Source organism: Pseudoalteromonas sp. AS84 (genome assembly GCF_038900255.1).
GTDB lineage: Bacteria > Pseudomonadota > Gammaproteobacteria > Enterobacterales > Alteromonadaceae > Pseudoalteromonas.
The window spans coordinates 1-230,686 of sequence record NZ_JBBMQY010000003.1 but is presented as its reverse complement, the minus strand read 5'-3'; the positions used below and the strand labels follow the sequence as shown (position 1 = coordinate 230,686).

Here is a 230,686-nt window from a genome sequence, read left to right as displayed (position 1 = left end):
AATCAACCCCCGTTTCAGGTGTCGAAACTAAAAATGCAGTGGTCGCACTTTTAGAAGCACCCGCTCGCCTCAAACCAATAGCTGCAGGGATAACTCCACAAGAGCATAAGGGCAAAGGAGCGCCTATTAATGCGGCTTTAACGGTAGTCCAAAATCCTTCTTTACCTAAATGTTTACTCAATAAGTTTTCAGGTAAATATACATTCAATAAACCTGCAATCAAAAGCCCTAACATTAGCCAAGGTGCTGATAATAAAAATAACTGCCAAAAATTATTAAGTAACGTCATCTATATCCTCCAAAACACTTAAAATTGAACAATTTTCTGCTATATGCTGCGAGCCACAACACTTATCTGCCAATGTGGTTAATGATTGATGAAATTGTTGGAGTTCTTTTATACGCTGCGCGACCAAATCTCTTTTTTCAAGTGTAATTTTTTTAACTTCAGAGCAGGAATGTGATGATTTTTCAAATTTAATAAGTAAGAGATCTTTTATCTCTGCCAAGCTAAAACCTATATTTTTAGCTCTAATGATAAAATGCATCACTTTTAAATCGTTATTATCATATAGTCTATATCCAGCAGAATTTCGCCTGTTAGGCGTTAACAATCCCTGCTTTTCGTAGTACCTTAAAGTATCGTTAGAGATACCTAGTTGGTGTGATAGTTCACCTATTCTCATATTTCTCTCTCCGATTTATTTTAAACAGACTATAAACCCTAGAGTTAAGACTAAGGTCAAGGGTTTCATTTATTTTTAGGAAAAGCATGAACATCACCATTCTTGATAACGCTACGTTAGCTAAAACGTCTCTTACTTGTATTGAACAACTTGGTAAATTAACGACTTATGAACTTACTAGCCCAGAGCAAGTTATTGAACATTGCCAAGGCGCTGATGTATTGATCACTAATAAAGCGGTTTTAAATCGCGATACGATTAGTCAGCTAACACAGCTTAAACTGATTTGCGTAAGTGCAACCGGTACTAATAATGTTGATTTAGAAGCCGCTAAAGAATTTGGTATTGCCGTCACTAATGTAGCTGGCTATTCAACCCCTTCTGTTGTTCAACATACATTCTCTTTAATTACTAACTTACTGGGTAACACACATCGCTATCAGGCGGATTGCCAGCAAGGCGCTTGGCAAAAAAGTGAAATGTTTTGCATACTCGATTACAGCTTTAACGACTTACAAGGCAAAACATTTGCCATTATAGGCGGTGGTACGCTAGGTAAAGGCGTTGCTAAAGTGGCTGAGGCATTTGGCGCAAATATTATTGTTGCAGAGCGCAAAGGGGCTGCATGCCGCGATGGTCGTACGCCTTTTGAGGACGTTATTAAAACAGCCGATATAATCAGTGTTCACTGCCCACTTACCGATGAAACACGTGATTTAATTGCACTTAATGAGCTTAAAATGATGAAGCCAAGTAGCATTATTATTAACACTGCTCGTGGTGGCATTATTAACGAAGCCGACTTAGCTACAGCACTTGAGCAAAACCTAATTGCTGGAGCCGGGGTTGATGTACTAACTAAAGAGCCTGCTGAGCTTTCAAACCCACTTGCTAATTACAAAGGCAATAACTTATTACTTACTCCACATATTGCATGGGCAAGTACTGAATCTATCGTGCGTTTAATTAATGAGGTAAGTTTAAACATTGCGGCATTTAATAAAGGCGAATCACGCAACCGCTTGGTGTAACTGCACTGCGGGAAAATAGTTAAAAAAACTAAAATGTGGCTGTTTTTACTAATTATTTTTGCAAATGATTAGTAAAACATAGTCCTTAAAACCTAACCAACTGAATTAAAAAGATTTTAAACTTGGCCTACTACTTGCCTTATATGATCAAAATATTAAAAACTCATTTAAGGAATATCACAATGAAAAAATCTCTATTAGCAGCAGCCCTTATTGCACCATTTTTAACTGGCTGTGTTATTGCCGTATCTGATGGTGAAGCTGAGACTCATTGGGCAGGGAAAAACTCATCAAGCTGGCAAGCACAACATAAAAATAATCGTGAAGCTATATCCGAGCTAAAAATGGATAGCAGCTATCAATCTGTTTTAACGCAATTAAAAACGCCTAATTTCACAGAGCTATTAAAAAAAGATGACGATATATACCAAGTACTTTTTTATGTAACTCATAGCAAGCATTCAGATTCTAAAACAACGAAAGATGAATGTACGCCACTTGTATTTAAAAATGATAAGTTAGTGGGCATTGGTGACACTGCTTTAGGTATGATCACGCAGTAACAATAAAAGTAGTTTGATACTAAAAACGCCAATATAAATTTTGGCGTTTTTTATATTAAATTTTTACCGTGCGACTATTCTATCTCGCCCCGCATCTTTAGCAGCATATAACCCTAAATCCGCCTCTTCTAATAATGCTTGCTCAGCATACACTTTACCACTTTGCGTGGTGGCGATACCTATACTAATAGTGATGTGGTCTGCATTTAATGAGGCTTTGTGTTCTATATTTAAAGCATTTACAGCATTGCGTAATTTATTAGCAAACTCCAAGGCTTCATGCTTATCAATTCCCGGTAAGACGGCTGCAAATTCTTCACCACCATAACGAGCTATGAAGTCACTACCACGTTCACACTGAGCTGCGAGTGCTTGCGCAACATCCTTTAAGCATTCATCACCAGCACGATGTCCGTAGCAATCGTTGTAACGTTTAAAGTGGTCTATATCCATAAGCAACACAGATAGTGGTGTTCCGCTTCGTTTACTGCGGCGCCATTCTCGAGCTAAGTTTTCGTCTAGGTAGCGTCTATTTGGGATTTCAGTTAAGCCGTCAATCGAGGCTAGCATCTCTAGCAGATCATTTTTTTGCTTTATAAGTAATTGGTTACGTACTCTAACGCGCACAATAGAAGGGCTAAATGGCTTAGTTATATAGTCCATAGCACCGAGCTCTAGGCCCTTAGCTTCGTCGTCGTGGCTACGATTAGCTGATATAAATATAACAGGGATCGATTGAGTTATCGGATTTTCTTTAAGTTGTACAAGCACTTCATAACCGTCAATTCCTGGCATAATCACATCAAGAATAATTAAATCAACTTGCGCAGTTTTTACAAAGGTCAGTGCTTTTTCACCACTTTCAACTAAGAATACGTCGTGTTCTACTTTAAGTGTTTTTTCAAGTACTAATCGGTTGATTGGATCATCATCTACAATAAGTACTTTAGCTCTTTTCGACATCCCTAGCCCCTACCCCTTTTATAAAAACAATTACCTGTTCTAACTGCATAATAAGCTCTTTCAGTGTTATTTCAACAGGCTTGTTAGTTGTTTTAAGTGTTCTTTCACACAATAAAGCGCAGTGAGACAATCGTCTAAAACCTAAATTCCCTGCTACACCTTTTATACTATGCACTAAGCGTACCAAATCATCCTTATTGGTTGTTTCTTCTATTTGCGATAGCTGGGTTTCACATAAATTAGCAAACTTATCAATCATTGTATTGAGGAGCTTTTCATCCATACTAAACTGCGTTAAAGCGAATGATTTTTCGAAAAAGCTTGGTTTCACTAAGTTTAAATCGGCAATTGCATCAATAAGCACTTTAGCAACAACCGGTTTAGTTAAATGCTTATTCATACCGCACTTTAAAGAACGTTCAATATCAGCAGGCTCACAATGAGCCGTTAAGGCAAAAATAGGCAGCTGCTTTGCGTCAAACTGTTGACGAATTAAGGCTGTTGCTTGGCAGCCATCTATTTGTGGCATTTGCACATCCATCAATATTAAGTCGGGTCTTAAAATTTGCAATAATTCCATGCCAATAGATGCGCTTAAAGCAGTCACTACATTTACGTTTGCTTGGCGAAGTACACTGCTAATTATTTCTAAATTAAGTTGATTATCATCAATGGCTAACACAAGTAGACCCGATATATCAGCTTTAATTTCAGCAACGTTGTGTATTACCGCATTGGTACTCGCTTTAGGCTTTTGCTGAGAGTTCAAGCTAAATAGCCTTTGTCCCAATGCCGATGCTTTAACGTGGTGCGCAGCTAAATGCTCACTTGTTGGTAAATTAAGCGTGTGCTGATGATTAATAATAATTACCGATGTTTCTTTAGCTGATAACGAATCATTAATTGCTTCAATATTTAAAAGTGCAGGTAAGTCGGCTGCATCTATTATTATTTTTTGAATATTGGAGAGCTTAATTGGGTATTTGAGTACTTCATCTAAATTAATATTAGCAAGCTCTGTATAAGCATTTGTTACTTGCTTAAGCTCTTTACTTTGATCCGATAAAATAGCCAATGTATTAGTCGGTAACATCGTATTTTTAGTGGTATCAACCAAAAAGCTAACGCTGAAGTAAAACTCACAGCCATGGCCTTTTTTACTCTTTAAAGCAATCTCTCCCCCCATTAATGACACCGCATGTTTAACAATAGCTAAACCTAACCCAACACCATGATGTATGCGTGTTGAAGACTCATCACCTTGCGTAAAGGCGTCAAATAAACGCCTTTGATCGGCTTCATCGATACCCATACCGGTATCGATTACTTTAAAGCAAATATGCTGTTGCTCTAGGCTATTGCTTTCAATCAGTTCCATTTTTAAAGTAATAGAACCTGTTTTTGTAAACTTAACAGCATTTGTTAATAAGTTACCTAATATTTGCTGCAAGCGAATGCTGTCGCATATCAAATCAGGCGCTATTAACGGGTCAATATCAATAACAAATTCAATACCTTTTCCTTCGCACAATGGAGCCGTTAAACTTTCGCAAATATCCACCAGCTCAACCATGCTAAAAGATGCTTGTTTTAAATCAGTTTGCGAACTTTCTATACGTGCAAAATCAAGCATTCTATTGAGCATTAGCAACAAGCTTTGTGCTGCATGCTTAGCTTGGTCAGTTTGTTGTAATTGTTTTTGTGTTAAGCCTTGCTCAATAAGCATATCGAGCAGCCCTAAAACAGCGTTAAGAGGAGTGCGTATTTCATGACTTAAGTTGGCTATAAAGCGACTTTTAGCAAGGGTTGCCCGTTCGGCATCAAGTTTTGATTTAGTTAATGCGCTCACATCCTGAATGTGAATAACATAATAAGCTGGGTCACGGTTTTCATCCCATACGAGAGACACACTCAGTTGCAACCAACTTGTTAGTCGCCCCTGCGACAGTGTTAAGTGATATACACGTTTTTTGTCATCTAACAATTGCGCTAAGGTTGTTTTTATTTGCTGCCATTGAGAATCATCAAACAATGCTTTCAACTGCTCGCCAACCAGTACTTGCTGTTCAGAGAATTGCTTCCTAGCTGCTTTATTTACTTGTAATATAGTATGTTCAAGCGAAAGTAAAACCACGCAGTTAGCGGCAAATTCAATCGCGCTTCTAAATTTTGATTCAGATGCTTTTAAAGCCAATAATGCTTGTTGCTGCTCGGTAATGTCACGGCCAATACCCATTGTTCCTAATAAGTGTTGATGTTCATTATAAAAAGGTGCAATAGTAAGTTGATATGATTTTGTATCGGTTTCGATGCGTTGCTCAACACTATTTCTATTTTGTAAAACTTGTTTTTCAAGCGCATTTATTTGCTGATCGTTATCACCTAAATCATCTACATATTTACCTACTAATGCAGTTTGATCTTTACCAATATAAGCTTCAAATGCTTTATTACACCCTAAAAAGGAGCCATCAATATTTTTAAAATAAATTAGATCTGGCACACTGTTTAGCATAGTGTTGAGCAAAGCCAAGTGGCGCTCTTTAGCTTCGTAACTGCGACTTAGTTTTTCTGATTGCAGCTGAACTTGGTCATCTAGCGCTTTATTCGCATCTTGTAATGAATCAACCAACTCTTTATTTTTAATAAATACCCTCTTCACCTTAGAAAACCAAGGTTGCCAGCTCAGCGGTATTTTGTAATTTAGCTGCTCTTCGAATTGCGTACCGTTACTCTCCAAATACGACATTAAGTGAGTCATTGGCTTTATAAAAATACGCTGACTTAACCAAAAAAACACGCCAAACATAATGCTTAAAAATAGTGTTAAAAATGCAAACTCTAATAATATTTCATATTTAATTAAGCTTATTAATTGGGGTTTGTGCTCGTAAAATGCCGCGTGAATAGGCAACTCATCCAAAGGTTGCATAAAGTAATTACTATCACTAGTTAATACTGTTTTTTTACTATGGTGCTGGGCCAAGTTAGGCCAATAGCTTTTTAACGCTGTCGCTTGCTCTATCAATTGTTTAGAGCTGGCGATAATTTGATGTGATTGATTCATAAAAACGTATTCACCACTACTCGGTGAAACCTTTTTTAGCCATCCAGAAATTGCCTGAACATCATAAATTAAAATAATGTAATCGGCTGAGCCAGTGCTTCGTTGTCGGCCAATAGCAAAATACGATTTGTCATTAACTTTAACAATAGGACTTGAGGTAAGTTTATTTGGTAAAAATTTTGGCTTAAACTTCTCATTTAGAATTTCAGTAAGCATTGAACTTTGGCTTTTGTTGCGCCTGCTGACATAAGAAAAACCATTATCATCAACATATGCTACAGCCGATAACGACTGCATTAATGCAAGCGTTGTATTAAACGAAGGCCCTAATGCAATCGCCTGTTGCCACTGTATAAGTGCCTTTGTAGATAACGCAAACTCGCCCTTACCTACAATTTCAGTACCTTGCTCACTAAAGTGACGGTAATAGTAACCATCATATTGATTTATACCTTCAAGTAGGCTTTGGTTTATTTGTTGAACGGTCGTTTGCTCGTATAAGCTAAACATTGTGGTAAGTAGATTACTCACTGATTCCATCCCGTGAGTAACCTGCGCTGAAACATTCGTAAAATCGGCTTCGCGTTTTTCAACCGCCCGCTCAAGCTTTATATTATATAAGTGCAAGCACAGTAAAAAAGCGACAATCAATGGCACTAAAAGCGCAATAAACAACGAACGATAATAATGTTTCAGAGGTAAAAAATTCAATGTACTGCCTGCCATTTGGCTCGAAAATCAATCGATAGACTATCGAGCCAATTTGTTAAGCGCAAGTTATAAATTTTCTTCTGCAAATGACGCTAAGCGGCTACGTACAACACCGTTAAGGTTTATAGTTGCGCTGCCTTCAAAGTTTTTAAAGCGCTCTACTATGTACGTTAAGCCCGATGTTACTGGCGTTAAATAGTTACTATCTATTTGCGCCAAGTTACCCGTACAAATTAATTTAGTACCTTCGCCGCAGCGGGTAATAATAGTTTTGAGTTGAGATGCCGTTAAATTTTGGCTCTCATCTAAAATCACTACCGCATTTTGAATGCTACGCCCGCGCATAAAATTAACCGATTTAAACTGTACATTAGCCTTTTCCATAATGTAATTTCGACTCGATATCGGATTTTCGTCGCCTTTGTGCAATACCTCTAGCGTATCGGTAATGGCTGCAAGCCATGGTGCCATTTTTTCCTCCTCAGTGCCTGGTAAAAAGCCAATGGACTCTGCTATTTCTGGCGTATTACGAGTGACTATTACTTTATCGTAAATACCTTTTTCGATGACCATTTCAAGGGCGCTGGCAAGTGCTAACAAGGTTTTACCGCACCCTGCTGGCCCTGTTAAAATAACAAGTTCAATACTTGTATCGAGCAGCGCATCAAGCGCCATTCCCTGATAAATATTTTTTGGCTTAACGCCCCATGCTTGTTGGTGCATTAAACGCTCAACACCAATATCTTTGAGCGTTATGTGCTCGTCATCGTACGATTTAACACGTGCCGCAAACTGATCACCACCATCAAGTAAATATTCATTACAAAATACATCTGGTATTAAGTTTTTAGGCACATGATGAAACGTATCACGCCCGTGTTGCTCGGTATTACACTCCCCAACATGATCCCAAAAATCACCTTCGATTTTTTTATAACCACTAGTGAGCAGGCTTATGTCATCAATAAGTTGATCGGTGCGATAGTCCTCAACATATTTAAGCCCTGCGCCTTTGGCTTTTAAGCGCATGTTGATATCTTTTGTTACTAATATAACTTTTGAATCACTGTGCTGCTTTTGTAAGTACACGGCGCAATTAATAATACGATGGTCGTTTTCGTTACCAGGCAAACCAGAAATGGAGTCGGCAAATAAATGGTCGTTTACAATTATGAGGGTACCTGCAGAGCTCGCTTTTGCCTTTTTGTTACTCGGTAGCGCCACGCCTTGTAACATTTGTTCGGGCGTTGCATTTTTAAGTACTTCATCTAATCCACGAATAGCGACGCGCGCATCACGACTTACGTCGTGTTTTCTGTCTTTTATGTGGTCAAGCTCTTCAAGCACCGTCATCGGAATTACAACGTCATGCTCTTGAAAAGACAAATAAGCGAGGGGTTCGTGAAGTAGTACGTTGGTATCTAGCACATACATTTTACTTTCAAGGTTTGAAGCTTTTTCCATAGCACTTTCCTTACGTTTTATGATTTTTATGCTATACCAAAATAACTAAGTAAAACGGGCAAAACTTAAACCTGCAATACTTAATTGCCAAGGCATAATGTAAGTTTAGTCTATTTGTCATAAAAGTCCGTTTTATTACAAACTGTAATTAGTTTTGATTTACCTAAAAAAGAGTCATAAACAAGCTGTTTTAATAGTAATAATTAACACTTACAAAATTAATTAAAAGTGAGCCAAATAGCGCCTTGCAGTGGTGTTAGCTTACAGGTAACATAGCCGCCTTTTTCATCATAGACGAGACATACATGAATTTTTCCTTAGGTCAGCGTTGGATCAGTGATACAGAGTCAGATTTAGGATTAGGCACCGTTGTTGCCATTGAAGGCCGTCAGGTCAGCATATTATTTCCTGCCAGTGGTGAGAGCCGTGTTTATTCTAGTGCAGAAGCACCTGTTACCCGTGTGGCATTTAATCCTGGCGATGTAATCAAAAGCGTTGAAGAATGGGAATTAGAAGTAGAGTCTATTGAAGTACAAGGCGAGTTACTGTGTTATCACGGCACCCGTGTTGATAACGGCGAAACAGCCAAGCTTAAAGAAACCTTTTTAGATCATTTTATTAAGTTTAATAAACCACAAGATCGTTTATTTGCAGGTCAAGTCGATCGTTTTGATCGCTATACACTTCGCTACCAAACGTGGTTACATAAATTTGAACGTGAACAATCGCCTATTAAAGGCTTAATTGGTCAGCGTGCTAATCTTATTCCGCACCAGCTTTATATTGCCCAAGAAGTGGGTAAACGTTTTGCACCACGCGTACTTTTATCAGACGAAGTAGGCCTTGGTAAAACAATTGAAGCGGGCATGATTTTACATCAACAAATTATTAGTGGCCGTGCGAGCCGCGTACTTATTGTTGTACCAGAAAATCTACAACACCAATGGTTAGTAGAAATGCTACGCCGCTTTAATTTACATTTTTCTATTTTTGATGAAGAGCGCTGCGACGAAGCGTTTGCAGATTCACCAAACGTGTTTGATACAGAGCAACTAGTACTTACCAGTCTTGAGTTTTTAACCAAGAAAAAACGCTGGTTTGAACAAGCAACGCTTGCTGATTGGGATTTACTAGTAATCGATGAAGCTCATCACCTAAGTATAAATAACGGCAAGCCAAGCTCAGAGTACCAACGTATGGCAGAGCTTAGCCAAGATATTCCGGGCCTTATTTTACTTACAGCAACGCCTGATCAACTTGGTCACAGCAGTCACTTTGCACGTTTACAGTTACTCGATCCAGACCGCTTTTACGACTACGACGTGTTTAAAGAAGAAGAAGCAAATTATAAAGACGTTGCTGAAGCTGCAAATCAATTACTGCAAGAGCAAGGGCTAGACGACACAGCCAAAGCTACACTGATTGAGCTATTAAAAGAAACCGACATTACTGATATTCTTGAAAAAGCACAGCAAGGTGATTTACCAGCACGTAAAGAAATACTTAACATGCTGCTCGATCGCCACGGCACGGGTCGCATATTATTCAGAAACAGCCGCAGCGGTATTGATGGCTACCCAAGTCGTAAATTACACGCCTATCCAATGGCACTGCCAAAGCAGTATAAAACGGCTATGTCGGTTCTCGGTAATATGGGCGGCATTCAAAACCCTGAACTAAGTGCACACCGTGCTCTTTTTCCTGAAAAAATATTTCAAGAGTTTGAAGGCGAAAGCGCAAGCTGGGGTCTATTCGATCCACGTGTAGATTGGTTAATCGACACTCTTAAAACGCTTAAGCGCGAAAAAGTACTACTTATATGTGCTAAAGCTGAAACAGCTATCAGCCTTGAGCAAATACTGCGTGAACGCGAAGCAATTAAAGCATCGGTATTCCACGAAGGCATGTCTATTATTGAGCGTGACCGCGCTGCTGCATTTTTTGCAGATGAGTACGATAATGCACAAATATTACTGTGTTCAGAAATTGGCTCAGAAGGTCGTAACTTCCAGTTTTCACATCACTTAGTGTTGTTTGATTTACCATTAAACCCTGATTTACTAGAGCAGCGTATTGGTCGATTAGACCGTATAGGTCAAACACAAGATGTGAACATTCATGTGCCATATTTTGAAAACACCGCTCAAGAAGTATTGCTACGTTGGTACAACGAAGGTCTAGACGCATTCGAATCTACCTCGTCAACGGGGCAAATGCTTTACAAAGAGTTTCGCGATGACTTACTTGAGTATATTGCTGCGCATAACTGCGATGAAGACGACCTAGATCCATTACTTGAGCAAGTAGCACAGCAAAATGCCGTACTGCGTAAAAAAATGGAAAGCGGACGAGATCGTTTACTAGAGCTACATTCATCGGGTCAAGGTGCTGCAGATTCGCTTGTAGCTGAAATCGAAAAACTCGACAATCAGTTTGAACTACCAAGCTACATGATCAACGTGTTCGATACATTTGGCGTAAGCCAAGAAGATAAAGGTGAAAATACCATTATCTTAAAACCAACTGAACATATGTTAAACCCATCATTCCCATCGCTTAAAGAAGATGGCATGACAGTGACCTTTGATCGTGACACGGCTCTTTCGCAAGAAGACGTGCACTTTGTTAGTTGGGATCACCCAATGGTGCAAGGCACCATGGATATGATTTGTGACGACGACTTTGGTAGCGCATCGGTAGCATTGCTTAAAAACAAAAAGTTACCACCGGGCACCTTTTTTGTTGAGCTTATTTTTGTTGCAGAAGCAATGGCACCAAAAGTATTACAGGTTGGTCGCTTTTTACCGCCTACACCAATTCGTATATTGCTTGATAAAGCAGGTAATAACTTAGGTGAGAATGTGGCTTTTGAAGGTTTTAACCAGCAGTTATCTGCAGTTGGCCGTCAAACAGCAAGTAAACTTGCAGGTGCACTACAAAGCGCTGTCCACCCGATGATCACTACCGCTAAAGATATGGCACAAGAAAAACTTGAGGTTATTCGTGCAGCGTCGCTTGTTAAAATGCAAACGTCACTCAGTGAAGAGCAAGAGCGACTGGTTGCCCTTAAGCAAATTAACCCGAATATTCGCCAAGAAGAAATTACCTTCTACGATAAGCAACGCAACGACCTAACTACGTATATTGAAAAAACGCAGTTACAACTTGATGCAATTCGACTAATAGTGGTTTCACACTAAATATTTAGTTTTTAGCCTTTTAAGCCAACTCCAAAGTAAATGTGGAGTTGGCTATTAAAAGCTTAATTAACTAAATAGCTGTATCTTTTTTAAACTTCATTTTAAAAACCACGTGTTCTTATTTACATCTGAGCTAATTCCACCTCTTTAGCCTCATACTAAGTCCTTTGTTGGACTGTCGATTTTGCTAAGCATAACCGTATCCAAAAACTTAAGCTTCGCTCTATACAGCTATTGTGAGAGAGAGCTGATAGGTTTATTTTCCCTTGCATAAAGTTGTTTTTTTGTTAACCTACTCGCCTTCCATTTTAGTCTTTTTGAGGTGTTTATGGCGTTTCTATCTCGTTCGATATTGGCGTTGTCCATAGCGCTCTCAAGCAGTAATGTCTTTGCTCAAGCCCAATGCGATGTTGAATTACGTCATGGTTTAATTATTACTGACGATGCGATTCGCATATTAGATAAAGGCCAGACTCGTGTACAAATTAATAACAATAACCAACTGTTTATTCGCGGTTATTGGGTTGATTTAAGCGATGACGAAAGCAAAGTACTCGAACAGTTTAGTAATGGTATTCGCCACACAGTCCCCGAATTAGTAAATCTTGCTACAGATGGTGTTAACTTAGGTTTAAGCGCTATTGAACACGTAGTTGAAGGTATGTCTGACAAAGAACCTGAAGTACTTAAAACACAACTGCAGTATGTAGAGCGTGCGCTAATGGATAAGTTTAAGCGCGGCGATGACTTCTTTTTTATAGCCCCTCAATCACTTTCGCAAATAGATGATTTTTTTACTAAAGAGATCAGCCAGCAAATTCACTCTGCAGTGCATGGATCGTTAGGTGCTATTTTGGTATCACTCGGAGATGCGTTTAAATCGCGTGAAGGCAATATAGAAGATCGTATTAACGACATGGGACAACGTATGGATATTATCTCAAGAGAAATTGATAAGTCGCTACAAAAAAAGGCGCATCAATTAGAGCTTAAAGCTTCTGAATATTGCGAATGTTTAAATGCACTCGATGTAACCGAATCTCGCTTACAAGCAATAGTACCTGGTATGGCCGATTATGATTTAGTGCAAATAAAGTCTTAAAGTACTCATCCACTTTTAGAATCAAATAACCCCGAGTATAAATATACTCGGGGTTTTGCTTTTTAACTTACTAATATTGAGTGCTAAAACTAAGCGCTTCAATTTTTATTCTAAATTGGTGAGCCCGGAGGAATTGGAAGTACTTTAAAGTTATTTGGCCATTGCCCTTTAATTAAAAACTGATTTACTTGCTCTGCTAAATATTGCTTAAATGCACTCTCGCCAATACTTGTATGGCTCAACATTGAGTTTTGGTTAAAGTCTTCACTCAACTTAACTAAGTAGTAACGCAACTGCGCCTGCACTTCAGGGCTTACACTATCGCTTGCTACTAAATCAGCCATAGTTTTTGCTGCTAAAAATTGCACGCGCTGAGTAATTTTACCTGTCATTGTATTAGGCGACGACACGTTAAACACTTGGTTATATAGCGCCTCAAGTAGTTCATCTAGACTATAAAAGTCATTACTGCGTGCTTGCTGCTGCGCTAGGCGATTTAAACGCTGTGCATTTAATAAAAGCGATAAACTATGCTGCACTGCAACTTCGGGTAATGCCATTGCATCGAGCGTTAACCCTGTGCGCCCAACTATGCTCTCGCGCGATTTAGACTCGCCATAGGCTTTTGGCGGAATTAGCGATAATACAGATTCAGGAAGTAATAAGTTATTTGGCTTAAGCGTTGCAAAAATAGCACTTACCGCTTCTTGCTGCATTTTTTTATTAACGACTTGTGCGCCTTTTACGGGTGAGTCACCACGTGTTTCGTATTCGTAATCAACACCGGCTATAAGCTTAACCGCAGCTTCTACCTGAAAACGGTGGAACAGATAAAGTGGAACTAGTTTTTCTTCTAATTGCGATAGTGAATCGCCCGTTTTAATATTATTAATACCAAACTGCGAAAGCGCTTTTTTACGTACGTCGAGTACGCGTAAAAGCTCCTGAGAGGGATTAGTGCCGTTATCCCATAAATGAGCAGTTGGGTGCGCGCCACCTTTAGCACGAGCATCACTATCTGATATAAACTCAAGGCCTTTGGCTTTGTTCTCCTTTAAAATAGCGGCGAGTTCTGCGCTTTCATCTTGGTTAGTAAAATCGCTATAGCCATATTTAATTACTTGGGTATCCCACACGCCCATGCCTGTTGCATAGCCGCGCGTTACATCAAGCTTACCTTGTTCATTAAAACTAAGTAGCGGATGTGGGTAATCCATTACAGAGGCTCTATCCCCTACCGATGCAGCAAAGTTATGAGAAATACCTAACGTGTGGCCAATTTCATGCGCGCTTAATTGGCGAATACGATCAAGCGCCATAGCTTGTAAGTTTTTAGCAACTTCATTACCTTTTAAATAAGGTGCAGCGAGTGCTTCAGCTATTAAAATATCTTGGCGAACACGCAATGAGCCGAGTGTTACATGTCCTTTAAGTATTTCACCTGTGCGAGGGTCAATTACAGAGCTTCCGTATGACCAACCACGCGTTGCACGGTGTACCCATTGAATTACGTTGTAACGAATATCCATAGGATCGGCACTACTTGGCAGCACTTTTACTACAAATGCGTTTTTGTACCCTGCAGCAGTAAATGCGTCGTTCCACCACTTCCCACCTTCAAGTAAAGCGCTTTTAACTGGCTCCGGCACGCCGGGATCTAAATAATAAACAATAGGTTCAACTGGCTCACTAATTGGTAAGCTTGAGTCCTTTTTCACTAAACGATGGCGCGGTATATAGCGCACAAACATAGACTCGCCAAGCGGGGCTGCGTAGTCTTTATGCTCAATACTCCAAAAGCCAGATTGCGGGTTAAACTTGCGCGGCGTGTAGTTATCATCTGGTAATTGAATAAGCGAATGATGCATATGCACAGTAAGTGCGTATGGGTCGGCACTTACTTGGCGAACAAACTCACCTGGTTTTGTGCCTTTAAATGTAAGCACGGCTTCAAGCTCGGTGTTTTTTACAAATGCTTTTGAGCGATTCATATAAACGGCGCTACGTGACTCATCAAGGCTAAAGCTACCTTGCTTACGTGCAGCAAGCGTCCGGCTTACGCCATGTACATCACTTAATAAATAAGGAGTGTAATCAATAAGTGCTGTGGTTTTATCTTCTGCGACCACTTTAAAACCTGCAAGTATACTTGATGCAAACGCTTCTTTAATGCTTTGCTGCTCAGCCTTATTACTTGTATTAGCACGATAGTAAGTATTTACAGCACGTAGCATTACTTTTCCACCAAAACGCTCAAACTGCACAAGGTGAGTATTACCCAGCTGACCTCTATCAAGGCCTATGTCGTTAGAGCCAATACCGTAAGGTAAACTTTGTTGCAGTAAAAATTGCTGTTCAAACTTATCTACTTTTAAATAAACTTTGCCGTTTTGGGTATCGTAAAAAAACGAATAGTAGCCCGGAAAATGATTCATTTGCGTAGTAAATTCATCAATTGACTTAATTGCTGCGTGCGCTTGAGTTATGATAGTGCACAGCACAGTAAAGAATATGTAACTTAGTAGTGGTATTTTTTTCATAATCTTATCTTTGTTGTTTGTGTTTTAAGTACGATTAGGTGACACCATTATAGGGTGCTATTTAAACAATACAGTTATTTAAGACGAATTTCAGCGCACTAAGCTAATCTCTCTCACATTATGATTGGTTTTAACACGTTACCAGGAAAATAAAATGCGTAGACTCCCTCCAGTATTACTAGAAGACGGTTGCCCAAGAGAACTTTTATCATTAATTCGAACAATTTTAGCGGCATGTAAAGAAATTTCGTTTCGCGTTGGCCAAGGCGCGCTTTCTGGCGTATTAGGCTCAACCCTTGATGAAAACATTCAAGGTGAAACTCAAAAAAAGCTCGATGTATTATCTAATCAGCTGTTAAAAGATATTTTACTGGAATCAGGTACGGTTAAAGCAATCGCTTCTGAGGAAGAAGACTACACAGTAGCCGGTAACCCAGACGCTAAATTTATAGTGGCATTTGACCCACTTGATGGCTCATCAAACACCGACATAAACTCGCTGGTTGGTACTATATTTTCGATTATGGAAGCGCCTGATGGCTCAGACGCTGCTGATGAAAGCATATTTATGCAGCCAGGTCATAAGCAAGTTGCCGCAGGTTATGTACTTTATGGTCCGTCAACAATGCTTGCGCTGACTACAGGTAAAGGCACCCGTATGTTTACCCTTGATAAAACACAAGGCAGCTTTTTACTTACACAAGACTTTGCCGAAATCCCTACTGACACAAACGAATTTGCAATTAATACGTCTAACCAACGTCATTGGCAACCAGCTATGCAAGACTACATCAATGATTTGCTAGCTGGCGATATGGGCCCGCGCGCTAAAAACTTTAATATGCGCTGGATTGCAGCAATGGTTGGCGATGTGCATCGCGTACTTAGCCGTGGTGGTTTATTTACTTATCCTACCGATACTAAAGATCCTAAAAAGCCAAATAAATTACGCCTACTTTACGAAGCAAACCCAATGGCCATGCTAGTAGAACAAGCTGGCGGTATCGCTTCAACCGGTACCGAGCGCATTATGGATATTCAGCCTGATGCAATCCACCAGCGAGTAGCCGTTATTTTAGGTTCTAAAAACGAAGTAGAAACGTGCTTGGGATATCATAAATAATCGCTTAAAACGATTGTCTTCAATTTAAAAAACCGCATTCAATTGAAGTGCGGTTTTTTTGTAGGTGAGGTTTTACATCTCGCTTTTTAAACACCAAAGCCACGTTACATGAGCGCGAAGTAAATTCGCACCTACAAGGTTGCACATATTGTTGTAGGTGAGGTTTTACACCTCGCTTTTTAAACTTTTACTAACGCAACTATTTGCTCAAGCTTTTGATAATTAAGCACTCCCATTTGCTCGCTATTACTGAGCGCATAAATAAAACCTTCATGCTCAGTACAATCAATGTCATCTCGCGATTCAATTACGTTTGCCCAAAGCTCTAAATCATCCAAGTCTATTTCGTTACTTAAACAGCGCTTAAGTACATCAATTAAAACCTCGGTTGAGAGAGTATAATGAGTTTTATTGCTATCAGCTGAGCTTGAAACGATAACCGATATAGCTTCACCCCTATGCTCACCAAACGTAATAAATTCAGCTAATGCTTTTTGTGTATTCATAATATTTGTTATTCTTGGCTCACTGTTACTAAAAAGAATTATAATGACTCAACTTAACTGCACTCAGTGCCACAGCACTCTAACGTGTAATGTAGACGATATATCAGCGTGTTGGTGCAATGAGCTGCCGGCTATTTTACCGCTAGATACCACAGCAACAAGTTGTTTATGCCGCAAGTGCACGCTTAATAAAATAAATACTTTTTTAGAGAGTGTTTATACACAACCTATTAAAACCCAAATAGACTTTGCAAAGCAATTTAGAGGTAACGACAATTTAATCGAAGGGCTCGACTACACCATGCAAAGTGGTTACATGATATTTAGTAAGTGGTTTTTTTTAAAGCGTGGTTCGTGCTGCAAAAATGGTTGTAAAAACTGCCCTTATGGTTTTAGAAAGTAAAAACTATTTAATACAAATACGAGCAAACATTGGTTTTTACCTTCTCATTTTCTTCTCTTTCACTTCTCCTTGTGAATAATATTTTTAAGTACTGTTATTCACAAAGAGGTTTAGAGGCGCTGCGCTTTTAGAGTAAGTGATTGTATAAAAATACTATTCAAATACGAGTAAGCACTGGTTTTTATCTTCTCATTTTCTTCTCTTTCACTTCTCCTTGTGAGTAATATTTTTAAATGCAATTATTCACAAAGAGGTTTAGAGGCGCTGTGCTTTTAACGTGAGCAAGCTTTACATATCCAACACGTCTACTTTTCTCCCGTGGCGATGGGCAATGAATCACTCGCGCCCCACTCACTCCAGGAGCCATCATAAACGCTTAAATTACTGTAACCACATTCAGTAGCAAATAACGCTAAAACACAGGCTGTGATACCTGAGCCACAGCTAAATTGTAACTGCTGCGCATCATCGACCACATCACTAAACATCGCTTTAATTTCAGTAAGTGGTTTGGCTTCACCTTTATTAAGTAAATCCATAAAAGGTAACGAGCGACTATTTGGGATATGCCCGCTGCGCATACCTTTTCGGGGTTCACTTTCTTCGCCTGTAAAACGTTTATAAGCACGTGCATCTAGCAATACAGTGTTAGGCTCATCGATTACGTCAACCACTTGTTGGCTATTAATAAAATACTCAGAATTATAGTTTGCTGTAAAATCACCTTTACCTAATACTTCGCTATAACCTTGTTGTATGGCGTAACCGCACTCTAACCACTTTTTAAGGCCACCGCTGAGTACTTTAACATTGTGATGTCCCATAGCTTTAAACATCCACCACGCTCTTGCAGCGCTAAATAAACCGCCATCTTCGTATACAACTATAAACGAGTCGTTATTTACACCTACATTTTGCATCACGTGGGCAAACTGCTGCTCACTGCATATCGTACTCGGTAAGGGATTTGATCTATCGGCCAATTCGTTTTTTATGTCAAAACGTTTAGCGTTAGGCAGCATTGCTTGCGGCGAATAAGTACCCAAAACCCCTGGGCGCAGCATACCTGCATCAAATATCACTAATACAGGATTATTAAGTTGCTCGTGTAATTGCTGACAGCTAATTAGGTTTTTCACTACGGCTCCTTATTACCATGATACTTAGCAAACTCGTCATTACCCGTAAAACGCGCTTCAATCGCTTTAATATGCTTATCTTCAGTATGTTTCCATACGCCAGGAATACAATATACGTGTTCAATAAAGCTAAAAAACTTATCCTTTAATAATGCATTTGGTTGCCAGCCCTGCATTACTTCGTTCATATTTGCTGCTAGCTGCTCAGCAGTGCTTGCATGCTTTACCAAACCCTCAATGTTGTAACAGGCTTGGCCAAGAGTTAAAACACGTTTATTTAGCAGTAATGCTTCTAAGCCGACCGTTGAATTAATCGTTAATACGGCTTCAGCGCACTTAATCAAATCACTCGTTTGATTTCCATTAGCAAAGATTGCAATCGGATCTTTTTCATAAAGGTGAGCGTAATGTTTATGCCATGACGGATGCTCTTTAAAAACCACTTTTAAACTTGGATCGTTTAAGCTTTTGACGGCTTTAATCACCTCGTCGTAAAACATGTCCATAGAATTTATCCACGGAGAAAAGCTAGCTAATTGAGTATCGTGTGGTACTTGAAAAGGCGCAAATATATAGCGTTCTGGCACATCGGCGCACTCAAATTCACAGCGCTTTTTATGATCAGCTCTTGGAATTAAATCTGGCGCACAAAAGTTTAACTTATTTTGTGGGTCAAAATTTAGGTAAAAAGAAGGGTCACGGCTTAACGACGCATTATAGTTAATACCGCTAGGGTCTAAACTACTTGTACCGGGTAGTAAACCATTTTCATAATAAAACTGCTTAACACCTAATGCTTTTGCAGCCATAGCAACGGTCGTATTTGGAAGTTTATTGCCATTCCAAATAACAATGCAGTCAGGATTAGTCTCGGTTAATAAGGCTAAATACTTAGCGTATCGTAATCGTTCGAATAAAACTAACCCAGCACTGTAAACAGCAGTAATAATAGGACTATTCCAGATAGTATTACGTGCTCTTTTGCGTTTTAGCTGAGAGTTAACTACATCAGTAAAATTAACTTGAAACGCATCTTTTAAATACTTAACAGCAGAAAGCTTAGGGGCTCCCATGATATGTAATTGGCAATCCATCGACAATTTTTTGATTATTTTTTTATAGTATTTTGCGTGTACATTTTTGCGAGAGATGAATAGATAAGCCATACAAGCTATATTTGCCAATTATTGTTTTTATGAAATAATTCTAAGTGGACAATGACATCAAAGCAAGGTTCCCTTTACTTAATAATTACTTTAAAGCCTTTATGGCTACATTTTTATAATTTCACCACGAAGTGGTGCCATTCTAGAGAGAATATCGTTTTGCAAACTATGGCTAATGTTCTGCTCATTCATTGCATTTATAAGTAAATCAACCACATGATTAAAGTCTTTCTCTGTAATATGCATACCTGTATGGATTGCTATCATAGAGTCGCCATCGTATGTACATGGGCCTTCTACTAACATACACATATGAGTAATAAACCCTTGGCGAAAGTACGCTATATTGCTGTGTTCAAAGTAATGAATTATCTGCTCGTCATTACCTATTTGATAGATAAAGCTATCAACAATTCTGCCTATCCCCGCTTTACCATCGAGCTTTTGATAAAGCGATAATTGTGTTGAGCTAGCACAACTACAAAGCAATCCTACGCATACTATAAAAATACCAACGCTTTTCATTACCAATACCCTGTTACCGATAAATACCAACCTGTTTGATCGTCAGCCCCTGCAATGCTTCCTAAATCAAGGTAAGCCGCTGTCACACTTACGTGCTTATTAGGCATCCACGCTACAAATAAGTCTTTCCAATCTTGTTCGCCTAAGTTTAAGTTATTTGATTTTTGACGATACTCAACACCTACGGCTACTTCACGACTGAAAAATATAGCTGTACTGCCTTCAAATAGCACTTTACTGCTACCATTTTCTCCACCGTAGCCGAGTAAACCAAGTTGATTAGCTTCGCTGTATCGTGTAGTTACGTTCCAAAACCAGTTATAACCAGCAATAGCCCCTAAATGTAATTTACTAGCAGCGAGGTAGTAGTCAGTGCCGCTAGTGTCTTGTGCACCTACAAGTGTTGCTACTGAACCATCATCAAGCGATTTATGTTGTAAACCTAAGCTTAATTGTGGCCAATCGCTGTAAACTATATCACCGTATAAACGAATTTTAGCACCCGTGATAGATTGCTCTATTTCGGTATCAAGCGCGGGTACATCAAATCGTTGCTGAGCATAGCTAAGCTCTATTCTATTAAATAAATTAAGTTGTGCACCGCATACATCGAGTGTGTAATCAGTTACATCTGCACGGCTACAAAAACCATTTACAGAAAATTCATCCTCGCTGGCATATCCGGCAAGCTGCGCCCAAGGCACAATGCCGCCGCCACCGCTACCCTCTATTTGAGAGACACCCGGCGTAGCTAGCAGTTTTCCATTACTTGCAATGCTAGGTAAACTACTTATTAAAAACAAACTTGCTAATAAGCATTTAATTTTTTTCATAGTATTCCTCCAGCCACTCTTCTAATAGTTCTGCTTTTAAAGGCCTACTTAAATAATAACCTTGTGCATGGTCGCACTGCATACTTTTAAGTAAATTTAATGAGCCAAGTGTTTCAACCCCCTCAGCTACAACCGAGAAACCTAGCTGATGCCCCAACGTAATTGATGATTGCACTATAAATTGATCTTTTTGCGATTCATCAAGTTTTAGGATAAAGCACTTATCTAGCTTAAGCTCATCAATAGGTAACATTTTTAATCGACCAAGTGATGTTTGCCCTACACCATAATCATCTAATGATATTTTAACGCCAATTGCCTTTAGGTTTTCGAGCGCTTTAATGCCTTTTTCTTCGTTTTCGATCATGTCGCGCTCAGTAAGCTCAATAGTGATCAGTTTAGGATCTACTTTGTGCTTTTTAAGCGTACGAACTAATGCAGCATGAAAGCCCGCAAATGCTATATCTTGTGCAGATACATTTATTGCAGCCTGTAAGTTTATATTTTTAGACTGCCAATCAGCTACTTGTGCTACAACCGTATTAACTACCCAACCAGTAAGTTCAACAATAAGACCAGACTGCTCAGCTAAGTCAATAAACAGCTCTGGGTTCACCCAGCTACCATCTTTTCGCTGCCAGCGAATAAGCGACTCAACTTTATCTATTTTTTGCGTTTTTATATGTAATTTAGGCTGGTAGGTCATAAATAGTTGACCGTCGTCATCACAAATAGCCTGCTTTAGCTCATCAAGCATTATTAAGCGATCTAAGTGCGCCTCGTCTTCACCGTTTTGATAGTAATGTATGCTCTCTTGTGTATTGGCTGCACTTTCAACAGCAATCAGTACACGGCGCATTAAGTCATCACTAGCAATACCTTGCGTAGGATACTGCACAATGCCCGCACTAAAGCGTAAGTTAATTTTGAGTGTTTGAATGGTATAGCACGCTTGTAATTGTGCCATTAAGCCAACAATACCGCTTTTGTGTTCGCGCGCTGCAGCCGTTGGAAACACAGTTAAAAACTCATCGCCGCCAATACGAGCATGGAAGCCCCCTAACTCATCCGAAAACTCACTTATTCTGCAAGCAACCGCCTTTAGGCAGTCATCACCAATACGCGGACCCAGCTTATCGTTTATATGACGAAGACCTTTTATATCTATTGCAACGAGCGTGTACTCGGCTGATGTATCTAACTCATCATCAAGCACCTCAAGCATTGCCGAGCGATTATAAAAGCCTGTTAGGGAATCGTGTCTGGCTTGAAAACTAATTTGCTGTTCACGCTGATTAATATCATTACCCATGCTATCAAACGCGGCAACTAAGGTGGCTATTTCTGTACTTTGCTTTTGCCCTTTAAATTCAAAAGTATAATTACCTTGGGCAAATTGCCTTGCAATAACAGCGAGCTGGGTTAGCGGTGTCGTTAAGTTATTAGCAAATAAACTGCTAGTAATAACACCTACAAACATAGTTAAAATAGCTAATATAATGAGTGTAAAAAGAAGTTTTTCGAAGTCGCTATAGCTTTGAGTTAAATCGGCACTTAGTAAAATAATAATGGGGTGAGTTAGCAGGGATGGTAAATTTATATCGCGATTACGATACACTGAGTACTCCCCCAAAAAGCGTGATGTAGTCACTGTATTAAAGTAATTAACGGGTTCAAATGGCTCTGGGCGATTAGCTAATGAGCTAATAACAATATCATCAGCACTGCCTATAAAGCTTACATCCATGCCCGTTAAGCTTTTTAGTTCATTCGCTACATTGTCGTCAATTTTAAAGCCTACCAAACTATAGGCCACTGTACGTGGCGCTCTTACGGGTAATAAAATAATTTGGTAAAGCTCGTTATTTAGCACCACAAAACTAGACTCTTCTGGCGCACTTAAAAGCTCTTCCATTAACGGCTTTAAGTTATGTGCAAAAGCGTCTTCGTCAGTATTGGCGGAAATTAGCCTACCCGATAAATCAAGTAGCAGCATTAATTCGGCATCAATACGCTGACTATGATTAAACAACACACTGCTTATTGTCCCGGCATCTCGCGTTGCTACAGCTTGCTTAAAACCAAAGTCGGAGGTGAGTACTTTTGCTGCGGTTAGTAGTAGGCTTTCTTTTGATTTTAAATATTGCTTATAAACATTTTGCGCTACGGTAATGTCTTGATTTACTTTTTCTTCTTGAAACTTACTCGTAGACCACCAAAAACTAAACAAGCTGACCATAGTGGTTAATAACACTAAGCCAACACATAAAATGGTTATGCGATTTCGTAAACTATTAGTCATTACCAGCCTTAAACTTACTACCAAAAGTATTTCTAGGTGCTGGGGTCGATGTGTTTACTGTTATCTGTAACTTTTTTTGAGAATTGATTGTTATAATTTTTTTATTCTCCAATGGCGCTGTTTGTAAAGGGTGCCACACACTCACTTGTGCAGGCAGTATATTAATAGGCAAACTAACATAGCCTTTTTTATCTGTTTTATATACGGATTCACTACTCGCTACATAGATATAGCCAACCATAGAGTCATGAATATTACACCCTAAAACAACAACCCCTTGTTGCTCAAACGTAATGGGCTCTTTTGGTTGCCCTGAATATAATCTTAGTTGAAAAGGCTTAGCTTGTGAAAAAGAATAAACATGATGGCGAATATTATCGCTGTTAGGAAAGTTAACTTTTTGACCCTGTTGTACAACTAATAATTCGGGTAAAAACTGCTTATGGACTTGATCCATTATGGCAGTGGGCAAATTTGATGGTGTGGCTTGCTTATCAGCAACATTAAGCTCAACCACTGCACCTGATAACTTTTGGCCGTGTTGATCCTCTATTACTAATTCAATATTTGCACTTAAAGCAAACTGACTAAAAAACAAACCTATAGCTAAAAAACAATGTCCTTTAGCAAACTTTTGCAATGCCCGCTCAAACATAACAACACCTAAATATTAATGTTAGGTTAAGTTAATTAGAGACGAGCACTAATTGCAAGAATTATAGCCCAGTAACTAAAAATAAAGACTTAGTTACTGGCTTTGTTAGCACTTAAGTACTGCTATTTAACAATTAATCCGTAATCGTTATCTAAAATAGTAATTACTTCTTGGCGAGGATCTTTAGGGATCACAATATCTTTGCCTACAATTTTGCTCGCTATACCAACATAGGTGTTTGACACTTCAAGCATTACTGATTCTGGTAAAATATAATTTTTAGCTAATTGCTCACGCTCACTCATGCGATCTTTATTTAATAATACGTCACTCTCTGGCACATTATTAATAAGCAATTGTCGAAAACCCTCTTTAGAATTTTCAACAATTTTACCGTTTTTGTATGCAGCTTCATCCCAAATGCGTGACGAATCAGGCGTGCCTACTTCATCAATATATATAAGTTGTTGCGCGCCATTTAAATCCTCTACATAACCAAACTCAAATTTAGTATCTACAAAAATTTGGCCAAGCTTCGCTAGTTCATCACTAATTAATTTAAAACCTTCAACTAATAGTTTTTCGTATTTGGTTACGTCATCTGCCGATTTAAAGTTAAATACATCTAAGTTATTAGTAATGTTAGCGCGAGTAATATTTACATCATCAACTGGCGGAATATCAGCAATACCTTTAATAATACCTTTTGTTGATGGCGTAATTAAAACGTTATCAAGCTTTTGGTTCGCTTTTAAGCCTTCAGGCAAGTCAATACCACAAAAGTTACGTATGCCTTTAGCGTAGTCACGCCACATGCTACCCGTAATATATTGGCGAGCAATTGCCTCTACTTTTACTGTACTGGCTTTGCGTACAATCCACACATACGGATGTGGAATATCAACAATATGATTACCCGCAAGGCCTGCTTTATCAAATAACTTAAACCAATGGGCTGCCACTGAGTTTAACGCTATACCTTTACCTGGTACGCCATTTAAACCATTTTCGCCTTGCCAAATGCAATCAAATGCAGAAATCCGGTCTGAAATAACCATAATCGCAAGCTCAGTACCTGTCGGCACTTGGTAGCCTTTGTCTTTAATTAGTCGTGCGCTGTCTTCATCAGTTAACCAATAAACTGAACGAACTTTACCGCTGTGTACTTCACCTTTGGTACGAATGGGTAAATCATCGTTTACGTCTAAAACTTTATAGCTAGTCATGCTATCTCCGGGGTTAGGGATGCTCTTTGAGCAAAGTATGGTATGGGGTTATATGGGCTGTATAATAATCTAGCCAACCTCAAAGCTCAATCGGATGCTTAAAACAAATAAAGGCATATATTTATAAGCAAGTCGCAATGGGGTAAACTTAATGTGCTAACCAGCCTGAGGAGATAGCTTGAACTACTTAACTGCCACTAAAAATAAAAAATACTTGATGTATATTTCTCAGAATTATTCATACGCTATCTTGAGGCCTATTCAGGCTGCAGTACTAGCTAATGGTGGCGAAGTGCGCTGGTTTTTACAAGGCACAGACGTAAACCCAAGCTTTTTACAAAGCCACGAGAAACAACTTAATTCGATTGAAGAGATTCACGAATGGTCTCCCGATGCTACCTTCGCTCCAGCTAATTTAATACCTACATTTTTTCCAGGAATAAAAGTAGCTGTTTTTCATGGCTTTGATGCCCATAAAAGAGATACAGATGGAGAAAAAGGTCACTTTGCGATTAGAGGTTGTTTCGATTTATATTGTACGCAAGGGCCTAATACAACAAAGCGGTTTGCAAAATCGGCGCAAAAACATGGTCATTTCAAGGTAGCTCAAACTGGCTGGCCTACCCTAGATCCATTATTTAGCAAAACAACTGATAACCCTTACAAAAGTGACGATCACCGACCTACATTGTTAATATGTTCAACTTTCTCACATAGACTAACACTTGCGCCTAGACTCTATGAAAAAATTAAAAGCTTTAGTACACAAGGAAAGTGGAGGGTATTAGTTCAATTTCATCCAAAGATGCAAACCGAGTGGGTTACTAAATATAAAGCGTTAAGTAATCAAAATTTAACTTTTGTGGAAACTGATAATGTACTCCCATTACTCCAAGTCGCTGATGTAATGCTTTGTGATACCTCATCGGTTATGCAAATGTTTTTAGTACAACACAAACCCGTTGTAACCTTTTGCACAAGACAGCCCTTCCCTCACCTTCTTGATGTTACTCAGGCCGATGAAGTAGAAGCGGCCATTGAACATGCGCTTACTAAACCTAGTGACTTAATGCAAAATATTGAAAGCTATTGCCAAGAACTTCATCCGTATACCGATGGTCAATCTAGCCAGCGCGTATTAAATGCAGCTAATGAATTTTTGCAAAGTAACGAAAAACTAAAGCCAAAACCACTTAATGTAATAAGAAACTTTAAAATGCGTAAAAAGCTTAATTATTGGAAATGGTAAAATAAAGTAATGATCAACCTAAAAAACGTAACTTTTAAGTGGCATAAAAGCGATAGCTCACCCACGCTCAACATAAAAGAGTTAGTTATAGAAAAAGGTGAGCATATTTTTTTACACGGTCCTAGTGGCTCAGGTAAATCGACATTGTTAGCGATTCTTGCTGGTATTAATACAGCCACCAGCGGTGAAGTGTTAATTCTAAATAAAAACCTCAGTACACTAAGTAATACTACCCGTGATGCGTTTAGAGCGGATCACATTGGCTATATTTTTCAAAATTTTAACTTGCTCCCTTATTTATCACCTATTGAAAATATAACGCTTGGGTGTGAGTTTTCAAAAATCCGAAAACAAAAAATATTAAAGCAATCATCAAATAAAAGCGCTGCCTTACAAAATGAAGCGATACGGTTATTAAATGCTTTAGGGCTTACTGCGCAGTACCACAATAAAAATGTAGCAGAGCTTAGTATTGGACAACAACAGCGAGTTGCTGCCGCTCGCGCATTCATAGGCAGCCCTGAATTAATAATTGCTGATGAACCCACATCTGCACTGGACACTAACAATCGTGAGAACTTTATAAAGTTACTGTTTGAGCAAGCAAAGTTATCTAATAGTACATTGGTGTTTGTGAGCCACGATGAAACACTAAAGCCTTTATTTAACCGCTCCATTGACCTTATAAATTTGCAGGAGCAGGTATGATCATCGCTAAACTTGCTTACAAAAGCTTATTAAATCGCCGCGCAAGTGTACTGCTTACATTATTCACTATCGCAATTAGTGTAATGCTACTTTTAAGTATTGAGCGTGTACGAATTGATGCTAAAAGTAGTTTTAGTAATACTATTTCGGGCACTGATTTAATCGTCGGTGCGCGTACCGGCGATATACAGTTGCTGCTTTCGTCTGTATTTAGAATTGGCCATACTAATAACGGCGTAAGTTGGAAAAGTTACGAATACATAACAAGTCAGCGAGGCGTTAACTGGAGTATACCTATAAGCCTAGGCGACAGCCATAAAGGCCAAGCGGTACTAGGCACAACACTTGATTACTTTAGCCATTATCGCTTTGCGAAAAAACAAAATTTAACCTTTAACAAAGGCCGTCCTTTTGCCGCAATTAACGAAGTGGTGCTAGGTAGTGAAGTCGCAAATAAATTAGGTTATAAACTTAACGACTCTATTGTTATATCGCACGGCATGGGGAATACCAGTTTTCATCATCATGACGATAACCCATTTAAAGTCGTCGGCATTTTAAACCCTACAGGCACGCCAGTTGATAAAACGCTGCATATTCCTTTGGCTGCAATCGATTTAATTCACGGCGGTAAAGCGAGCCTTGAGCATGCGCATGAGCATGAGCATGAGCATGAGCATGAGCATGACGAACATAACAACCTAGTTGGTCATCCAAAGCAAATTACAGCATTTCTAATGGGATTTAATTCGCCTTTGTACACATTACAAATTAGGCGCAATATAAATCAATATAAGCAAGAAGCCTTACTTGGCATTATGCCAACCGTAACACTTAAAGAGTTATGGGAAATGCTCGCCATAATAGAAAAAATACTATTGCTATTCTCAGCTGTTGTCGTGTTAGTAAGCTTACTTGGCATGTTAACGACATTGCTTGCAAACTTGAGCCAGCGTCGTCGCGAACTTGCCATATTGCGCTCGGTAGGCGCTCGCCCTTGGCATTTATTTACACTTATAAGTATTGAGTCATTACTGACAACTTTACTTGGTTGCCTAGTAGGTAGTGCGCTTTACTATTTAGCTATTTTTTCAGCCGGCGGTTACTTACAAAGCCATGCAGGTATAAGCGTAAATATCACAATGCTCTCTTACTATGAACTGGGCTTAATCGGGGTTATTATGGCCGCAGGTTTTATTATTGGCTTAATACCCGCTACTCGCGCTTATTTTTATTCACTCAGCGATGGTATGAGTATAAAAGCATAATTTTTAGGTATTTTATGACATTTTTTAAAACAGTTTTTCAGTACATTGCTGCTATTAACTTATTATTTATAAGCGTAGCGAGCTATGCCAATCCACCAAAAGAAATTTTTTGGGAAGACTTAATCCCTAAAAACCACGTGCAAATAGACACTCAAGCACAAGCTAATCACGAAGGTAGCGATCAAAATTGGGTGCAACCCGATTTAGATGCTCCTGTGGTAAAGGCACTTGATGGCCAATCGGTGAGTTTGCCAGGTTTTGTTGTGCCATTAGAAGGCGATAGCGAAGTCATTACTGAGTTTTTACTCGTGCCTTACTTTGGTGCCTGTATACACGTACCACCACCACCGCCAAATCAAATAGTCCATGTAACGATTAAAGGTGGCGTGCCTATAGATAGCTTGTACGACGCAATCGTTGTAACCGGAATAATAAGTACAGAAACATGGTCGGGCGAAATCGCGCAGGTAGGATATAAAATGAAAGCGGTCGGTGTAGCACCGTTTGAGCTTTAAAATAAAGGGCCTGCTTTTAAAGCTGGCCCTTAAATATCATTAAATTTAGAATCGATAAAATTCAAATAACTGAATACTCAAATAACTAGATAACTAGATAACTACTTTTGGCAATTTGAGCAAAAAATAGTACTGCGTTGCCCTAATCTAATTTCTTCCAATTCGTTTTCACACGTCATACATGGCTTGCCTTTACGCCCATATACTAATAACTCTTGAGCAAAATACCCTGGCTTACCATCACTTTGTGCAAAGTCTTTAAGCGTTGTACCACCTTGCATAATGGCCGCAGCAAGCGTGTCTTTTATAATAGGGATAAGTGCTTGATAACGTTTAAGCGATACTTTTCCCGCTTCTCGCTTGGGATGAATACCCGCTTTAAATAACGATTCATTCGCGTAAATATTACCAACACCAACCACCACTGCGTTATCCATAATAAATTGCTTTACGGGTACTTTTTTATTGCGCGATTGTTCGTACACGCGTTTAGCAAAAAAGTCATCAGTAAGCGGCTCAGGACCAAGCTTAGAGAGTAGCTTATGCACTTCACCAGGCTCTTGCCATAAGCAGCAACCAAAGCGACGAGGATCGTTTAAGCGCAGTGCTTTACCGTTGCCAAAAATAAACTCTACATGGTCATGCTTTTTAAGCGGCTCACTTTTATCTACAACACGTAAATTACCTGACATACCCAAATGTAAAATAGTGCTTCCAAGCTCACAGTGTAAAAGTAAGTATTTAGCTCGTCGTTCAATACTAGTAACAATTAGCCCTTCAAGTTGATACACGTCATCTGGCACTGGCCAGCGCATACTGGCATTGTAAATATTTACCTTTGTAACAACTTGGTTTTGTACGTGGGGAGTGATGCCCATTCGGCTCACTTCTACCTCTGGTAATTCAGGCATTAATTAGACTCACTTTGTGAAAAATCAAAACTAGGAAATAACTGCTGTGCAGTTTTTAAATCGAGTGCGAGTATTCGTTGGCTACTCTTTTCGAGTAAGTAATATTGCCCATCGCCTTTATAAAGCAAATAAACCCAAGGTAAATTCTCGCCAGCCAGCTCAAATGTAGCAACATATAAAGGTGCATTAGGATTAAAAACAACAGATTCGTTAACACCCATTAACTGCGCGCTTTGCCACTGATTAATTAAATCACTAAGCTGCTGCTCAGATGCTTGCCACACAAGCGGTATGTCTTTTTGTAGTGGGGTTGTACGCCAGCTTGTTCCTATTCGCTCAATTTTTTGATCAACAAATTGCAGTGTGAGTACAAAACTTTGTTCGGGGAGTACAGCTTGTAACGCTGGCTTATCATCACCTCCCAAAAATTGCTTATGCCAGCCATTCAAAAAGAAGATCATAATCAACATCGAAAATATTATAACGTTGTTCCAACCTTTACGGCCCAGTCGCATATAAATACACCTAGTAAATTCAAGATTTTAAAGTGTAACTAAAACTTAATTGCGCTGTCTATATGTTAAAGGCCGCAGACTTTGTTAGAATATCGGCAAATTTAAAGGAGTTCCGTCAATGTCTATGTATGTAGTGGGCCATAAAATCCCAGATTCAGATTCTATTTGTGGTGCAATTGCACTGGCTTATTTAAAAAACCAAATTGATGAGCCTGCAATTCCAACTCGTCTTGGTGAAATTTCACCTGAAACTCAATTTATCCTTGATAAATTTGGCTTCGAAGCACCAGAGCTTAAATTAAGCTACGCGGGTGAAGATGTGTATATTGTAGATCACACAGAAAAAACACAAGCACCTGATGATATCGACCAAGCTCGCGTTGTTGGCGTGGTAGATCACCATAAATTAGGTGACTTAACATCATCTACTCCGCTTGAATGTTGGATTCGTCCTGTTGGTTGTTCAAACACCATTATTAAAATGATGTACGACTTCTACAGCGTAGAAATCCCTAAAGATATCGCTGGTATTATGATGTGTGCAATTTTAAGCGACACAGTCATATTTAAATCACCAACATGTACCACTGCCGATATTAAATGTGTTGAAGCGCTAGCTGAAATTGCAGGTATCGATGACTTTAAAGAACTAGGTATGGATATGTTCCGCGTTAAATCTGCGGTTGAAGACACACCTGCACGTGATCTAGTAATGCGTGACTTTAAAGATTTCAACATGAACGGTAACCTAGTAGGCATTGGCCAACTAGAAGTAATCGACCTTGCTGTTTTTGACGATATTAAAGCAGACCTTGCAGCCGATATTGCTAAGCTAAAAGTTGAAGGCAACCGCCACTCTGTATTTTTACTGCTTACCGATATAATGAAAGAAGGCTCAGAAATGCTAATTGTATCTGACGATGCAAACTTAGTTGAGCAGGCTTACGGTGTAAAACCAGAAAATGATAAAGTATGGTTAGATGGTGTACTAAGCCGTAAAAAGCAAGTAGTACCACCACTACAAGATGCATTCACAAAAATATAATGATACCTATTTTATTAAAACATGATTATTTTATCGCATTAAATAGCTCACTAATTTAATGCTATTGGTATAACGTTTTTTGATTTAAAAGCCTTGTTGGTTATGCCAACGAGGTTTTTTTATATCAATTCACTAATTATATTTTAAAAAACAAAAAACCCAGCCTAAGCTGGGTTTTTAAATTCTAAAAGAACTAAAATTACTTAATTTTAGCTTCTTTAAAAAGAACATGTTTACGAATCTTTGGATCAAACTTTTTGATTTCCATCTTCTCAGGCATGTTACGTTTGTTTTTGTCAGTAGTGTAGAAAAAACCAGTACCGGCAGTTGAAACTAAACGGATTTTATCGCGCATGATTCAGATCCTTAAACTTTAACGCCGCGAGCACGGATTTCTGTAAGAACCGTGTCGATGCCTTTTTTATCGATAATACGCATACCTTTAGTAGTAGTGCGTAATGTTACAAAACGTTTTTCACTTTCAACCCAAAAACGGTGTGTTTGTAGGTTAGGTAGGAAACGACGTCTAGTCGCGTTTCTCGCGTGTGAACGGTGATTACCAACCGCAGGACGCTTACCTGTAACTTGACATACTTTAGACATGTCTATATATCTCCAATAACTTCGCTCGAGCTTAATTTAATCTAAGGCCGTGTATTTCCGCCCTAGAGATAAATCGAAGGGCGCTCTTTATACAGCTTTTACAGGCAAAGATCAAACACTGATCTATCCAATCAGCTCATATATGTAAATTTGATAGCGGCTAATTATAAAGATCGAATGCCCTTAGGGAAAGTAAAAACTGCATTTAAATTAAACTAATTTGCCAAAACACGTTAAACAGCTCATTTTTAACACACTTCTGTATCTAACAAAGCTAAATCAGGCCTCGCTCGGCAAACGAAACACACGTTTCTCCACCAACAATGATGTGATCGAGCACACTTATGTCGACCAATTGCAGTGCTTGCTGCAATTTATTAGTAATAAGTTTGTCTGCTTGGCTCGGTTCTGCAATACCACTTGGGTGATTATGCGCAAAAATAACAGCTGCTGCATTATTTTTAAGGGCAGCCTTTACCACTTCACGCGGATAAACACTGGCAGAATTAATTGTGCCATAAAAAAGTATTTCGTCTTTTACTAATCTATTTTGACTATCTAGGTATAACACCATAAATACTTCTTGCTGCAAGCCTCGCATTTGAATGGTCAGGTAATCGTAAACTGAGTTTGGCGAATTAAACACCGCATCTCGTTGACAACGCTCCTGCATATAACGTTGGCTTAGCTCTAATACAGCTTGTAGTTGTACATATTTAGCAGTTCCTAATCCCTTTTGAGAGCAAAACTCCTCAATACTGGCATTAAACAAATTATGCAGTGTTTTATTCTCGTTTAATAAATGCTGAGCCAACTCAATTACATTCATTCCTGGCAACCCTGTTCGTAAAAATATAGCAAGAAGCTCTGCGTCACTGAGCGCTTTAGCCCCTTTCGCGATGAGCTTTTCACGAGGTCGAAGTGAGTTTGGTAGTGAAGTAAGTTGCATTATTCATCCTTGAGAGGCGAAAGTGTCTTATAAATGTAATGCAAATTTAAAATTTAGCCTGTTATTTCGAATTAAAAAACTTCGCTGTACGGGTAAAGATTTGTTATTTTAAGCGCAATATTTAATAAGACTGATGAACAACCATGACTAACTTAACAAACAAAAAAATTGTACTAGGTATTACCGGCGGCATTGCAGCTTATAAATGTGCAGAGCTCGTTAGGCGATTAAAAGACGCTGGTTGTGAAGTAAAAGTAGTTATGACTGAATCAGCTAAGCACTTTATTACCCCTTTAACTATGCAAGCCGTTAGTGGCGAAACTGTCTCAGACTCGTTACTTGACCCTTCTGCTGAAGCTTCAATGGGGCATATTGAATTTGCAAAATGGGCTGACTTAATTTTAGTCGCCCCAGCTACCTGTAATATTATTGCTAAAATGGCAGCCGGCATTGCTGACGACCTACTAACAACGTTACTGCTAGCAACGCCTGCAAAAGTCGCAATTGCACCTGCCATGAACCAGCAAATGTATGCACACTCAGCGACACAAGCCAATTTGGCCACATTAAAAGCTCGCAACGTACTTATTTGGGGCCCAGGTAAAGGTGAGCAAGCATGTGGCGATGTAGGCGCAGGCCGTATGCTAGAACCATATGAGCTAGTTGCGCTATGTACAGCAAAAGAGCAACCGCAGTTACTTGCAGGAAAAACAATTACAATAACAGCAGGCCCAACGCGTGAGCTTCTCGACCCGGTACGTTTTATATCAAATCACAGTTCAGGAAAAATGGGTTATGCACTGGCAGAGGCCGCTTTGCAACTCGGTGCTACGGTTAATTTAATTTCGGGTCCTGTTACGATTAAAGCGCCTCTTGGCGTAAATTTAATAAATATTGAAAGCGCTGAGCAGTTACTAAATGAATCATTAATTTATGCACCACAGTCAGATGCATTTATTGGCTGCGCCGCTGTAGCAGATTATCGAGCGGCAGAAATTGCGACTCAAAAAATGAAAAAGCAAGGCGACGAACTCACTCTTACTTTAACTAAAAACCCTGACGTAATTGCAGCTATTGCCAATCTTAAACAAAGCCGTCCTTATACTGTAGGGTTTGCCGCCGAAACTCAAAATGTAGAAAGCTATGCGAAAGGTAAACTAAAAAATAAAAATCTAGATATGATTTGCGCTAATGACGTATCAAAAAGTGGCTTAGGGTTTAATTCCGATCATAATGCTTTAACATTATACTGGCATAACGAACAACTAGAATTACCAACAACAAGTAAAATAGAAATAGCTCGCAAGGTGATCGAACAGCTGGCCAAACATCTATAAAAGGCTGGAAACAAACTGAATAAAACATTAACATACGCCATTCATTTGAACAAAAAATGACTAGGGTTCTTAACTGCGCCACTAAGAATAACTAATAAAAAGGAATGTTCATGCCTGCGACAAAAAGAAGTAATCGCAAAGAGCAAATACTGCAAGCACTCGCACAAATGTTAGAAACTAATTTAGGCCAACGCATCACTACAGCAAAACTAGCTGCTGAGGTGGGTGTATCTGAAGCCGCGCTATACCGTCACTTTCCGAGCAAAGCGCGTATGTTTGAGGGCTTAATTGAGTTTATTGAAGATACCCTTTTATCTCGTATAAATATTATTATTGAAAACGAAAAAGAAAGCCAAACGCGCATTTATAACATTCTATTATTACTTTTAACCTTTGCTGAAAAAAACCCAGGTATTACTCGTATTTTAACGGGTGATGCTCTGCAAGGTGAGCAAGAACGTTTGCGAGAACGTGTACAAACCTTGTTTGAAAAACTAGAAACTCAGTTTAAACAAGTACTTCGTGAGCGTAAATTACGTGAAGGTAAAAACTTTCAAAGTGATGAGCTTACACTTGCAAACTTTTTACTCGCCTACGTTGAAGGCAAAATGAATCAGTTTGTACGTAGCGACTTTAAAGCAAAACCAAGTGTTCAATTTGAAAAACAGTGGCTTGAGCTACAAAAAATTTGGCTGTAATTTTTTGCTAAATTAATAAATTGAATACTAAAAAACGACCTACAGGTCGTTTTGTCGTATGTAGCTGCCATTTATCTGATCCGCTCGAATTATGAACCAAACTCGTTACAATGAAACAATGTCATAATACGAGAATCAATAATGAAAACAAAACTCACCTTATTAAGCACGGCACTCGTTGCCAGCTTAACTAGCACCGGCATACACGCCAAAGAATCACTACAATTTAAAGACATATTTAGTTTTAAATCAGCTAAAAGCACGCAACTATCTGACAATGGTCAAGTACTCTCTTTAAGTGCAACGCCGTATCGTGGAAATGCAACGGGCCAAGTTTACTCACTACAAAGCAATACACTCATCGCAGAAGTAGAGCGCGGCATTAAGCCTCATATTAACAAAACCGCTAACTGGGTCGCTTTTACACAAGTACCTACCTTACTTGAAAAAGAAACAACTAAGAAAAAAGACACCCTTAAAAATAACTTGATACTCGTAAACACACAATCAGGTGCCCAACAAAGCTTTGCTGATGTAAAAGATTACACATTATCTGATGACGGTATGTGGCTTGCTTATCGTTTAAATAAAAAAGACGATGACGTAAAAGTAGAAGATAAAACCGATAGCACTAAAAACGAAGAAGATAACGCTATCACGCCCGATAAAAAAGATAAGAGCTATGCGCTTGTTATCGTAAATTTATCTGATAAACGCACCCATACAATAGAAAACGTATTTAGCTACGCTATTAACTCAGCTAACAGCCAACTATTAGTGAGCCAAAGTTACAGCGATGGTAATAACAACCAAATAGCGTTAATTGAGCTAAGTGACTTTAATAGCAGTGTATTAATTGATGAACCAGGCGTAATCGCAAATAAAATAGCGTGGCACCCAACTGACAATATTGCAGCGTTTACATTGGGTAACTATGTAAATGATGACACGCGCCGTCGTAGCTACACTTTACAGCTATATAAAAACGAGAAGCTTGTAACTATAGATTCACCGAATAAAGCATGGACGTTAGGGAAAACAGCCACCCTTGAATGGTCAGAAAATGGCGAGCGTTTATATTTTGAAAACCATCCAAAGCTTGCTGCTAAAGTTAAGGCTAAAGAATATACTGACGAAGTCTCATTGTACGACTTTAATACCATACGTGAACATAAAGGTTTAGATGTATGGCACAACAACGATGCGCAAATAAAACCGCGTGAAGAGCAGCAATGGAACGAAGTTAATAAGAATCGCCATTACAGTGCGGTGTATCACGTTAACTCGCAAAAAGTGGTACAGCTAAGTACCACTAATATGCCTGAGGTTGCACTAAATCCTCAGCGAGATGTATCTTTACTTGGCTCATCTAACATCCCCTACCTAGAAAAAATAATGTACGGCGGTTTTTTTGCTGATTACTTTGCAGTAAATATAAACACCGGTAAACAAACTCCAATTATTAGTAACTATCCGTTTAGACCGAGCCTTGCCCCTAATGGTGAGTTTGCGGCTTATTTTAGCGATAGCCAAATACAGCTAAAAGATTTAAAAAATAATAAAGTAACACCGCTTACAAAAGCGATTCAGGCAACCTTTGCTGATGATAAACACGACTACCCATCTACTCAACCTGGTTATGGTTTTGCTGGTTGGATGACCGACAGCAGCCAAGTGCTTGCTTATAGTAAATACGATATTTGGGCATTTGACGTAAAAACGCAGCAAGCTAAACGCCTAACTAATGGTAAGCAAAGCAATACGCAGTACCGTGTTATTAAGCTTGATAAAACCCAAGTGGGGTTTAAAAAAGGCGATACATTACTTGTCTCTGCTATTAACTTGCAAACTAAACAAAGCGAAGTGGCAAAGCTCGACTTAGCTACAAACACAATAACTAACGTGCTTAGCGGTAATAAACGCTTTGATGTAGTTAAAAAAGCCAAAAAGGCTGACAAGTACTTGTTCACCTCGCAAACTTATAGCCAATTTCCTGATTACTACCAAACTGATTTTAGCTTTAGCGCACCAAAACAAGTGACCACCCTAAATCCACAAATTAGTAATTTTGCATGGGGAGAAAAGCCAGAACTAATAAGCTATAAAGGCTTTGACGGCGAAGATTTACAAGGCGTATTAATAAAACCAGCGGGCTATAAAAAAGGCGATAAAGTACCTGTAGTTGTGTATTTTTATCGTTATATGAGTCAACGCATGTTTGATTTTCCAAAAATGGAATTAAACCATCGCCCTAATTTCCCTATGTTTACCTCAAACGGCTATGCGGTATTTTTACCTGATATTCGCTTTGAAATAGGTCACCCGGGTAAATCCTCAACGCAAACCATGATAAACGCCACCCAAAAATTAATAGATTTAGGCATAGCTGACCCAGATAAAATAGGCTTACAAGGTCACTCTTGGGCAGGTTATCAAAGTGCGTTTATGATAACCCAAACAGATATGTTTAAAGCGGTTGTATCTGGCGCGCCAGTATCAAACATGACAAGTGCTTACAGTGGCATACGTTTAAAATCGGGTCTTGCTCGTCAGTTTCAATACGAAACAGGGCAAAGCCGTATTGGCAAAAACTTATTTGAAGCACCAGAGCTTTACATAGAAAACTCACCAGTATTTTTTGCAGACAAAGTTAATACGCCTATCTTAATAATGTCTGGCGACAAAGACGATGCAGTACCTTGGCATCAAAGCGTACAGTATTATTTAGCGCTACGCCGTGCAGGAAAAGACGCTACATTTTTACAATACGAAGGTGAACCACACCACTTGAAAAAGTTTCCTAATCAGGTCGATTTTTCAGTGCGTATGATGCAGTACTTTGATCATTACTTAAAAGGCAAACCAGCTGCAAAGTGGATGACACAAGGCGAGGCATTTCTAGAGGAATGATACTAATTTAATGTAATTGGTATAAACAACACTAAAAAAGCCGATATTGCATAAAAAATATCGGCTTTTTTATTTTAAAGTTTCTATTACTTATACCAATTCGCTTAATTAAGTGAGCTATTTTGAGGCTGGAAAAACGTGTTGATAGCTAGGAAAAAAACTCGCTATTTAGTTGTTCTAAATGAGATTTTTTTAACGCAGGTAGCGACACGTTTAGCCCCGCAAAATGATTAAGTATTATTGCGGATTGGTATTAAGCTACAAACACAACTCTCTAAATGGCAATGTGGCTGCGCCAATTGATACCGGAAAATTATCAATATTAGAAACCACCAGCTTTGGCATAGGGCGTTTAGCGCCACGTCTAAATTGTGCATAAACCTCAGTTCGTGCAATAACTTTTTCAGCCAACTCTTTTGGAATATGGCCACCAATAATAATCGCTTCAGCATCTAATAATGCAGAGCAACAGGTTGCCACTAAATCAAATGAGTCTTGAACTTTAAACAGCCACTCTTCAACGCCAGGCCAATCGGGGTCAAAGTTGTCATGCAGGTCGTAAATAGAAGTAACCACTACGCCATTTTTTTTCAAAATACGTTTTAGTAATTCAAGATTAGGGTGCGCATATAATTTAGGCGGTAGCATGTCGCCAAGCTCACCTGCGTTTCCGTATGTACCGCGCAGTACGTCGCCATTATTTACAATACCGCCACCAAATGCGGCCGATACAAACATATAAACAAAGTTTTTGTACTCACGACCAATACCTGCAACGCCCTCGCCTGCAGCCGCGCCTGTAGCATCGTTAACAACCCAAGTAGGGAGCTGAAAATGCTGCGACACAATATCGATAATATCAACCTGCGACCACTCTTCTAGCATATGGTGGGTATTCATTTTCCCATCCATCGAGCTAAAAAAGCCAGAGATACCCACGCCCATTCCCAGTACTTTTTCGCTTGGAATGTCACGCTCAGCGCTTATTTCTTCCACCAGCTTTTGTGCACACTTAAGCACATTATTAATGCTCATATCCGACATTAGCTGCATATGGGTGTACACAACCTTTCCCGTAAAATCCATTACAGCAATCGAAATGGCATCAAGCAAAATAGCTAAGCCAAAGGTAAATCCGTAATCGGGGTTAAGGGCAATGCCAAACCCCGGCTTACCTTTTTTATTCGGAATAAGCGTATCGCTTTGTACAATTACACCGTGCTGGGTTAACGACTTAAGTAAACGCGACACAGTTTGCTGTGGAATACGAGTTGCGCTCACAATATGACTTTGAGTTACGCACTTTTCCCAAAACACCACTTTTATAATATCGCGCTCAATATCTTGAAAAAGCTTTTCGCCTTTTCCAAGCTCAAAACCAGAGCGTAATAAGTTACTGTTGTTTAACGAAAACATAGGTATTAACCCTAACAAAATTGGAGCACAAGATTACGTGAAACCAGTATAAAGAACAAGTGGGCAAACTGCGCCTACTCAATCACTATCACTCTAAAATCATTCACATTTGTGTTAGTTGGCCCAGTAATAATTAAATCATCAATTGCTTTAAAAAACTGATGGCTATTATGTCCTTCTAATTGCGCTTGAAGGCTCTCTCCTGCGCTTTGTGCCCGTGTAACCGTTGTGCTATTTATGTAAGCACCCGCTACATCTTTACTACCATCTACACCATCGGTATCACAAGCAAGTGCGTAAATACCCGCTTCGCCATTAAGCGCCTCAGCCAACGCCATTAAGTATTCTTGATTGGGCCCGCCATCGCCATAAACATCAGCAACGGTTACTGTAAGCTCGCCGCCTGAGAACAACATAACGCGCTTGCCTTGGCCTTTTTGCTCAAGAGCGATAGCCGCATGTTGCTTTGCAACTTCTTTAGCCTCGCCTTGAATATCATACCCTAGTACCTGAGTTTCCCAGCCTTCATGCTGTGCAACACTTATAGCGCTATCAATAGCATGCTGCGCGTTTGCAACAATAAAGTGCTCACCTATGGTATCGGCAGCTCGTTCTTGCTCAGGTTTTAATAAATGTGCTTCAACCTCTGCAATTACCGGCCAATTGTACTTTTGTAAAATAGCCAGTGCATCAGCTTTAGTACTGCCATCGCTAATAGTAGGACCAGACGCTATATCACTTGGTTTATCCCCTACTACATCTGAAATAATAAGCGTAACGTAATCCGACTTAGCAGCCTGCGCTAGCTTACCGCCTTTAACAAGTGACAACTGCTTACGTACTACATTTATTTCATCAACGCTTGCACCACTTCTAAGTAAAAACTGATTAAGCTTTTGCTTTTGTGAAAAAGGCACATCGTCAACAGGAAGGCACATCAACGACGAACCGCCCCCCGAAATAATAAACAAAATAGGAATATCAGCCGGATTATTTTTTACAAGCTCCAATAACTCTTTGCCAGCAGCCAAGCTATTATCATCTGGTGTTGGGTGGTTCGCACTAAGCACTTTAATTCGCCCAGTATCGCCGCTACTTTCGTAGCCATAACGCGTTACCACTGCGCCAAAGCATTTATCACCATAAAAGCGATTAACTTCGGCGGCCATTTCAGCGGCGGCTTTACCCGCCCCTACTACACACAAGCCTTTGCTTGCATCTATGTTTTCTAAATACTTACTCATGCAAGCGCTGGGTTTACAGGCATTTACCGCAGTGGTAAATAAATCAATTAAAAACGATTTTTTAGAATCCATTAGTCACAGCTCACGAAAAAATTGAAGGAATAGCTAAACAAATTAATATCATCACAATAAACATGCTAAGTAGCATAACGATATCTTTGCCAGTTAAAATTGAGTTTGATATTGTCTCGGCATTTTGTACTTTTGTGACTTCGTTCACTTCTCGTGGAATTAAACGACTCGTGACATAAATAATCACAGCGGCGCTGACAAAGCCTATAAAATTCCACCAAAACCAGAAAATATCAGGCGCAAATACCGACACCAACAAGTTAATTAATACACCACTAATTAAGCCAATATTGGCATGTAGTGCAGCACTGCGTTTACTTAGTACAGCAACTAAAAATACCGCCAGTATTGGGCCATAAAATAACGAGCCGACTTTGTTAATAGCTTCAATAATAGTTGGGGCTATGTCACCGGCAAAAAGTGATAACACTAAGGTAATTGCGCCCCATGCTAAGCCTAAGTATTTAGCCAGTTTTAAATACGTTGGTTGGTCTAACTCTTTATTAGAAATACGGCTGTAGTCTTCAATACTTACGGCCGAAAGTGAATTAATTGCAGAGCTAAGTGACGACATCGCTGCCGACAAAATAGCGACAACTAACAAACCAATTAAGCCGTGCGGCAAGTAATCTAAAATAAATATAGGCATCATCCAATCAGGGTTATCGGCTGGAATTTTTGCTAAGAATTCAGGGTTACTCATTGCCAGTGTGCCAACAATTAAACCCGACACACAATATAAAATAGTAATAGGAAAGCGCACTACACCATTTGCTAAAATCATGTAGCGTAGATTTTTAGGATTCTTTGCACTGAGCGCACGTTGCGCTTGCGTTTGGTCACACCCGTAGTAAGAGGCGTAAAGTACCACACCACCAAAAATCATCGGTAAAAAGCCAAAGCCACCACCGCTAAAACCAAATGAATCAAACTTAATCGCTTCTAATCGGCTCGAATCAACATTGGCAATAAAGGTATCAACGCCACCTAAGTGATAAAGCCCAAATCCGATACAAGCAATAGTACCTAGTACAATGATGATCATTTGAATCGCATCACCGTACACTACCGCTTTCATCCCACCTTGTAGTGAATATAAAACGGTTATAACACCCGTTAGTACAATGGCCTGCCATGCTTCTATTCCCATGGTGCCTTGTAGAATAAGCGATACCGCGTAAATCATAATGCCGGTGGCAAATGCGCGGCTAAACTGAAACACCACACTAATAAGTACACGGGTCGAGCGCCCAAAGCGCATTTCTAAATAATCGTAAATACTGACAATGCCGCTCTTATAAAGCTTGGGTAAAATAGTCGCTAAAATTAAAATCATCGCCAGCGGAACACCCAGCTCATACGAGAGCCATTGCATACCACCACCTTCACGTAAACCAACAAATGCAGGAGCCGAAATAAAGCTAATAGCCGAAAGTTGAGTGGCCATTACCGATAAAGCTAAAGGCTTCCAACCTAAGCTTTTACCCCCTAAAAAGTAATCATTTTTATTGGTTTGTTCGCGTAGCATAAATCCCATTACCAATAAGGCACCAAGATAAAGAGCAACTATTGAAAAATCTAATATATTCATAATTAATTCGCGTATTCACAATATGAAAACACTGCGCCTTTTCAAAATTAAAATACTAAACGGCTACCTGCCCTTACCTTTTTAATAAACGAGCCTAGTCAAAAAGGTAAACCTGTAACTAACTTAGCTGAAAAATGCATCATAATGCAAAAAGCCTATTAGCCCAAAAGTGAGTTAATAGGCATAAAGCATTTATTTAAAAGTCGTATTTAACTCTTAAAATAACGCGTCGTGGGAGAATCGGGCGACCTACAAAGTATGGATTATCTGCCGTTTGGCTATTACCTAAACGTGGCGAACCTTCAGTAACACCGTCAGAATCAAACAGGTTAAATACCCCAACGCTTAAGCGTACTGTTTGCTCTGGTGCAACTTGCCAGTTATAACCTGCATCAAATCTAAATAAGTGGAATGAATCGAGCTCTACCGAGTTTGCATCGTTAGCAAAGTTTTTACCTGTAAAGTTATGATAGATAGAAGCATCCCAGTCATCTGTGGTATAGCTTATAGATGTATTGAATAGTATTTTTGGTTTACGACGTAACTCGTTACCAATAATAGAGGGGTCTGAATCAAATTCTGTAAATTCGTGATCGGTATAGGTCATGTTGGCATCAACAGCCCACTCATCGGTAATATCGTAACGACCTGTAAGCTCAACACCCGTTGCTTTAGTTGACTGCATTACTGGCAGCTCTAGTACGCCACCGTTACCATCGTTTACAAAGTCTACGCTGCGTCTATCTTTTAAGTCTGTTCTAAATAAAGCAACACTACCGCTAAAGTCGTTATCAAAAAACTTAACACCTAATTCGCCCTGCTCTACAATTTCAGCCTCGTAACTTGCTGGTTCGCCTAAATCATTAAACTGAATCCCCCTAATTTCAGGGAAGAAAAACCCGCGCGATGCATTAGCATATACATTTAAATTATCTGTTAAGCGATATAACGCCGCCCCCGATACAGCAAATTCAGACGTGTCGACTTCGCCGTAAGTCATTACACCACTGCCCGTAGTGTTTACTTGTAAGTTAGATGCAAGTGATGGGTCGTTATTTATTTGTACAACTTGGCTGCCTTCGCGGCTAATTTTGCCTTCAATTTCTTCGTAGCGAACACCAAAGTCAAAAATCCAATCGTCACTTTCCATTTGATCCGCTACGTACAGTGCTCGGCGGGTAGCGCTAATGGTTTGGTTAGTATAAGAAATACCTGGGCCACTAATACCATTTTGAGTGTACTGAACCTCGTCGCCATTAACATCGGTATACGTTAAGTCGATTAAGCGAGGGTTGTTATTAAACTCACCTAAGTAAGTTGTGATAACGTTGTCGTCGTCGGCTTCACTGTGAGAGAAAAATGTGCCGACTGTAATATCATGGCTAAAATCACCTACAAAAATACTTTTGATGATATTAAATTCTGCAGAAAAGTCTTCAGCTGGGCGGTCGCGGTCTAAAATGCGGTTAGCAAATAGTAAGTCATCGCTTGCAAGTGCGACACCTGAATTAACATAAGAAAACTCAGCACCGCTTGCATCACCTAGCCCCCGGTTAGCTAAAAAGTCGTCTTGGCTTTCAGGTACATTAATAATACCGTCGCCGTCTAAAAATAGATTAAATTCGTGTTGGTACTTAGCGTATTTACTGCGCATATTAATGGCAAAATCGTTAGCGAGTTCTTTTTCAAACACCACTGAAATAGAGCCACCTTTAGTAACGACACCATCGCTGATTGGCGATTCGTAACGACCATTTGCTGTATCGTACGTTAAGTTAGATACTTGCGCCGTTTGCAGTGACTCAACTTCACGACCATCGTTACCAATTAAACGCTCGCGGCTGTCGCCATCAAGTGGAATAGGCAAGTAAAACTGAGCTTGGTCGTCAATGTACTGTCCGTAAACAGTAAATGAGCCAGAGCCATCATCAAATTCTTTACTAATATTACCACGCAACTGTGTACCTTTAGTCTCAAGGCCTGTATCTAAAGGGCCCTCGTCGTAACGGTAAAAACCAGAAAGCGCATAATATAAGCCGTCTTCGTTAAGTGGGCCGCTCGTTGCAAAATCTAAACGGGTACGGCCTTGATCAGAAAGCTCCATTTGTACGGTACTTTGCGGATCGTCACTGCCCGTTTTAGAAATATAGTTAATAATGCCGGCCACAGAGCCTTGGCCAAATAAATTAGATACACCACCACGCACAAACTCTACGCGCTCAATACCCAAATCATTACGGTAATACACATCAAACGCCGATGAGTTCAAACCAAAAACACTCAAACTAGGTGAACCATCATAAGACAGCGGCGTAAACTGAAACTGACCCGATGAAGGTAATCCTCTAACTTGTAGGTTAGTAGCGACTTCACCACCACCGCCTTCTACTTTAATACCCGGAATATAGCGAAGCACATCCGCTTGGCTACTTGAAGACAGCTTTACCAGCTCGTCTTCGCTAATAGATGTTACTGATTGAGGAGTGTCTGAAATAACACGCCCTTTACTGGTACCAGAGACGATAATACGCTCAACGTTGTTAGCTTTTTTTGCTGTATCTGGTGCAGCTTCTTCTGCTGCATAAGCGCCCTGTGCAAGGCATAAAGATACAATAGAGGCGATCGTTGTTTTATTCACGGGTATTCTCCAATTGTGCTAGTTGTCTGTGTGTATTTACTTAGAGTGTGGCTAAGCAAAGCCGAAATAACCAAGTAAACATGTTAGTTTTTTGTTACTTCGAACAGGATTTAAGCACAGAAAAAAAACATTTACAACCCATAATGAGTGCTTTAATATTATCCAAATCGGAAATAACACACAAAGAGCACCCAATATGACTACTATAAACAGCGGTAAAATTGACTCAGCAACGGCTTCATCGCTTGCAGACCTTGCTACTAAAACACTTATAGCAAACGACTTAGGTGGCTATACAGTACCAACACATGGCCTATACCCGTTTCAGTGGAACTGGGATTCAGCCATTACAGCGCTAGGCTGGATGAAATCAGACGAAAGCCGCGCATGGCAAGAAATTGATGTGTTATTTTCAGGCCAATGGGATGATGGCATGGTGCCGCACATCTTGTTTCATAAAGATTCTGATACTTATTTTCCTGGTCCTGACGTATGGGGATCAGATAAAAAAATTAAAAGTACCTCTATTTCACAACCGCCAGTAGTTGCTACTGTAATGAAGGAAATGCTTGCCAGCGCGAAAGATAAAATACTTGCAGAACAAAAGGTTAAAGAATTATTTTCACAAGTAGTTGATTATCATTTATGGTGGTACAACGACCGAGATCCTGAAAAAACAGGTTTAGTAGTGACCTACCACCCGTGGGAGTCGGGCATGGATAACAGCCCATCATGGGATGACGCTCTTCATGCTGTGCCGTGTGTGGATTGGGAATATACGCGCCGTGATACAAGTCATGTAGATTCTTCTCAGCGTCCACATAAAAGTGAATACGATCGCTTTTTATACCTTGTAGACTTTTTTAAACGTAACAACTTTGACAGCAAAGTGATTTACGAGACCAGCCCTTACAAAATGAACGACCTAGGTATTATTGCTATTTTACACCGTGCAACCAAAGATTTACTCAAAATGGGTGAACAACTTGGCTTAAACGATGCTCGCACTGATTACTTAGCACAGCGTTTACAAATAACAGAGCAAGCCATAAACACTTTATGGTGTGAACAAAGCCAGTACTTTTATTGCAGAGATGTACTAACTAACAGCTTAGCTAAAGTTAAAACATCAGCTGCGCTATTAACTGTATATGCAGGTTTAACAAGCGATGAGCAAACTAAAATAATTAATACAGCCACTGAATATTTTATTGAGTCGAGTCAATTTAGTGTGGCATCTACTCACCCTAAAGAAGAAAAATACGAGCCACAACGCTACTGGCGTGGTCCTATTTGGCTACACATAAATTGGATGATAGCCGCAGGCCTTAAAGAAGCAGGTTTTGTAACAACGGCTGAAAAAATTCAAGATGACACGCGCAACCTCGTTGTTAAGTCAGGCTACTACGAATACTTTAACCCAGAAACAGGCGCAGGCTGCGGTGGTAAAGATTTCTCGTGGACAGCGGCAATAGCACTGCATTGGCTACTTGACTAACAACTAAGGCAACATCATGAAACACACAATATGCTTTGGTGAAGTACTGGTTGATTTACTTTCAAATAAATTGAGCCAAAACAGCAACGAACACGAAGCGTTTACAAAGTTTGCAGGCGGTGCGCCTGCAAACGTAAGCGTTGCCATTGCAAAGCTAGGCGGTAATGCCTACTTTGCAGGAATGCTAAGCACTGATAGCTTTGGCGACTTTTTACATAATGCATTAAAAGAGCAAGGTGTAAAAACCGACTTTATGCGTTTTACCAACCAAGCAAAAACAGCTCTCGCGTTTGTATCACTTGATAACGACGGCGATCGCACATTTGAGTTTTACCGTGATAACACCGCCGATCTGCACTTTAGTAATAATGACTTTAGTCGCGAATGGTTTGAGCAATGCGATATTTTTCATATTTGCTCAAACACATTAACCGACGAAAACATCAGAAACACCACCGCTTACGGTGTTAAATTTGCAAAACAAAATAACTCAATTGTGAGCTTTGATATTAACTTGCGCCTTAATTTATGGCCAAGCAATGCCAACCCTCGCGAGCATATTTTACCGTTATTAAAAGACTGCTCAATTATTAAAGCCTCAAAAGAAGAGCTTGAATACTTAGCGGGTGAGCAATCGAGCGATGAGTTTATTGCCCAAACACTGAGTAACGGCTGTGAGCTATTTGTAGTTACCGATGCAGGCAACCCTATGCATTGGTATACAAAAAATGCCAAGCAAACGCTTCACCCTAAGAAGGTTACTATGGTTGATGCCACCGCTGCAGGAGATGCGTTTGTAGGTGGACTGCTGTATCAACTAGGCTTACAAAACCTGACACCCAGCTCTTTTAGCGAGCTTTGCAACACGCCCGAAACACTAACAACTATTTTTGAATTTGCTTCGTTATGTGGTGCCCATGCCGCATCTTACAAAGGGGCATTTAACTCCCTACCTAACCAAAAGTCTCTACACGATTTTAGGAGCGAACTATGAAAAGCACACCTGATAACTTTAAAAGCCGTGAATTTTTAACGCAGCACATTAGCGACACGTTAGCGTTTTACGAGCCAAACATCGACGACGAACACGGTGGTTTTTACCAAAACTTTTCTGATAATGGTGAGGTATTTGATAAACACACTCGCCATTTAGTAAGCTCTACCCGATTTGTATTTAACTATGCACGCGCGTATCAAATCTTTAATAACGAAAAATATCTTTCTCGTGTTAAATCAGGGATTGAGTTTATTCGTAAGCATCACCTTGTTGAGCAAACAGGCGGCTACAACTGGTTATTAAAAGTTGAAAACGGCCAAGCAACCGTACTTGATAACACTAACCATTGTTATGGTTTTGCGTTTGTTATTTTAGCCTACAGCTGGGCATACCGCGCAGGAGTTACAGAGGCGCGTGAATACCTCAACGATACATTTCAAACAATGGAAACACATTTTTGGGATGCAAAAGCCAGATTATATAAAGATCAACATAACAGCGACTTCACAAAATGTGATTCATACCGCGGCCAAAATGCCAATATGCATACGTGTGAAGCACTTATTGCCGCCTATGAAGCCACAAATGACGAAATATTTTTAAACCGTGCGCTCACACTTGCCGACAATATGGTTAATCGCCAAGCTAATTTAATGGGCGGATTAATCTGGGAGCATTACGATATAAATTGGCAGGTCGATTTAGAGTACAACAAAGACGATCCTAAAAATTTATTTCGTCCGTGGGGCTTTCAGCCTGGCCATCAAACAGAGTGGTCAAAACTACTAATGTTTTTAAATAAGCATAAACCACAAAAATGGCTTATTGAGCGCGCTCAAGCCTTATTTGATAACTCAATAGATGTAGCGTGGGATAAGCAGCACGGCGGTATTTGCTACGGTTTTGCCCCAGATAAAACAATTTGCGATGACGATAAATACTTCTGGGTTCAAGCCGAAACTCTGTGCTGCGCAGCCTATCTTTATCAAGCAACAGGGGATGAAAAATATCAGCAATGGTATGAAAAAATTTGGCAGTATTCGTGGCAGCATTTAGTTGATCATCAATACGGTGCGTGGTTTAGAATTTTAACCGCTGACAATAAAAAAATAGACACGATGAAAAGCCCAATAGGTAAAACTGATTACCATACAATGGGTGCCTGTTTTGATGTGCTCGAACTATTAAAGTAACTATGTAGTCATAACTTTTACAATATTGTGTAGACCTTTTAACCGCCAGTTTGGCGGTTTTTTTCTTAATGGGTGCCAAAATCACTGTACCACTTGTATCTTGAGGTTTTGGATGCAATCTCATCAGAGAAACAAACTCAGGCTAAAAAAACTGGTAAGGCTCGTAAACGCTCTGTTAGCACTGACTTGGAGAGAATTAAAGAAGATAAATCAAAAGAAAAAAGGCTAAAAGATAAATACCGACATGAGTTAGATGTTGCTAATCAAAGGCTAGATGAAGCATATGCAGAGCAAACAATGCTGTTAACTGCGATGATGAATTTTCTAGATATAGAAGATAGAATTAGATTATTACGAGAATCAAAACCTAAGATCGTTAGCATTAAATAGCTAGAGGTTATTAATAATTGCCGCTACATTGTAGGGAAAATATAAATGAAAAAGATAACAAGGAAGCAGCACTTCGTACCCAGGTGTTTACTTAAAAACTTTAGCTATAACGATGGTGCTATTAATATATTCGATTCAACTAGGAATAAGTTACGGCCATCTAATGTTGGAGCTGAACTATTCGAGAATAACTTCTATGATAAAGACAACACGATCGAAAATTTTTTGCGTGATTATATTGAAGGGCCAGGCGCTCAGGCTTTAAAAATAATTACAAGGGAAGTTGATGGACAATTGGATTTTGAAGGGCGAGTAGACCTTCTTCGGTTTATTTTAGTTCAATTAAGCCGTACACCAAATGCATATTCTTCCTCGCTAGATAATATTGACAATTATTTTAATGAATTAATAAATCAATTAGGTCAATTAAATGGTTTTGATAAAGAAGCTCTAGACGGTATAAAAGTTTCTTTTGATAACCCAAAATATTTTCTTCAACTGCAAACACTGGAAGCTGCGCTCAAAGTGCCTCTTCTCTTAGATTTAGAATGGCACATACTAATTAATGAAACAGCCACTGAGTTTGTGATATCAGATCATCCTGTGGTTCATTACAACTGGTATCTTCGTAACTTACACTCAATAGATATCAGTGGTTTGTCTAAATGTGGATTGCAAGTTTTCTTACCAATATCAAGCACTATTACCTTATGTTTATATGATAGTAAGATCTATAAAATGGGAGCTAAAAATAGTTCCTGTACCATAATTGAAAACTTACCAGATATACATCTGCTAAATGAACTTCAATTTAGGAGTCGAGGCTCATTTATTGTTTTTAGGTCTACAGATGACTCAAACTATGTTAAAAAAATGAGCGATAAGTTTCCAGCGAATAGCATTTATAGTAATACAGTAAAAGCCATAGCTCCCACAATTATTGGAAGGGAAGCTAAAAGTAAAATCACCCTCTGGCGTAAATCTTATATTTTTGATAGATGGTTGTCATTTTGCAAAGTTAAAAACAAGAAAAAAAGTCAGGATATAACCTGTTATGATCGAATACCTGAAGAATTAGCTAAACATGAACAATTCATTAAAGAAATGAGGTCAAAAAAAGAATAAAAATATGACTTATTTGCTTGTTTTTCAATCGCTATTTTATTGCTTTTATGACTTAAATTATGACTTTATTTTTAAGGAATAAAATACATTAAATTCAAGTGGTTAACTTTTAATCATATTTTAAATAATATTTTTTACCAAGGTTAAGGGGTGAAGCGATCACCCCAAGGTTACAAACTTTATTGTCTCTACACAACCTAAGCGTACTGCCCACAAGCAAATCCACAGCTCCAAGCATACTGGAAATTGTAGCCCCCAAGCCAGCCCGTTACGTCAGTTACTTCGCCTATAAAGTATAGGCCTTTAGCTTTTTTAGCTTCAAAGGTTTTTGAGCTCAACTCGTCGGTATCTACACCGCCCAATGTTACTTCTGCTGTTCTATAACCTTCTGTGCCATTGGGTTTAATTTGCCACGCATGAATGTAATTTACTAACTCATCTATTTGGGCATGTGTAAGCTGATTAATATTACAATCTGGTATCGCTTTGCTTTCGTGCAGTATTTCTATAAAGCGTTTAGGTAAAATAGTCGAAAGGCTGTTTTTTAGCGACTTTTGGGCTTGCGCTTCTCGCCAATCGGCAAGTTGCTGCCTTAAATTAATTTCAGGTAATAGGTTTATAGTAACAGCCTGCCCTGCTCGCCAAAATGAGCTTATTTGCAATATTGCAGGGCCCGATAACCCTCGGTGGGTAAAGAGGATATTTTCTTTAAATACAGTGCCGTCTTCGCTTGAAACTTCACAAGGAATACTAATTCCCGAGAGCCCTTCAAAACGCTCTTTATCGTGCTGATGCAAAGTAAACGGTACAAGTGCAGCCATAGTTGGTAATACACTTAATCCAAACTGCTCTGCAATTTTATAACCTATTGGTGTTGCACCTAGTTTTGGCATGGTTAAGCCACCTGATGCAATGACTAACGACTCACAGCTTAATGTTTCTTGCTCTGTGGTAACGCTATAGCCGATTTCGGTTTTTGATACGCTGATCACTTCGTTGCGTAGCTTTATATTTACCCCGGCCCACTCACATTCGGTCAGTAAAATATCAACAATGTCTTGTGCATTGTTATCGCAAAAAAGCTGACCTAGTGTTTTATGGTGATACGCCAAGCCATGCCTGTCCACCAGCTCAATAAAGTCATGCTGTGTATAACGACTTAAGCATGATTTAACAAAATGAGAGTTTGTGCATAAGTAGTTATCCGGGGTTGCATTTTCATTTGTAAAATTGCAACGCCCACCACCACTTATTAAAATTTTACGACCTGGTTTTTTCCCCATATCAAGTACTGTAACGCTTCGGCCACGGTATCCAGCTTGCGCTGCACACATTAATCCTGCTGCTCCCGCACCTATTACAATTACATCTACTTGGGTCATTTATTTATCTCATTAAAAAATTTGCTCGATTATAGCAAAATTTAATAGCTAACAGCGCAGCATTTGAATTATTAGTAATAACACAACAAAAATGCATCAGTAATAAGAGAGGAATAATTACCCGCACAAAAAAACAACCCTTTATACTTATTTTCAATTTATATGACAAATACTAAACAACGAGTAAACCGCTAAAAACCTGAGTTATAACCAAATGAAAGAGGTACATACTAAATTGATATTTTAACCTAATTAACAGATCGTTTACTTTTGTTCCCGCATCGTGATCTTAAATCACGAAATAATAAATAAAAATCTAGGGATAATTATGACAACAAGTAAAACTTTTAAAAGATGCGCAATTGCAATTACAGTTAGTACGCTTTTTGCAGCAACATCTGGCATGGCTCAATCGGTTTCAAGTTCAATGGCTGAAACATCAGCTAAGCTACAAAGCCAAGGCGGCTTTGAAACTCAGTTTATTATTAAATATAAAAATAATAACGAAATGGCGAGCCTCTCAACTGCTGACGCAAGCCCATCTAGCATGAAAAAGCGCGCACAGAGCTTTGTTAAAAACTTCGCTTCTAAAAAAGGCAAAGTAAAAGCAAAATATATTCGTGCAATGGCACTTAATAACCACCACGTAATGCGTGCTGATAAAAAATTAAGTACAGCAGAAGCGCAAGAGTTTATGCAAGAAATGGTTGATTCTGGCAATGTTGAATACATTGAAGTGGATCAAATGTTAAAGCCGTTTTCAACGCCTAACGACCCTCGCTTTGATGACCAATGGCATTACTACGAGCAAGCCGGTGGTTTAAATTTACCGACCGCTTGGGATACCGCAACGGGTAGCGGTGTAGTTGTAGCTGTACTAGATACGGGTTACCGCCCACATGCCGATTTAAATGCTAACATTTTACCGGGTTACGATATGATCTCTAACCTATCGGTAGCAAACGATGGCGGTGGTCGCGATAGCGATGCACGTGATCCGGGTGATGCTGTTGCAGCAAACGAGTGTGGTACTAACGGTGCACAAAATTCTAGCTGGCATGGTACACATGTAGCCGGCACTGTTGCTGCGGTAACCAATAACGGCGAAGGCGTGGCAGGCGTAGCTTATAATGCAAAAGTAGTGCCTGTTCGTGTGCTTGGTAAGTGTGGTGGTTTAACCTCTGATATTGCAGACGGTATTATTTGGGCATCTGGTGGGAGTGTTTCAGGCATTCCGGCAAACTCAAACCCTGCAGATGTAATTAATATGAGTTTAGGTGGCAGCGGTTCATGTAGCTCTACAACTCAAAATGCAATTAATACCGCGCGTAGTAACGGCACTGTAGTAGTTATTGCTGCAGGTAACGATAACGATAACTCGGCAAACTACAACCCAGGTAACTGTAATGGTGTAGTAAACGTAGCATCAGTAGGCCGTAATGGCGGCCGAGCTTATTACTCAAACTACGGTAGCAATATTGATGTTGCAGCACCGGGCGGCGCGCAAAGCTTTGCAAACGACTCAGAAGGTGTTTTATCAACTTACAATTCAGGTTCGTCTACACCTTCAAGCGACAGTTACGGTTATTCGCAAGGTACATCAATGGCTGCGCCTCACGTAGCAGGTGTTGCGGCACTTATTAAGCAAGCAAAGCCAGATGCAACGCCTGATGAAATAGAAAGTATTTTAAAGTCGACAACCCGTTCGTTCCCTGCGACATGTACTAGCTGTGGTACGGGTATTGTTGATGCAGCCGCAGCTGTTGCAGCAGCAAGTGGCGGCACTACCCCGCCTACAGGTGGCGATAGCGAGCTTATTAATGGTGAAGCTAAAACAGGTTTAAGTGGGGCTGCGAACGCACAAGCATTTTACACGATGACAGTGCCAAGCGGTGCTACTAACGTAACATTCACTATGAGTGGTGGTACTGGTGATGCTGATTTATACGTACGTGCGGGCAGCAAACCTACAACAACTACCTATGACTGTCGCCCTTATAAAGGCGGTAATAGCGAAGAGTGTTCTATTGATAACCCTACAGCAGGAACTTACCACGTAATGCTTAACGGCTACTCTGCGTATTCAGCTGTGAGCTTGGTGGGTAATATTACTGGTGGTTCATCATCTGGTGGCGGTTCAGGTACTCCACAAGCTGGCGGCGGCACTATAAGCGATGTGACAGCCAATACTGGTCAGTGGAAACATTACACGTTAGATGTACCTGCAGGAATGAGTACGTTTACAGTAACAACGTCAGGTGGAAGTGGCGATGCAGACTTATTTGTAAAATATGGCAGCCAACCAACAACCACTACGTACGATTGTCGCCCTTATAAAAATGGCAACGCAGAAACATGTACATTTACCAATCCACAAGCAGGTACTTGGCACTTAAGCGTGAATGCTTATAGCACTTTCTCTGGTTTAACACTTAGCGGGCAGTACCAGCCGTAATTTAAAGTTTAAACCGTAAATAAAAAAACCGATGTTGTTTCCAACATCGGTTTTTAAATAGTAAGTAGCTGATTAATTAAAGCTAAAACCTACACTTTATTACTGTTATAACTTCTCTAGTACTGATTCTGCACGGCTTACAACAAACTCTTTGTCTTGCTCTACAAATAAACCAGTTACGACTGCATTTTCAATAATCATAGCGTAACGCGTTGAGCGTACACCACCAAAACTAGCGGTATCCTTATCAAGCCCTAACGATTTAGTGAAACTACCATCGCCATCAGCAAGCATTGCTATTTCTTGCGCGTTTTGCGAGTCGCCCCATGCTTTCATAACAAATGCATCATTAACAGATACACAGTAAATAGCATCAACACCTTTTGCTTTAATTTTATCAGCAAGAGTAATAAACTCAGGCAAATGGGCATTTGAACACGTTGGTGTAAATGCACCTGGTACTGCAAATAACACGACTTTTTTGCCTTCAAATAACTCTTTATTTGTAAGAGATTGCATACCGTCGTCAGTTAATTGCGTTAACGTAACCGATGGTAGCTCTTGGCCTTGCTCAATCATGGTGGTTCCTTTAAAAGATCAATACAGAATAAGTAACAATCATACTACGTAACCTATTACAGTGTAGATAAAGTGTAACTAACTTAGTAACTCAGGGTAGTCTAGCAAAGGTTTATAGACTGAGTTCACTACATTTTATGAAAACTATTTTAGCTTCTATAGTTTTCATAAAATTTATTGCTCTGTAGTTAAGGTAAATTCAAATCGTTTATAAAGCGAGAAAAGTCATTACCTAACTTTTTATCCCGCATGCTGTACTCTACAATTGCTTTTAAATAACCCAACTTATCTCCGCAATCGTGAGAGCGACCACTCATATGAAATGCTTCAACGGTTTCTTGCGCCATTAATACGTCAATAGAGTCTGTAAGTTGTATTTCACCGCCAGCACCTACAGTCGTTTTTGCGAGTAGAGGCCAAATATTCTTACTCAGTACATATCGCCCTACAACAGCAAGGTTTGAAGGTGCCAAGTCTGCATCAGGTTTCTCAACCATCGCTTTAATTGCAGCACTTTTACCTGGCATTAACTCAACACCGTTTATATCAGCAATACCATATTTACTAACGTCTTCTTTAGCTACTGGCTCAAGCATTATTTGACTTGCTTGAGTTTCTTTAAAGCGTTTAATCATGGCCGCTAAGTTTTCAGTTTCTTGATCGGCAGTATAAGCATCAAGTATCACATCTGGCAGGAGCACTACAAAGTTGTCGTCACCTACTATTGGCTTAGCACACAAAATAGCATGCCCTAGCCCTTTAGCTTCACCTTGGCGAACACTCATAATAGTTACGTCAGGCGGACAAATAGAGCGAATCTCATCTAATAAAGCACGTTTAACACGCTTTTCAAGAGTAGCTTCTAGCTCATAACTTGTATCAAAATGGTTTTCGATTGCATTTTTAGAGCTATGCGTCACTAATACAATATCTTTAATACCAGCAGACACACATTCGCTGACAATATATTGGATAAGTGGTTTATCGACTATTGGGAGCATTTCTTTTGGAATAGCTTTTGTCATAGGGAGCATTCTTGTCCCTAAGCCAGCCACTGGAATTACAGCTTTCATATCTATCCTTAGTGATTAAGTTTGTAAATAAACTAGCAGATACAAAATAGATACCAGCTGAATAAAGTTACCTCTTTTGAAGAAGTAAATTTGAAGCTGCTTTTAAAGTGAAGACTCTACACTTTGGGAATATAAAATAGATAGGTAAATAGTGAACTTATTAATAATTTTGTTAGGAAGTGAGATTAGATTAGCTAAGAGAAACAAGTCTAGGTTTGTTATTAATAATAAACCTAGACCAATCAATTTTTCAACAATACTTATTGGAAGTAGAGCTGTAAAATCTATTTATGATTAAAGACCAGCGCGATCTTTAATTACTGCAATAAGTGGTGAGCTGGCAAAGTTGCCTTCAGCCCAAGCAATGTCGGCACCATCTGTTAAAGCACTTTTTGATAAGTTTTTAACTATATACTCACCTGTATCTACTGCATTACTCGCAACGGCATGACGTAGTAAGTTATTACCATTACATTGTACTGCATCGTAGATATTACGAATTTTTACGCGAGAGCTTTTAAGCTTACTACGTAATCGGTTTTTATCATCAGCAGCAATGTACTCACAAATAGATACCGCTAATTGATCTTCAGCATTTGCTGGTGCTGTATACGACAACGAACTTACAGCGACAACAGCAGTAAGTGCAACTAGCTTTGGTAATTTAAACATGACAAACCCTTTATAATACTTTGTTCTTACATAGACTATCGAATATTATATCAATCTATCAAAAATTACGCAATAATGTTAATGTTCTTTATATAAAGTTACGAATTTATAACTAGATTTGTTCTTATCATCTGGAAGGTTTTCTTGCTCTTCTTTTATATTCCAATTTGCGATTTTATTGTAATCAGGAAACTGCGTATCGCCATTAACATCTAAATCAATAAAAGTTAAATACAAGCGATCTGCTTTCGGTAAAAATTGCTCATAAATATTACCACCACCAATAATCATCACTTCTTCTACATCACAAACTAGATTTAATGCATCCTCTGGGGTGGTTACAGTTTCAATACCCTCTGCAGAATATTCGCTGTTTCGAGTAATAATAATATTACGACGCCCAGGTAAAGGACGGCCTATTGACTCAAACGTTTTGCGACCCATGATCACAGGTTTACCCGTAGTTACTTTTTTAAAATGCTGAAGATCTGCTGGTAAATGCCATGGCATTTTATTATCTAGGCCAATTACACGGTTATTTGCCATTGCTGCAATCATTGAAATTATCATAATAAACACCTAGTACTTTATTCTTAAACAAAGAAAAAGGAGCATAAGCTCCTTTTTAATAAATTCTATTTAATTAACGCTCGTAGACTACTTCTACGTCGTAATCATCTTCATCCCAGTCGTCCCAATCATCATCATTGCCCTTACCTTTAGTGGCTTTTTCATGATAGGTATCCCACTTGAATTCAACTTCTTCATCTTCAACTTGTACAAACTTCTCTTTAGGCATGCTATCGAGAAGCGTCATTATGTTGTGGATTAAAGGTTGAGTATTAAGTTTATTAATTGCAGAGATGTGATAAATATTTTCAGTTTCGCCCAGTTCTTCTGCAATCGCTTCGCATAGCGCTTTTGCTTCGTCTTCTGGTAATAAATCTATTTTATTAAACACTAACCAGCGTGGCTTTTCAGCTAATTTAGGGCTGTATTGGTGTAGCTCGTTAATAATCGAGAATGCATTATCAACAGGGTTTGAACCATCTACCGGCATTACATCAATAATGTGTAATAACACACGACAACGCTCTAAATGCTTCAAGAAGCGAATACCAAGGCCTGCACCATCAGATGCACCTTCAATTAGACCTGGAATATCGGCTATAACAAACGATTTATTTGCTTCAGGACGTACCACACCTAAATTAGGGATAAGCGTCGTGAATGGGTAATCAGCTACTTTTGGTCTAGCTGCAGATACACTGCGGATAAACGTAGATTTACCTGCATTTGGTAATCCGAGTAAGCCTACATCAGCTAATAATAGTAACTCTAATTTTAAGTTACGTACTTCACCAGGTGTGCCCAATGTTTTTTGACGAGGTGCTCGGTTAGTACTTGATTTAAAACGTGCATTCCCCAAGCCGTGGAAACCACCTTTTGCAACCAAAATTCGTTGACCATGTTGAGTTAAGTCGCCAAGTCCCTCTTGGGTATCAACATCCATGATGCGTGTGCCTACAGGCACCATAACAAATAAGTCGTCGGCTTTTCGGCCTGTACAGTTACGGCTACGACCGTTAGTGCCACGTTCAGCCCTATGGAAACGCTCAAACTGATAATCAATGAGGGTATTTAAGTTTTCATCAGCTTGTAGATAAACACTACCACCGTCTCCACCGTCACCGCCGTCTGGTCCACCATCTGGAACATATTTTTCACGACGGAAAGACACGATGCCGCTGCCACCGTCTCCAGCTTCTGCGCGAATTTCTACTTCATCTACAAACTTCATGATTACTCACTTTAGGGATTGGCTTGTTTAATAACTCTATTATATACCCAAGCCAACACAAATGCAGGCTTGGGTATATATTTTGACTGACTACAAAACAAAAAACCCCGCAAAGGCGGGGTTTTTAACTACCTTACTGATTACTCAGTTACGATAGTTACGTATTTACGGTTTAAAGGACCTTTTTGTTCAAACTGAACTTTACCATCTGCTTTTGCGAAGATAGTGTGGTCTTTACCGATACCTACGTTAGTACCAGGGTGGAAACGAGTTCCACGCTGACGAACAATGATGCTACCCGCTAGAACTGATTCGCCACCAAAACGCTTAACACCTAGGCGTTTGCTTTCTGAATCGCGACCGTTACGAGTACTACCAGCTGCTTTTTTATGTGCCATTTCTAAGTACCTCTAATTAAGCGCTAATGCTAGTGATTTTAACTTCAGTGAACCATTGACGATGGCCCATTTGCTTACGAGAATGCTTACGGCGTCTAAATTTAACAACCTTAATCTTCTCACCGCGACCATGTGAAACAACCTCAGCTGTTATCTTGCCACCGTTTACGAACGGTACACCGATCTCGATCTTCTCACCATCAGCAACTAAAAGTACTGAATCAAATTCTACTGCCGCACCAGTTTCAACGTCTAATTTTTCAAGACGAATCGTTTGACCTTCAGTCACACGATGCTGTTTACCACCACTTTGGAAAACCGCGTACATAATTAACTCCGTCTGTGCACCCTCAAATCGGCGCAACTAAAATATTCTTCGATAGGGCGCGAAGTTTACGCTAACGCGAAATAACTAGCAAGCCTATTTTGTAATTAAAATGAATAAAAAGTAGCTGCTTTGAGAGCAATTCAATATTTACCCCATTTTATATTAATTAGCCCTTTTGCCAAGCGCTTTTTAACTCTTAGTCGAAATAAATTAATGTACTCAAATATGACCCTCACAGCTTAATATCTAAGCACACCACAAACTGTATATTGATTATCAATTAATCAGTTATCTTGGCCAATTCAGTCTAAATTAAGTACTTTAATAGTGTTTTTTCAATCAATCGTCACAAAATATCGAGCTAGTGCATTTTTTGTTGTACAATCTGCGCCGTTCACACATAAAAATTGGCTCGGAGATCAATGGATATAAAAGCTATCCAGGCGTTAATCGAAAGCGATATGAATGACGTCAATCAACTTATACATGCGCAAATGCGCTCAGATGTGGCGTTAGTTAATCAGCTTGGTTTATATATAGTTAGCAGTGGCGGCAAACGCGTTCGTCCAATGCTGGCGATTTTAGCAGCCAAAGCGCTCGGTTATCAGGGTAAAGATCACATAACACTTGCAACAATTGTTGAGTTTATTCATACAGCAACGCTATTGCATGATGATGTTGTAGATGAATCAAACTTACGACGTGGCACGCCTACAGCAAATGCTGAATTTGGTAATGCTGCTAGCGTATTGGTTGGTGACTTTATTTACACTCGTTCATTTCAGCTTATGGTTGGCCTTGGCAAAATGCAGGTTATGCAAGTACTTGCCGATGCAACAAACATTATTGCTGAAGGTGAAGTATTGCAATTAATGAACTGCAACGACCCAGACACTACCGAAGCCAGTTATATGCAGGTTATTTACTCTAAAACAGCTAAGTTGTTTGAAGCAGCGACAGGGCTTGCTGCCATTATTACTGAGCAAGATCAAAGTACTCTCGATGCACTAAACCTGTACGGTATGCATTTAGGTACTGCATTTCAGTTAGTGGATGACGTACTTGATTACAATGCAGATGCTGAACAATTGGGTAAAAACATTGGTGATGATTTAGCTGAAGGCAAACCAACGCTTCCACTTATTTATGCCATGCAACATGGTAGCGCGCAGCAAACACAGCTTATTCGTGATGCAATAGAGCACAGTAATGGTATGGAGCATTTAGAAGAGATTTTATCAGCACTAAAGCAAACTAATGCGCTTGAATTTACAATGCAAAAAGCTGAGCTTGAAGCTGACAAAGCTATTGCGTGTTTAGACTTTTTAGCTGAGTCTGACTATAAGCAAGCACTTATAAGCCTTGCACGTATTGCGGTTGACCGCGACCACTAGTTTTAACTAGTTACACAGTGTGAAATTAATTCTGAGCAATAAAAAAGCCTGCAAATGCAGGCTTTTTTGTTGCTTAAATTGGCTATTACGCCATGAAATCAACACCTTCTTTGATGTCTTTTTTCAGTGTTTCAAGCATGTCATTTTTTGCTTTTGTTTCAAATGCGCTTAGTTCGCCGTAAGAAAGAATTTCTTCTACGCCGTTTTTACCTAAACGTACTGGATGAGCAAAGTACTCTGCATCGCCATTTTCAACAGCAACATAAGCGTAATCTACCACTTCTTCACCCTGTAGGCCTTTAACTAAAGACATACAAAAACGAGCAGCAGCTGCGCCCATTGATAATGTAGCTGAACCGCCACCGGCTTTAGCATTTACAACTTCAGTACCCGCATTTTGGATACGTGGAGTAAGTGCAGCAACTTCTTCATCAGTGAAAGAAACACCTTCAACTTGAGAAAGTAGAGGAAGAATAGTTGTGCCTGAGTGACCGCCAATTACTGGTACTTTAACAGTTGCTACGTCTACGCCTTTAAGTTCAGCAACAAATGCCTCTGAACGAATAACGTCAAGCGTAGTAATACCGAATACGCGTTTAGCGTCGTAAGTACCTGCTTTTTTGAATACTTCAGCAACAATTGGAACTGTGCCATTTACTGGGTTAGTAATAATACCTACTAACGCTTTAGGACAGCTAGCAACAATGCCTTCTGCTAAAGTTTTGATGATGCCAGCATTTACATTAAATAAATCAGCACGATCCATACCTGGTTTACGTGGCATACCCGCTGGGATAAGAACGATATCAGAGCCTTCAAGCGCTTTGTTTAATTCGTCTGCGCCAAAGCCTGCTACTTTAACATCTGTTGGGATGTGAGAAAGGTCAACCGCAACACCTGGTACTACTGGTGCAACATCATAAAGTGATAATTCAGAGCCAGCTGGTAAGCCTGTTTTTAATAATAAAGATAACGCTTGGCCGATACCGCCTGCAGCACCTAATACAGCAACTTTCATTGGAATTCTCCGTAATTTGAGGTAGGAAACATTTGTGGCTCTTAAGATAATGAAATTAGCGACTAAAAACAAATTTATCCTGTCTATTTCAAGTATATTTTCGACCATAGTCGTAAACTTTTGTGATTTAACGCATCAAACTGGCAAGTTAACTAAACAACTGCTGCATAATTATTCATTTTTGTGTAGAATTTGCAGCATAAATAACAAAAACGAATAAAGACTATGCAACCACAAGATAAACAAGAAGCACTGGTAAAAGCATTTAAATCACTATTAAAAGAAGAAAATTTTGGCTCTCAAGGCGAAATAGTTGATGCGTTAAAAGATCAAGGCTTTGACAATATAAGCCAAAGTAAAGTATCACGCATGTTAAGTAAATTTGGCGCTGTACGCACACGTAATGCCAAGCAAGAAATGGTTTACTGCTTACCTGCTGAAATGGGTGTACCTACGGCTAAAAGCCCATTACGCCAATTAGTAATCGACATTATGCACAACGAAATGATGATCATTATTCGTACCAGCCCAGGTGCTGCTCAGCTTATTGCGCGTTTATTAGATTCATTAGGTAAAGCAGATGGCGTACTAGGAACAATTGCAGGCGACGATACTATTTTTATCGCTCCTGCTAAAATATCTGAAATAGATGTAACACTTGAACGTGTTCGCATTTTATTTGATACGGTTTAATAGCAAACTAAATTTGTTTTAAAAACCCGACTGAAGGCGCAAAGAAAGCAGAACCCATATCGGCTTGAGTAAAATCAAGCCAGTGGTCGTAACAATCCCCTCCCCCTAAACGACTATTAAGTACTTTTTCAAATGCGGTACCCGTACAAGCGCATGTAATTGATAACATTCCCTGCTCATACACATCGCCATAAGGCATGCTCTGATTTAATAGTAGCGGTTGTCCGTCTTCGTCTTTTAGCTCACTTCGCGAAGCATGGCTGGTTTCAATTGCGGGGGTAATTAGTGTGTTATCAAGGCGCGTACGCCCCATTATTTGTTCTTGCTCGCTCAATGATAAGTGCTGCCACATAGTTAAGTCATGCTTATAACGCTGTACATGAATATAACTTCCCTGATCTTCAAAATTACCAGGGTTACTAATTAAAGCCGTAGCGCGCTTTTTTCTTCCATGAGCTGTATCGCCACCATAAATAAAACCATTAAAATCACGACCATCTAAAAAGCGAAAATTACGAATTTGCTCCACCAGCTCAACATCGGGGGCAAATAATTTTAAAACTTGCAGCGCAAATAAATGGTTAACGTCTTCACGGTCAGAGCGAATTTGCACAAATAAATCGCACGGTTGTACGCTCATTTGATGATCGCTATGGTTTATATTAGGAAAGCTCTGTAATTCGCTTGGGATGTATTCAGGGAGGATATGCGGCCAATATTGCGCACCGATAGCAACCATACAAGAGAGCATTGATTCTGAAAATTGATCGCTAAACTCTTCTTCAATGGCGCTTACTTGTTTTAACTTTGCGCGAAGTGATTCATCTTGACCATCAAACACATTAAAAAATAAGTGCAAACCGTGTAAGTTTGCTTCAGCACAAATCCCTGATTGCGCTTGCGCCATTGTTATTCCTTAGTTTTACAGATAAAAACACAGCGAATAACAAATTAATTACGATTCGAAAAAATTCACCGTGTGAGGTTTTATTTTTATTATAACCTGCTCATTATTTTCAAATGACTGGCCATATTGTGCAGCAACTTCAATTTCTTGTTCATCAATAACAACCGAATAAACATACGCCGAACCAATAAAGCGACGACTTATGATTGTAGCTCGCTTGCTGAATTTGTCACTTTGGTTATCTGCCACTAATTCTATTTGATGGGGGCGTACATATATAAGCCCGACGCTTACGTTATGTTTACTCTCAACATAAGATTCGACTAAACCAAATGGTGTTTTATATTCAGTTGCTGTTAATGCTTCTGCACTCAAGTATATGCCTTGACCCAGAAACTCTGCAACCTCCTTTGAACATGGAGCTGCAAAAAGCTGCTCAGGCGTGCCTTGTTGCTCAATTTTACCGCGATGCATAATGGCAAGTGTATCTGAAAAGGCAAATGCCTCTTCTTTTGAATGTGTAACAAATACAGCAGATACTTGAGTTGCCTTAATAATTCGACGTATATCAGCAATTAATTCAAAGCGTACTTGTGTGTCGATATTTGAAAAGGGCTCATCAAGTAGCAATAAACTAGGCTTATAAGCTAATGCACGAGCAATAGCTACACGCTGCTGTTGGCCACCCGATAACTGATGCGGGAACCTGTCGGCACAGCCAATTAAATGTACCAGCTTAAGCATTTCATCAACGCGTTGCTGCTTTTGAGCTTTACTCATTTTACTAAGCCCAAATGCGATATTATTTGCCACCGTTAAATGCGGAAACAGCGCATAATCTTGAAACATCATGCCGATGTTACGGTGCTCAGGCGAGACAAACGATTGCTCATCACTCACTAATTTACCGTCTATAAAAATAGACCCTTGCTTAGCTTCAATTAAACCTGCAATCGCTTTTAACGTGGTCGTTTTGCCACACCCACTCGCTCCGAGTAAGCAAACAATTTCATCTTTACCCACCGTTAAATCTAAATCGTGAATAACCTTTGTGCCGTTATAGTGATAGCTCACGCCTTGTAAAATTAAACTACTCATTTAACTACGCTGCTCCATAGAACGATTAATAAAATACAAAGGAATAAACCCAACAATAACAATAAATAAAGCCGATATTGAAGCAAGCTCTAACTGCTCGTCACTCACATACTGAAATACATGAGTAGCTAAGCTTTCAAAATTAAACGGTCTGAGCAATAGCGCAGCCGGCAACTCTTTCATACACTCAATAAATACCAATAACGCAGCAGTGAGCAATCCTCTTCGCAGTAAAGGTAAGTGCACTAAACGCAGTGTTTGCCCTTGGCTTTTACCCATTGATTGGCTTGCCATATCAAGTGATGGGCTAATACGTAAAAAACTCGACTCAATTGCTCCGTGTGCAATGGCGTAAAACCTAACAATGTAAGCAATAATAATAGTAAGAATGCTACCTGTAAGCAGTAAGCCAATATCTAAATTATACGGCTCGAGCGCTGTGTTAATGGTGTTCTCTAATAATGTAAGGGGTAACAAAACCGCAATAGCGAGTACCGTGCCAGGCAACGCATAGCCTGTGCTTGCTAAACGCCCAGGAACAAGCGGATACGTTTGCTTTGCCACACGCTGATAAAAAACAACAAAAATACTCAACGTAATCGTTATTAGGCTCACAACCCCTGCCACTTTTAAACTTTGCCAAGCGTAACTAAAAAACTCTACATTCCATGCTTTATCAAAGTAGGTAATGGCGTAATTTATAAGTACTGCGATAGGAATTACAAACGCGATAAGTAAAATAAAGCTGCAAAAGGCCGTCGATAGCCAAGCTGACTTTCCTTTTAATACATAGAGAGATTCACTATTTACGCTTGATTGGCGCTCAAATACCGCTTGGTTACGACGACTAAAGCGCTCTGCCATTAATGCTAAAAATAACAGTAGTAACATCACACCCGATATTTTAGCGGCCGCTGTAAGTGAGTAATAACCAAACCACGTATCGTATACGGCGGTTGTTAATGTACTTACGGCAAAATAACTCACTGTTGCAAAGTCAGCCATGGTTTCCATACTAATAAGCGCAAGAGCCGCCACAATAGCCCCACGAGAGAGCACTAAACTTACTTTAAAAAAGCTTTGCCAAGGAGATAACCCCATTAACTGGCTAGCTTGCACTAATTTGAATGACTGCTCGCGAAGGGCCGTTTTAAAAATTAAAAATAAATACGGGTAAAGCACCAAGGCAATCATAACGATAGCGCCGGGTAGTGTACGTATATCAAAAAACCAATAGTCATTAGGCGATTGCCAGCCAAACCAGTCTCTCAGTGCTATTTGTACAGGGCCCGCATAATCTAATAAATCAGTGTATACATAGGCAATAATATAGGTGGGCATAGCAAGGGGCAGCATAAGAGCCCATTCAAACTGTTTTTTACCCGGAAAACTACAGTAAGCCGTTAGCCACCCAAGTGGCAAAGCTATGGCGCAGCTAAGGACGCAAACACCTAAAACAAGCAATACGGTATTGTTTATGTAATCCCAAAGCACGGTATCCCACAGGTGAGAAAACACCTCAGAGCTACCTTGTAGAGATTCAAAAAGAAGAAAAAACAACGGAGCCGATAGAATTAAGCCTGTCGACCACGCAAAGAGCTGCCATTTAGACAGCTTAAATTTATTAGTCATTAAAGATCGAACTTCACCTCATCAATTAGCTTAAGCGCTAACGGACGATATTTACTAATCTCATCAAGTGGCAAGCTGTCTTCTTTAAAACTACCCCAAGAGGCAACCAAACTTGATAGTTCAACACCCGACTTAACTGGATACTCCATATTTAATGAGGCATACATGTTTTGTGCTTTGCTATCGGTCATATACTCGATGAGCTTTAATGCATTTTCAGGGTTTTTAGCATATTTGGTAATAACCGCACCCGAAACATTTATGTGTGAGCCACGATTAGTTTGATTCGGAAAGTTAATATTTACGGCCTCAGCCCAACCTTTTTGCTCTTTATCTTCTAGCATTTTGCCAAGATAGTAACTATTGCCTAATGCTAAGTTACATAAACCTTCTTTAACGGCTTTAACTTGAGCACGATCGTTACCTTGAGGTTTGCGTGCTAAATTAGCCTTAACACCTTCAAGCCACTCTTTGGTTTGCGCTTCACCGTGGTGTGCAATCATAGAAGCCACTAAACCTAAATTATATGGATGTTTGCCAGATCGCGTACAAATTTGTCCTTTGTATTTAGGATCTGCTAAATCTTCATAAGTGAGTTCAGGTAAAGCACCAACTCGCTCTTTTGATGAATAGACATTACGCACTCGCTTAGTAAGCGCGACCCATTGGCCATCACCGTCACGAAAAGCTACAGGCACGTTACTATTTACACTGTCACTTTTTATAGTTTGTGTTAATTTTAAATCTTCTAATTGAATAAGCGCACTAAAATTAGAGGTTAATACTAAATCGGCTTTACTGTGCTTACCTTCACGTTTAACACGCTCAATTAACCCTTTTTTAGCAAAAACAACATTGGTTTTTATTCCCGTTTGTTTTGTAAAATCTTCTAAAATGGGCTGAATCAAAAACGGCTGACGAAAAGAATAGATATTAACAACGTCACTTGCAAAGGCTGGTGCCGATGCTGCTAATCCCAAAACAAGTGTAAATACTGTCTTCATTATTTCACCTAAATAATTGTTATTATCATCGAATTCTACCGCGCTCATTCAAAAAGTGCACACTTTAAATAAATGTAAATATGTAAATAACGCCCAAAAAGGAAATGCCGTGTAAGAGATGTCTCACGGATGTGACAGCTAATGAGTAAAAATCAAGATAAAAACATACAAAAACACACTTAACCATCTGTATTAAAAGGGCTTTTATATTATTACTATTGCATAAATACTAATTGAATGTAGTTTTATCCCTATTTTGGTTGCTCTATTGCACTATAATTTACGCATCAACCAAGCAATGATGCTTATTGAGTAAAAGGAAATGGATTGCTTACTCAACCAACCAATGATTAGGTTACCAGGACAACACGGATTTTAGGACAGGCTCAGGATGAGTATCACAACGCAATGTTGTAAAAAGGATAGCGTCAGGAAGATGCGAAAAGGATAACAACACGGCTAAGTTGTTTAACAGGATGTTGAAGGAATAAATGGACAGGCCTTCAAGGCAACACAATGGATTGGTTAAAATAGGGATACACTAGGAAGTGTAATTAAGGATTTGGTAATAGTATTTACCCTACAGGATGTTCAGGAATTTAAGGATACAGGCCCGGATGGTCTACATTACATAGAACTAAAAAGTAATATAGTAATAAACATGGATTAGTGAAAATTGGAGTTGATTAAGTTCAATTGCAGGATGCAGAAAATTAGAAGATTCCGCAAGCGCGCCTAGAAATAGAGCGCGCTTTTCTTTGCCTAAAATTTAGGTTTAGTAAAGTTCCAAGCAACTATCACTAATTTTTACTGGGTAATACCGCATTCCAGCCATTCAATATTAATACCACCAAATACTTCATTAATATTTTAAATTTCGCTAAGTTATTTATTAATTGCGCCGATAACTAAATAACGCATAAATTAAAAATACTCAATGGATATGAATTTTAAAACACCTCAAAGCAATACCTTTTTATATAAAGTATCAGACACAAGTACAGCAAAACCAATTGGTATTTTTACTGCCCAAACTCCCAGCGTAAATCCATATAAAGCTTTATTTAACCCCAAAGGTTATAACTTTTTTAATATGCCAATGAGTGAGTTTAAAAACATACTTAACGTAATTATCCAGTTAGAAAGCGATATTTCTATTAGTAAATGGGGGGAAGGTGCTCGTCCTGATGAATTTAGTTATCAGCTTAATAGAATATCGAACGCTATAGCAACTACTCAATTTAATGGCAGAATAGACATTAGTGGTTACTTTTTAAAACGAGTTGAGGAAGCAAAGGATATGATTGGTGAAGACTGCATCTCATTTATTCAGGTGCACAACAATATAAGCCAACTATATAACACTGTTTTACAATTAACATCTGAAGAAGGCTTTAGAGCAATTCAAAATAAAGCACTAACTCACTTAAAAGAGCAGCAAGCTTTCGCTTAGCTGCATAAAAAATTAGTCTTCTAATGGCCTGCCTTTATTACGTTTACCCAATAAATACGCATCACGAAACTTAATAAAGTGCTGCTCCAACTTTATTGAGGCATCCATTTCGCCCGCAAGTGCTAGCACCATAATACCTACTTCAGCTGTACCTAGCTGGTGCGCGTGAGGCGCAACACGTAAGCGGTAATCAGAGAGCTTATCAGCAGTAACAGAAAGCACAGGTAAATTATCTAGGTAGGGGCTTTTGCGAATCATTTTTTTAGCTTCACGCCATGTACCATCTAAAAATATAAATAGTAACTTTTTACCTTCTTCAATATTCACTTCGGTAATGGCTCTGCCCTCTTCTACGTCTTCAGCAGGAAACACTATCATTGGTTGATATTGAGGATCGTTTATTAAAGCTAAAAAATCAGGGTTTGGGTCTGTTCTGTCCCATCTAAATGCGTAGTTATTTGGGACTATTTCAGCAATTAAACGCCCAGTGTTAGAAGGCTTAAAGCTTTCATTATGGTACATCAGTAAACATACAGCAGCGTCGCACTGAGCGTGCTCAACACCTTTACAAATACAGTAATGCTTGGCTATTAAGCATTGCTCACAGCGATCTAATTTACCGCCTCGTGCATTAAATTCACGACGAGATTCACTTATTTGCTGAGCGCGTAATGCTAAAACTGCGTTTTTCACTGTATTTACCTTCAATTAATTAGGCGCGCATTGTAACGGCTTATGGCAATTTAATCTTATATTTAATGAAAAGCAGGCATAAAAAAACCCAGCCAAAGCTGGGTTTTCAAGCAAATGTTAAAAAGTTAAATTACTTCTTTTTAACTGCTTTTTTGTTTGGTAAGTCAGTGATTGAACCTTCAAAAATTTCAGCAGCTAGGCCAATTGATTCGTTCAATGTAGGGTGAGCATGAATAGTAAGCGCTAAGTCTTCACCATCTGCACCCATTTCAATACCTAAACCGATTTCGCCAAGCATTTCGCCCGCGTTAATACCGATCATAGCACCACCGATTATACGGCCACTTTCTTTATCAAAGATAAGTTTTGTAGAACCTTCAGTACGAGCAGATGCGATAGCACGGCCAGATGCTGCCCACGGGAATACCGCAGTTTCAATTTTTAAGCCTTGCTCTTTTGCTTCTTTCTCAGTAACACCTACCCAAGCGATTTCAGGGTCAGTGTACGCTATTGAAGGAATACATTTAGGGTCAAAGAAATGCTTCTGACCAGAAATAACTTCTGCAGCAACATGACCTTCATGAACCGCTTTATGCGCAAGCATAGGCTGGCCAACTAAGTCACCGATTGCAAAAATATGGCTTACGTTAGTACGTAATTGCTTATCAACATTAATAAAGCCACGCTCATCAACGTTTACGCCCGCTTTATCAGCATCAAGTAGGTTACCGTTTGGTGTACGGCCCACAGCAACAAGTACTTTATCGTAACGTACTGGTTCTGCTGGTGCGTTTTTACCTTCAAATGTCACGTATAAGCCATCTTTTTTAGCTTCAACGCCAACAACTTTAGTTGAAAGCATTACGTTGAATTTTTTGCTTACGTATTTTTGATAAATTTTGATAATGTCTTTATCAGCAGCTGGCACTAATTGGTCAGCAAATTCTACAACGTCAATTGCAGAACCAAGAGCACGATAAACCGTACCCATTTCAAGACCGATAATACCACCACCTAGTACAAGTAGTTTTTCTGGTACGTCTTTAAGCTCTAGCGCGCCAGTTGAATCAATTACACGGTCATCTTCTGGGATGAAAGGTAAGTTAACTGGTTTAGAACCTGCTGCAATAATCGCGTTATCAAACGTGATAGTTGTAGCGTCTTTCTCGCCTTCAACTACTAAAGTATTGCTGCCAGTAAATTTGCCGTAACCATACACAACTTTTACTTTACGCATTTTAGCCATTCCGTCTAGTCCGCCAGTTAACTGGCCAACGACAGAATCTTTCCAAGAGCGTACTTGGTCAAGATCGATCTTTGGTGCGCCAAAAGTAACACCGTGAGATGACATTTCAGCTGCGTCATCAATCACTTTAGCTACGTGTAAAAGTGCTTTTGAAGGGATACAACCAACATTAAGACATACACCGCCTAATGTTCCACGAGATTCTACTAATGTAACTTCTAAGCCCAAGTCAGCAGCACGGAAAGCCGCAGAATAACCACCAGGACCACCGCCTAGTATAACAACTTGAGTTTTTAATTCGTTGCTCATGCTTTTACCTTAATTGTTTGAACGGGACACTGCCCTAAAATTTAACTGCCGTGTTTCTGCAAGGCAGAAATTCAGAGCAGCGCATAAAGTGATGCAATATGTACAAAGATTGTATCATTGCAAATGCTAAAAATCCCAGCTAAAAACAACTGGCTGGGATTTGATTCAATTTATTTAATTACGTACACCAATTTCATTAAATTGGTTACATCACTAACTGACGAATATCGCTCATGTAGCTCGCTAACGTCACAGTAAAGCGTGCAGCTAAGGCTCCGTCAATCACCCTATGGTCGTATGACATAGAAAGTGGAACCATTAACTTCGGTTCAAATTCTTTACCATTCCATTTAGGTTTCATTTCAGATTTAGACACACCTAAAATAGCCACTTCTGGCGCATTAACAATCGGCGTAAATGCCGTTCCGCCAATACCGCCAAGGCTAGAAATAGTAAAACAACCACCTTGCATATCAGACGATGTAAGCTTGCCGTCACGTGCTTTAACAGATACTTCCATTAATTCGCGTGATAGTTCAATAATGCCTTTTTTATCAACATCTTTAAACACTGGTACAACTAAACCGTTTGGCGTATCAACTGCAACACCAATGTTAATGTACTTTTTAAGGATTAAGCTTTCGCCGTCTGCAGAAAGCGATGAGTTGAATTTTGGAAATTCAGCAAGTGCTTTTGCAGCTGCTTTCATTACAAACACAAGTGGCGTAATTTTAACACCCAGCTTTTTCTTCTCGCTAAGCACATTTTGCTCTTTACGGAATACTTCAAGGCTTGTGATATCAGCTTCATCAAACTGCGTAACATGCGGGATTTGTACCCAGTTACGGTGTAAATTTTTGCCTGATAGCTTTTGAATACGAGACAGCTTTTGCTCTTCAATTTCGCCAAATTTAGCAAAATCAACTTTAGGCCATGGAATAAGACCAAGCTCACTACCACCAGCACTACTACCTGCTGATAATTGACCAGACTCAACTTGCTTAACTAGGTTTTTAACATAGTTTTGCACGTCTTCTTTAACTATACGGGCTTTACGACCAGTGCCTTTAACGTTAGCTAGGTTAATACCAAACTCACGCGCTAAACGGCGAACAACAGGTGATGCATGAGCATACGCGCTGTTTTCTGTGAAGCTTTCATTACTTGCTTTTACAGGTGCTGCTTGAGCCGGTGCCGACTCAGTTTTAGCCGCTGCTGCAGGTGCTGATTTTTCAGCTGGTGCTGATGCTGCTGCCGGCGCGCTGCCTGCAACTTCAAATACAAAAATTAATGAGCCTGTCGATACTTTATCGCCAGCAGCTACTTTAATTTCTTTAACTGTACCTGCAAATGGAGCTGGTACTTCCATTGCCGCTTTGTCGCCTTCAACGTTTAAGATTGATTGATCTTCTTCAACCGTATCGCCAACTGCAACCATAATTTCAGTTACTTCAACTTCATCACCACCAATATCTGGCACATTAACTTCTTTAGTGCTTGGTGCTGAACTTGCTGTTGAACTCTCAGCTGGCGCTTCTACAGGAGCAGACTCTTTAGCCGGTGCTGCAGATTCACTTCCTGCTACTTCAAAAACAAACACTAATGAGCCAGTTTTAACTGTATCGCCAGCGGCTACTTTAATTTCTTTAACTGTACCGGCAAATGGAGCAGGTACTTCCATTGCAGCTTTGTCGCCTTCAACGTTTAAGATAGATTGCTCTTCTTCAACGGTGTCGCCAACAGCAACCATAATTTCAGTTACTTCAACTTCATCATCGCCAATATCTGGTACGGTTACTTCTTTAGTTGAAGAACCTGTAGAAGCAGCAGGTGCTGCCTCTTCAGATTTAGCTGGAGCAGCGGCTGATGTATCTTCTTCATCAGTGCTTTCACTCTCGCCTTCAAACAAAAATACTAAAGAGCCTGTTGTAACGGTGTCGCCAACGTTTACTTTAATCTCTTTCACTGTACCCGCTTGCGAAGCAGGTATTTCCATTGATGCTTTGTCGCCTTCAACATTTAATAATGATTGGTCAACATCTACTTTGTCGCCAACGCTTACTAATATTTCGGTTACTTCTACTTCGTCGTCACCAATATCTGGTACTTTAATTTCAATACTCATTGCAAACCTCTTATGCGTACAGTGGGTTAAGTTTGTTAGTGTCGATGTTGAACTTTTTAAGTGCTTCAACAACTACTGACTTCTCAACTTCACCGCGTTTAGCAAGTTCAGATAACGTAGCAACAACAACATAGCCCGCGTTAACTTCAAAGTGACGACGTAGGTTTTCACGGCTATCAGAACGGCCGTAACCATCTGTGCCTAACACTTTGTAGTTGCTGCTTGGAATGAATGAACGCGCTTGTTCTGCGTAGTTTTTCATGTAATCCGTTGCTGCAACAGTCACAGAGTCGTTTAACACGCTTGTGATGAATGCTGTTTTTTGCTCGCCTTCAGGGTTAAGCATGTTGAAACGTTCAACATCTTGACCTTCACGCGTTAATTCGTTGAAAGACGTTACAGAGAACACGTCAGACGCAATGCCATACTCTTCACTTAGAATCGCAGCTGCTTTACGTACTTCAGTCATAATAGTACCTGAGCTTAATAGCTGTACGTTGGCTTTTTTACCTTCGTAACTTTCAAGCTTGTAAATACCTTTACGAATACCTTCTTCAGCGCCTTCTGGCATAGCTGGCTGATGGTAGTTCTCGTTCATAAGCGTTAGGTAGTAGTAAATATTTTCTTGGTCATCACCGTACATACGACGAATACCGTCTTGTACAATAACCGCTACTTCAAACGCGTAAGTTGGGTCATATGAAATACAGTTAGGAACGGTATTAGCAAGAATATGACTGTGACCATCTTCGTGTTGTAAGCCTTCACCATTTAGTGTTGTACGACCCGCTGTAGCACCTAATAAGAAACCACGTGCTTGTTGATCGCCCGCCATCCATGCCATGTCACCAACGCGTTGGAAACCAAACATAGAGTAGTAAATGTAGAATGGGATCATTGGTAAATCGTTAGTGCTGTATGAAGTTGCAGCAGCAACCCATGACGACATTGCACCTAACTCATTAATACCTTCTTGAAGCACTTGCCCTGATACAGTTTCTTTATAGTAAGAAACAATATCACGATCCTGTGGCGTATAGTTTTGGCCATGTGGATTGTAAATACCGATTTGACGGAATAAACCTTCCATACCAAATGTACGCGCTTCATCGGCAATAATTGGTACGATGTTTTTACCAATGCCTTTATCTTTTAATAAGATATTAAGTGCACGAACAAAACCCATAGTGGTAGAAATATCACGTTTTTGCTCTTCAAGTAGCGGCTTAAATGCTTCTACTTCTGGCAACGCTAATTTTTCACTAAAACGTGGTATACGCTTAGGTGTATAACCTTTAAGCTCATCACGACGAGCATGTAGGTATTTATACTCAGGTGAACCTTCTTCAAGCTCTAGGTAAGGAAGTTCTTTTAACTGTTCTTCAGATACTAAATCGTCAAGACCAAGGCGTGAACGTAAATGTGCAACATGCGACATGTCCATTTTTTTCACTTGGTGCGCAATGTTTTTACCTTCAGCTGCTTCACCCATGCCGTAACCTTTTACAGTTTTAGCAAGAATTACAGTTGGACGGCCTTTAGTGTCTTCTGCTTTTTTAAATGCAGCAAATAATTTTGATGACTCATGACCACCACGCTTAAGCGCGAAAATTTCATCATCTGTCATGTCAGCAACAAGTGCTGCTGTTTCTGGGTAACGACCAAAGAAGTTTTCACGTACGTACGCGCCATCTTTAGCTTTATATGTTTGGTAATCGCCATCAACAGTTTCGTTCATTAACTGTAGTAATTTACCCGTTGTATCTTTAGCTAGAAGAATATCCCAGCCACTGCCCCACACTAGTTTAATTACGTTCCAGCCAGCGCCTTTAAACAAGCCTTCTAGCTCTTGAATAATTTTACCGTTACCCATAACTGGGCCGTCTAAACGCTGTAAGTTACAGTTAACTAAGTAACACAGGTTATCTAGTTTTTCACGTGCAGCAAAAGAAATAGCACCGCGTGATTCTGGCTCATCCATTTCACCGTCACCTAAAAACGCGTATACACGTTGGTTTTTAGTGTCTTTTAAGCCACGACCATCTAAGTATTTTAAGAAGCGAGCTTGGTAAATTGATGAAATAGGACCTAAGCCCATTGATACCGTAGGGAACTGCCAAAATTCAGGCATTAACTTAGGATGTGGGTACGATGGTAAGCCTTCACCATCAACTTCTTGGCGGAAGTTATCTAGCTGTGCAGCCGATAAACGACCTTCAACAAACGCACGTGCATAAATACCAGGAGAAATATGACCTTGGTAATAAACTAAGTCACCACCGTCTACATCATTTGGCGCTTTAAAGAAGTGGTTAAAACACACTTCATAAAATGCAGCAGATGATTGGTAAGACGCCATATGGCCGCCTAAGTCGAGATCTTTTTTAGATGCACGTAGAACGATCATAATCGCGTTCCAACGTATAATTGAACGAATACGACGCTCAAGATTTACATCACCCGGGTAAGCAGGTTCTTGATCTACAGGAATAGTATTAACGTAGTTCGTGGTAATACCCGTTGGCATATCAACGCCATCTAAACGGGCTTGCTCTAATACTTGCTCAAGTAAAAACTGAGCTCGTTCAACACCTTCTTCGCGCACAACTGATTCAAGAGCTTGTAACCACTCTTGTGTTTCTAGCGCGTCTACGTCAATTTTATTGACTTCAGACATATGGAGGTTTCCTTATGTTTAAAATACGAATATTGTTAATTTAATATCACAGCTACTTAATTTGTGTGTTCAAAGTAGTTATGTACTAACTTAATTTTGTTTAGTGCGTCTTAAACTACGTTCAATTCGCGAATGTTCTTTGCCTGCTTCAAGTAGTGCTTCTTCAATAAACGCTAAGTGCGCATTACTTGCTAAACGGGCTTGTTCTGGATTACCGTCAATAACGGCATCCATTAATAAACGCCTGTGCTCGGCTAACTGACTGCTAATATCTGACTTTTTTAATAAAACAGTTAAATTTTGCAATACATTTTGCTCAAGCAGCGCTTTCATGCCTCTTACTAAATGCAGTAAAACCACATTATGCGAGGCTTCTGCCACGCTAAAGTGAAATGCATTAATTGCTTTTGCTTTTTGCTGTAAATCATCATTAACGAGGGCAATTTTATCAAAGCTTTCTTTCACTTTACTAAAATCGTTGCTGGTCCCGCGTAGTGCCGCGTAGTAAGCAGCAATCCCTTCTAATGCATGACGAAATTCAAGTAAATCAAACTGCGACTCAGGGTGTTTACTAATCAAATCAAAAAGTGGATCAGTAAGCCCTTCTTCGAGCTGATTTTTTACAAACGTGCCACCACCTTGGCGACGCGTAACTAAACCTTTCGCTTCTAATTTTTGAATTGCCTCACGCAGTGACGGGCGAGACACTTCAAATTGCTTTGCTAGTTCACGCTCTGGTGGCAACTTTTCACCTGGTGCTAACGAGCCTTCAAGAATCATATTCTCGAGTTGCTGTAAAATAACATCAGATAACTTTGCTGCTTTGATCTTTAAAGACATGAATCAACGTCCGCGTTGTATAAATACCAAGAGCCCATAAAGCGGGGCTTTAAGTAGTATGATTTACCCAAAAGGTAAATTGGTCATACCAAAAATTTTCAATACGGTATCAAAAACCTTATTAGCTGTCAATTTACAGGTAATTTGAGCAATTAAAGTAGCGTAACGCATTTTGAACGAAGATTAAACAATGCGCAATTTACAAAAATTGTTATAACGTTAATAGGATGAAAACAATTGGTCTGACCAGAAGGAATTAGAATATTAGCTCTATTTTATTGTGTTCAAAAATTGCAGGAAGAGATCAAAGCACCTTACCTTGCATAAGGTACTTTATTAAAAAGGTATTAACCTAAGACAGTCCACCAAATAATGTAAGTAGCGCTATAAGTACTAAGTAAAATAATACATTGCGCTTAACTAGCTTAATCATACAAGTGGCTTCGTAGGTACAGCCGTAATAACGCTTTTCAACTTGCTCTGCTGCAAGTGCAGTACATGTTACGACTTCTCGGTTTGGAGATTTAAAGTTAAGTACGTAACGTAACCAACAGCTCGTGCCTTTATTAAAGTTACCTATTACTAAATAACCAAAGCTGGTAATGCGTGCAGGTAACCAGTCAAGCCAGAACAGTAGTTTATGTATAAGTTTAAAACGCTTAGCAAATATTACTTTATGATCTTCTCGTACTAAATCAGCTACAGTACGCACCAGTGCATATAAAACCGCACCTGGCGCGCCTAAAACAACAAACCAAAAAATAACCGCGCAGTAAAATCTAAAGTTCACCCAAGCCAATGTTTGCCCAAAGGTTTCGCCACCATCTTGATCATCAGTACGCTTTTGACCTATTTGCAACGCATATAGAGATGCAGCAGTACCATCATCTCGCGTTAACGCATTTAAGTACGACTTATATAAAGCACGCTGCTTAGCACAACCAAAGCAAACCAAAAGCACCGCGATATTAATGCCCAACTGCCACAAAACAAAATCTGACAAACAATAAATTAGTGCCACCGCAATCACTGGAAGTAAAAGCCAAATTAAAAAGCCCGGTGCTGAGCTAAATAGGCCCTTATCACCAAGTAATTTATTAGAGCGATTTAAATAACCATTTGCGTAATAACTTATCTGCCAGTAATTAGACCGAGCCCCTAAGCGCTCTAGTATTAATGCAATTATTATAGAAACTAAAATCATGGGAATAACTCTCTTAACTTAGCTGTTCAAGCATATTAAAAAACAATGGCCAATTAAAGCTACTACCAGGATCGGTTTTACGCCCTGGAGCAATATCGCAATGCCCAACAATACGCGAAGGGGTAATTTTTGGATAGCGTTGCATTATAGATTTACTAATTATAGTTAATGTTTTGTACTGTTCTAAAGAATATGGTGCGATGTCGGTACCTTCAAGTTCAATACCAATACTAAAGTTATTACACGCAGGCGCGTCCTCAAACTCAGATTGGCCTGCATGCCAAGCACGCTTTTCTAAAGGCACGTATTGTATAATCTCACCGGTGCGCTTTATAAAACAATGGGCCGATACACGTAAATTCTTTAAGTCACTAAAACTTGGATGAGCATTACAGTCAATGCTACCCATAAATAAGTCATCAACGAAAGGTGTACCAAACTGCCCTGCTGGCAATGATATATTGTGAATCACCAATAAAGAAATATCAGCCTCATCAGGGCGCTCATCAAAATGCGAACAAGGCCGCTGCGCTACCGTACTTAAAACACCGTTTAAATCTATTTTCATGATACGTTTATTATATAAATATCAAGAGATACATAGTACTGATGCTAAAGGATTTATTAGAAAAATGATAGTAACAAGCGAGGTATAAAACCTCACATACAAATAATTCAAACCCACCCGTAGGTACGAATTTACGTCCGCCAATGTAACGTAACTTTCGAAATTAAAAGCGAGGTATAAAACCTCACCTACAGATAATACAAACCCACACGTAGATACTAATTTACTATACGCGCTTATCTTTATATTGGTGAAAAGGCAATCGCTTCTCTTTCTTTTATAAACATAGTAAAATTTGCTTAATTTATTAACGCTTATGAGCATCCTATGTCTATTTCGCACTCCCTCATTACTCAACTAGTCACTCTTGCACTTGACGAAGATTTAAATTATCAAACCGCGCAAGAAGGCGATATTACCGCGCAGCTTATCCCTCAGAGCGAGCAAGCCAACGCAAAAGTAATCACTCGCGAAGACTGTATTTTTTGCGGAAAAGACATCATCCTTGAAGTATTCAAACAGGTAGACCCAAGCGTTAAGGTTAATGTACTTATTAATGATGGCGACGCAGTTAAAGCAAACAGCACATTATTTACCGCTATTGGTTCAGCTCGTTCAATATTAACTGCCGAACGTACTGCACTTAACTTTGTACAAACGTTATCAGGCACTGCAACTACTACAGCGCGTTACGTAAAAGAGCTAAGCGGCACAACTACGCAACTACTCGACACACGCAAAACCATACCTGGTTTGCGAGCACTTCAAAAATACGCGGTAAAATGTGGTGGGGGTGCAAACCATCGCATTGGCTTATTTGATGCTTTTTTAATTAAAGAAAATCATATAGCGGCTTGTGGCACAATAAACAAAGCCGTAGCTCAAGCTAAACAAAGCCACCCAAACAAACCTGTCGAAGTAGAAGTAGAATCACTCCCTGAACTTAAGCAAGCAATTGAAGCTGGCGCCGACATAATTATGCTAGACAACTTTAGCGTAGAGCAAATTAAGCAAGCAGTAATTTTAACCAACAAACGCGCCAAACTAGAGGTTTCAGGCAATATGACCCTAGAAACGCTCAAAACTTATTCACAAGCAGGCGTTGATTTCATATCAAGCGGGGCGTTAACAAAAAACTTACAATCAATCGATTTATCGATGCGTTTTGAACAATTTTAAAGCAATAACTGCCAATTAATACCGCTAATCGATTGACAAGTTAAGTAAAAAAGCATTAAATAACCCGAAAGGCTTACTTTGTAACATTTTGTTAAATAAAATCGCTTTTTTATAAGAAGATACGTGCTAAATACTAAAATAAAATGGTAGACTAATTCTGTTGTACTATTTTATTTTAAAAGGTAGTCATAAATAACTAGTAACTTTAGTTTTAAAGACATAATTAAAAACTAAAGCAACTAAACTACTTACTTTATGCCTATACTATTTGTTGCTACAACATGTAGCGCACTTAGTAAACTTTTATAGTTAGTACTAAACATAATGAATTCACATACGGCTTTTGTGTTTCATACTCTAAAGCTAAAGTGTAATAAAATTAATTTTAAGTAAAACTGTAAAGTAAATCAGTTAAATTAAGTGAGGCATTTTGCCGCTTAAGTGATTTAACTTACAAACATCTATCCTTTAGGAGAGGAAACATGAAAACAATGACTCAAAAACAACAGGGTTTCACCCTAATTGAATTAATGATTGTAGTAGCAATCATCGGTATTCTTGCTGCAATTGCATTGCCTGCTTACTCAAACTATCAAGCATCATCTAAATTAACAGCTGGCTTAGCTGAAATATCAGCAGGTAGAACAGGTTTTGAGATTGCAGCGAATGCCGGTGAAACACCGGATAGAGCAGCTACAGGTCTTCAAGCAAGTACAGCCAACTGTAATATCACCGTTACAGATACAACAATTGAATGTGCAGTAATAAATGCACCTACACAAATCGGTACTGCAGCTAAAATAACTTGGACTAGAACCTCTACAGGCGGTTGGTCATGTGAAACTACTGGCATTACTGCAGCTAACAAAGAATTAGCTCCTAAAAGCTGCCCACAATCTTAATCATTTCTTGATTACTAAAAGCGCCTAGTTTGGCGCTTTTTTAATGCGTAAGAATCAGTATTCATGAATATAGTAAATATAATAAAACCATTGCTCATCAGCTTGTTTTTTCTGTGTACGCTAATACCTTTAATACCTATAATTTCCTACGATTACCATAACCATCAACGAATCATCCAAATAGCCTTTTTACTTATCACAAGCCTTCTAGTGCTTACTGCTTTTTTAGGTAATAAAAAACCTGCTTTTAAGCTATCACTAAATAAAGTAAGCAGTGAGTTGTACTTTATTTTTATTTTCAGTGGCTGCTTATCTGCATTGATTAGTACAGAGCAAAGTTTTAGTCTGCTGTACACGTTTCATATAAGTTTACTTACTTTAACTATGTATTACGTAAGTACCATAAATGACAAAAAGTCTATTTTATTTATCATTTATGCATTATTGATAACTCATACGAGCTTAATTTTAATATGCTTGCTTAATATAATTTTTACACTTTCTGAGCAGCAACCTTTAAATCCATACATAATTTACTCAGGCTTTATTAATATTCGCTTTTTTAATCAAGTACAGGTATTTATTCTTCCATTTTTAGTGTTACTCCTGAAACTTAAAAGCATACAGCGCATTGTATTTATTATTTTGTTTTTAAACTTATTACTTATATTTATTGGGCAAGCTCGTGGGGCTTTACTCTCATTTTTAGTTTTCTCTATTTTTGCTCTTGCTTTAAAAACAACATTAAGAAAACAAGTGTTTATTGCATTAGTCTGTTTGATATTAAGTTGTATTACTTTTTATGCCCTGGATTCATTAAATAAAGGAGGTACTGAAATACTACGCACATCCTCCTCAGGCCGTATCGACCTATGGTTAAATACTCTTTCTAACCTATCTTTAAAGCATTTATTTATCGGCAATGGTCCTGGAGTGTTTGAAATGTCACTTGGCAGTTCTGCTCCTTTTAGCCATCCTCATAATTCGATAATTGAAATTTTAAATGAGTGGGGATTAATCGCTCTTATATGTATTTTAACTGCTGTTTGTACAACCTTTAAAAAAGCCATAACACATTTAAAATGTCATAAAAAAGATATCATTACTGAAAGCCTCTTTTACTCTTTTGCTATAGGTATTACATACTCACTATTTTCTGGTGTGCATGTAATGCCGGTTTCGCAAACACTCTTATTTATAATGTGGGGATTGCTACTTGGAAGAATTAATAAAAAAAGCAACCAAAGTCTTACCATAAATAAATACTTAAAAGCTTTAATAGCCATTTTATTTGTTTTTACATGGTATCTTTACTTACAAAAAGCGATAAGCATATATAATAATATTGACCCTGATAAGGGCTACATTTACGGACCTAGATTTTGGTCCGTAGGACAGCGATTTTAAAGCGCTTCAACTTTTCTACCAAGAATCATTAGTTTAAGTTATGCTTATAATAATGAAGTTTTAAACCAAATTCAGCTGGGTACCCTTAATGGCAAAAAAACAACAAGATAAAGGCCTCGATACTTTTCAATGGGTAGGCGTTAGTGCACGAGGGAAGAAACTTGAAGGTGAGCTTACAGGTAATAGCATTGCACTAGTAAAAGCTCAGCTTCGTAAGCAAGGTATCACTCCCTCAAAAGTGAAGCGTAAAGCAAAACCACTGTTTGGCATTCAAAGTGTTCAAAAAGTAACTCCTAAAGATATAGCACTACTTACTCGCCAAATTGCGACTATGTTGATGGCGGGCGTTCCTTTAATACAGGCCATTGAAATGATTGGCTCTGGCTCGACCAATAAAAGTGTCGCCAAATTAATGGAAACGATTGCTGATGAAGTAAAGGCGGGACAACCACTATCTACAGCACTTAGAAAACACCCACGTTATTTTGATGATTTATATTGCGACCTTGTAGCCTCTGGCGAGCAATCTGGTGCACTTGATAAAATATTTGACCGAGTTGCTTTATATAAAGAAAAGTCCGAAGCACTAAAATCTAAAATTAAAAAAGCGATGTTTTACCCTATTTCGGTATTAGTTATTGCAGGTATTGTTACCTCCATATTATTAATATTTGTAGTACCCCAGTTCCAAGATATTTTTGCAGGTTTTGGTGCTGAACTTCCTGCTTTTACATTATTCGTAATTGATATATCTAACTTTATGCAAGCATATTGGTGGATGATTCTTATTGGGGTGCTTGCTTTTGGATACGCGTTTAAAGAAGCTAAATTGAGAAGTTTAAAACTCAGAGATGCAACTGATAGATTTATATTGAAAATGCCTGTTATTGGCATGATTTTAAATAAAGCAGCTGTTGCTCGCTATGCACGAACTCTTTCGACCACGTTTGCTGCAGGTGTGCCGCTTGTTGATGCACTTGATTCTGCTGCAGGCGCTTCAGGTAATGCAGTGTACCGATATGCTATTTTAGATATAAAAGTTGAGGTTAGCTCTGGTAATCAGATGAACTGGGCTATGCGTAACTCTAAAATATTCCCTGATATGGTTATACAAATGGTGGCTATTGGTGAGGAGTCAGGATCGCTAGACGGCATGCTCGCAAAAGTAGCAACTATTTACGAGCAAGAAGTTGATGATGCAGTAGATGGCCTTTCAAGCTTGCTTGAGCCACTTATTATGGCTGTACTTGGTGTACTTGTTGGTGGTTTAATTATCGCGATGTACTTACCTATTTTCCAATTAGGTTCTGTAATTTAATTACCAAAAATAACAATTTACAGGAAATAAAAGAGAAGGCTTACTTTTTTGGTAAGGTATAGCTATTAATGTCTTCTCATTTACTCTCTTTCACTTCTATTTGTGATAATAATTTCACTTAATTTTTAAACGCTTAATTTTTAAAATAATTTTCAGGTAATCTAATGCAAAGTATTATAGAAGTAATGCAAAGCCAACTATGGTTTTATTTAACCACCGTTGGCTTAATTAGTTTATGTATTGGTAGCTTTTTAAATGTAGTTATTTATCGCTTACCGTTGATGATGCAACGTGAATGGCAAAGCGAATGCAGACTACTGCTAGAGGATGAACTTACAGCTAATAAATCTAAACAAGCCAATATCAATGAGCCTTTTAACTTAGTAAAACCCAATTCTACCTGCCCTAAATGTAAAGCTGCCATTAAGCCTTGGCAGAATATTCCTATTATTAGTTGGTTAGCACTTAAAGGTAAATGCGCAAGTTGCAGTAATCCTATTTCGGCCCGATATCCTGCTGTAGAGCTTATAACAGCCCTATTAAGTTTAATTGTTGCTTATAGCTTTGGCGCGACCGAGCAAGCCCTTTTATATATTTTTGTAACATGGATTTTAGTAGCACTGACCTTTATTGATATTGACCACATGCTGCTGCCAGATCAACTTACACTTCCGCTTGTATGGCTTGCACTTATTGCCTCGGTCATGGGTTACACAATTACGCCTACTAATGCCATTATTGGCGCGGCTTGTGGCTATTTAAGCTTGTGGAGCGTGTTTTGGTTATTTAAGTTACTAACCGGTAAAGAAGGCATGGGATATGGCGATTTTAAATTGCTTGCAGTATTTGGCGCTTTGCTTGGCTGGCAGTCATTACTTACAATTATTCTGCTTTCGAGCGTAGTAGGTGCCATTATCGGTATTGCACTGTTAAGCATACAAGGTAAAGACAAAGCAACGCCTATTCCTTTTGGGCCTTATTTAGCGATAGCTGGTTGGATCACCATGCTTTGGGGCAATCAAATTCAAGGCGCTTATTTTAATTTAATTGGTTATTAAAATGAGTGAACAAATAGCTAAAGTAAACAGCTGGGTATTAGGTTTAACAGGTGGTATTGGCTGTGGTAAAACAGCCGTAAGCAATATGTTTGAAGAGCTTGGCATTACAATTGTTGATGCCGATATAATTGCGCGTGAAGTAGTACTCCCAAATAGCAAAGGGCTAAAAGCGATTACCCAACACTTTGGTGAGGATATTTTATTGCCTGATGGCACATTAAATAGATCAGAGCTGCGTGCAAAAATATTTACTAACAACAATGAAAAAGAATGGCTTAATGCGTTACTGCACCCTCTTATACGGATAAAAATACTTAAAGATTTAAATAATGCAACTAGCCCTTATGTTGTTTTAGTAGCGCCTTTATTGTTTGAAAACAACCTTGATAAATATTGCGACCATACCTTACTTATTGATGTACCAACCTCAGTACAGATAGCGCGTACAGCAAAACGCGACAGCACAAGTATTAAGCAAGTTAAAAGTATTATTGCCTCGCAAATGTCACGTGCCGATAAGCAGCAAAAAGCGGATGATATTTTAAATAACGACCGTAGTTTAAACCTAGTGCATATAGAACTTGTTGATCTTCATAAAAAGTACCTACAATATGCATTACACAACAAAACTAACTCACATTAACACTGTCCTAACTCACACAAACTCGTATTTTAGTTAGTAAAATCACAACAAAGAATGAAAGGTGATGTAATCACCTTCTTTTTTCTGATAAATTGCTAACTATTGAAGGAATAAAACAGGTGCGCAATGAATATTAACTCACCGTTATTGAGAAAATTTATAACCCTTGGCCGCATTGATGCCGACACGGTTAAAAACAAACAAAATGAATTTGCCTCAACAGCTGAGCTTATTTCTAAATGTGGAAAAATCGATAGTAAAGATTTAGCTGAACAATGTATTGATTTATTTCGCGTACCTTATTTTGATTTAAAAGATTTCGACCCTACAAAAATCCCGGCCGATCTCGTAAAAGAAAAACTCATACGTAAACATCACATTTTACCGCTTGTTCAAAAAGATCGAAAAGTTTATATAGCAGCATCAGATCCAACAGATTACGGCGCATTCGAAAACTTTGAATTTAGTACCGGTCTCTCATGCGAAATTGTTGTTGTTGATTATATTCAACTCGATAACAAAATTGAGCAGTTGCTAGATGCCACTGGCAGCTTAAATTTAACTGATGACGAGTTTCAAGAATTTGCTGATTTAGACTCAGAAAGCCAAAGAGATACAGCACCACAAGATGACGATAAAGATGATGCGCCTATCATCGTATATATCAACAAAATTTTAATGGATGCCATTAAAAAAGGCGCCTCTGATTTACACTTTGAACCGTATGAGCACAAATACCGTATTCGTTTTCGTATTGACGGCATTTTGCATGAAGTGGCAAGCCCACCTAATACATTAGCAACCAAGCTTTCTGCGCGCATTAAGGTTATGTCGAGACTCGATATCGCCGAAAAACGTAAACCACAGGATGGCCGTATAAAACTAAAAATTACTGAACGCAAAAGTATCGACTTTCGTGTAAGTACCATGCCTACCTTGTGGGGTGAAAAAATAGTAATGCGTATCCTTGATTCATCAAGCGCTATGTTAGGCATTGATGTATTAGGCTATGAGCCTGAGCAGAAAAAGCTCTATATGGATGCGCTTGCCCAGCCTCAAGGGATGATATTGGTAACAGGGCCAACGGGTTCTGGTAAAACAGTATCGCTATACACAGGTTTAAATATATTAAACCAGCCAGAGCGTAATATTAGTACTGCGGAAGATCCGGTTGAGATTAACCTTGAAGGTGTAAACCAAGTACAAATTAATATTAAAGCCGATATGACTTTTGCCAACGCATTGCGTGCATTTTTACGTCAAGATCCTGATGTAGTTATGGTAGGTGAAATACGTGACTTAGAAACCGCAGAAATATCAATAAAAGCGGCGCAAACAGGTCACTTGGTTTTATCAACATTACATACAAACTCAGCACCGGAAACAATCACCCGTTTATTAAATATGGGTGTGCCGGCTTATAACGTAGCAAGTTCGATCAGCTTAATAATAGCCCAACGTTTAGCACGTCGTTTGTGCCCCAAGTGTAAAACGCCAGAACAACTTCCGAGTGAAGAACTGACTCGCCAGGGGTTTAGTTCCGAGCAAATTGAAGAAATGACATTATATACACCTAAAGGGTGTGATAGCTGTACCGATGGTTATAAAGGCCGAGTGGGTATTTACGAAGTAATGCAAATTACCCCTGAAATTGCCCAAATTATTATGCGCGGTGGTAACTCGCTTGAAATAGCAGACGTATCACTTAAAGCCGGTTTTAATAATTTACGTTTATCAGGTTTACGCAAAGCAGCCGATGGTCTTACATCCCTTGCTGAAATTAATCGCGTGACTAATTTTTAAAGGTCCATAGTAAAAGTGACAAGGTTCTGAACACTAAACTCAGAGCCTTACTTATACCTAGAGACTCATACCTAAGTAATGTAAAATGCAGAAAAAGATTGTAAAGAGTAAATTATGCCTACTGTTGTAAACTGCCCGACCTGCAAAACTAAAGTTGAATGGTCAGAGCAAAGCCCATTTCGCCCTTTTTGCTCCAAGCGCTGTCAGCTAATTGATTTGGGTGAATGGTCGTTTGAAAATAATAAAATTTCTGCGCCAATCACCTCAGCAGAAGAGTTTAGCCAAGACATGATTGAAGATATTGAAGCTATGCTGGCTAAAAATGAAGATGACTTTTTTAAGTAAACGCTGAATTTTTCATTTAAAAGCACAAAAGCCAGCGCGATGCTGGCTTTTTAGTGTTCAATATAATTGAACGATTAGTCTTTTTGCTTACGATGCTTTTTATTCATACGCTTTTGCATTTTAGCAAACTTCTCTTTTTGCTCAGCGTTAAGAACTTGCATTACTTGGTGCTGCGTTTTTAGTTTAATTAAACCAAATTGCTCACCTTTTTCGCGGCGTTCGTTTAATAGCTCTTTAGCTGCATTTTCGTCAAATGTTGCCGCCGAAAGTAACGCATCCATTTTTGCTTTGTGCGCTTCACGCATTGCTTTACGGGCTTCTTTATCGTCGCCGCGCAATGCTTTCATTTGTGTTTTTTGTGCTTCAAAAATAGCTTTTAGCTTAGTTTGCTGTTCATCTGTTAGGCTTAACTTTTCAACGCCGCGATTAGAAAGTAAAAAACGAGCTTGAGAATGGCCTTGCTTATGCCCGTCACCTTTAGCTAATACGCTACCAGCGCCAAGAGTTGCTGTTGCTAAGCCACAAATAAGTACTAATTTTGATAGTGTGTTTACTTTAGTCATAATCATTACCTTAATATTGAATTGGTTGGTTGAGCGATTGTGGCTGCTAAGCCAGTGAGTTAACTATACCTAACTCAACGCAAAGTAACGCAAAGCAGTGTAAAGGTTGTGTAAAGATTCACCTTTGCACTATTTAGCGGGTAAAATAACGCTATAAACAACTCTAAGGGTTTGTAAATGAAACTATTAATGATTGATGATGATACGGGCCTTTGTGAGCTATTAAGTGAATATTTAACTGCCCAAGGCTTTGAAATACAAAGTGTACACGACGGTGAGCAGGGCCTTAAACTAGCACAAGCAAACGACTACGCCCTTATATTGCTAGATGTAATGCTACCAACGCTTGATGGTTTTGAAGTACTCAAACAACTTAGGCAAACAAAGCTCACCCCTGTAATAATGCTTACTGCAAAAGGTGAAGACTTTGACCGTATTTTTGGTTTAGAGCTAGGCGCTGACGATTATATTCCAAAGCCTTTTAATCATCGTGAATTACTAGCCCGCGTAAAAGCGATAACACGCCGTATAGAGCACATTAATAGCTTAAATGCAGCTACAACGAGTAAGTTACTCGTTAATGGTATTACTGTAAACCTTGCAGCTCGAGAGGCCTCAATAGACAGCTCTACACTAACCCTTACCGGTACAGAGTACGAAATACTCACGCTATTGTGTAAAAATGCAGGCGAAGTTGTTAGTAAAGAGCAAATTAGCGAAGAAGTGCTAGGCAGGCGCTTAGCTTCATTTGATCGCTCTATCGATATGCATGTAAGTAATATCCGTAAAAAAATTGCGGAGCATATTCCAGGCGAGCGAATTAAAACAATGCGAGGTACAGGCTATGTCTTTATCCAAGGCGAATAAAAGCACTTACTTTGCTTGGTTAAAGCACCCTGGGCACTACCTATTTTTTAAAATATTTATTTGGTTTTGGTTAACTATAATCGGCACCGTAGCAGCGCTTATATTTTTAAGTAATATTACCGCTATTAATGCGGTATCTAACGAGCCACTTTATGGGCCGATGAAAAAAAACCTGATATATACCGCTAAAAGCATTGAGCGATCTGCTGTTAAACATAAGCGCACCCTAAGCGAAGTATTAGTTCACCCTCGCCTATCAAAGCGTAAACTTTTATATTTAAGCGCAGCACAATCCGATGACTCACTTAGTAATAAAGAAGTGCCAGAGAGCATCGACTTAAGTTTATTAAACTTTACTCAAAACATGTCACCGCAAATTATTTTCACTGAAAAATACCAAGCCTTCGGCCCTGTTAATATAAAAGTGCCTGAAGGGAGTTTTTATCTTTATGAAATAGATATTAACCATCAACCGCCGCTAATAATGCGCTTTAAGCTAATGCCTAATTGGATGAAAATAGTCATCGCAATTGTTGCATCTCTCATTTTAAGTTTTGTATTTAGCCGTAATTTAATAGCCCCTATAAATAGCCTTAAAAAAGCAGCTATTAAATTATCTGCGGGTAACTTAAGTGCAAGGGCCGATATTTCTGTAAACCGTAAAGATGAACTCGGAATACTTGGGCGAGATTTTAACAGCATGGCTAATCAGTTAGAGCTTTTAATTAGCTCACAAAAACGCTTATTAGCCGACATATCACATGAATTACGATCGCCCCTTACACGTTTAAAAATGGCTACCGGACTTGCACAAATGCAAGCTAACGACGCTAGCCAATCATATTTATTACGCATAGAAAAAGAGGCGAATCAGCTCGATAAAATGATTGCAGACGTGCTGCAAGTTTCTCGTTTAGAGGCAAAAAGCCAAGCGCTTTCACTGCAAAAACAATCACTACAAATAATTGTAGATCACGTTATTAACGATGCGCAGTTTGAAGCAAAACAAAATAATAAGCAGCTAAATATAATGGGCGCTGTAGACGTAAATATTAATTGCGACGAAGGCCTTATTGCCAGCGCACTTGAAAACCTACTTCGCAACGCTATTAAATACGCAAATAAGACGATTAGCATTGCCCTAAAGCATACAGATGCCATTTATATAGAAATATGTGATGATGGCTCTGGTGTGCCCGATGACCAACTGGGCAAGCTTTGCGAGCCTTTTTTCAGGCAATCTGATGCGCGCGACCGCGTAAGTGGTGGCACGGGTTTAGGTCTCGCGATTGCTAAAAATGCTATTACTGCGCATGGCGGCAGTTTAGTATTATCAAATAAAGAACAAGGTGGCTTGTGTGCTAATATAACCTTGCCATTAATAAAAGAGTAAAGCATGTTTTATAGTAGTGAGCGTGAGCTTAAAAGTAATCAAATAACAATTAATAACTTTTATAAAAACACGCTAATTAAAGCTTATTTAGATACGCCTAACGGGCAATTATTTTATGCTTATGCCATACCTGATAAAGCTAAAACCGCGATTGTAATAAGCTCGGGACGCCTCGAAGGGTTAGATAAATATAAAGAGCTGTTATGGGAGCTTTATAATAATAATTTTGCCATATTCATAGTCGACCACCAAGGACAGGGCCGCTCTTATCGACATCTACTAAATAAGCATAAAGGGCATGTTAATGAATTTAAAGATTACAGTGCCGACCTAAACTTATTTAATAAACAAATTGTCGATACTTACTGGCCGGGCAAAAAGGTATTAGTAAGTCATTCAATGGGCGGCGCTATTGCTTTTGATTACCTTGCGCATTTTGAACACAATTTTAGTGGCGCGTTTTTATCAGCGCCTATGCTTGATATTTACACAAAAAACACACCAAAACCTTTAGCTAAATTAATAGCCAGTACCGCGACCCTTTTGGGCCAAAAAGACAACTACGCACTAAGTCAAACCGATTATACACCGGATGAATTTGCTACAAATGTATTAACCAGCAGCCCAGTGCGTTACGAGCTATTTAGGCAAACATATCAAGAAGAGCCATTACTACAGCTCGGCGGTGTTACTTACGGCTGGCTAAATGCAACGTTTGCATTTATAACTTCGGTTGATAACTTGAGCGTGACTATTCCACTTTATATTGCCAGTGCGCAAAACGACGAAGTGGTCGATAACAATGCCCAATATAAATTAGCAAACAGACACGTAAACACTGTACTTAAAAGCTTTGAAGGCGCTAAACACGAGCTGTTTTTTGAACGTGATGAAATACGCCAGCCATTGCTTAAGAGCTTGTATCAGTTTTGTGAGTCGGTGACGGCTTAACAAGTACCGACAAAGGGTCGAGGTGGATCAGTATATCTACCTCAGACTCAAAGCGCTCGCTAAGCATTGCCTCTACTTCATCAGCCACATTGTGCGCGCGAATCAAACTTAAATGATCATCAAGCTCTAAGTGCATTTGGATAAACTTAACTTTTCCGCCTTGGCGCGTACGAATATCATGCACACCATGTACATCAGCATGGGCTCTGGCTATATCAAATATGCTTTGCTTTTCATCGTCTGGCAGTTCTTTATCCATTAAATGATCTGCACTATCGCGAGCAATATCCCAGCTGTTATAAAGTAAGTAACCCGCTACACCTATCGCAAAAACAGGATCGGCATACAACACACCATAATAAGCTAACAAAATAGCTAATAGCACAGCGGCATTTAATATTAAATCACCTTTGTAATGTACTGAGTCGGCTTTTATAGCAATTGAATCGGTATACTTAACCACCTTGTTTTGTACAAATACAATGACCAGCGTACACGCAATAGCAAAAATACTTACCCACACACCTAATAAAGAATGGCTTAACTGTATAGGGTTAAATAATCTCTCAATACCATGAAAAGCAAGTAGGCAACCTGAGCCCGCAATAAACGCGGCTTGCCCAAGTCCAGCAAGTGCTTCAGCTTTACCGTGCCCAAACCTATGGTCATCATCTGCTGGGCGCAGTGCATAACCTAACACTAAAAAACTCATGGCGGTGGCAGTAATATCCATTAACGAATCAGTTAACGAGCCAAGCATTGAGGCCGAGCCCGAAGCCAGCCACGCCCATGTTTTTGCGCCAATCATTAAACTAACCATTACCATGGTAACAATGCTTGAAGTTTTAACCCAAAATTCGTAGCTACGGTTATGCACGTTTTAATCCGATAATTAGGAGTACTCAATGGTGTGAGTATATCATTTTTTTAAAAGGTTTCGTGTATACTGAAAATCGTTAAACTACAGATTATTTAAAAGGCTCATTATGCTGGATATTGTTTTATACCAACCTGAAATACCGCCTAACACTGGTAATATTATTCGCCTATGTGCCAATACCGGCTATGCACTGCATTTAATTGAGCCGTTAGGTTTTGAATGGGACGACAAACGAGTAAAGCGTGCGGGCCTTGATTACCACGAATTTAGCCATGTTCAACGCCATGCTTCTTTTGACGATTATCTTGAGAAGTGCAAGCCTAAAAAAGTATATGCATGTACAACCAAAGGTAGTCAATTCCATCATGAAGCTAACTACGAAGCCGGCGACTGCTTAGTATTTGGACCTGAAACCCGCGGTCTACCTGATGATATGATTCAAGCATTACCAAAAGAGCAACGTGTGCGTATTCCTATGCAAGCCAATAGCCGCAGCATGAACTTATCAAACGCAGTAGCCGTGTTTGTTTACGAGTCGTGGCGCCAGTTGGGCTTTCCTAACGCGCAATAAACACCTTGTACCAAACAACAAAAAACCGACATAACGTCGGTTTTTTAGTTTTAGTATATTTGTATAAATTTATTCAGAACGCTGCTCTCGGCCTAATAGCGCCATTGCAGCTTCTTTCATATCTTTATTTTCATAAAGTACTTTATAAATTTGCTCGGTAATCGGCATTTCAACACCGCTACGTTGCGCTAATAAATACACTTCTTTGGTGTTTCTAAAGCCTTCAACTACTTGACCAATTGACTTAATAGCAGCATCGACACTTTCGCCTTTACCTAGTGCTAAACCAAATCGACGATTACGTGATTGGTTATCTGTACACGTTAGTATTAAATCACCAAGGCCTGCCATTCCCATAAAGGTTTCTGGCTTAGCACCAAGAGCGCAACCTAAACGAGTAAGCTCTGCAAGGCCTCGGGTTATAAGCGCGGTACGCGCATTAGCGCCAAAACCAACACCGTCCGAAATACCGGCACCAATGGCAATTACATTCTTAACCGCACCACCGAGCTGTATACCAATAAAGTCATCATTGTTATACACACGGAATGAGCGACCACAATGAAGTAAATCAGCGAGTTGCTGAGCAAATTCAGGCGACGTAGAAGACACTGAAATAGCTGTAGGAAATCCCATCGCCATTTCTTTTGCAAACGTAGGGCCCGACAGTACCGCAAGTGGAATATCATCATCTAATTCTTGCAAAGCCACTTCTTGTAACAAGCGCCCAGTATTAGGCTCAAGCCCTTTGGTGGCCCAAGCAACTTTAGCGCCTTCTTGCAGTGCAGGTTTTATCTGCGCAAGTGTGTCGCCAAAAGCATGGCTTGGTACAACAACAAGTACAATAGCGCTACTAGCAACGGCATTTTGTAAGTTAGCTTCAAGAGTAAGAGTATCTGGAAAAGGAGCATCAGGTAAGTAACGTTGATTTTTCCGCTCAGCTGCAAGCGTGGCAACGTCGTCGCTATTTCGCCCCCAAAGTGTCACGTTGTGACCATTTCGGGCTAAACAAATAGCAAGGGCGGTGCCGTAAGACCCCGCCCCCAATACAGTAACAGCTGTAGTTGCTGTACTCATAGGTTATGCGTCTGCTGAAGCCTGGTCAGCTTGCGCAGTGCGTTGTTGCATATATTGTGCAAACAATGCGTCAAAATTAACTGGCGCAAGGTTAAGCTGTGGGAAAGTACCACGGTTAACAAGATTTGAAACAGCTTCACGTGCATATGGGAACAACACGTTAGGACAAAATGCACCTAGCATGTGCGCAAGTTGTACTTCTTCAACTTCAGCAATTGTAAAAATACCTGCTTGTTGAATTTCACATAAGAACGCAGTTTCTTCACCAATAGACGCAGTTACTGTTAGCGCTAAAACAACTTCAAATACACCTTCGTCCAGCTTGTTTGAACGTGTATCTAGGTCCAGCTTAACTTCTGGCGTCCACTCTTTTTGAAAAATGGCCGGAGAATTTGGCGTTTCAAACGATACATCTTTAGTGTAAATACGTTGAATAGTAAATTGTGCGCCGTCTTGTGCAGCGGCTGCGTTTTGATTTTCTTCGTTCATTGTTATTCCTAACTTGTTCGTTATTATAATTAAATTAAGCGTTTAACTTAGCGTCAAGTTTACCTTGCGCTTCAATAGCCATCATGTCGTCGCAGCCACCGATATGTTCATCATTAATAAAAATTTGCGGTACTGTGCTTGCGCCACCGGCTTTAGCAATCATTTCAGCGCGTAGTTCAGGCTGTACACCAATATCATAATTAGTGTATTCAACGCCTTTGCTATTTAAAAGCGAAAGAGCACGCTGACAAAATGGACAATACGCCTTGGTGTATAAAACAACATTACTCATAATAAATCCTCTATCGGCCTAGCTAAACTGATTAGCGACCTGTTGTAGTTGGTAAGCTGGCAGATTGCCACGCACCCATGCCACCTGCTAATAAGTAAACTCGTTCAAAACCAGCTTTACTCATAGCGGCTGCAGTACCTTGGGCAGTCATACCTGTAGTACATACAACTATAATGGGTTTAGTCTTGTACTTTTCAAGGCTTGAAAAGTCAGATTTTTTCGCATTCTCTGGGCTCAAATGCTCAGCACCAGAAATACGCCCTGCATTAAACTCTTTTTGCGCACGTATATCGATTACTTGACCGTCATCACGGTTAATAAGTAACGTAAGCTGCTGAGGATTTATTTGACGAACAGCTGAAAGCTTACTCTTTATCCAGCCACTAACAATAAGGAAAACAATACCAACCCAAGCAAGGCTTAAAATGGGATGATTTGTAATAAATTCAATATATTGATCCATTCTACTTCCACTATGAAATTATGTTTTAAACCTAGGGCGTGTTGGCCTTTGTGGATTGAAATTTGTTCAATCTAGGGGCGATTAAATCGCGGCGCAAGATTTGTAACCTAGTGGGCTAAGTAAAAACCGAGCAACAAAGAGGTAATAGTCCCTAGAAAGAACCCAACGGGCAGCGTATGTTTGGTATTTATGCTACGTTATCGTCTATTTATGGGGAGTAACCACACTTCATAGGCTCTGCCTTGCCTAAAAACCAAACATACTGCTGCAAATTCAACCACCAAAGTGCAACACGCCCTAATATTTTAAGGATTTTGTACTTTAGCCACGCAAGTATACCCAAACCAACCTAAAATGCGAGTTTAGGAGCACTTAGAGACGTTTAAAAAACGATAAAGTCCCCCATATATAGTAGTAAGTGAAAAAATTTAATATCTTGTTTTCAATGCTGATCCTAGCTTAAAAACACGGTATGCTAAAACCACGCTAATAAACCTTTTTAGGTGCACAGTATCCATCAACAGATACTAATTTTCAGGAGCTATTATGACAGAGCATAAAAAACCACTGGTATTAATGATTTTAGACGGTTGGGGACACCGCGAAGATACGCAAAGTAACGCCATTCTTGCAGCTAACACACCGGTATTAGACAATTTATGGGCCACTCGCCCACACACATTAATATCAGCTTCAGGTTTAGATGTAGGTCTTCCTGATGGTCAAATGGGTAACTCAGAAGTTGGCCATGTAAATTTAGGTGCTGGTCGCATTGTTTATCAAGATTTCACCCGTATCACAAAAGCTATTAACGATGGCGCATTTGATTCAACACCAGCCTTAGTTGAAAATATAGATAAAGCCGTAAAAGCAGGTAAAGCAGTCCACATAATGGGTCTTTTAAGCCCAGGTGGCGTACATAGCCATGAAGACCATATAGTTGCTAGCATAAAACTTGCTGCAAAACGTGGCGCTAAAGAAGTTTACTTTCACGGCTTTTTAGATGGCCGCGATACACCTCCACGTAGTGCTAAAGCGTCAATCGAACGTATTGAAAAGTTATTTAGCGAACTTAAATGCGGTCGTTTAGCGTCACTTGTTGGCCGTTACTACGCAATGGACAGAGACAATCGTTGGAACCGCGTAGAAAAAGCTTACAACGTAATTGCATTAGCTGAAGGTGACTTTAATTTTGATAACGGCGTAGAGGCACTTAACGCAGCTTACGAGCGCGACGAAAACGACGAGTTTGTTGCCGCTACAACTATTACACCAACAGGCGCCGCTCCTGCTTCAATAAACGATGGCGACACGTTAATTTTTGCCAACTTTAGAGCAGACAGAGCCCGCGAAATTACTCGCGCTTTTGTTGAGCCTGATTTTGATGGATTCGCAAGAAAAAGAACGCCAGAGCTTAGCGCATTTGTAATGATGACAGAATACGCAGCTGATATAGATGCACCTATTGCCTTTGGTTCAACACCGTTAGTAAACGTACTTGGTGAGTGGTTTGAAAAAAATAACAAAACGCAGCTTCGCATTTCAGAAACCGAAAAATACGCACACGTTACGTTTTTCTTTAGTGGTGGACGTGAAAGTGAATTTAAAGGTGAAACACGCGAGCTAATTCCTTCGCCGCAGGTAGCAACCTACGACCTACAGCCTGAAATGAACTCAGAAATGCTAACCGACAAGCTAGTAGCAGCAATTAAAAGCGGTAAATACGATGCTATTATTTGTAACTACCCTAACGGTGATATGGTTGGTCATTCAGGTGTATTTGAAGCTGCTGTTAAAGCTTGTGAAGCTGTAGATAGCTGTATCGGACGTGTTGTTGATGCACTTGAAGAGTTTGGTGGTGAAGCACTAATAACAGCTGATCATGGTAATGCCGAGCAAATGGCTGATCTTAAAACAGGCCAAGCGCATACTGCCCACACTAGTGAACCTGTACATTTTATTTATGTTGGTCGCGATGCAGAGCCTATGCAAGGTAAGGCATTAAGCGATGTAGCCCCTACAATGCTTCACTTAATGGGCATGGAGCAACCAAGCGAAATGACTGGTACGCCTATCATGATGTTGAAATAACACATGAATAGACGTATTAACCGGTTAATTAAGTGCGGTTTAATACTAACTTCATTAGTGACTGCATCTGCAGTTGCTAATGAAGATCGTACTAAAAAAGACTTATCAGAAGTTCAAAATGCACTTGAGCAAAGCCAGGCTGAATATAACGCGCAAAGAAAAAAAATAGCGTCACTACAAAAAAACCTCAAAAGCCATGAACTCGATATAGCTAAAAATGCTAAAGCACTTAACATGGCAGAGCAATCAGTAAAAGAAACTAAAACACAGCAAAAAGAGTTGCAAAATAAAGCCGATGAGCTCGATAGAAAGCATACTCAATTTCAGAAAGTTTTAGCCGCGCAGCTCAAAAGTGCCTATATGGCCGGTGGCGACGATTACTCTAAAATGTTATTAAATCAAGAAGACACTGCAAAATTTGAGCGCACACTAAGTTATTACAACTACTTAAATAAAGCTCGTATTGAACAAATTGAAGATCTAAAAGATCTTCAACAGCAAATAGTACAAAACCAAAAAGAGCTTGTTAAAACACAAGAAAAACTAGAACTTTTATTTGATGAGCAAAAAAGACGCCAAACCGCTTTAGTTAATGCACAAAGTGAACGCCAAGCAAATCTTAAAAACTTACAAGCTCAGCTCAACAGCACTAAAAGCTCAATAAATTATTTAAAAGAAAACCAGCAAACTTTGGTAGCAACGATAGAAGAGCTCGAAAAAGAAAAAACACAAAAAATTGAATTACTGGGCCTAAATAAAAATAAAGGTAAATTAGACTGGCCGAGCAAAGGCAAGTTAGAGCACACTTTTGGCCAACGTAAACATGGTGGTATTGATTGGAAAGGCGTATTAATTGGTGCAAAAGAAGGCACTAATATTAATAGCGTACATAATGGTCAAGTTGTATTTGCCGATTGGCTAAAAGGCTATGGTTGGGTAATTGTTGTAGATCATGGTGAGGGCTTTATGAGCCTATATGGCCACGCTCAAACATTGCTAAGAGATGTAGGCGACATGGTACGCGAAGGCGAAACACTTGCTTTAGTTGGCCAAAGCGGCGGACAAGCTAGTTCTGGTCTATACTTTGAAATACGCCACAAAGGACGCGCAGTAAATCCTATCAAATGGTGCAAACGCATTTAATTAAATTAATCGCTGCACCGCTCTGGAGCAGCTGATGACAACTAAAAAAACTGTAGTAACTACCATTGTTCAAAAAAATACAGGCTTTTATATAAGTCTGTATTTACTCGTATTACTAACATTAATTGCCTTTACTAGTGACACACTAGCAAGCTCGATTAAAGATCTTAAAAGACAACAAATAGACGAAATACTCTTTAACATTCATGCCTACTACGTTGAAGATCTCACCTTACAAAATAGCCACCACATTAAATATAATAACCAGCAATTTGAGCGTTTATATTCAAAGCTCGACTCTTACTCTAAGTACTTAAATGAGCACGAACTAACCTCATTATTTGATAACACAAATGGCCGCTACACAGGTATTGGTATTGAGGTTAAAAATATCGACGAGAATATGACTATTGTTAGTGTGGTTAATAACTCTCCCGCAAAAGCGGCGGGGATTTTACCAGACGATATTATTGTAAGTGTAAACAACCACGCAGTCCAAAATCGTACAATCGATGAAGTAGCAACACTAATAAGAGATAGTAAATTTTCAAATATAGACCTAATTATAAATCGTGATAACAATAAAAACCCACTCACGTTTCATGTAGCACGCCGCCAAATAAACCTCGAAAGCGTAACAAGCGAACTTCTAGATTTTGGTACTGGTTATATTGCTATCAATAATTTTTCTAACCACACATTACATGAGGTTGCTCTGCAAGTTGCTGCCCTGCAAAGCCACTTTGGTTACCCACTTAAAGGCTTAGTAATTGATTTACGTGATAACCCAGGGGGTACGTTACAAAGCGCAGTGGCAGTATCAGACCTATTTTTACAAAGTGGCACTATAGTCACAACTAAAGGACGTTTTTACGATGCCAACCAAGCATTTTATGCAAAGCGTGGAGACATTCTAAAAAATGCCCCCATTGTTGTGCTTATAAACGAAAACTCAGCCTCTGCAGCCGAAATACTTGCAGCAGCACTCAAAGATAATAAACGAGCAACTGTTGTAGGCAGTCAATCTTTTGGGAAGGGTTCTGTACAATCGCTCATTCCGCTAGGTGATGGCAACACTGCATTAAAGCTCACCACAGCCAAATATTTTACGCCATTAGGTAAATCGATTGATGGAATAGGAATAACCCCAGATGTGGCTGTTAATCAAACAAACCTTTCACAAAGTAATAAAGCCGTTATAATAAAAAATGAACACACTAACAGTAGCGCGCAATTACTTACTGGTAACTTAGCAGATTTACAATTAGTTAAAGCAAAACAATTACTCAGCATGCAATAGCTTGTACAAGCTGTATAAACAAAGCTAAAAAGATAATAAAAACTATAAACGTGAAAATAATAAAATGGCTAATATTAGCTATTTGTTTTAGCTCAGCAACAATTAGCGCCAAACAAATAGCGATAGTGATAGACGATATAGGCTATCATCAACGGGACTTAGAGTTCCTTTCCTTACCAGGGCAATTGTCGTATTCAATTTTGCCTCATACCCCTTATTCGCAAATTTTTGCAACGCTTGCCAGTCAATCAAATAAAGAGTTATTACTCCATGTGCCTATGCAGGCACTTAACGGTAAAGAACTCGGACCTGGCGCGCTTACTTTAAATATGAATAAAGAGCAGCTTCAGCAAACTCTTGGAACAGCTCTCGCTAGTTTACCGCAAGTAAAGGGCGTTAATAACCACATGGGGTCAGCGCTTACACAAAAAAGCCAAGCTATGAAGTGGACAATGGAAGTGCTTAAAAAGCGCCATTTATATTTTTTAGATAGCCGTACAACCGACTTAAGCCAAGCACAAAATGCTGCTAACTTTTTAGGTGTTGCTAATATTAGCCGCCAAGTGTTCTTAGACAATATAACTACATCAGAACAACTCCAGCTGAGGCTTGAAGAATTAAAACAACTCGCCACAACCCAGAGTTTTGCGATTGCAATTGCACACCCCTACCCTGAAACCATTGATTTCTTACGTGAAGCGTTGCCACAGTTAACAGAGCAAGGCTTTGAACTCGTGCCGGTTTCGCAGCTGGTTGAACGTAAATACATTCAGTTAGCGCAGGCTGAGGGAAAAGAGATTAGTGCTAGGTAATATAGCTTTCATACACGAATTACAAACTAACCATTCAATATGCATATTACTTGAAAGGATATTTTATCGTTGGGTTTCGCTTCGCTCAAACCAACGCGAAAGCAAAAAGCCCCGCATTCTCATGCAGGGCTTTTCAAATTTTTCAGGTTGAACTGTGTTTAGCTCATAGCGCTTTGTAATTTTTTCATCGCTGTTTTTTCAAGTTGGCGAACACGTTCAGCAGATACACTGTACTTTTGTGCAAGCTCTTGAAGAGTCGCTTTATCATCCGACAACCAACGTGCGCTAACAATATCTTGTGAACGCTCGTCTAGTGTTTTAAGTGCACTAAATAAACGAGTATGCGCTTGCTCTTTCCACTGTTGTTGTTCAACGTCGTCAGCTAAGTCAGCTGCACCATCTGTTAAATACTGTACTGGAGAGTAAGTGCTAGTTGGTGCGTCGTCGTTATCATCGCCAGTTAGGTCAAAGCCCATGTCTTGGCCGCTCATGCGCGATTCCATTTCACGTACTTCTTTTTCACTCACACCTAGCTCGCTAGCAACGGTGCTTACCTCAGCTTGATTAAACCAACCTAAACGCTTTTTGTTTTTACGAAGATTGAAAAACAATTTACGTTGCGCTTTAGTGGTTGCAACTTTAACTATGCGCCAGTTTTTAAGCACAAACTCGTGAATCTCGGCTTTAATCCAATGCACTGCAAACGATACTAAACGTACACCCACGGTAGGATCGAAACGTTTAACCGCTTTCATCAGGCCTATATTACCTTCTTGAATAAGGTCAGCTTGTGGCAAGCCGTATCCCGAGTAGCTTTTAGCAATATGTGCTACAAAGCGTAAATGCGACATAATGAGTTGCTTGGCAGCACTAAGATCGCCTTCATCCTGAAGCCTTTTAGCAAGTTCTTGCTCTTGTTCAACTTTAAGCATAGGGATAGTGCTTACCGCTTGAAGGTAACCGTCCATGCTTGCGCTTTGTTGTCCGACTGTAAGTGCCATTGCGTATAAATCTTTACTCATTTTTCACCTCGGTGATAAACATTTGAAACTATCTTAGCACTCTTTCTTTAAGAGTGCTAACCCCAATTTAAAACTTTTTAAAAGTATAAATCAAGCAGTTTTTTAGTATGGGTTTAGTCTACTACAAGCGACTGAATAAGTGATGAATTGAGGGATTGCAGCGGGTTAACTTCGCTGTATCACCTTATTTACAACTCATTACTTTATGGGAGGATAGTACACAAATATGACAGTTTTAATAACAGGAGGTACAACCCAGTCCGATACCATACGCACATCGAACTGAGTTGGTTCACTTATACTTTATCGGGTTCTATTTCTTTAATATATCGATTTACAGAAAGGTAAGAGCCTACAAATCCTAAGCTTGTTGCAAGTAACACTAAAAAGCCAAGCTCGTTAAGCGATAATCCAATTAACGAAAAGCTTGTTTGGTATACCCCTGCTACACTGCTCACAGCGCTTGAAAGCCACCACATCATTAGTCCTACGCATATAAAGGCAAACAAACCACCTATTACACCATACCAAATGCCCGTCCATAAAAATGGGGCATGTATAAAGGTGTTAGTTGCGCCAACTAGCTTCATGACTTGTATTTCTTCTTTTTTATCCATGATCGACAAACGAATAGTGTTACCAATAATAAGCGTCACTGAGGTAAGCAGTAATAATGCGATGGTTATTACGCTTTCTTTCAGTAAATCTAGTAATGCATTTAAACGCTCTAACCACGCTATATCGAGCTTACCAAAATCAACTTCACGTTCACTTTCTAATTTAGTTAACAGTACTTTAGCAGCATTTGGGTGTCTGTGACGTTTTGTTGGCGTAACCAGTACCACATCTGGTAATGGGTTCTTATCTAAATATTCTAAGGCCTGTCCAAATCCAGATACGTCTTTAAACTCAGTAAGTGCTTTTTGTTTTGAAATAAACTCAACACTTTCAACCTCTGGATATAACGCTAAGCGCTTTACTAATGTTTGCGTTTCTTGCTCGTTCATACTTTCTTTTACAAACAACGATATTTCACTCGCTTCTTCAAAACCACTACTTACTTGCTGTACGTTTTTAACGACAAGATAAAGTGTTGCAGGTAACGTTAGGCTCAAACCAAGTACAGCAATAGTCATCATAGACGCAAGCGGCGTACGCCACATTTCACCTAAGCTATGAACACCTTGGCGAAAAATATTAATAATGAAAAAATAACCGCCAGCTAATACTGATTTTTTTTGCTTGTCGTTACTATTTTGACGACTTTTAAAAAGTAAACTCATAGTGCTCCCTCAGCGAGCGGATCTTGAAGCATACGACCATCTTTTAAGGTTAGACTGCGGTACTTCATACGTGCAACCAAACCTAAGTCATGCGTAGCTATAAGAACAGTGGTGCCGTGTTTATTGAAGTCTTCAAACAGCTTTAGTATTTCCATTGAAAGCTCAGGATCAAGGTTACCTGTAGGTTCATCGGCTAACAAAATTGGTGGGGAGTTCACTATTGCTCTGGCAATACCAACACGTTGCTGCTCGCCTCCAGAGAGCATCGACGGATGACATTTTATTTTGTCTATCAGGCCTACTTTATCAAGCGCACCATGAACACGTTTAGCTATTTGCTTATGGTGAGTACCCTCAATAATAAGAGGCAGCGCCACGTTATCAAAAATAGTATAGCGCTCTAGTAAACGGTGGTTTTGAAAAATAATACCAATATCACGGCGAGCATAAGGAATTTGACGCGAGTTTACTTTATTTAAATCAACACCGTTGATAAATACACTGCCTGCCGATGGACGTTCCATTAAGCTAATTAACTTAAGCAACGTACTTTTACCCGCACCACTGTGACCGGTTAAAAAGGCAAGTTCACCCGGTTTAACATGAAAATTAACTTTTTCGAGGGCGCGGTGCCCTCCAGGATAAGTCTTACTTACTTGCTGAAAATTTATCATCTTTTTATTATGCCAATTCAATTAATTTACTAATAAAATTGGTATTCCTCGCAATTAAAAAGGGAGCAAGCTCCCTTTTTTGGTAAATTAAACGTCGTCCTCATCTTGGCTAAATAACGCATCAATAAAGTCATCGCTTTTAAAAGCGCGTAAATCATCAATACCTTCACCAACACCAATGTAACGAATTGGAATATTAAACTTATCTGCAACCGCAAAAATAACACCACCTTTTGCAGTTCCATCTAGTTTTGAAAGCGTAATACCAGTTAAACCAACGCATTGATTAAATAAGTTCACTTGGCTAATTGCATTTTGACCTGTACCAGCATCAATGGTTAGCATGACTTCGTGCGGCGCATCGGGATCAATTTTTTTCATTACGCGAGCTATTTTTTCAAGCTCTTGCATTAAGTTATCTTTATTTTGCAGGCGCCCTGCTGTATCAGCAATTAACACATCTATATTACGGGCTTTTGCAGCTTGGAATGCATCAAAGACAACCGACGCACTATCTGCACCTGTATGTTGGGCAATAACAGGAATGCTGTTACGTTCGCCCCAAACCTGAAGTTGCTCAACTGCAGCCGCTCTAAACGTATCACCAGCGGCCAGCATAACCGACTTACCTTCGTTTTGAAATTGCTTAGCCATCTTACCTATAGTCGTTGTTTTACCAACGCCATTTACACCCACCATTAAAATAACAAACGGCTTTTTATCTTCGGTAATTACTAAAGGCTGTTCAGCTGTTTTTAGCATCGCAGCCATTTCTTGTTTCATTAACTCATAAAGCGCATCACCATCTTTTAACTGCTTACGGTTCGCAGCATCAGTCAGGCTATCAATCAACTTCATGGTAGTGTCAACGCCTAAATCGGCGGTGAGCAGCTGCGTTTCAAGATCTTCAAATAATTCGTCATCTATTTTTTTACCACTAAAAATAGACGCAAAACCAGAACCTATATTAACGCGAGTTTTTAACAAGCCCTTTTTAAGACGAGAGAAAAACCCTTCTTTTTTCGGCTTTTCTGCTTTTTTAGCTTCTTCAATTGCAAGTTCTGCTGTGATACGTTCTTGTTCTAAACGCTCATTTTCTGCTTCGTCTGCAGTAATACGCTCTTGCTCTAAGCGTTCGTTTTCTGCTTGTTCAGCAGCAATACGCTCTTGCTCTAAACGTTCATTCTCTGCTTTTTCAGCAGTAATGCGCTCTTGTTCTAAACGTTCATTTTCTGTTTTTTCTAAAGCAATGCGCTCTTGCTCTAAACGCTCGTTTTCTGCTTTTTCTAAAGCAATGCGCTCTTGCTCTAAACGTTCATTTTCTGCTTTTTCTAAAGCAATGCGCTCTTGCTCTAAACGTTCATTTTCTGCTTTTTCAGCAGTAATGCGTTCTTGTTCCAAACGTTCATTTTCAACTTTTTCAGCAGCAATGCGCTCTTGCTCTAAACGCATTTGCGCTTCTTGTTCTGCTAAACGTTTTGCTTGTTCTTGTCTTTGTACTTCAGCATCTGCTTGTTCTTTTGCTAGTAACTCAGCATTCGCTTGCTCTATTGCAAGCTTTTCAGCCTTTACAGCTTCATCCTTTTTTTCAAGGCGTATTTGCTCTAGTCGCTCAGCCTCTGCTTTTTCTGCAGCCAATCGCTCTTGCTCTAACAGCATCTGCGTTTCTTGATCGGCTAAACGTTGTGCATGTTCTTGTCTTTGCGCTTCTGCATCAGCTTGTTGTTTTGCAAGTAATTCAGCATTGGCCTGCTCAATTGCAATCTTTTCTGCGTTTTCAGCACGTTCTTGCTTTAAACGTTTTGCTTCAATTTGTTCAGAAGCAATACGCTCCTGATCTAAGCGCTCTGTTTCGGCATCTGCTTTTAAACGTTCAGCTTGCTCCTGTGCTAGTTTTTCTTGCTCTAGACGTTTCGCTTCAATTTGTTCAGCAGCAATACGCTCCTGCTCTAAGCGCTCTGTTTCGGCTTCTGCTTGTAAACGTTCAGTTTCAGCCTGCTGTGCAAGCTTTTCTTGCTCTAGCTTCTGCGCTTCTTCTTGCGCTAATGCTTGTTGTTTATCAGCGGCTGCTTTTTGCTCTGCTTCTTTTTTATCTGACTTGCCAAAACCGAGCCACGACATGAATTTACTTTTTTTTGTCATACTTGCTAATAACCACTTATAAAAATCTGATAAACTAAAATTTGAAATAGCTTGGCAATGCCCAGCAATAGTTGCTAATAAATACAACCATTCAAAACGTAAGTGTTCAATAGTAACACTTTTAATACGGTTGAAAAATGAAGCTACGCGTAATCACCCATAATATTATCTGAGCTAGATACCATATACCATTTTTTAGTGAGCTAAATGAGAAAAAAAACAACGCAAAATAAAGCTACTAACAAGCCCAGCGATGGCTTTATTAGAGTGATTAGTGGCCAATTTCGAGGCCGAAAACTCCCTGTTAAAAATGTAGAAGGCTTAAGGCCTACTACCGATCGAATTAAAGAAACTGTATTTAATTGGCTAATGCAAGACACGCGTGACACAAATGTACTTGATTGTTTTGCAGGTTCTGGTGGGTTAGGATTTGAAGCGCTATCTCGATTTGCCAAAAACGCCACATTTCTCGAGCTCGACTCGTCAGCTGCCAAGCAATTAGAACTAAACATTAGCACTTTAAAGCTCGACAACGCATACGTTAAACATACTAATTCACTCTCCTTTTTAGAGCAAAAAAACACAAACGAAGCGTTTAATCTTGTATTTGTTGACCCACCATTTCGTAAAGATTTAGCGCAAACGACCTGTGATTTATTAGAAAAAAACCAATGGTTAAGCGATGATGCATTAATTTATGTTGAAGTCGAAACAGAGTTAACCACCTTTAACAACCCAAGCAACTGGTTGTTAATTAAAGAAAAAAAGGCAGGCCAAGTGTTTTGCAAACTCTACCAGCGCCAAGTAAATTAATACTGTTTTACATGATGCGTTTCTGTTAATATTGTCCTTTACATGTGGTGTTGCTTCGGATTACAATACCGCACCATTTTTGAACCACTTGATCAATGTTTGATCAACTTGAGCAACGCTCATAATTTAGGTAGGTGAATTTTTAATGCCAGTAATTAAAGTAAGAGAGAACGAACCGTTTGACGTAGCACTTCGTCGCTTCAAGCGTTCATGTGAAAAAGCAGGAATCCTTTCAGAAGTTCGTCGTCGCGAGCACTATGAAAAACCAACAGCTGAGCGTAAGCGTAAAAAAGCTGCTGCAGTAAAACGTCACATGAAAAAACTTTCTCGTGATAACGCACGTCGCGTTAAATTATACTAATATATTAGGTCTTGTATAAATGAGCCTTTTAATAACGCTAAAAGATGCGCAAAAAGATGCGATGAGAGCTAAAGACAAACAACGTCTTAACCCTATTCGTATGGTACTTGCTGCAATCAAGCAACGTGAAATTGACGAGCGCATAGAACTAGACGACGCAGGTATTACCTCCGTTATAGTGAAGCTTGTTAAACAACGTCGTGACTCTTACACTCAGTACAAAGATGCTGGGCGTGATGATTTAGCTGATATTGAAGCCAATGAAATAGTAGCACTTGAAACTTTCTTACCTCAAAAATTGAGTGAAGAAGAAATCATTGCTCTCATTGATGCGGCTATTGCTGATACTAACGCAGCAGGTATGCAAGACATGGGTAAAGTAATGGGTATAATCAAAAGCAAAGCCGAAGGTCGTGCCGATATGGGCAAAATCTCTGGTTTAATTAAGCAGCGATTAACTGCCTAATACTCCCACATACATTAAAGTATGATTGAAGTGAACCGAGCCTTGCGCTCGGTTTCTTTGTTTTTAACTTTAATAAAAAGTACACCTATTAGGTTACTTTAAAATGAAATTTTTTATAGCTTCCCTATTTATTTTGCTATCATTTTGGTAAGTTAAAGCACGCTATATTTTGCATCAAGCAAGTATAAAAAAGTAAATTTCATATTCGTTATTCTTCTTATTATTTCAGGACTGTATTTTACTAATGGCTGGAAAGATCCCACGTAACTTTATAGACGATTTACTTGCCAGAACCGATATTGTCGACCTGATAGACTCAAAAGTAGGTCTAAAAAAAGCAGGTAAGGATTATCAAGCTTGCTGCCCATTTCATAACGAAAAATCGCCCTCATTTACTGTATCGCAAGACAAACAGTTTTATCATTGCTTTGGTTGTGGCGCTAATGGTAATGCAATTTCGTTTGTAATGGAGTATGAAAAGCTTGAGTTTGTAGATGCTATTGAAGAAATAGCAAGCATGCTTAACTTAGAAGTACCTCGAGAACAAGGCACAAACTCAGCACCAGAACGTACTGCTGCACAAAAGCGCTCTGATTACGATTTAATGCTTCATACTGCGCGCTTTTATCAACACCAATTAAAACACCACAGTAATTCTGCTGCCGTTATTGAATATGTAAAAGGCCGTGGTTTAAGTGGTGAAACAGTTAAAAAGTTCATGATTGGCTACGCTCCCAGCGAGTGGGATGGATTATGTCTTCAGCTTGGGCGTAATAAAGAACAAAAAGAGCAGTTGGTTGAATTAAAGCTAGCTTCAGAAAAAACACCAGGCAGACAATTTGATTTTTTCCGCGACCGATTAATGTTCCCTATTCGCGATAAACGCGGACGCGTTATTGCATTTGGTGGACGTGTAATGCAAGCTGACCAAGGGCCCAAATATCTAAACTCGCCAGAGACCCGAATTTTTCATAAAGGCTTTGAGCTTTATGGGCTTTATGAAGCAAAGCAAGCCCATAAAAAACTTGAGCATGTAATGGTTGTTGAAGGTTACATGGATGTTGTTGCCCTAGCCGAACAAGGAATTGAATACGCTGTAGCATCTTTGGGCACAGCAACAACAAGCGAGCACATGCATACTCTGTTTAGAACTACTGATAAAGTAATCTGTTGTTACGATGGTGACAGAGCTGGCCGTGATGCAGCCTGGAGAGCGCTTGAAAACGCACTTCCTTATTTAAATGATGGTAAAGCCCTGCAATTTGCGTTTTTACCTGATGGCGAAGACCCTGACTCTCTTGTACAAAAAGAGGGGAAGGAGCAATTCGAATTGCGCCTAAGCCAAGCGGATGACTTTACTAAAGTATTATTTAATAAATTAAGCCAAGAAGTTGATTTAACACTCGACTCAGGGAAAGCTAAATTACTCAGTGCAGCACTTCCACTAATTGAAAAAATCCCAAGTGAATTTTATCAAGAAAACATTCTTGAACAATTAGGGCGTTTAATCGGAAGAACACGTGAGCAATTAAATAACCGTTTAAAAACGCCAAAGCAACAGCATTCTATTGAACGTAAATTTAAAATAACACCGATGCGACAAGCGATAGGTATTTTAATTCAACATCCTAATTTAGCTAAAAATGTGCCGTACTTACCTGAACTCGCACAAATGAATATTGCTGGTATAGGGCTGTTGTTACGTTTACAAGAACAAGCTTTAGAGAAAGAAAATGTTACCACTGCACAATTGCTCGAATTTTTTAGAGGAACTGAAGATTATGAGCCATTAATCAAGCTTGCAACGTGGCAACACGACATAAATGAAGAACGTTTAGAAACGGTTTTTAAAAATACTTTCAAGTTTATTGAAGATCAGTGTTTAAATTATCGACTCGAGACCCTATTAATAAAGGACAAGACTCAAGGCCTTAGTAGCGATGAAAGACTTGAGTGTCATTTGTTAATGACAGCGTTAAAAGCGACTAACAGTTAGGGTCTGTTTATCTTTCGCGGTTAAGTTTACAGCAGTGTGTTTGGTATTTAGACAAGACAGAGCCTATGTAGTGTGATTATTCCACATAAATAGGCGATAACGCAGCATAAATGCCAAACACGCGCTGCCCTTTGGGTTCGACCCAAGGGAGGTTTACTCTTTGTTGCTCGGTTTTTACTTAGCCCACTAGGTTACAAACCTCGCGCCGCGATTAAACCACCCTTGGATAGAATAAACTTTAATCCTGAAAGACCAACAGACCCTAGTCAAAATTGATTTAAACTGTTATACTGTGCTATTCACTGCGTCACATTATTCTAGTTGGCTTTAAGGCAAACTACATGATGGCGCCTGTTGTATCAACTTATCAGAGTGGAAGAAACAATCTCTATGGATCCAACTCCTCAGTCACAATTAAAACTTCTGATTCAAAAAGGTAAAGAGCAAGGCTACTTAACTTTTGCAGAAGTAAATGATCACCTTCCACAAGACATTATAGACTCAGATCAAGTAGAAGATATCATAAGCATGATTAATGATATGGGTATTAAGGTTAGCGAAAATGCGCCTGATGCTGATGAATTAATGATGCAAGAAACAACGACAGACGAAGACGCAGCTGAAGCTGCCGCTGCAGCCCTTGCGACTGTAGAAAAAGAAATCGGCCGTACAACGGATCCGGTTCGCATGTACATGCGTGAAATGGGTACTGTTGAACTTCTTACACGTGAAGGCGAAATTGTAATCGCTAAACGTATCGAAGAAGGCATTAACCAAGTACAGATTTCTGTTGCAGAGTACCCTGAAGCAATCACTTACCTGCTAGAGCAGTGGGATAAGTTTGAAGCTGAAGAAATGCGTTTAAGCGATATCATCGTTGGATTTATTGATCCTAATGAAGATACAGCGCCAATTTCAGCAACTAATATCGGTTCAGAATTAAGTGCTAAGCAACTTGATGACGATAAAGATGACAAAGATGATGCTGATAGCGATGACGAAGATGAAGAAGAAGTAGACACAGGGCCAGATCCTGAAGAAGCGCGCATTCATTTTGAAAATTTACGTGATTTATACAATAAAGCACGTGATACGTTTGAAGCTAAAGGTCGTTCGCATCCTGAATCACAAGCCGCCATTTTTGAAATTGGTGAGCTTTTCAGAACCTTTAAATTAATACCTAAACAGTTTGACCGCATGGTAAATAACATGCGTGAAATGATGGATCGTGTTCGCGTTCAAGAACGTCTAATCATGAAACAAGCTGTACAAATTGCTAAATTACCGAAGAAAACATTCGTTAAGCATTTTGCTAACAACGAAACTGACGCTTCATGGGTAGATTTAGAAATTTCAGGTAACGAAAAGTATTCAGCTAAACTTGAAGAAGTTAAGCCAGAAATCATTCGTAGCATTAATAAATTATCTGTTATTGAACAAACAACAGGTTTAAGCATTGAGCGTATTAAAGACATTAACCGTCGAATGAGCATTGGTGAAGCGAAAGCACGCCGTGCGAAAAAAGAAATGGTTGAAGCTAACTTACGTCTTGTAATCTCAATTGCTAAAAAATACACAAACCGTGGCTTACAATTCTTGGATTTAATTCAAGAAGGTAACATTGGTCTGATGAAAGCGGTTGATAAATTTGAATATCGCCGTGGTTATAAGTTCTCTACTTATGCTACGTGGTGGATACGTCAAGCAATCACTCGCTCTATTGCTGACCAAGCAAGAACAATCCGTATTCCAGTACATATGATTGAAACGATTAATAAACTTAACCGTATTTCTCGTCAAATGTTACAAGAAATGGGTCGTGAGCCAAATCCAGAAGAATTAGCAGAACGCATGATGATGCCTGAGGATAAAATCCGTAAGGTACTTAAGATTGCTAAAGAGCCAATTTCAATGGAAACACCAATCGGTGATGATGAAGATTCTCACTTGGGTGACTTTATCGAAGATACAACTATTGATTCGCCAATTGATTCGGCAACAATGGAGTCTCTTCGTGGCGCAACTAACGATGTACTTGCAGGCCTAACAGCCCGAGAAGCTAAAGTACTACGTATGCGTTTTGGTATTGATATGAATACCGACCACACCTTAGAAGAAGTAGGTAAACAGTTTGACGTAACACGTGAACGTATTCGTCAAATAGAAGCGAAAGCGCTGCGTAAATTACGCCACCCTTCTCGCTCAGATTTACTGAAAAGCTTTTTAGACGCTAAATAATTTAGCGCTACTATATAAACTAAAAAGGCCGCTATAGCGGCCTTTTTTCTATTTGAAGGAAATAATCATGGCTTGGATCCAAATTCGTATTAACGCCAATGCTGCAACAGCAGATGCAGTAAGTGACCTATTAATGGAAGCGGGTAGTGCTTCAGTAACCTTTATTGACGCAAAAGACACCCCTATTTACGAACCCAAAATTGGCACCGTTGTATTTTGGGCTGATACCACTGTAATTGGCTTGTTTGAAGCTAATCACGATATGAATGCAGTCGTTGCGTTACTGAAACGCCATGATGAGCTAAAAGATAATTTAGTATACAAAATAGAGCAGCTTGAGGATAAAGACTGGGAACGTGAATGGATGGATAACTTCCACCCTATTCAATTTGGTGAAAGGCTATGGATTTGTCCAAGCTGGCGCGACATTCCAGACCCTACTGCGGTAAATGTACTGCTTGACCCTGGCCTTGCTTTTGGTACGGGCACACATGCAACAACGGCCTTGTGCCTTAAGTGGTTAGAAAGCCAAGACCTAACAGGTAAAACGGTTGTTGATTTTGGTTGTGGCTCAGGCATTTTAGGTATTGCAGCTATAAAACTAGGCGCTGAGCGCATGATTGGGATTGATATCGATCCTCAAGCGCTAGAGGCAAGCTTAGATAATGCTAACCGCAATGGCGTTGCAGACAAACTTGAAGTATATCTTCCAGAAAACCAACCTGAATTTACTGCCGATATAGTCGTTGCTAATATTTTAGCCCAGCCACTTCGCGAACTACACAGTGTAATTTTAGGCTTATTAAAGCCAGGTGGTAAAATTGCCATGTCGGGCATTTTAGAAGAGCAAGCGCAATCAGTTGCTGACATTTATGCACCGTTTATTGAACTAGATGACATTGCCGTTGAAGGTGATTGGACTCGAGTTAGTGGCACTAAAAAAGCGTAATAAACTGCACAATCAAATTTAGAGCATTAGCTCAAAACCTGCATGTAAAGCCTGTATTTAACAGGCTTTACTATTTTTTTACATATTAAAAGTTTTCTGATTATTGTGTAAAAAATAAAACTTGTATGATTTTCAAACAAATCAACCTACTTGTCATGTGGTTATCAAATGTCAATACGAAAAGGGCAAAAAAAAGTTACTTTTGTTCAATTTATAGCCTTTGATTTTTGTGAAAAAAACCGTAAACTTAGCGCCCCTTGAAAAGAGGCCTATTGAATATAGTGCGTATCGGTAAATACCAACTTGAGAATAATGTAATTGTCGCGCCAATGGCTGGCATTACAGACAGACCATTTAGACAACTTTGCCGTCGTTTAGGCGCAGGGCTAGCTGTTTCTGAAATGCTATCGTCTAATCCTAAGGTTTGGAAAACGGAAAAGTCGATGAACCGTATGGATCACAGCGGTGAATCGGGTATACGCGCGGTGCAAATTGCAGGAGCAGATCCTGAGCTTATGGCGCAGGCCGCACAATTCAATGTTGCTAACGGTGCACAGATCATAGATATCAATATGGGGTGCCCAGCAAAAAAAGTGAACAAGAAACTCGCAGGCTCTGCCTTATTACAGTTTCCTGAACTTGTGGAAGAGATTATTGATGCAGTCGTTAATGCTGTTGATATACCTGTGACACTTAAAATCCGTACAGGATGGGATCCGGATAACCGTAATGGTGTAGAGATTGCGAGAATAGCTGAACGTTATGGCATTGCATCACTTGCTGTACATGGGCGTACGCGCGCATGTATGTACAAAGGTGATGCTGAGTACGCCACGATTAGGGATATAAAACGTTCAGTGTCGATTCCTGTTGTTGCCAATGGTGATATTACATCACCAGAAAAAGCAAAACAGGTTTTAGACTATACGGGTGCAGATGCCATTATGATTGGCCGAGCCGCCCAAGGTCGCCCTTGGATATTTAGGGAGATAGACCACTATTTGCGAACTGGGGAACACTTACAGCCGCCTGCTATTGCAGAGGTGCGCAGTATTTTAATGGAGCATTTAACAAACCTCCATCTGTTTTACGGTGAGCCAATGGGAGCGCGAATTGCTCGCAAACATGTATCTTGGTATTTGCAAACCCATGACAGTGATGGTCAGTTTAGGCGAGTATTTAATGCGCTCGACAACCCACAGGCACAGGTCGTCGCATTAGAGCAATACTTTAAAACACTAGCAGCTAACTAAGAAAGAAAGAGACTTAATAATGTTCGAACAAAACGTGACTTCTCCATTTATCACTAACCCTCATGTTCAGTCACACGAGAAACCGCAGCCATTGCGTGATGCAGTAAAAAAAGCTGTTCACCACTATTTAAAGCAGCTTAACGGTCAAGATGTGCAAGACGTTTACGACCTTGTTCTTTCAGAGCTAGAAGCGCCATTACTTGAAGAAGTGATGACATATACACGTGGTAACCAAACTCGTGCAGCAATTTTACTAGGTATCAACCGTGGTACTTTACGTAAAAAGCTTAAAAAATACGGCATGAACTAATATGCTGGCTGTGATTTACCACAGCTAATTATTAAAAAAGCACCCTAGGGTGCTTTTTTTATGCCCGTAATTTAATAGCCGAGTTGCAAAATGCTCACCCTCATTAACGCTTTATAAGTCGTTTTTTGAGTTGTAATCAGTTAAAATGCCCGCTTCTAAGCTAGCTCATTAACTGAGGAAATCAAACTACAATGGATACTCATCGTCCCATTCGTCGCGCACTATTAAGTGTGTCTGATAAAACCGGTATTGTTGAATTTGCCCGCGCACTAGAAGCGCAAGACGTTGATATATTATCAACTGGCGGCACATGTAAACTACTTGCTGATAATGGCATAAAAGTGACTGAAGTATCAGATCACACAGGCCACCCTGAAATCATGGATGGTCGTGTAAAAACACTTCACCCAAAAATTCACGGCGGCATATTAGCCCGTCGCGGACAAGATGAAAGCGTAATGGCAGATAACAGCATTTCTGCTATCGACATAGTTGTAGTTAACTTATACCCCTTTGCGAATACAGTCGCTCAAGAAAACTGCAGCCTTGAAGATGCCATTGAAAATATTGATATTGGCGGCCCTACCATGGTTCGTGCTGCCGCTAAAAACCACAAAGACGTAACAATCGTGGTAAATGCGAGCGACTACGACCGTGTTATTAGCGAAATGCAAAACAACAATGGTTCAACAACGTACAAAACACGTTTTGATTTAGCGATTGCCGCTTACGAGCATACTGCACAATACGATGGCATGATTGCTAACTACTTCGGTAAAATGGTTCCTGATTACACCGAGGAAGCTGCTGTAGAGACTAAATTCCCACGTACTATCAATATGCAGTTCACTAAAAAGCAAGATATGCGCTACGGTGAAAACTCACATCAAGATGCAGCTTTTTATGTTGAAAGTGACATTGCTGAAGCATCAGTTGCAACAGCAACTCAATTGCAAGGTAAGGCCCTTTCGTTTAACAACATTGCAGATACTGATGCAGCACTTGAATGTGTTAAAGAATTTGACGTACCTGCGTGCGTAATTGTAAAGCACGCTAACCCGTGTGGTGTTTCAATTGGGGACAACATCCTCGAAGCATACGAGCGCGCTTTTAAAACAGACCCTACATCAGCATTTGGTGGCATTATTGCCTTTAACCGAGAGCTAGATGCAGCAACTGCACAAGCAATTGTTGACCGTCAGTTTGTTGAAGTAATTATTGCACCTAGTATTTCGGGCGACGCTGCAAAAATTGTTGAAGCTAAAAAGAACGTTCGTTTATTAGAATGTGGACAGTGGACAGGTAAAGCCGCTGGCCAAGATATTAAACGCGTTAATGGTGGTGTTTTAGTTCAAGACCGCGATTTAGGCATGGTAACGCAAGGCGACTTAAAAGTTGTTTCTAAACGTCAACCTACAGAGCAAGAACTTAAAGATTTACTATTTTGCTGGAAAGTAGCTAAGTTTGTTAAATCAAACGCGATTGTTTATGCCCGTGACGGTATGACCATTGGTGTAGGCGCAGGCCAAATGAGCCGCGTATACTCAGCTAAAATTGCAGGCATAAAAGCAGCAGATGAAAACCTTGAAGTTAAAGGTTCAGTTATGGCGTCTGATGCGTTCTTCCCATTCCGTGATGGAATTGACGCTGCAGCAGCCGCTGGCATTACTGCTGTAATTCAGCCTGGTGGCTCAATGCGAGATGAAGAAGTGATTGCAGCTGCTGATGAAGCTGGCATGGCAATGGTGCTTACTGGTATGCGCCATTTCCGCCACTAATCACACAAAGGGTTAAACGTTGGTTTAACCCTTTTTGTTTGCTATAAATTCACGTATTCTGATTATTCAATAACCTATTTAAAATTATAATGTGAAGGAACAAACAATGAAATTTGCGCTAAAATCGCTACTTGTAGCCACACTAACGATGACATCGACTATGGCGCTTAGCCATAACCACGAATCGAGCCTAGAGCATGCACTTCAATCAAGCGACCGTAGCGCTAAAAACAGCGTTCGTGACGAATATCGTCACCCGGCTCAAACACTGGCATTTTTTGGCTTTAAACCAACTATGACAGTTGTTGAAATTGCGCCAGGCGGTGGTTGGTATAGTGAAATTTTAGCGCCAGCACTAAAGGAGCAAGGCACTTATTATGCCGCGCATTTTCCTGCTGATTCATCAGTTGGCTACTACCAACGCTCTCTTGCAGGCTTTGAACAAAAAGTAGCTGAAGATAAGCGCTTTAGTAGCGTTAAAATTACTGAGTTTGCACCTGTAACACATTTAGATATTGCGCCAGCTGGCAGTGCCGATATGGTTTTAACATTCCGTAATGTGCATAACTGGTACATGGGTAAAGATAAAAGCGGTGCATTAAGTGCATTCCAAGCTTTTTACAAAGCCCTTAAACCAGGTGGTACATTAGGTTTAGTTGAACACCGTTTAGCTGAAGAACGTGCTGACGAAGATCAAAAAACATCAGGTTATATGAAGCAGAGCTACGTAGTAGACCTTGCTAAACAAGCTGGGTTTGAATTAGTGGCAAGCAGTGAAATAAATGCAAACCCAAAAGATACAGCCGATCACCCTAAAGGTGTATGGACGCTACCACCAAGCTTAAGACTCGGCGAACAAGATGCTGACAAATACAAAGCCATTGGTGAAAGCGACCGCATGACGCTGAAATTTAAGAAACCGCTTTAAATAGGAATTTTCGCCATGAATGTTTTAGTCATTGGCAGCGGCGGCCGCGAACACGCACTTGCGTTTAAAGCCGCTCAAAACACCAAAGTAAATACTGTATTTGTAGCCCCTGGTAATGCAGGTACTGCACTTGAACCAAAACTTGAAAACGTAGCAATAAACGTTGACGACTTAGAGGGTTTACTTAGTTTTGCACAGCAAAATAAGGTAGAGCTTACTATTGTAGGTCCAGAAATACCGTTAGTACTGGGTGTTGTTGATAAGTTTCGTGAACATAACATGGCTATTTTTGGCCCAACGGCAGGCGCAGCCCAGCTTGAAGGCTCTAAATCGTTTACTAAAGATTTTTTAGCACGCCACAATATTCCATCAGGCGATTATCAAACGTTTGAACAGATTGACCCTGCCCTTGCTTATTTAAAAGAAAAAGGCGCGCCAATTGTTATAAAAGCAGATGGTTTAGCTGCAGGTAAAGGCGTAATTGTAGCAATGACGGAAGCCGATGCCGAAGATGCTATTCGCGATATGCTTGCGGGTAATGCTTTTGGCGATGCGGGAAGTCGTGTTGTTATCGAAGAGTTTTTAGACGGTGAAGAAGCGTCTTTCATTGTAATGGTTGATGGCAAAAACGTATTACCATTTGCTACCAGTCAGGACCATAAACGCGCTTACAATGGCGATGCTGGTCCTAACACGGGTGGCATGGGTGCATACTCACCTGCGCCAGTTGTTACTGATGAAATCCACCAGCGTATTATGAACGAAGTGATCACCCCTACGGTAGAAGGCATGGCAAGCGAAGGTCATCCGTACACCGGCTTTTTATACGCAGGTTTGATGATTGACGAAACAGGTACCCCTAAAGTAATTGAGTACAACTGTCGCTTTGGCGACCCTGAGACTCAACCAATGATGCTACGTTTACAATCAGACCTAGTTGAATTGATTGAAGCTGCTAACCGTGTAGAACTTGATAAAACAACTATTAAGTTTGACCCACGCGCAGCCGTTGGTGTTGTACTTGCAGCTAAAGGTTACCCTGGTGATTATCCTAAAGGTGACGCAATTTCGGGGCTACAAGTTGATTACCCTGCGGGTGAAAAAGTGTTTCATGCGGGTACTAAGCAAAGTGGCAATGACGTTGTAACCGCAGGCGGTCGCGTATTATGCGCAACAGCACTTGGTAATACCGTTACGCAAGCGCAGCAGCGCGCCTATGAGCTTGTTAAACAAATTAGCTGGGATGGTATGGAATATCGTACTGATATTGCTTACCGTGCTATTGCACGCGAGCAATAGCTTGTAATACCTATTCATTGGTATAACCAATTAATTTAACTAAAAAAGCGCAGTTTCCCTGCGCTTTTTTAGTGCTACACTAATTAAAAGGTTTTTTGAAAGTACACAAACGTTGGAACTAAGAACTTTACGTTATCATGCAATTGCTGTTGCCATACTGATCTTTATATTTTTTATAATCAGTACATTGGCATCAAACCTTGTCGTGCCTACACGATATACAATTGATAAAACGGCTCCAATGTACCTCGATTACGCCTACTACATTGACGAAACTAAAACAAAAACATTCGATACCATCATTAACCAACCTGAATTACTTACTCATCAACCATTTTCAGATGTTCCATGGAGTTTTAGCCAGCAAAACTATTGGTTGTTTCTTGATTTAGAAAATAAAAGCCTTAACAAGCAAAATGTTGTGGCACATTTTGACAACCCTATGGTCGATCACCTTACGGTTTACCGCCTCGATAAAAACAACAAACTAATTGAAACATACAAACTCGGCGATAAAGAAGAAGCCCTCTCTTTGTTTGAATACAGCGTACCGCATATTCGTTTTTTAGTAGAAAGAAAGTCGTCACAGCGCTTAGTAATGAAAATAGACACAATCGGCATAAGTAAAACACCTGTAAACTTATACCGTGATAAAGAGTTTATTGACTTAGTGCGCTCTCAAACTGGGATCTGGGGTATTTTTGTAGGCGTGCTATTGATGGCTGCGCTTTATAACTTGGTGCTTTATTTTGGCATAAAAGACCGTGTTTATTTAATTTATATTGGCTACATCGTCAGCGCTATTACGCTAATGGGGGCTGTATTAGGTTTTGGTTTTTATATATGGCCTAATCACTGGCAGCTCCTTATAAACGAACAAGTCGTATTTAGTAATTATGGTGTCGCTTTTTTCACCCTTTCTTTTTGCATCATGTTTTTGCGCTACCATAAGGATAAATGCTGGCGTTACAAAATGAGCATCGCCCTACTTTGGCTTATGTTTATTCTTGCAGTATGTAGCTTGTTTATTCCCGAGAACATAGCGGCTCCTATATTTTTTGGTGTGATGGCACTACTTTATATTACCTGTATTATTTTAATATATAACAAGTTACGTAGTGGTTTTAGGTGGGCTAAGTTTTATGTTTTTTCATGGATACCACTAATAATTGGTGCGGTAATTCAACCTATGGAACTTACTGGAGTTTTACCGTATACCTTTACAACTCGCCATGCCTTTTTAGTTGCGATTCTGTGTGAAGTTATTTTAATGGCAATGGCATTAGCAGACCGAGTAAGGTATCAGCGAGAGCGTGCGCTTTACCACGCCACGCACACACAACAAACAAGGTTACTTAATAGCTCTAAGCTAAAACAAGCATTTATGGCACTACAAAGTCAAAACCGCTCAACAACTTTATGCCTAATAAAAATACGTCACTTTAATTCGCTCAATACTATTATTACCTCTTCTCAGGGCTACACACTCATAAAGCATGTAGCCAAAGAGCTTGAATTAGAACTAAGCCATGAACGCGAATTTACAAACCTCGAAACAGATTTAAACACCAGCCCACGCTTAGCCGATTTGAGTAGTGGCGTATTTGCCTGTATTTCTACTAAAACACAAAACCAAGAAATGCTAGAAACATTATTAACAAAAATAATTAGTAGCCTGCCAAAACAATATGAAATTAAAGGACTAAACCTGCAGCTTAGCTACAGCATAGGTATTAGTAGTGCAGGTAAAAGTAACGATTTTGAATATTGGTTAAAACGTGGTTATTTAGCGCTTAAAAAAGCTAAAAGTAGCGCTAATCAAGTTGGGTCATCGTCAAACACAAATAACCTGATGATGGATGTTGCTTTAGCTGCTAAGTTGCAAAAAGCTATCCAAACCAATCAACTAGCGCTTTACTATCAACCTCAAATTAATTTATTCAGTAACCAAGTAAGTGGCGCAGAAGCTTTATTACGTTGGCCCGATCCAACTTACAGCAGCTTATCAATTGAAGAATTAATAATACTTGCTGAGCACACAGGTATTATTAACGAGCTAACACTGTGGGTAATAGAGCAAGCCTGTAAAGACATAGTCAAGCTTATAAAAAATGGTTATAACGAGCACACAATTAGCGTAAATTTAAGTGCTAAAAATCTAACTATAAATAACTTAGCCGAAAAAGTAGAAAACATTTTAATTAAATACCAAGTGCCGGCACAGTTACTTAAATTTGAACTTACCGAATCCGCATTCGTAGATAGCCAAGATGCGCTTATAAAGCTAGTTGATGAGTTAACAGCATTAGGCATTAAAGTGGTACTGGATGACTTTGGAACCGGCTACGCGTCACTTAGCTACTTAGTTAATTATCACTTTAGTGAACTTAAAATAGATAAGTCATTTGTTTTTGATTTACCTAATAACCCAACTCACCAAGTTATTGTACAAACAGCCATTGATATGGCGCATAACCTCAATTTATCAATAACAATTGAGGGGGTAGAAACCCAAGAAATTCATCACTTACTCAAAGATATGAACGCTGACTACGCCCAAGGTTATTTATATGCAAAAGCACTGCCTTACACCGACTATTTACACTTCTTAAAAAGCCAATATAGCTTAAAAATGTTAGACTCCTCTTTTTAACATCTTTAGGGGCCAAGTAAAGATGCAAGGCACACTGCGTAAACTAAAATCGAGCTTAACCGAACCAGTACAATATCACTTACCTGTAGGTGAGCACTTAGTAGACTTAAATGCATTCATAGGTAAGGAGCTTACGCTTACCTTTAGTGGCACTATTTTATGTTCTAACTGCGGTAAAAAAACCAAAAAAAGCTATTCTCAAGGTCACTGCTTTGTATGTATGCGCAAGCTTGCTAGTTGCGATATGTGTATTATGAAACCAGAAACCTGCCACTATGACCAAGGTACTTGCCGAGAGCCAGAATGGGGCGAAGCAAACTGCATGATCCCACACTATGTATATCTCGCTAACACCTCTGGGTTAAAAGTAGGTATTACCCGCCACACACAAATACCGACTCGTTGGGTTGATCAAGGCGCGACTCAAGCATTGCCTATTTTTAAAGTGCAAACTCGCCTGCAATCAGGTTTAGTGGAAGTTGCATTGGCTGAATTTATTGCCGACAAAACTAATTGGCGCAATATGTTAAAAGGTCAAAACGAAGCAATTGACTTAAAAGCAGCTGCAGCCGAACTGATCCCACAAATTAGTGAGAAGCTAAATGAGCTAAGTGAATTATTTGGTGCAACAGCAATAGAACAACTTGATGAAGATGTGGTTGATTTAGACTTCCCAGTAACCGAGTATCCTACAAAAATCAGCTCATTTAACTTTGACAAAGACCCTGTAGTAAGTGGTATTTTACAAGGTATTAAAGGCCAATACTTAATTTTTGAAAAAGGCGTTATTAATATTCGTAAATTTACGTCTTATGAAGTAACCGTAGGCTAACGAGCTATGTTAAACAGCTACCCACAGTTATTGGTTATTTATAATGAGCTTGAGATAGCCCATAACCAACAAGAGCAACAAGAATGCTTACACAGCGTTACGCAAAGTGAGCTAAGCGATGTGCGAGTACTTAATAAGCAAGGTGACTTCCTTAATTTACAAGGCACTGCTTGCCCTAAATTGAATGGCGAGCAGCTAGCACAGCTTGTTACAGCTTACTTATTAAATGAAGGGCAATGCTGCCTTGGTAAAATCAAAACCCTAAGTGCAGCGCAGGCGTTTGATTTACTAGGGTTATAAACTCCCTTTTTATTTAAAGTTCAGTAAGTACTTTTATATGCGCTACAGCACTGCGACCTAAAGCTGATAGCGCATAGCCCCCCTCTAAATACGAAATAACCCCTTTGCAACCGCCCTCTTTAGCAACACCACATAGTTGCTCGGTAAGCCAAATGTAGTCATCCTCAACAAACTTTAAGCTTGCCATATCATCTTCTAGGTGAGCATCAAACCCTGCGCTTATAAAAAGTAATTCAGGCTTAAACGCTTTTAATTTTGGTAACCATTGCCCAGTAAAAACCTCTTTTAGGTCGTCGCCATTGCTAGCAATTGGCAGAGGTGAATTAACAATATGACTATTATTTTTAACCGCTGTATTAGGATAAAATGGATACTGAAATAACGAACAAAGCAGTACGTTTTCGTCATCAATAAAAATGTCTTGTGTGCCATTACCGTGGTGTACATCAAAGTCAGCAATCGCAATACGTTTAACTCCTTTGCTTTGGGCGTACTTAACAGCAATGGCTAAGTTATTAAATACACAAAATCCGGATGATGAATCTTTATTAGCATGATGCCCTGGCGGGCGCACAGAACAAAAAGCGGCATCGAGTTTATCAGCAAGTATTTCATCAACAGCTAATAACCCCGCACCTACTGCACGCTCAATCGCTTTAAACGAATCTGGGCATAGCCAAGTATCGCCATCTAAATTAGCAAGCCCTTCGGTTGGTATCGTGGCTTCTACGTGTTTAACTAAAGATTCATCGTGAGCAAGTAAATAATGCTCACGCTCGGCTTTAGGGGCTTGAAGGTGGGTTAAGCCAACATCTACACCGCTGGCTAATAATCTGTCGGTAATTGCATCTAAGCGCTCTGGACACTCAGGATGGTCGTCTATCATTTTATGCTTACGGCAATGAGGATGAGAAATAACAGCGGTACGCATAAAAAGTCCCTTACAAGGTGTAAAAACTTAATATAACAAAGCCACCGACAGGTGGCTTTGCGACTTTGGTTTATATCAACATTTTAAATATCAAAGCTATTAGCTACTTTGCCTTTAAATGCAGGTTTCTAAAATCAAAGCTAAAGTCGGTAACCGCTGTTGATACTGCACGCATTTTAGCGCTATTTACACGGTTTTGTGAGCTCATTTCAAAACGAATAAACGCATCCGCTTCAAGCAGTTTTTCATCCCACTTAACTATAAATGTATTACCGGTGTAATGCTCAAGTGTGCCTTTTAAGCGCTTGGTATGCGTAAAATCAATATGCAATTTACTATCAAGCTGCTCAATAATCACATCGCCATACCAATCATCATGTAATGTACCGGTGTAATTAATGTTTGGTAATTGCGGTTGGTAGTCAGCCGGAGCTTCTGGTTTTGCATTAGCGTACGCGTGTTGTTTACCTTCAAAATGACTTTTAGCTAAATCTTCTACCCAGTCTTTATCTTCAAGCTCAAGCGCATCTTCAAGTACTTCATGGGTTACCGCCGAAAGCGCACCAAAAGCTTGTTGATTAGATAAAATAACAATACCAAGCTTTTTCTCAGGCAATAAAGTAACTTGCGATACCATTCCTAAAATACCACCACCGTGACCTAGCTTTTTAAAGCCGTGATAGTCTTCAATGCTCCAACCTAACCCATAACCTCTAAACTGCTGATGATACGATTCAAACGCGCTTTTAGACGCCATAGACGTAATATGTGGGTGCCACATTTGCGCTTGTTGCTTTTCGCTAAATAGCTGCTTGCCGTTTGGCATTTTACCGCCTGCTAATTGCGTACGAAGCCACTGGCTCATGTCGCTTACACTTGAAGCAATTGCACCTGCACCTCTAAAATCTTCTAGGTAGTTCACAAAAAATGGATGAAGCGTGCCATCCATAGGAATATGACCGGTTGCCCAGTTTTTATTACTTTTTGGAATACGCGAAAATCCCGCACGCGAGTTGTCCATGTGTAGCGGCTGCAATATGTTTTTTTCGATATAATCGTTCCAGCTGATACCCGACACACGTGCAACCACCTCACCAGCGGTAACAAACATCAAGTTGTTATAAGCATACTTACTACGAAAACTGCTCGCTGGTTTTAAATACTGTAATCCCGCTAAAATTTCATCAACTGACTTATCGGTACTTGGCCAAATCATTAAATCGCCCTGCCCAAGCCCTAGCCCACTGCGGTGGCTTAATAAATCACGAATACGCATTTCGCGTGTTACGTATGAGTCGTATAATCTAAATTCTGGTAAATGATCAATGACGCGGTCATCCCAGTTTAATTTACCTTCATCAACCAACTTTGCCAGTGCCGCAGTAGTGAATGCTTTGGTGTTTGAAGCAATACCAAATAAAGTGTCTTTGTTTACTTTTTTGTTGGTATCGAGATTAGTTACACCAAAGCCTTTAGCAAATATCACTTTATCGTTTTCAACAATGGCGACTGCCATACCGGGTACGTCAAAACGTGCCATTGAGGCTTTAATAACATCGTCAATTTTGTTGGTATCAACTTGTGCCCAGCTACTAAACGTAGTGCCCGCTAATAGTGCAATTGCGGCAAGTTTGGTTAATTTCATATCAATCCTATTTTATTATTTTTTGATGAACTGCAAATTCAATTGCTGCGCGCTCTTGATTGGTATCGCTTTTTTGTGCGCGATTTAATATCGCATCACTGTATTCTTTTGGTACGCCCGCTTCAAGTGATCCGCGATGAACGTGTTTTATGTACCAATCGTATGGGAGTACGTCGCTGTCGTGGGTATTAGCTATATAACAATGTGCAGTTACAGTCTCACCCGTTAAAAGCGTTGGGGCTATATCTACGCAGTCGTAACCTACGCCCTCAATACTATCTAAAATAACTTTTTCATCTTCATTAAGCTCATAAATAACGCCGTAAACCAGCGCGTCTTCTTTATCGCTTGGGCAAATACTGCACTTGCCTGAGCCATCTTTAAATAGCATATCAAAAGTTAGCTCATAACCTTTAAGTACCGCTGTTCCTACACGCTTTACATTCGGTAAGCGCGCTAGCAAACGATTAGATGACATATTAGAGCCAAACGAAAAATTATATAACGGCATTTTATCTCCTACACTTTTTAAATAAGTTAAATAACAACACGTACTGCAAGGGCAATTAAAATAACGCCAATTCCACGGTCAAACCAATAACCGCGTTGTTGGAAAAAACCCCTTACATTATTTCTAGAAAGTATCATTGAAAGCATTGAAAACCACGCCCACGTAGCCAATGCCATGTATACGCCGTAGCCTACCTGTATACTAGTAGGTGTTGTTGGGCTAATCACGAGTGTAAATAACGACATAAAAAATAACGTGGCTTTTGGGTTTAATGCATTTGTGAAAAAGCCTCGCCTAAAAGCAAGCCAAACAGGTTCTTCGACTACCGTTTTTATTTCTACATTGTCTTGATTACTTGTTGGTGGTTTTGCCGCTCTAAGCGCCTGCACACCTAAATAAGCTAAATAGGCACCAGCCACATATTTAAGCGCCATAAATAAGCTAGGTGACTGCGTTAAAATAAGCGCAACACCTAAAACGCAATAGGCAACGTGCAATAAAATAGCAGCGCCAACACCGGCACTTGTCCAGAGTGCATTGCGTCTACCTTGTTGCACACTCTGTTTGAGTACAACAGCAAAGTCAGGCCCAGGGCTTGCTACTGCAAAAAAATGAGCAATAACAATCAGTAAAAATTCATCTAAGTATTCCACGCAGGTCCTTGCTAGTTTGGCGAATAAGCTAATAACAGCGGGTTAGCCGAGTTACTTACCAATGCTTTAATTTCTTTTTGTGCTTTTTTAAACTGACCACGTAAATGCGGCTTTAAGTGTTTTTTAGACACCTTATCGTTTTTAAAGTAACTAATCAGGGCATGCATAAATACCGTATGCGTTTCACTTAACTTAGCTTCACGGTTAGCGTATGGATTATAACAAGAGCCACAACCGCCTTTAAACTGATACACCGTGTTGCTCATCATCACACCAAACCCTAAAAAACAAGCAAGGGCATCTGCAGCTTGTGGTAAATACTCCCTACCACCTGGCGGTAGCACTCCAACGTGATGAATAAGTATGGTGGCCAATGTACCCGCATAACTTGCCACTAAATCTTGTGGCTGATTAATCTGATTAGGATTAAAAGAGATACTGACCTTATGGCTTGGCGGCACAATTAAATGACTGCCTTTGCCACGTATTTCATCACTAAATTCAAAGTGCGGAAAAACTTGCGGTTGTAACTGCTGCGGTGCAACTAGTTGGATAGGCCATGCGTTCATACCCGCGTAATTAGTAACGCGGGTAAAAACATTACTCGCCATCTCTTCAATGCTCGATACCGAATCGGGGAAAAAAGTGGCCGTTGGCAGTATTATTTGAGTGTGCTTTGTAAAAAATTCAGCATCAAAGTTTTCTACAGCCCAAATAAATGTATCAATAAGCCATTGCTGTTCTTGCTGCTCTAATAATGGCTTTGATTTAAATAAAGCTAACATAGTGTGCTCTTTTAGATTTTAGTTTAGGTACCAGTTTAGTTTTTCTGTGTAAGTGCCCAATCCCACGCTTGAGTATTGTATAGCGGCACTGTTGATAGTGCATGGTGGTGGCTACCACTGGATTCTTTAGTTGAATACGATAAATACAATAAGGTACGGTTTTCAGCATCGTAAATACGGCGCACTTTTAGTGATTTAAATAATATACTTTTAGATGATTTAAATATCACCTCACCTGATTTACTGCGGTCTATTTTTTGTAGTTGCTGCGCTGTAATAGGCCCTGTTTGACGACACGCTATAGACATATCTGACGGGTCAGAAAAGTCCAAATTAGCCTCTATATGACTAATATGACAAGTAACGCCTTCGAGGATTGGATCTTGCTGCGAATTAACTACAACATCTTTAGTTGTAAATAACCCAAGACTTACCGACGCAACATCATCAGAGCAAGCACTTAATGTAACAACAGCACCTGCAAGTAAAACTAAACGTTTAAATTTTTGTGGTAATTTCATACTTATCCTTAATTAATATATAAGTAACTTAGCACCTACGTTACTAAGCGAAGGTTCACCTGTATGTTTTTATACTAACATCAAAAATAAATACGACTAAATTAGTTTAAAGTAAAGATTTTAGATAGCTCAGGGTTTAGCGAACCCTGTTGTATTTGATACAATTAACTCTCGCTCATGCAGTAACTCATAATAGGAAACGCCTAAATGCCGCACATTATTATTGAACACTCAGAAGACCTCCCTGTATTACCACAAGTTCTCGTAGAAAAAATTCACAATACCGCCTTTGAAAGCGATTTATTTGAGTTAGAAACCATAAAAACGCGCGCTATTGCTTATCAGCAATATCAACTAGGCGCAGGAAAATCAGGGTTTATACATATTGCGGTACATATATTAGCGGGACGCTCGATTGAGCAAAAGCAAATGCTAAGCGAACTGCTACTTTCGTGCTTAAAAACATATTGCAGAGCATCAGACAGCCTAAGTGTAAATATTTACGATATTGAGCATGAAATATACCGTAAAAATTAGTTAACTCTTGTAGTTTTGAGCAATAAAAGTAATCGCTAATAAGTAAAAAGCCCCAACAGGGGCTTTTTTTGTATCCTGCAATCAGATGCAGCTCATTGTCATTTACAAAACAGAGCATGAATGGCGTCCGATCTAACGCTGGAACTTAATAGTGCATTCGCACTATTTCAAATTTAAGAGAGCTTAGCTTAATCTATTGATTATCTTTATTTAAATTATATTTATTATTAGGGGTAAAAAAAGAGTAATAAATTACACGATATTAAATTTATGTAGCTTTAAATAATTTGAGTAGGTATTTTTGGAAAGTTTGTAAAAGTGGTGGCCCCTCCCAGACTCGAACTGGGGACCTAACGATTATGAGTCGTGTGCTCTAACCAACTGAGCTAAGGGGCCAACTTTTATATAACTGCAAGACAGTTAATTTTTGAAGCGTTTAGTCACAGAGCGACTAAAGCGGACTGCAGTATAAAAACTTTTTAGGTGCTTGTCACTACCAAAAACCTTTATTTTAATAATCAGTAAGCTAACTGCTTAAATAGTAATCTTTTAGGCGGGTATAAACATAAAACGTAAGATATTTTCCACTATATTCTCTGCACTAAATTATAAAAACCTTCCTTCAACATGTAGTCTTTTATATTTATTGCTCTATTTTTTTAAGTAAAGCTAACATATATGTGTAGGCATACAAGGCTGTAAAAAATATGCTTGGAGCTACTGTAAGTGCCAAATTAGGTGTCTCATTAATTACATTCACTATAATCACTAAGCTCGATTGAACAGTAATCGGAATAATAGGCGCAAAAAGTACACCTGCTATTTTTTTGTTACCTAAATACGAGGCGCTAGAGTTAATTGCATTATTGAAGCTTTGTCGTATTGCTACGTTTTGTGGTGTTTTAGAATGAAACATACAAATAATTGGAGTTACAAACGCAAGCGTTACATAACTAGACTTATACTTGTTGACGACCTTTTCTAAAATAAAGGTAAAAAACAGTGTTACAAATCCACTATACAAACCTTGCACTAATGCAGCTTGAAGCGTGACCGATTTAGCAATATCTGCCGAACTGTTTGCCCAGTAGGCCCAACTAAAATAAAAAACGAATGACACAACGCCTGACAGTATAAGTCGAATATTCAATTAGCTACCTCAATATGCGTAAAAACTCGGTTTAATGATAACACTAGAAGTGATGGTAATATTGCCACTTAATAATAGAGTAATTAATCGCGTATTGTAGATATATAAATAAACTAATGTTAAAGATTTTCTAAATGGCATCAATACAGAATCAGAACACTACTGTTAGTTAGAAAGCTTAATTGAAGTAAACGATAGGTGTGGCTGAGGGAATGTTGGGAGTGAGTTACAAGAAATAAATCACTTAGTTTGAGTAAATTAAAAATTAGATCTTGATAAAAAATATTACTTTAAAAACTAATATTGTGAGCCGATCAGTACTGAAGTTTTTTATTTAGCTAAACCTCAGTAGTCGGCTTACACAATATATAATCTGTCATTATTTTTTCGCAATAATGTAGATCGCATGTATTAACCCTGGGAAATAACCTAACAGTGTTAATAAAATATTTAACCAAAAATGCATACCTAAGCCAACTTGCAAAAATACACCTAATGGCGGCAATAAAACTGAAAGTATTATACGAATAATATCCATGATTAAACTCCATTTAAATTAAGCATTAAAAGGCGTAAAGCCCAGTGTTAGTGGGCCTTAACTATACTGTGTTATTCAGCAGTAATAGATAGTTTATCAACTACGTCACGAACATCTTCAGCATTTTTAGCAATTTTAACTGCTAGTTGTTTTTCAGCTTCAGACTCTACTGAGCCATTCAGAGTTACTATACCGTTGTCGGTATCAACATCGATGTCTGTACCACCAACTTCTGAATCAAACAGGAAGCGAGTTGTGATTACAGTGGTGATTTTAGCGTCCGTTAGGTCGTTATCATCATCGTCCATCATGTCTTTGCTTCTATCTTTTGTGTCCATGCTTTTAACAACAGTAAGGCTGTTTTCAACATCAGATACGCCATCTAGGCTAAGTACAAGTTCTTCTGCTAGCTCTTTATCAAGCTCGCTATTAACTTTACCTGTAAGTACTACCTTGCCATTTTTTACATCAGTGTTAATGTCAAAGTTGTTTAGATTAGTGTTCATAAGTAGAACTGTTTCTGCCTTACCATCAATCCAAGCATCTTTACTTTCGTTTTCCCAGCTGTTTGCTTGGGCACCCATAGCCGTAGTACCAAGAACTAGAGCTGCGATAATAGATTTGTTAAATGTTTTCATAATCTTTCTCCTTTTGATTAAAGACACTTTAACTAATGCGAGCTTTAGGCCAACTTTATTTCTATATATATTTCAACAGCTTGATATAATTTTGGGATAAGGCACTATCTATAGCTGTGTAACTATTTACAGGCTACTCGGTAAAACTTTCTCAAATAGTGAAAATAACTAGATAATTGCATTTTTGGTTAATCTATCGTTAATATAACAAAACATAAAACATCATTGAAAATTAAACCATTGATAATTAAGATTATTATGTTTGGTGCGTGCTTTGCATATAAACATCAGAAGCAGTATTAATAGCAAATATAATAAGGAATGCCCCATGTCTGTAAAAGTCGAAGACCGCCCAATAGAGCAAGTACGCGAACAAGTAATTGATCAATTAATTTATAATTACAGTCATGGGGTGATTTCTGTTGATGCATTTGAGAGGCGCTTAGATAACGCGATGGATGCACCGAACAACGAAGCTCTTTTAGCCTTAGTAGAAGATTTAACACTTAATACTGATCAGCAATATAAAGCAGAAAAACAATCGCAATTTACACCACATTATAGTGCACAACAAAACAGTGATGATGATTTTACATTACGCAGCATTTTAGGCTCTAACGAGCGAAGCGGTCAGTGGGTCGTGCCAAAGAATATATATTTGAGTAACTTTATGGGATCGGTGGTGCTAGATTTTACCGATGCCATTTTTGCGCATCAAAATGTAACTATTCACGTTAACTGTATTTTTGGTAGTGATGAGATTTACGTACCAGAGCATGTAAATGTAGTGTCTAAAATGTTTTGTATTTTAAGTAGCCTTGAAAATAAATCTGTGTCGCTTAACAAACGCCAAGGTCCTACTATTCACATTGAAGGAAAGGCAGTAATGGGCTCAGTCGAAGTAAAAATAAAGCGCACAATTAAAGAAAAATTTATGAGCTTTGCAAATGAGCTAAAAACTCAGTTTGGCACGGGTAATAATCGTTCATAAAGCCTCGTTAAGCACCGCACTTTGCGGTGCTTAACCTATTATAAATCGTTATTTCGCTCACTTGGGATATCACTTAAATATTCTACAAATTCTACTTCAAACCCTGCGGGGTCAATAAAATAAACATTCTTCCTAAAAGGGTTCTCACTACCTTGCTTACTTATCCCAAAACCCGTTTTATTTAAGCGTGCTACTACTTCATTTAAGTTACTAGTTACATAAGCAAAGTGTGCAAAACCAACTTGATGGCCCGATAAGTTTCTGTTTTCACCCTCACCATGATCGCTTATCGCAATATAATGCGTGTCATCCCCAAAGTGTACCCAGCGTCTTGGTTTTCCATGCCAATCGCCTCTGCCCTCACTTCTAATCGACCAATGTGGAAACACAGCTCGGTAAAATTTAAGCATACTATCTATATCACTCGCGACTAAGTTTACGTGCTCTAAATACATTATGTTGTCCTATCAATTAAGTTAGGAGCACGATAAAACCTCAAGCTAACTTTAGGTAAAGCGTTATTTAAAATTAATTCGATTTAATAAACACATAAAGGAACATAATGACTTATTAATTGCTCATTATTATTTTTTTAAAATATATACACATTTCAATCTTGTATAAAAAACAAACATAAGTATTTGGGGTTTATTGTTTACTTTATGTCAAAAGTCGCTAAAATACGCCGGCTGAAATATATAAACGTTCTTTTACAACCCAAAGGTAATACCATGCATCCAATGTTAAACATTGCGGTTCGCGCTGCGCGCAACGCAGGCAAAATTTTACTTCGCGCAAGTGAAGATTTATCAAAAGTTGAAGTGCAACAAAAAGGCGCTAACGACTTAGTAACTAACATTGATAAAGAAGCCGAAGCCGTAATTCGTGACACTATTTTACAGTCTTACCCTACTCACTCTATTGTTGGTGAGGAATTAGGTGAGCATAAAGGCAAGGATGATGATTACCAATGGATTGTAGATCCTATCGATGGAACAACTAACTTCATCAAGGGTATCCCTCATTACGCGGTTTCTATCGCACTTAAAGTTAAAGGTCGTTTAGACCAAGCTGTTATTTATGATCCAATTCGTGGCGAGCTTTTCACTGCGTCTCGCGGACAAGGCACTCAGTTAAACAGTAAACGTCTACGTGTTAGCAAAACAACGGTCCTTGCAGGCACTGTACTTGCTACTGGCTTCCCTTTCAAAAACAAAAACCACATGGACGCATACACTGAAGCGTTTAAAGCATTGTTTGTACACACTGCAGACATTCGCCGCGCAGGTTGTTCTGCTTTAGATATGGCATACGTTGCAGCTGGCCGTGTTGATGGTTTTTTTGAAATTGGTTTAAAACCTTGGAACTCTGCTGCAGGCGAACTAATGGTTAAAGAAGCCGGCGGTATGGTTGTAGATTTCGCTGGTGGTAATAACTATAGCCACAGCGGCAATATCATCTGTGGTTCACCAAAACTGACCCAAGCAATTATTCGTGAAATTCGTCCAGTATTAACTGAGTCGTTACTTCGCTAATTTAATGCTATTAATAGCATGCTAAAAAGGAGCTCAGGCTCCTTTTTTTGTGCCTAAAAATAAGGGTTATCGAGTTTAATCTCAACCGTTTTGCCTTTTGTATACGGTAAAGTATTTAAATCCTTTGCGAAGTATTCATCAAATAATGCATCAAACTCGCCGTTTTTCTGCATCACAATTAACCCCTCTTCAATAGCCTTTGCCAATTCAGGTTTACTTTTAGTCACAAAATAATAAATACCCGTTGGGTAGCTTATGTACAAGTTTGGCACCACAACAAGGTTACTTTGCTTGTTTTCGATAAGTTCGGAATTAACCTCAATAAACGAGCGAGGAAAGTAATCTATTCGCCCACGGCTTGTTAGAGTAAACATGGCTTGGTAGTTAGTAAGCGGCCTTACATGTAGCCCGTTGTACGACATGATTCTTGTATCTGGCCAGTTGTGACCTTGCACTGCTGAAAACTCTCCTAGCTGCTCAAGAGTTTTTACGTTTTTAAAACGTGCTACATTTTGTTTATTAGTGAGCAAAGCTCGCTTACCTATATAGCCTTTAAATAGTGAAATTTTTATTGCCAAAGCGAGCGTCTCTCGCTCTGGACTACTCATACTCCAATACATATCTAATTCGTTATCATCTAGGTTTATTAACTTACGCTTTTGCAGATCTGATATAGGGGTCATTCGGATAACACTGGGATAGTTAACACTTTCAAGTGCACGTACCAATAGCTCATTAAGGTACTCTTCACGAGCATTTTGAACATCTTGCTTTTGAGCTACATTAATTATTTGCTCTTGCGCCACAAGTGCAAAACTTACAAACAGAGTTAATACACTAATAGAAATTTTTATTGGCAACATAACAATTACCTACTTTATTTAAATCACCTGCTTATTGCTTACTAAGCGCACCACAGCGGGAGCTGGCCCTTTACGTTTGCAAATAAACAAATAACTATGGCGATAACGTTTGGCCTCTTTTTTAGCATCAGTTGCAAGTGCTGCAACCTGATGGCTGTTTTTACATTGCTGTAAATCAGGCACAACTAAGCCAATCGATAACGTTAGTAAAGGCACAAATTGCTTTTCTCCTTCACGATTTGTGGCCCAATACCCTTTGCTCTTTATGTGCTCAGGTGTAAAAAATATACGAGACTGGTGTTCAAATTGCTCAATAATGGTATTACATATATCAACAGCGTTGTGCTGATCAAACACCACCATAAAGTCATCGCCACCTATATGCCCTACAAAGTTAGCACTATTTTTACACGCTTGCACTGTTACATCAGCTAATAGTTTAATTACACTGTCGCCGCTAGCGTAGCCATATAAGTCATTAAATTGCTTAAAATGATTAAGGTCTATATACGCGAGTGAAAACGAATTACTACCTCTTAATCGCTGCTCTATAGCCTCATTAATTGCTACATTACCAGGGAGCATAGTAAGCGGATTAGCATGTTGTGCATGACGTATTTTTTCTTCGGTTATGTGTTTTAAAATATCGCGAAGCGGCGCTAATCCTAAATAAGCTTTTTCTCTAGTTATCACTATATGGCGGCGTATATCAAAGTCTTGCTCAGTTATTTGCTTACTTACGGTATCGAGTAATTGGTTTTCATCAACGACTAAGGGCTGCTTATCCATAAGTGCAGTAACTGGGCGTTTATCGTAAAGGGCATGTCCATAGGGCGCTGCAAAAACTTCTGTTAATTGATCTCTGTGAAGTAGCCCTATTGGCTGGTTTTCAGTACTTAACACTGCAATACTTATAAGTAATTTATCTTGCTCAAAGAGCTTATGTGCATCTTTACAACGAGTATCACTATTTATTGCAGGTTGCGTAATCGATAGGCGACCTATGGCCATTGATTGTTCTAATAATGCGTTTGATTGCACAAATGAAAGTGCCTGCAGCTGTTCTGAGCTGAAGTCCTCACTTGGCTTTATGCTTGGCTTTTCGAGTAAAAACCCTTGTACATTACTAATACCTAAATTCTCTACCAATGTAAGCTCTTCTGCGCGCTCTATGCCTTCGGCAATAACCTGAGTATTAGTAGCTCTAGCCAGAACGGTAATAGATTTCAAAAACTCTTTTTTAACTTCGCTTTCATCACAATGATCAATAAAATAGCGGTCAATCTTTACAAAGTCGGGGCATAGTTCAGACCATTGCTTTAATCCTGAATACCCAGCGCCTAAATCATCTATTGCTATAGTAAAACCGAGCTCTCGATAATGGGCAATCGTTTTTAATAACAAGAAGCCATCATCTACTTTTTCTTGCTCAGTAACCTCTATAACTACACGGTTAGCAGCTAAGCCAAATTGCTCTATTAGGTGCAGTGTTTCCCCTTTAGAGTGGCAAGGGTCTAATAGTGTTTTAGGGCTTACATTTAAAAATAATTTACCTTGTAGATTAAGCCTTACAAAGTTTTCAATCGCTTTTGAGCGACATAGTAATTCAAGCTCCGAAATTAAACCCTCCTCATGGGCAACTTTAAATAACGTATTAGGCATTTCTAACGGGCTATTTTTAGGTCCTCGACTAAGTGCTTCGTAACCCAAAATCACTTGATTACTAATATCAAAAATAGGCTGAAACAGCGTAGTTATTTCACCGCTTTTTAAAATGTACTCTAATACTTTGCGCTGAATCGTCACGTATTTGCCTAATAACTATTTTGATTGGAGCAATAAAGTACCAAGTGTGTATGACATTTTTATTGCGCAAAAAAATGCGATCATAAAAAAACCGCTCATAAGAGCGGTTTTTATTAAGTACAAACCTAGTTACGGCATAGCGTCTTGGTCTGCACCTTCTTTTTCAATTACTTCTGGTATTAAGTCTTCTTTGCTTACGCCCATTGCTATAGCAACAGAGCTCGCAACATAAATCGAAGAATAAGTACCAATAAACACACCAAACAGCAATGCAGTTGCAAAGCCATGAATGGTTTGTCCGCCCCATGCAAACAAAGCAATCAATACTAAAATAGTCGTGATTGATGTTACAAGTGTACGGTTAAGTGTTTGTGTAAGTGAAATATCAATAATTTCTACAGTATCGTCAATGCGCACTTTGCGGAAGTTTTCACGTATACGGTCAGATACAACAATCGTATCGTTAAGTGAATAACCTATTACCGCAAGAATTGCCGCTAATATAGTTAAATCAAACTCTAAACCTAATACCGAAAATAAACCCACAGTAATAATAACATCATGAAGTAGTGCACCTACCGCACCCACAGCAAAGCGCCATTCAAAACGAAACGCAACGTAGATTAAGATACAAATAAGCGCAGTTAGCATGGCAAGGCCACCCTGCTCTTTTAAGTCTTCACCTACACTTGGGCCTACAAACTCAATACGGCGCATTACTACGCTGTCGTCTGCTTTTTTAAGTGCGTCGATTACTTGGTTACCAATCACTTCAGCTTTTACATCGCTACCGCGTGGTGCTAAGCGAACTAAAATCTCTTGGCTTGAACCAAATAGCTGCACTGATGCATCAGCAAAACCATTATCAGCTAGTGCATCACGTACTTTTTTAAGGTCAGCCGGTTGTGAAAAACCCACTTCTACCGCTGTACCGCCGGTAAAATCTAAACCAAAGTTTAGGCCCTTAACAAAAATTGATGCAAACGACGCTAAAATTAATAACGTCGAAAAACCCATAGCCACTTTACGAAGAGACATGAAACGAAGGGTTCTACTACCCAAACTTAAAATTTGCATGTCAGCTCCTTAAATCGAAAGTTTATCAATACGTTTACCACCAACAAACAAGTTGATTACCGCACGGGTACCAACGATGGCTGTAAACATTGAAGTTAAAATACCAATCGCAAGTGTTACTGCAAAGCCAGCTATTGGGCCGGTACCTACTGCAAACAGTATAATGGCAGCAATTAGCGTGGTGATGTTGGCATCGAATATAGTGCTAAATGCGCTATCGTAACCAAAATGAATCGCTTGTTGAGGGCTACGGCCATCGGCCAGCTCTTCACGAATACGTTCAAAAATAAGTACGTTAGCATCAACTGCCATACCTACCGTTAATACAATACCGGCAATACCAGGCAGAGTAAGTGTAGCGCCTGGAATTAAAGACATAACACCAACAATCAGTACTAAGTTAGCCGCAAGCGCAAGGTTTGCAACCATACCAAAGCCTTTGTAGTACACAAGCATAAACACAAGTACAAACGCAAAGCCAAGTGCAACCGCAGTCATACCCGCTTCAATATTCTCTTGTCCTAAGCTTGGACCTACTGTGCGCTCTTCAACAATTTGAATTGGTGCAACAAGCGCACCTGCACGAAGTAGCAAACTTAAGTTATGTGCTTCAGCTGGGTTATCGATACCTGTAATACGGAACGAGCGATCAAGACGAGCTTGAATTGTTGCTACGTTAATAACTTCTTCTACCTTAATAGGCGGAAGCGCTTTACCGTCTGCATCTTTTTTACCTGATGGCTTATATTCAATAAATACCGTTGCCATACGCTTACCAATAGCACGTTTGGTAAAGGCATTCATTTTTGCCCCACCTTTGCTATCGAGCGTAATACTAACTTGTGGGCGTTGGTATTCATCAGCGCCAGATTGCGCGCCAGTAATATGACTGCCCTCTAGAATAATACGCTTTTTAAGTACAACAGGGTAACCGTCGCGGCTCATGATCATTTCAGTACCCGCTGGGATACGACCTTGGGCAGCAGCGCTAATATCAGCGTTTTCGTCTACTTCACGAAATTCAAGTGTTGCTGTTGCGCCTAAAATTTCTTTAGCGCGTGCTGTGTCTTGAATACCTGGTAGTTGAACAATAATACGCTCAGCGCCTTGGCGTTGTACGTTAGGCTCTGCAACACCAATTTGGTTGATACGGTTACGAATAATCGTTTCATTTTGCTTGATAGCGTAGTCACGAATCTCTTTGAGTTTTTGCTCACTCATTGTAGCAAAGAATGCTTTATCGTTACTGCTGTCATCAATGTAGACATTTAGCGGGTAGCGAGTTTCTAAGAAGCTCTCTGCTGCGTCTTTATCTGCTTCGGTACGCATTTCTACACGCATACGATCGGAGCCTGCTACGCGGCGAACACTACGGTAACGTAGTTTTTCTTCGCGCAGGTCGCTACGAAAATCTTGTTCCATTTGCTCAAGCTGGTTATCAACCGCTGTTGCCATGTCGATTTCCATGGTGAAATGTACGCCACCACTTAAATCAAGCCCTAGCTTCATAGGGTTACCACCAACCGCTTTTAACCAAGCTGGTTGAGCAGGTGCCATATTAATGGCAGAAATGTAATCGTCGCTCAGAGAATCGCGCAGTAAGTCATGCGCTTTAAGCTGTTCTTCAACATTTTTTAAACGAACTAAAATTTGTCCATCTTCAAGTATTGTCGATTTAGCGGTTACATTATTTTTTTCAAGGATTGCGTTTACTTTGTCTACAACACTGAGATCTACATCAGCGCCTTTAGCACCTGAAACTTGTATAGCCGGATCGCGACCATACAAGTTTGGAGAGGCATATAAAAGGCCAATGGCTACCACAGCTAAAACAAGTAAATACTTCCAAACTGGAAACTTGTTTAACACGGGGTCGTCCTTATTATTTTTATAGCGACTTCATTGTGCCTTTTGGCAATACTGCAGATACTGCAGATTTTTGTACTGTTACTTCTGCTTGCTCGTTTAAAGAGATAACGATGAAATCTTTCTCTTCAGAAATTTTCACAATTTTACCCACTAAACCACCTTGGGTAAGTACTTCATCGCCTTTAGCCATCATACTCATTAAGCTTTTGTGCTCTTTAACGCGCTTAGCTTGCGGGCGGTAGATTAAAAAGTAAAAAACCAAACCGAAAATAGCTAACATAATTAGCATTTCCCAACCACCGCCTGCCGCAGGTTGACCAGCTGCTGCGTGTGCATTTGAAATAAATAAACTCATGATACTTCCTCTTTAATTTTAAAGTTTAATTTTTTATATCTACTAGCTCTGGCACGTCTTGGCCTCGGCGAGCATAAAAATCTTGTACAAATTCTTCTAATTTACCTTCGCTAATCGCATTACGTAAACCTTCCATAACACGTTGATAGTAACGTAAGTTATGAATTGTGTTTAGTCGCGCACCTAATATTTCGTTACATTTATCAAGGTGATGCAAATAAGCTCGTGAATAGTTTTTACACGTATGGCAATCACACTCAGGGTCAAGTGGCCCTGTGTCTGTTTTATGCACTGCGTTACGAATTTTAACTACACCCGTGGTAATAAATAAATGGCCGTTACGCGCATTACGTGTTGGCATAACACAGTCAAACATATCAATACCACGGCGAACAGACTCCACTAAGTCCTCTGGCTTGCCTACACCCATAAGGTAGCGTGGTTTGTCTTCTGGCATTTTAAACGCACAATGATCAAGAATATTCATCATTTCGTTTTTAGGCTCGCCTACTGATAGACCACCTAATGCATAGCCATCAAAGCCAATTTCTTCTAAGCCTGCTTGCGATTGTGCACGTAATTCTGGGTACATACCACCTTGAATAATACCAAACAAAGCTGATGGATTGTCGCCATGCCCTTCTTTTGAGCGCTTAGCCCAACGAAGAGATAACTCCATAGAATCTTTAGCTTCTTTTTCAGTTGCTGGGTATGGCGTACATTCGTCAAAAATCATAACGATGTCTGAGCCTAAGTCGCGCTGTACTTCCATCGACTTTTCAGGCGACATCATAATTTCATCACCATTTACTGGAGATTGAAATAACACGCCTTCTTCAGTGATTTTACGCATTGCGCCTAAGCTAAATACTTGGAAACCGCCTGAGTCAGTTAAAATTGGGAAATCCCAATTCATAAAGTCGTGTAAATCACCATGTTGCTTAATGATTTCAGTACCTGGGCGAAGCATTAAATGAAAGGTATTACCTAAACATATTTGCGCACCAGTGGCTTTTACTTCATCTGGCGTCATACCTTTTACAGTACCGTAAGTACCAACAGGCATAAATGCAGGTGTTTCTATTACACCACGGTCAAAAATCAAGCGGCCGCGGCGCGCTTTTCCGTCAGTACAATCTAATTCAAATTTCATATCATCCTCAATGTCGGAAAAACAGTCCAACAAGCTATAATTTAACCGCTCGATTCTACCCTTTTTGCCTCATTAATACTATTAGCTGCGATAAATTCAATCTTGCTTATTACGCTAAACAAAAACCCCAGCAACGAAGCTGGGGTTTTTAATGTTTTTTACTGAGCATTAAATAACAAGCTGTTACTTGCGTGTTAAAAACATCGCATCACCGTAACTAAAAAAGCGGTACTGTTGTTCAATTGCCGTATTGTATGCGCCCATAATATTGTCTTGTCCGCTAAAAGCACTTACTAACATTATGAGTGTTGACTCAGGTAAGTGAAAATTAGTGACCATGGCATCAACAACATTAAATTGGTAACCCGGAAAAATAAATATATCGGTATCACCAAAATACGTATCTAACTTGCCGCCGTGAACTTTAGCTGCCGACTCTAATGAGCGTACTGAAGTTGTGCCAACCGCAATTACGCGCCCGCCACTTGCTTTGGTTTGTGCAACGGCAGCAACTACATCATCGGGCACTTCTATGTACTCGGAATGCATTATATGCTCATCAACACTATCTACTCGTACTGGCTGAAAAGTACCTGCACCCACGTGCAAAGTAACAAAGGCCATGTTTACACCTTTATCTTTTAGTGCCGTCATTAACTTATCGTCAAAATGTAAGCCCGCTGTTGGCGCAGCAACTGCACCTGGCTTTTCTCCATAAACAGTTTGGTAACGCTCGCGATCAGCTTCGGTATCAGGTCGGTCAATATAAGGAGGCAGTGGCATATGGCCAATATCATTAAGTATATCTAGCACATTTTGGCTATGATCAAACTCAAGCTCAAATAATGTATCGTGGCGTGCAACCATTATTGCTTTAGCTTTGCCTTCAAGAATAACTTCGTTACCAACCTTAAGCGACTTGCTCGCGCGTACATGTGCAAGTACTCGATGTTCATCTAGCACTCGCTCTACAAGCACTTCAACTTTGCCGCCAGAGGCTTTTTGACCAAACATACGTGCTGGAATAACGCGTGTATTGTTAAAGACTAACAAATCGCCTTCGTTTACTAAATCAAGTATGTCGCTAAACACTTTATGTTCTAGAGTTCCGCTTGGGCCATCTAAAGTAAGTAAACGGCTGCTAGTTCTGTCCGCTTTAGGAAAACGAGCTATTAATTCATCAGGTAAGTCAAAGCTAAAGTCAGCCACGCGCATAATTAGTAATCCACATCATTTAAAATCGCGCCAAGTGTATATGTATCGGATATTAAGCTCAAGAAATCAGCCAAACTTATAATGCCTTGTTTACGTGTTTGTCATTTAATTTTCTTGTTCTTATGGTTAAATGTCACTATTCTTGTTCGGCTGAATTATTATAAGTTACATTAGAGGTAATCAACACGTGCCAAACCAGCTTAAATTGCTAATATTAAACGCAAGTAGTGCTGAACGCCGCGCGATTAAGGCCACTTTAGATAGCTTAAATGTATTTACCTTTATTGATGCGCAAGATAGCCAACAAGCTTTAAAGCTTTTAAAACAACACCCTGTTGATATTATAATAACGGGCATTAATGTTGGTAAAATTGACGGCTGGCGCTTTTCGAGGATGATCCGCTCAGGATTATTAAAAACACCAAAAAACACCCCAATTTTACTTATCCCGCCAATTTACTGTGAGCGTATTGCCGAAACAACAGCCCGAAGCTACGGGATAGATGCTGTATTACCATTTGAACATAAAGACATGCTTCCCCAAGTGCTTGCGAATGTTCTATCTACTCACCTAGAGAAAAGTAGCCGACTAAATTTATTGCTATTAGAGCCACTTCAAAATACGGCCGACAAAATTAGTGAACAGTTAAAGTTAAACTTTGCTATTACTCACGTTACCTCAGCCAAAGCAGCACTAAACGCTTACAACCAACAGCAGTTTTCAATTGTGCTACTCGATGCCACGACATCAAGTGCAGAGAGCTCGAGTGTACTCGTTGAAGAAATCCTACAGCACAATTCCAAACAAGCTATTGTTACTATTATAGAAAGTGATGATGCTGATTACGCTGAGCAGCTTTTGCTCTCTGGTGTTACCGACTTTATTAGAGCCCCATACGACCCTTCATTTTTAAATAAAGTGTGTGACCACGCCGCACGACGTGAAGATTTTATGGTGAGTTATGCTGAGTTTGCTTACAAAGTAGAGCAACTAAGCGTGAGTGAAGTGCGTTATAAGGAGTTATTTTCGGCTCATCAGCGTATTTTATTGCATTTGAATACGGTTGTTTTAGAGCTTGATCAACAAGGTCATATTCGTTTTATTAACCCTGCCTGGGAAGCATTAAGCGGTTTTGGTGTTAAATCATCACTACAAAACCCATTAAGCGCTTATTGTAATAACGAAGATAAAGGAAGACTAAATTACACTATTAACGACATTTTACATGGTGGCGAGCAACAGCAACAAATAGAAGTAAAGCTCACCCATAAAAATGGCAATTTAATTTGGGTCGAATGCAGATTACAGCTAATCAAAAATAGTCGTAATAACGCGACCATAACCGCCACTATCGACAACATACACGAACGTAAACAAGCAGAAATCCAACTACGTCATTTAGCACACCATGACCCATTAACTGGTTTACACAACCGTTATTACTTCGATCAACAGCTTAATAAAATATGCCAAGATAAATACACGTATGATGGCATAGAGCATGCTGTTATTTATATTGACCTCGATCACTTTAAAATAATAAACGACAGCAAAGGTCACCACCAAGGTGACATAGTATTAAAAGAAGTGGCGCAATTATTTAAAGCAAATATTGGCGAAGACCATTTAGTGTGCCGAATAGGCGGCGATGAGTTTGCAGTAATACTTACCGATATGAATTTACTGGATGCACACCTTATTGCTGAAGGTGTGTGCAGCGCGATAGAAAAACATGCTTTTAAATCAGAAGATCAGATATATACAATTAGCTGCTCTATCGGTTTAACTCAAATTACGACACAAAATAATGATCCTAATGAGTGTTTAAAACAAGCTGATATTGCTTTGTATATTGCCAAAAATTTAGGGCGTAACTTAGTACATTGCTATTCAAAAGAAGATGCTCAAAACAATACGCTTCAAACAGGGCTTGAATGGGGTCACGAAATTCGCCAAGCACTGCAGCAAGATAATATTGAACTGCATTACCAACCTATTTGGGATTTTAAAGAGTGTAAAGTTGCTTATTTTGAAGCGCTCTTACGCTTAAAACTCAAAGGTGAACTTGTATACCCAAATCAATTTATTCCCTCTTTAGAGATGCTTAACGACACATTTTTGATGGATCAATGCGTTATACGTAATGCCGTTGCTTGTGTGTCTAAGCACCCAGAGTTAAACCAAGTTGCTATCAATTTGTCAGCACAATCATTTTTAGATGAACGCTTACTGCCATTAATTGAATCAAATCTTGAAAAGTATAACGTGCCCCCTTCGCGGATAATTTTTGAAATAACTGAATCAGCAAGTATTAACAATTTAAAAGCGACTCGTAAAATGATCGAGAAGCTTAATAGCTTAGGCTGTCATTTTTCTATTGATGATTTTGGAACTGGCTTTAGTACATTTAACTATTTAAAGCAGCTTCCGGCACAGCATGTAAAAATTGATGGCTCATTTGTAAGCGACATGCTTAATGACCCTATAGACTTAGCGTTAGTAAAAGCAATAAATGATATTAGTCGGTCTCTCGATAAGCGCTCTGTAGCGGAATACGTTGAAAACGAAGAGATATTTTTTGCACTAAAAGAGATAGGTGTTGATTATGGACAAGGCTACTTTATTGCACGCCCAATACCTGTTGAAAAAGTAAAAGATGAACTTGAAAAAATTTCAAAAAATAAAACGTTTTACCAACAACAAGCTAGCCCAAAATAAACAAAATTAAACAATTTGTTACTACCAATATTACCTTTCTTGCCTATACTTTCAGTATCAAATGAAAAATGTCGTACCTTTTAATGCATTTCACTTTAAAAACATGACATTACCTTTTGGCGACGTAGTACTGATATTTATAGTGGGTTTCAAAGCTATTTGGGCTTTTAAGGAGAAAGGTATGACACAGCTAGTTATGTTATTACTGATTATACATTTTGCAATCGCGTATCAGTGTTATCGTTACGCAAATATTAAAGGCTACCCAGTTAAGGTTTTTACTGTATTAGGCTGCGTGCCTTACTTTAACTTAGTGGTATGGATTTATTTACTATTTTTACCCGAACTTGAGCCTTTTGAAAGCCATCTTCAAAATCAAAAGCAGCCTTTATAGGCTGCTTTCATTCATTTCCTATTCTAATTTAGAAAAATCTAAACTACATTGGCGCTTTAAAAATACCTCAAGCTGTTGACTAAATAACTTAAAGTCGCGGATCCGCCCCGTAGTTTTACGCCACAATATGCCAATATCTCTATATGCATCACTTTGTGATGGTGTAGCCACCATATTTTTATTATCTAAAATTCCGGCGTTAATCGCCATTTGTGGTAAAAAAGTCACCCCGAGCTGATGCTCAACCATACTTAATAATGTATGCAAGCTTGCTGCTTCAAATGGGTTAATACAACTAGCACGGTTTAAATGGCATGCACTAAGCGCATGGCCTGTCATGCAGTGCTCACGCTCAAGTAAGAATACGCTAGCCTCTGGTAATAGATTAAAGTCGACTACGCCCTTTGCAGCGCTGTAATCCTTATGGTGCACTAAACTAAACTGATCTTTTGCCAATACTTGTGTATGAAATTTATCGGTTTCGTATGGCAGTGCAAGTAGCGCTAAATCAATATGCCCATGCTCAAGTTTATCCAGTAGCTTATCACTCGTATCTTCTATTAATACCAGCTCTAAATCACAAAAGGTTTCTTTACAAAAGTGATACAGAGGAGCCGCTATAAAGCTAGCAATTGTAGGTATAACACCCACCGTTAATTTACCACTCAGTGGTGTTAAAAAGCTTTTAGTGAGCTCTTTTAAACTAATTGTATCGTTAATTATTTTACGAGAGCGCTCAACAACTTCTTCACCAATACTGGTAAACATGAGGCTGCGATTTTCGCGTTCAATAAGCTGGCAACCCAAAGTTTCTTCAAGATTTTGAATAGCACTGCTTAAAGTAGATTGCCCAATAAAACAGGCACTGGCAGCTCTGCCAAAGTGCTGATGTTGATGAACAGCTAATAAATACTGTAGCTGTTTGATACTTGGAAGATTGGTCATTTTTTCTTTCCACAAATAAAAAGACCCCAACACCTAGGGCATTGAGATCTTTTCAAGCTAAAAGTCTTTGAGTACTTTTTTGTTAAACACCAAATGCGGTTCTTAGTACGTAGAAAATAACAATAGCAAGGGCAGCGCCAACTGGCAATGTAATTACCCAAGAAACTACGATGTTTCTGATAACACCCATGTTAAGTGCACCAATTCCACGTGCCATACCTACACCTAATACCGCACCTACTAAGGTTTGAGTAGTAGAGATTGGCATACCAGTACCTGATGCAATAACAACGGTAGAAGCAGCGGCTAATTCAGCAGCAAAACCACGGCTAGGCGTTAAATGTGTAATGCCTTCGCCAATCGTTTTAATTACTTTTTTGCCCAAAATAGCAAGACCCGCAACAATACCAAAACCACCTAAAGGTAGAATCCACCAAGCAATAGCGGCTTTCTTAGCAATTTCACCATTGTTTTCAACAATATTTACAACAGCAGCTAATGGACCAATTGCATTAGCAACGTCGTTAGAACCATGTGCAAAGGCCATACAACATGCTGTTAATACCATAAGAACAGCAAACACTTTTTCAACATTGTTGAACTGCATTTGTTTATCTGCTTTTGGATCGATATTTAAACGAGAAATAGCAATTTTACCAATAATAGCAACAACTACTGCAACTGCGATTGCAAGGGCATACCCTTCGGCTGCACCTAAATCAACACCAACATGCTTTAAGCCTTTTTTAATTGTAACCAAGGCCATTATAAAACCTGCTAAACCCATATAAAGTGGTACATAGCGTTTAGCATTTTTTAGAGGTGCATCTGTATTAAAAATAAGTTTTTGTGCACTCATAAATATTAAGTATGCAATAAAGCCTGATATGGCGGGCGTTATAATCCAACTACCAACAATACCACCTACTTTATCCCATTGAATCGCCTCAGTGCCGACAGCAACTAACGCAAAACCAATGATTGCACCAATGATTGAGTGAGTCGTTGATACTGGCCAACCTAAGAACGAGGCCATTAATAACCAAGCACCCGCTGCAAATAAAGACGAAATCATACCCAGAACCATAAGCTCCGGAATATCTGCAAATGGTGCCGCATCAATAATTCCTTTACGAATTGTTGATGTAACCTCACCACCTGCCAAGTAAGCGCCTGCAAATTCAAAAATCATCGCAATAAAAATTGCTTGTTTGATTGTAAGTGCTTTTGAACCTACAGATGTACCCATGGCGTTAGCTACGTCATTCGCGCCAATACCATAAGCCATAAAAAAGCCGACTGCTGCGGCAATTAAAATTAATACCGTGCCGTAAGATGCAATGATATCCATTGTAAAACCTTAATCTTTCGTGTTTGAACTGATTTTAAATTAACGAGCTAACATCAGCTCAAGACGTGATCCTACGCGCTCTGCAATATCTGCAAGCTCGCCAACCCATTCAATAATTTTATATAAAAACATTACATCAATTGGGTTTAACTCACCTTCTACATCACGTAGCTGGCGGCGTACTTTTATTTGCATTTCATCCGTGTCTTGTTCTATCGCATCCAATTCAACTAACATTTTTTCTACTAAGGTGACTTCTCGACCTTTAAAACCCGTTTCTAGCAATTCTTCTAACTCGTTAATTGCCTTTGATGCTTGTTTAGTCGCATCTACACAACGTGTTAAATAAGCTAAAAAGTCTGTTTGCATAACTTTTGGAATGGTCATTTCACGACCAATCACTCGCCCAGCTATGTCTTTCGCTTTATTGGCAATTTTATCTTGTTGAGTTACTAATTCGAGAAGATCTGTACGCTCTACCGGCATGAATAAACCACGCGGTAACTGTAAACGTATATCTCTTTTCATATCATCAGCTTCACGTTCTAAATTGCGAATCGTGATGCGAAGCTCTTCTGCCTGTACCCACTCTTCTTTAAATACGTGATTAAAAAAAGGTATCAAAGCTTTACTTGCTTGATGAACCTTCTTGATGTGTTCTTCCATTGGTTTGATAGGAGATTTTGCAAATACTCCTAAAAACGCGTTTGTAGGCATAACTGACCCTTTAATCAAATTGATATGCTTTGCAGCATGAATTTTACAGTATTAACCAAGATTGTGAACGCTTTTTATTACTTCACTAAAGCTTGCAATACACAAAGCGGCACTAAGCCGCTTTAATAGAAATACATGATGGATAAAAAATCATAGTGATTTTTCTATATCTTCTTGAGATGTATGGCGAATATCTTTGCCATTAACAAAATAAATAATGTATTCAGCAATGTTCTGACAGCGATCACCAATACGCTCTAATGAGCGAACAGACCAAACTAAGTCCATGATTTTAGGGATTGAGCGTGGATCTTCCATCATGTAAGTCATTATTTGACGTGTGATAGCTTCATATTCGCGGTCAACTTTTGCATCTTCTTTATGTACTTGAAATGCGCGTTGCACATCCATACGCGCAAATGCATCTAGTACGTCGTGTAGCATTTTTAAAACTTGACGGCCCATATTTTCAATATTTACTAATAAATCTTGCTGATCTTTAGTAAATGAGTCTAGTGCAACTTTAGCAATTCGCTCAGCTTCATCGCCAATACGCTCTAAATCAGCAATTGTTTTTGCAATTGCAATCACTAAACGTAAGTCGCTTGCTGCAGGCTGGCGACGCGCAATAATACGCGTACATTCTTCATCAATGCTTACTTCCATAGCATTCACTTTATAATCGTTCTGACGTACCTTTTGAGCAAGCTCTGCATCGTTACGGCTCACAGCATCAAGCGCACTATTTAACTGCTGCTCAACTAATCCACCCATGCTTAATACATGATTACGTACATTTTCTAGTTCTTGGTTAAAACGCCCAGAAATATGTTTATTAATATTATGTTCCATAGTTACCTTCTCTCTTTATCTTGCACAACACGCTATAACGGACTAATTAACCGTAACGACCGGTAATGTAATCTTCGGTCTTTTTCTTCGTTGGTGTAGTAAATAAGGTATTTGTGTCTGAGTACTCAATCAATTCGCCCATATACATAAAGGCTGTTTGATCAGATACGCGTGCTGCTTGTTGCATGTTATGAGTAACAATAACAACGGTAAATTGGTTTTTTAAATCGTTTATTAGCTCTTCGATTACCAAAGTAGAAATTGGGTCGAGTGCCGATGTAGGCTCATCTAATAAAAGAACTTCTGGCTCAATTGCAATTGAGCGAGCAATAACTAAACGCTGTTGCTGACCACCCGATAAGCCAAACGCGCTATCGTGTAATCTATCTTTTACTTCATCCCATAAAGCAGCACCACGAAGTGATTGCTCTACCACTTCGTCTAACTTACGCTTCTCTTTAATGCCTTGTAAGCGTAGGCCATAAACCACATTTTCATAAATTGATTTAGGAAATGGGTTAGGACGCTGAAACACCATACCTACATTACGACGAAGTGCTGCTACATCTACGCTCTTATCGTAAATATTTTGACCGTGAAGTAATATTTCACCTTCAATACGACAAATATCAACCAAATCATTCATGCGGTTAATGCAACGTAATAGAGTTGATTTACCACAACCAGATGGTCCAATAAACGCAGTTACTTGGCCTTTTGGAATGTTCATATTTACTTTATTAAGCGCTTGCTTATCACCGTAGTAAAGATCGAGATCTTTAATCTCTAGCGCTTTTTGGTCATCCGTTAAATTTTCTAGGTCTAACTTCTGGCCTATATTAGCTTGGTTTACTTTTGGAGCGACTGTAATCATTTTTGTTACCTATAAAATCTTTACTAATTAGTGTTCAAGCGATCTGAATTTTTCACGTAAATGGTTACGTATACCAATGGCCGTTATGTTTAGGGTAATAATCACCGACACCAATAAAAAGGCCGTTGCGTATACCAGCGGGCGTGCCGCTTCAACATTAGGGCTTTGGAAGCCAACATCGTATATATGAAAGCCTAAGTGCATGAACTTTCTATCTAAGTGAAAATACGGGAAGTTGCCATCAAGTGGTAATGTAGGGGCCATTTTTACGACGCCTACTAGCATTAACGGTGCAACTTCACCTGCAGCACGCGCAACTGCCAGTATTAAACCGGTCATAATTGCAGGGCTTGCCATTGGAATAATTATGCGCCATAACGTTTCCACTTTTGTTGCGCCAAGCGCTAGTGAACCATCACGTACGGTACTTGGAATACGAGATAAGCCTTCTTCAGTCGATACAATAACAACTGGCAGCGTTAGTATAGCGAGCGTTAATGCCGACCACATTACACCTGGCGTGCCAAATACTGGCGTTGGCGACGATTCTGGATAAAATAGTTGGTCTAAGCTACCACCTAACATGTATACAAAAAAGCCAAGGCCAAATACACCATATACAATTGAAGGAACACCAGCCAAGTTAATCACCGCGATACGAATCATTTTAGTGATTGCATTTTTAGCGGCGTACTCGTGTAAGTAAATCGCAGCAACAACGCCAAACGGTGTCACTATTACAGCCATCAACATAACCATAAACACAGTACCAAATATAGCAGGGAAAACACCGCCCTCTGTATTTGCTTCACGTGGATCATCAGATACAAACTTACCTAGCTGTACAAAATAGTGACCTAGCTTTGCAAAAAAGTCCATGTCGTTTGGAAACCAAACATCAAGTACTTGGTACATTGGAATCGTTACAACCTCACCGCGCATATCTTTTACAGTTACGTGGTCACGCTTAGCTTGCTTGCGTAGTGCAAATAAATCTTTTTCAAGTACACCATACTGTGCACGTAATTCAGCACGCTCTTGAGCAAGCTCAGCAACACGCTCATCAGTAAGTGCATTATCGAGTAAGTAGCCCTTTTCTTTTAAACGAAGGCGTTCAAGTGCGTAGTTAATATGCCCAATGTCACCATTTTGCAAATCAAGTGCTTCGTCGTTTAAGTCTACTGCACGCTCTACAAGCTCATGTAGCGCTTCAATCTTATCGCCTTCGACTGGTTTACCATCTTTAATTACACTTTCAACATAACCATAAAAATTACCGTTTTTACTACGCTCAAATACAGCAAGCGCCGCTGGTGCTGTTTTATTTTTTATGTCGGTTTCTAATATCCAACGAAAATCTAAATCTACATATTCGCGGTTACCTGTTTTAATAAGCAAGCGCTCTATTTCTTCTTTTTCAAATTCGCTAACATCAATACCTGTCGCGGCTAAACGCGTTTTTGGTACTAATTCACGATCGTAAACTTCGCCAATCACGGTTTGCTTTGCAATCGACCCTTCAAGTTCAAATTGCACAACTTCCGAAGGCCAAAAAAAACTTAATCCCTTCCAGGCTATCATTGCTAATAAGCCTAAAACTGAAATCAAACTGATGCTCACTGCACCACCGGTCATCCAAATCCAAGGAGAACCAGACTTAAACCACTGCTTTACCATGTCGTGTCTCTCCGCTTACATCGAGCTATATTTTTCACGCAGTTGCTGGCGAACAAACTCAGCTACTGTGTTAAAAATGAATGTGAATATGAATAGTACAAAGGCCGCTAAGAACAGTATTCTATAATGTGAACTGCCTACTTCAGACTCTGGCATTTCAACTGCAATATTTGCCGCAAGCGTTCGCATACCTTGGAAAATACTCCAATCCATAATAGGTGTATTACCCGTGGCCATAAGTACAATCATGGTTTCGCCAACTGCTCGGCCAAGTCCCATCATTACCGCTGAGAAAATACCAGGGCTTGCTGTTAGTAATACAACGCGTATTAGCGTTTGCCACTGCGTTGCACCTAATGCTAATGAGCCGTTTGATAAATGCTTTGGAACACTAAATACAGCGTCTTCTGCAATTGAAAATATGGTAGGAATAACCGCAAAACCCATCGCAATACCTACAACAAGTGAGTTACGTTGATCGAATGTCATACCCAGCTCATTTGTTAAGTACTGACGTACATTGCCGTCAAACATCCAAAGCTCAACAAATCCACTCATCGCAAACGAAAACCAACCAATAAGTAAGACGACCGGAATAAGGATAATTGAATGAGAACCTTCAGGAATTCTATGGCGAATTTTTGTTGGCAATTTAGTCCAAGCTAAACCCGTCGCTAACATACCTAGCGGTAATAGTACGAGTAACCCAACAATCGCAGGTAAGTGTTCTTCTATTAACGGTGCTAACCAGAGACCCGCTAAAAAACCCAAAATAACCGTTGGTAATGCTTCCATTATTTCTACGGTAGGCTTAACCACTTTACGTAATTTGCTCGACATAAAGTATGCCGTGTAAATAGCCGCCGAAAGCGCGATTGGTACAGCAAACAACATCGCGTAAAGTGCTGCTTTTAATGTACCAAACGAAATTGGCACTAATGAAAACTTAGACTCAAAGTCATCACTAGCTGATGTTGACTGCCATATATAACCTGGCTCTGGGTAACCTTCGTACCAGACTTCTTGCCAAAGTGCTGACCAAGTAACTTCTGGATGCTCGTTGTGAATATCTAATACGGTTAGTTTGTTATCCGCTAAAATTAACGCAGCATTTGAACGTGGTGCAATTGCAAAGTTCTCTATTGCACCTTCACTTACTTTACCTTGCCAAAGTTTTGCTTCACTTGTTGTGTAATACACACCTAGCTCACCATTATTGCCGGTAGTAAAAAAAGTACGACGGTAAAATTCAGTAAATATATTTAGCTTACTTTGCTTAGTCGTTTCAAATGAGCGAATTTTTTGATATTCGCGGCCTGTGTCAGTGTTTACTTCAAACCACTGCGAAACCTCACCGTTATCATTCGCAAGCATTAATGAGTTTGCACCAGCCAACAACTGTGCAGATACAATATTTGCATTTTCTTCGTTAGCCGAAAGTAATTGAATTTGCTCTACATCACTTGGGTCGCGTGTATCGTATACATACACTTGATTAGCAGAACGCACAAAAGTACGTGTTGTATCTGGCGACATTAATAACTCGTCTACACGTCCTTCAACATCAAGTTCTGTACGCTCAACAACCCACTCAACTTCACCAGTAAACATATTCTCTTCAGCAACAAAACTGCTAAACAGTACACGTTTATCTTCGGTAAGTGCTACAACTGCTGTTTTGTCTTCATAGTGACTAAATGCAAAGCGTTTAATAGCCGCACCTTGCTCATCTACTTCTAAAGCCATTTCCCCAAGAGGAAAACCTAAGCGAGGTGTTAATTTACGTTCGTTGTTTGGAAAGGTAACTAAAAATTTAGGTGCAACAACCATTACGGTGCCATCTTTTAAACCAAACGCATAATGCCCTTGAAAAGGCGCGCTAGTAGCAAAGCTTGTTGCATCACTAGGTAACTCTGCATTAAGCGTTTTGAGTTTTTTACCAAAACTACCTGACTCAACACTGTAAAAATCAACCTGCCCCTGCTCACTTAGTAAATAAGCTACTTCAGTTTGCTCTTCTACGCCTAAACCTACTATTTGCTGTGAATTAGCAACATGAAAGCTATCGCGCTTTTCTACTTTTGCTGATTCAAAAATTGGCTGTACTACATAAAGAAGGTAAAAGAATATTAATAGCAGCGCTACTAATACCATTATCCCACCTGCGGTTATGCCAAATTTGGCAAACCGATCTTTAAATAGACGGCTTCGATCCGTATTAAAAGTCGGCTTATTCGGATTTGAAGTCATCAAAACACCCTTAAATCTTAACGTTGCATAAATTATATTTCATCAAGATGACAGTAATGTTACAGCAGTAATAATAAGCACTCTAAAACAGCTTTAAATAAAACTAACGAGGGAAAAGTCTAAATTAGCTTCAAATAGGTGATTTATAAGTGAACTAAATTATAAAATAATTGGACAAAGTATTTATCGAGGTCAATACTAAAAGAGTACTTAGTAAATAATAATGACTATTAATACTGCGTATAGTCAACACAACTATATTCATTTTTTTAATTTATAATCAAAGATTTATAAAAAGTGCAACAACACACAATTTAAATTAGACAACATACTTAATGCCTATGCATTTACTTTCTTTGGGCTTAAAAAGAGAATTATTTATGAAGCAGTTGGTTATAACTATTTTAGGGAAAGATCGCCCTGGTTTAGTAGAGAGCATCTCATCAGTCGTATTACAAAATCATGGCAACTGGCTTAGTAGTAACTTAAGCCATTTATTAGGTCATTTTGCAGGTATTATTCAACTTGAAGTTGCTGAGGAGCATTTTCAATCATTACAAAGTGCTTTAAATAAGTTACCTAAGTTAGACGTTCGTATTGAAACCGGAAACACAGAGATTGAACCATCAACACTAGAGCAAATTAATCTAGTTATAACAGGTAACGACCGTCCTGGTATTGTTCAAGAACTGGCAAGTGTAATACGTCATAAAGGCGCGAATATTACTCACTTAAATTCAAGACAACAAAGTGCACCTAATTGGGGGGTGCCTATTTTTAGCGCTGTTGCTACCGTTACTTTGCCAAATGGTATGGATAAAGACGAAGTTATTGAAGCATTGGAATCAATTACAAGTGATTTAATTGTAGATACGGAAGAAGTTTAACCTCCATTTATGCGTGTCATGCATATGACACGCATGTCATTTTAATGTCATTAATCTGCACTATATTTTATTCAGTATCTAATTACGGAATAAAATATGAACGCTTACACAGAACAACCTCAAGTCATTGAATACTTTGCTAAGGAACTTAGCTGGCTGTCGTTTAATGAGCGCGTACTGCAAGAAGCAAAAGACAAAAACAATCCAATTATTGAGAGGATACGTTTTTTAGGTATTTTTTCTAATAACCTTGATGAGTTTTTCAGGGTGCGTGTGGCAGACGTTAAACGCCGTATTTTATTGAATAAACTACCAAATGCTAACTTTGAAGAAGATGAAGCACTACTAAGTCAAATACAAAAAAAAGTATTACAACTTGGCAAAAAGTTTAATCTAATTCATCAGCAAATCTTAAACGACCTTACAGCGCATAATATTCATGTGGACCGCCCAGAAGAACTCACTGAGTTTCATTTAAACTGGTTGAAAAATTATTTCCATGACAATGTATTGCAGCATATATCTCCTATTTTATTAGACGAAAATAAAGATTACTCCGACTACATAAACGACACAATGACCTACTTATTTGTAGAAATGAGCGATGAAAAAAGTCATTTTGCTATGCTAGAAGTACCTACAGACCGAGTGTCTAGATTCATAATACTACCACCAGAAAAAACTCGACGTCATAAAACTATTGTAATGCTAGATGACGTAATTTTATATTTTTTAAATGATGTATTTAGTAACTTTTTTACTTTTGAAACCATTCAAGGTCATGCAATAAAACTAACTCGCGACGCAGAATATAATTTAGATGATGAGCTAGAAGAGGGCTTACTTGATAAAATGTCAAAAGGCCTAAAGCAGCGAATTTACGCAGAACCAGTTCGTCTTGTATACGATGAAGCAATGCCAGAGAGCATGTTAAAGGTAATGAAAAAGCGTTTAAACGTGACCCATCACGATGCATTAATACCTGCAGGCCGCTATCGAAACTTTAGAGACTTTATTACTTTTCCAAATGTAGGCCGTCAGTATCTAGAAAATAAGCCACTGCCAGCACTTCAAAGTACCGCATTTAACAAACATACCAGTGTATTTGATGCCATAACCTGTCACGACATATTACTTTACTACCCATACCATACCTTTAACCATTTATTAGAATTTGTACGCCAAGCTGCATTTGATCCTATGGTTACACAAATAAAAGTTAATATTTATCGTGTTGCAAGTAAATCTCGGCTTATTTCTTCACTTATCAATGCAGCTAAAAATGGTAAAAAAGTAACGGTAATGGTCGAATTAAAAGCTCGTTTTGATGAGCAAAATAATATTGAATGGGCAAAGGTATTAAGTAGTGCCAGTATAAAAGTAATCTTTGGTATTCCAGCATTAAAAGTACATAGTAAATTGTGTATTATTCACCGTAAAGAAAAAAACAAAATAGTAAAATACGCACATATAGGCACTGGGAATTTTCACGAAAAAACGGCAAAAATTTACACAGATTTTAGCCTTTTCACTAAACATACTGGTATTTCTGAGGAGTGCGATAGCGTATTTAAATTTATAGAAAGCAGCTATAAACCCTTTAATTTTGAATACTTAATGATCTCACCTGTTAATGCACGCGATATGCTTTTGGATTTAATAGATAAAGAAATTCAACATGTAGAAAATGGAAAACTAGGAAAAATCACTCTCAAGATAAATAATTTAGTAGATAAGCAACTTGTCGATAAGCTTTATTACGCGGGCCGCAGAGGTGTTAAAGTACGTATAATTGTACGCGGAATGTGCTCGTTAATACCTGGGATTACTAAGTTCAGCGACAATATAAGAGTAATAAGTATTGTTGACCGCTTTTTAGAGCACCCTAGAGTGATGGTGTTTGGCAATAACGGCGATGATAAAGTATATATTTCGTCTGCCGATTGGATGACACGCAACCTAGATCATCGTGTAGAAGTGGGCGTACCAATTTTAGATGCTAAATTAAAACAGCTCATTATTGATATTTTAGAGCTACAATTTAAAGACCGTACTAAAGCGCGACTAATCGACAGTGAACAAAAAAATACGTATGTTAGACGCGGAAACAGAAAAAAAATACGTTCGCAAATTGCAATTTATGACCATCTAAAAAAATGGGAACACAATTATAATAATGAATGATCATCCCTCAATAGCAGCCGTCGATTTAGGCTCAAATAGCTTTCACTTAGTGGTTGCTCGTGAAGTTGATGGCACACTACAAATCCTGCATAAAGAAAAGCAGCGCGTATATTTAGCGGATGGCCTAGACGATAAATTTAGGCTAAGCCAGCAAGCAATTGACCGTGCCTTAATTGTACTTAAACAGTTTGCAAAAACACTACAAGATTTCCCCGCCTGCAACGTAAAAGTAGCAGCTACTTATACTTTTCGTAGAGCTAAAAATATTCATGCATTTTTAACACAGGCTAATAAAGCATTTCCTTTTCATATAGATGTAATTGCAGGACAAGAAGAAGCACGACTGATTTATCAAGGAGTTGCCCATTACGTTCATAATGAAGATAACCGCCTTGTTATCGATATAGGCGGCGGTAGTACAGAACTTATAGTTGGTAAGCACTTTAAACATAAGTTACTTACGAGTCGAAATATGGGCTGTGTGAGTTACACAAATCAATTTTTCAGTGACGGTATAATAAATTCAAAACGCTTTAATAAAGCTGAAATAAAAGCTGAACAAGAAATAGAAGCTATTTTTGCCAATTATGTAGCCGAGGGTTGGAAAAACGTTATTGGTACATCTGGTACTATTAAATCCATTTTGGCTATGGTGAGCGCTCAAAATCCACATCAGCCTTGCATAACTTACGACGACTTATTAAGCCTTAAACAACAATTTATAAAAGCAAAAAGAATTGATAATTTAGAAATCGAAGGGCTAACACCAGAACGCCAGCAGAGTATGTGTGGCGGACTTGCCATTTTAATTGCAATTTTTAGAGAGTTTGCAATCACCGAACTAACTTATAGTGATTTTTCGTTACGTGAGGGTTTGCTTCATGAAATGCAGCAAAAATTGGCTGATAAAGATATACGCAGTAATACCATAAATAATGTTAGCGACAGGTACACTGTAGATAAAGCTCACGCAACGCGAGTTTCAGATACCGCTATTTGGCTCTATGAACGTTTAAAGTCGTCTTGGCAGCTTAATAATAAAGACGATGTTGCTTTACTAATTTGGGCAGCAAAATTACATGAAATTGGTCTATCGATTAACTCATCGGGTATTAATAAACACAGCGCCTATATTGTTGCTAATAGCCAGCTCCCAGGCTTTACGCAGCAAGAGCAATTAATACTCAGCTCACTCATTCGTTCTTATCGTAAAAAAATTAAACTCGATGAACTCTCTGAATTTATAACTATTTCGCAACAACAAGTACTTAAACTCATCACTATTTTACGTTTAGCGATTTTATTTAATCAGAAACGACAAGTGAGCCAAAAACCAAATATGGAAATTAGCGCAAATAGCACCGGATTATTTATAAAGTTTTGCGATAACTACCTGCAAGTGCATACTCTACTGCAAGCAGATTTAGAGCTAGAGCAACGTTATTTGAAAAAGGTAGGTATAGCACTTAATTGCTCCTAGACCAGCAAAAGCAGGGTGACTAACACCCTGCTTTTATAGCTACATATCCATATGTCGATTAGTACTTTGCATCATTTGCTTTATACCTTGCTTTTCAAGCTCTAGTATTTGTTGAAGCTTTTCTTGCCCACTTTGGGTTTCGGCGCGTTCAAGTAAGTATTCATATAGCTCAATCACTTTTTGATGCTGCTCTGACAAATAAGCTTGGATAACTTTCTCATCGAATTGCTGATCTTTACTAATATCATCAAAGGTAATTAACTCAGGATTTTTAGCAAAGTATTCATAGCTGTATGTATCGAGCGTATTTATTTCAGTTATCGCTTTAAACCCGACTAAATCTTCGGCGAGTTTTTTTTCGTAATTTAGGTAGTAGTCCACCAGCATTGCATTATGTTCATCGAGTAAATCCTTTACGCTATAAAAATTAGCCGCCATTTGCGTATGAAACAAAACGGTCCAATCGTATACCTCTTTAATTGTTTTAACTTGCATGTGCATTCCTTACTTGTTGACTGTATAGGTAATACACTGCGTAAAGCGTGCCAATTAAAAAGCCATTTAAAAACAGTTGGTTAATTTAAATATGAGTAATAACGAGCTATTTAATAGAACAACTTACAAATTATGAGTAACTTTTATAGAGTAATACGCCATCAAATTAGCGTATTACTCTGTGTATTTATTATTTAAGTCCTTGTTTGCGCCACAGCAAGTAAACAGCAGGAATAACAAGTAAGGTGAGTACAATTGCACTGCCCATACCGCCAACCATAGGCGCTGCTATTCGGCTCATTACTTCGCTTCCGGTGCCTGTACCATAAAGTACAGGTAATAAACCGATAATAATTGTCGCGACAGTCATCATAACCGGGCGTACTCTAAGCCCTGCTCCTTCAATAATAGCTTGCTGTAATTGCACTAAACTAAGCGGTTTTCCGGCTTGCTCTGCTTCGAGGCACTTTTCTTGATAGGCTTGGTTTAAATACACCAACATAATGACTCCTATTTCTACCGCTACTCCAGCTAAGGCAATAAAGCCTACACCTACTGCAACTGAAAAGTTAAAGCCCTCTAAATACATTAGCCATACGCCACCAATCATTGCCAGTGGCAACGTAGCCATAATAATAGTGACCTCAGCAAAGCTTCTAAAATTAAGGTAAAGCAATACAATAATAATCGCTAATGTAAGTGGTAATACATAAGTCAGTTTGTCTTTAGCGCGCTGCATGTATTCATACTGCCCAGCCCACGTAATTGAGTAGCCAGCAGGTAGTATTAGGTCTTTATTGAGCACTTGCTGAGCGTGCTCAACGTAAGTACCAATATCAACACCGTCTATATCAATAAAGCTCCAACCGTTTAAGCGCGCATTTTCGCTTTTTATACCTGGCGGTCCATCTTCAATAAATACATCAGCTACATCACCAAGTGCTATACGCTGCCCTGTAGGCGTTACAATAGGTAACAACATTAACTCTTCTGGCGAGTCTCTGTATGCTTGCGGATAACGTAAATTAACAGGGTAACGCTCTTGCCCTTCTACCGTTTGTGTTACGTTTGTACCACCTATTGCAGTAGATACAACTTGCTGTACGTCGCTAATGTTTAAGCTATAACGCGCGGCTTTTTCACGATTTATATCTACTTTTATGTAACGTCCACCGGCTACGCGCTCTGAGTAAACCGATGCGGTGCCTTGCACATCTTTTAAAAGCACTTCTATTTGTTGACCAATTTTTTGAATTTCGCTCAACTGTGGTCCCGCAACTTTAATGCCCACGGGAGTTTTAATACCGGTTGCGAGCATATCAATACGTGTTTTAATTGGCATTACCCACGCATTCGTCAGTCCCGGAAACTTAACCAAACCGTCGAGTTCTTTTTTAAGCTTTTCAAGAGTCATGCCTTCGCGCCATTCGTCTTTTGGTTTTAGCTGAATAAACGTCTCTATCATTGTAAGAGGCGCAGGATCTGTTGCAGTTTCTGCTCGCCCAACTTTACCAAATACCGTTTTGACTTCGGGTACTGTGGCAATTAACTTGTCGGTTTGCTGTAGTATTTCGCGCGCTTTACCTACCGATAAACCTGGATACGTTGTGGGCATATACATTAAGTCGCCCTCATCGAGTGGCGGAATAAATTCACTGCCTATTTTGTTTACCGGGTAAAAGCCAATAACAGAAACAACCACCGCGAGTACCAATGTCATTTTTGGAAATTTAAGCACCCAGTTAAGTAATGGCCGATACGCTGCAACAAGTAATCGGTTAACTGGATTTTTTTGCTCCGAAATAACTTTACCTCTAATAAAGTAACCCATTAATACCGGCACTAAGGTAATCGCAAGCCCAGCAGACGCTGCCATAGCATAGGTTTTAGTGTAAGCCAGTGGCGCAAACATACGCCCTTCTTGCGCTTCTAAAATAAATACCGGCATAAAGCTGACGGTAATAATTAATAAACTAAAAAATAATGCAGGACCTACTTCACTCGCCGATTTAGCCACAACTTCCCAACGGTTTTCCTTGGTAAGGGGCGTTTTTTCCATATGCTTATGCATATTTTCTATCATAACGATAGCGCCGTCGGTCATTGCGCCTATCGCTATTGCAATTCCTCCTAAAGACATAATGTTGGCGTTAATCCCCTGCCAATACATAATTATAAATGCCGTTAAAATCCCGAGCGGTAACGTAATAATCGCCACCAGCGATGAGCGCACATGAAACAAAAACACCACACACACTAAGGCAACTACAATAAGCTCTTCAATTAGCTTACTTGTTAGATTATCTACCGCGTTATTTATTAAGTTAGAGCGATCGTACACAGGGACTATTTCAACGCCCTCTGGTAATCCCTTTTTAAGCGATTCTAATTTCGCTTTTACGAGCTCAATGGTTTTTTGTGCATTTTCGCCATAGCGCATAATAACAATGCCGCCGGTTACTTCGCCTTCGCCATTTAGCTCTGCAATACCACGGCGCATTTGCGGTCCGACCCGAATATCAGCTACATCACGTAATTGCAGCGCAGTACCGTTGGCGTTTACACCAAGCGGAATAGCTTCCAAGTCGGCAACACTCTTAATGTAGCCGGTGCTTGTTACCATGTATTCAGCTTCAGCCATTTCAACTACCGAGGCGCCCATCTCTTGGTTGCCTTGTTGAATAGCTGTTTGAATAAGGCTTAGCGGAATACCATATGCCCGTAATTTATCGGGCTCTACATTGACTTGGTATTGCTTAACCATGCCACCAACAGCAGCCACTTCAGATACACCGGGCACAGTTTGTAGCTCAAACTTTAAAAACCAATCTTGTAAGCTTCGTAGCTGACTAATATCGTGTTTATTTGTTTTATCAACGAGTGCGTATAAATAAATCCAACCGACCCCTGTCGCATCAGGACCAAGCTCTGGCGTAGCGCTATCGGGTAATCTACTTGCTACTTGGCTTAGGTATTCTTGTACTCGGCTACGCGCCCAATACAAATCGGTTTTTTCGTCAAAAATAACGTAAACGTACGAGTCACCAAAAAACGAAAAACCTCTTACCGTTTGCGCACCCGGCACAGAAAGCATTGCGGTGGTTAGAGGAAATGTGACTTGGTCTTGCACTACTTGCGGCGCTTGCCCCGGATAAGTAGTTTTTATAATTACCTGAACATCAGATAAGTCAGGTAAGGCATCCACGGGAGTATTTTTTACCGCGAACAATCCTCCACCCAGTAAAATGAATGTAAGCAACAACACAAAAAAGCGATTGCTAACAGACCAGCGAATAATGGCAGTTATCATAATGGCTCCTAGTGAGAACTATATTGCATAGGTTGCATAGTAGAATGATCAATCGGCTCTGCGTTTTGCGCTTTAGTAATTACAAATTCATCGTTAATAATGCTAAAAGTAAAATTAATATACTGGGCATTTTCAAACTGACTAATATCAAAATCTGGCGCTAATACAAAGTCCATTGTGGCGGCTTCTCGATTCCATTTTTCAATGGCTTCTCGGCTAATATTAATAATGCGGTTTTGTGTATCTATGGCGTTAATAGTGCCGTTAACCGTGGCGCTTTGTGGCTGCATGTTGATGTTCATATTTGAGTCTGAACCAGAATCCGAACTCATACCTGAGCTAATACCAGAACTAGGCATTTCCATTCGTTTAAAGTCAGAGCTTTTACTCGATTCAGAGTCTATTAAAAATTGCGCTGAAGTCACTACCGTGTCACCTGTCATTACACCTGACAAAATCACCGCTTCATTACTATTAATTTGCCCAACGTCGACTTCTACCGATTTAAAACGACCCTCACCTAATGCAATAACTACACGGTTTTGATGCTGCGTGCGAATTACCGCTTCTTTAGGGACTGTAAATTGCGCCTTACTCGCTTTAGCGTGAATGCTCACTTGTGCAAACATATTTGGTTTTAACCGATGATCTGCATTTTCAAACCTAAGCCTTACACGCAGCGTCCGATTTTTAGCATCAAGCGCGGGGTAAATGTAATCAACCTTACCTTCCCACTTTTGACCTTTTAAGTAATCAAGCGTCATTGTAACGGGCAACCCAACACTCACTTGTTCTGATTGGCGCTCGAACACTTCCGCCTCTACCCAAATTTCATCAAGCTGGGCAATACTCATCATTGATGTGCCTGGTTTAACGTAAAAGCCTTCTCGTACTGTTAGCTCATCTACCACACCACTTTGCTTTGCGTAAAAAGTAATATTTTGCATTATCTTTTTATTTTTTTGTAAGCGCTCGATAAATCCATCAGACACATTTAACGACTCTAAACGCGCCTTTGCAGCGCGAATTAACACGGTATTATTACGATTAACCGCCAATAAAAGCTCTTCCTGTGCGTTCACCAATTGTGGTGAATACAATGTATATAAAGGCTCACCGGCTTTAACTTCTGCGCCTTGTGCTTTAACATATAAACTTTCAATCCAGCCTTCTACACGCGGATGAATGTGAATAAGTTGGTCTTGGTTATATTGCACATAACCCACAGTATTTATATCGCTGTGAAGTGTTTTAAGCTGCACTTTGGCAGTTCTTACACCAAAGTTATTAACTACTGCAGGCGAAATAGTTACAGCACCTGGTCCATCCTGAGCGTTGCTAGCGTTTTCATACACAGGTACTAAATCCATTCCCATTGGAGAAAGCCCTGGCGTGTCACGCCTGTAATTACTATCCATAGGGGCTACCCAATATAAGGGCTGCTTGTCAGCGCTTTGCTGTTCATGCATTGGCGAGTTACTAGGTAAAAACAGCATTACTAAGCCCCCAATTAACCCAACAGCGCCTGCGCCAACTAAGGCAGCAACAAGTAACTTTAAATTAGTATTCATTGTGTAATTCTCCTGTTTGTCCTGCCATTACTTGGGGGTCTAAGCTACTTGCATAATAATTAAGGCGAGCGGTAATAATATGTTGATCTACTTGAATATTAAGCGCGTCTATTTTGGCATTAAGTTCACTAATGCGCGCGCGCATGACGTCAGAAAAATCCCCATCGTCGCGGGTATAAGCATTTAGTGTTGCTTGAGATTGCTCTGACATTTGCGGTAATAACGTATTTTGATAAAGCGCATCGCGTTTTTGCAAACGAGCGAGTTGGCTAAACTCCTTAAAGTACATGCCTTTGAGTTTTTGAAGCGCCACCAACTTTTGTGTTTTAGTCGCTTCTGCACTAGCAATAGCCGATTTAACTTGTTGATCTTGTCTGTTATCAGTAAACAATGGTAAATCAATACTAAACCCTACCGAGAGTAAATCAGCTCGCGACTCACCCATCGGGGTATCATCTCGGTAACCATAGCCCACATTAACGCCCATTTGAGGTTTGTAGCTTTGCTTAGCGAGTGCAACTTCGGTTTGCTTTGCCGTTACGGTTTTTTCTATCGCAATAATTGCGGGATGCGCCATAAGCAACTGTATTAGTTCATCAAATTCAAGGCTCGAAAAATCAACCAGCCCTGTGGTTTTAGTAAACTCGGCATTTAAAGGCTGCATAAGCATATTAATAGGTAACCACTGTGCTAAACGGCCTTTAGCACTTTCAAACTGCTGCTCAAGCATAACTAGCTTATCTTCAAGGCGGGTGAGCTCTAATTGCGCACGAATAATATCTTGCTGACGTGTTTTACCTAAGGTACTTGCGTAGCTTGCTTCGGTAATTTCAATAAGCTGAGTAAATAGCCCTTTATCTTGCTCAATTAAAGCAATACTTCGCTGAGCACGATACGCGTTTAACCACGACTCAATCACAATTGCTTTTACTTGTGCTAAGCGATCGGCGCGCTGCCAAGGATATTGTTGAGCAGACTCCTCTAGTGCTTTTTGTTTAAGCGCTAAGCTATTCCCTCGGCTAAACTTTTGGCTCAAATCAACTTTAAGCTGCGTCATCCCTTCTTGATCAAACGCATAACCGTTAGTAGGTAAGTTAAGTAAGCCAACCGTTAAAACAGGATCGGGTAAGGTGCCTGCGGCAATGCTTTGCGCTATTGCTGCATCTTCTTGGTAGCCACTTGCTTTTAGCCATGGCTCATGCGTTAGCGCATAATTAAGCGCTTGCGTTAAGCTAAGCGCTTGCTCATGACTAGTTTGCTTTAGTATTTCGGTATTTAGGTCATTTTGATTGTTTTGCGCATTAACAGCGGTGCTAAATAACACAACACTACATAATACGACTTTAATACTTACAGCGTGGTTCATCACCTGCTCCATCTAAAAATAAAAGAAATTCTTAAATTAGGAAGCAAAAAAGGTGTTTAGGGGTTACCAATAAACGGGGTTACCGCAATTTTTACATACACCTATCCTGCTATTAAGCAGACATAGGAGGACGGTAGAGTGAACGAGGTATATTAATTTGTGTAGTAAATACACGTACATTTACTTTTTCAGATTCAAGTAAAGTAACGCTAAATAAAGTATCAACATTAAGCATTGAGTTAGCAGCGCAGCCACTGATAGGGCATTTACAATCATTTTGCGGCGTACTTTCGTCGTCGCAACAATCCATCTGCATCATATTTTCAGACATACTAGCAGCCGCAGTTGCATCACTACTATGTGTCATTGGCATTTGGGCATGCATTACTGTTTTAGTTGGCATATGTGGCATTTCGCATACCATAGCTACAGACGCAACTGCCTGACCCACAAAAGTGAGCAGCAAAGTTATCATGAGTAAACTAGAGTAAAAACGTTGCAACATTATGCCTTTTAATAAACTTTAAAATGATTGTAAGGTAACCTAACGGCAACCACAAATACTTTAATTATGTAGACTGCGGTTTAGCAGGTGTTTTAATTAAGTTACTCGCAATAATTGCAAATATACAATATGCGCTAAAATACCAAAAACCCTCACCAAATTGTGCATTCATAACAAGTAGCTCACCACTTTTACCATGAGCGTTACCTGCAAGGTAAGTCACTATTAATGCAATAACAAATACATCAACCATGCTCCACTTAATTAATGCACAAATAACCAGACCGAGCTTTTGCTTAAACCCATTCAAAGGTAGGCAACAATAAAGCAATTGTAATAGCAGCTTCAAGCTTGGAATAACAATAGAAAACAACCCCACTAAAGCGGCTACAAATAAATTATTATTGCGAGCAAGCTCTTTAACTGTGCCTAAAATACTTTGTGTTTTGTTATAGGCGCTAATCTCACCTTCTAACTTATCGAGCCCTAGCATGTTAGAGAACATCATTAGCATGCTGCGAGTGCGACCATCGCCCTCTTCAGCCAGCATTTCAATACCCGCTTGCGCTAGTTTTGATTTATCTATGTTGCCCTCTATTGTTAATACTGGTTTTGTAATACCAGGAAACAATAAAAAAAGAGCAACCACTACACTTATAACCGACAACCAATTACGCATATTTATTCTGCTATCGCCTCAATAATATCATCACTGTATAAAACAGCATCCAGTAAAAAATTAAACATATGCCCAACATGTAGTTCAGGATTTATTTTAGCCAACTGAATCATCGCTTTATCAAGGTTATCAACTTCAAACTCTTTTACTAATGATAAACATTCACCTAAAATACCTTTTTCAAGTAACAAAGCATCTGATATAGCTGCATCCAAGGTAAATTCATTAACTATATCTTTTAAATCAGCATCTAAAATAGCATCAAGCACAGAAAATAGACCGACTAAGTAACCTTGTTCTGTCAAATCGCTGTTGTTTTGCTCCAAAATAAGCGACATAAATTGCGCTCGCGTTAAAGCAAGCTTAGTTAATTCTGTTGGCTTTTCGACCCCCAACTCACTAATTGCTAAAACACGTACAAATTGCCTAATTGTGTCTTCACCTAAATAAATAACAGCCTGCGAAATAGAAGTAATGACTAAATTTGCTTTACCTGAACGCGCATTAGCTAACTTTAAAACTCGCGCTGTTATGGCGACATCTCTGGCCACACGTTGATGAACTTCTTTAAAGCAAAGTGTTTGTTTTGCTGTAAAACGCAATAGATCAAATACAGTTAACTTTGAAGGCTCTACACCTTTATATGTAATCATTTCTGGGCGAGAGAAAAAGAACCCCTGAAATAAATCGCAGCCTGCCAATTTTAATATATTAAATTGTTCATGCGTTTCGATTCGTTCAACAATTATTTTTGCATGTGGATTTGCACGTTTTATTTTTTTAATGCGTATATTGGTTTTAATAACCGGATCATCTATCTCAATTTTTATGTAATCAACATGCGCTAACAGAGGCTCCCATTTTGGATCGCCATCGTAATCATCAAGTGCAAAAACATAGCCTTCTTTTTTAAGTTCTTGCACACGCTCAGCAACCGCAGGAATATTACCTGTTCGCTCCACTATTTCAATAACACTATTTTCTGGCAATAAAAGTTTGGGAAAGTTATCGAGAATAGTTTCTGATGACAAGTTTATAAAAGCCAAATGATGCGCGGTAAGCCTATCTAAACCTACCAACATTAATGCATTAAAAAACAGCCGGCTTGTTGCATGCACATCAGAAGTGCCCACAGGAAACGCATTATTAGCAGAGTCTCGATAGAGCAGTTCGTAAGAGAATACATTCTGGTCTATATCAAAAATAGGTTGCCGCGCGACAAACTGAGTTATTTTTTGTACCTCATCAGGTATGTTATTTAATTTCACTTGGCTCTAAACCTATAAATAAAAGATGGCAAAACAGCCAATAATATGTGTACTTTAATGCAACTCACATAAGATAAACATAGTCGTCATTGCAAAAATGTTAAAATTACACAACACTAATATAAAAATATTAATATAAAAGGTGGAGATTTGGCTAACTTTATTCGGTTATTACTACTGAGTCCTCTGCTATTTATATTTTCTAGCTATGCCAGCATTAATCCTACTCCCCTCAAATATAATGTTAGCGCGTCAGGTAGTCATTATCCATATTATACAAATGATCCAGAAAAGCCTGGTGTATTACCCGAAATTATTGAAAAAATTCTCGATGATGCAAATATTGCAGCTTCTCATATCGACCTACCCACAAAGCGTATTACCAAATATTTACAAGATGAAATAATCGATTTTGATGTTATTTCATTAGAATGGCTCCCAAAGAGTGAGAGAAATGATCCTCGTTATTTTTTTTCAGAGCCGCTTATTTATGCTTCAGAAATGATTGTTACTCTGCCTCAAAATGCCCAGAACTGGCAAAGCGCTGATAGCTTAAAGGGTAAAAATATAGGAACGGTACTAGGTTACTATTACTTTAATGACAACACCTTTGAGCGTGTTGACTTTCCATCCGAAAAAGAACTTATGACCGCTCTATCAAGAAACCGCGTAGAAGCTGCACTAGCAGGCAAGTTAACTGCGCTATATTGGGCAAAAAAGTTAGGGATAAACATTACATTTGGCGCACAGCATTCCCATGGGTTTTTAAGAATTCGTTTATTGAGCAAACATAAAAAATTATTGCCACAAATAAACCTAGCAATTAAAAACCTTCATACTCAAGGTTATATAAAAAGTATTGAAGATAAGTATATGAGCAATATACCCACACAAAATTAAGGGACTAATGGCGCAGAGCTCGTGTTTTGGAGTATAATAGCAGCAAATGTTAACTCGACCAGAACCAGAAAGAGCCCCATGAGTATTGAAAAAGCCTTAATCGAACGTAGTAGTAATCAATGTGAATTGTGTGCAGCCACCGAGAACTTATCTGTTTATGAAGTACCACCGGTAACTGAAACCCACTCAGATAAATGCATTTATACGTGTCAAACATGTAAAGATCAAATCGAGAATAACAGCGAAATAACGCCTACACATTGGCACTGTTTAAACGATAGCATGTGGAGCCAAACTCCTGCAGTACAAGTTGTAGCTTACAGAATGCTTTCTCGTTTAGCGCCTGATAATGGCTGGGCACAAGATGCGCTAGACATGATTTACCTTGAAGAAGACACGCTAACGTGGGCTAAAAAAGCACTTGCCGAAGATGACGATTTAAAGCATGTAGATAGCAACGGTGTAGTACTTCAAGCAGGCGATACTGTTACCCTAATTAAAGACTTAGACGTTAAAGGCAGTAGCCTTACCGCTAAACGTGGAACAGCTGTTCGTAATATTGGCCTAACCAGCAACCCTGAACATATTGAAGGGCGTGTTGACGGCCAGCGCATTGTTATTTTAACTAAGTTTGTTAAAAAATAATCGTTTGTTTTTAATTATTAAAGGCGCTAATGCGCCTTTTTTATGTTTAAAATAAGTTAAGGAATGATTAAGTAACTAGGTAATACACTAAGGACATAATATTGAGTAAGGATAACCAACATGGAAAAGCATCAAGCAGTATCTTCGCGCAAAAAGGCAGTTGCAGGGATTGGCTTATTGGCGCTTAGCGCTTTTGCAGTAACTGGCTGCGGTGAGCAAACTAAGCCAACTGAAAATACAGAGCAAGCAAAAGCAATATCCACCCTAACTATTCAAGTTAGCTATAAAGATCGCAGTATGCTTCGCCCTGGCTCGCAATTAATAGTTACGCTTTCCAATGTATCTAAAATGGATGTAAAAGCCGATATAATCACACAAGAAGTGATTGATGTTACCCAAGCCCCGCCATTTACCGTTGAGCTAATTTATGATGCCAGCAAAATTAGCGATAAACATCGCTATAGCCTAAGCGCCAGAATTATAAATAAAGACAAAGTGCTTTACACAAGTACAACAAATCACGACCCGTTTACAGAATCACAGTTAACTACCCCCTATAAAATTGAGCTTTCAAAAGTGTCGACTCAAAAACCCGATGTAACACTCACAAATACTTACTGGAAAGCAATAACAATAAATGCTCAAACTGTGAATATTACAACTAAAGAACCGTTCATTCAGTTCAATAAAGACCACCGCGTTAATGGCTTTTTAGGCTGTAATAATTTTAGCGGAAGCTATAGTACCGAGCAGCAAACAATTACACTTAGTCAGCTAGCAAGTACAAAAAAGATGTGCTCGGATAATATGAGCCAAGAAGCGGCTATGTCTGACGTACTTAGCAAAACTTCAAATTGGGAAATAACAGGTGAATCACTAAAACTTAAAAACAGTCGCGGTAATACGCTTGCTACTTTTAGTGCGGTTTATTTTAATTAATATTTAGCTCCCTTATATAAATATTACCTAACACATTCGTATTGATTTTAAATAAAATGCCCAGCAAAGCTGGGCATTTTATTATTCGTTATAAGCGCTATTTAAAGTTACTCATCAACGAGTTGCTCACTTCTGTAAAAACCACTTGGCTCACTTATCAAACTAACAAGTTCAGGCATTATTGCATCCATTGTTTGCTTTAGCTTCCACGGAGGATTAATTACAATCATGCCCGATGCTGTCATACCATGTACGTCAGTATCCGCTTCAGTGCCTAATTCAAATAACTGAATGTTGCGCATTCCTGAGTCAATTAAGCCCTGTTCCATATTATCAATGCGCTCTCTGTCTACAACCGGATACCAAATCATGTAAGTACCTGTAGCAAAACGCTGATGAGCTTTAACTAAGGTTTTTACAACTGTTTCGTAGTCATCTTTAATTTCGTATGGAGGGTCAATTAACACACACGCTCTGCGAGATGCTGGTGGTAATAAACCAACTAAACCTGCAAAACCATCCTCTCCACGCACACGAATAGATCGCTTACCTTGCATGTTTTCTTCAAGCAATAATAAATCGCGCGGGTGCAGTTCAAAAAACCAACCCTTATCTTGGCGGCGCAAAAAATGCTCTGCAATTTTTGGTGAACCCGGATAAAACGCAAGTTCGTCAGTGTCGTTAAATGACTTAATTAATTCAATGTATTCATTAAGCTCAGCATGCTCACTTTTATGTTGCCAAAGTTTTTCAATACCATCTTGATACTCTTGCGTTTTTTGCGCGTCGGCAGCTGCAAGTTCAAAAAAGCCAGCACCTGAATGTGTGTCTATATAATCAAGCGGTTTATCTTTAATTGTTTGATAATTTAGCACTTGTGCCAGTACTAAATGTTTAAGTACATCGGCAGGATTACCCGCATGAAATGAGTGTCTGTAACTAAGCATTATTTATTTTCGCCATACGCAATTTAATATCGTAAGTGAACCATAAGCACTAGGCTTTGGCAACTTACACCAAGATAAGAGAGTGTTTAAGTGAACCATTTCTGAATGAAAAAGCTCATATGCTGAATTATCCCTTAATGAAGAAGAAAAATCAGCTAAAACCACCGTAAATGCTGGCAAATCAACACACTTTGCTTTACATTTGCATGACATTAATTACAGTTATATGAGCGCCTTTATGAATAACACTACTCTTCAACAACTCGAACAACTGATCGATTCTTTAATCGAACGTAATAACCAATTACAAACAGATGTTGTTACTTTAAAAGAACAGAACACTAAACTAAGCGATGACAACGAATTGCTACAACTTGAAGCTTTAGAAAATGAAGAAAAGCAAAAAGATGCCAGCACTACTTTATCTGGTCTTCTTGATAAGTTACAAAGCGCACAACAGGCTAGCTAATGTCTGAGCTGCAAAACCAGCGGGTCACTGTTGAGTTGCTAGGTAAAGAGCAGCAATTTGCTTGCCCTGAAGGGCAGGAAGATGCATTAATAGCAGCAGCTAAAAATCTAAATGACTTAGTTGAGCAAATGAAGCAACGCTCAACCGTTAGAAACGATCAAAAAGCCCTACTAATGGCAGCATTAAACTTAAGCCACGAATTGCTAGAAGCAAAAACACAGGCTACAGTTGAACAACAGCATCAAGACCAATTGATTGATAAACTCAGTCAGCATTTGGCAAATGACCCCAAACACCAAAAATAAAAAGCGCATACTGCGCTTTTTGTTTATTATTAAAGTAATTAAACATCAGCGTAGAGATAATAAATGAAGTTAAAACTTTCAAACATAGCCTCTTCATGTAAGCACTTACTATTAGCATGCACTTTATTATCAATAGTACCTAGCACCTATGCTGCCGTCACTTGGAATACTATAAACCCTCATATTCAGTTTTTAAAGCAACAAGACAAGCTTCGCTTTTACGACTCTAACCAAGTGTTAATTGAAGGCGAAAAATGTGCCCTACTTGTTGATACGAGCGCCAATTTTGCTGCAGTTGAACAACTTGCTGAAGATTTAAAGAACCGCCTTAAAACACCCTTATGCTATTTAGTGGCTACCCACTACCATGACGATCACTTGCTAGGTATGGCGGTTATGCAAAATTTTTATCCTGATGCCAAGCTCATTGTTCATCAACAGGTAAATAAAAATTTTAACCTTTATCAAACAGCATATACCGACAAACTAGACACCTATGAAAAGAGCATTGAGCTGAGCTACCAACGATTAGCGAATGTGCCCAAAGAAGAGCAAGCTAAATGGCGAAATAAGTTAGAACTTGCAAAAAAACGACTTTTTCGCTGGCAGGAGTATCAGCTTAGCAAACCCAAAATAGTAATTGATAGTCGTAAAGTTATCGACCTTGGTGATTTTGAGGTAACGCTTGAGCCGCAGCAAGCCCATACTAACGGCGATTTAACTATTACTACTAATAATGGCAGTGTGCTGATTGGTGGCGATATCGTTGACTGGCTTCCTTACCCTGGACACGGTGAACTTAAAAGTTGGCAAGCGTTGCTTAAGCAATATATTAACGACGAAAAGCTCACTATTATTTTACCTGGGCACGGCGGTACATTAACAAAAGAGCAACTGAAACAGCCTCTATCATTTTTAACAGCCATAACAGAGCACGTTAAAAACAATAAAGATCAAAGTATTGAGCAGTTAATGCTGTCGTTTCCTCAATCAGTTATTGAGCCTTATAAACAAGAAGCGCTTAATATAAAATCGAGCAACTTCTTTTTACAAGCTGGCCTAAATCGCGCAAAAAGCGCAGAATAACTCAACACAACGGATTGTGTTAAAATAATAAAAGGAATTTACAAAAGTGATCACTATGCGCAGTTTGGTTTTATGTTGTTTGGGTATTTTGTTATTTGGTTGTCAATCAACGGAGCAAGAACCACTAGAAGCTCCACAAATATTTACTCATTTTGAGCCTGACTATACTTATGATACTGATGATGAAGTAGCTCAAACGCCCCAAGTTAGTGAGCACGTTACGCCACTTCAATTCAAAAAAACAATCGTAAAAAAGCGCCCACCAAAAACCACCGATCTGTGGGTGCATATAGCCAACAATCTACACTTTACGGTTTATCAAAATCGCGCGTTAAAAAAGCGTATCAGCTGGTACGCTAAGCAACCTAACTACTTACAAACTGTGAGCAAACGCGCAGCGCCTTACCTGTATCACATCGTAAAAAAAATTGAACAAAAACAACTACCTATGGAGATCGCTTTACTACCATTTGTAGAAAGCGATTTTAGACCAACGATAGCCTCATCACAGCAAGCTGTTGGTGTTTGGCAGTTAGTTGGCGCAACAGCGCATCACTTTGGAGTTAAGTCAGACCAATGGTACGACGGTCGCCAAGACGTACTTGCTTCAACAGATGCTGCACTTGATTACTTAAGCTACTTACATAAACGCTTTGATAGTAATTGGCTACATGCTTTGGCTGCTTATAACAGTGGTGAGGGCCGCGTTAAACGCGCAATCGAAAAAAACAAAAAACGCGGTAAAAGCACCGATTACTGGTCACTCAGTCTACCAAAAGAAACCGCCGACTACGTACCCAAGTTACTCGCTTTAAGCTATTTAGTTAAGCACCCACAAAAGGGCATTAAACGCCCAAAGCTTGCATATAAGCCATTTACCACACAAATGAACATAGGCCAGCAGTTCGACTTTTCAGTCATCGCTAAGCTCTCTGGTATAGGTTCAAAGCAGTTACACGCGATTAATCAGGGATATTTAAAAAATCAAAGCTCACCTAACGGGCCGCATACTTTACTGCTTCCTATAGGGCAAGAGGCTTTATTAAAAAGTCAGTTTTTTAAATCAAACTTTGCTGGAGAGTACATCGTTAAACAAAACGACACGCTTTACGGTATCGCTAGACGTTTTAGTATGTCGGTAAAAGCTTTAAAACAACTTAATAACAAAAATAATAATTTAATCGGCGTTGGAGAAAAGTTATTAGTTGGACAACCTAAAACCCTACCAAGCACATTAACAGTTGATTACAAAATTAGCCCTTATTTAGAACACCAAGAGATTGCGATTCCCACCATTGAAATAGATTACGAAGTTAAGTCGGGCGATAGCCTTTGGAGTATAAGTCAGCTTTACGATGTACCCCATAGCGACTTGGCAAAATGGAACAAACTCTCTGCATCAAGTATTTTAAAGCCTGGCACTCAATTAGTACTGTTTATACCACAGGCTGAAAAGCAAAAAGCAGCCCCAACAAAAAAAGATTTTCTGCTAAATTTACAAAAAACACTAAATCAGCCACGTTAAGTTTATAAACAAGTATATTTCGCGTAAAATTGCGCCCTAACATAGTTATTATTTGAAGAGACAAGCATGCAAATTAGCAAAAATTCAGCGGTTGAATTTCATTACACCCTTAGCGAAGCGGGCGAGCAAATAGAAAGTAGCACAAACGAAGCGCCACTTACTTACATTCATGGCAGCGAAGGCATGCTTCCTGGTTTAGAAAAAGCACTTGAAGGTAAAGAAGCAGGCGAAAAATTTAGTGTAACTCTAGAGCCAAGTGAATCATACGGCGAGCGTGTTGATGACTTAATTCAACGCATTCCGCTTAAGCATCTACAAGGCGACGTTAAAGTATGGAAACCAGGTATGACAGCAATGGTTAGCTCTAACCAAGGTCGTCATCAGGTTACTATAGTTAAGGTTGGTCGTTTTAACGCAGATTGTGATTTAAACCACCCATTTGCTGGTAAAACGCTAACGTTTGACGTTGAAGTTATATCGGTACGTGAAGCAACAAGTGAAGAAGTTTCTCACGGACACGTGCACGCTGAAGGCGGCTGTGGTCACTCTCACTAGTTAGCAATAAAGGAAGTAAGTATGTCTAAAGTTGCAGTAGTTACAGGTGGCACAAAAGGTATTGGCCTAGCCGTAGTAAAGCGTTTGCTAAACAATGGCTATGAAGTACATAACCTTGATATAGAGCTAAGCGAAATCGGTATATTTCATCAGTGTGATGTAAGTGATGTATCGGCGGTACGCAACTGTATCAACGCTATCTGTGAACAAAGCCAACGTATTGATGTACTTGTTTCTAATGCTGGTAAACACTTAAGCGCAAATATAGAAAGCACCGACGAGCAAACTCTCGATGCACTTTTTGCGCTTAATGTTAAAGGCGCTTATGCTGCTGTACAAAGCGTATTGCCAAGCATGAAAGCGCAAAATAGCGGCGCTATTATATTAGTCGCTTCCGATCAGGCAATTATAGGTAAGCAAAACTCTTTTGCGTATAACCTAACAAAACATGCCCTTGCTTCAATGGCTAAAACAACAGCGCTTGATTACGCGAGTTTTAACATTAGAGCAAATGCGGTATGCCCAGGCACAATAGAAACTCCGCTTTTTCATAACGCAATAGATGCGTACTGCGCAAAAAGTGGCGCAAACAAAGCTGAAATAGTTGCCGAGGAAGCAAGCCTTCAACCGCTTAACCGATTAGGTCAAGCCCACGAAGTTGCTGCTCTTGTGAGCTTTTTAGCAAGCGACGATGCCAGCTTTATTACTGGCAGCCTACAAAGCATAGACGGTGGCTACACTGCACAATGAAGACTGTTCAATGAGTAATGCGCAATGAGCCTAAAAATTATTGACCCTCATGTGCATTTTTTTAATCTTTGCGAGGGTCAATACTCATGGCTACAAGGCGCTAACCCTCCAGCATGGCCAAATTTAGAAAAAATAAAACAGCCAGTAACTGCACAGCAACTTGTTAAAAGTACTGACTTTGAACTCGTAGGGCTTGTTCATATAGAAGCTGGGTTTGATAACATCTCCCCTATTAACGAGTTAAACTGGCTAAGCTTGCATTTAAAAGGTATTCCATTTAAAGCCATTAGCTACAACCAAATTGACTCATCGGCTGATGAGTTTATAAACTCGTTGGAAGCTTTAGCTCATCCGAATTTATGTGGCATTAGAGATATAACCGAAGGTACTGACGCAAAGCGTTTATTAGATGCTAATAGCTTTAAAAACCTAACAACATTATCAGATACCCGACTGCATTTTGAAGCTCAGTTTGATATTGAAAATGGCGAAATAACCAAACAAATAGCTTACTACGCTAAGCAGCTACCGCAACTTCAAATTATAATTAATCATGCAGGACTGCCAAGTAATTTAAATACTTGGCAACAAGGTGTTGAGTTACTTGCTCAGCATGACAATATTGCAATTAAGTTTTCTGGTTTTGAATTACTACAACTCACCAGCGAACAACAAGCGGCGTGTTTTAATTTTCTTTTTAATCACTTTGGCCAGCAGCGTATTATGTTTGCCAGCAACTTCCCTGTGTGCCAAATAAATACAAGCTACAACAATCTATGGCACTGCCATAAGGCACTATGCTCAAACGATAAGACATGGCATGACCTTAGCTATGTAAACGCTAAGCACTACTACCAAGTGTAAGTAAAACTAGTTATATTAAACTCTATTTTTATGATAATACGGCCAATTTATGAAAATGTACTTTTTACTAATCGTTGTATTTTCAGCGTTTCTTCTCAATGGCTGCATATCGCAAAGTCCAGACCCTACACCCAAGCTGCAACATGCTCTACTGGCAAAGCCGGATAAAACAGCCGTTAGCAAGGCAATTAAAACACTGGTACATATGCAAGAGACTCAATTAGCTGATGATGTGTTTACTACCAGCAGCACAGTAACCATTAGCAATGTAGATGGTAATAATATTATCGACACGCAAAGTCGCAATACACCCGATCAGTTTGAATTGATGATTAAAGGCAAGCAATGCTATATACGCCACCTTGATAGTAAAGCAACTATTGAGCTTAAAGATGTCGAATGTAAAATTAACGAGTTATAACAAGCTTTTCCCCCCCAAGCAAGTAAAAGCCGGTAAGTGACTAATCACTTACCGGCTTTTATATAACCTAAACTCAGGTTAAAAAGTTACTTAATTTCTACACGCTGAGAACGCATGACAATCTCATCGTTTAACTCAATACCCAACCCTGGCTCTTCTGACACTTCAAAGAAGCCGTTTTTAGGTTGTGGATCTTGTAAACATAACTCGCGGTTCCACTTTTTAATCGCATAAGTATGGTGCTCATGAATTAAAAAGTTAGGGATAGCCGTTTCTAAGTGCAGTGATGCTGCTGTTGCAACAGGCCCGCCACATACATGAGCTTGAATTCGCACATCAAAAATATCTGCGTAGTCACATACCTTTTTAGTTTCGGTAAAACCACCACATAAACCAATATCTGGTTGTAGAACATCAATACTTTGATCTTCTAAGTACGGGCGCACACCCCAGCGATTATACAAACGTTCACCACCAGCAATTGGCACATTAACTTTATCTGCTACTTTTGCATGTAATGAATGGTTTAAATAGTTAACTGGCTCTTCAAAGTACATACAGTCAAATTCTTCTGCAATTTCACCCAACTGAATGGCTGTTGTCACACCTGGTAAACTGTGGCATTCAAAAATAATATCCACTTCGTCGCCTACTGCTTCGCGAATAGCTTGCATACGCGCACGATATAGCTTCATTTCAGTACGTGATATTATTTTTGTACGGTCGTAATAAGTATTACCGTCTTTATCGTACTGAATTGGATCTACTTTTACTGCATCGTAACCTTCGGCCATCGCCTTTAAAGCCGCTTCTGCATATTCTTGCGGCTGTACTAGCGCTTTAAATTCGCTATCCCAGTCAAACTGTAATTGCGATGCGTACGTACGTAGTTTGTCGTTAACTTTACCGCCTAATAATTGATATACAGGTAAACCAAGCGCTTTACCTTTTATATCCCAAAGTGCAGTATCAATTGCGCTCATTGCAGCATATACAACAGGTCCACCACCTAAGCCCCAAAAGCTCTCACGTAACATACGAGACCATAGTTTTTCTGTCTGAAATGGGTCGTGGCCGATTAAAAAGGCATCTGCCATTTCCTTAATCATAGCCGCTGCAGCACTGTGACCTAAATCGTATGCAAGGCCCGCTTCGCCAACACCACTAATACCTTCGTCAGTATGAATACGTACAAACACAGGTGTCCAAGAAGGTCTATCTGGACAGTGAATATCAAATACTTCAACGCGATTTACTTTCATTAAAATTCCTTATTAACCGCTATGGGTTATTTTGCAAAACCAGGGTCAAGTCGATACGCTTTACGTAACATCGCAGGCCACGCAAGTTGCCCGCCAGTGCTACCACTGTGTACTACGTTTGCTTGATTATAAATATTGTCGATTATAGGTTGCGGTACTTCAATAACCTCTTGCGAGCTTGATTGTAGCGCTAATTGAATTTCACACGCTCGCTGTAAATCATAAAAGCGCATAAACGCATCGCCTACCGTTGGGCCTACCGTTAAGCCACCATGATTTACCAATAACATATGGTTAGTGCTGCCTAAATCGTCTTGCAACACTTTTCGCTCGTCGTCGTTTACCGCAAGCCCTTCGTAGCCATGATAAGAAAGCGATGGCAGTGAAAACATTGAATACTGGCTAAGCGGTAATAAACCATTTTTTTGTGTAGCAACAGCGATTGTTTCTTTAGTATGAAGGTGAATAACACAATGAGCGTCTTCGCGTACCTCATGAATAGCGCTGTGAATAGTAAAACCAGCTGGATTAATACTAAATGGCGTATCATCAATAATGTTACCGTCTAAGTCGACCTTTACTAAATTAGACGCAGTTACTTCATCAAAGGTTAAACCAAAGGCATTCACTAGGTAGTGATCGGTGCCAGGCAAACGTGCTGATAAATGCGTATAGATTAAATCCCCCCAACGAAAGTGCTCTACCAGTCTATAACATGCGGCTAAATCAACACGAAGTTGCCACTCTTGTGCTGATACTTTATTTTTTAAATTGAGTTGGGGTAAATCAAACATAATAAGCCTTTTAAAAACGTACATTACTAACCTGCACGAACAGATGTTTAGAAGTCTAAAGCAGTCTCTATTTTATAGCAAACACCAAACAAAACAGCCACACTATTGTGTGGCTGTTTGTAAAACTAAAATACCAATTGCATTAAAATGGTATAGCTGCGTAAATTATTTTACGTTAGCTAGGTAATCTGCAATTGCTTCAAACTCTTCATCAGTTACCGTTGCAACCATTGCTTTCATAGCCATGGTCATACCGTTATTACGGGCACCTGATTTGATGTCTTTCATTTGCGCTACTAAGTAGTCTTTGTTTTGACCGTTTAGCTTAGGATACATACCCATAATTGGTGCTTTACCTTCAGCGCCATGACAAGTTTGACAATTTTTAGCGGTATAAAGTGTGGCGCCATCGGCCGCTGCTGCATTAAACGAGAAGCTTGCGGCTAAAGTAATACCCGCGCCTAATAGTAGTGTTTTCATCTTGCTCATTGTATTTACTCTTCTTTTTTGACGGTTAGAAAAACTGTTCTATTGATTGTAGTAAACAATCAAATAAAAAGCATACGTACGAAACGACGCTAGACGATCAACTTAGCCAAAAACCGCTAACTCGTTTCTGTCTCACTTTTATATACTTTAGCAAATAAAAATGAGCTTACCCTTAATAAACTATTACCACACTATATCATCTGGTACTTCAAAGTCTGCGTACGGGTCATCTTCATCTTTTGGTTTGTTTTCTGGCTCTACATGAAAAACAATATACTTTTCGTCAACTTCAGCCACTTTGCGTGCTGGTTCGTCGTCTAATACGTAAAATTGCCCTTCTAGTACACAAATAGCTAAACGACCGCCCGATAACGCTTTTTGCGTTTTCTCGTTCACGTCGATATTTTTTACTTTGTTTTGATAAGTAAAATTAAATGTGCGCTCACCACGAATAGCGTCTTGGTTGTGGTGCTCTAAAATTTGTTTAACACGCGCTTCTTGTTCGCGCTGCTTTAAGCTCACTTGGCGTGTTTGGTTAAGCTCTTCAGCTTTTTTTTGCTGTTCTAGCTTGGTTTGTTGAATATGCTTTTGCAGATCACTTGGGTTGCTAGTAGCCCCTTTCTTTTGCTTTTTTTGTTGCTTACGCTTTTCTGATTTAGCAACTTTAGCATTATGCGATGTTGTTAATCCTGCTTGAAGCAATTGGTCTTGTAATGAACCCATGGCTTTGTTCCACTAAAAACTAATATTATCGCTATTTTAATCACCAACGAGTTCAAATAACAGCGCTATCGACATTAATCTAGCAAACTAGTTAAAACAAACCATGATATGACGCAAAGAGCATGGTTTTAATTATCAATTAAAAACAATTTTTAATACAATACCAGACAACCAATCAGCAAATGTATAAGCCATATAATGCGTTTACCTCATCTACTCGTTTGCTCGGTATTTATATTTTTTGTACTTTATGCACCACAACCTCTACTTAGCCTTTTTGCGAGCGAATTTAATGTAGCCCCTGCGGTAGCTGGCAGCTTAATGACTGCAACTATGCTGCCCTTAGCCATTGCCCCGCTCGTTTACGGTTTATTTTTAGCAAAAATAAACCCACTACTTATATTACGTATTGCAATGGTGCTTTTAGGCCTTAGCTGCTTACTTTTTATTTACGTACCTAGCTTTGAGCTTTTATTATTAGTCCGATTTTTACAAGGTTTAACGCTCCCTGCAGCTTTAACCGCAATGACTAGCTATATAGGTATGAGTTATAGCGCTGATACACTTCAAAAAAATATGACCCTATATATTGGTAGCAGCATAGTTGGTGGTTACTTTGGTCGTGTGCTCGCAGCTTTGTTTAGCGACTTATGGAATTGGCAGAGCTTTTATTACGTAATTGCTTTTATGCTTATTTTTTTAGCTTTAACAATCAAACATTCTCAATTTTCGAACCCAGCAACAAAGTCTCAGCTTTCACCACTGGACTACATTAAACAGCTTAAAGAAGGCGCTGTACTTAAAGTTTACGGTGCCGTTTTTTGTATGTTTTTTTGCTTTGCTGCACTACTTAATTACTTACCGTTTATATTGCAAAACACCTTTTTAATTACCAATACTCGTGACATAGGTTTAGTCTACAGTGGTTATTTAGTTGGTGCCCTCGCCTCTATTGCTGCACCTTGGTTACTTAAAAAAGTCGCTTCGCCTTGGCATTTATTAACTGCGGTATTTAGTTTTTATAGTGTGAGTATTATTTTATTAATGAGCCACCAGCTTAGCTTATTTTTAATCGCATTTACTTTGTTTTGTGGTGCTATGTTTGTGATTCATTCAACTGCCGCACCACTCGTTAATAAAATAAGTAAAGCCCCGCCAAGTGTAACCAATGGTGGATATGTATCGTTTTATTACAGTGGTGGTGCATTGGGGTCGTTATTACCCGGTGTGGTATACCAACATCATGGGCAAACAGCGTTTATGTTTACGCTACTTGCGGTTTGCTTATGTGGTTTATCGTTAATTATGTGGGCTTATTTTGAGGGTAAAAATACAACGCGCGGTTGATGCTTTGTGTGATTAAAAAATGCTTCTAAATCAGCTTTACTAATCAACCATGTTTGGGTGTTTTCAAACGGATGACAATGAAACAAATCACCACCCCAAATATCTTGATCGACCCATAAGCTCACTTCGTTTTGCTTATCATTTAAAAGAGCCAACATAGATACACACCCAGGAGCCACTTTTAAATACGTTGCTAAGCGCTCACTCGATGCAAACCCTAAACGCGAAAGCCCTTGTTGCTTTGATAGTGCCTTTAAATCAAGTTGCTTATTGTGCGCGGTAATAACTAAAAAGTGTCGCTTACCTTCATTATCGCGTAAAAATAGGTTTTTAAGACGAGTACCAGGACGCTCAATCATAAACTCATCAGCTGCTAAGCTAGTATGTAGCGGCGGATGCTCTATTCCATCATAGTCAATATCTAGGTGCGCTAAAAGCTCTGCTAACTTAGTTTTATCCGCATACATATTACAAACAACGCCCTCTTAATTGCACGCTTAGGTCTCGCCATAAAACTTCACTTACTTCGTGTTTATTATCGCAATACTGACGCTCTTTTAACTCTTCGTTTAATAACTCAACAGCTTGATCTTCTAACTGCAATTTTAAAACACTCGATTCTTCAAAATGCTCTTGTTCAATATACTGCTTAACCTCACCACGGCTTGGTCTCTTGTTTGGACCACGGTCTAAGTTAAAGTTTTCACGATGCTTAGCTTTTACCGAAACAACATAAGCAAAAAGTTTATTACCTTGCTCATCTTGCTTTTCGTGAAACTGTTTATTATTTATTTCAAAAGGCGGCTCGTCATTTGAGGCACAACCAGCGAGTAAAACCATAAGCGCTAGAACACATTTTTTCATTGTTTTTTATCGTTTTAGTTTTGAATTAAGCCGAGTCTAACAAAAATTGACGTAAACAGTGAAAATTTACGAAAAAATACTTGACCAAATTTATAAAAAAACTTAAAGTTCGTCCCGCTTGGAACTCAGCAGTCAAGCAGTTACATTATATGTAATTTAGGAATGTGGGGCTATAGCTCAGCTGGGAGAGCGCCTGCCTTGCACGCAGGAGGTCAGCAGTTCGATCCTGCTTAGCTCCACCACTTTCCTACTCCTTTTCAAATTCGTTCTACTCTTCTATTTTTCCATTGTTTTTATTATTTTTTGTTATCCTACTATTTTAATTTTTCATTCTATATAATTTTAAATTTATCCATTCAACTTGTGTCTTTACAAGTTCTTAGCTATACATAATGTCACACATTAATACTTTAGGCTTAACATGGACAACCCTAAGCGTTCAACGCTAAAAAAGCTAGCTGCTATAGGTTTAACAGCTAGTGCGATAACACATGCGCCTTATGTTTTTGCCCGAAAAAAAGTCACATTAAGAGTACTTGGTACTCATGTAACACTCCAAGAGGCTATCCGCAAGCAAGCGATGAGTGACTTAGGTATTAATATAGAATTTACTCCAGCAGGCAGCGCTGCTGTTTTGCAAAAGGCATCAATGGACCCTAGCTCCTTTGATTTATACGAACAGTGGTCAAACAGCATTAATGTGCTTTGGGATGCAGGTTCTATTCAGCCAATAGAAAAAAAGCGACTCACCTACTTTAATGAGATAAATCCACTCACTAAAACGGGAAAACTAACCGAAACTGCAAGTATTGGTGCAGGTGATGCCCCCTATAAATTATTAAATGTTCAACCCGATGGCACATTAAGCGCTCAAGAAAGCGATCATATTAGCTTTTTGCCTTATGTGCATAATGTTGACTCTTTTGGTTACAACACCGACTTTATTAAGCCCGGTATAGCATACGAAACAGAAAGCTGGAGTTGGCTGCTTGATGACGAGAACCGAGGTAAAGTAGCTATTGTAAATGCGCCTACCATTGGATTATTTGACCTAGCCCTAGCAGCACAAAGCAAAGGACTTATAAAGTTTAACGATATAGGTGCAATGACCCGCCCAGAACTTGATAGATTGTTTAGTATATTACTCGACTTTAAACGCCAAGGTCATTTTAGTGGCTATTGGAACTCGGTCCCTGAATCGATTGAGTTTATGAAAAGTAAGCGTGCCCATATAGAAAGTATGTTTTCGCCTGCCGTCTCTGCGTTAAACAGTCAAAATATTAATGTTCGTTTTGCCGCGCCAAAAGAAGGCTACCGAGGCTGGCATGGTGTTATGTGTTTATCGTCACAAACACAAAGTAGCGTAAAAGATGCAGCTTACGACTATATGAATTGGTGGCTTTCAGGCTGGCCTGGTGCATTTATTGCTCGCCAAGGTTATTACATTAGTAACCCACAACGCTCTAAACTACTTCTATCTCAGGCCGAATGGGATTACTGGTACGGTGGAAAAGCAACAAACATAGATTTATTAAATACAAATGGCGACGTAGCAGTAAAAGCGGGTGAGCAACGTAATGGCGGTAGTTACCATAAACGCTTTAGCAATGTAGCAGTATGGAACACCGTTATGCCAACCTATGACTACAGTCTACAAAAATGGTATGAGTTGATTAGCCGATAATGATAATAAATTCAATTAAATCAAAAATAATATTAGCTTTGTGTCCGCTGATTGGATTACTTCTTTTGCAAAGTTACTTGTTTAACTATTCGCAAACGACCTTACTAAACTTGCAAAAGTCGCAGCATAACGCGCTTATTCAAAGCGAAGCTGTGAATCACTTAGAAAACGATATTATCTCTTTGCAAGCGTATGCAGTCTCATTTATTGACAATGCAAATGAAAATACAATTACCAAATTTAATTTTTATTTAAATAAGGCAAATCTAAACCTGAAGCAACTAAAAACAAATACTCTACACCATCCTCTTGAATACAAAAACTCACTAATACGCCTTGGCGAGTATTTAAGTAACTACCAAGATACATTTGGCCAAGTTGTCGTAAACAGACAAAAACGCGAACATCTTTACACTACTCAGTTCAAACAGCCTATTGATGACTTACAAGTAACAATTAGTAATTTAGAGGAGTCTTCAAGCGACAGTAACAAGGTTATTTTCAACGATGTTTTACTCACAATAAGTAATTTACAACACGCAATTATAAGCTACCTCTATAAACCTAATTTTGATGAAGCACAAAATGTAAAACAAAACCTAAATCACTTACATAAAAAACTAACGAGCACCTCTGTACTAAATGAATCTCTCTCCAGTAAAACAACAAGCTTAAAACAAGCTTATAACCAACTTGTATTACTCACCCGCAGCTATACTTTTTCTGTAAATGTTGTACTAACAGGCATAGAAAACGAATTGCTGTATTTAACAAATGAAATTAAAAATATAGAAAAAAACAAACTAACTGAAACAGAAGAGCAACTAAGTAATCACCTAACAAAAAACACAGAGCAGGCAAATATATTTGCCGTTTTAATTATGTTAATCATTTTATTTTTAAGCTATTTTATTTTTAGATCAGTTATAAAACCGATTACTCAGCTCACTTTACTACTTAAAGATATGAATAACGAAAAGCCAGTAACTATTTCAAATAACAACCAAAATCAAACAGAAATAGCATCGGTAATAAAAGCCGCTAACGCTTTGTATCTAAAAAACAAGCAAACCAAAGAACTGCTCAACGAAACTCGTGTATTAAATACCCAAATGGAAGCAATGAATGCCGACCTAACGAGTGCTATGGAGCAAACTGATAAAGCCAATAAAACAAAAATAGATTTTGTAGCCAACATGAGTCATGAGCTTCGCACCCCAATGAATGGCATATTGGGCATGTTGCAACTGTTACAAAGCAGCGAGCTTCCTTTAAGGCAAAAACACTATGCAGACAAAGCTTTTTCAAGCGCTCAAAATTTATTACAGATTTTAAATAATATTCTGGATTTTTCTAAACTAGAATCGGAAAAAGTCCAGTTAGAGAAAATTCCATTTACCTTACATACTATTGTTTCTAACGTACAAAACTTGTTCTCAACCAATGCAAAGCAAAAAGGTTTGTTATTAAACTTTACTTTGCATGTTGATGCAGGGCTTGAACTTATTGGCGATCCCATGCACTTAAGCCAAATAATAAATAACTGTGTAGGTAACGCAATTAAGTTTACTGAGCATGGTGAAATATCATTAATTATAGAAGCGACATCTCAACACGAAAAAACAATAAACCTTCGCTTTAGTATAAAAGACACCGGTATTGGGATGACCGAAGAGCAATCAAAAATTATATTCCAGTCTTTCTCGCAAGGTGATTCAAGCACAACAAGAAAGTATGGTGGAACCGGTTTAGGACTCACTATTAGCAAACAATTAACTAAACTGCTTGGCGGAGATATACAAGTAAGGAGCACGATTAATCAAGGTAGCGAGTTTTTCTTCACTCTACCTTTTACCTTATCTGAGCAGCAAAAACTTAAAAAACATGCCCTATTAATTAGCCCCGATAATGAGCAAATTAAAAAATTAATGGACTTGCTAAGTGATATAAATATAACAACAGAAACCACACAAGAACCATTAAGAGCCATTGCTAAAATGGCTCAACCTAATAGCCCATTTAGTATTGTAATAATGTCGATAAAACAAAAAGAGCTCAAAGATAACTTTATATTACAACAACTGTATGCTCAAAATAAAAATACTAATGAAAAATTGACGCTTATTTTATTGATCACTGATGAAGAGTCTCCTGAGCCAATTGCAAAAAATGAAAGTATAGACATTACAATTATTGGTAATAAGAATAGTGAAGTAGAAATTTTAAGGAAGCTTTCACCTGATAATTTTAAAGAAAAGCAATTAAGGCCTCATCCTAAATTCTCGGGTTTTAATGCATTGGTGGTTGACGATAATAAGATTAACCAAGAAATAGCTTCTGCCCTTTTAGCAAGGTTAGATATGGCCGTGATCATTGCTAATGATGGACATGATGCATTAGGTAAAGTAGAGACAAATGACATTGATATTATTTTTATGGATGTTCAGATGCCAGTTATGGACGGCTTAGAGGCAACAAGTATATTAAGAGAGCGGGGCTACAAAACTCCCATAATTGCAATTACAGCAGCCGCAGATCCTAATGATAAAAAAGCAGCGTTTAGAGCGGGTATGGATGACTTTTTAGTAAAACCAATTATTTTTGATGCTCTTTTCGAAAGTATAGAAAAACACCTACAAAGTAACAAACCATTAAATACAATTAATCTGCAGCTGGCAAAAGACAACGTAGAAAACAATGATGAATTGTTAGCTAAATTATTTACTCAGTTTGTCAACGATTACAATGACTTTTCAACTAAAGCTGATATATTAATCAAAAATGGAGAGTTAGAAAGCTTAATTCGACTAGTACATACACTTAAAGGATTGGCCGGAACATTAGGCTTGGAGCTACTGCAACAAAGCACGCAAAGTATTGAGAAAAACTTAATAGATGAGAAGAGTATTAACTTATCTAGCTTTAACGAGCAATTAACTCTTACACTTTTTGCTGTAAAACAATTTTTGATAGCTGACGGCTTTAAAAAAGAGCATAAGCAACTAAATCAGTTAGAAAACGAAGACTCGGTTATTGATAATATATACTCATTAGCATTAACAGCTCGCCCTGTACCTAGCAGTTTGATTAGACAGCTAGAAATGAATCAATATGATAGAGGGCACTCTTTATTTAAACTCAAAGAAGCAATTGACCATTTTAACTACGCGTTAGTAATTGAGCTTATTGATAAGTATAGAAACGATAATAAAAATTAGGCATAACCACTAACCTGAACTAGATTTAATACTGCAAAGAACGCAAAGAAGGATAGATAGTGCATTCAAATTATCTCGCAAACAGTAATGGATTAACCACAGAGAAAAAGCATAAACCTTTAATTCTTATTGTTGATGACGAACCTAGTAATTTACACGTATTAGTTGAAGGACTTTTAACTGATTACGATGTACGTATTTCGACTAGTGGTGAACAAGCATTAGTATTTGTTGAGTCAACTCGCCCTGACTTAATTTTATTAGACATAATGATGCCAGGCATGGACGGCTACGAAGTATGCAATATACTCAAAGCGAAACAAAATACTAAAGGGATCCCTGTTATATTTGTCACTGCGCTTACCGAAGAAGAGTCTGAAGAAAAAGGCTTTGCTATGGGCGCAATTGACTACATACACAAACCTTACAAGCTAGCGCTCGTTAGAGCACGTATCCGTACCCATATTACCGCACAGGGCATGCTTGATAGGCTTATAGAAAAAAACTTTGACCTACACGATAAACTACTTGAAATAGAGTCACTGGCGAAAGAACTAAGCCAGCGTGAAGAAGAATTAAAAGAGCTCTCTTCAAAACAAAAGTTATTTTATCAAGCCCTAACGGGAACCGCCGATGGCGTTGTTATTACCGACAGTAACGGAAAAATTATTGCCGTAAACCCTTCATTTTGCCGCATTACTGGTTACTCTGAATCTGACTCCCTGCAAATGCAGTTGCACGACATTAAACAAAATAACCACCCTAGTATTAGCTTTGATCAAGTATGGGAGCATGCGAATCAAGCTGGATATTGGAGTGGAGAACTTGTAACCAGACGCAAAAATGGCGAGCTTTACCCTGAGCTACTAACTCTAAGTATGGTTAAAGGCGATCAAGATACTAATGTGCATTATATTGGTGTGTTTAGTGATATTTCGAGCGTTAAAGTAACACAAGAAAGAATACACTACCTCACATGGCATGATGAGCTTACGGGTTTGCCAAACCGAAATGGCTTTTTAAAACAGTTAGAGCAGCAACTTCAGGTTTGTAGTACCGAAAATAGTTATGCCTATATTTATATTATTGACATAGACAGCTTCCACTCAATAAATGATGGATTAGGCCTACTTGCTGGCGATAACATTTTAAAAGAATTAACTAAACGAATTCATTCTAAGGTGAGTAAAAAAGATGTTATTGCTCGCTTAGGCAGTGATGAATTTGCGGTACTGTGTACAGTTGAAAAAGGCGTTGGTAGAGTTAGAGCCCAAGCTATGGCAGAAAATAAAGCTCAAGAGCTGCTTATAAGTGTAAACCATCCTTTTAAGGTAGGTGAGCAAGACGTTAGCTTAACGGTAAGTATTGGCACGTATATTTTTCCTCGAGAAGATCAGTGGGAAAGCGCTATTGAAACTATTCGTAACTGTGAGGCAGCTTGTTACAAGGCAAAAGAGAAAGGCGGTAATAGAGTTACCTTTTTTGATACTTCGTTTGGCGAGCAAGCAAAACGTCGTTTTGAAATAGAGCAAGATTTACGCAAAGCTATCTCAAATAATGAGTTATCCCTATATTTACAATCCCAATTTGATCGAAGCCAAACCCTTAAAGGGGCTGAGGTTTTATTAAGATGGGAGCATCCCCAAAAAGGCTTTATTAGCCCTGGTGAGTTTATATCTATAGCCGAAGAATCAGATATAATTTATGACTTAGATTGCTGGGTAACTTCAAATGCACTTGAAATATTAACGCAACTTAGTAAAACTCACCCTGAGTTAAATTTATCGATTAATATAAGCGGCAGGCACTTTCATGAAGCTCGTTTTTTAAGCTTTATTAGCCAACAAATAAAGCAACATAGCATTAATCCTCAGCAACTCACTATTGAGATAATTGAAGGGACATTGCTTAATCATATGGAAGCGGCTATTGAGGCTGTTCACTTTCTCAAGAAGCTAGGTATTAGGGTATCAATTGATGACTTTGGTACTGGATATTCGAGCTTAACTTATCTAAAACAATTACCTATACAAGAACTAAAAATTGACCGCTCTTTTGTATTGGAAGCACCGACTGATAATAACGATAAGTTAATTATTGATATGATTGTAAGCTTAGGCCGTTTATTCGAGTTAGAGATTGTAGCTGAAGGCGTAGAGAACCAATCCCATTTTGATTTATTGCAGGAATATCCAGAAGTTATTCTTCAAGGCTACTATTTACATAGACCTGAACCTGCAAGCGATTGGCTTGATAAATTAAAATAACCGTTGCGTAATTTACAAACTAAAAAGCCGAGCATGAATATGCTCGGCTTTTTATGAACCTAAGTTTGCAGTTACTCGCGAACTTGGCCCACTCCATTAACTAAATACTTTTCTGTGGTCAGTGATTCAAGACCCATCGGACCGTACGCATGAAGCTTAGAGGTTGCTATACCAATCTCTGCACCTAAACCCAGTTGTGAGCCATCAGAAAAACGAGATGATGTGTTAACCATTACTACAGAAGCGTCAACACTACGCTGGAATAACTCTGCAGCAGCTGCGTTCTTAGTACAAATCACTTCAGTATGGTTGGAACCAAACTGAGCGATATGATCCACAGCAGCGCTGAAAGTTGGCACCACACGAATAGCAATTTCAAGGTCTAGGTATTCTTCACCAAATTCGTTATCGGCTAACACAGTTGCATTATCAAAATATTTAGCTGCAAAGCTGTCGGCATTTATTTTTACACCTTCTTGGCGTAATACAACTGCGCAAAGATTTAAAAACTCATCTGCAACATCTTGATGAACTACTAAGCCCTCAAGTGCATTACAAACACCCGTACGTTGCGTTTTACCGTTAAGTAGTAAGTTAAGCGCAATTTCTAGGTCTGCATCTTTATCTACATATAGATGACAAACGCCTTTGTAATGCTGAATTACTGGGATCGTACTGTTTTCAGTAACAAAGTTAATTAAGCCTTCACCGCCACGTGGAATTATTAAGTCAATGCTTTCACGTTGCTGCATTAATTCCATTAATAGTGCACGATCTGGATCTGGAATCACTGAAATAAGTGATACTGGTAAGTTATGCTTTTCAAGTACGCTGTGCATTACACTTGCGATAGCTTGCGAACTTTTAAGTGCTTCTTTACCGCCACGTAAAATAACGCCATTACCTGATTTAAAACACAATGCGCCAGCGTCTGCTGTTACATTTGGGCGTGCTTCATAAATCATACACACAACGCCAAGAGGTACGCGCATTTTACGAATTTTAATGCCATTTGGACGCTCTGTGATATCACGTAGCTGACCAACAGGATCATCTAGGCTTACTATTACTTCAATGCCTTCTGCCATTGCTTCAATGCGCTCATCGTTTAGCGTTAAGCGGTCTATCATTGAGGCTGCTAAGTTATTGTCGCGTGCTGCGCTTAGGTCACTCTCGTTTTCTTTAATTATAAATGCTTTTTGCTCTCTTAGTGCCGCTGCCATTTCAACTAGTACTTGATTTTTAGTCTCGGTGTCGAGTAAAGCAAGTGTATGGGCAGCTTTAGCTGTCTGGCGTGAAATGTCCGTAATTAAGCTCATGACTTCTCCAATAATGCGATATGTTTTTCAGATATAACTGGTCCAATTGAATCCTGCATTTTTTCGCTGAATTCACTCTGTTCGTTGTCTGCAATAAAGTTTAACAAACAGCTACTATAATTTGCGGTCGCTTTAGCTAAACGCGTACCGTCTTCACTACGTACTAAAATAGTATCACCAACAGCAAATTCACCATGGACTTCCATGATTTCATCACCGCGAATACAGCCACTTTCCCCTTCCAGGGATTCATCAAATGATCCATCAACAACAACTTCACCTTGCTCGTTTGCTGTGTGTGTCATCCAATGCACAGAATCCTGCATCGGTTTTTCGTACGGTAAAAATACGCTACCAGGATTTTCCCCAGCTAGCAATTTCGTAAATGTTTCTTCTTTAAAGCCGTTTATAATATAAGTTGCTATACCATGTGACGTTGCTTTTTCTGCCGCTTCTATTTTAGTTTTCATACCACCAGTACCAACGGCACTTGTAGCACATCCTGCCATAGCATAAATAGATTCATCAATTGATTTTATTTCAGGCAGTAGCACCGCATCATCATGCAAGTTAGGGTTTTTATCATACAACCCGTCAACATCTGAGAATATTAATAAAGCATCGGCGTCGGCAGCTGCTGCAACCATTGCTGATAAGTTATCGTTATCACCCACTCTTAAGTCGTCGGTAGTTACAGCATCATTTTCATTAATGATAGGAAGAACACCATGCTCAAGTAAAGTAAACACTGTTTCACGAATACTTTGGTAACGCTCGCGATCACGTAAATCGCCGTGCGTTAATAATAGCTGCGCAGATGGAAAGTCAAAAAAGCGGTCCCACATGGCGATCATTTCTGTTTGACCTGCTGCTGCCATTGCTTTTTTCATCACCACAGAACGAGGTTTGTCTGAAGGGAATAAATGCGCTCCAGCCGCTACAGAACCCGATGATACTAAAATCACCTCAATTCCACGGGCACGACAACGAACAATGAACTGTGCGATGGTTAATATGTAACGCGAACGGCAGCCATCTTGATCTGGTGCAATTAATGCACTACCTACTTTAAGTACGATACGTCGCCAATTTAACTTTTGCATAAATGCTCAACTTTCCATTTTATCTGCGCTCATCTTAATTAGACGAGCTAAAACTAAGTAGCTAGGTTTAAAACATAGCTTCGAATTTTGCTTTTCATTTAGGCAACACTTTTTTACACACACGCAAAAACCATATCTAAAACAAGAAGCTTAGATTTGAGGTCAAGTGTAAAGTAGCAACAACCCAATAATATTGAGCAGCACTAATCAAAAAATTTAAAAGTGTTGTTTATGCATCGCTGTAAAAAGCTGTGTGTGGCTTTTTTATTAACAACATGCATAGAGCCTCTAAAGTCTGATACACCAACAGATAGGGTGAAGACCAAAGGACCGAGATTTAACCGCCACGATGGGGGTTAAACATTGAAAGTAATAGTTCAACTCAAACCTTTATTTACTTAAATAATTAAATAAACTTGTTTGGCAAAACCATACCAAGAATTCGGCAAATGATATTTTTTTAATGTTCGAACACCAGAAACATTACTAACTCCTGATTATAAAGATTAAAAATGACGTTAAGATTAACAAGCCTGTTTTATCTTCAATAAACTTCGTTAGATGACTAATTATTAGAACACGAAGCATAATACACTAAATACCCCTTTAAAATCAAGGTTAAAAATCGAACTAGATTATTACAAAACACTCACATTTTTTATATTGTTATTAAAATTCAATAAATTAAACAATTAATACACATTAAAATAAGCTAGCTAAGCTCTCGTTAAATGATTTAAGCGTACTAATCTTTTATAAGCAGCTAAAATTGATTAGTAATATTTGAGTTTCCGGTGTATACCCCTGTATTAATAATTAACAAAAGTTATACTTTCTAAACATATCGTCATAAATAAGGAATTCTTAATCTATGTCAGCAATTTACATAGCCGGTATCGCACTTTGCTCTGTGCTTGCCCAATGGGTCGCGTGGGCTTTTAGAGTACCCGCTATTCTTTTTTTATTGCTTACTGGTCTTTTACTTGGACCATTTAGCGGTGTTTTAGACCCTGATGCGCTTTTAGGTGATTTACTGTTTCCAGTAGTATCTCTAAGCGTTGCCATCATTTTATTTGAAGGTTCCTTAACTCTGCATTTCAGGGAATTAAAAGGGATAGGAAAAGTCGTAAGAAACCTCTGCTCAATCGGTATGCTTACTACCTGTATTATTATTAGCCTTAGCGCCTACTGGTTGCTTGAGCTTAATTGGCGTGTAGCTGCAGTATTGGGCGCAGTGCTAGTTGTAACAGGCCCTACCGTTATAGCACCGTTATTAAACTCAATGCGCCCAACACAAGATATAGACCGCATACTTCGCTGGGAAGGTATTGTAATAGACCCTATTGGCGCATTATTTGCTGTATTGGTATTTGAAGCCGTAATGCTTGTAGGCCAAGGCGAAGTATTTAGTCATACTATTATTGCTTTAGTTAAAACCCTAGGTGTTGGTTTAAGTATTGGTGTTGCCGCTGGTTGGCTAACAACACTATTAATGCGTCGCGAGTGGCTGCCATTTGAATTACATAAGTTTGGGATTTTAGCGCTAGTACTTATTAGTTTTTCTGTATCAAACTATTTAAGCCATGAATCAGGTTTATTGGCAGTGACTGTATTTGGTATATGGCTTGCGAACCAAGACGATTTAGAAATAGATTCTGTACTTGAGTTCAAAGAAGACTTGTCGATGATATTAATATCAACGCTGTTTATTTTACTTGCAGCACGCTTACAGCTTTCTGATTTGATGATGCTCGACAGCGACGTATTTATATTTTTAGCTATTGTGCTTTTTGTTGCACGCCCACTGTGTATTGCTATTTCGACCTTTGGTACTGACCTACCAATGAAGTCTCGCTTGGTACTTGCTTGGATTGCTCCTCGGGGTATAGTTGCCGCAGCCGTTGGGTCGGTATTTGCACTAAGCATGATGGAAGCTGGCGTTGCTGATGCTGAAAAAATGGTGCCACTCATATTTACAGTGATCATCATTACGGTTGTACTGCAAAGCTTAACAGCCATTCCTGTTGCTAAGCTATTAGGTGTTCGCCAACCATCACCAAACACAATATTAATTATTGGTGCGAACCATGTATCACGTGCAATTGGGCGTGGCTTACAAGAGCAGAATATTCCGGTTCACCTTTCAGATCCTGCATGGGAAAACTGCAGAATGGCACGTATGGATGGCTTAGCTTGTTATTACGGTAACCCACAGTCAGAGCATGCTGAACGCTATTTACCTCTGACAACTATTCGCAGTGTCTTAGCGCTATCGCCAAATCGTCATCATAATGCGCTAGGCGTTCAATACTTTTCGCATTTACTTAATGAAAAAAATGTATTCTCGCTTCGCTCATCAACGTCGCATGCTAAAGCAAATAAAGACAGCGCAACGTTTTTATCCAGACAAATACTGTTTGGCGACGAAGGTTCATATGCACGTTTGAGCAGTATTATAGCTAAAGGCGGTAAGGTTAGTTCAACACGTATCTCGGATGAGTTTAGCTGGGAGCAATACCTAGAAATGAACCCTGAGGCTATCCCTTTATTTATTCTTAAAGGTGATAAAGACAGCGACGACGATACGCCAATTAAACTAAGACCATTTACAATCAACATGGAAAAACCGCCGCAAGAAGGCGAGCGTGTTGTTGCATTACAGCCGCCTAAAATGTCGGTTTTAAAAGACCCGCAAACAAAGGCTAAAGAAGAAAGTTAAACACTTTTACTACCTGTAAAAACTCAAAAAACCCTAACTTAAAAAGTTAGGGTTTTGTTTTTTAAGGGCCATTAAATAGGAAGACGAGCTCGCGCAACCACACTATCTGGCATTTTTTGCGCTAACTTAGTCAACGCTCGCTCAATTTTTTTATGAGTCGATTTATCTGCCACCATAGAATTAAATAGCCAACGATAGGCATCTTCAAAATCACGCGGGCTGCCATAGCCATCATTAAATAATTTAACTAAACGTAATTGTGCTTTTAAATTGCCTTGCGACGATGCCTCACGCAAATACGTAATTGCCATTGCTTTATCTTGCTGAACTAAACGCCCTGTGTCGTAGTAACGCCCCAATTGCTCTAGCGCTGCCGCTAAGCCTTGCTCAGCCGCTTTTCGCATGTAATACACACCTAACTCTACATTTCGATCGACACATACGTTATAAGCCAGCATATCGCCATACAAAAACTGATAAGACGGCAATGCCATTTTATTGGCTCGTGCTTCTATATCTTGTACCAACTGGCAATCATCTGCCTTTACGCGCGCTAAATGCGTGTTTTTATTTATTAACGCAATTAGCTCAGATTCTGTATACAGCGGTACGGCTGCTGGACTTTCCGTAGCTAAGCTATTGGTTGATATAAATAAAGCTAATGAAATAAATGAAAGCTTTAATACGCAATTACGAGAAAATAAATGCATGTTCACCACTTTTAAAAATAAACCTACTAAATAGTATACAAAGATCGTTCCAAGGTGAATTTTAGATATAAAAAAAGCTGCACTAAGCAGCTTTTTTCAATCTAATAGTAATTACGCAAACGGGTTGCGAAGTACCATAGTTTCTACACGGTCTGGACCTGTAGAGATAATATCAATCGGAACACCCGTAATTTCTTCAATACGCTTGATGTAGTCAATCGCCGCTTTTGGTAAACCGTCTAGGCTTGTTACACCAACAGTGTTTTCTGACCAACCTGGCATTTCTTCGTATACTGGCGTTACTTTATCGTAACCTTCTGCTGCTAATGGCGTTATGTTAGTAACAGTGCCATCTTCAAGCTTATAACCAGTACAGATTTTAAGTGTTTCTAAGCCATCTAAAACATCAAGCTTAGTTAAACAAAAACCTGAAATACTGTTGATTTGAACTGCACGGCGCATAGCCACTGCATCTAACCAACCAGTACGACGAAGTCGACCTGTTGTTGCGCCAAATTCATGACCTTTATCACCTAAGTGCTTACCTACTGGATCTTGTTTTTCAAGACCATCATAAAGCTCTGTAGGGAAAGGACCTGAACCAACACGTGTCGTGTACGCTTTAATAATACCTAAAACGTAATCAAGGTTTAGTGGACCAAAACCAGCACCAGTAGCAACGCCACCGGCAGTTGTGTTTGAAGATGTTACATAAGGATAAGTACCGTGATCGATATCAAGTAATGTACCTTGTGCACCTTCAAATAAAATGTTTTCGCCTGCTAAACGCGTTTGATCTAAAAGCTCAGTTACATCTACAACCATTGCTTTTAAGATATCTGCAACAGCCATTGCATCATCAAACGTTTTTTGAAAATCTACAGCATCTACTTTGTAGTAGTTAACTAAAGTGAAGTTATGGTACTCAAGAACTTCTTTTAATTTAGCTGCAAAAACTTCAGGATTAAATAAATCACCTACGCGTAAACCACGGCGCGCCACTTTATCTTCGTACGCTGGACCGATACCACGACCAGTTGTACCAATTGGCTTATCGCCACGAGCAGTTTCGCGGGCTACATCTAATGCAACATGGAAAGGCAAGATTAGTGGACATGCTTCACTTATTAAAAGACGCTCGCGTACTGGTACGCCACGTTCTTCAAGCATGCCAATTTCTCTCATTAGCGCTTCTGGTGATAAAACTACACCATTACCAATCACACATTTAACATTGTCACGTAATACACCCGATGGAATAAGGTGTAGAACCGTCTTTTCACCTTCGATAACTAAAGTATGACCCGCATTGTGGCCACCTTGATAACGAACTACTAAAGATGCTTTGTCTGTAAGGAGATCAACTACCTTACCCTTTCCTTCGTCACCCCATTGGGTGCCTAATACAACAACGTTTTTACCCATCGTAAATTCACTTAGAGAAAATTAGGACGAGATTTTACCAGAAAACTAAAGTAAAGATCACCCCTGTTCAGCTTATTTTTTCTGCGCGTAACTGTTCTACCGAAATATCAGCTAATAACCACATAAATAACAGTGATTTATGATTACAAATAGCATTTAACAAAAAGCCCCGCAAATGCGAGGCTTTTTAACTTTTAAATAATTAAGGTAAAGCTTATTGAGCTTTAGCACCTTTCATATATTGAAAGAAGTCGCTATCTGGTGAAAGCACCATAACGTCTTGCTTATCTTTAAAAGTCTTTTTATAAGCTTCAAGCGAGCGCACAAAACTAAAGAACTCAGGGTCTTTGTTATACGCATTAGCATAAATACCAGCAGCGTCAGCATCACCTTGACCACGTACAGAACGCGCATTACGCTCCGCGTCGGCAAGCATTACTGTGACACGACGGTCAACACCAGCACGAATGGTCTCAGCTTTTTCCTGACCTTCAGAACGGTGCTCTTTTGCAACAGCAGTACGCTCAGCGCGCATACGTTGGTAAATAGAGCTACTTACTTCTTGTGGTAGGTTAATTTGCTTAACACGTACGTCTAGTACTTCAATACCAAGCTCACGCGCACTTTCAGAAGCTTGTACTAACGCTTCTTCCATCAATTCGCTACGCTCACCCGATACAATTTCACGAATTGTACGTGTACCAAAGTTTGTACGAAGACCATTATTTACTTTTTGTTTAAGTAGCGTTTCAGCGTATTGCTTATCGCCACGTGCACGTAAGTAAAAAGCGCTAAAGTCGTTAACACGCCATTTTACAAACGAATCAACAATTAAGTCTTTTTTCTCACTAGTAACAAAACGGTCTGGCGCACCATCTAGCGTTTGAATACGTGCATCAATGCGACGTACTTGGCTAAAAAATGGCACCTTAAATTGTAGGCCTGGGCCATATACAATCGCTTTGTCGTCGCTATCTTTTTGTACTTTACTGAATAACATTACAATTGCTTTTTGCCCTTCAGGTACAACAAATACCGATGAGAAAGACATAACAATGGCAGCTAATAGTATTACTAAACTAAAGTTTTTCATTATGATTATCTCCCATCATTAAAGCGGTCGTTGTTAAAGCGGTCATTGCCACTGTTAACAGAGCTATTACGCGACGTATTTACTTTATTACGTAAATCTTGAATATCACTAGAGCTTGGAAGTGCAACACGTGTTGCTGTCCCTTGCTTATCCATAATCTTATCAAGAGGTAAATAAAGCATGTTATTACCGCCTTTAACATCAACCAATATTTTAGAGCTACTGCCTAGCACTTCTTCCATTGCATCAATGTATAAGCGCTCACGAGTAACTTCTTTAGCTGCTTGATATTCAGGTAATAGCTTTTCAAAGCGAGCTACCTCACCTTGTGCTTCTAATGTTATACGCTCTTGGTAACCTTCAGCTTCTTGAGTCATACGCGTTACTTGACCACGAGCACGAGGCTCAATTTCACGAGCATATGCTTCTGCTTCACGGATGAAACGTTCTTCATCTTCTTGTGCAGCAATCGCATCATCAAATGCATCTTTAACTTCGGTTGGCGGACGAGAGTCTTTAAAGTTCACGTCAGTAACAATTAAACCTAAGTTATATGGTTCGATAATCTTATTAAGCTCATCCCATGTATTTTGACGAACAACCTCACGGCCATTAGTTAATACTTGGTCCATTTTTGCATGGCCCACAACATAACGTAGTGCACTGTCTAGCGCTTCTTCTAAGCTACTATCAGCGTTGGTTACGCTAAACTCATAAAGATATGGGTCAATAACACGGTATTGCACCTGAAACTCTACGCTCACTACGTTTTCGTCTTCAGTAAGCATAAAACCAGAAGCCGATAGTGAACGAACTGCTTCAATATCTACTGGGATTACCGTTTCGATGAAAGTCATTTTCCAACGCAGGCCGGGATCAGCAATTCGGTCATATTTACCAAATTGTAGAACTACACCACGCTCGGCTTCTTTAACCGTATAAATACCACTTAACGCCCATACAATAACGGCGATAATAAGTATGAATGAAATACCGGCTCCGCCAAGTCCACCGCCGCTACCATTGCCGGATTTTTTCCCGCCAAATAAGCCGCCGAACTTGTTACTAAACTTGCGGAACACCTCGTCTAAATCAGGTGGGCCTTGATCACGTCCGCCTTTATTATTCCACGGATCTTTGTCATTGCCATTATTACCCGGTTCATTCCAGGCCATAGCTATACTCCATTGTTATCTAAATAAATTAGGAAATTGTGTTAAATCTAACAAATCTACCGCGTTTCTCATACAAAAACCGACATTAAAACGTCAATTTTTAATTACGGTAGATAAAACCAGCAATTTCAGGACCAAATTCTTTAATTAAACGATTCCACTCAACCATTGGCATTCTAACATCTAACAGCCAATTACCTTGCTCATCAAAGCGTTCTTCATGTACTGCATTTAAACTAAACAATGCAGCTCTTAGGCGACCATACAATGGCGTAAGAAATAATGTTTCGTTAAACATCTTCTTAGCAAGTAGTTCACTAATAGCCTCACTAAGTAATTCACACCCTTCACCAGTCTGAGCGCTAAGCCACACTCTTATAGGTTGGCCTTCGTCATCTCGATCAATACGTGGGCTTACGTTATCCAGCGCATCAATTTTATTATAAATTAATAACTGTGGTACTTCATCGGCTTCAATTTCTTTAAGCACCGATTGTACTTGTTCAATATTTTCTTGAAGACGAGAGTCTGCTGCGTCAATTACATGTAATTGTAAATCAGCTTCACGAGTTTCAGTTAGCGTTGCTTTAAAAGCAGCAACTAAGTCGTGCGGTAAATGACGAATAAAGCCCACTGTATCAGCTAAGATAACAGGACCAACATCACCTAATTCAAGCTTACGTAGAGTCGGGTCAAGCGTTGCAAACAACTGATCGGCGGCGTATACATCTGAATTCGTAATTCGATTAAATAATGTAGATTTACCCGCATTAGTATAGCCAACTAACGATACCGTAGGTATTTCGTTACGAGTACGAGCTCGCCTACCTTGTTCGCGTTGCACTGCTACTTTAGCTAAACGCGCACGAATATTTTGAATACGGGCACGAAGTAATCGCCTATCGGTTTCAAGTTGGGTTTCACCAGGTCCACGTAAACCAATCCCGCCTTTTTGGCGTTCAAGATGGGTCCAGCCACGAATTAATCGAGTCGACATATGGCGAAGTTGTGCCAATTCAACCTGCAGCTTACCTTCATGGGTACGTGCACGTTGGGCAAAAATATCAAGAATTAGCGTCGTTCTATCAAGCACACGACACTGACAAACACGCTCTAAATTACGCTCTTGTGACGGCCTGAGTTGATGATTGAAAATTACGACATCTGCATTGTGGATTTTAACAATCTCAGCTATTTCTTCTGCTTTACCGGTACCGACGAATAGTTTCGGATGTGGTGCTTGACGGCTGCCTTGCACAACCGCCAAACTACTAACACCAGCAGAAGATACCAACATCTCTAATTCATGAAGATCTTCACGATCCCCTTCTTTAGGTAGGTCGATATGAACTAAAATTGCCTGTTCGCCGGATTCATAGCGGTCAAACAAACATTATGCTCCTAATTAAAAGTTACCAGCTTCTGGCTCTTCAGTTTCTTCACTCCCTTGAACTGCTTGGAAGTTAACTGCACGAGCAGGGACAACTGTTGAAATTGCATGCTTATAAACCATTTGATTTACGGTGTTCTCTAGTAAAATAACAAATTGGTCAAATGACTGAATTTTGCCTTGTAATTTTATGCCATTTACCAAAAAGATTGATACTGGAATGCGCTCACGTCGTAGTGCATTCAAAAATGGGTCTTGTAACGATTGGCCTTTTGCCATGTTATTGTTCCTTCGTTCTAGGTGTTATTATAATTAAGTGGCTGAACTTATTTGATAAAAAACAATATTCAACTACTACTAGCTTAGCGAACTTACTACACGATGCAAGTTTTCTTCGTCACCTGTTGTTAACCACGTAACATCAGGCCAGCTACGAAGCCACGTTAACTGACGTTTTGCCAATTGACGTGTTGCTGCGATGCCACGAAAAACCATTTCATCATGGTTTGTTTCACCCGCAAGGTAATCCCACATTTGTCTATAACCAACACAACGAATAGAAGGCATATTGGGGTGTAAATCCTTACGTAGATATAGGGTCGAAACTTCATTTTCAAACCCCTGATCAATCATTATTTTAAACCTTTCTTCAATTCGGCGGTGTAATTCGCTGCGTTCTTGCGGTGCAATCGCAAATTGATGAAAAGTATAAGGTAAAGCCGGCTGCTTTTGCTTTTGCAACTCAGTCATGGTCTTACCAGTTAATCTATAAACCTCTAAAGCTCGATTAATTCTTTGTGAATCATTTTCACTTATTTTTTCGGCTGCTTTTGGATCAACTTTAGCTAATTCTTTATACAAATGAGGCCAGCCAAATTCTTTAGCTTGTACTTCTAACTCAGCTCTTATTACAGGATCTGCTTCAGGTAAAGGCGATAAACCATCAATTAAAGATTTAAAGTACAACATTGTACCTCCAACCAATACAGGCACTTTACCTTGTCTATGAAATTCGTCAATTTTTTGTACTGCATCACGCCTAAAATCAGCAACTGAATATGTTTCACTCGGATCGAGCAAGTCAATCAGATGATGCGGAGCTTTAGCAAGTTCTTCTGCATCGGGTTTTGCAGTACCAATGTCCATATCTTTATACACTAACGCTGAATCAACGCTGATTATCTCTGTATTTAAATGCTCGCACAGTGAGATTGCCAATGCTGTTTTACCAGCAGCAGTTGGACCCATTAAAAATATGACTGGTAAATTACTCAACACTGATACCTTAATCTAATTGCGTTAAATAGTGATTTAGCTCTATTTTAACTGCTTTTTCGCGCAAGCGTTCAATAGTTTGCGGATTATTTTGTAAGCGCATTTGTTGCGCTAAAAATACATTGCTCAAATAAAATCGAGTTGGTACACATTTCATCTGCCACTCTAACCAACTCTCTATATTTTCAAGCTCCGCTTTACATCCATTAAGTAACTCACCTATCGCGGTACTTACATCAAGTAAATATAAGCACGCTGGCAATTTTTTAACCATTACAAACTGTTTTTCTATTACGAGTTCAAAACCAAGTAAAGTAAACCATGATTGCTGTGCTTTTATGAGCAAGCAATCTTCTTTCGATAGGTTTACTCTTACGGGCAGCAAAAGGGCTTTCCCTTCTAAGCTACCAAGCTCCTTGATTTGTGTATGCCAATCATCTACTAATGCATATTTGAAATGTGAGCAATACAATTGCTGCTCTTCACTAAATACACACACACCTTCATTAATACTGATGATGGAAACAACCTTTAAAACATTATGCGCTGACTCAAACTGCTGCTGTGTTGCTGGTATATTTGCTACGTTATCAAAATGCGCAGCGTGTTGCTCACTTACACCTTGATAAAACGCATTTACGTCATGATGGCTCGTACTTGGTGTAGCACGGTATGCACCGCTACCGCCAACACTTCTAGTACCTGAGGACGAACTTGAGCTACCAGCACTTCCAGAGTAAGAGGGCTGTAATTGCGATTTAGGGTAATCAAACACACCTTCGCTTTCTATATTATTAGCGCTAATATGCGTTGACCCCATTAACACAGGCGCAGATTCCACCTCAGAGCCAAACGGTTCATTCGTAAACTCACCTTGCAGCGGCACTACCACTTGCTTAATAGCTTGCAATATAAAGTCATGAATTAAGCGCCCTTGATGAAAGCGCACTTCATGTTTGGCAGGGTGAACATTTACATCAACCTGTCGTGGGTCAATATCAATATAAATAACAAACCCTGGAAGCTCTTGAGTGCCACTTACCTCTTCAAATGCTTGGCGTATAGCATGCAAAATAAGCTTATCGCGCATCATGCGATTGTTTACATAAGTATATTGAGTCGTATTAGCTGAACCGACAGGTAACACCCAGCCATGCAGCTGTAGGCCGCCCTCGCCTGATTGAATATGTAAACCTTGCTCTGCAAAGGCCTTACCTGCAACTTGTGCCACACGTGTAATAGCTTGAGAAGGATCTGTCTTCGCACGATATTGCCTTACTACTTTTTCGTTGTGAGTTAGTGTAATAGAAACATCAAAGCGACTAAGCGCAATACGCTTTATCAATTCATCAATATGACTGAATTCAGTCTTTTCGGTACGCAAAAATTTACGACGAGCTGGGGTGTTAAAAAATAAATCTTTTACTTCAATGGTTGTGCCATCAGGGTGCGCTACTGGCTTTACTTGCACGGCCATATCGCGACCTTCTGCAAATGCTTGCCAAGCTGCTTCTTGATCTTTTGGTTTTGAACTCAGCGTTAAACGCGATACGGAGCTAATTGACGCAAGCGCTTCGCCTCTAAAGCCAAGTGAACAAATATTTTCGAGATCATCAAGTGACTTTAATTTACTGGTAGCGTGACGAGAAAGTGCAAGCGTTAGCTCATCTTTACTTATCCCTGAGCCGTTGTCACGAATACGAATAAGCTTATGACCACCACGCTCAATATCTATTTGAATACGTGTAGCGCCAGCATCTAAACTGTTTTCGACCAGTTCTTTTACTACCGACGCGGGGCGTTCAACCACTTCGCCTGCGGCAATTTGGTTAGCTAAACGCGCGGGTAGTATTTCAATATTCATGAGATTTCCTAGCAAGCATTGCGCTAATAATAATGACTAACTTTGCGGTATATCTAGCTCTTGCCCAATAAATAAAGTATTAGAGCTAAGCTTATTAACTTGTTTTAATTCAGTAATTGTAACGCCATAGCGACTCGCCAGCATACTTAAAGATTCACCCGGGCGTACCTTGTGCTTTGTTGGATATTGCGATTTTAATTTAGCAAACAAAGAATCATCCGGTGGATTTTTTAAATAGTAATTTTTAATTGAAGTGAATATAGCTTTAGCCAAACGTTCTTGATGGTTAGCGCTTTTAAGCAGCTTTTCTTCTCGTGGATTAGATATAAACCCTGTTTCTACTAAAATTGACGGGATATCTGGTGATTTAAGTACAGCAAGACTCGCATGTTGGGGATCTTTTTTATGCAATTTAGCAACTTTACTGAGCTCTTTAACAACTTCGTCAGCTACGTTTAAGCCGGTTTTCATAGAGTGATCCATCGACATATCAAGCAATGCTTGAGCTAAGTATTTTTCGTTAGCGGCATCTTTCATTACATCAGCAGCGCCACCTAAAAGCTCAGAGTGTTTTTCTTTATCTTCTATCCATTTACCTATTTCTGAATTAGCACGCCTTAACGACAATACCCAAACAGAGGCACCATTTGGTCCAGGGCTTGTAAATGCATCAGCATGAATAGAAACAAAAAAGTCAGCTTTTTTTTCACGAGCACGGTTAGTACGCGTATTAAGTTTTACAAAATAGTCACCGCTTCGTACCATGCGCGAAATCATCCCACGCTCGCCATCAATCATGCGCTCAAGGCGTTTTGCAATTTGCAGTGTTACTGTTTTTTCGTACGTGCCAGATGGACCAATTGAACCTGGATCTTCGCCGCCATGCCCTGCATCAATTGCAATAACGATATCTCGTTCTTGGCTTAATTGGCGATTTTTAGCCGCTGTTTGTGCAGGTGATACAACAGTTTTTGCTTGGCTCTTATTATATAAATCAACAACGAGTCTATTTTTATAAGGATCGGTAGGCGCTAAAGCAAATACAACAGGCTTTGTTGGCGCACTTAATTCAAATACCAAACGCACGCTTTGTTTATTTTTAGGCTTTGAGTAACGTAATTTGCTTACTATTTGATATTTTGGCGGCACACCTGGCAATATTTTTAACTCGCTAGTGTTCTCTAAGTCAACCACTAAACGGCTAGGATTTTTAAGCATAAAATAGCTAAAGTCGGGCTTATCATTTAAATCAAATACCACACGAGTACTATCCGGTGACGGCCAAACGCGTACACTATTAATTGTATTTTTGGCCCACAACGGCAAGCTTATGGTAATAACCATAAGATAAATAAAAAGTTTAACTGCACCTCGGCTCATTTGATTATTACTGCCTTAACTATATTATTATTTGTTATTTAGTTTTTCGACAATTGTTATACCGCGCTCACTAGCACTATTAATAACAATTTTACGTTCGTTACCCACATAGCTTAGAGTAATATCTAAATCAGGCACAGGAATAAACTCACCACCCTTTTCAGGCCATTCAACAACACAAATTGCATCTGTTGAAAAATAATCGCGTATACCCATGTATTCTAATTCTTCAGGATCACCTAAACGGTATAAGTCAAAATGATAAACATTTGCGCGCTCAAGTTCATAAGGCTCTACGAGTGTATACGTTGGGCTTTTAACCTTCCCTGTATGGCCAAAACCTTGTACTACACCACGTGTAAACGTTGTTTTACCCGCACCTAAATCACCATGTAAATAAATAACCGCACCTTGCTCGATAATATCAGCAACGCAATTCCCCATTGCAACCGTGGCAACTTCATCAGTTAAATGAAATTCAAAACTACGCGTCATTACTACCTCAAAAATTCATTCAAAAGCGCATATTAGCTAATCATACCAGAATATTAATTTAAGGCGATAAATTGAGGTTTTAGACATAAAAAAACCAGATTCGATGATGATGAAAGTTGTATATGGATAACTACTTTCGATACTTTGAAACTGTATTAATGTAATAAAATAAGATAAGTGAGTTTTAAATTAAAAGAGAGTAAGGTAAAAGCAACATAATGAATTAGATGACTCTATGTTGTCATTAAATTAACTGAGATGTGTAATTTCATTATCTTATTTTTGATCTAGTAGATAATTCGTCTACCAAAAAAAGTAACTGGCACATGAAACTCTCAATCACTACTTTACACCACTTTATATTTTCAGATAAAGACAAAACCCAAGTGCCCCGGCTCACCCTAGCTTGTTGCTTGCGAGTGCTTTAAATACAAAAAGCCCCAGCTAATGCCGGGGCTTTTTACAAAACTAACTTAATTAAAAAATTAAGCTTGTTTTGGACTAGAAATAACGTCCACTAAAGTCCAAGATTTATTCTTAGAAATTGGTGCGCATTCACGGATAGTAACTACGTCACCCGCTTTTGCTGTGTTATTTTCGTCATGTACGTGTAACTTAGTCGTACGTTTAATGAATTTCCCATAGATTGGGTGCTTCACGTAACGTGCGATAGCGATAGTGAAAGATTTTTCCATCTTGTCGCTGATTACACGGCCTTGAAGAGTACGAATTTTATCGCTCATTATTGACCTGCCTTCTGGTTAATAACTGTTTTTACACGCGCGATATCGCGGCGTACTGTTCTTAGCGTGTGTGTCTGAGCTAACTGACCAGTGCTAGCTTGCATGCGCATATTAAATTGCTCACGAAGTAGTCCTAGAAGTTCAGCATTAAGCTCTTCTACGCTTTTATCTTTTAGTTCGCTAGCTTTCATCACATTACCGTCCGAGTTACGAAAGTTGTTTTGAATGGCAATTTACGAGCAGCAAGGTCAAACGCTTCACGAGCAAGCTCTTCTGAAACACCTTCCATTTCGTAAAGTACTTTACCAGGCTGAATTTCAGCAACCCAATATTCAACAGAACCTTTACCTTTACCCATACGAACTTCAAGAGGTTTTTCTGTAATCGGTTTGTCAGGGAAGACACGAATCCAGATTTTACCTTGACGTTTCACGTGACGCGTCATAGCACGACGAGCTGCTTCGATTTGACGAGCAGTCATACGGCCACGGCCAGTTGCTTTCAATCCGAAAGTACCGAAGCTTACTTTGTTACCGTTTTGCGCTAAACCGCGGTTGCGGCCTTTGTGCATTTTACGGAATTTTGTACGTTTTGGCTGTAACATTACTCGCTACCTCTACTTAGCACTTTTCTTGGCTTTCTTTGGTGCGCGTTTAGCTGGCTTCTCTTGCTCTTGTACTAGTGGTAAACCACCAATAACTTCGCCTTTGAAGATCCAAACTTTAACACCAATGATACCATAAGTGGTTAAGGCTTCAGAAGTTGCGTAATCGATATCAGCACGAAGAGTATGTAGAGGTACACGACCTTCACGATACCATTCTGAACGTGCGATTTCAGCGCCGCCAAGACGACCGCTAACTTCAACTTTAATCCCTTTAGAACCGATGCGCATTGCATTTTGTACCGAACGCTTCATAGCGCGACGGAACATAACACGACGTTCTAGTTGAGAGGCAATGCCGTCTGCTACTAGTTGTGCATCTAGTTCTGGTTTACGTACTTCAGAGATATTAATCTGAGCAGGTACACCAGCGATTTTAGTTACCGCTTGACGTAATTTTTCTACGTCTTCGCCTTTTTTACCGATAACAACACCCGGACGAGCCGTGTGGATTGTTACTCGGATTGATTTTGCTGGACGCTCAATAACGATTTTAGACACAGAAGCCGTTTTCAATTCCTTTGTAAGGAATGTACGAACTTTGTGATCGCCAAAAAGCTGTGCAGAGAAATCTTTTGAACTCGCGTACCAGGTAGAAACCCAAGGTTTAGATATACCTAGGCGAATACCAGTAGGATGAACTTTTTGTCCCATTACTTATACTCCTAGCTATCTGAAACCATAACAGTGATATGGCTTGTACGCTTAAGGATGCGGTCTGCGCGTCCTTTAGCACGAGGCATAATACGTTTCATTGTAGGACCATCGTCCACAAAGATCGTTGTTATACGAAGCTCATCAATGTCAGCACCTTCGTTATGCTCTGCGTTAGCAATAGCAGACTCAAGTACTTTCTTAACTAATACAGCGGCTTTCTTAGGGCTGTACGCCAGGATTTCTAGTGCGCGATCTACAGGTAACCCGCGGATCTGATCTGCAACTAGACGTGCTTTTTGCGCCGAACCAGAGGCGAATTTATGTTTAGCTAATGCTTGCATTTATCTTCCCCTCTTATCGTTTCTTCGCTTTCTTATCCGCAGCATGGCCACGGTAAGTGCGAGTTGGTGCAAATTCACCTAGTTTGTGACCGATCATTTCGTCAGAAACGAAAACTGGTACGTGCTGGCGACCATTATGGACAGCAATGGTCAATCCGATCATGTTAGGTATGATCATTGAACGACGGCTCCAAGTTTTAATTGGCTTTTTCTCACCGCTTTCCAAAGCTTTCTCTACCTTCTTCAGCAAGTGTAGGTCTATAAAAGGACCCTTCTTGAGAGAGCGTGGCATGGCTATTCCTCAATATTACTTAGTACGACGACGTACTATAAATTTATCCGTACGCTTGTTCTTACGCGTCTTCGCACCTTTAGTCGGTTTACCCCATGGAGACACAGGATGACGACCACCAGATGTACGACCTTCACCACCACCGTGTGGGTGATCTACCGGGTTCATGGCAACACCACGAACTGTCGGACGAATACCACGCCAGCGATTTGCACCTGCTTTACCAAGTGAACGAAGCATATGCTCAGCATTGCCTACTTCACCTAGAGTCGCACGACAATCAGATTCAACTTTACGAACTTCGCCTGAACGAAGACGTAATGTTACATATTGACCATCACGAGCAAGGATTTGAACGTATGCACCAGCAGAACGTGCTATTTGAGCACCTTTACCTGGTTTTAATTCTACGTTGTGAACAGTCGAACCTACAGGCATATTACGCATTGGTAATGCATTACCAGGCTTGATTGGTGCATCAACACCAGACTGGATTGCATCGCCAGCTTTTAAGCCTTTAGGTGCGATAATGTAACGACGCTCACCGTCTGCATATAATACAAGAGCGATGTTTGCGCTACGATTTGGATCGTATTCTAAACGTTCAACAGTAGCTGGAATGCCATCTTTAGTACGTTTAAAATCGATTAAACGGTAGTGTTGTTTATGACCACCACCGATATGACGAACCGTAATACGACCATTGTTATTACGACCACCTGATTTAGAGTTTTTCTCTAAAAGTGGTGCGTATGGCTTACCCTTATGTAGATCAGAGTTAACCACTTTAACTAGGTGACGACGGCCCGCAGAAGTAGGCTTACACTTTTGAAGTGCCATAATTCTATCCCCTTATTACTCGGCGCCGCCGACAAAGTCTAGCTCGCTGCCTTCTTTAAGAGTAACGTAAGCTTTCTTCCAGTCGCTACGACGACCGAAACGTGCGCCAGTACGTTTTGTTTTACCCTTAACGTTAAGTGTGCGAACACCAGTTACTTCTACTTCAAAAAGCTTCTCAACTGCTACTTTAATTTCAGCTTTAGTTGCGTCATTTACTACTTTAAAAACAATAGTATTGTTTTCTTCAGCAGCAATTGTGCTTTTTTCAGAGATATGTGGAGCAAGGATCACTTTTAAAAGACGTTCTTCGCGAATCATGCTAGCGCCTCCTCAAGTTGCTTAACAGCAGCGGCTGTAATAAGTACCTTATCGAAAGCAATTAAGCTTACAGGATCGATACCAGCTACATCACGTGTGTCAACCTTATAAAGGTTACGTGCCGATAAGAAAAGATTTTCATCTACTTCTTCAGTCACGATAAGAACATCTTTAAGCTCAAGTTCTTTAAGCTTAGCAACTAGTTCTTTAGTTTTTGGTGCTGCTAGAGCAAAACTTTCAACAACGATTAAACGCTCTTGACGAACTAATTCAGATAAGATGCTTTTAATCGCACCACGGTACATTTTACGGTTTACTTTTTGGCTGTGGTCTTGTGGTTTAGCTGCAAAGCTAACGCCACCTGAACGCCAAATTGGGCTACGGATTGTACCGGCACGTGCACGGCCAGTACCTTTTTGAGCCCATGGTTTTTTACCACCACCGCTTACTTCAGAACGTGTCTTCTGAGCACGAGTACCTTGACGAGCACCTGCTGCGTATGCAACAACTACTTGGTGTACTAATGCTTCGTTAAACTCACGTCCAAAAGTAGCTTCAGAAACTTCAAGACCGCCAGAAGCGTCTTTAATTGCTAATTCCATCACTAAATCTCCAGGACTTATGCTTTAACAGCTGGTTTAACGATAACGTCACCGCCAATAGCTCCAGGTACTGCACCCTTAACTAAAAGCAAATTACGCTCAGCGTCAACGCGAACTAGTTCTAAGTTTTGAGTCGTTACACGCTCAGCACCCATATGACCGGCCATTTTCTTACCTTTAAACACCTTACCAGGTGATTGGTTTTGACCGATTGAACCAGGAGCACGGTGAGATAGAGAGTTACCATGTGTAGCGTCTTGCATGCTGAAATTCCAGCGCTTAACACCACCTTGGAAACCTTTACCTTTAGAAGTACCGGTTACGTCAACCTTGTTGATTTCGTTGAATAATTCAACAGTAAGCTCAGCGCCTACTTCAAAATCGCCTTCACCACCGTTAAGGCGGAATTCCCACAGACCGCGACCCGCTTCAACACCAGCTTTAGCGAAATGACCCGCTTTAGCTTTGTTTACACGACTTGCTTTTTTAGTGCCTGCGGTTACTTGAAGCGCGTTATAACCGTCTGTTGCGTCAGATTTGATCTGAGCAATGCGGTTAGGTGTCGCTTCAATAACTGTCACAGGGATAGATACACCATCTTCAGTGAAGATTCGTGTCATACCCACTTTACGACCGACTAGACCTAATGCCATTTTCCTAAAACCTCTCTAATCTTTCGATTAACCCAGGCTGATTTGAACATCAACACCAGCAGCAAGATCTAAACGCATAAGCGCGTCTACAGTCTTGTCAGTTGGTTCTACGATGTCTATCAGACGTTTATGGGTGCGGATCTCGTACTGATCACGCGCATCTTTATTAACGTGCGGTGAAGTTAGTACAGTAAAACGTTCAAAGCGTGTAGGTAGTGGGATTGGACCACGTACTTGTGCGCCAGTGCGTTTCGCAGTTTCCACGATTTCTGCCGTTGATTGGTCAATCAAACGGTGGTCAAAAGCTTTTAGGCGAATACGAATGCGTTGATTTGACATTCTTAACCTCAATATAAAGAGCATATAAAAGAGCATAAAAAAACGACCGAAACAATCTTAAAACTTAAGATGCCGGCTGTTTGATTATATCTACGTTGAGTTCCAAATCGGAACTCCTGTTTATTAGCTTGAAATCCAAGCTTAATTTATCCTTCCTAGTTCCCAGAGGAATTTTGAAAGCCTGCGTATTATAGAGGTATTGGTGATAAATGCAACAACTATTTAGAAACAATACTATGCCAGTAAATTTGATTAAATAAGCACCCATACATACTTACTAGCTATACTTGAACTAATACCTCTACTGTTAGTCAATAAAGCAAGTTAACACCTTAATTACGCAAACTAAGGGATTTTTAGATATTATGATATCCTACTGCGCTAATTTTGGCCTTAATACTCTCAATATGGTGAGTCGATGCGTATTTTTAATTATTGTTTAAATGTTATGTCTGCTGGATTTAGTCGCTTATTTGTAAAAAGTAAAGTGCTGCCAGAAAATCCTATTAAACAGTATGAGCTAAACCCTGAGTACCCTACATTTTATATAGTGCGTTTAAATTCACGATTTGATTTAGCGGCCCTTGCCCATGCGTGTAAAAAAAATGGTCTACCTAGCCCAACCGAAGAGCAAGTATTAGGCAACCAAAATTTAGATCGTTTTATTGGTATTAAAAACCCGCCACCACTATTTGGTGATGAAGCAAAACCAACCAATGCTTTAGCTCAAGGTAAACAAATCATTGAGTACTTAATAGAGAGCGGACAGCAAAACGTACAAGTTGTTCCGGTTACTATTTTATGGGGACGCGACCCAGGTAAAGAAAAGCCAGGATTACGTACTCTAATTACACACTCTCTAACTCCTAGCTGGTTTAGAAAGATTTTTGTGGTGTTGTTTTCAGGTCGCGATAACTTTATTCGCTTCAGTCAGCCTCTCGACTTATCGCTTTTAGTAAATGAAAAAGCTGACGTAAGTGAATTACCCCATAAGTTGTTACGTGTTGCACGCGTACACTTTAAACGTCAAAAACTTGCAGCAACTGGTCCTAAAATGCCCTCTCGCGAGCAATTATTTAATTCATTATTAGCGTCACCAACAATAAAAAAAGCAATTCAAGATGAAGCTAAAGCTAAAAATATTAGCCAAACCGAAGCCCGTCAAAATGCACTTAAACTACTTGATGAAATAGCAGCTAATTACTCTGAGGCAATGATACGTGTGGCCGAGCGATTTTTAACTTGGTTATGGAATAAGCTTTATAACGGTATAGATATTAAGCACGCAGAGCAAATTCATGAACTAACAGATAAAGGCCATGAAATTATCTATATGCCGTGCCATCGCAGCCATATGGATTATTTACTACTTACCTACTCTATTTATCATTTAGGTTTAGTGCCGCCACATATTGCTGCAGGCGTAAATCTTAATTTTTTTCCTGCCGGAGGCATATTTAGACGCTCAGGCGCATTTTTCATTCGTCGCTCGTTTGCAGGCAATAAACTTTACTCTGCCATATTCAAAGAGTATTTAAGCCAGTTATTTATTAAAGGTTACTCTGTTAAGTTTTATACAGAAGGCGGTCGAAGTAGAACTGGGCGTCTGCTTCCACCTAAAACGGGTATGCTATCAATGACATTACAAGCAATGCTACGTGGAATAGACAGACCAATATCTATCGTTCCTGTATACATTGGCTACGAGCACGTAATGGAAATTAACACCTATCTTAAAGAGCTGGATGGAAAAGATAAAAAAGGCGAATCTATTTTTGGAATTTTTAAGGCAATCAAAAACCTTAAAAACTACGGTCGTGGTAATTTAAACTTTGGTGATCCAATCTCCATTAACCAATATTTAAATGATAACCAACCTGATTGGCGTGACTCAATACATCCTACCGATGTACAGAAGCCACAATGGTTAGCACCACAAGTGACTAAACTTGCTGACCAAGTAATGGTTAAAATTAATAATGCAGCGGCGCTTAATGCGGTTAACTTACTAGCGATGATATTGCTGGTTAACGATAAACAAGCATTGAGTAAACCAAAGCTATTAGCACAACTTGATTTTTATCTACGCTTACAACGCGACGCCAGCTACAGCGATAAAGTAACAGCCCCAGACGAAACACCAGAGCAATTACTAACGCATGCATTAAAGCTTAATAAGTTTGAAGTTATAAGTGATGAATTTGGCGAAATTATTACTATTAGCGATAAAGAAAAGGTATTGTTTAACTACTACCGAAACAACATATTGCACTTGTTTGCAGTTCCAAGCTTAATTGCACTACATCTATTTAAACAACACAGCACAACTATTGAGCAATGCCAGCAACTTGTAAAAACGTTTTATCCGTTATTTGTTAAAGAATGGTACTTACAGCCTCTTGATGAAAACTATATAACGCGTATTTTAGCTAATTTTGCTGATCAAAATTTAATTGAGTTTGATGGCGATAACATTCATATAACGAACAGTAATGACTGCTTAGCTAAGCTAGAAATGCTTGGACGAGCGCTTAGCTTTACTCTGCAACGATACGCTATTGTAATTGGTTTTATTCAAACAAGTGATGGTATTGAAAAAGCAGAATTAGAACGAGAGAGCCAAGTGCTTGCACAGCGTTTAGGTACACTGCATGGTATTAAAACACCTGAGTTTTTTGATAAAAAAGTACTTGTTAGTTTTATTGAAAACTTACGTGGCGAGTCATTAATAACAGAGGGTGATAAAGGTTTAGTAGGCAGTACACAACTATGCGAAACCTACGCACACCTTAAAACATTACTGCCAGCACGCGTCTGGCAGTCAATCAGCGATATAGTACAAGATCAGTGTAACTAGTACTATATCTATAGAAGGCGGTTAGCGCTGGCGCATAACCCCTTCTTGCATTGTTGAGGCAACTAAGTTGCCTTGGCGATCAAAAAACTGTCCACGTACCAAACCACATCCATTACTCGCACTTGGACTATCAATTGAATACAAAATCCAATCATCCATTCTAAATGGGCGATGAAACCACATTGCATGATCAATAGTAGCTACCTGCATATTTGGCTGCATAAACGATACACCATGGGGTTGCAATGCTGTTGGTAAAAACTCGAAATCAGAGGCGTACGCTAATAAGTAATTGTGGATGCGCTGATCGTCCGGCATTTCACCATTAGCTTTAAACCAAATATGCTTTACCGGCTCCATAACTTCTGGTTTAAACGGGTTATGAAAAGTAACTGGTCGCATTTCAATTGGCATTTCACGCGTAAACTTATTACGGATGACTTCAGGGATATGCGAAGCGTTATCTTGATAAAACTCAAGCGATGAACGTAACTCTTCAGGTGCAGGTACATCAGGCATTGTTGCTTGATGCGACAAACCATTTTCTTCCCCCTGGAATGACGCTGTCATATAAAAAATTGGCTTACCGTACTGAATCGCTTTTACTCGGCGAGTACTAAAACTCTTTCCATCGCGAATAGTTTCTACGTCGTAAACTATAGGTTTAGCTGGATCGCCTGGGCGTAAAAAGTAAGAATGCAATGAGTGAACTATACGCCCCTCAGGTAGAGTTTCTTTAGCGGCAGAAAGCGCCTGCCCCATAACTTGACCGCCAAACACAGCACCAAAGCCTAAATCTTGGCTTTGTCCTCGATATAAACCTTGCTCAATTTCTTCAAGTGTTAACAACGACAATAAATCATCTAATACTTGGCTCATTATTTCTTCCTCATTACCCTAGTAACCAAATGATACTATACAATAGTGGGAAGTAAATATTTGTTAGGACTACTGTTATGGCTTACTGGCTTTTTAAAACCGAACCCGATGCCTTTTCGATTGATGATTTAAAAAATGCACCAAAACAAACTACACTATGGGAAGGCGTGCGTAATTACCAAGCGCGAAACTTTATGCGTGATGGCGTTAAAGTTGGTGACTCAGTCTTGATTTATCATTCAAGCTGTAAACACGTAGGCGTAGCGGGTATTGCCGAAGTGACACACGAAGCTTACCCAGATCCTACTCAGTTTGATTTAAGCAGCGACTATTACGATGCCAAAGCCACCAGCGATAAACCACGCTGGGTTGTTGTTGAAGTTACTTACCAAAGCCATTTAAACAAGTTGGTTAGCCTTAAAGATATTAAAGCGAATAATAATATTACCGAAATAGCACTTAAAAAAGGCGGACGATTATCAATAATGCCTGTTACTAAAAATGACTGGGATGAAATAATCAAAATTGCGCAGTAACGCCCTCTCGGTTTGACCTGATTTCATTGAGTTTGATATGATCTACGCTGACTTATAGCTGGAGGATTAATGAAATTACTGTATTGGTTAGATGAATGGTTAACTCTCCCGAGCAATGAGCAACAAACTCAATTACCCATGACGGGTAGTGACTTACTCGGCGATGTATTTGTAAAATATGAGTTTATTGACGTTAATAAACCCCTGCTTTTCACTTTCTCCCCTGCAGGCACAAATGTACAAGAACAAGATCTTCACCCTGATTTTGCTCCATGGGGTTATCACTTAGCTCAAAAACAAAACGTAAACATAATCGCTTTTCAACATTTAGGTAAAAGTAATTGGTTTCGTAATCGTAATTTAATCTTTTTTCTCGAGCAATTATCAACATTACTTACGCCGTTTAATTGTCGACTAGGCTATGGCTTAAGCCGTGGCGGATTTGCTGTTGGCGCTTTTGCTAAACTATTAAAACTAAACCAAGTACTGTTCTTTCACCCGGTAAGTACTAAAAATAAAGAATTAGTACCGTGGGATGACCGCTCTAGTACCGATATAGCTCAGCAGTTTGACTGGCAACAAGATTATCACGATCTAGATTTAGGAGATGCCCAAGGCTATATTATTTACGATCCTACTAATCGTATAGACCGAATGCACGCTAAGCGCTATAAGCAGCTAACTCACTTACGAGTATTTGGTATGGGACATGGTACACACGCCACATACTTGAATAAGTTTGGGTTTTATAAGCAAGTAGCCGTTGATTTCATTCAACATCAGCAAATCGATATTGCACAGTTTCGCCTGCAAACCAAAACCTTACGCTTAAAAGAGGATTATTATCAAAGTCTCAATTCGGCTAATGCAAGCTCACCGCATCGTTTAGCATTATTGAGTACAGCGCATAAAATTTTAGCTGATGAAAAAGAAGTGCATGTACAAGAGCATCAGGCAAAAATTGATATTCAGCCCTTGATTGATGTGGCGCTTAAGCACCAAGATGAACACCCTAATGATGCTATCCAGCTATTAGAAGTCGCCCAGCAACTTTTACCTGACGACCCTCTAATTGAGCATAAACTCAAACAGCTAGAAGAGTAATATTCCAGCAAAAGCGGCTATAAAAACTAATGACTCTATTTTGCCTTTTTCTTTTTGTGCCCATGCTTGGGCACAATAGCAAAGTACATCATTAATCCTAACCACGAAAATATAATGATTCCCATCAGCCAGCCGTTCTTTTCATGGCCTTTTGAACGCTTACTATTAAGTATAATAACGACAGGCAAAATGTAAGCACTTAAAACAACAATTAAAAATACAACTTCATTCATTATTTTTCTAAACTCGACCAATCTACTTCACTACTTAATACTCGTTCTACCGATATATAATGCAAAATATCACCCTCATTTACTTTGTAATCTAATGGCGGGTTTAAATCCATATTTTGCGCACTTAAATTATGAGCTACGCCTAACAGTATTGCATCATGCTCAAGTTTAAAGTGATGAAACAAAGTACCAAACTCCATATCTTTGCAGCCACTTGGTACTTTCAAGCTAAATTGTGTATCGCCGTGTAAAGTAGATAGCAGCTCCTCTTGCACACGGCTCGAACCTGGATCTTGCATTGAGCGTACTAATATCTCAGCTGATTTTGCACTACTACACTCTACATTTTGGCAATGCTCTAACATCATCTCAACTTTGGTTTCATCTAAAAAGTGAGCGCTTATATGGCAATCGTCTTTTACTAAGCGACTAATACGCAGCGCTGTCGTAAATGTTTGGTCGTCATCTTGCCCATCAATAATCACCTTATCGGCACGGCGAATAGCTACACGCTCTAACTCTCCTATGTTTGTAAAACTAGTTAAACGTGCAAAATCGACGCTTTCGTTAGCTAAAAAAGGATGATCCATTTGCTCGGTTACCGCGAGTAAAATACGACGATCGGTTCGCTTCGTATCTGCCAAAATGTAATCAATCATCTTTTTTGTACGAGTGTCGTGCCAACCAAAAATAATAATATGGTGGTTACTGTGGGCAAAGTTTTTATCACCAGTCATAGCGCGCCTAATTAAGTAAGTAACTGTCTGTCCTGCTTTTCCTAGCAAGACACCAAATAAAGCTAAACCAAATGGAATTTGTATTAATGCAACCACCCAACGACCAAGATCAGTAGTTGGACTAAAGTCACCATATCCCACTGTTGATGTTGTTACTGTGTAATAGTAAAAAAAGGTAGTAAGCGAAGTTAACGCTTTCTCATTCGCTATAAATAGCAAGCTCCATGTTAATAGCATATGAGTCAAAATAGCTAATGCCACTGCTTGCCAACTCAACTGATCTATATGAGCGCGAACAAGTAACGCTAGCCTTTTAAATATCACCGGCATAATACAAAGTCTTCGTTAGTAAATTATCTATAAACAGTACGTTACTGTAAGCGATGCTTTTAAGCAATGTTTAAGCTTTTAACCGCAAATATAAGACTAAATGCTGTTTGCCAATGGTGATTTTTCATGATTAATTAGCGTTAAAATAATAACCAAAACAGTTGTGCTTATGCTTAATAAAATAGCCCGCCCTTTTACTAAAATTGTAGAGCGCTATCTTCCCGACCCTTTTATATTTGTAATTTTACTTACAATAATTACTCTTGTCAGTGCGAGCTTATTTACAACCGCAACCAACATTGAAGTATTACAAGCGTGGGGAGGTGGTTTTTGGAACTTATTAAGTTTTGCTATGCAAATGCTACTAGTGTTAATTACAGGCTATATGCTGGCAAGTACGCCACCTATAAGTAAGTTATTAGAAAAACTAGCAACATTTGCAAGCACCGCACCTAAAGCAATTATATTAGTAACGCTTATTTCGCTTTTAGCGAGCTGGATAAATTGGGGATTTGGCTTAGTTATTGGTGCCCTTTTTGCCAAGGCAATTGCTAAACATACTCGTGTTGATTATCGATTATTAGTAGCCAGCGCTTACTCAGGTTTTGTTGTATGGCATGGCGGGTTAGCCGGTTCGATTCCTTTAACTATCGCAACCGATGGCCACTTTTCAGAAGCCAGCATTGGTATTATTAGTACAGAGCACACCTTATTTGCGGGCTTTAATATAGCAATATTAGTTGGCTTATTTATTATTATGCCGCTCGTTAATCGCTATATGCTGCCAAGTGAGCAAGAAAGCGTATATATCGACCCAGCTCTTTTACAAGAAATAGCACCTAAGTTGATAACAATAACCAGACCCGCCCAACATTTAGAACAAAGTAAACTACTCGGTATGACAATTGGCTTATTAGGTTTGGCATATTTAGGCTATTACTTTTTTATTACTGGCGGAAACTTAAACCTTAATAGCGTTATTGCCGTATTTTTGTTTTTAGCTATTACGCTGCATCAAACACCCCATAATTTACTTAACAGTCTGCAACAAGCAATTCCGAGTGGTGCGGGAATTGTAATTCAGTTCCCTTTTTATGCCGGTATTATGGCGGTCATGGTCGATACAGGATTAGCACAGCAGATATCACAAGGCTTTATTGCCATTGCAGATGCTGATAGCTTGCCATTTTTTAGTTTTATAAGTGCAGGACTCGTTAATATGTTTGTACCCTCTGGCGGCGGCCAATGGGCTGTACAAGCGCCTATTGTTATACCCGCAGCACAAGAGCTAGGTGCCGATATATCTCGTGTTGCTATGGCTGTTGCGTGGGGTGATGCGTGGACTAATTTAATTCAACCTTTTTGGGCATTACCAGTCCTTGCTATCGCAGGCTTAAAAGCAAAAGATATTATGGGGTTTTGTGTTGTGCAGTTGTTTGTAACTGGGGTTTTTATATCGCTGGTATTGAGCTTTTATTAACTGTAAACATAATAAAAAGGCGTGTAATACACACGCCTTGATTGTTTTATGCACTCTCGCTCTGCTGTTGTAGCTCCACCAACCTACCCTCTTTCAGTTGATAGACTTTGCTGGCCATGTTAATGGTTCCTTGGCGATGAGCAATCATAATCCGTGTGATGGGTAAGTGCTGAATTTGTTCACTTATTTTGGCTTCGTTGCCTTTGTCTAAATGACTAGTCGCTTCATCCATAAACAACACGCAGGGCGATTGATACAACGCTCGCGCTAATAATAGCCGCTGTACCTGCCCGCCCGATAAGTTTGATCCCATATCACCTACTAATGAGTTATAACCCATAGTCATTTTAGTAATATCATCATGAATAGCTGCATGTCGGGCACATTGCTCTATTTTTAAGTAATTGGGCTGTGGGTCAAAAAAGCTGATGTTATCGGCAATAGAGCCAGCTAACAATGTGTCATCCTGCATCACTGCAGCTATTTGTTTACGGTAGTTTTTAAGACCAAACTGGGTGATATCTTTACCATCCAGCAGCACTTTACCCGAGGTCGGCTGTAATAACCCCAGCATAATTTTCATTAGCGTAGTTTTACCCGCGCCAGATGGCCCTGTAATCGCAATCGAGTCACCGGTATTCAGCGTTAAATTAACATTATTTAAAATAGGCGCTTGCTCTTCACTGTAACTAAAGCAAATATTCTCGAGCGTAAGCTGGCCTTTAACTTTACCTTCGTCATCACCGGTATAGGCCATTTCACCCTCACGATTAGCTTCTTGTTTCGTGAGTGCTATATCTGCAATACGATCTAAGTGTAAGCGCATCATTTTGAATTGAATAATTTGCTCAATTAAGTTGGCAAAGCGGCTGGTTAACTGGTTTTTATAAGCAATAAAAGCCAGTACCATACCAACAGACAAGCTATTGCTCATAACTAGCAATGCAGCAAAGTAAATCACCAATACATTTTCAAGGCCAAATAACAGTTTATTAAATGAATCAAAGCTAATGTTTAAACGCCCTAAACGGATTTCACTATTAATGACTTCAGCATAACGGTTCTGCCAAATGCCTTGGCGCTGCGATTCATTGCCAAACAGCTTTATAGTTTGCATACCGCGAATATTTTCTAAAAAGTTCGATTGCTCTTTGGCAGATGATTGAATCATTTCTTCAGTAGCTTGGTGCAGCGGCCTATACAGCGCTAAACGTACTAAGGTGTAAAGCACAATTGCACCTACAACTATTGCAGTGAGCTTTAGCGAATAAATTAGCATCATAATCAATACGGTAATAGCCATCACGCCATCGACCAGTGTTTCTACAAACCCCGTGGTAATACGCTCACGTATTTGCGCTAATAAGCCAAAGCGCGACACAATATCGCCGACATGACGAGACTCAAAATAATTCATCGGTAGCCGCAATAAGTGCCGGAGTAAGTTCACACCCATTTGCATATTCAAAAGGCTGGAAAGACGTAAAATTAGCCAACTTCGTACCGCATTAGTCACCACCGAAATAATAGCAATCAGCGCAAAACCCATAGCAAGTACCGTTAATAACGATTCATCAAAACTAATGAGTACTTCATCCACCACCCACTGCATATAATAAGGGGTCATCAAGGCAAATAATTGCAATACCAGTGACAACGCAATCAGTTTTATTAGCCCTTCTTTTAAGCCCTTCATTGAGCTCCAAAGTTGGGTAAACTTCATTCTTGCTTGTTCTTGTTTGGCTTCAAACTTGCTGGTTGGAGTCAGCTCTAAACAAATACCGGTAAAGTGCTTACTAAATTCATCACTACTTAAACTGCGTTTACCAACAGCTGGGTCGTTAATTGCAAATTTAGCTGAAGATCCTTTACCAGACACTTTTGTCAGTACCACAAAGTGATTTAAATCCCAATGCAAAATACACGGCGTTTGTAGTTTATGGACTTCTTCAAGCGGGCATTGCAGCGCACGGCTTGCCAGCCCCAAATTATCACCCAACTCAATCAACTGCTGTAAGTTCATCCCTTTTAAATTCGCCGAAAAACGCTTGCGTATCGCTGGCATATCCAACTTGTAGCCATGATAACAGGCCATCATAGCCATAGAGGCAAGACCGCATTCGGCTATTTCGGATTGAAGGATTAGAGGAGCTTGTTTAAAGCTTGAAAAATTTAGCTCGCTATTCATTTGCAGTCATTACTCAAAAATAACAGATAGACTAGTCTGTTCTTTAGAAATTGAACCGCTTTGATTAAGTTGAAACTTATAAAGAGAATGAGCAACAATATTTTTTCGTTTTACAGGTCCATAGTGCCTAGAGTCGAGACTATTGGAAAAATTATCACCAACAAGAAAATACTCTTCTTCGCTAAGCTTAAAAGCCGAGCCATTACTGCAGTTTTTATCCGACTTTAATTCTTCTGCTTTCCAGTTTGTTGTAATATTACGTGTAAAACCATTCACATATACTAAATCACCGCAGACTTGCACTTTATCATGTGGACCAGCAATCAGTCGCTTTCTATGCAAGTCACCTTGTTCATTTATGAAAGCATACATAGCACCTTCATCAAGACTAAAATCAAAATGTTTGGAGACTATATAATCATTTGAAGAAATAGTAGGCAAGTTTGACTTTGTTTCGTTTTGGTCAAAAGAATAACCTGTAACAAAGGGTAAATTTATTGAAAGCATAAACATGGTAATAACACTAACACCCACCGACGATAGTAAAGCATTTCGTTTTTTTTTCTGCATTAAATCTGCTATAAAAAAGGTTACAAACAATATTAAAAAACCATAAAACATATATTCAAATGAGTATAAATTAGAGCCAATCTCACATAACCTAATGAAATATAAGTAAATAAAAACAATTAAAATCTTACATAAAATGTTTTTCATTGCTTCAAACTACTCCCGTATTAAAGGTATAGCGCATAAACGCCATACCTAAATTTCAAAAGTTTTTATGGGTAAACAGGCGTGGCGCCTTCCACAGGGACTATGGAGCAAGAATCACCTGTGTCCCAATAACTTGGCATTTCACCATTACCCATCTTTGTTGGCCTTAAATATCTCAACCAGCCCCAGCCACCATTCACTTGTTCAATTTCTTTTACGTTTAATTCACGCATTTTGTTATACTCCATAAATCCGATGCTTTTTAGTTAAGTCATCGGGTTGCTAATGTGTTAACTCAACTGTTTGAGCTAATGGTTAGTAGGCTGGCTTTAGTTGTTCTCGCTAAAGTTTGACTAAAGTCAGCCACTCTATTCCCTGCTTAATATTGCTTATTGCAGCAAATTAAACAGATGAATTTTTGCTTGTTATCGGAATAAATTCCGACCTACAATGAACTATTAACTCACTCGCCCCTTTAGGCTGTATAGTGGCTCGAGTAACCATTCAATTAATGTGCGCTGCTCTAACATAATATCCGCTTCAAACAACATGCCGCTTTTTAGCTCGAACGCTTTACCATAGGCCTGCATTTGCTGTTGGCTGAGTGTTGCTCGCAAACGGTACACTGGCTCTTGCAGTGAAATGGGCAAACGTATTTCATTTGGGGTAATGAGTGCTTTGTCGATGCGGATAATTTTGCTGTTAATAAAACCAAAGCGTTGATAAGGGAAAGCATCAAAACGCAGGCGCGTATCGTTACCAAGCGCAATAAAACCTGCTGAACGTGTAGGTAGCAGCAACTCTGCTACTAGCTCTGAGCCTTCGGGAATAATATGCAACAGTGGTTTGGCTTGAGTAAGTGTTTCGCCTTCAACCACTTGAATGCCAGTAACAACACCGCTGTTACTGGCTGTTATGGTATATTGATAGTTACTTTTAATTTGTGTGAGCTGGTTTTGAATATCCGCTTGTTGGCGTTTAAGACTATTTATACGCAACGTATACTGCTGGGGCACGTTGGCAATATTAAAGCTAAGTTGACTTAATTGGTTTTCTTGCTGCATCAGCAAGCGCGCTAGGTTTTGTTTTTCTTGCTTAACATCTAACAAAGCTTGCTGCTGTTGCTCTCGCTCGATGTTTGATAAAAAGCCATTTTTATTAAGTTGATTAAAGTTGCTTTGTTGGCGGTTAAGTAGCCCTAATTTTTCATCAACCAGAGCAAGTTGACTTTGTAATGCAGCTTGCTCATTAGTAAGTGCACGTTTTTGCGCTTGCAAGTTAAGTGACTCTTGCTTTTGTAGGGTGTGGTTTTGTGTTACCTCATCATTGAACAACTGTATTTGCATACTTAGCTGCTCAACAAGCTGGGTACTCAAAGCTATGCCTTGGCTGTTATTTTGCTGCACAATAATGGTCGCCAGCGGCTGACCTTTAGTAACGGCATCACCCTCTTGTACAAATAGCTGCTCAATCATACCACCTTGATTAGCAAAGCTTTGGATTATCCCTTTATTGGGTATTAAAAACCCCCGAACTGTTTCCTTGCGTGAATATTCTGCTGTAAATAAAAAGGCTATCATTACAATCGAAATACATACCAAAATAAATACGGTAAGTTTTATTGATAGTGGTTGTGCGAGCGTAATCACTCCTGTTAAACGCTCTCTTTGCTGAGCGACAGCTTCCTTTCTAAATAACATCCAGTTGATCCGCTAAGATTGTTCTAATTTATATTACACTAGAATTCAATTAACAGTAAATCAACATAAAAGTCTAAAAATAAAATATTAATGCAAAAAACTAACTTATTTAGTTAGGCAAAATAAAAATACTAGCTCGATAAAATAGTCATCGGCAGACTCAATATTGGATTTTCTGAATCGGCAAAGTGCATCATTACAGCTACATGCCCAGCTACTACAACTGCATACATAACCGCTGAAAAGCCTTGGCCATATTTATCTAGTGGCATTAAATGTGAATAGTGACGGCCTCGCCATTCAAATACAATTTCCAGCGCACCAACAAACAAAAAGAATACCAATAACATTAAGCCAAAGGTGTAGCTTAGCCATAAGCCAAATAGTACGCCTAATAAGCATACGCTTAGGCCAATCCATGAACGCATTGAAAAGCTGATACTTTTTAATACATGCCCGCCATCAAGCGGCAAAATTGGTAATAAATTAAATAAATTTAATAACGCACTAAGCACCGCAACACCTGCAAATATTTCCATTTCGGTGACGTAATATAAAACGACACCCAACACCGAGGTAATTAAACCAAATGCAGGCCCCATTAGCGATATAACGACATCTTGCCAACGAGTCGTTATTTTATCGTCACTGACAGCTAGCCCACCTACAAATGGGATTAAATAAATACCTTTAGTTTTTATGCCAAAGTATTTCATTGCTCGCACATGGCCGTATTCGTGTACAACTAAACACCCAATTAGCATTAGTGCAAATTCAATACTAAATAACCACGCGTAGCCTGCAACAGAGGCCCCTGCAAGCACTACTTTAATTACCTTAGCACTTTTAAAAAGCTTAAAACCTAATGCAGCCAGCCCTAAAAAGCCTTTTTTAGGTGAGCCATTTGTAGGTGCTGGTAACGCAAGTTGTGTTGCAAATTGCTCATCAACAAAGAGCGAAATACTTTGCTCTTTCACCGCCGCTGTATCAATACCTATTACTTTGTTGTCGTAAGTAAACTGATAATAGTTTTCACGAGGATTATCGAAGGTAATAGCTTGTTGAGCATGAAACACCTGCACAATTTTTTGCCCAGACACCATAAGCGAAAATGGCTGCTCGGCTAAAGTAAGATCTATTCTTATCATAATTAAGACCATTTAAAATAATGGCGCTAGTATACCTAATCAACTTAAAAACACGAGTGAAGGTGTTCTATAACTATTTTCAAAATAAAAGCATTTGATACTGACAAAATAAAAAAACACTACTACTTTTATAGTAACCATAAGCTATACATTGAAAGGGATAACAGTGAACAAAATAGTGCCTAACATTTTAGTTGTTGACGACTCAAAAGCGATTTTGATTGTTATGGAAGCCATATTAAATGAATTAAATATGTCTGATAATGTAGTCACCTGCTTGAGTGCTGCTGAAGCCCTCGAAAAAGTTGCTTCTGATATAAACTACTTTGATGCTATTTTTACTGACCTTAATATGCCCGAAATGGATGGTATGGAATTAATCCGCCACTTAGGAGGGCTGCATTATCAAGGCGGTATTATTATTGTTTCTGAAATGGATCATAAAGTTATTAGTTTAGCTGCCAGCCTTGCCAAGCAACATAACGCTCACCTCATTGGTAATATTACAAAACCAGTGCAACTATCTCAGGTAAGTAGGTTACTTATTAAAGTAGCGCAATTAAATAGCCATACTTTATTAAAAGAGTCAGCCATTTCAAAAGATGAGCTTATTGAAGCATTAAAAAATGATGAAATAACGCCTTTTTATCAACCAAAAATAAACGCTGATAATAATAGAATTGAGAGCGTTGAAGTATTAGCGCGTATTCTATCAAGTAAAGACGGCAATATTATTTTACCTAACCGTTTTATAGGTATTGCCGAGCAACATAACTTAATTAATCAAATTACATTTTCTCTTTTTGAAAAGGCCACCAGCGAATTCAAAAATATGAAAGCGCAACTAGGTCATGATTTTAAGATGGCATTTAACTTATCGCCAACTCAGCTCGACGACTTAAACTGCCCTAATAAATTACTACTCATTTTAGAACTAAATCAACTCACGCCTAGTAATATAATTATAGAAATAACAGAACAACATGCACTCTCAAGCCTCATGCAATTAGAAACACTAAACAGATTAAGAATGCATGGCTTTGGTATATCGCTAGATGACTTTGGTGTTGGTTTTACTAATATGAATCAACTTCGAAACCTTCCTTTTACTGAAATTAAGATAGACCGCTCACTCATTAGCCATATAGAAACAGATTTATTTTCTCAAGTGGTTGTAAGTTCGTTATTTAACATTACGAGTAAAGATAATTTAGATTTAGTGGCAGAAGGTGTTGAGCGCCCAGAAGAGCTCGTTTATTTAAGGCACTATAAAAGAAAACTAGCCATACAAGGTTTTTTATTTAGCCGCCCTAAACCACAAGACGAATTTATATCTTGGGCTAAAGATTGGCTGAAAACTGATGGTAGCCCCGCTTAAAGCGGTATTAATATTTAATCGGGGCTGGTTAACTAATTATCACCCCGAGTGTGTTTATCTTCTTCGCTGACTATATGTGCACTACTTGCTAAACGTTTGTGCCAACGCTGCCTTGCTACTGCGCGCATATTAGTAGATTGGTCACGCTCATCTACAATCTCTAGCCCCATTAAAGCTTCAATCATGTCCTCTAGCGTTACAATACCCTGCACGTCACCGTACTCATCTACAACTAGGCATATATGCGTGCGCTTTGTTAAAAGAGTTTGCAGTAACGACGATACATTTTGAGAACTCGGCACCGTATAAATAGGCTTAATCAATTTGCTAATTTTGTAATCGGTACCTAAGCGGTGAAATGCCAACATAATATCGTTTTTATGCACAAACCCTACAATATCGTCGCTGTCTTTATCAAATACCAATATACGAGAAAATGACGACGAACCGTGATCGTTTAAATACTGATTCACGGTTAAGTCTTTGTGGATTTTAAAAATTACAGTTCGAGGCGTCATTAAGTCGCATAATTTTGCATGTCTAAAATGCAATAAATTACGAATTATTTCGGACTCATCCTGATGTAATGCACCCGACTCCGTACCTATATCAGCCATTGCCTCTATCTCTTGACGAATATAGTAAGCCTCATCGTGCTTTGGACCCATTAAATTTGTTAGCTTTTGTGCAAACCATACAAAAGGCTTTAGCGATATAACTAAAAACCTCAAAGCGTAAGTAACACTTGGCGTTAGAGCTCGCCAGTAATTAGCCCCCAAGGTTTTAGGAATAATTTCAGAAAGAATTAATACGAGGAATGTCATAATGGCTGATGCAATGCCTACAGCCGCATCGGAAAACACGACAGCTGCCTGTGCGCCTACCCCAGCAGCACCCGCAGTATGGGCAACCGTATTTAAAGTTAAAATAGCAGCTAAAGGCTGATCTATATTGTTTTTAAGTTTTTCGAGCTGTTTAGCAAGCTCAGGATGATCTTTCCTAAGTGATGCAACATAGCTGGGCGAAATACTTAATAACACAGCCTCCATCACAGAACATAAAAACGAAATAACAATCGCCACTACCATATAAACTATCAGTAAAGTCACTTTCTCTCCTCTATATTGGATATGTGAGCATGGTATCAATACATGCTATATTTGGCCAAACTTCCAATAATAATAGGCATAATAATGAAATTTAGCGCACCATGGTGTCATCAAAATAAGCTATTTAAGCATGCAGCGGCTCTTTTGACGCTTAGCAGCTTAAGCTTTGCTGCAATAGCCGCACCATTGGATAAATCAAAAATTCAGTTTATCGGCCCACTTGCCGAAGACATGCAGTTAAAGCCTTTTCAAACACCTCATGGCAATGCCATTATTAGTAACCTATTGCCGCAGCTACAAGCAGACTCAGATAGTTTTTCTGTATTTGGGAAAAAACAAAATTGGCAGCCGTTTAATAAAATCAATGCGCTCACTTTAGGTGGGTTACAGGCACTAAAATTTAATATTGAAACAACCCGCTTTACACAAGGTACACTTACCTTAAAAGGGATTGAGCAAGGTCAGTTATTTATTAATGGCGAACTACAAACAGGCGATAAAAATAGCTATAAGTTAGCTTTAAATAACAGTACTCACTCTATTTTAATAGTAGCCCAACAAGTAGCTAATTGGCACGACGTAATGCTTGATTTTGCACCTAAAAGCGACGTTGATAAAATTACGCTTAGCGCCTCACAAACAAAACGCTTATCTGCAAAACAATTGTTTGATGCCCCTACAATCAGTCAATTATCACTCGCACCTAATGCTAAGCAGTACGTTACTACTACTCGCACTTATAGCGATAAAACACAAAACCAAGCAAATACAGTTACTGTACTTAAAGATTCAGATAATCAAACGCTTTATCGCTTCGAAGCAGGCCAACCAAGTAACATTATTTGGAGTCCAGATAACCAATATTTAGTGTATTTGTTAAATGGTGAGCTTAAACAACTTAGCCGTAAAAACTTCTCAATAAAAACATTAGCAAACGATTTAGAAGGAGCCAATGGCTTTACCTTTTATAACGACACCAGTCTTTTGTTTAGCTGGTCTAAATCACCTGAGAACACTAACAACTTAACTAAGCACTATAAAGGTCTACAAGATCGCTGGTCGTATGCACGCTCCACCAGCCAAATTTATATGCTTGATACTAAAAGTGGTTTAACAAAAGCACTTAGCCAAGGCCCTCTTTCTTACAGCCTTGAAGATTCAAATAGTAACCGTGGCAAAATATTAATGAGCCGCCCAGTAATGGCAATGCAGGCATCAACACACCCAGAAACAGAGTTAGTCGAACTCGATTTAAAATCAAATAAGCTTTCATCGCTTGGTAAATTTAAAACGTTTAATTTAGCTAAATATGCAAATAAAGACATTTATGTAGTTGCAGGCCCTGACTTTAAAAATGGCGCAGGCAGAGCTCTACCAAAAGCAATGCTTGCCAATAACTACGACGGGCAACTTTATCTACTTACTGAAGGCGGTAAAAACGTAAAAGCACTTAGTAAACAGTTCGACCCCGCTATTGGCCAACTGCAAGTTTTAGAAAACGGCGATGCGCTCATTAAAGTAACAGAGCAAGACACTCAACCACTTTACCTATTTGATTTAAGTAAACAGCGCTTTAAAAAGTTAAATACAGGATTGGATATTGTTGAACAATTTAGTTACTCATACGACCGTAATACCGAAATTTTACTAAGTGGTACCAACGCTTTAGCTCCACAACAACTAAAGCGCCTTAACGTAAGTAAAAATAAAACAGATTTAATATGGGATTCAAAACCAAGTAGCTATGCAAATACACGACTCCCTACATTAGAAGAGTTTAATTTTAAAAATAAACATGGTGTCGAAATAACGGGTCGTGTGTACATTCCTAGCAACTTAGATAAAACTAAAAAGCACCCTGCGCTCGTGTATTACTACGGCGGTACTTCACCCGTTACGCGTGGTTTTACAGGTCGTTACCCGTTTAACTTATGGGCAGAAAATGGCTACGTTGTTTATGTAGTACAACCTACTGGCGCAACAGGGTTTGGACAAAAGTTTTCAGCGCAACATGTTAATGCCTGGGGCGACTACACCGCAGACGATATTATCGAAGGCACGCAAGCCTTTTTAAAGAAATACAACTATGTTGATAGTGAAAAGGTAGGAAATTTAGGGGCATCATACGGTGGATTTATGACCATGCTACTAGCAACTAAAACCGATATATTTAGTGCCTCCATTGCCCATGCAGGTATTTCTAACATTACCTCATATTGGGGTGAAGGTTGGTGGGGCTACTTATATTCTGGCGAAGCATCAAAAAATAGCTTTCCGTGGAATAACCCTGAGCTTTACAGCCAGCACAGCCCTGTGTTTCATGCCGACAAAGTAACAACACCTATGCTACTTCTTCATGGTGATAGTGATACCAATGTACCTGTTGGCGAAAGCTTAACAATGTACACTGCGCTTAAACTGCTTAATAAGGACGTAGAGTTAATCGAATACAAAGGCGCCGATCATCAAATATTTGCACGCGATAAACGATTTGATTGGTGGAACACCATGCTCGCATACTTTGATAAAAAGCTAAAAGATGAACCTCAATGGTGGGACTCAATGTATAAAAATGACTGAGTCTGCTTCTTCTAAATAACGACTTAATACAGATTTATTAATTGTAGTATTAATTACTTAGCACCTTTTAATTAGTTTAAAGGTGCTAATCTCATCCTCTAATAACACCTTCTACACCTTTGAAATATTAAGTTACTTAAAACTAATAAACCCCCTTCTCAGCATTTACCTAATGGTGCTACCATACAGAGCTATAAGCATTCAAAATAAAGTACTATGGCTATTAATGTTTTATTGGTTGAAGACGATGAACTACTCGTTAAACGCATCCAAAATCACTTTTCAGATACCGAATTTACAATAGAGGTAGACCCAACTGGCGCTGATGCACTTAGCATTGTAAGGCAGCGGGTAAACCTGCGCGGTGCTATATCATTAGCCATAATTGACATTGTTTTGCCAAAGCGCGATGGGCTTCAACTCGCAAAAGAATTAAACACACTTACCGATATTGGCGTTATTGTATTATCGAGTCGTGACTCCCAAGCCGATCGTATTGCAGGCCTTGCACAAGGTGCCGATGACTATATTTGTAAGCCTGTCGATTTACTTGAGTTAGAACTTCGCATGCGCGCGCTCTATAAGCGTGTTGCCGTTAACCTAGAAGACGACGAAAGCGAAGAGTTTATAGAATATGCTGACTTTAAGCTTCACCCCGATAACCGCACATTAATTACTGCTGCAGGCGTTGAATCACGCTTAACTGAAGCCGAACATAAAGTGCTTATTTGCTTAATTAGTAATGCAGGTAAAGCTACATCCCGTGAAAAAATATCAGAAGAAATAGGCCAGCCCGATTGGAGTCCAAACGATCGTACTGTTGATGTGCTTATTGGTCGTTTACGTAAAAAATTAAATGACGAAAAAGATCAAAAACGTATTGTTACCGTTCGCGGTAAAGGCTATATGCTCTCTATTTAATATTTAGTTAATTGCGCAATAAGGCGCTCAAATGCACGGTAATTAAGTGCTTCCTTAAGCTCATTTAAACTAATATTTTCAGCCCCGTTTAAATCACTAATAGTCCGCGCCACTTTAATCACTCTATGGTAAGAGCGTGGCGATAAAGACAACTTTTCGCTTGCTCTGGCTAAAAACTGCAACTCTGCTGGCGCCAGTACACAGTGCACACTCATTTCTTTATTATTAAGCCTCGCATTAACCTTACCTTGGCGTTTTAACTGTAGGTAATAAGCCGCTTCAACTCTTGCTCTAACCTCAGCACTACTTTCCTCTGGCTGAGTACTTTGTAGTTCAACGCTCGTTAGACGAGGCAGTTCTATTTGCAAATCAATACGGTCAATAAAAGGCCCCGACACGCGCGATAAATAACGCATAACTTGATCGGGAGTTGCCCGCTTATCTGTATGACTTCCTGTTGGACTTGGATTTAATGCTGTAATAAGCTGAAACTGCGCCGGAAACTCCATTTGCCTAGCGGCACGTGAAATAGTAACCGTACCGGTTTCCATTGGCTCACGCAGTGAATCAAGTACCTTGCGTTCGAACTCCGGTAACTCATCTAAAAAGAGCACACCGTTATGTGCCAGAGAAATTTCACCAGGTTTGGGATTCGAAGAGCCCCCCACCAAGGCAACAGCTGAACAAGTATGGTGTGGATTACGAAACGGCCGCTGTCGCCAATTAGTTAAATCTATGGATTGCCCAATAATAGAGTAAAGCGCAGCTGTCGAAATAGCTTCATCGTCCGACATAGTAGGCATTATAGTTGCCATTCGCTGGGCCAGCATCGATTTACCAGTACCTGGAGGACCTAAAAATAGTAAATTATGCCCGCCAGCTGCAGCAATTTCGAGTACTCGCTTTGCACCGGGCTGACCTTTCACATCGCTTAAATCGAGTAAAAAGTCAGGGGCTTGTGTGCAGTCGGGATACTCTATATTTAATGGTAAGGGTTGTTGATTAAGTAAATCCCCCCACACTTCTTGAATAGAGCTTACGGCTTTGCGTTTAACGCCATTAACTAGGCTTGCTAGGCTGTCGTTTGCAAGAGGTAAAAAGCAGCAACGATCTTGCTCTTTTGCAGCAAGTACCGAAGGTAAAATAGCGTTTACACCACGCACCTCACCATTAAGAGCAAGCTCACCATAAAACTCGTACTTATGAATATCAGGACACACTATTTGCCCAGAGGCGACTAAAATACCCACCGCAATAGCAAGATCAAACCGGCCACCATCTTTTGGCAAGTCAGCTGGGGCTAAATTTACGGTTATTCGTTGGTCGGGAAAACCAAATTGAGAGTTTTCGAGTGCGCTACGCACTCTGTCTTTTGATTCTTTAACGGACGCTTCGGGCAGGCCTACAATATGAAAAGCGGGTAACCCATTTCCTAGGTGAACCTCTACAATAACTTCTGGGGCATTTATACCCACTTGAGCACGAGAAAATATACGAGCTAACGACATTCCTTATCCTAGTAAATGGTGTGATTACACCAGTTTAGTCAGGATATTTAAAAACGTGTAATGTGATTTGCCATTTTATAGCAGCCAAACGAAGTAATAAGGTCATTAACATACCTAATACCATCGCCATTTCGGTTGCTAACGAAAAACTAATGCCAAGCGTATAAACAGTGCCACCCGCTATACAGGTAATAGCGTAAAGCTCACCTTTTAATAGCATAGGGATTTCGCGTGCAAGCACATCTCGAATTAATCCACCAAAGCAGCCTGTAATTACAGCCATAATTACCGCAGTCATATCGGGCATACCAACAAGCTGCGCTTTTTGCGCCCCCATTACTGCAAAAAAAGCTAAACCAAACGCATCCGCTGTTTGTAAAATATAATGAGGTATCGGCTTTTGTTTATTTATAAGGCGCGTTGTAACAAATACTGAAGCTAGTATGGCAAAAAAGTAACTTTGATCGTGTAACCAAAAGACAGGAACATCTAAAATTAGATCTCGCACTGTACCACCACCAATAGCAGTTACCGTCGCTAAAACTACGACCCCAAAGCCATCCATTTTTTTTTCGTACGCTAGTAAAGTGCCCGATACAGCAAACACCGCAATACCTATTAAATCAAACCAGTGGTAAAGTTCAGTCATATTTGTAACAACCCAAAAATATTTGTGCCGTTTTAACACAAACTAAACAAAGTTTTAAGTAATAACGATTTATTTTAAGTCGTTTATAACTTTTGTGAAGTGTATCTCAGGGAAGCGGGAGCTTGTGCTTATGAGTAGTGAATGCCTCATGCTGTGAAGAGGATCTTTAACCTATAAGCTAAATCACCACACTCATCAAATTTCAGGCATAAAAAAACACGCTTTAAGTGTGTCGTTTCATTCTTATTTATTTCAATGGTTGCGGGAGCCTGAGTTTGTAAAAAGTGAACCGACGACCTTCGGGTTATGAGCCACAATATACACACCAAATTTTAGACATAAAAAAACACGCTTTAAGTGTGTCGTTTCATTCTTATTTATTTCAATGGTTGCGGGAGCCTGAGTTTGTAAAAA

At 39.3% G+C, this 230,686-nt stretch carries 209 protein-coding genes and 2 tRNA genes (1 of these 211 cut by a window edge); 85 read left to right on the top strand and 126 right to left on the bottom strand.

Going from position 1 to position 230,686, the window contains the following annotated elements; all coding sequences use genetic code 11:
- Together WNY79_RS05265 and zntR are read right to left on the bottom strand one after the other, a co-directional pair.
- Nucleotides 1-289 carry the beginning of an SO_0444 family Cu/Zn efflux transporter gene (locus tag WNY79_RS05265; protein ID WP_342875330.1) on the bottom strand. Its footprint begins 902 nt before the window's first position, so the window shows 289 of its 1,191 coding nt (coding positions 1-289); the start codon lies at nt 287-289; its stop codon lies off the left edge, out of view.
- Entirely contained in the window at nt 276-686 is a 411-nt protein-coding gene (gene zntR, locus WNY79_RS05260) for a Zn(2+)-responsive transcriptional regulator (RefSeq protein WP_004335460.1), read from the bottom strand. The genes WNY79_RS05265 and zntR overlap by 14 nt, the downstream gene beginning before the upstream one ends.
- Nucleotides 687-772: 86 nt before the next feature.
- Between zntR and WNY79_RS05255 the strand changes: the two genes are divergently transcribed.
- Nucleotides 773-1,717 carry a D-2-hydroxyacid dehydrogenase gene (locus WNY79_RS05255; RefSeq protein ID WP_004335462.1) on the top strand — a complete coding sequence of 315 codons (945 nt, stop codon included), beginning with the start codon at nt 773-775 and terminating at the stop codon, nt 1,715-1,717.
- Nucleotides 1,718-1,899: 182 nt separating this feature from the next.
- A complete protein-coding gene (locus WNY79_RS05250; protein WP_024598908.1) occupies nt 1,900-2,280 on the top strand; it encodes a DUF3192 domain-containing protein in 381 nt (126 codons plus the stop codon).
- Nucleotides 2,281-2,343: 63 nt separating this feature from the next.
- Here the strand turns inward: WNY79_RS05250 and WNY79_RS05245 are convergent, their stop codons facing one another.
- The 3 genes from WNY79_RS05245 to WNY79_RS05235 are packed head-to-tail and all read right to left on the bottom strand — an operon-like array spanning nt 2,344 to nt 8,485.
- Entirely contained in the window at nt 2,344-3,243 is a 900-nt protein-coding gene (locus tag WNY79_RS05245; protein ID WP_004335468.1) for a diguanylate cyclase, read from the bottom strand.
- Nucleotides 3,227-7,036 (bottom strand): ATP-binding protein, encoded by a 3,810-nt coding sequence (locus WNY79_RS05240; RefSeq protein WP_342875329.1) that lies wholly within the window; start codon nt 7,034-7,036, stop codon nt 3,227-3,229. The genes WNY79_RS05245 and WNY79_RS05240 overlap by 17 nt, the downstream gene beginning before the upstream one ends.
- Nucleotides 7,037-7,087: 51 nt before the next feature.
- Nucleotides 7,088-8,485, bottom strand: coding sequence for a PhoH family protein (locus tag WNY79_RS05235; RefSeq protein WP_004335475.1), 1,398 nt, complete (start codon nt 8,483-8,485; stop codon nt 7,088-7,090).
- Between the two features lie 305 nt (nt 8,486-8,790).
- On the opposite strand from WNY79_RS05235, the gene rapA reads away from it, so the two are divergent.
- On the top strand, nt 8,791-11,685 hold the full coding sequence (gene rapA / locus WNY79_RS05230) for an RNA polymerase-associated protein RapA (RefSeq protein WP_342875328.1): 2,895 nt from the start codon (nt 8,791-8,793) through the stop codon (nt 11,683-11,685).
- A 328-nt stretch (nt 11,686-12,013) separates the two neighbouring features.
- Complete coding sequence (locus WNY79_RS05225) at nt 12,014-12,787, top strand: YggN family protein (RefSeq protein WP_004335480.1); 774 nt, start codon at nt 12,014-12,016, stop codon at nt 12,785-12,787.
- A 110-nt stretch (nt 12,788-12,897) separates the two neighbouring features.
- Here WNY79_RS05225 and WNY79_RS05220 read toward each other — a convergent pair whose 3' ends face one another.
- The gene (locus tag WNY79_RS05220) at nt 12,898-15,327 is read right to left on the bottom strand and encodes a zinc-dependent metalloprotease (RefSeq protein ID WP_342875327.1); all 2,430 of its coding nucleotides are present in this window, start codon (nt 15,325-15,327) and stop codon (nt 12,898-12,900) included.
- A gap of 154 nt (nt 15,328-15,481) precedes the next feature.
- On the opposite strand from WNY79_RS05220, the gene WNY79_RS05215 reads away from it, so the two are divergent.
- Entirely contained in the window at nt 15,482-16,450 is a 969-nt protein-coding gene (locus tag WNY79_RS05215; protein WP_342875326.1) for a class 1 fructose-bisphosphatase, read from the top strand.
- A gap of 179 nt (nt 16,451-16,629) precedes the next feature.
- On the opposite strand, the gene WNY79_RS05210 is transcribed toward WNY79_RS05215, so the two are convergent.
- Nucleotides 16,630-16,956, bottom strand: a complete 327-nt coding sequence (locus WNY79_RS05210; protein ID WP_342875325.1) for a hypothetical protein — start codon at nt 16,954-16,956, stop codon at nt 16,630-16,632.
- A gap of 43 nt (nt 16,957-16,999) precedes the next feature.
- Between WNY79_RS05210 and WNY79_RS05205 the strand changes: the two genes are divergently transcribed.
- Nucleotides 17,000-17,359, top strand: coding sequence for a DUF5522 domain-containing protein (locus WNY79_RS05205; protein ID WP_342875324.1), 360 nt, complete (start codon nt 17,000-17,002; stop codon nt 17,357-17,359).
- Between the two features lie 305 nt (nt 17,360-17,664).
- On the opposite strand, the gene WNY79_RS05200 is transcribed toward WNY79_RS05205, so the two are convergent.
- From WNY79_RS05200 to WNY79_RS05170, 7 genes are all read right to left on the bottom strand, one after another.
- The gene (locus tag WNY79_RS05200; RefSeq protein ID WP_342875323.1) at nt 17,665-18,498 is read right to left on the bottom strand and encodes a sulfurtransferase; all 834 of its coding nucleotides are present in this window, start codon (nt 18,496-18,498) and stop codon (nt 17,665-17,667) included.
- Nucleotides 18,498-19,592, bottom strand: a complete 1,095-nt coding sequence (locus WNY79_RS05195) for a capsular biosynthesis protein (protein ID WP_342875322.1) — start codon at nt 19,590-19,592, stop codon at nt 18,498-18,500. Before WNY79_RS05195 ends, WNY79_RS05200 begins: the two co-directional genes overlap by 1 nt.
- Nucleotides 19,593-19,769: 177 nt before the next feature.
- The gene (locus WNY79_RS05190; RefSeq protein ID WP_170072418.1) at nt 19,770-20,189 is read right to left on the bottom strand and encodes a group 1 truncated hemoglobin; all 420 of its coding nucleotides are present in this window, start codon (nt 20,187-20,189) and stop codon (nt 19,770-19,772) included.
- Nucleotides 20,189-21,022 (bottom strand): DUF3034 family protein, encoded by an 834-nt coding sequence (locus WNY79_RS05185; protein WP_294121322.1) that lies wholly within the window; start codon nt 21,020-21,022, stop codon nt 20,189-20,191. The genes WNY79_RS05190 and WNY79_RS05185 overlap by 1 nt, the downstream gene beginning before the upstream one ends.
- On the bottom strand, nt 21,009-23,324 hold the full coding sequence (locus WNY79_RS05180) for an EAL domain-containing protein (RefSeq protein WP_342875321.1): 2,316 nt from the start codon (nt 23,322-23,324) through the stop codon (nt 21,009-21,011). Before WNY79_RS05180 ends, WNY79_RS05185 begins: the two co-directional genes overlap by 14 nt.
- Nucleotides 23,317-23,979 (bottom strand): methylamine utilization protein, encoded by a 663-nt coding sequence (locus WNY79_RS05175; protein ID WP_024598918.1) that lies wholly within the window; start codon nt 23,977-23,979, stop codon nt 23,317-23,319. Before WNY79_RS05175 ends, WNY79_RS05180 begins: the two co-directional genes overlap by 8 nt.
- Nucleotides 23,980-24,101: 122 nt before the next feature.
- Nucleotides 24,102-25,205 carry a phosphoribosylaminoimidazolesuccinocarboxamide synthase gene (locus tag WNY79_RS05170; RefSeq protein WP_342875320.1) on the bottom strand — a complete coding sequence of 368 codons (1,104 nt, stop codon included), beginning with the start codon at nt 25,203-25,205 and terminating at the stop codon, nt 24,102-24,104.
- 178 nt (nt 25,206-25,383) lie between these two features.
- Here WNY79_RS05170 and WNY79_RS05165 point away from each other — a divergent pair, with 178 nt between their 5' ends.
- From WNY79_RS05165 to WNY79_RS05150, 4 genes are read left to right on the top strand one after another with little or no spacing between them, the layout of a single operon-like run.
- Nucleotides 25,384-26,454: a CDP-glycerol glycerophosphotransferase family protein gene (locus WNY79_RS05165; RefSeq protein WP_342875319.1), complete on the top strand. Its 1,071-nt coding sequence runs from the start codon at nt 25,384-25,386 to the stop codon at nt 26,452-26,454.
- Between the two features lie 9 nt (nt 26,455-26,463).
- Nucleotides 26,464-27,162, top strand: a complete 699-nt coding sequence (locus WNY79_RS05160) for an ABC transporter ATP-binding protein (RefSeq protein ID WP_342875318.1) — start codon at nt 26,464-26,466, stop codon at nt 27,160-27,162.
- The gene (locus WNY79_RS05155; protein WP_342875317.1) at nt 27,159-28,430 is read left to right on the top strand and encodes an ABC transporter permease; all 1,272 of its coding nucleotides are present in this window, start codon (nt 27,159-27,161) and stop codon (nt 28,428-28,430) included. Before WNY79_RS05160 ends, WNY79_RS05155 begins: the two co-directional genes overlap by 4 nt.
- Before the next feature lie 14 nt (nt 28,431-28,444).
- Nucleotides 28,445-28,945: a DUF3299 domain-containing protein gene (locus WNY79_RS05150; RefSeq protein WP_294123520.1), complete on the top strand. Its 501-nt coding sequence runs from the start codon at nt 28,445-28,447 to the stop codon at nt 28,943-28,945.
- 101 nt (nt 28,946-29,046) lie between these two features.
- Here the strand turns inward: WNY79_RS05150 and mutM are convergent, their stop codons facing one another.
- Together mutM and WNY79_RS05140 are read right to left on the bottom strand one after the other, a co-directional pair.
- Nucleotides 29,047-29,856 (bottom strand): bifunctional DNA-formamidopyrimidine glycosylase/DNA-(apurinic or apyrimidinic site) lyase, encoded by an 810-nt coding sequence (mutM, locus tag WNY79_RS05145; protein ID WP_007581941.1) that lies wholly within the window; start codon nt 29,854-29,856, stop codon nt 29,047-29,049.
- Complete coding sequence (locus WNY79_RS05140) at nt 29,856-30,371, bottom strand: hypothetical protein (RefSeq protein WP_076925054.1); 516 nt, start codon at nt 30,369-30,371, stop codon at nt 29,856-29,858. Before WNY79_RS05140 ends, mutM begins: the two co-directional genes overlap by 1 nt.
- Nucleotides 30,372-30,489: 118 nt before the next feature.
- Here WNY79_RS05140 and WNY79_RS05135 point away from each other — a divergent pair, with 118 nt between their 5' ends.
- Nucleotides 30,490-31,416, top strand: coding sequence for a manganese-dependent inorganic pyrophosphatase (locus tag WNY79_RS05135; protein WP_010553321.1), 927 nt, complete (start codon nt 30,490-30,492; stop codon nt 31,414-31,416).
- Between the two features lie 199 nt (nt 31,417-31,615).
- Here the strand turns inward: WNY79_RS05135 and rpmG are convergent, their stop codons facing one another.
- From rpmG to radC, 3 genes are all read right to left on the bottom strand, one after another.
- Nucleotides 31,616-31,771: a 50S ribosomal protein L33 gene (gene rpmG / locus WNY79_RS05130; RefSeq protein ID WP_004335545.1), complete on the bottom strand. Its 156-nt coding sequence runs from the start codon at nt 31,769-31,771 to the stop codon at nt 31,616-31,618.
- A gap of 11 nt (nt 31,772-31,782) precedes the next feature.
- Entirely contained in the window at nt 31,783-32,019 is a 237-nt protein-coding gene (gene rpmB, locus WNY79_RS05125; protein WP_004335549.1) for a 50S ribosomal protein L28, read from the bottom strand.
- Between the two features lie 274 nt (nt 32,020-32,293).
- Nucleotides 32,294-32,968 (bottom strand): DNA repair protein RadC, encoded by a 675-nt coding sequence (radC, locus tag WNY79_RS05120; protein ID WP_024598926.1) that lies wholly within the window; start codon nt 32,966-32,968, stop codon nt 32,294-32,296.
- A gap of 143 nt (nt 32,969-33,111) precedes the next feature.
- Here radC and coaBC point away from each other — a divergent pair, with 143 nt between their 5' ends.
- The 3 genes from coaBC to WNY79_RS05105 all read left to right on the top strand — a co-directional run bounded on the left by coaBC (nt 33,112) and on the right by WNY79_RS05105 (nt 37,913).
- A complete protein-coding gene (gene coaBC / locus WNY79_RS05115) occupies nt 33,112-34,305 on the top strand; it encodes a bifunctional phosphopantothenoylcysteine decarboxylase/phosphopantothenate--cysteine ligase CoaBC (RefSeq protein ID WP_342875316.1) in 1,194 nt (397 codons plus the stop codon).
- Between the two features lie 110 nt (nt 34,306-34,415).
- Complete coding sequence (gene slmA, locus WNY79_RS05110; protein WP_004335558.1) at nt 34,416-35,003, top strand: nucleoid occlusion factor SlmA; 588 nt, start codon at nt 34,416-34,418, stop codon at nt 35,001-35,003.
- Between the two features lie 141 nt (nt 35,004-35,144).
- Nucleotides 35,145-37,913 carry a prolyl oligopeptidase family serine peptidase gene (locus WNY79_RS05105; protein WP_342875315.1) on the top strand — a complete coding sequence of 923 codons (2,769 nt, stop codon included), beginning with the start codon at nt 35,145-35,147 and terminating at the stop codon, nt 37,911-37,913.
- Nucleotides 37,914-38,171: 258 nt separating this feature from the next.
- Here WNY79_RS05105 and WNY79_RS05100 read toward each other — a convergent pair whose 3' ends face one another.
- From WNY79_RS05100 to WNY79_RS05085, 4 genes are all read right to left on the bottom strand, one after another.
- A complete protein-coding gene (locus WNY79_RS05100) occupies nt 38,172-39,329 on the bottom strand; it encodes an ROK family transcriptional regulator (protein ID WP_342875314.1) in 1,158 nt (385 codons plus the stop codon).
- Nucleotides 39,330-39,403: 74 nt separating this feature from the next.
- Nucleotides 39,404-40,645: a DUF4147 domain-containing protein gene (locus tag WNY79_RS05095; protein WP_197185525.1), complete on the bottom strand. Its 1,242-nt coding sequence runs from the start codon at nt 40,643-40,645 to the stop codon at nt 39,404-39,406.
- Between the two features lie 10 nt (nt 40,646-40,655).
- Nucleotides 40,656-42,236, bottom strand: a complete 1,581-nt coding sequence (locus tag WNY79_RS05090; RefSeq protein ID WP_342875313.1) for a sodium:solute symporter — start codon at nt 42,234-42,236, stop codon at nt 40,656-40,658.
- Between the two features lie 196 nt (nt 42,237-42,432).
- A complete protein-coding gene (locus WNY79_RS05085) occupies nt 42,433-44,874 on the bottom strand; it encodes a TonB-dependent receptor (RefSeq protein ID WP_342875312.1) in 2,442 nt (813 codons plus the stop codon).
- Between the two features lie 196 nt (nt 44,875-45,070).
- Between WNY79_RS05085 and WNY79_RS05080 the strand changes: the two genes are divergently transcribed.
- The 5 genes from WNY79_RS05080 to WNY79_RS05060 all read left to right on the top strand — a co-directional run bounded on the left by WNY79_RS05080 (nt 45,071) and on the right by WNY79_RS05060 (nt 50,077).
- On the top strand, nt 45,071-46,372 hold the full coding sequence (locus WNY79_RS05080; protein ID WP_342875311.1) for a trehalase family glycosidase: 1,302 nt from the start codon (nt 45,071-45,073) through the stop codon (nt 46,370-46,372).
- Between the two features lie 16 nt (nt 46,373-46,388).
- Nucleotides 46,389-47,366, top strand: a complete 978-nt coding sequence (locus WNY79_RS05075) for a carbohydrate kinase (RefSeq protein ID WP_342875310.1) — start codon at nt 46,389-46,391, stop codon at nt 47,364-47,366.
- Entirely contained in the window at nt 47,363-48,562 is a 1,200-nt protein-coding gene (locus WNY79_RS05070) for an AGE family epimerase/isomerase (RefSeq protein ID WP_342875309.1), read from the top strand. The genes WNY79_RS05075 and WNY79_RS05070 overlap by 4 nt, the downstream gene beginning before the upstream one ends.
- A gap of 108 nt (nt 48,563-48,670) precedes the next feature.
- Complete coding sequence (locus WNY79_RS05065; RefSeq protein WP_133120271.1) at nt 48,671-48,952, top strand: hypothetical protein; 282 nt, start codon at nt 48,671-48,673, stop codon at nt 48,950-48,952.
- Between the two features lie 45 nt (nt 48,953-48,997).
- Nucleotides 48,998-50,077: a DUF4238 domain-containing protein gene (locus WNY79_RS05060; protein WP_024608050.1), complete on the top strand. Its 1,080-nt coding sequence runs from the start codon at nt 48,998-49,000 to the stop codon at nt 50,075-50,077.
- A 197-nt stretch (nt 50,078-50,274) separates the two neighbouring features.
- Here WNY79_RS05060 and WNY79_RS05055 read toward each other — a convergent pair whose 3' ends face one another.
- Nucleotides 50,275-51,459, bottom strand: coding sequence for an NAD(P)/FAD-dependent oxidoreductase (locus tag WNY79_RS05055; protein ID WP_342875308.1), 1,185 nt, complete (start codon nt 51,457-51,459; stop codon nt 50,275-50,277).
- 328 nt (nt 51,460-51,787) lie between these two features.
- Here WNY79_RS05055 and WNY79_RS05050 point away from each other — a divergent pair, with 328 nt between their 5' ends.
- Nucleotides 51,788-53,914, top strand: a complete 2,127-nt coding sequence (locus WNY79_RS05050; protein ID WP_342875307.1) for a S8 family peptidase — start codon at nt 51,788-51,790, stop codon at nt 53,912-53,914.
- A gap of 105 nt (nt 53,915-54,019) precedes the next feature.
- On the opposite strand, the gene WNY79_RS05045 is transcribed toward WNY79_RS05050, so the two are convergent.
- The 7 genes from WNY79_RS05045 to rplU all read right to left on the bottom strand — a co-directional run bounded on the left by WNY79_RS05045 (nt 54,020) and on the right by rplU (nt 58,765).
- Nucleotides 54,020-54,493, bottom strand: coding sequence for a peroxiredoxin (locus tag WNY79_RS05045; RefSeq protein WP_076925047.1), 474 nt, complete (start codon nt 54,491-54,493; stop codon nt 54,020-54,022).
- Between the two features lie 188 nt (nt 54,494-54,681).
- The gene (galU, locus tag WNY79_RS05040) at nt 54,682-55,566 is read right to left on the bottom strand and encodes a UTP--glucose-1-phosphate uridylyltransferase GalU (protein ID WP_342875306.1); all 885 of its coding nucleotides are present in this window, start codon (nt 55,564-55,566) and stop codon (nt 54,682-54,684) included.
- Nucleotides 55,567-55,860: 294 nt separating this feature from the next.
- A complete protein-coding gene (locus WNY79_RS05035; RefSeq protein WP_024608314.1) occupies nt 55,861-56,238 on the bottom strand; it encodes a DUF3718 domain-containing protein in 378 nt (125 codons plus the stop codon).
- Nucleotides 56,239-56,316: 78 nt separating this feature from the next.
- Nucleotides 56,317-56,808, bottom strand: coding sequence for a type 3 dihydrofolate reductase (gene folA / locus WNY79_RS05030; RefSeq protein ID WP_076925045.1), 492 nt, complete (start codon nt 56,806-56,808; stop codon nt 56,317-56,319).
- A 73-nt stretch (nt 56,809-56,881) separates the two neighbouring features.
- Complete coding sequence (gene cgtA / locus WNY79_RS05025; RefSeq protein WP_024604542.1) at nt 56,882-58,039, bottom strand: Obg family GTPase CgtA; 1,158 nt, start codon at nt 58,037-58,039, stop codon at nt 56,882-56,884.
- A gap of 140 nt (nt 58,040-58,179) precedes the next feature.
- Nucleotides 58,180-58,437, bottom strand: a complete 258-nt coding sequence (gene rpmA, locus WNY79_RS05020; RefSeq protein WP_002957747.1) for a 50S ribosomal protein L27 — start codon at nt 58,435-58,437, stop codon at nt 58,180-58,182.
- Between the two features lie 16 nt (nt 58,438-58,453).
- Complete coding sequence (rplU, locus tag WNY79_RS05015; RefSeq protein ID WP_002957748.1) at nt 58,454-58,765, bottom strand: 50S ribosomal protein L21; 312 nt, start codon at nt 58,763-58,765, stop codon at nt 58,454-58,456.
- 422 nt (nt 58,766-59,187) lie between these two features.
- Here rplU and ispB point away from each other — a divergent pair, with 422 nt between their 5' ends.
- Entirely contained in the window at nt 59,188-60,159 is a 972-nt protein-coding gene (gene ispB, locus WNY79_RS05010) for an octaprenyl diphosphate synthase (protein WP_342875305.1), read from the top strand.
- A gap of 85 nt (nt 60,160-60,244) precedes the next feature.
- On the opposite strand, the gene mdh is transcribed toward ispB, so the two are convergent.
- Nucleotides 60,245-61,177, bottom strand: a complete 933-nt coding sequence (mdh, locus tag WNY79_RS05005; protein WP_007586102.1) for a malate dehydrogenase — start codon at nt 61,175-61,177, stop codon at nt 60,245-60,247.
- A 225-nt stretch (nt 61,178-61,402) separates the two neighbouring features.
- On the opposite strand from mdh, the gene argR reads away from it, so the two are divergent.
- Nucleotides 61,403-61,870 carry a transcriptional regulator ArgR gene (gene argR, locus WNY79_RS05000; protein ID WP_002957753.1) on the top strand — a complete coding sequence of 156 codons (468 nt, stop codon included), beginning with the start codon at nt 61,403-61,405 and terminating at the stop codon, nt 61,868-61,870.
- A 7-nt stretch (nt 61,871-61,877) separates the two neighbouring features.
- On the opposite strand, the gene WNY79_RS04995 is transcribed toward argR, so the two are convergent.
- From WNY79_RS04995 to WNY79_RS04980, 4 genes are read right to left on the bottom strand one after another with little or no spacing between them, the layout of a single operon-like run.
- Complete coding sequence (locus WNY79_RS04995) at nt 61,878-62,777, bottom strand: Dyp-type peroxidase (RefSeq protein WP_342875304.1); 900 nt, start codon at nt 62,775-62,777, stop codon at nt 61,878-61,880.
- A 48-nt stretch (nt 62,778-62,825) separates the two neighbouring features.
- The gene (locus WNY79_RS04990; RefSeq protein WP_182780397.1) at nt 62,826-63,875 is read right to left on the bottom strand and encodes an ABC transporter ATP-binding protein; all 1,050 of its coding nucleotides are present in this window, start codon (nt 63,873-63,875) and stop codon (nt 62,826-62,828) included.
- Entirely contained in the window at nt 63,876-65,507 is a 1,632-nt protein-coding gene (locus WNY79_RS04985) for an iron ABC transporter permease (RefSeq protein WP_342875303.1), read from the bottom strand.
- Complete coding sequence (locus WNY79_RS04980) at nt 65,507-66,511, bottom strand: Fe(3+) ABC transporter substrate-binding protein (protein ID WP_076925115.1); 1,005 nt, start codon at nt 66,509-66,511, stop codon at nt 65,507-65,509. The genes WNY79_RS04985 and WNY79_RS04980 overlap by 1 nt, the downstream gene beginning before the upstream one ends.
- Before the next feature lie 937 nt (nt 66,512-67,448).
- Here WNY79_RS04980 and WNY79_RS04975 point away from each other — a divergent pair.
- A complete protein-coding gene (locus WNY79_RS04975) occupies nt 67,449-67,964 on the top strand; it encodes a hypothetical protein (RefSeq protein ID WP_076925039.1) in 516 nt (171 codons plus the stop codon).
- A gap of 12 nt (nt 67,965-67,976) precedes the next feature.
- On the opposite strand, the gene WNY79_RS04970 is transcribed toward WNY79_RS04975, so the two are convergent.
- From WNY79_RS04970 to ampD, 7 genes are all read right to left on the bottom strand, one after another.
- A complete protein-coding gene (locus WNY79_RS04970; RefSeq protein ID WP_342875302.1) occupies nt 67,977-68,657 on the bottom strand; it encodes a tRNA-uridine aminocarboxypropyltransferase in 681 nt (226 codons plus the stop codon).
- Between the two features lie 130 nt (nt 68,658-68,787).
- Complete coding sequence (lpdA, locus tag WNY79_RS04965; RefSeq protein ID WP_076925037.1) at nt 68,788-70,212, bottom strand: dihydrolipoyl dehydrogenase; 1,425 nt, start codon at nt 70,210-70,212, stop codon at nt 68,788-68,790.
- Between the two features lie 205 nt (nt 70,213-70,417).
- Complete coding sequence (gene aceF / locus WNY79_RS04960) at nt 70,418-72,337, bottom strand: pyruvate dehydrogenase complex dihydrolipoyllysine-residue acetyltransferase (protein WP_076925036.1); 1,920 nt, start codon at nt 72,335-72,337, stop codon at nt 70,418-70,420.
- A gap of 10 nt (nt 72,338-72,347) precedes the next feature.
- The gene (gene aceE / locus WNY79_RS04955; RefSeq protein WP_024600130.1) at nt 72,348-75,014 is read right to left on the bottom strand and encodes a pyruvate dehydrogenase (acetyl-transferring), homodimeric type; all 2,667 of its coding nucleotides are present in this window, start codon (nt 75,012-75,014) and stop codon (nt 72,348-72,350) included.
- A 90-nt stretch (nt 75,015-75,104) separates the two neighbouring features.
- Nucleotides 75,105-75,854, bottom strand: a complete 750-nt coding sequence (gene pdhR, locus WNY79_RS04950) for a pyruvate dehydrogenase complex transcriptional repressor PdhR (protein ID WP_008170672.1) — start codon at nt 75,852-75,854, stop codon at nt 75,105-75,107.
- A 352-nt stretch (nt 75,855-76,206) separates the two neighbouring features.
- Nucleotides 76,207-77,058 carry a beta-lactamase regulator AmpE gene (ampE, locus tag WNY79_RS04945; protein WP_342875301.1) on the bottom strand — a complete coding sequence of 284 codons (852 nt, stop codon included), beginning with the start codon at nt 77,056-77,058 and terminating at the stop codon, nt 76,207-76,209.
- Nucleotides 77,059-77,071: 13 nt separating this feature from the next.
- Nucleotides 77,072-77,626, bottom strand: a complete 555-nt coding sequence (ampD, locus tag WNY79_RS04940; RefSeq protein WP_342875300.1) for a 1,6-anhydro-N-acetylmuramyl-L-alanine amidase AmpD — start codon at nt 77,624-77,626, stop codon at nt 77,072-77,074.
- Between the two features lie 327 nt (nt 77,627-77,953).
- Here ampD and nadC point away from each other — a divergent pair, with 327 nt between their 5' ends.
- The 8 genes from nadC (at nt 77,954) to yacG (ending at nt 86,281) form a co-directional block, all read left to right on the top strand.
- On the top strand, nt 77,954-78,805 hold the full coding sequence (gene nadC, locus WNY79_RS04935) for a carboxylating nicotinate-nucleotide diphosphorylase (protein WP_342875299.1): 852 nt from the start codon (nt 77,954-77,956) through the stop codon (nt 78,803-78,805).
- Nucleotides 78,806-79,287: 482 nt separating this feature from the next.
- Nucleotides 79,288-79,707 carry a pilin gene (locus WNY79_RS04930; protein ID WP_342875298.1) on the top strand — a complete coding sequence of 140 codons (420 nt, stop codon included), beginning with the start codon at nt 79,288-79,290 and terminating at the stop codon, nt 79,705-79,707.
- Between the two features lie 63 nt (nt 79,708-79,770).
- Nucleotides 79,771-81,114, top strand: a complete 1,344-nt coding sequence (locus tag WNY79_RS04925) for an O-antigen ligase family protein (protein WP_342875297.1) — start codon at nt 79,771-79,773, stop codon at nt 81,112-81,114.
- 88 nt (nt 81,115-81,202) lie between these two features.
- On the top strand, nt 81,203-82,432 hold the full coding sequence (locus tag WNY79_RS04920) for a type II secretion system F family protein (RefSeq protein WP_342875296.1): 1,230 nt from the start codon (nt 81,203-81,205) through the stop codon (nt 82,430-82,432).
- 164 nt (nt 82,433-82,596) lie between these two features.
- Nucleotides 82,597-83,490 (top strand): A24 family peptidase, encoded by an 894-nt coding sequence (locus WNY79_RS04915; RefSeq protein WP_342875295.1) that lies wholly within the window; start codon nt 82,597-82,599, stop codon nt 83,488-83,490.
- Between the two features lies 1 nt (nt 83,491).
- The gene (coaE, locus tag WNY79_RS04910) at nt 83,492-84,133 is read left to right on the top strand and encodes a dephospho-CoA kinase (RefSeq protein WP_342875294.1); all 642 of its coding nucleotides are present in this window, start codon (nt 83,492-83,494) and stop codon (nt 84,131-84,133) included.
- Between the two features lie 126 nt (nt 84,134-84,259).
- A complete protein-coding gene (gene pilB, locus WNY79_RS04905) occupies nt 84,260-85,936 on the top strand; it encodes a type IV-A pilus assembly ATPase PilB (protein ID WP_342875293.1) in 1,677 nt (558 codons plus the stop codon).
- 114 nt (nt 85,937-86,050) lie between these two features.
- A complete protein-coding gene (gene yacG / locus WNY79_RS04900) occupies nt 86,051-86,281 on the top strand; it encodes a DNA gyrase inhibitor YacG (protein WP_076925028.1) in 231 nt (76 codons plus the stop codon).
- Between the two features lie 74 nt (nt 86,282-86,355).
- Here the strand turns inward: yacG and WNY79_RS04895 are convergent, their stop codons facing one another.
- A complete protein-coding gene (locus WNY79_RS04895) occupies nt 86,356-86,844 on the bottom strand; it encodes a Spy/CpxP family protein refolding chaperone (RefSeq protein ID WP_342875292.1) in 489 nt (162 codons plus the stop codon).
- A 177-nt stretch (nt 86,845-87,021) separates the two neighbouring features.
- Here WNY79_RS04895 and WNY79_RS04890 point away from each other — a divergent pair, with 177 nt between their 5' ends.
- The 3 genes from WNY79_RS04890 to WNY79_RS04880 are packed head-to-tail and all read left to right on the top strand — an operon-like array spanning nt 87,022 to nt 90,055.
- Nucleotides 87,022-87,711: a response regulator gene (locus WNY79_RS04890; protein ID WP_024600142.1), complete on the top strand. Its 690-nt coding sequence runs from the start codon at nt 87,022-87,024 to the stop codon at nt 87,709-87,711.
- On the top strand, nt 87,689-89,104 hold the full coding sequence (locus WNY79_RS04885; protein WP_342875291.1) for an ATP-binding protein: 1,416 nt from the start codon (nt 87,689-87,691) through the stop codon (nt 89,102-89,104). Before WNY79_RS04890 ends, WNY79_RS04885 begins: the two co-directional genes overlap by 23 nt.
- 3 nt (nt 89,105-89,107) lie before the next feature.
- The gene (locus WNY79_RS04880) at nt 89,108-90,055 is read left to right on the top strand and encodes an alpha/beta fold hydrolase (protein ID WP_342875290.1); all 948 of its coding nucleotides are present in this window, start codon (nt 89,108-89,110) and stop codon (nt 90,053-90,055) included.
- Here the strand turns inward: WNY79_RS04880 and WNY79_RS04875 are convergent.
- On the bottom strand, nt 90,015-90,881 hold the full coding sequence (locus WNY79_RS04875) for a cation diffusion facilitator family transporter (RefSeq protein ID WP_165735523.1): 867 nt from the start codon (nt 90,879-90,881) through the stop codon (nt 90,015-90,017). The two genes, WNY79_RS04880 and WNY79_RS04875, sit on opposite strands and share 41 nt — an antisense overlap.
- A gap of 160 nt (nt 90,882-91,041) precedes the next feature.
- Here WNY79_RS04875 and trmL point away from each other — a divergent pair, with 160 nt between their 5' ends.
- Nucleotides 91,042-91,506 carry a tRNA (uridine(34)/cytosine(34)/5-carboxymethylaminomethyluridine(34)-2'-O)-methyltransferase TrmL gene (trmL, locus tag WNY79_RS04870; protein ID WP_342875289.1) on the top strand — a complete coding sequence of 155 codons (465 nt, stop codon included), beginning with the start codon at nt 91,042-91,044 and terminating at the stop codon, nt 91,504-91,506.
- A 69-nt stretch (nt 91,507-91,575) separates the two neighbouring features.
- Here the strand turns inward: trmL and gpsA are convergent, their stop codons facing one another.
- From gpsA to WNY79_RS04850, 4 genes are read right to left on the bottom strand one after another with little or no spacing between them, the layout of a single operon-like run.
- Complete coding sequence (gene gpsA / locus WNY79_RS04865; protein WP_342875288.1) at nt 91,576-92,583, bottom strand: NAD(P)H-dependent glycerol-3-phosphate dehydrogenase; 1,008 nt, start codon at nt 92,581-92,583, stop codon at nt 91,576-91,578.
- A gap of 3 nt (nt 92,584-92,586) precedes the next feature.
- Complete coding sequence (gene secB / locus WNY79_RS04860) at nt 92,587-93,072, bottom strand: protein-export chaperone SecB (protein ID WP_342875287.1); 486 nt, start codon at nt 93,070-93,072, stop codon at nt 92,587-92,589.
- Nucleotides 93,073-93,106: 34 nt separating this feature from the next.
- On the bottom strand, nt 93,107-93,364 hold the full coding sequence (grxC, locus tag WNY79_RS04855; RefSeq protein ID WP_024600147.1) for a glutaredoxin 3: 258 nt from the start codon (nt 93,362-93,364) through the stop codon (nt 93,107-93,109).
- A 31-nt stretch (nt 93,365-93,395) separates the two neighbouring features.
- Nucleotides 93,396-93,827 (bottom strand): rhodanese-like domain-containing protein, encoded by a 432-nt coding sequence (locus WNY79_RS04850; RefSeq protein ID WP_002957784.1) that lies wholly within the window; start codon nt 93,825-93,827, stop codon nt 93,396-93,398.
- A gap of 546 nt (nt 93,828-94,373) precedes the next feature.
- Here WNY79_RS04850 and gpmM point away from each other — a divergent pair.
- Genes gpmM through WNY79_RS04830 form a run of 4 tightly spaced genes read left to right on the top strand, consistent with a single transcriptional unit; the run spans nt 94,374 to nt 99,173 of the window.
- Nucleotides 94,374-95,918, top strand: a complete 1,545-nt coding sequence (gene gpmM, locus WNY79_RS04845; RefSeq protein ID WP_342875286.1) for a 2,3-bisphosphoglycerate-independent phosphoglycerate mutase — start codon at nt 94,374-94,376, stop codon at nt 95,916-95,918.
- 3 nt (nt 95,919-95,921) lie between these two features.
- Nucleotides 95,922-97,061 carry a peptidoglycan DD-metalloendopeptidase family protein gene (locus WNY79_RS04840; protein WP_165735451.1) on the top strand — a complete coding sequence of 380 codons (1,140 nt, stop codon included), beginning with the start codon at nt 95,922-95,924 and terminating at the stop codon, nt 97,059-97,061.
- 34 nt (nt 97,062-97,095) lie between these two features.
- Complete coding sequence (locus tag WNY79_RS04835) at nt 97,096-98,361, top strand: S41 family peptidase (RefSeq protein WP_342875285.1); 1,266 nt, start codon at nt 97,096-97,098, stop codon at nt 98,359-98,361.
- Nucleotides 98,362-98,411: 50 nt separating this feature from the next.
- Nucleotides 98,412-99,173 (top strand): divergent polysaccharide deacetylase family protein, encoded by a 762-nt coding sequence (locus WNY79_RS04830; RefSeq protein WP_170072341.1) that lies wholly within the window; start codon nt 98,412-98,414, stop codon nt 99,171-99,173.
- A 158-nt stretch (nt 99,174-99,331) separates the two neighbouring features.
- Here WNY79_RS04830 and rpoH read toward each other — a convergent pair whose 3' ends face one another.
- The 4 genes from rpoH to ftsY all read right to left on the bottom strand — a co-directional run bounded on the left by rpoH (nt 99,332) and on the right by ftsY (nt 104,294).
- A complete protein-coding gene (gene rpoH / locus WNY79_RS04825; RefSeq protein WP_024600152.1) occupies nt 99,332-100,195 on the bottom strand; it encodes an RNA polymerase sigma factor RpoH in 864 nt (287 codons plus the stop codon).
- A 296-nt stretch (nt 100,196-100,491) separates the two neighbouring features.
- Nucleotides 100,492-101,478: a permease-like cell division protein FtsX gene (gene ftsX / locus WNY79_RS04820; protein WP_007582840.1), complete on the bottom strand. Its 987-nt coding sequence runs from the start codon at nt 101,476-101,478 to the stop codon at nt 100,492-100,494.
- Nucleotides 101,475-102,152, bottom strand: a complete 678-nt coding sequence (gene ftsE / locus WNY79_RS04815) for a cell division ATP-binding protein FtsE (RefSeq protein WP_007582842.1) — start codon at nt 102,150-102,152, stop codon at nt 101,475-101,477. Before ftsE ends, ftsX begins: the two co-directional genes overlap by 4 nt.
- A gap of 87 nt (nt 102,153-102,239) precedes the next feature.
- Nucleotides 102,240-104,294 carry a signal recognition particle-docking protein FtsY gene (ftsY, locus tag WNY79_RS04810; protein ID WP_342875284.1) on the bottom strand — a complete coding sequence of 685 codons (2,055 nt, stop codon included), beginning with the start codon at nt 104,292-104,294 and terminating at the stop codon, nt 102,240-102,242.
- A gap of 207 nt (nt 104,295-104,501) precedes the next feature.
- On the opposite strand from ftsY, the gene rsmD reads away from it, so the two are divergent.
- From rsmD to WNY79_RS04740, 14 genes are all read left to right on the top strand, one after another.
- A complete protein-coding gene (rsmD, locus tag WNY79_RS04805; RefSeq protein WP_342875283.1) occupies nt 104,502-105,107 on the top strand; it encodes a 16S rRNA (guanine(966)-N(2))-methyltransferase RsmD in 606 nt (201 codons plus the stop codon).
- A gap of 145 nt (nt 105,108-105,252) precedes the next feature.
- Nucleotides 105,253-105,468 (top strand): 30S ribosomal protein S21, encoded by a 216-nt coding sequence (gene rpsU, locus WNY79_RS04800; protein WP_002957797.1) that lies wholly within the window; start codon nt 105,253-105,255, stop codon nt 105,466-105,468.
- A 19-nt stretch (nt 105,469-105,487) separates the two neighbouring features.
- Nucleotides 105,488-105,934, top strand: a complete 447-nt coding sequence (locus WNY79_RS04795) for a GatB/YqeY domain-containing protein (RefSeq protein WP_007586535.1) — start codon at nt 105,488-105,490, stop codon at nt 105,932-105,934.
- A 244-nt stretch (nt 105,935-106,178) separates the two neighbouring features.
- On the top strand, nt 106,179-107,930 hold the full coding sequence (dnaG, locus tag WNY79_RS04790) for a DNA primase (protein WP_024603725.1): 1,752 nt from the start codon (nt 106,179-106,181) through the stop codon (nt 107,928-107,930).
- A 390-nt stretch (nt 107,931-108,320) separates the two neighbouring features.
- Nucleotides 108,321-110,168 carry an RNA polymerase sigma factor RpoD gene (gene rpoD, locus WNY79_RS04785; RefSeq protein ID WP_007586533.1) on the top strand — a complete coding sequence of 616 codons (1,848 nt, stop codon included), beginning with the start codon at nt 108,321-108,323 and terminating at the stop codon, nt 110,166-110,168.
- A gap of 67 nt (nt 110,169-110,235) precedes the next feature.
- Entirely contained in the window at nt 110,236-111,117 is an 882-nt protein-coding gene (gene prmA / locus WNY79_RS04780) for a 50S ribosomal protein L11 methyltransferase (protein WP_024600157.1), read from the top strand.
- 281 nt (nt 111,118-111,398) lie between these two features.
- Complete coding sequence (dusB, locus tag WNY79_RS04775; protein WP_010553368.1) at nt 111,399-112,370, top strand: tRNA dihydrouridine synthase DusB; 972 nt, start codon at nt 111,399-111,401, stop codon at nt 112,368-112,370.
- 19 nt (nt 112,371-112,389) lie between these two features.
- On the top strand, nt 112,390-112,680 hold the full coding sequence (gene fis, locus WNY79_RS04770) for a DNA-binding transcriptional regulator Fis (RefSeq protein WP_002957804.1): 291 nt from the start codon (nt 112,390-112,392) through the stop codon (nt 112,678-112,680).
- 191 nt (nt 112,681-112,871) lie between these two features.
- Nucleotides 112,872-114,458, top strand: a complete 1,587-nt coding sequence (gene purH, locus WNY79_RS04765) for a bifunctional phosphoribosylaminoimidazolecarboxamide formyltransferase/IMP cyclohydrolase (protein ID WP_342875282.1) — start codon at nt 112,872-112,874, stop codon at nt 114,456-114,458.
- A 106-nt stretch (nt 114,459-114,564) separates the two neighbouring features.
- Nucleotides 114,565-115,386 carry a methyltransferase gene (locus tag WNY79_RS04760; protein ID WP_342875281.1) on the top strand — a complete coding sequence of 274 codons (822 nt, stop codon included), beginning with the start codon at nt 114,565-114,567 and terminating at the stop codon, nt 115,384-115,386.
- 15 nt (nt 115,387-115,401) lie between these two features.
- The gene (gene purD / locus WNY79_RS04755) at nt 115,402-116,685 is read left to right on the top strand and encodes a phosphoribosylamine--glycine ligase (protein WP_342875280.1); all 1,284 of its coding nucleotides are present in this window, start codon (nt 115,402-115,404) and stop codon (nt 116,683-116,685) included.
- A 112-nt stretch (nt 116,686-116,797) separates the two neighbouring features.
- Complete coding sequence (locus WNY79_RS04750) at nt 116,798-119,338, top strand: EAL domain-containing protein (RefSeq protein ID WP_342875279.1); 2,541 nt, start codon at nt 116,798-116,800, stop codon at nt 119,336-119,338.
- Between the two features lie 22 nt (nt 119,339-119,360).
- Nucleotides 119,361-120,170: a DUF2797 domain-containing protein gene (locus WNY79_RS04745; RefSeq protein ID WP_024600160.1), complete on the top strand. Its 810-nt coding sequence runs from the start codon at nt 119,361-119,363 to the stop codon at nt 120,168-120,170.
- 6 nt (nt 120,171-120,176) lie between these two features.
- Nucleotides 120,177-120,470: a hypothetical protein gene (locus tag WNY79_RS04740; RefSeq protein ID WP_024600161.1), complete on the top strand. Its 294-nt coding sequence runs from the start codon at nt 120,177-120,179 to the stop codon at nt 120,468-120,470.
- A gap of 13 nt (nt 120,471-120,483) precedes the next feature.
- Here the strand turns inward: WNY79_RS04740 and WNY79_RS04735 are convergent, their stop codons facing one another.
- From WNY79_RS04735 to WNY79_RS04710, 6 genes are all read right to left on the bottom strand, one after another.
- Nucleotides 120,484-121,401 carry a histone deacetylase family protein gene (locus WNY79_RS04735; RefSeq protein WP_342875278.1) on the bottom strand — a complete coding sequence of 306 codons (918 nt, stop codon included), beginning with the start codon at nt 121,399-121,401 and terminating at the stop codon, nt 120,484-120,486.
- A 103-nt stretch (nt 121,402-121,504) separates the two neighbouring features.
- Nucleotides 121,505-123,046: a serine hydrolase gene (locus WNY79_RS04730; protein ID WP_342875277.1), complete on the bottom strand. Its 1,542-nt coding sequence runs from the start codon at nt 123,044-123,046 to the stop codon at nt 121,505-121,507.
- A gap of 7 nt (nt 123,047-123,053) precedes the next feature.
- The gene (locus tag WNY79_RS04725) at nt 123,054-123,557 is read right to left on the bottom strand and encodes a gamma-glutamylcyclotransferase family protein (protein ID WP_121953767.1); all 504 of its coding nucleotides are present in this window, start codon (nt 123,555-123,557) and stop codon (nt 123,054-123,056) included.
- 26 nt (nt 123,558-123,583) lie between these two features.
- Nucleotides 123,584-124,210, bottom strand: coding sequence for a LysE family transporter (locus WNY79_RS04720; RefSeq protein ID WP_076925010.1), 627 nt, complete (start codon nt 124,208-124,210; stop codon nt 123,584-123,586).
- 11 nt (nt 124,211-124,221) lie between these two features.
- A complete protein-coding gene (locus WNY79_RS04715) occupies nt 124,222-124,995 on the bottom strand; it encodes a hypothetical protein (protein ID WP_342875276.1) in 774 nt (257 codons plus the stop codon).
- A gap of 35 nt (nt 124,996-125,030) precedes the next feature.
- Nucleotides 125,031-125,516, bottom strand: a complete 486-nt coding sequence (locus WNY79_RS04710) for a CreA family protein (RefSeq protein WP_076925008.1) — start codon at nt 125,514-125,516, stop codon at nt 125,031-125,033.
- Nucleotides 125,517-125,723: 207 nt separating this feature from the next.
- Here WNY79_RS04710 and WNY79_RS04705 point away from each other — a divergent pair, with 207 nt between their 5' ends.
- A complete protein-coding gene (locus tag WNY79_RS04705) occupies nt 125,724-126,053 on the top strand; it encodes a 5-carboxymethyl-2-hydroxymuconate Delta-isomerase (protein ID WP_024590599.1) in 330 nt (109 codons plus the stop codon).
- A gap of 319 nt (nt 126,054-126,372) precedes the next feature.
- On the opposite strand, the gene WNY79_RS04700 is transcribed toward WNY79_RS04705, so the two are convergent.
- From WNY79_RS04700 to WNY79_RS04685, 4 genes are all read right to left on the bottom strand, one after another.
- Nucleotides 126,373-126,449: transfer RNA gene (locus WNY79_RS04700), tRNA-Ile, on the bottom strand.
- A gap of 247 nt (nt 126,450-126,696) precedes the next feature.
- Nucleotides 126,697-127,203 carry a hypothetical protein gene (locus WNY79_RS04695; RefSeq protein WP_342875275.1) on the bottom strand — a complete coding sequence of 169 codons (507 nt, stop codon included), beginning with the start codon at nt 127,201-127,203 and terminating at the stop codon, nt 126,697-126,699.
- Between the two features lie 379 nt (nt 127,204-127,582).
- Nucleotides 127,583-127,741, bottom strand: a complete 159-nt coding sequence (locus tag WNY79_RS04690; RefSeq protein ID WP_002957822.1) for a YqaE/Pmp3 family membrane protein — start codon at nt 127,739-127,741, stop codon at nt 127,583-127,585.
- A 71-nt stretch (nt 127,742-127,812) separates the two neighbouring features.
- Nucleotides 127,813-128,379: a BON domain-containing protein gene (locus tag WNY79_RS04685; RefSeq protein WP_165735438.1), complete on the bottom strand. Its 567-nt coding sequence runs from the start codon at nt 128,377-128,379 to the stop codon at nt 127,813-127,815.
- A gap of 328 nt (nt 128,380-128,707) precedes the next feature.
- Here WNY79_RS04685 and WNY79_RS04680 point away from each other — a divergent pair, with 328 nt between their 5' ends.
- Nucleotides 128,708-129,370 (top strand): LiaF domain-containing protein, encoded by a 663-nt coding sequence (locus WNY79_RS04680; RefSeq protein ID WP_024600182.1) that lies wholly within the window; start codon nt 128,708-128,710, stop codon nt 129,368-129,370.
- Between the two features lie 38 nt (nt 129,371-129,408).
- Here WNY79_RS04680 and WNY79_RS04675 read toward each other — a convergent pair whose 3' ends face one another.
- On the bottom strand, nt 129,409-129,825 hold the full coding sequence (locus WNY79_RS04675) for a VOC family protein (RefSeq protein WP_024600183.1): 417 nt from the start codon (nt 129,823-129,825) through the stop codon (nt 129,409-129,411).
- 276 nt (nt 129,826-130,101) lie between these two features.
- On the opposite strand from WNY79_RS04675, the gene suhB reads away from it, so the two are divergent.
- Nucleotides 130,102-130,905 (top strand): inositol-1-monophosphatase, encoded by an 804-nt coding sequence (gene suhB / locus WNY79_RS04670; RefSeq protein ID WP_007375998.1) that lies wholly within the window; start codon nt 130,102-130,104, stop codon nt 130,903-130,905.
- Between the two features lie 53 nt (nt 130,906-130,958).
- Here the strand turns inward: suhB and WNY79_RS04665 are convergent, their stop codons facing one another.
- The 7 genes from WNY79_RS04665 to queA all read right to left on the bottom strand — a co-directional run bounded on the left by WNY79_RS04665 (nt 130,959) and on the right by queA (nt 139,243).
- A complete protein-coding gene (locus WNY79_RS04665; RefSeq protein WP_342875274.1) occupies nt 130,959-131,768 on the bottom strand; it encodes a transporter substrate-binding domain-containing protein in 810 nt (269 codons plus the stop codon).
- Between the two features lie 18 nt (nt 131,769-131,786).
- Nucleotides 131,787-133,574 (bottom strand): bifunctional diguanylate cyclase/phosphodiesterase, encoded by a 1,788-nt coding sequence (locus tag WNY79_RS04660; protein WP_342875273.1) that lies wholly within the window; start codon nt 133,572-133,574, stop codon nt 131,787-131,789.
- A 129-nt stretch (nt 133,575-133,703) separates the two neighbouring features.
- Nucleotides 133,704-134,651, bottom strand: coding sequence for a protein translocase subunit SecF (gene secF / locus WNY79_RS04655; protein WP_024600186.1), 948 nt, complete (start codon nt 134,649-134,651; stop codon nt 133,704-133,706).
- Nucleotides 134,652-134,660: 9 nt separating this feature from the next.
- The gene (gene secD / locus WNY79_RS04650; protein ID WP_010554381.1) at nt 134,661-136,520 is read right to left on the bottom strand and encodes a protein translocase subunit SecD; all 1,860 of its coding nucleotides are present in this window, start codon (nt 136,518-136,520) and stop codon (nt 134,661-134,663) included.
- A 19-nt stretch (nt 136,521-136,539) separates the two neighbouring features.
- Nucleotides 136,540-136,875: a preprotein translocase subunit YajC gene (yajC, locus tag WNY79_RS04645; protein WP_002957830.1), complete on the bottom strand. Its 336-nt coding sequence runs from the start codon at nt 136,873-136,875 to the stop codon at nt 136,540-136,542.
- 25 nt (nt 136,876-136,900) lie between these two features.
- Nucleotides 136,901-138,028: a tRNA guanosine(34) transglycosylase Tgt gene (tgt, locus tag WNY79_RS04640; RefSeq protein ID WP_024600187.1), complete on the bottom strand. Its 1,128-nt coding sequence runs from the start codon at nt 138,026-138,028 to the stop codon at nt 136,901-136,903.
- 183 nt (nt 138,029-138,211) lie between these two features.
- Nucleotides 138,212-139,243: a tRNA preQ1(34) S-adenosylmethionine ribosyltransferase-isomerase QueA gene (gene queA, locus WNY79_RS04635; RefSeq protein ID WP_197185572.1), complete on the bottom strand. Its 1,032-nt coding sequence runs from the start codon at nt 139,241-139,243 to the stop codon at nt 138,212-138,214.
- Nucleotides 139,244-139,430: 187 nt separating this feature from the next.
- Here queA and WNY79_RS04630 point away from each other — a divergent pair, with 187 nt between their 5' ends.
- Together WNY79_RS04630 and WNY79_RS04625 are read left to right on the top strand one after the other, a co-directional pair.
- A complete protein-coding gene (locus WNY79_RS04630; protein ID WP_342875272.1) occupies nt 139,431-141,962 on the top strand; it encodes an EAL domain-containing protein in 2,532 nt (843 codons plus the stop codon).
- Between the two features lie 181 nt (nt 141,963-142,143).
- Nucleotides 142,144-142,356, top strand: a complete 213-nt coding sequence (locus WNY79_RS04625) for a hypothetical protein (RefSeq protein WP_002957835.1) — start codon at nt 142,144-142,146, stop codon at nt 142,354-142,356.
- 18 nt (nt 142,357-142,374) lie between these two features.
- Here the strand turns inward: WNY79_RS04625 and WNY79_RS04620 are convergent, their stop codons facing one another.
- The 7 genes from WNY79_RS04620 to WNY79_RS04590 all read right to left on the bottom strand — a co-directional run bounded on the left by WNY79_RS04620 (nt 142,375) and on the right by WNY79_RS04590 (nt 151,022).
- The gene (locus WNY79_RS04620) at nt 142,375-143,301 is read right to left on the bottom strand and encodes a hydrogen peroxide-inducible genes activator (protein ID WP_024600190.1); all 927 of its coding nucleotides are present in this window, start codon (nt 143,299-143,301) and stop codon (nt 142,375-142,377) included.
- Between the two features lie 82 nt (nt 143,302-143,383).
- Nucleotides 143,384-144,652, bottom strand: a complete 1,269-nt coding sequence (locus WNY79_RS04615) for an inorganic phosphate transporter (RefSeq protein ID WP_007586466.1) — start codon at nt 144,650-144,652, stop codon at nt 143,384-143,386.
- A gap of 39 nt (nt 144,653-144,691) precedes the next feature.
- The gene (locus WNY79_RS04610; protein WP_024600191.1) at nt 144,692-145,369 is read right to left on the bottom strand and encodes a TIGR00153 family protein; all 678 of its coding nucleotides are present in this window, start codon (nt 145,367-145,369) and stop codon (nt 144,692-144,694) included.
- A 150-nt stretch (nt 145,370-145,519) separates the two neighbouring features.
- A complete protein-coding gene (gene phoU / locus WNY79_RS04605; protein ID WP_007586465.1) occupies nt 145,520-146,221 on the bottom strand; it encodes a phosphate signaling complex protein PhoU in 702 nt (233 codons plus the stop codon).
- A 46-nt stretch (nt 146,222-146,267) separates the two neighbouring features.
- A complete protein-coding gene (pstB, locus tag WNY79_RS04600) occupies nt 146,268-147,095 on the bottom strand; it encodes a phosphate ABC transporter ATP-binding protein PstB (protein WP_007586464.1) in 828 nt (275 codons plus the stop codon).
- Nucleotides 147,096-147,122: 27 nt separating this feature from the next.
- A complete protein-coding gene (gene pstA, locus WNY79_RS04595) occupies nt 147,123-148,772 on the bottom strand; it encodes a phosphate ABC transporter permease PstA (RefSeq protein ID WP_342875271.1) in 1,650 nt (549 codons plus the stop codon).
- 15 nt (nt 148,773-148,787) lie between these two features.
- Complete coding sequence (locus WNY79_RS04590) at nt 148,788-151,022, bottom strand: ABC transporter permease subunit (RefSeq protein WP_076924050.1); 2,235 nt, start codon at nt 151,020-151,022, stop codon at nt 148,788-148,790.
- A 380-nt stretch (nt 151,023-151,402) separates the two neighbouring features.
- Here WNY79_RS04590 and WNY79_RS04585 point away from each other — a divergent pair, with 380 nt between their 5' ends.
- From WNY79_RS04585 to WNY79_RS04575, 3 genes are all read left to right on the top strand, one after another.
- Entirely contained in the window at nt 151,403-151,909 is a 507-nt protein-coding gene (locus tag WNY79_RS04585) for an ACT domain-containing protein (protein WP_007586460.1), read from the top strand.
- Nucleotides 151,910-152,005: 96 nt separating this feature from the next.
- Nucleotides 152,006-154,093 (top strand): polyphosphate kinase 1, encoded by a 2,088-nt coding sequence (gene ppk1, locus WNY79_RS04580; RefSeq protein WP_024600194.1) that lies wholly within the window; start codon nt 152,006-152,008, stop codon nt 154,091-154,093.
- The gene (locus WNY79_RS04575) at nt 154,086-155,573 is read left to right on the top strand and encodes an exopolyphosphatase (RefSeq protein ID WP_342875270.1); all 1,488 of its coding nucleotides are present in this window, start codon (nt 154,086-154,088) and stop codon (nt 155,571-155,573) included. The genes ppk1 and WNY79_RS04575 overlap by 8 nt, the downstream gene beginning before the upstream one ends.
- 39 nt (nt 155,574-155,612) lie before the next feature.
- On the opposite strand, the gene WNY79_RS04570 is transcribed toward WNY79_RS04575, so the two are convergent.
- The 7 genes from WNY79_RS04570 to WNY79_RS04540 form a co-directional block, all read right to left on the bottom strand.
- Entirely contained in the window at nt 155,613-156,068 is a 456-nt protein-coding gene (locus WNY79_RS04570) for a hypothetical protein (RefSeq protein ID WP_024600196.1), read from the bottom strand.
- 190 nt (nt 156,069-156,258) lie between these two features.
- Complete coding sequence (locus WNY79_RS04565) at nt 156,259-159,378, bottom strand: efflux RND transporter permease subunit (RefSeq protein WP_342875269.1); 3,120 nt, start codon at nt 159,376-159,378, stop codon at nt 156,259-156,261.
- An 8-nt stretch (nt 159,379-159,386) separates the two neighbouring features.
- Nucleotides 159,387-160,949 (bottom strand): efflux RND transporter periplasmic adaptor subunit, encoded by a 1,563-nt coding sequence (locus WNY79_RS04560; protein WP_342875268.1) that lies wholly within the window; start codon nt 160,947-160,949, stop codon nt 159,387-159,389.
- Nucleotides 160,939-162,315 carry a TolC family protein gene (locus WNY79_RS04555; RefSeq protein ID WP_342875267.1) on the bottom strand — a complete coding sequence of 459 codons (1,377 nt, stop codon included), beginning with the start codon at nt 162,313-162,315 and terminating at the stop codon, nt 160,939-160,941. Before WNY79_RS04555 ends, WNY79_RS04560 begins: the two co-directional genes overlap by 11 nt.
- 112 nt (nt 162,316-162,427) lie before the next feature.
- A complete protein-coding gene (locus WNY79_RS04550; RefSeq protein ID WP_342626610.1) occupies nt 162,428-162,790 on the bottom strand; it encodes a hypothetical protein in 363 nt (120 codons plus the stop codon).
- A 94-nt stretch (nt 162,791-162,884) separates the two neighbouring features.
- Nucleotides 162,885-163,499, bottom strand: coding sequence for a paraquat-inducible protein A (locus tag WNY79_RS04545; RefSeq protein WP_342875266.1), 615 nt, complete (start codon nt 163,497-163,499; stop codon nt 162,885-162,887).
- 2 nt (nt 163,500-163,501) lie between these two features.
- Complete coding sequence (locus tag WNY79_RS04540; protein WP_076924043.1) at nt 163,502-164,767, bottom strand: EAL domain-containing protein; 1,266 nt, start codon at nt 164,765-164,767, stop codon at nt 163,502-163,504.
- A 150-nt stretch (nt 164,768-164,917) separates the two neighbouring features.
- Between WNY79_RS04540 and WNY79_RS04535 the strand changes: the two genes are divergently transcribed.
- The 3 genes from WNY79_RS04535 (at nt 164,918) to WNY79_RS04525 (ending at nt 167,251) form a co-directional block, all read left to right on the top strand.
- Nucleotides 164,918-165,667 (top strand): transporter substrate-binding domain-containing protein, encoded by a 750-nt coding sequence (locus WNY79_RS04535; RefSeq protein WP_342875265.1) that lies wholly within the window; start codon nt 164,918-164,920, stop codon nt 165,665-165,667.
- A 78-nt stretch (nt 165,668-165,745) separates the two neighbouring features.
- Nucleotides 165,746-166,312 (top strand): alkylphosphonate utilization protein, encoded by a 567-nt coding sequence (locus WNY79_RS04530; protein ID WP_002957852.1) that lies wholly within the window; start codon nt 165,746-165,748, stop codon nt 166,310-166,312.
- A 120-nt stretch (nt 166,313-166,432) separates the two neighbouring features.
- Nucleotides 166,433-167,251, top strand: coding sequence for an META domain-containing protein (locus WNY79_RS04525; RefSeq protein WP_342875264.1), 819 nt, complete (start codon nt 166,433-166,435; stop codon nt 167,249-167,251).
- Between the two features lie 107 nt (nt 167,252-167,358).
- On the opposite strand, the gene rlmJ is transcribed toward WNY79_RS04525, so the two are convergent.
- Nucleotides 167,359-168,198, bottom strand: a complete 840-nt coding sequence (gene rlmJ, locus WNY79_RS04520; protein ID WP_024600205.1) for a 23S rRNA (adenine(2030)-N(6))-methyltransferase RlmJ — start codon at nt 168,196-168,198, stop codon at nt 167,359-167,361.
- Between the two features lie 238 nt (nt 168,199-168,436).
- Here rlmJ and WNY79_RS04515 point away from each other — a divergent pair, with 238 nt between their 5' ends.
- The 8 genes from WNY79_RS04515 to WNY79_RS04480 all read left to right on the top strand — a co-directional run bounded on the left by WNY79_RS04515 (nt 168,437) and on the right by WNY79_RS04480 (nt 174,173).
- Nucleotides 168,437-168,667 (top strand): hypothetical protein, encoded by a 231-nt coding sequence (locus WNY79_RS04515; RefSeq protein WP_007586448.1) that lies wholly within the window; start codon nt 168,437-168,439, stop codon nt 168,665-168,667.
- Complete coding sequence (locus tag WNY79_RS04510; protein WP_002957856.1) at nt 168,667-168,972, top strand: cell division protein ZapA; 306 nt, start codon at nt 168,667-168,669, stop codon at nt 168,970-168,972. Before WNY79_RS04515 ends, WNY79_RS04510 begins: the two co-directional genes overlap by 1 nt.
- 63 nt (nt 168,973-169,035) lie before the next feature.
- A complete protein-coding gene (locus WNY79_RS04505) occupies nt 169,036-170,058 on the top strand; it encodes an MBL fold metallo-hydrolase (protein ID WP_342875263.1) in 1,023 nt (340 codons plus the stop codon).
- A 55-nt stretch (nt 170,059-170,113) separates the two neighbouring features.
- Nucleotides 170,114-171,583 (top strand): LysM peptidoglycan-binding domain-containing protein, encoded by a 1,470-nt coding sequence (locus WNY79_RS04500; RefSeq protein ID WP_342875262.1) that lies wholly within the window; start codon nt 170,114-170,116, stop codon nt 171,581-171,583.
- Nucleotides 171,584-171,649: 66 nt separating this feature from the next.
- Nucleotides 171,650-172,138: a peptidylprolyl isomerase gene (locus WNY79_RS04495; RefSeq protein WP_007586440.1), complete on the top strand. Its 489-nt coding sequence runs from the start codon at nt 171,650-171,652 to the stop codon at nt 172,136-172,138.
- 21 nt (nt 172,139-172,159) lie between these two features.
- Nucleotides 172,160-172,888 (top strand): SDR family oxidoreductase, encoded by a 729-nt coding sequence (locus WNY79_RS04490; protein ID WP_342875261.1) that lies wholly within the window; start codon nt 172,160-172,162, stop codon nt 172,886-172,888.
- 24 nt (nt 172,889-172,912) lie between these two features.
- A complete protein-coding gene (locus WNY79_RS04485) occupies nt 172,913-173,752 on the top strand; it encodes an amidohydrolase family protein (protein WP_342875260.1) in 840 nt (279 codons plus the stop codon).
- Between the two features lie 49 nt (nt 173,753-173,801).
- Complete coding sequence (locus WNY79_RS04480) at nt 173,802-174,173, top strand: hypothetical protein (protein ID WP_197185586.1); 372 nt, start codon at nt 173,802-173,804, stop codon at nt 174,171-174,173.
- Nucleotides 174,174-174,259: 86 nt separating this feature from the next.
- On the opposite strand, the gene WNY79_RS04475 is transcribed toward WNY79_RS04480, so the two are convergent.
- The 4 genes from WNY79_RS04475 to WNY79_RS04460 all read right to left on the bottom strand — a co-directional run bounded on the left by WNY79_RS04475 (nt 174,260) and on the right by WNY79_RS04460 (nt 177,441).
- Nucleotides 174,260-175,435, bottom strand: a complete 1,176-nt coding sequence (locus tag WNY79_RS04475; protein WP_007375956.1) for a mandelate racemase/muconate lactonizing enzyme family protein — start codon at nt 175,433-175,435, stop codon at nt 174,260-174,262.
- A 26-nt stretch (nt 175,436-175,461) separates the two neighbouring features.
- Nucleotides 175,462-176,229 (bottom strand): class II aldolase/adducin family protein, encoded by a 768-nt coding sequence (locus WNY79_RS04470; protein ID WP_342875259.1) that lies wholly within the window; start codon nt 176,227-176,229, stop codon nt 175,462-175,464.
- 165 nt (nt 176,230-176,394) lie between these two features.
- Nucleotides 176,395-176,718: a c-type cytochrome gene (locus WNY79_RS04465; protein ID WP_024600212.1), complete on the bottom strand. Its 324-nt coding sequence runs from the start codon at nt 176,716-176,718 to the stop codon at nt 176,395-176,397.
- 183 nt (nt 176,719-176,901) lie between these two features.
- Nucleotides 176,902-177,441: a DUF2058 domain-containing protein gene (locus WNY79_RS04460; protein WP_002957867.1), complete on the bottom strand. Its 540-nt coding sequence runs from the start codon at nt 177,439-177,441 to the stop codon at nt 176,902-176,904.
- 198 nt (nt 177,442-177,639) lie between these two features.
- Between WNY79_RS04460 and WNY79_RS04455 the strand changes: the two genes are divergently transcribed.
- The gene (locus tag WNY79_RS04455) at nt 177,640-178,788 is read left to right on the top strand and encodes an MFS transporter (protein ID WP_170072254.1); all 1,149 of its coding nucleotides are present in this window, start codon (nt 177,640-177,642) and stop codon (nt 178,786-178,788) included.
- Here WNY79_RS04455 and WNY79_RS04450 read toward each other — a convergent pair.
- Together WNY79_RS04450 and WNY79_RS04445 are read right to left on the bottom strand one after the other, a co-directional pair.
- On the bottom strand, nt 178,755-179,255 hold the full coding sequence (locus tag WNY79_RS04450) for a prolyl-tRNA synthetase associated domain-containing protein (RefSeq protein ID WP_342875258.1): 501 nt from the start codon (nt 179,253-179,255) through the stop codon (nt 178,755-178,757). The two genes, WNY79_RS04455 and WNY79_RS04450, sit on opposite strands and share 34 nt — an antisense overlap.
- Nucleotide 179,256: 1 nt before the next feature.
- Nucleotides 179,257-179,652 carry a hypothetical protein gene (locus WNY79_RS04445; protein ID WP_342875257.1) on the bottom strand — a complete coding sequence of 132 codons (396 nt, stop codon included), beginning with the start codon at nt 179,650-179,652 and terminating at the stop codon, nt 179,257-179,259.
- Nucleotides 179,653-179,818: 166 nt separating this feature from the next.
- Here WNY79_RS04445 and WNY79_RS04440 point away from each other — a divergent pair.
- The 4 genes from WNY79_RS04440 to WNY79_RS04425 all read left to right on the top strand — a co-directional run bounded on the left by WNY79_RS04440 (nt 179,819) and on the right by WNY79_RS04425 (nt 186,821).
- Nucleotides 179,819-179,894: transfer RNA gene (locus WNY79_RS04440), tRNA-Ala, on the top strand.
- A gap of 179 nt (nt 179,895-180,073) precedes the next feature.
- Nucleotides 180,074-181,336, top strand: coding sequence for an extracellular solute-binding protein (locus tag WNY79_RS04435; RefSeq protein ID WP_342875256.1), 1,263 nt, complete (start codon nt 180,074-180,076; stop codon nt 181,334-181,336).
- On the top strand, nt 181,336-184,554 hold the full coding sequence (locus WNY79_RS04430; protein ID WP_342875255.1) for an ATP-binding protein: 3,219 nt from the start codon (nt 181,336-181,338) through the stop codon (nt 184,552-184,554). Before WNY79_RS04435 ends, WNY79_RS04430 begins: the two co-directional genes overlap by 1 nt.
- Nucleotides 184,555-184,613: 59 nt before the next feature.
- Nucleotides 184,614-186,821 carry an EAL domain-containing protein gene (locus WNY79_RS04425; protein WP_024600218.1) on the top strand — a complete coding sequence of 736 codons (2,208 nt, stop codon included), beginning with the start codon at nt 184,614-184,616 and terminating at the stop codon, nt 186,819-186,821.
- A 71-nt stretch (nt 186,822-186,892) separates the two neighbouring features.
- Here the strand turns inward: WNY79_RS04425 and WNY79_RS04420 are convergent, their stop codons facing one another.
- Together WNY79_RS04420 and proB are read right to left on the bottom strand one after the other, a co-directional pair.
- Nucleotides 186,893-188,140, bottom strand: a complete 1,248-nt coding sequence (locus WNY79_RS04420; RefSeq protein WP_024600219.1) for a glutamate-5-semialdehyde dehydrogenase — start codon at nt 188,138-188,140, stop codon at nt 186,893-186,895.
- On the bottom strand, nt 188,137-189,243 hold the full coding sequence (gene proB, locus WNY79_RS04415) for a glutamate 5-kinase (protein ID WP_024600220.1): 1,107 nt from the start codon (nt 189,241-189,243) through the stop codon (nt 188,137-188,139). Before proB ends, WNY79_RS04420 begins: the two co-directional genes overlap by 4 nt.
- Nucleotides 189,244-190,114: 871 nt before the next feature.
- Between proB and WNY79_RS04410 the strand changes: the two genes are divergently transcribed.
- On the top strand, nt 190,115-191,962 hold the full coding sequence (locus WNY79_RS04410) for a sodium:proton antiporter (protein WP_007586413.1): 1,848 nt from the start codon (nt 190,115-190,117) through the stop codon (nt 191,960-191,962).
- Nucleotides 191,963-192,033: 71 nt separating this feature from the next.
- Here WNY79_RS04410 and WNY79_RS04405 read toward each other — a convergent pair whose 3' ends face one another.
- The 21 genes from WNY79_RS04405 to rpsJ all read right to left on the bottom strand — a co-directional run bounded on the left by WNY79_RS04405 (nt 192,034) and on the right by rpsJ (nt 208,218).
- Nucleotides 192,034-192,672: a tetratricopeptide repeat protein gene (locus WNY79_RS04405; RefSeq protein WP_024600221.1), complete on the bottom strand. Its 639-nt coding sequence runs from the start codon at nt 192,670-192,672 to the stop codon at nt 192,034-192,036.
- A gap of 111 nt (nt 192,673-192,783) precedes the next feature.
- Nucleotides 192,784-194,097: an adenylosuccinate synthase gene (locus WNY79_RS04400; protein WP_024600222.1), complete on the bottom strand. Its 1,314-nt coding sequence runs from the start codon at nt 194,095-194,097 to the stop codon at nt 192,784-192,786.
- A 214-nt stretch (nt 194,098-194,311) separates the two neighbouring features.
- Nucleotides 194,312-195,190, bottom strand: coding sequence for a protease modulator HflC (gene hflC, locus WNY79_RS04395; RefSeq protein WP_002957880.1), 879 nt, complete (start codon nt 195,188-195,190; stop codon nt 194,312-194,314).
- A 5-nt stretch (nt 195,191-195,195) separates the two neighbouring features.
- Nucleotides 195,196-196,365, bottom strand: coding sequence for an FtsH protease activity modulator HflK (hflK, locus tag WNY79_RS04390; protein WP_010554352.1), 1,170 nt, complete (start codon nt 196,363-196,365; stop codon nt 195,196-195,198).
- A 100-nt stretch (nt 196,366-196,465) separates the two neighbouring features.
- A complete protein-coding gene (gene hflX / locus WNY79_RS04385) occupies nt 196,466-197,755 on the bottom strand; it encodes a ribosome rescue GTPase HflX (protein ID WP_024600223.1) in 1,290 nt (429 codons plus the stop codon).
- Between the two features lie 15 nt (nt 197,756-197,770).
- The gene (gene hfq / locus WNY79_RS04380; RefSeq protein ID WP_024590569.1) at nt 197,771-198,034 is read right to left on the bottom strand and encodes an RNA chaperone Hfq; all 264 of its coding nucleotides are present in this window, start codon (nt 198,032-198,034) and stop codon (nt 197,771-197,773) included.
- Nucleotides 198,035-198,112: 78 nt separating this feature from the next.
- Nucleotides 198,113-199,030: a tRNA (adenosine(37)-N6)-dimethylallyltransferase MiaA gene (miaA, locus tag WNY79_RS04375; protein ID WP_342875254.1), complete on the bottom strand. Its 918-nt coding sequence runs from the start codon at nt 199,028-199,030 to the stop codon at nt 198,113-198,115.
- A 10-nt stretch (nt 199,031-199,040) separates the two neighbouring features.
- Complete coding sequence (gene mutL, locus WNY79_RS04370) at nt 199,041-200,894, bottom strand: DNA mismatch repair endonuclease MutL (RefSeq protein ID WP_342875253.1); 1,854 nt, start codon at nt 200,892-200,894, stop codon at nt 199,041-199,043.
- Nucleotides 200,895-200,930: 36 nt separating this feature from the next.
- Entirely contained in the window at nt 200,931-202,274 is a 1,344-nt protein-coding gene (locus WNY79_RS04365) for an N-acetylmuramoyl-L-alanine amidase (protein WP_342875252.1), read from the bottom strand.
- A 27-nt stretch (nt 202,275-202,301) separates the two neighbouring features.
- Nucleotides 202,302-202,769, bottom strand: coding sequence for a tRNA (adenosine(37)-N6)-threonylcarbamoyltransferase complex ATPase subunit type 1 TsaE (gene tsaE, locus WNY79_RS04360; protein WP_024600227.1), 468 nt, complete (start codon nt 202,767-202,769; stop codon nt 202,302-202,304).
- Between the two features lie 485 nt (nt 202,770-203,254).
- Nucleotides 203,255-203,512 (bottom strand): 30S ribosomal protein S17, encoded by a 258-nt coding sequence (gene rpsQ, locus WNY79_RS04355; RefSeq protein ID WP_002957888.1) that lies wholly within the window; start codon nt 203,510-203,512, stop codon nt 203,255-203,257.
- Nucleotides 203,512-203,703: a 50S ribosomal protein L29 gene (rpmC, locus tag WNY79_RS04350; RefSeq protein ID WP_002957889.1), complete on the bottom strand. Its 192-nt coding sequence runs from the start codon at nt 203,701-203,703 to the stop codon at nt 203,512-203,514. The genes rpsQ and rpmC overlap by 1 nt, the downstream gene beginning before the upstream one ends.
- Nucleotides 203,703-204,116, bottom strand: coding sequence for a 50S ribosomal protein L16 (gene rplP / locus WNY79_RS04345; RefSeq protein WP_002957890.1), 414 nt, complete (start codon nt 204,114-204,116; stop codon nt 203,703-203,705). Before rplP ends, rpmC begins: the two co-directional genes overlap by 1 nt.
- 12 nt (nt 204,117-204,128) lie before the next feature.
- Entirely contained in the window at nt 204,129-204,830 is a 702-nt protein-coding gene (rpsC, locus tag WNY79_RS04340) for a 30S ribosomal protein S3 (RefSeq protein ID WP_002957891.1), read from the bottom strand.
- A gap of 11 nt (nt 204,831-204,841) precedes the next feature.
- Entirely contained in the window at nt 204,842-205,174 is a 333-nt protein-coding gene (gene rplV / locus WNY79_RS04335; RefSeq protein ID WP_002957892.1) for a 50S ribosomal protein L22, read from the bottom strand.
- 13 nt (nt 205,175-205,187) lie between these two features.
- Entirely contained in the window at nt 205,188-205,466 is a 279-nt protein-coding gene (gene rpsS, locus WNY79_RS04330) for a 30S ribosomal protein S19 (RefSeq protein ID WP_004588689.1), read from the bottom strand.
- Nucleotides 205,467-205,481: 15 nt separating this feature from the next.
- Complete coding sequence (rplB, locus tag WNY79_RS04325) at nt 205,482-206,306, bottom strand: 50S ribosomal protein L2 (RefSeq protein ID WP_002957895.1); 825 nt, start codon at nt 206,304-206,306, stop codon at nt 205,482-205,484.
- Nucleotides 206,307-206,321: 15 nt separating this feature from the next.
- A complete protein-coding gene (gene rplW / locus WNY79_RS04320) occupies nt 206,322-206,624 on the bottom strand; it encodes a 50S ribosomal protein L23 (protein WP_002957896.1) in 303 nt (100 codons plus the stop codon).
- Entirely contained in the window at nt 206,621-207,226 is a 606-nt protein-coding gene (rplD, locus tag WNY79_RS04315) for a 50S ribosomal protein L4 (protein WP_002957897.1), read from the bottom strand. Before rplD ends, rplW begins: the two co-directional genes overlap by 4 nt.
- 17 nt (nt 207,227-207,243) lie before the next feature.
- Nucleotides 207,244-207,879 carry a 50S ribosomal protein L3 gene (gene rplC, locus WNY79_RS04310; RefSeq protein WP_002957898.1) on the bottom strand — a complete coding sequence of 212 codons (636 nt, stop codon included), beginning with the start codon at nt 207,877-207,879 and terminating at the stop codon, nt 207,244-207,246.
- A 27-nt stretch (nt 207,880-207,906) separates the two neighbouring features.
- The gene (gene rpsJ, locus WNY79_RS04305; protein ID WP_002957900.1) at nt 207,907-208,218 is read right to left on the bottom strand and encodes a 30S ribosomal protein S10; all 312 of its coding nucleotides are present in this window, start codon (nt 208,216-208,218) and stop codon (nt 207,907-207,909) included.
- A gap of 418 nt (nt 208,219-208,636) precedes the next feature.
- Between rpsJ and plsB the strand changes: the two genes are divergently transcribed.
- Entirely contained in the window at nt 208,637-211,075 is a 2,439-nt protein-coding gene (gene plsB, locus WNY79_RS04300) for a glycerol-3-phosphate 1-O-acyltransferase PlsB (RefSeq protein ID WP_342875251.1), read from the top strand.
- 21 nt (nt 211,076-211,096) lie between these two features.
- Here plsB and tesB read toward each other — a convergent pair whose 3' ends face one another.
- Nucleotides 211,097-211,954 (bottom strand): acyl-CoA thioesterase II, encoded by an 858-nt coding sequence (tesB, locus tag WNY79_RS04295; RefSeq protein WP_002957902.1) that lies wholly within the window; start codon nt 211,952-211,954, stop codon nt 211,097-211,099.
- A 77-nt stretch (nt 211,955-212,031) separates the two neighbouring features.
- Here tesB and WNY79_RS04290 point away from each other — a divergent pair, with 77 nt between their 5' ends.
- Nucleotides 212,032-212,490, top strand: coding sequence for an EVE domain-containing protein (locus WNY79_RS04290; RefSeq protein ID WP_342875250.1), 459 nt, complete (start codon nt 212,032-212,034; stop codon nt 212,488-212,490).
- Nucleotides 212,491-212,559: 69 nt separating this feature from the next.
- The gene (locus tag WNY79_RS04285; RefSeq protein ID WP_342875249.1) at nt 212,560-213,594 is read left to right on the top strand and encodes a cytosolic protein; all 1,035 of its coding nucleotides are present in this window, start codon (nt 212,560-212,562) and stop codon (nt 213,592-213,594) included.
- Nucleotides 213,595-213,629: 35 nt separating this feature from the next.
- On the opposite strand, the gene WNY79_RS04280 is transcribed toward WNY79_RS04285, so the two are convergent.
- Complete coding sequence (locus tag WNY79_RS04280) at nt 213,630-213,827, bottom strand: PLDc N-terminal domain-containing protein (protein ID WP_342875248.1); 198 nt, start codon at nt 213,825-213,827, stop codon at nt 213,630-213,632.
- Nucleotides 213,827-214,894, bottom strand: coding sequence for a potassium channel family protein (locus tag WNY79_RS04275; RefSeq protein WP_294119794.1), 1,068 nt, complete (start codon nt 214,892-214,894; stop codon nt 213,827-213,829). The genes WNY79_RS04280 and WNY79_RS04275 overlap by 1 nt, the downstream gene beginning before the upstream one ends.
- A 169-nt stretch (nt 214,895-215,063) precedes the next feature.
- Between WNY79_RS04275 and WNY79_RS04270 the strand changes: the two genes are divergently transcribed.
- Complete coding sequence (locus WNY79_RS04270; protein ID WP_342875247.1) at nt 215,064-216,374, top strand: TIGR00366 family protein; 1,311 nt, start codon at nt 215,064-215,066, stop codon at nt 216,372-216,374.
- Between the two features lie 46 nt (nt 216,375-216,420).
- On the opposite strand, the gene WNY79_RS04265 is transcribed toward WNY79_RS04270, so the two are convergent.
- The 5 genes from WNY79_RS04265 to WNY79_RS04245 all read right to left on the bottom strand — a co-directional run bounded on the left by WNY79_RS04265 (nt 216,421) and on the right by WNY79_RS04245 (nt 222,127).
- Nucleotides 216,421-218,562 (bottom strand): peptidase domain-containing ABC transporter, encoded by a 2,142-nt coding sequence (locus tag WNY79_RS04265; protein WP_342875246.1) that lies wholly within the window; start codon nt 218,560-218,562, stop codon nt 216,421-216,423.
- 9 nt (nt 218,563-218,571) lie between these two features.
- Nucleotides 218,572-219,279: a signal peptidase I gene (gene lepB / locus WNY79_RS04260; RefSeq protein ID WP_342875245.1), complete on the bottom strand. Its 708-nt coding sequence runs from the start codon at nt 219,277-219,279 to the stop codon at nt 218,572-218,574.
- A 65-nt stretch (nt 219,280-219,344) separates the two neighbouring features.
- Nucleotides 219,345-219,512 carry a hypothetical protein gene (locus WNY79_RS04255; protein ID WP_170072230.1) on the bottom strand — a complete coding sequence of 56 codons (168 nt, stop codon included), beginning with the start codon at nt 219,510-219,512 and terminating at the stop codon, nt 219,345-219,347.
- Nucleotides 219,513-219,737: 225 nt separating this feature from the next.
- The gene (locus WNY79_RS04250; protein ID WP_342875244.1) at nt 219,738-220,979 is read right to left on the bottom strand and encodes an HlyD family efflux transporter periplasmic adaptor subunit; all 1,242 of its coding nucleotides are present in this window, start codon (nt 220,977-220,979) and stop codon (nt 219,738-219,740) included.
- Nucleotides 220,980-221,110: 131 nt separating this feature from the next.
- Nucleotides 221,111-222,127 carry a site-2 protease family protein gene (locus WNY79_RS04245; RefSeq protein ID WP_076924017.1) on the bottom strand — a complete coding sequence of 339 codons (1,017 nt, stop codon included), beginning with the start codon at nt 222,125-222,127 and terminating at the stop codon, nt 221,111-221,113.
- 166 nt (nt 222,128-222,293) lie between these two features.
- Here WNY79_RS04245 and WNY79_RS04240 point away from each other — a divergent pair, with 166 nt between their 5' ends.
- Complete coding sequence (locus WNY79_RS04240; protein ID WP_076924016.1) at nt 222,294-223,505, top strand: EAL domain-containing response regulator; 1,212 nt, start codon at nt 222,294-222,296, stop codon at nt 223,503-223,505.
- Nucleotides 223,506-223,537: 32 nt separating this feature from the next.
- Here WNY79_RS04240 and WNY79_RS04235 read toward each other — a convergent pair whose 3' ends face one another.
- A complete protein-coding gene (locus WNY79_RS04235) occupies nt 223,538-224,614 on the bottom strand; it encodes a hemolysin family protein (RefSeq protein ID WP_024590554.1) in 1,077 nt (358 codons plus the stop codon).
- A gap of 84 nt (nt 224,615-224,698) precedes the next feature.
- Here WNY79_RS04235 and WNY79_RS04230 point away from each other — a divergent pair, with 84 nt between their 5' ends.
- Both WNY79_RS04230 and WNY79_RS04225 read left to right on the top strand, forming a co-directional pair.
- Nucleotides 224,699-227,194 (top strand): prolyl oligopeptidase family serine peptidase, encoded by a 2,496-nt coding sequence (locus tag WNY79_RS04230; protein ID WP_342875243.1) that lies wholly within the window; start codon nt 224,699-224,701, stop codon nt 227,192-227,194.
- Between the two features lie 216 nt (nt 227,195-227,410).
- Nucleotides 227,411-228,115 (top strand): response regulator transcription factor, encoded by a 705-nt coding sequence (locus tag WNY79_RS04225; protein ID WP_076924014.1) that lies wholly within the window; start codon nt 227,411-227,413, stop codon nt 228,113-228,115.
- Here the strand turns inward: WNY79_RS04225 and WNY79_RS04220 are convergent.
- Nucleotides 228,112-229,623 (bottom strand): YifB family Mg chelatase-like AAA ATPase, encoded by a 1,512-nt coding sequence (locus WNY79_RS04220; protein WP_197185600.1) that lies wholly within the window; start codon nt 229,621-229,623, stop codon nt 228,112-228,114. The two genes, WNY79_RS04225 and WNY79_RS04220, sit on opposite strands and share 4 nt — an antisense overlap.
- Nucleotides 229,624-229,657: 34 nt before the next feature.
- On the bottom strand, nt 229,658-230,272 hold the full coding sequence (locus tag WNY79_RS04215; protein WP_002957915.1) for a trimeric intracellular cation channel family protein: 615 nt from the start codon (nt 230,270-230,272) through the stop codon (nt 229,658-229,660).
- Nucleotides 230,273-230,686: the final 414 nt, after the last annotated feature.

Bases quoted from the DNA above. Each gene is read 5' to 3' on its own strand.
- zntR (WP_004335460.1), bottom strand. From the start codon at position 686: ATGAGAATAGGTGAACTATCACACCAACTAGGTATCTCTAACGATACT.
- WNY79_RS05255 (WP_004335462.1), top strand. From the start codon at position 773: ATGAACATCACCATTCTTGATAACGCTACGTTAGCTAAAACGTCTCTT.
- WNY79_RS05250 (WP_024598908.1), top strand. From the start codon at position 1,900: ATGAAAAAATCTCTATTAGCAGCAGCCCTTATTGCACCATTTTTAACT.
- WNY79_RS05245 (WP_004335468.1), bottom strand. From the start codon at position 3,243: ATGTCGAAAAGAGCTAAAGTACTTATTGTAGATGATGATCCAATCAAC.
- WNY79_RS05240 (WP_342875329.1), bottom strand. From the start codon at position 7,036: ATGGCAGGCAGTACATTGAATTTTTTACCTCTGAAACATTATTATCGT.
- WNY79_RS05235 (WP_004335475.1), bottom strand. From the start codon at position 8,485: ATGGAAAAAGCTTCAAACCTTGAAAGTAAAATGTATGTGCTAGATACC.
- rapA (WP_342875328.1), top strand. From the start codon at position 8,791: ATGAATTTTTCCTTAGGTCAGCGTTGGATCAGTGATACAGAGTCAGAT.
- WNY79_RS05225 (WP_004335480.1), top strand. From the start codon at position 12,014: ATGGCGTTTCTATCTCGTTCGATATTGGCGTTGTCCATAGCGCTCTCA.
- WNY79_RS05220 (WP_342875327.1), bottom strand. From the start codon at position 15,327: ATGAAAAAAATACCACTACTAAGTTACATATTCTTTACTGTGCTGTGC.
- WNY79_RS05215 (WP_342875326.1), top strand. From the start codon at position 15,482: ATGCGTAGACTCCCTCCAGTATTACTAGAAGACGGTTGCCCAAGAGAA.
- WNY79_RS05210 (WP_342875325.1), bottom strand. From the start codon at position 16,956: ATGAATACACAAAAAGCATTAGCTGAATTTATTACGTTTGGTGAGCAT.
- WNY79_RS05205 (WP_342875324.1), top strand. From the start codon at position 17,000: ATGACTCAACTTAACTGCACTCAGTGCCACAGCACTCTAACGTGTAAT.
- WNY79_RS05195 (WP_342875322.1), bottom strand. From the start codon at position 19,592: ATGGATTGCCAATTACATATCATGGGAGCCCCTAAGCTTTCTGCTGTT.
- WNY79_RS05190 (WP_170072418.1), bottom strand. From the start codon at position 20,189: ATGAAAAGCGTTGGTATTTTTATAGTATGCGTAGGATTGCTTTGTAGT.
- WNY79_RS05185 (WP_294121322.1), bottom strand. From the start codon at position 21,022: ATGAAAAAAATTAAATGCTTATTAGCAAGTTTGTTTTTAATAAGTAGT.
- WNY79_RS05180 (WP_342875321.1), bottom strand. From the start codon at position 23,324: ATGACTAATAGTTTACGAAATCGCATAACCATTTTATGTGTTGGCTTA.
- WNY79_RS05175 (WP_024598918.1), bottom strand. From the start codon at position 23,979: ATGTTTGAGCGGGCATTGCAAAAGTTTGCTAAAGGACATTGTTTTTTA.
- WNY79_RS05170 (WP_342875320.1), bottom strand. From the start codon at position 25,205: ATGACTAGCTATAAAGTTTTAGACGTAAACGATGATTTACCCATTCGT.
- WNY79_RS05160 (WP_342875318.1), top strand. From the start codon at position 26,464: ATGATCAACCTAAAAAACGTAACTTTTAAGTGGCATAAAAGCGATAGC.
- WNY79_RS05155 (WP_342875317.1), top strand. From the start codon at position 27,159: ATGATCATCGCTAAACTTGCTTACAAAAGCTTATTAAATCGCCGCGCA.
- WNY79_RS05150 (WP_294123520.1), top strand. From the start codon at position 28,445: ATGACATTTTTTAAAACAGTTTTTCAGTACATTGCTGCTATTAACTTA.
- mutM (WP_007581941.1), bottom strand. From the start codon at position 29,856: ATGCCTGAATTACCAGAGGTAGAAGTGAGCCGAATGGGCATCACTCCC.
- WNY79_RS05140 (WP_076925054.1), bottom strand. From the start codon at position 30,371: ATGCGACTGGGCCGTAAAGGTTGGAACAACGTTATAATATTTTCGATG.
- WNY79_RS05135 (WP_010553321.1), top strand. From the start codon at position 30,490: ATGTCTATGTATGTAGTGGGCCATAAAATCCCAGATTCAGATTCTATT.
- rpmG (WP_004335545.1), bottom strand. From the start codon at position 31,771: ATGCGCGATAAAATCCGTTTAGTTTCAACTGCCGGTACTGGTTTTTTC.
- rpmB (WP_004335549.1), bottom strand. From the start codon at position 32,019: ATGTCTAAAGTATGTCAAGTTACAGGTAAGCGTCCTGCGGTTGGTAAT.
- radC (WP_024598926.1), bottom strand. From the start codon at position 32,968: ATGCAACTTACTTCACTACCAAACTCACTTCGACCTCGTGAAAAGCTC.
- coaBC (WP_342875316.1), top strand. From the start codon at position 33,112: ATGACTAACTTAACAAACAAAAAAATTGTACTAGGTATTACCGGCGGC.
- slmA (WP_004335558.1), top strand. From the start codon at position 34,416: ATGCCTGCGACAAAAAGAAGTAATCGCAAAGAGCAAATACTGCAAGCA.
- WNY79_RS05105 (WP_342875315.1), top strand. From the start codon at position 35,145: ATGAAAACAAAACTCACCTTATTAAGCACGGCACTCGTTGCCAGCTTA.
- WNY79_RS05100 (WP_342875314.1), bottom strand. From the start codon at position 39,329: ATGTTTTCGTTAAACAACAGTAACTTATTACGCTCTGGTTTTGAGCTT.
- WNY79_RS05095 (WP_197185525.1), bottom strand. From the start codon at position 40,645: ATGGATTCTAAAAAATCGTTTTTAATTGATTTATTTACCACTGCGGTA.
- WNY79_RS05090 (WP_342875313.1), bottom strand. From the start codon at position 42,236: ATGAATATATTAGATTTTTCAATAGTTGCTCTTTATCTTGGTGCCTTA.
- WNY79_RS05080 (WP_342875311.1), top strand. From the start codon at position 45,071: ATGACTACTATAAACAGCGGTAAAATTGACTCAGCAACGGCTTCATCG.
- WNY79_RS05075 (WP_342875310.1), top strand. From the start codon at position 46,389: ATGAAACACACAATATGCTTTGGTGAAGTACTGGTTGATTTACTTTCA.
- WNY79_RS05070 (WP_342875309.1), top strand. From the start codon at position 47,363: ATGAAAAGCACACCTGATAACTTTAAAAGCCGTGAATTTTTAACGCAG.
- WNY79_RS05060 (WP_024608050.1), top strand. From the start codon at position 48,998: ATGAAAAAGATAACAAGGAAGCAGCACTTCGTACCCAGGTGTTTACTT.
- WNY79_RS05055 (WP_342875308.1), bottom strand. From the start codon at position 51,459: ATGACCCAAGTAGATGTAATTGTAATAGGTGCGGGAGCAGCAGGATTA.
- WNY79_RS05050 (WP_342875307.1), top strand. From the start codon at position 51,788: ATGACAACAAGTAAAACTTTTAAAAGATGCGCAATTGCAATTACAGTT.
- WNY79_RS05045 (WP_076925047.1), bottom strand. From the start codon at position 54,493: ATGATTGAGCAAGGCCAAGAGCTACCATCGGTTACGTTAACGCAATTA.
- galU (WP_342875306.1), bottom strand. From the start codon at position 55,566: ATGAAAGCTGTAATTCCAGTGGCTGGCTTAGGGACAAGAATGCTCCCT.
- WNY79_RS05035 (WP_024608314.1), bottom strand. From the start codon at position 56,238: ATGTTTAAATTACCAAAGCTAGTTGCACTTACTGCTGTTGTCGCTGTA.
- folA (WP_076925045.1), bottom strand. From the start codon at position 56,808: ATGATAATTTCAATGATTGCAGCAATGGCAAATAACCGTGTAATTGGC.
- cgtA (WP_024604542.1), bottom strand. From the start codon at position 58,039: ATGAAGTTTGTAGATGAAGTAGAAATTCGCGCAGAAGCTGGAGACGGT.
- rpmA (WP_002957747.1), bottom strand. From the start codon at position 58,437: ATGGCACATAAAAAAGCAGCTGGTAGTACTCGTAACGGTCGCGATTCA.
- rplU (WP_002957748.1), bottom strand. From the start codon at position 58,765: ATGTACGCGGTTTTCCAAAGTGGTGGTAAACAGCATCGTGTGACTGAA.
- ispB (WP_342875305.1), top strand. From the start codon at position 59,188: ATGGATATAAAAGCTATCCAGGCGTTAATCGAAAGCGATATGAATGAC.
- mdh (WP_007586102.1), bottom strand. From the start codon at position 61,177: ATGAAAGTTGCTGTATTAGGTGCTGCAGGCGGTATCGGCCAAGCGTTA.
- argR (WP_002957753.1), top strand. From the start codon at position 61,403: ATGCAACCACAAGATAAACAAGAAGCACTGGTAAAAGCATTTAAATCA.
- WNY79_RS04995 (WP_342875304.1), bottom strand. From the start codon at position 62,777: ATGGCGCAAGCGCAATCAGGGATTTGTGCTGAAGCAAACTTACACGGT.
- WNY79_RS04990 (WP_182780397.1), bottom strand. From the start codon at position 63,875: ATGAGTAGTTTAATTTTACAAGGCGTGAGCTATCACTATAACGGCACA.
- WNY79_RS04985 (WP_342875303.1), bottom strand. From the start codon at position 65,507: ATGACTAATAAATTTAAGCTGTCTAAATGGCAGCTCTTTGCGTGGTCG.
- WNY79_RS04980 (WP_076925115.1), bottom strand. From the start codon at position 66,511: ATGAAGACAGTATTTACACTTGTTTTGGGATTAGCAGCATCGGCACCA.
- WNY79_RS04975 (WP_076925039.1), top strand. From the start codon at position 67,449: ATGGATATGAATTTTAAAACACCTCAAAGCAATACCTTTTTATATAAA.
- lpdA (WP_076925037.1), bottom strand. From the start codon at position 70,212: ATGAGCAACGAATTAAAAACTCAAGTTGTTATACTAGGCGGTGGTCCT.
- aceF (WP_076925036.1), bottom strand. From the start codon at position 72,337: ATGAGTATTGAAATTAAAGTACCAGATATTGGTGACGACGAAGTAGAA.
- aceE (WP_024600130.1), bottom strand. From the start codon at position 75,014: ATGTCTGAAGTCAATAAAATTGACGTAGACGCGCTAGAAACACAAGAG.
- pdhR (WP_008170672.1), bottom strand. From the start codon at position 75,854: ATGTCTTTAAAGATCAAAGCAGCAAAGTTATCTGATGTTATTTTACAG.
- ampE (WP_342875301.1), bottom strand. From the start codon at position 77,058: ATGATTTTAGTTTCTATAATAATTGCATTAATACTAGAGCGCTTAGGG.
- ampD (WP_342875300.1), bottom strand. From the start codon at position 77,626: ATGAAAATAGATTTAAACGGTGTTTTAAGTACGGTAGCGCAGCGGCCT.
- nadC (WP_342875299.1), top strand. From the start codon at position 77,954: ATGTCTATTTCGCACTCCCTCATTACTCAACTAGTCACTCTTGCACTT.
- WNY79_RS04930 (WP_342875298.1), top strand. From the start codon at position 79,288: ATGAAAACAATGACTCAAAAACAACAGGGTTTCACCCTAATTGAATTA.
- WNY79_RS04925 (WP_342875297.1), top strand. From the start codon at position 79,771: ATGAATATAGTAAATATAATAAAACCATTGCTCATCAGCTTGTTTTTT.
- WNY79_RS04920 (WP_342875296.1), top strand. From the start codon at position 81,203: ATGGCAAAAAAACAACAAGATAAAGGCCTCGATACTTTTCAATGGGTA.
- WNY79_RS04915 (WP_342875295.1), top strand. From the start codon at position 82,597: ATGCAAAGTATTATAGAAGTAATGCAAAGCCAACTATGGTTTTATTTA.
- coaE (WP_342875294.1), top strand. From the start codon at position 83,492: ATGAGTGAACAAATAGCTAAAGTAAACAGCTGGGTATTAGGTTTAACA.
- pilB (WP_342875293.1), top strand. From the start codon at position 84,260: ATGAATATTAACTCACCGTTATTGAGAAAATTTATAACCCTTGGCCGC.
- yacG (WP_076925028.1), top strand. From the start codon at position 86,051: ATGCCTACTGTTGTAAACTGCCCGACCTGCAAAACTAAAGTTGAATGG.
- WNY79_RS04895 (WP_342875292.1), bottom strand. From the start codon at position 86,844: ATGACTAAAGTAAACACACTATCAAAATTAGTACTTATTTGTGGCTTA.
- WNY79_RS04890 (WP_024600142.1), top strand. From the start codon at position 87,022: ATGAAACTATTAATGATTGATGATGATACGGGCCTTTGTGAGCTATTA.
- WNY79_RS04885 (WP_342875291.1), top strand. From the start codon at position 87,689: ATGTCTTTATCCAAGGCGAATAAAAGCACTTACTTTGCTTGGTTAAAG.
- WNY79_RS04880 (WP_342875290.1), top strand. From the start codon at position 89,108: ATGTTTTATAGTAGTGAGCGTGAGCTTAAAAGTAATCAAATAACAATT.
- WNY79_RS04875 (WP_165735523.1), bottom strand. From the start codon at position 90,881: ATGGTAATGGTTAGTTTAATGATTGGCGCAAAAACATGGGCGTGGCTG.
- trmL (WP_342875289.1), top strand. From the start codon at position 91,042: ATGCTGGATATTGTTTTATACCAACCTGAAATACCGCCTAACACTGGT.
- gpsA (WP_342875288.1), bottom strand. From the start codon at position 92,583: ATGAGTACAGCAACTACAGCTGTTACTGTATTGGGGGCGGGGTCTTAC.
- secB (WP_342875287.1), bottom strand. From the start codon at position 93,072: ATGAACGAAGAAAATCAAAACGCAGCCGCTGCACAAGACGGCGCACAA.
- grxC (WP_024600147.1), bottom strand. From the start codon at position 93,364: ATGAGTAATGTTGTTTTATACACCAAGGCGTATTGTCCATTTTGTCAG.
- WNY79_RS04850 (WP_002957784.1), bottom strand. From the start codon at position 93,827: ATGGATCAATATATTGAATTTATTACAAATCATCCCATTTTAAGCCTT.
- gpmM (WP_342875286.1), top strand. From the start codon at position 94,374: ATGACAGAGCATAAAAAACCACTGGTATTAATGATTTTAGACGGTTGG.
- WNY79_RS04840 (WP_165735451.1), top strand. From the start codon at position 95,922: ATGAATAGACGTATTAACCGGTTAATTAAGTGCGGTTTAATACTAACT.
- WNY79_RS04835 (WP_342875285.1), top strand. From the start codon at position 97,096: ATGACAACTAAAAAAACTGTAGTAACTACCATTGTTCAAAAAAATACA.
- rpoH (WP_024600152.1), bottom strand. From the start codon at position 100,195: ATGAGTAAAGATTTATACGCAATGGCACTTACAGTCGGACAACAAAGC.
- ftsX (WP_007582840.1), bottom strand. From the start codon at position 101,478: ATGAGTTTACTTTTTAAAAGTCGTCAAAATAGTAACGACAAGCAAAAA.
- ftsE (WP_007582842.1), bottom strand. From the start codon at position 102,152: ATGATAAATTTTCAGCAAGTAAGTAAGACTTATCCTGGAGGGCACCGC.
- ftsY (WP_342875284.1), bottom strand. From the start codon at position 104,294: ATGACAAAAAAAAGTAAATTCATGTCGTGGCTCGGTTTTGGCAAGTCA.
- rsmD (WP_342875283.1), top strand. From the start codon at position 104,502: ATGAGAAAAAAAACAACGCAAAATAAAGCTACTAACAAGCCCAGCGAT.
- rpsU (WP_002957797.1), top strand. From the start codon at position 105,253: ATGCCAGTAATTAAAGTAAGAGAGAACGAACCGTTTGACGTAGCACTT.
- WNY79_RS04795 (WP_007586535.1), top strand. From the start codon at position 105,488: ATGAGCCTTTTAATAACGCTAAAAGATGCGCAAAAAGATGCGATGAGA.
- dnaG (WP_024603725.1), top strand. From the start codon at position 106,179: ATGGCTGGAAAGATCCCACGTAACTTTATAGACGATTTACTTGCCAGA.
- rpoD (WP_007586533.1), top strand. From the start codon at position 108,321: ATGGATCCAACTCCTCAGTCACAATTAAAACTTCTGATTCAAAAAGGT.
- prmA (WP_024600157.1), top strand. From the start codon at position 110,236: ATGGCTTGGATCCAAATTCGTATTAACGCCAATGCTGCAACAGCAGAT.
- fis (WP_002957804.1), top strand. From the start codon at position 112,390: ATGTTCGAACAAAACGTGACTTCTCCATTTATCACTAACCCTCATGTT.
- purH (WP_342875282.1), top strand. From the start codon at position 112,872: ATGGATACTCATCGTCCCATTCGTCGCGCACTATTAAGTGTGTCTGAT.
- WNY79_RS04760 (WP_342875281.1), top strand. From the start codon at position 114,565: ATGAAATTTGCGCTAAAATCGCTACTTGTAGCCACACTAACGATGACA.
- purD (WP_342875280.1), top strand. From the start codon at position 115,402: ATGAATGTTTTAGTCATTGGCAGCGGCGGCCGCGAACACGCACTTGCG.
- WNY79_RS04745 (WP_024600160.1), top strand. From the start codon at position 119,361: ATGCAAGGCACACTGCGTAAACTAAAATCGAGCTTAACCGAACCAGTA.
- WNY79_RS04740 (WP_024600161.1), top strand. From the start codon at position 120,177: ATGTTAAACAGCTACCCACAGTTATTGGTTATTTATAATGAGCTTGAG.
- WNY79_RS04735 (WP_342875278.1), bottom strand. From the start codon at position 121,401: ATGCGTACCGCTGTTATTTCTCATCCTCATTGCCGTAAGCATAAAATG.
- WNY79_RS04730 (WP_342875277.1), bottom strand. From the start codon at position 123,046: ATGAAATTAACCAAACTTGCCGCAATTGCACTATTAGCGGGCACTACG.
- WNY79_RS04725 (WP_121953767.1), bottom strand. From the start codon at position 123,557: ATGCCGTTATATAATTTTTCGTTTGGCTCTAATATGTCATCTAATCGT.
- WNY79_RS04715 (WP_342875276.1), bottom strand. From the start codon at position 124,995: ATGTTAGCTTTATTTAAATCAAAGCCATTATTAGAGCAGCAAGAACAG.
- WNY79_RS04710 (WP_076925008.1), bottom strand. From the start codon at position 125,516: ATGAAATTACCACAAAAATTTAAACGTTTAGTTTTACTTGCAGGTGCT.
- WNY79_RS04705 (WP_024590599.1), top strand. From the start codon at position 125,724: ATGCCGCACATTATTATTGAACACTCAGAAGACCTCCCTGTATTACCA.
- WNY79_RS04690 (WP_002957822.1), bottom strand. From the start codon at position 127,741: ATGGATATTATTCGTATAATACTTTCAGTTTTATTGCCGCCATTAGGT.
- WNY79_RS04685 (WP_165735438.1), bottom strand. From the start codon at position 128,379: ATGAAAACATTTAACAAATCTATTATCGCAGCTCTAGTTCTTGGTACT.
- WNY79_RS04680 (WP_024600182.1), top strand. From the start codon at position 128,708: ATGTCTGTAAAAGTCGAAGACCGCCCAATAGAGCAAGTACGCGAACAA.
- WNY79_RS04675 (WP_024600183.1), bottom strand. From the start codon at position 129,825: ATGTATTTAGAGCACGTAAACTTAGTCGCGAGTGATATAGATAGTATG.
- suhB (WP_007375998.1), top strand. From the start codon at position 130,102: ATGCATCCAATGTTAAACATTGCGGTTCGCGCTGCGCGCAACGCAGGC.
- WNY79_RS04665 (WP_342875274.1), bottom strand. From the start codon at position 131,768: ATGTTGCCAATAAAAATTTCTATTAGTGTATTAACTCTGTTTGTAAGT.
- secF (WP_024600186.1), bottom strand. From the start codon at position 134,651: ATGCAAATTTTAAGTTTGGGTAGTAGAACCCTTCGTTTCATGTCTCTT.
- yajC (WP_002957830.1), bottom strand. From the start codon at position 136,875: ATGAGTTTATTTATTTCAAATGCACACGCAGCAGCTGGTCAACCTGCG.
- tgt (WP_024600187.1), bottom strand. From the start codon at position 138,028: ATGAAATTTGAATTAGATTGTACTGACGGAAAAGCGCGCCGCGGCCGC.
- queA (WP_197185572.1), bottom strand. From the start codon at position 139,243: ATGCGCGTGGCTGACTTTAGCTTTGACTTACCTGATGAATTAATAGCT.
- WNY79_RS04625 (WP_002957835.1), top strand. From the start codon at position 142,144: ATGACACAGCTAGTTATGTTATTACTGATTATACATTTTGCAATCGCG.
- WNY79_RS04620 (WP_024600190.1), bottom strand. From the start codon at position 143,301: ATGACCAATCTTCCAAGTATCAAACAGCTACAGTATTTATTAGCTGTT.
- WNY79_RS04615 (WP_007586466.1), bottom strand. From the start codon at position 144,652: ATGGATATCATTGCATCTTACGGCACGGTATTAATTTTAATTGCCGCA.
- WNY79_RS04610 (WP_024600191.1), bottom strand. From the start codon at position 145,369: ATGCCTACAAACGCGTTTTTAGGAGTATTTGCAAAATCTCCTATCAAA.
- phoU (WP_007586465.1), bottom strand. From the start codon at position 146,221: ATGGAACATAATATTAATAAACATATTTCTGGGCGTTTTAACCAAGAA.
- pstB (WP_007586464.1), bottom strand. From the start codon at position 147,095: ATGATTACAGTCGCTCCAAAAGTAAACCAAGCTAATATAGGCCAGAAG.
- pstA (WP_342875271.1), bottom strand. From the start codon at position 148,772: ATGGTAAAGCAGTGGTTTAAGTCTGGTTCTCCTTGGATTTGGATGACC.
- WNY79_RS04590 (WP_076924050.1), bottom strand. From the start codon at position 151,022: ATGACTTCAAATCCGAATAAGCCGACTTTTAATACGGATCGAAGCCGT.
- WNY79_RS04585 (WP_007586460.1), top strand. From the start codon at position 151,403: ATGAAGCAGTTGGTTATAACTATTTTAGGGAAAGATCGCCCTGGTTTA.
- ppk1 (WP_024600194.1), top strand. From the start codon at position 152,006: ATGAACGCTTACACAGAACAACCTCAAGTCATTGAATACTTTGCTAAG.
- WNY79_RS04575 (WP_342875270.1), top strand. From the start codon at position 154,086: ATGAATGATCATCCCTCAATAGCAGCCGTCGATTTAGGCTCAAATAGC.
- WNY79_RS04570 (WP_024600196.1), bottom strand. From the start codon at position 156,068: ATGCAAGTTAAAACAATTAAAGAGGTATACGATTGGACCGTTTTGTTT.
- WNY79_RS04565 (WP_342875269.1), bottom strand. From the start codon at position 159,378: ATGATAACTGCCATTATTCGCTGGTCTGTTAGCAATCGCTTTTTTGTG.
- WNY79_RS04560 (WP_342875268.1), bottom strand. From the start codon at position 160,949: ATGAATACTAATTTAAAGTTACTTGTTGCTGCCTTAGTTGGCGCAGGC.
- WNY79_RS04555 (WP_342875267.1), bottom strand. From the start codon at position 162,315: ATGAACCACGCTGTAAGTATTAAAGTCGTATTATGTAGTGTTGTGTTA.
- WNY79_RS04550 (WP_342626610.1), bottom strand. From the start codon at position 162,790: ATGATAACTTTGCTGCTCACTTTTGTGGGTCAGGCAGTTGCGTCTGTA.
- WNY79_RS04545 (WP_342875266.1), bottom strand. From the start codon at position 163,499: ATGCGTAATTGGTTGTCGGTTATAAGTGTAGTGGTTGCTCTTTTTTTA.
- WNY79_RS04530 (WP_002957852.1), top strand. From the start codon at position 165,746: ATGAGTATTGAAAAAGCCTTAATCGAACGTAGTAGTAATCAATGTGAA.
- WNY79_RS04525 (WP_342875264.1), top strand. From the start codon at position 166,433: ATGGAAAAGCATCAAGCAGTATCTTCGCGCAAAAAGGCAGTTGCAGGG.
- rlmJ (WP_024600205.1), bottom strand. From the start codon at position 168,198: ATGCTTAGTTACAGACACTCATTTCATGCGGGTAATCCTGCCGATGTA.
- WNY79_RS04515 (WP_007586448.1), top strand. From the start codon at position 168,437: ATGAATAACACTACTCTTCAACAACTCGAACAACTGATCGATTCTTTA.
- WNY79_RS04510 (WP_002957856.1), top strand. From the start codon at position 168,667: ATGTCTGAGCTGCAAAACCAGCGGGTCACTGTTGAGTTGCTAGGTAAA.
- WNY79_RS04505 (WP_342875263.1), top strand. From the start codon at position 169,036: ATGAAGTTAAAACTTTCAAACATAGCCTCTTCATGTAAGCACTTACTA.
- WNY79_RS04500 (WP_342875262.1), top strand. From the start codon at position 170,114: ATGCGCAGTTTGGTTTTATGTTGTTTGGGTATTTTGTTATTTGGTTGT.
- WNY79_RS04495 (WP_007586440.1), top strand. From the start codon at position 171,650: ATGCAAATTAGCAAAAATTCAGCGGTTGAATTTCATTACACCCTTAGC.
- WNY79_RS04490 (WP_342875261.1), top strand. From the start codon at position 172,160: ATGTCTAAAGTTGCAGTAGTTACAGGTGGCACAAAAGGTATTGGCCTA.
- WNY79_RS04485 (WP_342875260.1), top strand. From the start codon at position 172,913: ATGAGCCTAAAAATTATTGACCCTCATGTGCATTTTTTTAATCTTTGC.
- WNY79_RS04480 (WP_197185586.1), top strand. From the start codon at position 173,802: ATGAAAATGTACTTTTTACTAATCGTTGTATTTTCAGCGTTTCTTCTC.
- WNY79_RS04475 (WP_007375956.1), bottom strand. From the start codon at position 175,435: ATGAAAGTAAATCGCGTTGAAGTATTTGATATTCACTGTCCAGATAGA.
- WNY79_RS04470 (WP_342875259.1), bottom strand. From the start codon at position 176,229: ATGTTTGATTTACCCCAACTCAATTTAAAAAATAAAGTATCAGCACAA.
- WNY79_RS04465 (WP_024600212.1), bottom strand. From the start codon at position 176,718: ATGAGCAAGATGAAAACACTACTATTAGGCGCGGGTATTACTTTAGCC.
- WNY79_RS04460 (WP_002957867.1), bottom strand. From the start codon at position 177,441: ATGGGTTCATTACAAGACCAATTGCTTCAAGCAGGATTAACAACATCG.
- WNY79_RS04455 (WP_170072254.1), top strand. From the start codon at position 177,640: ATGCGTTTACCTCATCTACTCGTTTGCTCGGTATTTATATTTTTTGTA.
- WNY79_RS04450 (WP_342875258.1), bottom strand. From the start codon at position 179,255: ATGTATGCGGATAAAACTAAGTTAGCAGAGCTTTTAGCGCACCTAGAT.
- WNY79_RS04445 (WP_342875257.1), bottom strand. From the start codon at position 179,652: ATGAAAAAATGTGTTCTAGCGCTTATGGTTTTACTCGCTGGTTGTGCC.
- WNY79_RS04435 (WP_342875256.1), top strand. From the start codon at position 180,074: ATGGACAACCCTAAGCGTTCAACGCTAAAAAAGCTAGCTGCTATAGGT.
- WNY79_RS04430 (WP_342875255.1), top strand. From the start codon at position 181,336: ATGATAATAAATTCAATTAAATCAAAAATAATATTAGCTTTGTGTCCG.
- WNY79_RS04420 (WP_024600219.1), bottom strand. From the start codon at position 188,140: ATGAGCTTAATTACGGACATTTCACGCCAGACAGCTAAAGCTGCCCAT.
- proB (WP_024600220.1), bottom strand. From the start codon at position 189,243: ATGCAAAAGTTAAATTGGCGACGTATCGTACTTAAAGTAGGTAGTGCA.
- WNY79_RS04410 (WP_007586413.1), top strand. From the start codon at position 190,115: ATGTCAGCAATTTACATAGCCGGTATCGCACTTTGCTCTGTGCTTGCC.
- WNY79_RS04405 (WP_024600221.1), bottom strand. From the start codon at position 192,672: ATGCATTTATTTTCTCGTAATTGCGTATTAAAGCTTTCATTTATTTCA.
- WNY79_RS04400 (WP_024600222.1), bottom strand. From the start codon at position 194,097: ATGGGTAAAAACGTTGTTGTATTAGGCACCCAATGGGGTGACGAAGGA.
- hflC (WP_002957880.1), bottom strand. From the start codon at position 195,190: ATGAAAAACTTTAGTTTAGTAATACTATTAGCTGCCATTGTTATGTCT.
- hflK (WP_010554352.1), bottom strand. From the start codon at position 196,365: ATGGCCTGGAATGAACCGGGTAATAATGGCAATGACAAAGATCCGTGG.
- hfq (WP_024590569.1), bottom strand. From the start codon at position 198,034: ATGGCAAAAGGCCAATCGTTACAAGACCCATTTTTGAATGCACTACGA.
- mutL (WP_342875253.1), bottom strand. From the start codon at position 200,894: ATGAATATTGAAATACTACCCGCGCGTTTAGCTAACCAAATTGCCGCA.
- WNY79_RS04365 (WP_342875252.1), bottom strand. From the start codon at position 202,274: ATGAGCCGAGGTGCAGTTAAACTTTTTATTTATCTTATGGTTATTACC.
- tsaE (WP_024600227.1), bottom strand. From the start codon at position 202,769: ATGACGCGTAGTTTTGAATTTCATTTAACTGATGAAGTTGCCACGGTT.
- rpsQ (WP_002957888.1), bottom strand. From the start codon at position 203,512: ATGAGCGATAAAATTCGTACTCTTCAAGGCCGTGTAATCAGCGACAAG.
- rpmC (WP_002957889.1), bottom strand. From the start codon at position 203,703: ATGAAAGCTAGCGAACTAAAAGATAAAAGCGTAGAAGAGCTTAATGCT.
- rplP (WP_002957890.1), bottom strand. From the start codon at position 204,116: ATGTTACAGCCAAAACGTACAAAATTCCGTAAAATGCACAAAGGCCGC.
- rpsC (WP_002957891.1), bottom strand. From the start codon at position 204,830: ATGGGACAAAAAGTTCATCCTACTGGTATTCGCCTAGGTATATCTAAA.
- rplV (WP_002957892.1), bottom strand. From the start codon at position 205,174: ATGCAAGCATTAGCTAAACATAAATTCGCCTCTGGTTCGGCGCAAAAA.
- rpsS (WP_004588689.1), bottom strand. From the start codon at position 205,466: ATGCCACGCTCTCTCAAGAAGGGTCCTTTTATAGACCTACACTTGCTG.
- rplB (WP_002957895.1), bottom strand. From the start codon at position 206,306: ATGGCACTTCAAAAGTGTAAGCCTACTTCTGCGGGCCGTCGTCACCTA.
- rplW (WP_002957896.1), bottom strand. From the start codon at position 206,624: ATGATTCGCGAAGAACGTCTTTTAAAAGTGATCCTTGCTCCACATATC.
- rplD (WP_002957897.1), bottom strand. From the start codon at position 207,226: ATGGAATTAGCAATTAAAGACGCTTCTGGCGGTCTTGAAGTTTCTGAA.
- rplC (WP_002957898.1), bottom strand. From the start codon at position 207,879: ATGGCATTAGGTCTAGTCGGTCGTAAAGTGGGTATGACACGAATCTTC.
- rpsJ (WP_002957900.1), bottom strand. From the start codon at position 208,218: ATGTCAAATCAACGCATTCGTATTCGCCTAAAAGCTTTTGACCACCGT.
- plsB (WP_342875251.1), top strand. From the start codon at position 208,637: ATGCGTATTTTTAATTATTGTTTAAATGTTATGTCTGCTGGATTTAGT.
- tesB (WP_002957902.1), bottom strand. From the start codon at position 211,954: ATGAGCCAAGTATTAGATGATTTATTGTCGTTGTTAACACTTGAAGAA.
- WNY79_RS04290 (WP_342875250.1), top strand. From the start codon at position 212,032: ATGGCTTACTGGCTTTTTAAAACCGAACCCGATGCCTTTTCGATTGAT.
- WNY79_RS04285 (WP_342875249.1), top strand. From the start codon at position 212,560: ATGAAATTACTGTATTGGTTAGATGAATGGTTAACTCTCCCGAGCAAT.
- WNY79_RS04280 (WP_342875248.1), bottom strand. From the start codon at position 213,827: ATGAATGAAGTTGTATTTTTAATTGTTGTTTTAAGTGCTTACATTTTG.
- WNY79_RS04275 (WP_294119794.1), bottom strand. From the start codon at position 214,894: ATGCCGGTGATATTTAAAAGGCTAGCGTTACTTGTTCGCGCTCATATA.
- WNY79_RS04270 (WP_342875247.1), top strand. From the start codon at position 215,064: ATGCTTAATAAAATAGCCCGCCCTTTTACTAAAATTGTAGAGCGCTAT.
- WNY79_RS04265 (WP_342875246.1), bottom strand. From the start codon at position 218,562: ATGAATAGCGAGCTAAATTTTTCAAGCTTTAAACAAGCTCCTCTAATC.
- lepB (WP_342875245.1), bottom strand. From the start codon at position 219,279: ATGAAAAACATTTTATGTAAGATTTTAATTGTTTTTATTTACTTATAT.
- WNY79_RS04255 (WP_170072230.1), bottom strand. From the start codon at position 219,512: ATGCGTGAATTAAACGTAAAAGAAATTGAACAAGTGAATGGTGGCTGG.
- WNY79_RS04250 (WP_342875244.1), bottom strand. From the start codon at position 220,979: ATGTTATTTAGAAAGGAAGCTGTCGCTCAGCAAAGAGAGCGTTTAACA.
- WNY79_RS04245 (WP_076924017.1), bottom strand. From the start codon at position 222,127: ATGATAAGAATAGATCTTACTTTAGCCGAGCAGCCATTTTCGCTTATG.
- WNY79_RS04230 (WP_342875243.1), top strand. From the start codon at position 224,699: ATGAAATTTAGCGCACCATGGTGTCATCAAAATAAGCTATTTAAGCAT.
- WNY79_RS04225 (WP_076924014.1), top strand. From the start codon at position 227,411: ATGGCTATTAATGTTTTATTGGTTGAAGACGATGAACTACTCGTTAAA.
- WNY79_RS04220 (WP_197185600.1), bottom strand. From the start codon at position 229,623: ATGTCGTTAGCTCGTATATTTTCTCGTGCTCAAGTGGGTATAAATGCC.
- WNY79_RS04215 (WP_002957915.1), bottom strand. From the start codon at position 230,272: ATGACTGAACTTTACCACTGGTTTGATTTAATAGGTATTGCGGTGTTT.